Origin of the sequence: Pseudomonas sp. BIGb0164, from assembly GCF_024810135.1 — a bacterium.
In the GTDB taxonomy this organism is placed as follows: Bacteria; Pseudomonadota; Gammaproteobacteria; order Pseudomonadales; family Pseudomonadaceae; genus Aquipseudomonas.
In genome coordinates this window covers 113,060-315,886 of sequence record NZ_JANUEA010000012.1, presented here as the reverse complement: position 1 = coordinate 315,886, position 202,827 = coordinate 113,060, and the positions used below count along the sequence as shown (strand labels likewise).

168 protein-coding genes, 4 tRNA genes, 2 pseudogenes and 1 riboswitch (1 of these 175 running past the window's edge) are annotated in these 202,827 nt (G+C 63.0%); of the genes and pseudogenes, 80 read left to right on the top strand and 94 right to left on the bottom strand.

Going from position 1 to position 202,827, the window contains the following annotated elements:
* From M2394_RS28490 to M2394_RS28445, 10 genes and pseudogenes are all read left to right on the top strand, one after another.
* Window positions 1-247, top strand: a pseudogene (locus M2394_RS28490) (hypothetical protein); the annotation flags it as partial.
* 289 nt (window positions 248-536) lie between these two features.
* On the top strand, window positions 537-2,930 hold the full coding sequence (locus M2394_RS28485; protein WP_259175481.1) for a TonB-dependent siderophore receptor: 2,394 nt from the start codon (window positions 537-539) through the stop codon (window positions 2,928-2,930).
* Between the two features lie 15 nt (window positions 2,931-2,945).
* Window positions 2,946-3,911, top strand: coding sequence for an amino acid ABC transporter permease (locus tag M2394_RS28480; protein WP_178925927.1), 966 nt, complete (start codon window positions 2,946-2,948; stop codon window positions 3,909-3,911).
* Window positions 3,904-4,677, top strand: coding sequence for an amino acid ABC transporter ATP-binding protein (locus M2394_RS28475; protein WP_178925928.1), 774 nt, complete (start codon window positions 3,904-3,906; stop codon window positions 4,675-4,677). The genes M2394_RS28480 and M2394_RS28475 overlap by 8 nt, the downstream gene beginning before the upstream one ends.
* An 18-nt stretch (window positions 4,678-4,695) precedes the next feature.
* On the top strand, window positions 4,696-5,619 hold the full coding sequence (locus tag M2394_RS28470; RefSeq protein ID WP_259175480.1) for an ABC transporter substrate-binding protein: 924 nt from the start codon (window positions 4,696-4,698) through the stop codon (window positions 5,617-5,619).
* A 12-nt stretch (window positions 5,620-5,631) separates the two neighbouring features.
* Window positions 5,632-7,215 (top strand): FAD-dependent oxidoreductase, encoded by a 1,584-nt coding sequence (locus M2394_RS28465; protein ID WP_259175479.1) that lies wholly within the window; start codon window positions 5,632-5,634, stop codon window positions 7,213-7,215.
* Window positions 7,216-7,226: 11 nt separating this feature from the next.
* Complete coding sequence (locus tag M2394_RS28460; RefSeq protein WP_259175477.1) at window positions 7,227-7,661, top strand: RidA family protein; 435 nt, start codon at window positions 7,227-7,229, stop codon at window positions 7,659-7,661.
* A 297-nt stretch (window positions 7,662-7,958) separates the two neighbouring features.
* Window positions 7,959-8,351 carry a DUF4398 domain-containing protein gene (locus tag M2394_RS28455; RefSeq protein WP_259175476.1) on the top strand — a complete coding sequence of 131 codons (393 nt, stop codon included), beginning with the start codon at window positions 7,959-7,961 and terminating at the stop codon, window positions 8,349-8,351.
* 10 nt (window positions 8,352-8,361) lie between these two features.
* On the top strand, window positions 8,362-9,135 hold the full coding sequence (locus M2394_RS28450) for an OmpA family protein (RefSeq protein WP_259175475.1): 774 nt from the start codon (window positions 8,362-8,364) through the stop codon (window positions 9,133-9,135).
* Between the two features lie 165 nt (window positions 9,136-9,300).
* Entirely contained in the window at window positions 9,301-10,629 is a 1,329-nt protein-coding gene (locus M2394_RS28445) for an LLM class flavin-dependent oxidoreductase (RefSeq protein ID WP_259175473.1), read from the top strand.
* 810 nt (window positions 10,630-11,439) lie between these two features.
* On the opposite strand, the gene M2394_RS28440 is transcribed toward M2394_RS28445, so the two are convergent.
* The 9 genes from M2394_RS28440 to M2394_RS28400 form a co-directional block, all read right to left on the bottom strand.
* The gene (locus tag M2394_RS28440) at window positions 11,440-13,950 is read right to left on the bottom strand and encodes a fimbria/pilus outer membrane usher protein (RefSeq protein ID WP_405046587.1); all 2,511 of its coding nucleotides are present in this window, start codon (window positions 13,948-13,950) and stop codon (window positions 11,440-11,442) included.
* Window positions 13,951-14,000: 50 nt separating this feature from the next.
* On the bottom strand, window positions 14,001-14,732 hold the full coding sequence (locus M2394_RS28435) for a molecular chaperone (RefSeq protein WP_178923085.1): 732 nt from the start codon (window positions 14,730-14,732) through the stop codon (window positions 14,001-14,003).
* A 77-nt stretch (window positions 14,733-14,809) separates the two neighbouring features.
* Window positions 14,810-15,415, bottom strand: coding sequence for a fimbrial protein (locus M2394_RS28430; protein WP_178923087.1), 606 nt, complete (start codon window positions 15,413-15,415; stop codon window positions 14,810-14,812).
* A gap of 194 nt (window positions 15,416-15,609) precedes the next feature.
* Entirely contained in the window at window positions 15,610-16,257 is a 648-nt protein-coding gene (locus M2394_RS28425; RefSeq protein WP_178923089.1) for a response regulator, read from the bottom strand.
* A 23-nt stretch (window positions 16,258-16,280) separates the two neighbouring features.
* Window positions 16,281-19,412: a hybrid sensor histidine kinase/response regulator gene (locus M2394_RS28420; protein ID WP_259175472.1), complete on the bottom strand. Its 3,132-nt coding sequence runs from the start codon at window positions 19,410-19,412 to the stop codon at window positions 16,281-16,283.
* A gap of 82 nt (window positions 19,413-19,494) precedes the next feature.
* Window positions 19,495-20,688 (bottom strand): EAL domain-containing protein, encoded by a 1,194-nt coding sequence (locus M2394_RS28415; RefSeq protein WP_259175471.1) that lies wholly within the window; start codon window positions 20,686-20,688, stop codon window positions 19,495-19,497.
* Window positions 20,675-23,491, bottom strand: coding sequence for an ATP-binding protein (locus tag M2394_RS28410; RefSeq protein WP_259175470.1), 2,817 nt, complete (start codon window positions 23,489-23,491; stop codon window positions 20,675-20,677). Before M2394_RS28410 ends, M2394_RS28415 begins: the two co-directional genes overlap by 14 nt.
* 57 nt (window positions 23,492-23,548) lie before the next feature.
* Window positions 23,549-24,529, bottom strand: a complete 981-nt coding sequence (locus M2394_RS28405; protein WP_178923097.1) for a fimbrial protein — start codon at window positions 24,527-24,529, stop codon at window positions 23,549-23,551.
* A 23-nt stretch (window positions 24,530-24,552) separates the two neighbouring features.
* Window positions 24,553-25,233: a molecular chaperone gene (locus M2394_RS28400; RefSeq protein ID WP_259175468.1), complete on the bottom strand. Its 681-nt coding sequence runs from the start codon at window positions 25,231-25,233 to the stop codon at window positions 24,553-24,555.
* A gap of 192 nt (window positions 25,234-25,425) precedes the next feature.
* Between M2394_RS28400 and M2394_RS28395 the strand changes: the two genes are divergently transcribed.
* The 4 genes from M2394_RS28395 (at window position 25,426) to M2394_RS28380 (ending at window position 28,904) form a co-directional block, all read left to right on the top strand.
* Window positions 25,426-25,962 (top strand): chemotaxis protein CheY, encoded by a 537-nt coding sequence (locus tag M2394_RS28395; protein WP_259175467.1) that lies wholly within the window; start codon window positions 25,426-25,428, stop codon window positions 25,960-25,962.
* A 72-nt stretch (window positions 25,963-26,034) separates the two neighbouring features.
* Window positions 26,035-26,105: riboswitch (Fluoride riboswitch) on the top strand.
* Window positions 26,106-26,186: 81 nt separating this feature from the next.
* Entirely contained in the window at window positions 26,187-27,434 is a 1,248-nt protein-coding gene (locus tag M2394_RS28390) for a voltage-gated chloride channel family protein (protein WP_178923101.1), read from the top strand.
* A gap of 4 nt (window positions 27,435-27,438) precedes the next feature.
* A complete protein-coding gene (locus M2394_RS28385) occupies window positions 27,439-28,116 on the top strand; it encodes an ATP-binding cassette domain-containing protein (protein ID WP_259175466.1) in 678 nt (225 codons plus the stop codon).
* Window positions 28,113-28,904, top strand: coding sequence for an ABC transporter permease (locus M2394_RS28380; protein WP_178923105.1), 792 nt, complete (start codon window positions 28,113-28,115; stop codon window positions 28,902-28,904). Before M2394_RS28385 ends, M2394_RS28380 begins: the two co-directional genes overlap by 4 nt.
* A 165-nt stretch (window positions 28,905-29,069) precedes the next feature.
* Here M2394_RS28380 and M2394_RS28375 read toward each other — a convergent pair whose 3' ends face one another.
* From M2394_RS28375 to M2394_RS28365, 3 genes are read right to left on the bottom strand one after another with little or no spacing between them, the layout of a single operon-like run.
* A complete protein-coding gene (locus M2394_RS28375) occupies window positions 29,070-30,122 on the bottom strand; it encodes an L-idonate 5-dehydrogenase (RefSeq protein WP_259175465.1) in 1,053 nt (350 codons plus the stop codon).
* A 14-nt stretch (window positions 30,123-30,136) separates the two neighbouring features.
* Window positions 30,137-30,910, bottom strand: coding sequence for a glucose 1-dehydrogenase (locus M2394_RS28370; RefSeq protein ID WP_178923109.1), 774 nt, complete (start codon window positions 30,908-30,910; stop codon window positions 30,137-30,139).
* A 20-nt stretch (window positions 30,911-30,930) separates the two neighbouring features.
* Window positions 30,931-32,283: a GntP family permease gene (locus M2394_RS28365; protein ID WP_178923111.1), complete on the bottom strand. Its 1,353-nt coding sequence runs from the start codon at window positions 32,281-32,283 to the stop codon at window positions 30,931-30,933.
* A gap of 142 nt (window positions 32,284-32,425) precedes the next feature.
* Here M2394_RS28365 and M2394_RS28360 point away from each other — a divergent pair, with 142 nt between their 5' ends.
* From M2394_RS28360 to M2394_RS28335, 6 genes are all read left to right on the top strand, one after another.
* Window positions 32,426-33,298, top strand: a complete 873-nt coding sequence (locus tag M2394_RS28360) for a LysR family transcriptional regulator (RefSeq protein WP_259175464.1) — start codon at window positions 32,426-32,428, stop codon at window positions 33,296-33,298.
* A 106-nt stretch (window positions 33,299-33,404) separates the two neighbouring features.
* The gene (locus M2394_RS28355; RefSeq protein WP_178923115.1) at window positions 33,405-34,025 is read left to right on the top strand and encodes a glutathione S-transferase family protein; all 621 of its coding nucleotides are present in this window, start codon (window positions 33,405-33,407) and stop codon (window positions 34,023-34,025) included.
* A 160-nt stretch (window positions 34,026-34,185) separates the two neighbouring features.
* A complete protein-coding gene (locus M2394_RS28350) occupies window positions 34,186-35,106 on the top strand; it encodes a LysR family transcriptional regulator (RefSeq protein WP_178923117.1) in 921 nt (306 codons plus the stop codon).
* On the top strand, window positions 35,106-35,990 hold the full coding sequence (locus M2394_RS28345; RefSeq protein ID WP_178923119.1) for a LysR family transcriptional regulator: 885 nt from the start codon (window positions 35,106-35,108) through the stop codon (window positions 35,988-35,990). Before M2394_RS28350 ends, M2394_RS28345 begins: the two co-directional genes overlap by 1 nt.
* Window positions 35,991-36,072: 82 nt before the next feature.
* A complete protein-coding gene (locus M2394_RS28340; RefSeq protein WP_259175462.1) occupies window positions 36,073-37,005 on the top strand; it encodes a pyridoxamine 5'-phosphate oxidase family protein in 933 nt (310 codons plus the stop codon).
* A gap of 190 nt (window positions 37,006-37,195) precedes the next feature.
* The gene (locus M2394_RS28335; RefSeq protein ID WP_259175459.1) at window positions 37,196-37,600 is read left to right on the top strand and encodes a RidA family protein; all 405 of its coding nucleotides are present in this window, start codon (window positions 37,196-37,198) and stop codon (window positions 37,598-37,600) included.
* 28 nt (window positions 37,601-37,628) lie between these two features.
* On the opposite strand, the gene M2394_RS28330 is transcribed toward M2394_RS28335, so the two are convergent.
* Window positions 37,629-39,116 (bottom strand): aldehyde dehydrogenase family protein, encoded by a 1,488-nt coding sequence (locus M2394_RS28330; RefSeq protein WP_178923125.1) that lies wholly within the window; start codon window positions 39,114-39,116, stop codon window positions 37,629-37,631.
* Window positions 39,117-39,354: 238 nt separating this feature from the next.
* Here M2394_RS28330 and M2394_RS28325 point away from each other — a divergent pair, with 238 nt between their 5' ends.
* The gene (locus tag M2394_RS28325) at window positions 39,355-40,524 is read left to right on the top strand and encodes a p-hydroxyphenylacetate 3-hydroxylase oxygenase component (protein WP_259175458.1); all 1,170 of its coding nucleotides are present in this window, start codon (window positions 39,355-39,357) and stop codon (window positions 40,522-40,524) included.
* 57 nt (window positions 40,525-40,581) lie between these two features.
* Window positions 40,582-41,061, top strand: a pseudogene (locus M2394_RS28320) (flavin reductase family protein); the annotation flags it as partial.
* A gap of 32 nt (window positions 41,062-41,093) precedes the next feature.
* Here M2394_RS28320 and M2394_RS28315 read toward each other — a convergent pair.
* Window positions 41,094-42,416, bottom strand: coding sequence for a hypothetical protein (locus tag M2394_RS28315; protein WP_178923131.1), 1,323 nt, complete (start codon window positions 42,414-42,416; stop codon window positions 41,094-41,096).
* Window positions 42,417-42,634: 218 nt separating this feature from the next.
* Between M2394_RS28315 and M2394_RS28310 the strand changes: the two genes are divergently transcribed.
* The 3 genes from M2394_RS28310 (at window position 42,635) to feaR (ending at window position 46,125) form a co-directional block, all read left to right on the top strand.
* The gene (locus M2394_RS28310; RefSeq protein WP_259175456.1) at window positions 42,635-44,134 is read left to right on the top strand and encodes an APC family permease; all 1,500 of its coding nucleotides are present in this window, start codon (window positions 42,635-42,637) and stop codon (window positions 44,132-44,134) included.
* Window positions 44,097-44,663: a DUF3156 family protein gene (locus M2394_RS28305; protein ID WP_259175454.1), complete on the top strand. Its 567-nt coding sequence runs from the start codon at window positions 44,097-44,099 to the stop codon at window positions 44,661-44,663. The genes M2394_RS28310 and M2394_RS28305 overlap by 38 nt, the downstream gene beginning before the upstream one ends.
* 520 nt (window positions 44,664-45,183) lie before the next feature.
* The gene (gene feaR / locus M2394_RS28300; RefSeq protein WP_259175453.1) at window positions 45,184-46,125 is read left to right on the top strand and encodes a transcriptional regulator FeaR; all 942 of its coding nucleotides are present in this window, start codon (window positions 45,184-45,186) and stop codon (window positions 46,123-46,125) included.
* A gap of 140 nt (window positions 46,126-46,265) precedes the next feature.
* Here feaR and M2394_RS28295 read toward each other — a convergent pair whose 3' ends face one another.
* From M2394_RS28295 to M2394_RS28275, 5 genes are all read right to left on the bottom strand, one after another.
* The gene (locus M2394_RS28295; RefSeq protein ID WP_405046586.1) at window positions 46,266-47,018 is read right to left on the bottom strand and encodes an SDR family oxidoreductase; all 753 of its coding nucleotides are present in this window, start codon (window positions 47,016-47,018) and stop codon (window positions 46,266-46,268) included.
* Window positions 47,011-47,811, bottom strand: a complete 801-nt coding sequence (locus tag M2394_RS28290) for an SDR family NAD(P)-dependent oxidoreductase (protein ID WP_259175450.1) — start codon at window positions 47,809-47,811, stop codon at window positions 47,011-47,013. Before M2394_RS28290 ends, M2394_RS28295 begins: the two co-directional genes overlap by 8 nt.
* The gene (locus M2394_RS28285) at window positions 47,804-48,625 is read right to left on the bottom strand and encodes a molybdenum cofactor biosynthesis F family protein (protein WP_259175448.1); all 822 of its coding nucleotides are present in this window, start codon (window positions 48,623-48,625) and stop codon (window positions 47,804-47,806) included. Before M2394_RS28285 ends, M2394_RS28290 begins: the two co-directional genes overlap by 8 nt.
* A gap of 13 nt (window positions 48,626-48,638) precedes the next feature.
* The gene (locus M2394_RS28280; protein ID WP_178923144.1) at window positions 48,639-49,004 is read right to left on the bottom strand and encodes a cupin domain-containing protein; all 366 of its coding nucleotides are present in this window, start codon (window positions 49,002-49,004) and stop codon (window positions 48,639-48,641) included.
* A 119-nt stretch (window positions 49,005-49,123) separates the two neighbouring features.
* The gene (locus tag M2394_RS28275; RefSeq protein WP_259175445.1) at window positions 49,124-50,422 is read right to left on the bottom strand and encodes an FAD-binding oxidoreductase; all 1,299 of its coding nucleotides are present in this window, start codon (window positions 50,420-50,422) and stop codon (window positions 49,124-49,126) included.
* A 207-nt stretch (window positions 50,423-50,629) separates the two neighbouring features.
* Between M2394_RS28275 and hpaR the strand changes: the two genes are divergently transcribed.
* Window positions 50,630-51,058, top strand: coding sequence for a homoprotocatechuate degradation operon regulator HpaR (hpaR, locus tag M2394_RS28270; RefSeq protein WP_178923148.1), 429 nt, complete (start codon window positions 50,630-50,632; stop codon window positions 51,056-51,058).
* A 95-nt stretch (window positions 51,059-51,153) separates the two neighbouring features.
* Here hpaR and hpaI read toward each other — a convergent pair whose 3' ends face one another.
* The 8 genes from hpaI to M2394_RS28230 all read right to left on the bottom strand — a co-directional run bounded on the left by hpaI (window position 51,154) and on the right by M2394_RS28230 (window position 58,489).
* The gene (hpaI, locus tag M2394_RS28265; protein ID WP_259175443.1) at window positions 51,154-51,954 is read right to left on the bottom strand and encodes a 4-hydroxy-2-oxoheptanedioate aldolase; all 801 of its coding nucleotides are present in this window, start codon (window positions 51,952-51,954) and stop codon (window positions 51,154-51,156) included.
* 16 nt (window positions 51,955-51,970) lie between these two features.
* Entirely contained in the window at window positions 51,971-52,774 is an 804-nt protein-coding gene (hpaH, locus tag M2394_RS28260; protein WP_259175441.1) for a 2-oxo-hept-4-ene-1,7-dioate hydratase, read from the bottom strand.
* Between the two features lie 11 nt (window positions 52,775-52,785).
* Window positions 52,786-54,090 (bottom strand): MFS transporter, encoded by a 1,305-nt coding sequence (locus M2394_RS28255; RefSeq protein ID WP_259175439.1) that lies wholly within the window; start codon window positions 54,088-54,090, stop codon window positions 52,786-52,788.
* A 173-nt stretch (window positions 54,091-54,263) separates the two neighbouring features.
* Window positions 54,264-54,659 carry a 5-carboxymethyl-2-hydroxymuconate Delta-isomerase gene (locus M2394_RS28250; protein WP_178923156.1) on the bottom strand — a complete coding sequence of 132 codons (396 nt, stop codon included), beginning with the start codon at window positions 54,657-54,659 and terminating at the stop codon, window positions 54,264-54,266.
* A 15-nt stretch (window positions 54,660-54,674) separates the two neighbouring features.
* The gene (gene hpaD, locus M2394_RS28245) at window positions 54,675-55,532 is read right to left on the bottom strand and encodes a 3,4-dihydroxyphenylacetate 2,3-dioxygenase (RefSeq protein WP_178923158.1); all 858 of its coding nucleotides are present in this window, start codon (window positions 55,530-55,532) and stop codon (window positions 54,675-54,677) included.
* Between the two features lie 58 nt (window positions 55,533-55,590).
* A complete protein-coding gene (hpaE, locus tag M2394_RS28240) occupies window positions 55,591-57,051 on the bottom strand; it encodes a 5-carboxymethyl-2-hydroxymuconate semialdehyde dehydrogenase (RefSeq protein ID WP_259175487.1) in 1,461 nt (486 codons plus the stop codon).
* Window positions 57,052-57,056: 5 nt separating this feature from the next.
* Entirely contained in the window at window positions 57,057-57,827 is a 771-nt protein-coding gene (locus tag M2394_RS28235) for a fumarylacetoacetate hydrolase family protein (protein ID WP_259175435.1), read from the bottom strand.
* Complete coding sequence (locus M2394_RS28230; RefSeq protein WP_259175434.1) at window positions 57,824-58,489, bottom strand: fumarylacetoacetate hydrolase family protein; 666 nt, start codon at window positions 58,487-58,489, stop codon at window positions 57,824-57,826. The genes M2394_RS28235 and M2394_RS28230 overlap by 4 nt, the downstream gene beginning before the upstream one ends.
* 128 nt (window positions 58,490-58,617) lie before the next feature.
* On the opposite strand from M2394_RS28230, the gene hpaA reads away from it, so the two are divergent.
* Entirely contained in the window at window positions 58,618-59,478 is an 861-nt protein-coding gene (gene hpaA / locus M2394_RS28225; protein ID WP_259175431.1) for a 4-hydroxyphenylacetate catabolism regulatory protein HpaA, read from the top strand.
* On the opposite strand, the gene M2394_RS28220 is transcribed toward hpaA, so the two are convergent.
* Both M2394_RS28220 and M2394_RS28215 read right to left on the bottom strand, forming a co-directional pair.
* Window positions 59,405-60,874 carry an efflux transporter outer membrane subunit gene (locus tag M2394_RS28220; protein ID WP_178923176.1) on the bottom strand — a complete coding sequence of 490 codons (1,470 nt, stop codon included), beginning with the start codon at window positions 60,872-60,874 and terminating at the stop codon, window positions 59,405-59,407. The two genes, hpaA and M2394_RS28220, sit on opposite strands and share 74 nt — an antisense overlap.
* Entirely contained in the window at window positions 60,874-61,668 is a 795-nt protein-coding gene (locus M2394_RS28215; protein WP_178923178.1) for a helix-turn-helix transcriptional regulator, read from the bottom strand. The genes M2394_RS28220 and M2394_RS28215 overlap by 1 nt, the downstream gene beginning before the upstream one ends.
* A gap of 481 nt (window positions 61,669-62,149) precedes the next feature.
* Between M2394_RS28215 and M2394_RS28210 the strand changes: the two genes are divergently transcribed.
* The gene (locus M2394_RS28210; protein WP_259175429.1) at window positions 62,150-68,371 is read left to right on the top strand and encodes a non-ribosomal peptide synthetase; all 6,222 of its coding nucleotides are present in this window, start codon (window positions 62,150-62,152) and stop codon (window positions 68,369-68,371) included.
* 382 nt (window positions 68,372-68,753) lie between these two features.
* Here M2394_RS28210 and M2394_RS28205 read toward each other — a convergent pair whose 3' ends face one another.
* The 7 genes from M2394_RS28205 to M2394_RS28175 are packed head-to-tail and all read right to left on the bottom strand — an operon-like array spanning window position 68,754 to window position 77,539.
* Complete coding sequence (locus M2394_RS28205) at window positions 68,754-69,866, bottom strand: LLM class flavin-dependent oxidoreductase (RefSeq protein WP_259175428.1); 1,113 nt, start codon at window positions 69,864-69,866, stop codon at window positions 68,754-68,756.
* A 1-nt stretch (window position 69,867) separates the two neighbouring features.
* A complete protein-coding gene (locus M2394_RS28200) occupies window positions 69,868-70,821 on the bottom strand; it encodes an LLM class flavin-dependent oxidoreductase (RefSeq protein WP_178923185.1) in 954 nt (317 codons plus the stop codon).
* Between the two features lie 16 nt (window positions 70,822-70,837).
* Window positions 70,838-71,815, bottom strand: a complete 978-nt coding sequence (locus tag M2394_RS28195; protein WP_259175426.1) for an LLM class flavin-dependent oxidoreductase — start codon at window positions 71,813-71,815, stop codon at window positions 70,838-70,840.
* Window positions 71,812-72,801 (bottom strand): LLM class flavin-dependent oxidoreductase, encoded by a 990-nt coding sequence (locus M2394_RS28190; RefSeq protein WP_259175425.1) that lies wholly within the window; start codon window positions 72,799-72,801, stop codon window positions 71,812-71,814. The genes M2394_RS28195 and M2394_RS28190 overlap by 4 nt, the downstream gene beginning before the upstream one ends.
* Entirely contained in the window at window positions 72,798-73,712 is a 915-nt protein-coding gene (locus M2394_RS28185; RefSeq protein WP_259175424.1) for a 5'/3'-nucleotidase SurE, read from the bottom strand. The genes M2394_RS28190 and M2394_RS28185 overlap by 4 nt, the downstream gene beginning before the upstream one ends.
* Window positions 73,709-75,046: an LLM class flavin-dependent oxidoreductase gene (locus M2394_RS28180; protein WP_259175423.1), complete on the bottom strand. Its 1,338-nt coding sequence runs from the start codon at window positions 75,044-75,046 to the stop codon at window positions 73,709-73,711. The genes M2394_RS28185 and M2394_RS28180 overlap by 4 nt, the downstream gene beginning before the upstream one ends.
* A gap of 57 nt (window positions 75,047-75,103) precedes the next feature.
* Window positions 75,104-77,539 carry a TonB-dependent siderophore receptor gene (locus M2394_RS28175; RefSeq protein ID WP_259175422.1) on the bottom strand — a complete coding sequence of 812 codons (2,436 nt, stop codon included), beginning with the start codon at window positions 77,537-77,539 and terminating at the stop codon, window positions 75,104-75,106.
* Between the two features lie 354 nt (window positions 77,540-77,893).
* Between M2394_RS28175 and M2394_RS28170 the strand changes: the two genes are divergently transcribed.
* Window positions 77,894-78,892 carry a P1 family peptidase gene (locus M2394_RS28170; RefSeq protein WP_178923193.1) on the top strand — a complete coding sequence of 333 codons (999 nt, stop codon included), beginning with the start codon at window positions 77,894-77,896 and terminating at the stop codon, window positions 78,890-78,892.
* A gap of 480 nt (window positions 78,893-79,372) precedes the next feature.
* Here M2394_RS28170 and M2394_RS28165 read toward each other — a convergent pair whose 3' ends face one another.
* Entirely contained in the window at window positions 79,373-80,719 is a 1,347-nt protein-coding gene (locus M2394_RS28165; RefSeq protein ID WP_259175421.1) for a tetratricopeptide repeat protein, read from the bottom strand.
* Window positions 80,720-81,052: 333 nt separating this feature from the next.
* Here M2394_RS28165 and M2394_RS28160 point away from each other — a divergent pair, with 333 nt between their 5' ends.
* The 8 genes from M2394_RS28160 to M2394_RS28125 all read left to right on the top strand — a co-directional run bounded on the left by M2394_RS28160 (window position 81,053) and on the right by M2394_RS28125 (window position 89,426).
* Complete coding sequence (locus M2394_RS28160; RefSeq protein ID WP_259175420.1) at window positions 81,053-82,636, top strand: ABC transporter substrate-binding protein; 1,584 nt, start codon at window positions 81,053-81,055, stop codon at window positions 82,634-82,636.
* Window positions 82,633-83,610, top strand: a complete 978-nt coding sequence (locus M2394_RS28155; RefSeq protein WP_178923196.1) for an ABC transporter permease — start codon at window positions 82,633-82,635, stop codon at window positions 83,608-83,610. The genes M2394_RS28160 and M2394_RS28155 overlap by 4 nt, the downstream gene beginning before the upstream one ends.
* Entirely contained in the window at window positions 83,610-84,437 is an 828-nt protein-coding gene (locus M2394_RS28150; RefSeq protein ID WP_259175418.1) for an ABC transporter permease, read from the top strand. Before M2394_RS28155 ends, M2394_RS28150 begins: the two co-directional genes overlap by 1 nt.
* Entirely contained in the window at window positions 84,434-86,035 is a 1,602-nt protein-coding gene (locus M2394_RS28145; RefSeq protein ID WP_259175417.1) for an ABC transporter ATP-binding protein, read from the top strand. Before M2394_RS28150 ends, M2394_RS28145 begins: the two co-directional genes overlap by 4 nt.
* Before the next feature lie 151 nt (window positions 86,036-86,186).
* Window positions 86,187-87,023, top strand: coding sequence for an alpha/beta fold hydrolase (locus M2394_RS28140; RefSeq protein WP_259175416.1), 837 nt, complete (start codon window positions 86,187-86,189; stop codon window positions 87,021-87,023).
* 145 nt (window positions 87,024-87,168) lie between these two features.
* Window positions 87,169-88,104: an ATP-binding cassette domain-containing protein gene (locus M2394_RS28135; RefSeq protein ID WP_259175414.1), complete on the top strand. Its 936-nt coding sequence runs from the start codon at window positions 87,169-87,171 to the stop codon at window positions 88,102-88,104.
* 85 nt (window positions 88,105-88,189) lie between these two features.
* A complete protein-coding gene (locus tag M2394_RS28130; RefSeq protein ID WP_178923206.1) occupies window positions 88,190-88,747 on the top strand; it encodes a helix-turn-helix transcriptional regulator in 558 nt (185 codons plus the stop codon).
* A gap of 91 nt (window positions 88,748-88,838) precedes the next feature.
* Entirely contained in the window at window positions 88,839-89,426 is a 588-nt protein-coding gene (locus M2394_RS28125; RefSeq protein WP_259175413.1) for an HD domain-containing protein, read from the top strand.
* Window positions 89,427-89,435: 9 nt separating this feature from the next.
* Here the strand turns inward: M2394_RS28125 and M2394_RS28120 are convergent, their stop codons facing one another.
* From M2394_RS28120 to M2394_RS28110, 3 genes are all read right to left on the bottom strand, one after another.
* On the bottom strand, window positions 89,436-90,953 hold the full coding sequence (locus tag M2394_RS28120) for a glycosyltransferase family 39 protein (protein ID WP_259175411.1): 1,518 nt from the start codon (window positions 90,951-90,953) through the stop codon (window positions 89,436-89,438).
* A 27-nt stretch (window positions 90,954-90,980) separates the two neighbouring features.
* Complete coding sequence (arnT, locus tag M2394_RS28115) at window positions 90,981-92,636, bottom strand: lipid IV(A) 4-amino-4-deoxy-L-arabinosyltransferase (RefSeq protein ID WP_259175409.1); 1,656 nt, start codon at window positions 92,634-92,636, stop codon at window positions 90,981-90,983.
* Window positions 92,637-92,827: 191 nt separating this feature from the next.
* Window positions 92,828-93,502, bottom strand: coding sequence for a histidine phosphatase family protein (locus M2394_RS28110; RefSeq protein ID WP_178923214.1), 675 nt, complete (start codon window positions 93,500-93,502; stop codon window positions 92,828-92,830).
* A gap of 275 nt (window positions 93,503-93,777) precedes the next feature.
* Here M2394_RS28110 and M2394_RS28105 point away from each other — a divergent pair, with 275 nt between their 5' ends.
* The 4 genes from M2394_RS28105 (at window position 93,778) to M2394_RS28090 (ending at window position 99,540) form a co-directional block, all read left to right on the top strand.
* Window positions 93,778-94,446, top strand: a complete 669-nt coding sequence (locus tag M2394_RS28105) for an ABC transporter ATP-binding protein (protein WP_178923216.1) — start codon at window positions 93,778-93,780, stop codon at window positions 94,444-94,446.
* Window position 94,447: 1 nt separating this feature from the next.
* Window positions 94,448-96,910 (top strand): FtsX-like permease family protein, encoded by a 2,463-nt coding sequence (locus tag M2394_RS28100; protein ID WP_259175407.1) that lies wholly within the window; start codon window positions 94,448-94,450, stop codon window positions 96,908-96,910.
* Window positions 96,900-97,967, top strand: coding sequence for a lipocalin-like domain-containing protein (locus M2394_RS28095; protein WP_259175405.1), 1,068 nt, complete (start codon window positions 96,900-96,902; stop codon window positions 97,965-97,967). Before M2394_RS28100 ends, M2394_RS28095 begins: the two co-directional genes overlap by 11 nt.
* A 112-nt stretch (window positions 97,968-98,079) precedes the next feature.
* Window positions 98,080-99,540, top strand: coding sequence for a hypothetical protein (locus M2394_RS28090; protein ID WP_259175404.1), 1,461 nt, complete (start codon window positions 98,080-98,082; stop codon window positions 99,538-99,540).
* A gap of 48 nt (window positions 99,541-99,588) precedes the next feature.
* Here M2394_RS28090 and M2394_RS28085 read toward each other — a convergent pair whose 3' ends face one another.
* Window positions 99,589-100,689 carry an SMP-30/gluconolactonase/LRE family protein gene (locus M2394_RS28085; protein ID WP_259175403.1) on the bottom strand — a complete coding sequence of 367 codons (1,101 nt, stop codon included), beginning with the start codon at window positions 100,687-100,689 and terminating at the stop codon, window positions 99,589-99,591.
* Window positions 100,686-101,363 carry a sterol desaturase family protein gene (locus tag M2394_RS28080; protein ID WP_259175401.1) on the bottom strand — a complete coding sequence of 226 codons (678 nt, stop codon included), beginning with the start codon at window positions 101,361-101,363 and terminating at the stop codon, window positions 100,686-100,688. Before M2394_RS28080 ends, M2394_RS28085 begins: the two co-directional genes overlap by 4 nt.
* 1,058 nt (window positions 101,364-102,421) lie before the next feature.
* Between M2394_RS28080 and M2394_RS28075 the strand changes: the two genes are divergently transcribed.
* From M2394_RS28075 to M2394_RS28050, 6 genes are all read left to right on the top strand, one after another.
* Window positions 102,422-103,339: a substrate-binding domain-containing protein gene (locus M2394_RS28075; RefSeq protein WP_178924203.1), complete on the top strand. Its 918-nt coding sequence runs from the start codon at window positions 102,422-102,424 to the stop codon at window positions 103,337-103,339.
* A 63-nt stretch (window positions 103,340-103,402) separates the two neighbouring features.
* Window positions 103,403-104,911 (top strand): sugar ABC transporter ATP-binding protein, encoded by a 1,509-nt coding sequence (locus M2394_RS28070; protein WP_259175400.1) that lies wholly within the window; start codon window positions 103,403-103,405, stop codon window positions 104,909-104,911.
* Window positions 104,877-105,869, top strand: a complete 993-nt coding sequence (locus M2394_RS28065; RefSeq protein WP_178924199.1) for an ABC transporter permease — start codon at window positions 104,877-104,879, stop codon at window positions 105,867-105,869. Before M2394_RS28070 ends, M2394_RS28065 begins: the two co-directional genes overlap by 35 nt.
* Window positions 105,870-105,896: 27 nt before the next feature.
* Window positions 105,897-106,976, top strand: a complete 1,080-nt coding sequence (locus M2394_RS28060) for an alcohol dehydrogenase catalytic domain-containing protein (protein ID WP_178924197.1) — start codon at window positions 105,897-105,899, stop codon at window positions 106,974-106,976.
* Window positions 106,977-106,978: 2 nt separating this feature from the next.
* Entirely contained in the window at window positions 106,979-108,511 is a 1,533-nt protein-coding gene (locus M2394_RS28055; RefSeq protein WP_259175398.1) for an FGGY-family carbohydrate kinase, read from the top strand.
* A gap of 135 nt (window positions 108,512-108,646) precedes the next feature.
* Window positions 108,647-109,372: an SDR family oxidoreductase gene (locus tag M2394_RS28050; protein ID WP_259175397.1), complete on the top strand. Its 726-nt coding sequence runs from the start codon at window positions 108,647-108,649 to the stop codon at window positions 109,370-109,372.
* On the opposite strand, the gene M2394_RS28045 is transcribed toward M2394_RS28050, so the two are convergent.
* The 14 genes from M2394_RS28045 to M2394_RS27980 all read right to left on the bottom strand — a co-directional run bounded on the left by M2394_RS28045 (window position 109,369) and on the right by M2394_RS27980 (window position 125,536).
* Window positions 109,369-110,373 (bottom strand): LacI family DNA-binding transcriptional regulator, encoded by a 1,005-nt coding sequence (locus tag M2394_RS28045; protein ID WP_178924192.1) that lies wholly within the window; start codon window positions 110,371-110,373, stop codon window positions 109,369-109,371. The two genes, M2394_RS28050 and M2394_RS28045, sit on opposite strands and share 4 nt — an antisense overlap.
* A 58-nt stretch (window positions 110,374-110,431) precedes the next feature.
* Entirely contained in the window at window positions 110,432-111,232 is an 801-nt protein-coding gene (locus tag M2394_RS28040; RefSeq protein ID WP_259175396.1) for a LysR family transcriptional regulator, read from the bottom strand.
* Window positions 111,233-111,729: 497 nt separating this feature from the next.
* Complete coding sequence (locus tag M2394_RS28035) at window positions 111,730-113,136, bottom strand: amidase (protein ID WP_259175395.1); 1,407 nt, start codon at window positions 113,134-113,136, stop codon at window positions 111,730-111,732.
* Entirely contained in the window at window positions 113,133-114,401 is a 1,269-nt protein-coding gene (locus M2394_RS28030; protein ID WP_259175394.1) for a Zn-dependent hydrolase, read from the bottom strand. The genes M2394_RS28035 and M2394_RS28030 overlap by 4 nt, the downstream gene beginning before the upstream one ends.
* A 13-nt stretch (window positions 114,402-114,414) precedes the next feature.
* Entirely contained in the window at window positions 114,415-115,110 is a 696-nt protein-coding gene (locus M2394_RS28025; protein WP_105522648.1) for an ABC transporter ATP-binding protein, read from the bottom strand.
* Complete coding sequence (locus M2394_RS28020; protein WP_010209301.1) at window positions 115,110-115,859, bottom strand: ABC transporter ATP-binding protein; 750 nt, start codon at window positions 115,857-115,859, stop codon at window positions 115,110-115,112. The genes M2394_RS28025 and M2394_RS28020 overlap by 1 nt, the downstream gene beginning before the upstream one ends.
* Window positions 115,856-116,866, bottom strand: a complete 1,011-nt coding sequence (locus M2394_RS28015) for a branched-chain amino acid ABC transporter permease (RefSeq protein ID WP_178924185.1) — start codon at window positions 116,864-116,866, stop codon at window positions 115,856-115,858. Before M2394_RS28015 ends, M2394_RS28020 begins: the two co-directional genes overlap by 4 nt.
* A 1-nt stretch (window position 116,867) precedes the next feature.
* Window positions 116,868-117,728, bottom strand: a complete 861-nt coding sequence (locus M2394_RS28010) for a branched-chain amino acid ABC transporter permease (protein WP_176998951.1) — start codon at window positions 117,726-117,728, stop codon at window positions 116,868-116,870.
* A 57-nt stretch (window positions 117,729-117,785) separates the two neighbouring features.
* On the bottom strand, window positions 117,786-118,988 hold the full coding sequence (locus tag M2394_RS28005) for an ABC transporter substrate-binding protein (RefSeq protein ID WP_178924183.1): 1,203 nt from the start codon (window positions 118,986-118,988) through the stop codon (window positions 117,786-117,788).
* Window positions 118,989-119,233: 245 nt separating this feature from the next.
* Window positions 119,234-120,001: a FadR/GntR family transcriptional regulator gene (locus M2394_RS28000; RefSeq protein ID WP_178924181.1), complete on the bottom strand. Its 768-nt coding sequence runs from the start codon at window positions 119,999-120,001 to the stop codon at window positions 119,234-119,236.
* A 116-nt stretch (window positions 120,002-120,117) separates the two neighbouring features.
* Window positions 120,118-120,879 carry an alpha/beta hydrolase gene (locus M2394_RS27995; protein WP_259175391.1) on the bottom strand — a complete coding sequence of 254 codons (762 nt, stop codon included), beginning with the start codon at window positions 120,877-120,879 and terminating at the stop codon, window positions 120,118-120,120.
* Between the two features lie 107 nt (window positions 120,880-120,986).
* Window positions 120,987-122,399: an efflux transporter outer membrane subunit gene (locus M2394_RS27990; RefSeq protein ID WP_259175388.1), complete on the bottom strand. Its 1,413-nt coding sequence runs from the start codon at window positions 122,397-122,399 to the stop codon at window positions 120,987-120,989.
* On the bottom strand, window positions 122,392-124,362 hold the full coding sequence (locus M2394_RS27985; RefSeq protein ID WP_178924175.1) for a MacB family efflux pump subunit: 1,971 nt from the start codon (window positions 124,360-124,362) through the stop codon (window positions 122,392-122,394). Before M2394_RS27985 ends, M2394_RS27990 begins: the two co-directional genes overlap by 8 nt.
* Window position 124,363: 1 nt before the next feature.
* A complete protein-coding gene (locus M2394_RS27980) occupies window positions 124,364-125,536 on the bottom strand; it encodes an efflux RND transporter periplasmic adaptor subunit (protein WP_259175386.1) in 1,173 nt (390 codons plus the stop codon).
* 259 nt (window positions 125,537-125,795) lie between these two features.
* Between M2394_RS27980 and M2394_RS27975 the strand changes: the two genes are divergently transcribed.
* The 4 genes from M2394_RS27975 (at window position 125,796) to M2394_RS27960 (ending at window position 129,935) form a co-directional block, all read left to right on the top strand.
* Window positions 125,796-126,278 (top strand): sigma-70 family RNA polymerase sigma factor, encoded by a 483-nt coding sequence (locus M2394_RS27975; RefSeq protein WP_178924171.1) that lies wholly within the window; start codon window positions 125,796-125,798, stop codon window positions 126,276-126,278.
* Between the two features lie 121 nt (window positions 126,279-126,399).
* Window positions 126,400-127,737, top strand: coding sequence for a lysine N(6)-hydroxylase/L-ornithine N(5)-oxygenase family protein (locus tag M2394_RS27970; protein WP_178924169.1), 1,338 nt, complete (start codon window positions 126,400-126,402; stop codon window positions 127,735-127,737).
* Window positions 127,738-127,884: 147 nt separating this feature from the next.
* Window positions 127,885-129,105, top strand: coding sequence for a putative DNA modification/repair radical SAM protein (locus M2394_RS27965; RefSeq protein WP_176998942.1), 1,221 nt, complete (start codon window positions 127,885-127,887; stop codon window positions 129,103-129,105).
* Window positions 129,102-129,935, top strand: coding sequence for a TIGR03915 family putative DNA repair protein (locus tag M2394_RS27960; protein ID WP_178924166.1), 834 nt, complete (start codon window positions 129,102-129,104; stop codon window positions 129,933-129,935). The genes M2394_RS27965 and M2394_RS27960 overlap by 4 nt, the downstream gene beginning before the upstream one ends.
* 35 nt (window positions 129,936-129,970) lie before the next feature.
* On the opposite strand, the gene M2394_RS27955 is transcribed toward M2394_RS27960, so the two are convergent.
* The 7 genes from M2394_RS27955 to ctlX all read right to left on the bottom strand — a co-directional run bounded on the left by M2394_RS27955 (window position 129,971) and on the right by ctlX (window position 135,891).
* Window positions 129,971-130,468 (bottom strand): Lrp/AsnC family transcriptional regulator, encoded by a 498-nt coding sequence (locus M2394_RS27955; RefSeq protein WP_071487193.1) that lies wholly within the window; start codon window positions 130,466-130,468, stop codon window positions 129,971-129,973.
* A 4-nt stretch (window positions 130,469-130,472) separates the two neighbouring features.
* Entirely contained in the window at window positions 130,473-131,303 is an 831-nt protein-coding gene (locus tag M2394_RS27950) for an ABC transporter ATP-binding protein (protein ID WP_259175384.1), read from the bottom strand.
* Window positions 131,304-131,306: 3 nt separating this feature from the next.
* Window positions 131,307-132,020, bottom strand: coding sequence for an ABC transporter permease (locus tag M2394_RS27945; protein ID WP_178924163.1), 714 nt, complete (start codon window positions 132,018-132,020; stop codon window positions 131,307-131,309).
* Window positions 132,017-132,718, bottom strand: coding sequence for an ABC transporter permease (locus M2394_RS27940; protein ID WP_178924161.1), 702 nt, complete (start codon window positions 132,716-132,718; stop codon window positions 132,017-132,019). The genes M2394_RS27945 and M2394_RS27940 overlap by 4 nt, the downstream gene beginning before the upstream one ends.
* A gap of 178 nt (window positions 132,719-132,896) precedes the next feature.
* Complete coding sequence (locus M2394_RS27935; protein WP_259175383.1) at window positions 132,897-133,676, bottom strand: ABC transporter substrate-binding protein; 780 nt, start codon at window positions 133,674-133,676, stop codon at window positions 132,897-132,899.
* Between the two features lie 225 nt (window positions 133,677-133,901).
* Complete coding sequence (locus M2394_RS27930; protein WP_259175381.1) at window positions 133,902-134,948, bottom strand: ornithine cyclodeaminase; 1,047 nt, start codon at window positions 134,946-134,948, stop codon at window positions 133,902-133,904.
* Window positions 134,949-134,964: 16 nt separating this feature from the next.
* Window positions 134,965-135,891, bottom strand: coding sequence for a citrulline utilization hydrolase CtlX (gene ctlX, locus M2394_RS27925; RefSeq protein WP_259175380.1), 927 nt, complete (start codon window positions 135,889-135,891; stop codon window positions 134,965-134,967).
* A 285-nt stretch (window positions 135,892-136,176) separates the two neighbouring features.
* Here ctlX and M2394_RS27920 point away from each other — a divergent pair, with 285 nt between their 5' ends.
* The gene (locus tag M2394_RS27920) at window positions 136,177-137,070 is read left to right on the top strand and encodes a GNAT family acetyltransferase (RefSeq protein WP_259175378.1); all 894 of its coding nucleotides are present in this window, start codon (window positions 136,177-136,179) and stop codon (window positions 137,068-137,070) included.
* Window positions 137,071-137,228: 158 nt separating this feature from the next.
* On the opposite strand, the gene M2394_RS27915 is transcribed toward M2394_RS27920, so the two are convergent.
* The 5 genes from M2394_RS27915 to M2394_RS27895 all read right to left on the bottom strand — a co-directional run bounded on the left by M2394_RS27915 (window position 137,229) and on the right by M2394_RS27895 (window position 143,293).
* The gene (locus tag M2394_RS27915; protein WP_178924152.1) at window positions 137,229-138,248 is read right to left on the bottom strand and encodes a branched-chain amino acid aminotransferase; all 1,020 of its coding nucleotides are present in this window, start codon (window positions 138,246-138,248) and stop codon (window positions 137,229-137,231) included.
* A gap of 106 nt (window positions 138,249-138,354) precedes the next feature.
* Window positions 138,355-139,734, bottom strand: a complete 1,380-nt coding sequence (gene lpdA, locus M2394_RS27910) for a dihydrolipoyl dehydrogenase (RefSeq protein ID WP_259175376.1) — start codon at window positions 139,732-139,734, stop codon at window positions 138,355-138,357.
* A gap of 3 nt (window positions 139,735-139,737) precedes the next feature.
* Window positions 139,738-140,997, bottom strand: a complete 1,260-nt coding sequence (locus M2394_RS27905) for a dihydrolipoamide acetyltransferase family protein (protein ID WP_178920896.1) — start codon at window positions 140,995-140,997, stop codon at window positions 139,738-139,740.
* Window positions 140,998-142,056 carry an alpha-ketoacid dehydrogenase subunit beta gene (locus M2394_RS27900; protein ID WP_176998931.1) on the bottom strand — a complete coding sequence of 353 codons (1,059 nt, stop codon included), beginning with the start codon at window positions 142,054-142,056 and terminating at the stop codon, window positions 140,998-141,000.
* A gap of 1 nt (window position 142,057) precedes the next feature.
* Window positions 142,058-143,293, bottom strand: a complete 1,236-nt coding sequence (locus M2394_RS27895; RefSeq protein WP_259175374.1) for a 3-methyl-2-oxobutanoate dehydrogenase (2-methylpropanoyl-transferring) subunit alpha — start codon at window positions 143,291-143,293, stop codon at window positions 142,058-142,060.
* Between the two features lie 195 nt (window positions 143,294-143,488).
* Here M2394_RS27895 and bkdR point away from each other — a divergent pair, with 195 nt between their 5' ends.
* Complete coding sequence (gene bkdR, locus M2394_RS27890) at window positions 143,489-143,977, top strand: Bkd operon transcriptional regulator BkdR (protein ID WP_178920892.1); 489 nt, start codon at window positions 143,489-143,491, stop codon at window positions 143,975-143,977.
* Window positions 143,978-144,031: 54 nt separating this feature from the next.
* On the opposite strand, the gene M2394_RS27885 is transcribed toward bkdR, so the two are convergent.
* Window positions 144,032-144,895: an MBL fold metallo-hydrolase gene (locus tag M2394_RS27885; RefSeq protein WP_259175373.1), complete on the bottom strand. Its 864-nt coding sequence runs from the start codon at window positions 144,893-144,895 to the stop codon at window positions 144,032-144,034.
* A gap of 95 nt (window positions 144,896-144,990) precedes the next feature.
* Here M2394_RS27885 and M2394_RS27880 point away from each other — a divergent pair, with 95 nt between their 5' ends.
* The 5 genes from M2394_RS27880 (at window position 144,991) to M2394_RS27860 (ending at window position 150,384) form a co-directional block, all read left to right on the top strand.
* Entirely contained in the window at window positions 144,991-145,326 is a 336-nt protein-coding gene (locus M2394_RS27880; protein ID WP_017136253.1) for a helix-turn-helix transcriptional regulator, read from the top strand.
* A 51-nt stretch (window positions 145,327-145,377) separates the two neighbouring features.
* Window positions 145,378-146,622 (top strand): FAD/NAD(P)-binding oxidoreductase, encoded by a 1,245-nt coding sequence (locus M2394_RS27875; protein ID WP_259175372.1) that lies wholly within the window; start codon window positions 145,378-145,380, stop codon window positions 146,620-146,622.
* The gene (locus tag M2394_RS27870; RefSeq protein WP_178920886.1) at window positions 146,623-147,429 is read left to right on the top strand and encodes a sulfite exporter TauE/SafE family protein; all 807 of its coding nucleotides are present in this window, start codon (window positions 146,623-146,625) and stop codon (window positions 147,427-147,429) included.
* 169 nt (window positions 147,430-147,598) lie between these two features.
* Entirely contained in the window at window positions 147,599-149,242 is a 1,644-nt protein-coding gene (locus M2394_RS27865; protein WP_178920884.1) for an MFS transporter, read from the top strand.
* Window positions 149,239-150,384, top strand: a complete 1,146-nt coding sequence (locus M2394_RS27860; protein ID WP_259175369.1) for an HlyD family secretion protein — start codon at window positions 149,239-149,241, stop codon at window positions 150,382-150,384. Before M2394_RS27865 ends, M2394_RS27860 begins: the two co-directional genes overlap by 4 nt.
* Window positions 150,385-150,521: 137 nt before the next feature.
* Here M2394_RS27860 and M2394_RS27855 read toward each other — a convergent pair whose 3' ends face one another.
* The 8 genes from M2394_RS27855 to M2394_RS27820 form a co-directional block, all read right to left on the bottom strand.
* Window positions 150,522-151,382, bottom strand: coding sequence for an aldose 1-epimerase (locus M2394_RS27855; RefSeq protein ID WP_259175367.1), 861 nt, complete (start codon window positions 151,380-151,382; stop codon window positions 150,522-150,524).
* An 11-nt stretch (window positions 151,383-151,393) separates the two neighbouring features.
* The gene (locus tag M2394_RS27850; protein WP_259175366.1) at window positions 151,394-152,269 is read right to left on the bottom strand and encodes an SMP-30/gluconolactonase/LRE family protein; all 876 of its coding nucleotides are present in this window, start codon (window positions 152,267-152,269) and stop codon (window positions 151,394-151,396) included.
* Window positions 152,270-152,272: 3 nt separating this feature from the next.
* Window positions 152,273-153,097 (bottom strand): NAD(P)-dependent oxidoreductase, encoded by an 825-nt coding sequence (locus M2394_RS27845; RefSeq protein WP_178920876.1) that lies wholly within the window; start codon window positions 153,095-153,097, stop codon window positions 152,273-152,275.
* Window positions 153,098-153,323: 226 nt separating this feature from the next.
* A complete protein-coding gene (locus M2394_RS27840; RefSeq protein ID WP_259175363.1) occupies window positions 153,324-154,586 on the bottom strand; it encodes an OprD family porin in 1,263 nt (420 codons plus the stop codon).
* Between the two features lie 695 nt (window positions 154,587-155,281).
* Window positions 155,282-156,136: a copper homeostasis membrane protein CopD gene (gene copD, locus M2394_RS27835; protein WP_259175361.1), complete on the bottom strand. Its 855-nt coding sequence runs from the start codon at window positions 156,134-156,136 to the stop codon at window positions 155,282-155,284.
* A gap of 3 nt (window positions 156,137-156,139) precedes the next feature.
* Window positions 156,140-156,505, bottom strand: a complete 366-nt coding sequence (gene copC, locus M2394_RS27830) for a copper homeostasis periplasmic binding protein CopC (RefSeq protein ID WP_259175359.1) — start codon at window positions 156,503-156,505, stop codon at window positions 156,140-156,142.
* On the bottom strand, window positions 156,499-156,966 hold the full coding sequence (locus M2394_RS27825; protein WP_178920869.1) for a GNAT family N-acetyltransferase: 468 nt from the start codon (window positions 156,964-156,966) through the stop codon (window positions 156,499-156,501). Before M2394_RS27825 ends, copC begins: the two co-directional genes overlap by 7 nt.
* Window positions 156,967-157,061: 95 nt before the next feature.
* On the bottom strand, window positions 157,062-157,925 hold the full coding sequence (locus M2394_RS27820) for a sensor domain-containing diguanylate cyclase (protein WP_259175357.1): 864 nt from the start codon (window positions 157,923-157,925) through the stop codon (window positions 157,062-157,064).
* A 238-nt stretch (window positions 157,926-158,163) separates the two neighbouring features.
* Between M2394_RS27820 and M2394_RS27815 the strand changes: the two genes are divergently transcribed.
* Complete coding sequence (locus M2394_RS27815) at window positions 158,164-158,784, top strand: TetR/AcrR family transcriptional regulator (RefSeq protein ID WP_025854871.1); 621 nt, start codon at window positions 158,164-158,166, stop codon at window positions 158,782-158,784.
* Window positions 158,785-158,906: 122 nt separating this feature from the next.
* On the opposite strand, the gene preA is transcribed toward M2394_RS27815, so the two are convergent.
* The 3 genes from preA to hydA all read right to left on the bottom strand — a co-directional run bounded on the left by preA (window position 158,907) and on the right by hydA (window position 163,145).
* Window positions 158,907-160,181, bottom strand: coding sequence for an NAD-dependent dihydropyrimidine dehydrogenase subunit PreA (gene preA / locus M2394_RS27810; protein WP_178920867.1), 1,275 nt, complete (start codon window positions 160,179-160,181; stop codon window positions 158,907-158,909).
* On the bottom strand, window positions 160,181-161,548 hold the full coding sequence (locus M2394_RS27805; RefSeq protein ID WP_259175351.1) for an NAD(P)-dependent oxidoreductase: 1,368 nt from the start codon (window positions 161,546-161,548) through the stop codon (window positions 160,181-160,183). The genes preA and M2394_RS27805 overlap by 1 nt, the downstream gene beginning before the upstream one ends.
* Window positions 161,549-161,705: 157 nt before the next feature.
* Window positions 161,706-163,145, bottom strand: coding sequence for a dihydropyrimidinase (hydA, locus tag M2394_RS27800; protein ID WP_259175349.1), 1,440 nt, complete (start codon window positions 163,143-163,145; stop codon window positions 161,706-161,708).
* Window positions 163,146-163,736: 591 nt separating this feature from the next.
* Here hydA and M2394_RS27795 point away from each other — a divergent pair.
* Window positions 163,737-165,224 carry an NCS1 family nucleobase:cation symporter-1 gene (locus tag M2394_RS27795; RefSeq protein ID WP_259175348.1) on the top strand — a complete coding sequence of 496 codons (1,488 nt, stop codon included), beginning with the start codon at window positions 163,737-163,739 and terminating at the stop codon, window positions 165,222-165,224.
* 168 nt (window positions 165,225-165,392) lie between these two features.
* Window positions 165,393-166,676, top strand: a complete 1,284-nt coding sequence (locus tag M2394_RS27790) for a Zn-dependent hydrolase (RefSeq protein ID WP_259175347.1) — start codon at window positions 165,393-165,395, stop codon at window positions 166,674-166,676.
* 105 nt (window positions 166,677-166,781) lie between these two features.
* Here M2394_RS27790 and M2394_RS27785 read toward each other — a convergent pair whose 3' ends face one another.
* The 3 genes from M2394_RS27785 to M2394_RS27775 are packed head-to-tail and all read right to left on the bottom strand — an operon-like array spanning window position 166,782 to window position 172,564.
* Window positions 166,782-168,200, bottom strand: a complete 1,419-nt coding sequence (locus M2394_RS27785) for an efflux transporter outer membrane subunit (protein WP_259175345.1) — start codon at window positions 168,198-168,200, stop codon at window positions 166,782-166,784.
* Entirely contained in the window at window positions 168,184-169,353 is a 1,170-nt protein-coding gene (locus M2394_RS27780) for an efflux RND transporter periplasmic adaptor subunit (RefSeq protein WP_259175344.1), read from the bottom strand. Before M2394_RS27780 ends, M2394_RS27785 begins: the two co-directional genes overlap by 17 nt.
* Entirely contained in the window at window positions 169,343-172,564 is a 3,222-nt protein-coding gene (locus M2394_RS27775) for an efflux RND transporter permease subunit (RefSeq protein ID WP_259175343.1), read from the bottom strand. The genes M2394_RS27780 and M2394_RS27775 overlap by 11 nt, the downstream gene beginning before the upstream one ends.
* Window positions 172,565-172,790: 226 nt before the next feature.
* On the opposite strand from M2394_RS27775, the gene M2394_RS27770 reads away from it, so the two are divergent.
* A complete protein-coding gene (locus M2394_RS27770) occupies window positions 172,791-173,201 on the top strand; it encodes a hypothetical protein (RefSeq protein WP_178920856.1) in 411 nt (136 codons plus the stop codon).
* Here M2394_RS27770 and M2394_RS27765 read toward each other — a convergent pair.
* A complete protein-coding gene (locus M2394_RS27765; protein ID WP_259175342.1) occupies window positions 173,198-173,359 on the bottom strand; it encodes a hypothetical protein in 162 nt (53 codons plus the stop codon). The genes M2394_RS27770 and M2394_RS27765 overlap by 4 nt on opposite strands.
* A gap of 211 nt (window positions 173,360-173,570) precedes the next feature.
* On the opposite strand from M2394_RS27765, the gene M2394_RS27760 reads away from it, so the two are divergent.
* Entirely contained in the window at window positions 173,571-174,233 is a 663-nt protein-coding gene (locus tag M2394_RS27760) for a peptidase C39 family protein (protein WP_178920851.1), read from the top strand.
* 144 nt (window positions 174,234-174,377) lie between these two features.
* On the opposite strand, the gene pbpG is transcribed toward M2394_RS27760, so the two are convergent.
* Together pbpG and folD are read right to left on the bottom strand one after the other, a co-directional pair.
* Window positions 174,378-175,301, bottom strand: a complete 924-nt coding sequence (gene pbpG / locus M2394_RS27755) for a D-alanyl-D-alanine endopeptidase (protein WP_259175341.1) — start codon at window positions 175,299-175,301, stop codon at window positions 174,378-174,380.
* 208 nt (window positions 175,302-175,509) lie between these two features.
* Window positions 175,510-176,364 (bottom strand): bifunctional methylenetetrahydrofolate dehydrogenase/methenyltetrahydrofolate cyclohydrolase FolD, encoded by an 855-nt coding sequence (folD, locus tag M2394_RS27750; RefSeq protein WP_178920847.1) that lies wholly within the window; start codon window positions 176,362-176,364, stop codon window positions 175,510-175,512.
* Window positions 176,365-176,639: 275 nt separating this feature from the next.
* On the opposite strand from folD, the gene M2394_RS27745 reads away from it, so the two are divergent.
* From M2394_RS27745 to M2394_RS27700, 10 genes are all read left to right on the top strand, one after another.
* A tRNA-Arg gene (locus M2394_RS27745) sits at window positions 176,640-176,716 on the top strand.
* Between the two features lie 32 nt (window positions 176,717-176,748).
* Window positions 176,749-176,824: transfer RNA gene (locus M2394_RS27740), tRNA-His, on the top strand.
* A gap of 56 nt (window positions 176,825-176,880) precedes the next feature.
* Window positions 176,881-176,965: transfer RNA gene (locus M2394_RS27735), tRNA-Leu, on the top strand.
* A gap of 76 nt (window positions 176,966-177,041) precedes the next feature.
* A tRNA-His gene (locus tag M2394_RS27730) sits at window positions 177,042-177,117 on the top strand.
* Window positions 177,118-177,728: 611 nt separating this feature from the next.
* Window positions 177,729-179,039 carry a trigger factor gene (gene tig / locus M2394_RS27725; protein ID WP_178920845.1) on the top strand — a complete coding sequence of 437 codons (1,311 nt, stop codon included), beginning with the start codon at window positions 177,729-177,731 and terminating at the stop codon, window positions 179,037-179,039.
* Between the two features lie 91 nt (window positions 179,040-179,130).
* Entirely contained in the window at window positions 179,131-179,766 is a 636-nt protein-coding gene (gene clpP, locus M2394_RS27720; protein WP_017129550.1) for an ATP-dependent Clp endopeptidase proteolytic subunit ClpP, read from the top strand.
* Between the two features lie 112 nt (window positions 179,767-179,878).
* A complete protein-coding gene (gene clpX / locus M2394_RS27715) occupies window positions 179,879-181,162 on the top strand; it encodes an ATP-dependent Clp protease ATP-binding subunit ClpX (protein ID WP_010209414.1) in 1,284 nt (427 codons plus the stop codon).
* Window positions 181,163-181,337: 175 nt separating this feature from the next.
* Window positions 181,338-183,734, top strand: a complete 2,397-nt coding sequence (gene lon / locus M2394_RS27710; protein WP_178920843.1) for an endopeptidase La — start codon at window positions 181,338-181,340, stop codon at window positions 183,732-183,734.
* 148 nt (window positions 183,735-183,882) lie between these two features.
* On the top strand, window positions 183,883-184,155 hold the full coding sequence (locus tag M2394_RS27705) for an HU family DNA-binding protein (RefSeq protein WP_003174819.1): 273 nt from the start codon (window positions 183,883-183,885) through the stop codon (window positions 184,153-184,155).
* 231 nt (window positions 184,156-184,386) lie between these two features.
* Entirely contained in the window at window positions 184,387-186,261 is a 1,875-nt protein-coding gene (locus M2394_RS27700; RefSeq protein WP_178920841.1) for a SurA N-terminal domain-containing protein, read from the top strand.
* A gap of 48 nt (window positions 186,262-186,309) precedes the next feature.
* Here M2394_RS27700 and M2394_RS27695 read toward each other — a convergent pair whose 3' ends face one another.
* Complete coding sequence (locus M2394_RS27695; RefSeq protein WP_259175324.1) at window positions 186,310-187,485, bottom strand: MFS transporter; 1,176 nt, start codon at window positions 187,483-187,485, stop codon at window positions 186,310-186,312.
* Between the two features lie 118 nt (window positions 187,486-187,603).
* On the opposite strand from M2394_RS27695, the gene M2394_RS27690 reads away from it, so the two are divergent.
* Together M2394_RS27690 and M2394_RS27685 are read left to right on the top strand one after the other, a co-directional pair.
* Window positions 187,604-188,503, top strand: coding sequence for a LysR substrate-binding domain-containing protein (locus M2394_RS27690; protein WP_259175323.1), 900 nt, complete (start codon window positions 187,604-187,606; stop codon window positions 188,501-188,503).
* Between the two features lie 89 nt (window positions 188,504-188,592).
* Window positions 188,593-189,390, top strand: coding sequence for a DUF2242 domain-containing protein (locus tag M2394_RS27685; protein ID WP_259175321.1), 798 nt, complete (start codon window positions 188,593-188,595; stop codon window positions 189,388-189,390).
* A 1-nt stretch (window position 189,391) separates the two neighbouring features.
* Here the strand turns inward: M2394_RS27685 and aceE are convergent, their stop codons facing one another.
* On the bottom strand, window positions 189,392-192,052 hold the full coding sequence (aceE, locus tag M2394_RS27680; RefSeq protein ID WP_259175320.1) for a pyruvate dehydrogenase (acetyl-transferring), homodimeric type: 2,661 nt from the start codon (window positions 192,050-192,052) through the stop codon (window positions 189,392-189,394).
* 145 nt (window positions 192,053-192,197) lie between these two features.
* Here aceE and M2394_RS27675 point away from each other — a divergent pair, with 145 nt between their 5' ends.
* Window positions 192,198-192,668, top strand: a complete 471-nt coding sequence (locus tag M2394_RS27675) for a MarR family winged helix-turn-helix transcriptional regulator (RefSeq protein WP_178920831.1) — start codon at window positions 192,198-192,200, stop codon at window positions 192,666-192,668.
* A gap of 62 nt (window positions 192,669-192,730) precedes the next feature.
* On the opposite strand, the gene M2394_RS27670 is transcribed toward M2394_RS27675, so the two are convergent.
* Complete coding sequence (locus tag M2394_RS27670; RefSeq protein ID WP_259175319.1) at window positions 192,731-193,735, bottom strand: transketolase-like TK C-terminal-containing protein; 1,005 nt, start codon at window positions 193,733-193,735, stop codon at window positions 192,731-192,733.
* A gap of 144 nt (window positions 193,736-193,879) precedes the next feature.
* Between M2394_RS27670 and M2394_RS27665 the strand changes: the two genes are divergently transcribed.
* Window positions 193,880-194,059 carry a hypothetical protein gene (locus M2394_RS27665; protein WP_176998793.1) on the top strand — a complete coding sequence of 60 codons (180 nt, stop codon included), beginning with the start codon at window positions 193,880-193,882 and terminating at the stop codon, window positions 194,057-194,059.
* 8 nt (window positions 194,060-194,067) lie between these two features.
* Here M2394_RS27665 and M2394_RS27660 read toward each other — a convergent pair whose 3' ends face one another.
* Both M2394_RS27660 and M2394_RS27655 read right to left on the bottom strand, forming a co-directional pair.
* Window positions 194,068-195,102 carry an AraC family transcriptional regulator gene (locus M2394_RS27660; RefSeq protein WP_259175318.1) on the bottom strand — a complete coding sequence of 345 codons (1,035 nt, stop codon included), beginning with the start codon at window positions 195,100-195,102 and terminating at the stop codon, window positions 194,068-194,070.
* A 4-nt stretch (window positions 195,103-195,106) separates the two neighbouring features.
* Complete coding sequence (locus M2394_RS27655) at window positions 195,107-196,237, bottom strand: carbon-nitrogen hydrolase family protein (RefSeq protein ID WP_259175317.1); 1,131 nt, start codon at window positions 196,235-196,237, stop codon at window positions 195,107-195,109.
* A 212-nt stretch (window positions 196,238-196,449) separates the two neighbouring features.
* Between M2394_RS27655 and M2394_RS27650 the strand changes: the two genes are divergently transcribed.
* Both M2394_RS27650 and M2394_RS27645 read left to right on the top strand, forming a co-directional pair.
* Window positions 196,450-198,489, top strand: a complete 2,040-nt coding sequence (locus M2394_RS27650) for an NADPH-dependent 2,4-dienoyl-CoA reductase (protein WP_259175316.1) — start codon at window positions 196,450-196,452, stop codon at window positions 198,487-198,489.
* A gap of 57 nt (window positions 198,490-198,546) precedes the next feature.
* On the top strand, window positions 198,547-199,431 hold the full coding sequence (locus M2394_RS27645) for a 1-aminocyclopropane-1-carboxylate deaminase/D-cysteine desulfhydrase (protein WP_259175315.1): 885 nt from the start codon (window positions 198,547-198,549) through the stop codon (window positions 199,429-199,431).
* Window positions 199,432-199,475: 44 nt separating this feature from the next.
* Here the strand turns inward: M2394_RS27645 and M2394_RS27640 are convergent, their stop codons facing one another.
* The 3 genes from M2394_RS27640 to M2394_RS27630 form a co-directional block, all read right to left on the bottom strand.
* Window positions 199,476-200,069 (bottom strand): cytochrome b, encoded by a 594-nt coding sequence (locus tag M2394_RS27640; RefSeq protein ID WP_259175314.1) that lies wholly within the window; start codon window positions 200,067-200,069, stop codon window positions 199,476-199,478.
* Window positions 200,070-200,301: 232 nt separating this feature from the next.
* Window positions 200,302-201,129, bottom strand: coding sequence for a phosphonoacetaldehyde hydrolase (gene phnX, locus M2394_RS27635; protein WP_259175312.1), 828 nt, complete (start codon window positions 201,127-201,129; stop codon window positions 200,302-200,304).
* 88 nt (window positions 201,130-201,217) lie between these two features.
* Window positions 201,218-202,327 (bottom strand): 2-aminoethylphosphonate--pyruvate transaminase, encoded by a 1,110-nt coding sequence (locus tag M2394_RS27630; RefSeq protein ID WP_259175311.1) that lies wholly within the window; start codon window positions 202,325-202,327, stop codon window positions 201,218-201,220.
* A 112-nt stretch (window positions 202,328-202,439) separates the two neighbouring features.
* Between M2394_RS27630 and M2394_RS27625 the strand changes: the two genes are divergently transcribed.
* Window positions 202,440-202,827 carry the beginning of a LysR substrate-binding domain-containing protein gene (locus M2394_RS27625; RefSeq protein WP_259175310.1) on the top strand. The gene runs 470 nt beyond the window's last position, so the window shows 388 of its 858 coding nt (coding positions 1-388); it begins with the start codon at window positions 202,440-202,442; its stop codon lies beyond the right edge, outside the window.

Sequence of the window (202,827 nt, the reverse complement as noted above, 5' to 3'; positions counted from 1 at the left end):
CGCCATGGATGGCGCGTGGCGGCGGCCCCCCAAATCACTGTCGGATTACGGGCACACCGAGCGTGAGCGAGGTGCCGAGTGTTGGGGCAAGAGCCTTTTGCTTACTTTTGGGCTCTTTCCAAAAGTGAGCCGCTGTAAGAGCGGAACCATAGGCGGCCGTTACCGAAGAAACGGATATGTCCCCAACCTAAAAACATCAATTATGCGAATAAAAATACAATCAGATAATGAAATTCAAGAATATTAGCTTATGCCCAAATAGCATTATATTTTCAAAACCCATTCCGTTATGTTTGAACTCAACAGCCTACCCCTGACCTCGGATGGTACCCATCGTGATTCGGATTCTGCGCCCATAACCGGCTAACCACCCCGCAGCAGAATCGTTGGAAGGGAGTTCAACGTATGTTGTCGATCCAAACCCCGCACGCGCTCCACACCTAGCCCCAAATCGCCGCAACACCCCCAAAAACGCCGAGCACCGCGCACGACCGCGTGCCTGCCCGACTTCGCGATTTGAACCTGCAGGAATGGATATGAAGCGAGCCCTACAACCCACCGCCGTATTCGCCCTGGCCCTGCTGGCCAACCCAGCACAGGCCCAGGACGACAGCACCCTCTCCACCGTCGTGGTTACCGGCAACCGAGGCGCCGAACAACGCACCGTCACCAGCAGCCCGGTGCCGATCGACGTGGTCAGCGCCAAACAACTACAGAACACCGGCAAGCCCGGCCTGATGGAAGCCCTCAGCGCCGTGATCCCCTCGCTGACCCTGCCGGAAAAAACCGGTTGGGACGCCAGTGGCATCGCCCGCGCACCCAACCTGCGCGGCCTGAGTGCCGCCGAAGTGCTGGTGCTGGTCAACGGTAAGCGTCGCCATACCAGCGCCACCCTCAATATCAACGGCATCAACACCGGCGCCGCCCCGGCGGATCTGGACCTGATCCCCATCAGCGCCATCGACCACGTGGAAGTGCTGCGCGATGGCGCTGCCGCCCAGTACGGTTCCGATGCCATCGCCGGGGTGATCAACGTGATCCTCAAGGCCGACACCAGCGGCACCTCGGTGACCAACGTCGGCCAGGGTTACGACGGCAAGAAGCAGACTGTGCAGCAAAGCCTCAACAAGGGCTTTGAAATCGGCAACGGCGGCATCGTGCAACTGGCCCTGGATGCACGCAGCCAGAACGACGACAACAAGGCCAGCGCCAACGGCTACACCTACGAGCAGGCGTATGGCCTGGCGGGCAAGGCGACCTATGGCGGCTACGGCACGCCCAAGACCAACTTGCTCACCCTGGGCTACAACGCCGAATTGCCGATCGATGACAGCCTGAGCCTGTACTCCTTCACCACCTATTCACGGCGCAAGGCCGAGCAGGGGCAGAACTTCCGCCTGCCGACCATCACCAACACCATCACCACCGGGCCCAACGGCTACCCGTCGGGGTACACGCCCACCTGGTACATCGATGAAGATGACTTCCAAGCGGCGTTCGGCGGTAAAGGCACCGTCGGCGAGTGGGCCTGGGACTTGTCCACTACCTACGGGCGCAACGCGGCGGAGCAGGGCACCACCCATAACCAGAACCCGTCCCTGGGCGAGGCCACGCCGAACAGTTTTACCTCCGGCACCTGGATCTCTACCGAGCTGACCACCAACCTGGACTTCAAGCGCGGCTTCGACATCGGCCTGCAAAAGCCCCTCGACCTGTCCTATGGCTTCGAGCATCGGCGTGACACGTATGAGGTACAGGCCGGTGACTATGCGTCCTATGCCAACGGCGGCTACTGCGTGGCACCGGGCAATTGCGCATCGTCCGGCGCCCAGGTCACCAACGGCATTTCGCCGGATGAAGAAAGCAGCGCCTCGCGCAACAGCCTCGCCAGTTATGTCGACGTGGGCTTCAACCCGCTGCCGGATTGGTACGTCGGCACCGCCTTTCGGTATGAGCATTACAACGAAGGCGTGGGTGCCACCCGCAGTGGCAAGCTGACCACGCGCTACGACTTCACACCGCAGTTCGCCGTGCGTGCCACGGTGAGCAATGGCTTCCGCGCGCCGTCCCTGGCCAACAGCCTGTTCAGTGCGCGCTCCACCACCTATGGCGTGGTGGACGGGGTGTATCAGTCGATCAACTACGGCGTGCTGCCGGTGGGTTCGGCGGCGGCCAAGGCGTTGGGGGCGCAGGACCTCAAGCCCGAACGCTCCACCAACTTCAGCCTGGGTTTGACCCTCACGCCCACCGATCGCCTGAACTTCACCGCCGACGCCTATGTGATCAACCTGCGTGACCGCATCACCCTCACCGGCACCTTGCTCGGCCCGGAAGTCACCCAGGTGCTGCAGAACAACGGCATCAACTCCACCTCGGGCGGCCAGTACTTCATCAATGGCGCAGACACCCGTACCAAAGGCCTGGACCTGGTCAGCAACTACAACCAGGACCTCGGCGCGTTCGGCTCGCTGAAGTGGACCGCCGCGTTCAACTGGAACCAGACCAAAATCCTCAATTACAAGGAATCCACGACGATCCTGGGCACCTCGTATGACCTGATGGACCGCCAGGCCCGGGGCCTGATCACCGACGTGCAACCAAAAACCAAGCTGATCCTGGGTGGCGACTGGAGCATCGACCGCTTCAACCTCAACCTGGCCCTGACCCGTTATGGCGCCTACAAAGAGGTCAACGTCTCTGCGGATCGCAGCCTGGATAGGGTCTACAGCGCCAAATGGATCACGGACCTGGACCTTGGCTACAACCTCACCAAAGACCTGAACATCGCTATCGGCGCCAAGAACCTGTTCGACCAATACCCCAAGAAACAAGGCGTGCCGAGCAGCACCATGCTCGCCAGCTACGGCACCTATTCGCCCTACGGTTTTACCGGTGGGTACTACTACACCCGCTTGACCTATGCCTTCTAAGGCGGAGGAAAAAACATGCCCATTGTCGCCAAAACCTATGACCTGATCGAAGACGTGCGCCCGGTTCGCCAGGCGCGTGTCGCCACGCCCATCAAGGCCCTGCACGTGGTGCCCGCGCGGCACCCGTGGCGCTGGGCGGGGTCGATCTTCGCTGCGCTGGTGCTGCTGGCCATCGTGCACTCCCTGGCCACCAACCCGCGCTGGGAGTGGGGCGTGTTCGGCCAGTGGTTCTTCTCGCCGTCGGTGTTGCGCGGCCTCGGCCAGACGCTGTTGCTGACCCTGCTCAGTACGGTGTTCAGCGTGATCCTCGGCACGGCGTTAGCGCTGGCGCGGTTGTCGGGCTCGCCGCTGTTGGCGGCGCTGGCCTGGGGCTACATCTGGTTTTTTCGCTCGATGCCGGCGTTGCTGGTGCTGATCATCCTCTACAACTTTGCCTACCTGTATGACCACATCGTGCTCGGCGTGCCGTTCACCTCAGTGGTGTTCGCCGAGTGGTCGACGGTGGATGTGCTCAGCCAGTTCACCGTGGCCGTGCTGGGCCTGAGCCTGATGCAGGCGGCCTACGCAGCGGAGATCATTCGTGGCGGCCTGATCGGCGTGGATGCTGGCCAGCATGAAGCGGCGGCGGCCCTGGGTTTACCGGCGTCGCGACGCATCTTCCGGATCATCCTGCCCCAGGCGCTGCGCTCGATTTTGCCGTCGGGTTTCAACGAGATCATCGGCTTGGTCAAGGGCACCTCCATCGTCTACGTGCTGGCCCTGCCGGAGCTGTTCTACACCGTGCAGGTTATCTACAACCGCACCCAGGCGGTGATCCCGCTGCTGATCGTGGCGACGGTGTGGTACCTGATCATCACCACCGTGCTGACCAGCGCCCAGTACTACGTCGAACGCTACTTTGCGCGCGGCACGGCGCGGGTACTGCCACCGACGCCGCTGCAGCGCATCCGTGGCTGGCTCAAGGAGAAAACCCATGGCTGAAGCACGCGCCGGGCGCATCCAGATCCAGGGCGTGGGCAAGCGCTTTGGCAACCAGCAGGTGTTGCAAGACATCGACCTGACCATCGACCCGGGCAAGGTCACGGTGATTCTCGGGCCGTCAGGCTCGGGCAAGTCCACCTTGCTGCGCACCATCAACCACCTGGAGAAGATCGACAGCGGCCACATCACCATCGACGGTGAATACGTCGGCTACCGCCGCAAGGGTGACCTGCTGTACGAACTGAAAGAGCGCGAAATCCTCAAGCGTCGCATCGACGTGGGCTTCGTGTTCCAGAACTTCAACCTGTTCCCGCACCTCACCGCCTGGGAAAACATCGCCGAAGCGCCCCTGGCCCACAAACGCTGGAGCAAATCTGAGGCTCGCGCCAAGGCATCCCAATTGCTGGCCAAGGTCGGCCTGGCCGACAAGGTCGACGCCTACCCCCGGCAACTTTCCGGTGGCCAACAGCAGCGCGTGGCCATCGCACGGGCCCTGGCGCTGGACCCCAAGGTGCTGCTGTTCGATGAACCCACCTCGGCCCTCGACCCGGAACTGGTGGGCGAGGTGCTCGACGTGATCAAGGGCCTGACCCAACTGGGCGTGACCCTGGTGATCGTCACCCACGAAATCGGTTTTGCCCGCGAGGTGGCCGACCACGTGGTGTTCCTCTGCGACGGCCAGTTGATCGAAGAAGGCCCGCCCGAACAGATCTTCCGCCAACCCCGACATCCCCGCACCGTCGCCTTTCTCGGCAAAGTGCTTTAGTTCAAGGAGTGACTGCCCATGTTCATCCCTACTGCCCGTATCGCCTTGCTGGTGCTTGCCGTCAGTGCGGCGCAAACCGCGTTGGCCGTGCAACAGGTCGACCTCAGCCCCGACCGCCCGCGCATCCACGTGCCGCGCAACGAAGCCGCCATCGCGCAGATTCCGCCGGGCTTCAAGTTCGCCCAGCCGGGCAAGTTCACCGTGGCCGTGTCCGGCGTGGCCGGGCCGCCCCTGGCGCTGTTGGCCAATGACGACAAGACCACCATCGGCAGCGAGGCCGACACCGCGCAACTGGTCGCCGACAGCCTGGGCCTGCAACTCAACGTGGTGCAGACCAGCTGGGAAGACTGGCCCCTGGGCGTCAGCTCGGGCAAATACGACGCGGTGATCAGCAACGTCACGGTGACCGAGGCGCGCAAGAAGCGCTTTGACTTCGCCACGTATCGACAGGACGTGCTCGGGTTCTATGTGAAGAGCACCAGCAAGATCAGCGAGATCAAGCAGGCTTCCGACATTGCCGGGCTGAAGATCATCGTCGGCTCCGGCACCAATCAGGAAAAGGTTCTGCTGGCCTGGAACGAGGCCAATGAAAAGGCCGGCATCAAGCCGGCCCTGTTGCAGTACTTCGACGACCAGGCCGCCGCGCAACTGGCGGTGCAGTCCGGGCGCAGCGATGCGTTGTTCGGGCCCAACTCGGTGTACGCCTATTCGGCGGCCATCACCGGCGGTATCAAACTCGTCGGCACGGTCAACGGTGGCTGGCCGTTGAAAGCCGATATCGCGGTGACCACGCGCAAGGACAACGGCCTGGTCAAGCCGATTCACACCGCCCTCGAAGGCGCGATTGCCGGCGGCCAATACGAACAGGTGTTGCAACGCTGGGGCCTGGATATCGAGCGCGTCGATAAGTCGCTGATCAACCCACCGGGCCTGCCGGATTAAGGAGTATCGAGCATGGGACTGACACGACGTGAAGCGCTGTCGAGCCTCGCTGCGGTAGGCGGGGAAAAGGCGGTCAAGGATGCATTGGCGGTATTGGGCCTGGGGCCGTCTTCGCACCGCCGCCCGCAGCCGCTGAAACTCAAGGAGAGCCTGGGGCAGGGCACCCGCGTGCTGGTGCTGGGCGCCGGGATTGCCGGGCTGGTCACGGCCCTGGAACTCACCCGCGCCGGGTTCGACGTGCAGGTGCTGGAGGCGCGTGATCGGGCAGGTGGTCGCACCTGGACAATCCGCCATGGCGACCGCGTGGACTACAAGGACGGCCGCACCCAGACCGCTGCGTTCGACCCAGGGCATTACTTCAACGCAGGCCCGGCCAGGATCCCCAGCCAGCACCGCACGATTCTCGACTATTGCAGCGAGCTGGGGGTGCCGCTGGAAGTGCTGGTTAACAGCAGCCATGGCGCCCAGGTGCGGCCGGATGTGAACAGGCCCGCGTTCAGCGTGGGCCAGGCGATCAACGATGCGCGCGGGCACGTGTCTGGCTTGCTGGCCAAGGCGGTGCAACGTGACGCGCTGGATGATGTGTTGAGTCACGAGGAGCGCACGCGGTTGCTGGCGTTCCTGCAGGTGTATGGCGACCTGTCGCAGGAGCTGGTCTTCGAGGGCACGCTGCGCTCGGGGCATTTGGAGTCGCCGGCGCATCCCGGTGCGTTGCCTGCCAGTCGCCGCCCGCTGGCGCTGGACCAACTGCTGCACCCGGAGTTGTGGGGCGCGTTGCTGCACACCGAGTTCCCGGAGTTTTCCGCCACCATGTTCCAACCGGTCGGCGGCATGGACCGCATCACTGATGCGTTCTATCAACGGGTGCGCGACCACGTGCAGCTCGGCGCCCAGGTGCGCCAGATCCGCCAGATGGATGACGGCGTGGCCGTGACCTATCACGACAAACACAGCGGGCGCGAACAGGTGGTGCGCGCCGACTACCTGATCTCGACCTTGCCGCTGCCCTTGCTGGCCAGGCTCGACACCGACTTCAGCGACCCGATCAAGGCCGCGCTGCTCAGCACCCGCAGCGACGAGGCCACCAAGGTGGCGTGGCAGTCGCCGCGCTTCTGGGAAACTGACTACCGCACCTACGGCGGCCTGTCCTGGATCGAACACCCGGCGCGGCTGCTGTGGTACCCGAGCAACGACCTCAATACCCGCGAAGGTTTGTTGGTTGCCGGTTACGTGACCGGCGAAGGCGCCGATGTGTTTGGTGCGCAACCGTTCGAGAAGCAGTACGCCACGTCCAAGGAGGCAGTGGAGCTGCTGCACCCGGGTTATTCCAGACACCTGCGCAACCCGTTGGCGGTGTCCTGGGAACAGATCCCCTACAGCGAGGGCCCGTGGCTGCAACGCGAGCACTTCCCGGCCGACGCCAGCGCGCTGCTCGAAGCCGGCCACGGCCGCGTGTACTTCGCGGGCGACGGCCTGGTGCAAAGCGGCGTGGGTATCTGGCAGGAATCGGCGGCCAACTCGGCACGCCATGTGGTCGGGCAACTGGCCGAACGCGTGACTCAACAACGACAGATCGCGGCCCTTGCCGCCTCCTAAGGAGCTTCATCATGAGCGACAGCATTCAACGGACCAGCCTCGGCGACTTCCCGATCTCGCAAACCGTCACCGTCCCGGCCTCGGCCAGCCTGATCTTTGTCAGCGGCACCTTGCCCGACCTGCACGACGCCAACGCCTCGGCCGGTACGCCGGCAGCCTATGGCAACACCGAAGTGCAGACGGTGTCGGTGTTCAACAAGCTGCGCAAGATCCTGCGCCAGCAAGACCTGGACCTGGGCGATATCGTGCAGTTGCGCGTGTTCCTGGTGGGCGCTGAAGAAACCGGCGGCAAGCTGGACTTTGCCGGGTTGCAGGCCGGCTATACGCAGTTCTTTGGCACACCGGAGCAACCGAACAAACCGGCACGCACCGCGTTGCAAGTGGTGGCGTTGCCGTTGCCGGGGGCCTTGGTCGAAGTCGAAGCCATCGCCGCCAGAAGCTCCTGAACCACCCCGAAGCGCCCCTTTACCTGTAGTGAGCGGGCTTGCCCCGCGCGGCGGCGTGTCAGCCACCTAAAATTTACCTGACACGCCGCTGCGGTGTGTCAGGTGTCTTACACTTGTCTGGCACACCGCGGCGCGGGGCAAGCCCGCTCACTACAGGGTTTTGTTTTTATTGGGAAAATTCCTACATTGTGGCCGGAGATTTCATCGCTTCTGCTCGACCTTTACCTCCTAGGATGGCCCCCTCGCTTGACCCCAAGCGAGGGGGCATCAGGCCCGTAAATGCCTAGGAGTCAAACCATGAAAATGACCTGTGTGAGCAAACGCCTGCGCCGCTCGGCCTGGGCCGTGATGGTCGCGGGTGTGCTGGCAGGCTGTGCCGCGACCCCGCCATCCGAGCATAAAACCACCCTGGCCCGTGATTCGGTCGGGCGTGCCCTGGCCGCGCAAGCCACCCAATTCGCACCGCTTGAGATGAAAACGGCACAGGACAAGCTGGCCCGCATGGAGCAAGCCATCGGCGAAAAAAATTACGTCCTGGTCGACAGCTTGGCCGAGCAGATCGAAGTCGACGCCAACCTGGCCGAAGCCAAGGCCACTGCCGTGCGTAAACAACAGGTCTTGAACCAGGCGCGCGAGGGCATCCAGGTGCTCAAGCAGGAAATGCTCAACGCCCCCGCGACCACCCACTGAGGAGCCTCCCATGCGTGCCACTCTCGTCATTCCTGTTCTGTCGGCCCTGACCCTGGCCCTGGTCGGTTGCGCCACCCCACCGGAAAACCCGCAACTGCTGCAAGCCCGTAGCCAGTTCTCCACCCTGCAGCAGAACCCTGCGTCCAACACCCTGGCGGCGGTTGAAACCCGCATTGCGTCCAACGCGCTGGACCGCGCCAACCAACTGTCCCTGCACAGCCGCACCGACCCGAAGATCGACCAGCTGGCGTACCTGGCGACACAACGAATCGCGGTGGCCGAGCAAACCATCATCAGCCGGCAAACCGATGCCCAGCTCGACAACATCGCAGTTGACCGCACCCAGGTGCAGCTCGACGTGCGCACCGCGCAGCTCAAGGCGTTGCAGGCGATGAAGGCCCAGCCAACCGAGCGCGGCCAGGTGGTTACCTTTGGTGATGTGCTGTTTGATACCGGCAGGGCCGACTTGAAGCCCGGCAGCCAGCGCGACTTCCAGGCACTGGCCGACTTCCTGTTGCAGAACCCGGAGCGCCAGGTGCGTGTCGAGGGTTTCACCGACAGCACTGGCGGCGATGCCTTCAACCAGAGCTTGTCCGAGCGTCGCGCCCAGGCCGTCGCCCGTGGCCTGCAACGGCTCGGCGTGGGGATCGAGCGCATGGCCGTCATCGGCTACGGCAAGCAGTTCCCGGTGGCCGATAACCTGAGCGCACAGTCGCGCCAGTTGAACCGTCGCGTGGAAGTGATCGTGTCCAACGATGGGTCGGGGGTCAGCGCACGGCGTTGAACCGGGTGGCTTTTTGTTATGCCGCTATTGGATGAAGATGTTGTTTAGAAATCAATATTTTTCATAATTAGCATAGATCAACAAAGCCTTTCACAAGCGCCACCCACGGGCATTAAGGTCATTCTCCACGGCAAGCATCGCTGCCATCCACGGAGGACTTCCTTGATGCCCACCCCTGCTCGGCAACTCAAGTTCGGCGCCATTCTCACCGGCGTCGGCACCGCACAGAACGAATGGCTGCACCCGCAGATTCCCGGTGATGCCAGCGTCAATATCGACTGGTATCGCGCCCAGGCACAACAGGCGGAAGCCGCCAAGTTCGACCTGGTCTTCATCGTCGACAGCCCCTACATCACACCCGATTCAGCCCCGCATTTTCTCAACCGCCTGGAACCCTTGACGCTGCTCTCGGCGCTTGCCGGCGCCACCTCCAAAATCGGCCTGGTGGCGACGCTGACGACGTCCTATACCGAGCCTTTCAACGTGGCGCGCCAGTTTGCTTCCCTGGACCATATCAGCGGCGGCCGCGCCGGTTGGAACGTGGTCACCACGGGCCTTGAAGGCGCCGCTGGCAACTTTGGTCGCGAACAGCACATCGACCATACCGAGCGCTATCGCCGTGCCGCCGAACACCTGGACGTGGTGCAGGGGCTGTGGGATTCCTATGAGGACGACGCCTTTGTGCGGGACAAGCAAACCCGAGTGTTCCTCGACCCGCAGCGTCAACATCGCCTCGACCACCACGGCGAGTTTTTTTCGGTCACTGGGCCGCTGAACATTGCCCGTTCGGCCCAGGGCCAGCCGGTGATTTTCCAGGCGGGCATTTCCGAATCCGGGCGCAGCCTGGCGGCCAACTATGCTGAGGGCATCTTTGCCGGCGTAGGCAATTTCGAAGACGCCCAGGCGTACTACCGGGACATCAAGCAACGCACCGCCGCTGCGGGGCGCAACCCGGATCACGTGACGATCCTGCCGGGCATTTCGCCGATCATTGCCGACACCGATGAGCAGGCCCAGGCCATCGACCGTGAGCGCAATGGCGAGCTGGACCTGGATAAAGCCTTGGTGCAATTGGGGCGGCCCTTCAACTACCACGACTTCAGCCAATATCCGCTGGATGAGCCGTTCCCTGAATTGGGCGACCTGGGCAGCAATGGGTATCGCGGGCATGCCGAAAACATCAAGCACGTAGCGCGTGAGCAGGGGTTGACGTTGCGTCAGGCGGCGTTGCGGTTTGCCAAGCCGTTTTCCAGTTTTGTCGGTTCGCCCAAAACCGTGGCGGATGAGATTGAGCGTTGGTTTGTGGAGGGGGCGGTGGATGGGTTCAATATCCATGTGGGCGCGCCGGAGGATTTTGCGCGGTTTACCGATCAGGTCTTGCCATTGCTGAGGGCGCGGGGGTTGTTTCGCAGTGAGTACAGTCACAGCACGTTGCGGGGGCATTTGGGGTTGCCGGTGCCGGTGAATCGGTATGCTTCGGAACGGGTGGCGTAGGGGGGCGGTGTGAATATCCGTTATTTAGGTGATGGCGGGTTATGGTTCCGCCCTTACGGCGGGTCACTTTTGGAAAAGAGCCCGGAATGCCGGCCCAGCCAAAAGTAACCAAAAGGGCTCTTGCCCCAACACTCGGTGCCTCGCCTAGGCTCGGCATGCCCTCACTCCGGCTTGAATCCGTGGGCCGCCGTCATGGGCCATCCTTGGCCCGGGACGGCTAACCCGGCGTCCTGCCGGGTTACCCACGGATTCAAGCCTGCGTTCGGCCAGCGTGTTTAACGGGGCGCCTCAGATCAAAATCAAACGCGGCGGCCTGGTAGCCGACCAGTATCTAACTGTCGGCCCGGGTCAACTGTGGGAGCTGGCTTGCCTGCGATGCAAACACCTCGGTACATCAGGCACACCCAATCGATGCCATCGCAGGCAAGCCAGCTCCCACGGTGGAGCGCGTTGGTCTTTGCCTTTGCTTTACACCACTCAAGCCGGCTGTCAGGCCGCTGTGCTCTTGCTTTTGATCTTGATTTTGATCTTAAGCGCCCCGTCAAACACGCTGGCCGGAATTCGGCAGGGATTTGGGGGGTAAACCGGCAGGGATGCCGGTTTAGCCGCCCCGCGCCATGGATGGCGCGTGGCGGCGGCCCCCCAAATCACTGTCGGATTACGGGCACACCGAGCGTGAGCGAGGTGCCGAGTGTTGGGGCAAGAGCCTTTTGGTTACTTTTGGGCTCTTTTCAAAAGTGACCCGCTGTAAGAGCGGAACCCATATCAGCCATCACCCCAATAACGGATATGTACTCCCAACCCCCCACATCAAGGCCCACACACCAACACCCGCCGCTCATAATTCAACGCCTTGTTCTGCACCCCCAACGCATACGAAGCCGTGCAACTACGCTCCCCCCACTTGATCACCAGCGTCCCTTGGTCCTGCTCGACCAACGCCAACGCATTCCCATTCGGATCAGCAATCGCCAACTGCTTGCCCGTAGCGTCCTCCAACGAAGCCCCAAACCCCAATGGCTGACGCTGCGCATCCAACAACTCAAACAACACCCGCCTGCCCGTGGTTCCGCTGTAGTGCGCAACCACGATGGCCCCTCGGCGCGGCACCACCTGCTGGGTGGCGTTAGTGATTTCCACGTCGGCGCCCAAGTCCCGGGTGTCGAGGCTGATCCAGTTGACCCGATAAGGTTGGGCCGTCGGGATCACCGCATAGCCGTTGCGGCCAGTCTCCACACCGCTGTAGCTGCTGATCCGGGCCCCGGAAATGCCCGCCACCTCGGCCAGTGCAAAGGTCTCGCTGACGGTCTGCCCCAGGTTGATCCCGCCGCCGTGGGCCACCACGGAACCGGCGAGGTTGAGGTTCTGCGCGTTGTAGCCCTGGCCCTGGCTATAGCCCAGGCTGACATCCGCCACCGAGGTGCGGCTGTTGATGTTCACCGAACCGGAATCCCCGCTGGTGTCGCTGTGCCCGGCCTGTACCGAATAGAACGTGTCGCTGGTGTCGGCGACATAGCCGTTGATGCCCGCCTGGGTGGTGGTGTCGCCGTGCTGGCTGCTGGTGGTGACAAATGCCCGTGGCGCGCGGGCCTGGCTGCCCAGTGGGAACGAGATGGACAGGTTCACCTGGGTGTCACTGCTCGGTTCGCCCCAGGTGACAATCTGCTGGGTGCGCGTCACGCCGAGGTTGTAGCTCAGGTTGCCCCAGTTGCTCGTATACCCGGCCGAGAAACTCTGGGAGCCGCCGCGATTCCAGTAGCGCTGGTCGCTGGCGTTCACATACAAACTGCCGAATTCGCGCTGGCGCCCGATGCTCTGGTTGATGGTCAGGTCGGTGCGGGTTTTTGAATGGCCACTGCGCACGCGGAGGTTGTCGCTGAGGTCTTCGACATGGTCGTTGAAGCTGCGATAACCCTCGGTGGAGTAACGGTAGGCTGCCAGGGTGAAATTGGTGTCGGTGCCGGCAAAGGTCTTGGCATACAACGCACGCACGCTGCTGCCCTGGGTGGTCTGCCCCTGGGCCTTGCTCGATGAATGGGTCACGTCCAGCGATACCGCACCCAACGCGGTGTTGCGGCCGGCGCCGAGGGACAGGGCGCTGTAGTCCTCGCTGGCCTGCACGCCGACGATGCCGCTAAGGTTGCTGGTCAAGCCATAGGCCAGGGTGCCGCTCAGAAAACGCGGGGTGGCCAGGCCGTCGGTGTTGCTGTTGAAGCGACCCGCCGAGAGGCTGTACTTGACCTGCCCCTCGCGCACCATGATCGGCAGGCTGGAAAACGCCTGCGTCGTCACGCGGCGGGTGCCGTCGGCTTCGATCACGGTGATCTGCAAATCGCCGTTGGAGCCGCTGGGGTAGATATCGTTGATCTCGAACGGCCCCGGCGCAACGCTGGCGGTGTAGAGGATGTAGTCGTTCTGGCGGATTTCCACCGTCGCGTTGGTCTGTGCCACGCCACGGATCACGGGGGCGTAGCCGCGCTCGCTGTCGGCACGCATGCCGTCGTCGGAGGCCAGCTTGACCCCGCGATAGCGCACGCTGTCGAACAGGTCGGTGTCGGAAAAAATCTCACCGGCGCTGAACTGGCCCTTGATCGCCGTCACGTCGTGCTGCACGTAGCTGCGGTTACTGGTGTAGGTGTTCTTGCGCCCGGTGCCACCGCTGAGGTTCGATTCGTTGCGCAAGCGCCAGGCCCCCAGGTTGATGCCGTTGCGCAGGCCCAGGTTGTTGGCGACGCGTGTGTCATGGTCACCGGCGGAGCGACTGCTGTTGAGCTGGTAGTTGATGAACGCGGCAGGTACGCCATCGTCCCACAGCTGCGGGTCGACGTACCCGCGCAAGCCGCGCTGCATGGCCACTTGCGGAATGCTCGCAAGCAGGCGCAGGCGGCTGCTGTCGTAGCGCACTGTGGCGTCTTCGATCAGGGCGGCCAGTGGGTAGCAGTCCTGTGGGTGCTGCGGGTCGAGTTTGCCTTGGGCCTCAAGGCGGGCCATGTCGATGCCCAATTGCTTGAGCAGGTCGAGGGTCAGGCAGGCTTGCACCTGGTCATTTTGCGGGTTGCGCTTGAAGTCGATATCGCGCCGGCCCACCAGCACTTCGTTGCTGTACAGGTCTACCCGGTAAGTGCCCGGCAACACGCTGTTGGCCGACAGCAGCTGTTGCAGGTCGACCGGGGACTGCGAGCCCTGCAGGAAGGTGGTGTTGAAGGTTTGCGCGGCCTCGTCGGCCATGGCCCAGGCGGGCAGGCTGGCGGCAATCGCCAGCCACAGCGTCTTCAACTTCAGTGCGTCACACGCGGACCAGTTGCAGGAAAGAAAAGACATGCGAAGACCTGTGGCATCCCGGATGAGCGAGCAAGTGCGAGCAGCAGCGCTCAGGGTTTGAGGCGCGACTCGGTGGCGTGTGTGATGCCCCCGGCCAGAGTGGCGGTGTACGGGGTTTGCGCGCCGTAGTCATTGATGCTCAAGAACGACAACGGCAGCGTGCCGCTGGCGGTCAGGCCCTTGAGCGGGAACTGTTTTTCTTCCCCCGGGGCGACCATGGTGGAATCGCTGGCCAGGTGGTCCTGCACGCTGATGTCGGCCATGGACACGTGGTACAACGTCGGGTTTTTCACGATCAGCAGGGTCTGTGTGCCGTGTCTGACCAGCGTCCATTCCAGTTGGGCCGGGGCCTGCAGCGCGCTGCCCGGCAAGCCGGCAGGGCGGAAAAAAATCTTGATGCGTTGGCGGATGGCCAACTGCAAGGTGTTCTCGGTGGTGCTGGCCTTGGGGATTTCCTGCACGTTGAGCCATACCACCGACTCGCGGTCAGTGGGCATGCCGCTGCCTTCGTACAGGATGCGCAACAGTTGCTGTTCCTTGGCAAACACCCGTGCCAACGGCGGGGTGACGGCAAATGGTGCACGGCTGCCACTGGCATCGTTGCGGTCGACCCAGGACTGGATCAGTACGTCCTGGTTGCCGTTGCGCACGGTGATGTTGGCTTCCTTGTGGTCGCCCTCGAAGACGATGCGGGTGGCATTCAATGAAATGCTGGCGGTGGCCTGGGCAGCCATGAGCATGCCCAGCAGCCCGAGGCCCATGGCAATGGAACGAGGCAGCATGAGGGGGTGTCCGGTGTCATCAGAAAGGGAATGGCGAGGCCCCAGGGCCTCGCGCGTTCGGTGCGCCAGGCGCCGGGTTATTCGTATTGCAGGATGAACGGCAGGGTGGCGTCACCGCGACCGGCCGTCGATGCGCCGGCGGCGCCGGTGGTGACGTAGGCCGCCGCGAAGCTCAGGGTGGCGTCGCCACCGTCGGTGCCCTGGCCGTGCATGGTGCTTTCAATGCGTGCGGTGGCGGGCGAGCTGAGGTCGATCAGCGTGCCCTTGCTGTCGAGCAGGGCGATGCCGACGTTCTGCGCAGTGGCCGAACCCGGGTTCAGGGCCAGGACGTTCTTCCCGGTCACCAGGCCCGAACCGCCATTGTTGGCGTCAAAGATCATCGCGACTTTGGTGCCCTGGTTGCAGTTGACGTTCAGGTTGAAGTCCTTGGCAGTCACACGGCCGGCAGTCGGGTTCTCGGCAGTGCCCATGTCCTTGATCGACACGTTGCCCATGTCCACCGAAATGGTGCGGTCGGAGTTGGCGCCGTCTACCGAGCAGGCGTCGTTGTTGATCACGCCGGTGAAGGTGATTTTGCCGCTGCCGCCCAGGGTGGGTTTCGGTACAACCGGCTCTTCGGCGAATGCACTGCCGCCGGCGCAGAGAATGGCCGAGGCGATAACAGCCAGGGAAAACTTCTTCATGATGATGTCCATAAATGTGAGGTGGAAAGTGTGGTTTCTGAACTGCCGGGAAATAGTAAGAGGCGAGGGCTGGCGGGCAAATAAGACGATTCTTATAAGCGCAGGAGAGGAGGGCTTAGTTGTATTTTTTTAGAGGTTTTAGCCCGTATATAAAGGGCGAAGCCATTGTCCATGAATGGCTTTTAAAGGGGGGCTTAGTTGAAGATGTTGCGCGCAAGACAATAAGCCAGAAGGTCCTGGTCGCTGCTGACAGCAAGTTTGCGCATGGCCGATATCTTTTGTGCACTGATGGTTTTGGAACTTCGGTTCTGGCTGCGGGCAATATCACTCACACTCATGCCAGAGATAAACAGACGCAGGATTTCAAACTCCTTGGGCGACAGTGTCGAGAAACGTTCGTCGATGGCTGTGAGGGTCTCGATCACGGACGTCTTGGGCGGCTCCAGGCTGCGATAGGCACTCTGCTGGGCGATGGCCTTGAGCGCCAGTTGGATCTCGGTGTGCAACTGGCTTTTCTGGATGATGCCCACCACACCCAGTTCCTGCAGGCGGGTGAGGATCAGGTGGTTGGAGATCATCGTCAGGATCAGGATCTGCACCTGCGGGAAATGCCGTTTCAGGTATTCCACCAGCTTCAGGCCATCACCGTAGGGTGAGTCGCCCGGCATGTTGTAGTCGGTGATCACGATGTCGGCGCCCTGGCGCTGCAGCAACTCGATTAGGCCGGCCGAACAGACGGCCTCGCCCACGACCTGGAAGCGCGTGTCGCGCTCCACCAGTTCGCGCACCCCGAGCAGCACGATCGGGTGATCGTCCGCGATTACCACGTTGAATGTCTTCATAAGGGGCCGTCCGTAATGCCAGTTCAAGTGAGGGGAGTGGGCCCGGGCTGGAGCGTGTCCAGGACGGCCGAAAGTCGTTGCATCACGGCCGTCACCTTGAGCGTCAGTGCAGTGTCGAGGCTGCCACGGTTAAGTGCGCTTTCCAGTTCGATGCAGGCCTGGGCCAGGCTGTTGGCCTGCACGGCACCCAGGGCGCCGGCCACTGAATGCAGCCGTTGGCCGAGGCGGTGCGCATCGCGCTGTTCCAGTGCCGCGCCGATATGCTGCAGGTCCTGTTGCACGCTGCTGATGAACAACGGGCGCATCTTGTCGGAGAGGTGCACGCTGTCGTCAAACGTTTCGGTAGGGGGCGCGACCTTGCACAGTTTGATCAACTGCGCGCGCAGGGTCTGCAGGCTCAGGGGTTTGACCAGCCAGGCGTTCATGCCGACGGCCAGGCAGCGCACGCCTTCTTCGCGCATCGCGTTGGCCGTCACGCCTATGATCGGCAGGTGGGGCGCGTGCTCGCGCAAGGTCCTGGCCAGTTCGTAGCCGTTCATCAACGGCATGTTGACGTCGGTCAGCACCAGGTCGAAGGCCTGCGGCTGCCACAGGTGCAAGGCCTGTTCGCCGTTCGAAGCCAGGCTGACCGAGCAGCCGAGCGCCTCCAGTTGTTCCTTGATGATCGCCTGGTTGATCGGGTTGTCTTCGGCCACCAGGATGCGCAGCCCCAACCGACCGGCACTCTGGGGCTGGGCCGCAGGAGGCTGTTCGTGTTTGCCCTGCTGCGCCAGGGAGACGGTGGCGGCAATGGCACGTACGTCGTGCATGTCGACCACCCAGCCCTGTTCGGTGGGCAGTGGTGGGCTGTGCGCGCCCGGCAGGCAGATGACGCGCTGGCCGATCCAGGGTTGCGCGGGTTGATCGGGCAGCACGTCCACCAGCACGGCGGGGTGGGCACCCGGTTCCTGGGTCGGCGCGGCCAGGGCCGCCGCAATGCCCAGGCGGTTGAGCCAGTCGCACACCGATTGCGCCAATTCGCGCACCGGTGCCTGCACATACACCGGTGTGGTGCTGGGCTCGACCACTGGCAGGCTGGTCAGCGCACCGGTACACACCGGCAAACGGATTTTCAAAGTGAAGCTGCTGCCCAGCCCCGGCTCGCTGACGACCTTGATCTGGCCGTCCATCATCTGCGCCAACCACCGGCAGATCGGCAGGCCCAAGCCTGCGCCGCCTTCGCCCGCCGTGTCCGGCGCCTGGTAGAACAGATCGAACAGCTTGGCCTGCTGCGCCTCGGCAATGCCCACGCCGGAGTCGGTCACCTGCCATTCCAGTTGCACATGCCCGGCGTCGAGTGCGCGCACCCGGGCACGGATGACCACGCGCCCGATGTCGGTGAACTTGATCGCGTTGCTCACCAGGTTGTTGAGGATCTGGCGGATGCGCAGCGGGTCGCCCATGACGCTGTCCGGCAGTTGCGGGTCGATGCAACTGTAGAGCTGCAGGCCCTTGCGCTGAGCGAACGCGGCGTAGGTGTGCAAGGTGTCTTCGAGCATGTCCAGCGGGCAGAACTCCACGGCTTCGATCGCCATTTGCCCGGACTCGATTTTCGACACATCCAACACGTCGCTGATCAGTTGGAACAACGTGGCGGAGGAGCGCTGGATGGTGTGCAGGTAGGTTTTCTGGTGCGGGTCAAGGTCGGTCAGGCCGAGCAATTCCAGGGTGCCGAGTACGCCATACAGCGGTGTGCGGATTTCATGGCTCATGGTCGCCAGGAACAGGGTCTTGGCTTCGTTGGCCGCATCGGCGACACGGCGTGCGTCCTCCAGGGCCGAGGCATCCTCGATATGCCGGGTGATGTCGTTGAACGCATACAGGCGCACGTCCTCGGCCTGGTAACGCGTCGACACGAAGCCGATCTGCAGGTGGCGGCCTTCGATTTCTAGGTGGGTCTCGCCGCTCTCGGCGCTGTCATGGGTGCCGGCCATGGCGGCCACCAGGCGTGCGCTGCCTGGCCATTGCTGGGCGCGTTGGTTTTCGATCAACACTTCGCCGTCGCTACGCCGCACCACGCATAACCCGGTGGGGGCGGTGTCAATGATCACGCGGCTGAAGGCCACGCTTTCGGCGATGCGCTCATGGGCCAGCCGCGCCGGCGCAATCACCTGGCGCCGGTACCAGCGGCTGCCGGCCCAACCCAGCGCCAGCAGGCTGCCGAGGAATAACGCCAGGCTGCTCAGCGGCCACAAGGCGTAGTGGAAATACCGGGCGTAGCTCAAACCATAGATCGCGCTCCACGGCCGCTCGCCGGCCTGGGAAATCTTGAATTCGAAGCCTTGCGACGTGAAGTGCACGCCGTCGGTGAGTGGTGCCCCGGTCACTGGCGGCCCGACCAGGCGCTGGCCGTCGGGCGCGATCAACGTCACGCGATCAAATGCCGAGCGTTCCAGCGCGCGCTGCACGTCGTCGGCCTGCGCCAGGTCCAGCAGGGTGCCGACCACCGCCGAGTCCGGGCCGTCGAGCGGGATGCCGATATAGGCGAGCAGATGGTCTGGCGCGGGCCCGGCCTGCCAGTACACGCGTTCGGGCTCAAGGCCAGGCGGCGTCTGCGCCAGGGCTTGCTGCACCGCGTTGAGCAGCGTCGGCGTGGTCTTCACGGCGGGGATATCAATGGCGTAATCCGCCTGGCGGTTGAACACGAAAGTCTGCGGCGCCCCGTAAGGCGAAGAGGACCAGAAGGCGCTGTAATAGCTGGTCAGATGAGCCCCCAAGGCAAATACCCGTGGCCTGGCGCCGACACCGACGCGCTGCTCATCGAACGTCACATTGAAGGGCACCGAGAACGAGTACTTCTGGCCTTCGTACAAGGTGCGGCGGGTGTCGACCATGCGGCTCTTGAGGCTGACTTGTACGTCAGTGGCGCGCAGCAGTTCGGCCTGCACGCCGGGATGCGCGAGGTTCTTGAGGAACGTTTCCTGTTGCGCCAGGTTTTCCATCAGGCGTGCGAAATGGAACTGCATGGCGCCATAACGGATATTGACGCCCCGCTGCAAGGACCAGTAGTTGGTGACGGCCAGCAGCAACGCGAGCCCGAACATCAGCATCAGGCTTTTGTTCAAGCGCAATGAGCTTCGGGTAAAGGCTTCGAGGATCGCGTTATTGTGCTTCATCAAGAACGTCCGCAGGCGGAGAAAAAATCGGCACTGGAAGGAGCTTAGTCGCTCCCTGCAACAAATAATCCGTGCCAGGCGCCTAATGAGATGTCGCGGGGCCATCATTGTTCAGAAGTTGTTGAAATTGTTCACAAGAAACCGCGTGGGAGATCAGGAAACCTTGCACCTGGTTGCAGTCGACCTTGCGCAGCAGCGCCAGTTGTTGAGGTGTTTCCACCCCTTCGGCGACCACGGTCAGGCCCAGTTTGCGGCCCAGGCTGATGATGCTCGCCAGGGCCGAGGCCATGCCTTCGTTGTCATGGCAGCCCTGCACCAGCGCCTGGTCGATCTTGAGTTCGGTAAAGGGCGTGGACACCAGGTTGAGGTAGGAGCTGTAGCCTTTGCCGAAATCATCCTGGGACAAGCCAAAGCCCTTGATGCGCAGGCGACAGGCGCCGGCGTAGAAGTTGCTGATGTCCTGGGGCACCGAGCACTCCATCAGCTCGAAACAGATCATCCCGGGAATGCCGTCGTGGAGCAGCACGAACTCCAGCAGGCGGTCGGCCAGGTCGTGGCTGTTGAGCAAATGGGTGGGCAGGTTGATCGACACCGGAATGTCATAGCCGCGCAGGCACCATTGTTTCTGCGCGTAGATGGCCTGCTTGAGCACCACCCACAGCAGGCGTTCTTCCAGTTCGAACGCCTTGATCGCCTCCAGGAAGGCACCGGGCAACATCACTCCTTGCTCGGGGTGCATCCAGCGCACCAGGGCTTCTGCGGCGACAATGCGGCCGTTGGCCAAGGACTTTTTCGGTTGGAACCAGGCTTGCAGCTGGCCGTTGCCCATGGCCTGGATCAGCGTGTGGCGGTCGATGTCGAGGTGTTTGGCGGGCAGCGGGGAGGGAGTGCGCATTTTGCGCCTGAGTTGTTCGACCAGGCTGCGCAGTGCGTCGGCGGCCACCGGCTTGGAGATCAGCCCGATCACTTCTACATCCAGGTTCTTGGCCACCAGGCTTGCGGCCATCAACATGCGCCGCGACGCCACGCTCATGATCGCCAGCGCCGGCTTGCAGCGCAGGCTGGCCAGGCTTTGAATAAATTGCACACCGTCCATGCCCGGCATCAGCAGGTCGGTGAGTACCAAATCGAAGTCCCGTTGGCGCAGGCGTTCCAGCGCCTCTTTGCCATCCTGGGCGGCTTCGAGCATGAACTCCCCCAACTCACTGAGCAGGTGCTGCAAGTAGATGTGCTGAAGGGGGTGGTCCTCGACGATCAAAATACTAAGGGGCTTCATGGATGATCCGTGCATAAGGCGCCAGGGAATTGAAGAGCGCCCGCAACGCGAAAGGCTTGACCAGGCAATGGTTCATGCCGGCGGCCAGGCACAGGTCGGCCTCGCCGCGCATCGCGTTCGCGGTGGCCCCGATAATCGGCAACGGGCAGCCCTGGCGCCGCAGTTCCCGCGCCAGTTCGTAGCCGTTGATGTGGGGCATGTTCACATCGGTCAGCACCACGTCGAAGGTGCCGGCGGTGTACAACAACAAGGCTTCGTGACCATCGGCCGCCAGCTCGACGGTGCAGCCGAGTTCCTCGAGTTGGTCACGCAATATGAGTTGGTTGATGACGTTGTCTTCGGCCACCAGCAGGTGCAGGTTGAGTTTTTTCAGGTCACGTTGGCGTGTCTGCTCATCGGCGCGTGCCACCCACAGCCCCTGGGCCTGGCTTACCGCCTGGTGAATGGCACTGAGCTGGTTGAGGTTGACGTGCCAGGCCCCGCCGTCATCCGGCGGGACGCTGCTGGCGTTGCTGCTGGCATGAATAACGGGCCCGGCCCACTCGGCCACCAGCGTTGGGTCAACGTTGCCGGGGTGCAGTTGCAACAGCAGGTGGCCTTCGGTCTGCGCCGGCAGGGTGGTCTGCACGCGGGCGCCCCAGCGACGCAACCAGCCGCTGATGGCGTTCGCCAGTTCCGGGATCGGTGAGGCGACATAAATGGTTTCGGCCAGCAGGGGCGGCAGCGGTGCAGTGGGGGCCTCCTCCAAGGGCAGGGTCAAGCTGAAGCTGCTGCCCAGGCCAAGCTCGCTGACCATGCGGATATTGCCGTTCATCAATTCGGTCAGGCGTTGGCAGATCGGCAGCCCCAGGCCCGTGCCGGCCACCACATTGGTGTTGCCTTCGCTCTGGTAGAACGGCTCGAAAATCAGCGCCTGGTCTTCCTGGGCAATGCCTTTGCCGGTGTCCGAGACTTGCCACAGCAGGCTCGAGCGCTCGCCGTCGCGGCCCAGCACCTTGACCCGCAGCACCACGCGCCCGTAGTCGGTGAATTTCACCGCGTTGTTAAGCAGGTTGTTCAGGATCTGGCGGATGCGCGTTACGTCGCCGATCAAGCGCTCCGGCAGCTTCGGGTCGAAACAGGCATAAAGTTGCAGACCTTTGCCCTGGGCCGCCGCCGCGTAGCCCTGGATGATTTCGTGCACCAGGTCCAGGGGCGAGAACTCGCTGAGCTCCAGGGCCAGTTGCCCGGCTTCGATCTTGGACACGTCCAGCACATCGCAGATCAGCTGCAACAGGGTCGAGGACGAGCCTTCGATGGCATGCAGATAGTCTTTTTGCTGGGTGTCCAACTGGGTGCGCGCCAGCAGTTCCAGGGTGCCGAGCACGCCATACAACGGCGTGCGGATTTCGTGGCTCATGGTCGCCAGGAACAAGGTTTTCGCGGCGTTGGCCGCATCGGCAGACTGCCGGGCTTCTTCCAGTGCCGCTTCGACCTGCTTGCGAGCGCTGATGTCGCTGAAGGCGCAGAACAGCACGTCCTCGCCCTTGTAGCGGGTGGGGGCGCTGCTCAGGTAGAGGTGGCGGCCGTCGATGGTTTCAAAGTAGTCGCTGCGTTCGGACGGCCCGTTCGCAAAGGCTTGCTCGATCCAGCCGTCGCGCAGCGCCTCGCGCTCCGGACCGGCGCCCAGCCATTGCTGCGCCAAGGTGTTTTCCAGCACCACCTGGCCGTCGGTGCGACGCAAGACACACAGCGCGACGGGCGCGGTCTGGATCACATCGCGGCCGAACGCCTCGCTTTCGATCAAGGCCTGGATGCGATGGATCGAGGGGATGATGAAGCGTTGGTCGACCCGGCGCATCACCAGCCAGATCATCGTCACGCTGAACAGGCAGAACAGCAGCGAGCCGAGCAACTGCTTCCACAAGCCGCTGACCACTGCGCGCAGGTCGATGGAGTACATCAGTTGCCAGTCCGAAGACTTGAGGTGCTTGCGGATCACCAGGTGATCGGGCAGCCAGCCATTGCCGACGAACCCGAAAAAGCTGTCCTCTCCCGGCCGCAGGCGCTGCTGGCTGAGCTGGGCATTGTCGCTGTTGGTGAACACCAGCATGCCCTGGGAACTGAGCATCATGAACTCGCCGGCACTTTTGTCGCTGAGGGTGGAGGACACTTCGCGGCTTTCCATTTCCATGCCGAGCCAGCCGGACTCGGGGTCGCGTTCGTCCAGGCGGATAAAAATGTACAGGTGCGAGTGGCCTTCGGTCCTGTCACTCAGCCATAGCTCGTTGAGTGTGGTGGGATCGCTGTGCTGCACGGCCTTGAGGCGGTTGAGCAGGCATTTGGAAATCGGCAACACCTGCGCGGTGGCGTCATACAGGCGCGTGACCTGGGGTGTTGTCTGGGCACTGGTGCCGGCGTTCACGTAAAGCAGGTTGAGTTGTTTGGCCTTGAGGTATTCGCGCATGCGGGTGGTCAGCCAGATGCTCCACTGGTTGTCGGGGGAGTCGCCCAACTGCAGGTGCTGTTCTTCCGGGGAAAAGGTATAGACCGGGGTTTTCGAGGGGCGCCGCACGGCCGACAGGCTGAGGCTTTCGAGCAGGGCCTCGCGGTTGGTGAAAAAGGTATGGGCCTCGGCGATGGCACTGCTCATGTAGCCACGGCGCTGGGAAATATCGTTGTTGAAGGTGGACAGCAGAAAAGTGTAGACCCCGCTCAGGATGCCGATCAGCAACACGGTCGCAAAAATACGAAGCAGCCTTCTGGCTGCTTCGGGTCGGGAGAGGACGGGGTTGATCTGGAGCAGGTAACTTTTCAATCGCATCGACAGACTTTAAGCGCCCGTCCATGGGCATGGCATAAGACGATCCTTAAAAAACAGCTACTTGTAATACATATCCACCACCACGGCGGCGTCGAACGCGCCGGGGATCGGCAAGGTGCGCCATTTCAGGTCGGCGCGGAATTCGTCGTGGCTTTGGCCCAGCCCCATCAGCTCCTGCAGGGTGAACCAGGTGTTGAATGGCAGCTGTTGCTGGCTTTCGGCGCGGGACAGCGAGATGCCCACCGAGCTGTTGTTGTCCGGCACCAGCAAGCCATTGATCACGCCGCCACCGCCCGGGGTGGTCGCAAAGCGTGCGCTGACGGTGTAGGGCGTGTCGCAACCCTTGCGCAGGTTGAGGCTGAAGTTTGCGGTGCTGGCGACTTCACCGATCGCGGCCTTGCGCGAAGGCGTCGGGAAGTTGACCACGCTGGGGGTGATGGTGAGTTCCGGCGTGCAGGGCACGAAGCGGATGCCGTTCATACCGGTCACCACGTAGTTAAAGTTGCTGTTGGGCCGCGAGTTGAGACCGCGCACGCCGTCCAGCTGGAACACCCGGTACGAGGTGAGCGTACTGGCCTGGCCACTGGGAGGCGTGGGGTCGTATTTCTCGATGAAAACGCTGAAGTTGAGGGTGAAGCGCGCCTTGTCCCAGCCCACGCAATTGGCGGTGCAGCCCCGATCGGAAAAGAACCCCGTGCCGACCTTGCCGGTGCTCTGGGTAATCGGCTGGTTGTTGTAGCGGATGCCCACGCGAATACCGGTGCCGATACTCACGTTGGCCGGGTTGACGTAGAAATACACCTCTTCACGGCCATGGTTGTAATCGTCCTTGCAGATCACATTGGTCGTACGCGGGCCGGACTCCCAGATGATGGTGCCGTTGGGCGCATCGGCGGCCACCGCCAGCGCGGTCCCCAGCGCCTCCTGGGTGATGATCGAGCCGGTGCCGTCTTCGCGGCAGGCCAGTGCGTGGCTGGTGGCCGGCAGGGCGGCGCAGGCCCATAGCAGCATGGGTAGAAAGCGTTGGGTGAGTGACATAGGTGCAATTACCCCGTGGTCGATCACTTGAGTGCCGCGCGGTGGCGGGCCTGCAAGCCGATATCAGTGATTTCGGTGAAGTGGAGGGTGGTGCCTGGGTCGACAGGCGCAGGGGCGTCCAGGGTCTTGCTCTGGTGCGGGGCGAGCAGCACGTAGTCGCTGAGGACCTGGCTGTCGGTGTGCAGGTTGACCAGTGACAGGTGAAAGGCGCTGGGGTTGCTGACCGTGACGCGCCCCCCCTGCGTGCGCCACACCAACTGCTGCACCGCCTCTGCCGAACCGCCGGCCAGCGCGGGCGGGCGATAGAACAGCTTGAGGCGTTGGCGGATCGCGAACTGCACGCTGTTGGCGTTCTCGGGCTTGAGCGGGATTTCCAGGATGTTGAGCCAGAACAGCGACTCTCGGTCCGTGGGCAAACCTTCGCCGGCGTAGAGCAGGCGCAGCGAGTGATGTTCGCCAGGCCCCAGGCGCACCAAGGGTTCAGTGGCCACAAACGGCACGTCGCCGTTGGCCGAGGTGTCGTCGCCGGTGATCCAGGTTTGTACCACCAGTTCGCGGGCGGCCTGGTTGACCACGCCGATACTGGCCCCCCTGTCCTGGCCCAGGTAGATCAGGCGCGTGCCTTCGATTTTCAGGGCCGCGCGGGCCGGTGGCGCGAGGGTCAGCAGCACACCGGCCAGCAGCAGTAGACGAAACAGAAACATGAACACAACGGGATTCCATAGCGGCGTTTGGGGCGCGGGCCATGGTAGGTGGGCGCAGGCGTCGAGGCTTTGAGGCGATTCTTAAAAGTGCCGGCATGCCCCGGGTTGCCGTTTCAGAATCGCCTTAAAGTCAGGCTTTACCTCTGGCAGTTACCGTGAGCGACGCTGATGCCCACCTGTCAGGTTTACCCTATGCCCAATAAAGCGTTACGCCTGCTGATCGCCGATGCGGATCTCCTGCAGCGGATCAAGATCGAGAAAATGCTCAACCAGCTGGGCTATCACCGCATTGCCCCCCTGGCTTCGTTCGACGAGTTGCAAGCGTTGACGCGCTCGGAAGGCGTGGCATTCGACCTGTTGATCATCGACACCGCGCTGGTGCGCTCGCGGCAGGTGAACCTGCTCAAGTATTGCCACGACAACCCGTTGATTCGCCATACGCTGATTTACGACGGGCAATGTGCGCAAAGCTCGCTGGTGTCGGTGTCCGTGAGCCAGACCCTGCATTTGGCACTGTCACAGTCACCGGACTTCAATTCGTTGCGCCGCTGCATGGAAATCGTCGACCCGGCGCATGCGGTGCCGGCGGTAGAGCGGCCGACGTTGCGCACCGTTGATACGGAAGGCGTCGCTCCCCGTGCGAGCAAACTGTCGATTGCCGCGCGAACCACCTTCCAGGGCGACCCCGCCGTGGTCGCTTGTGCGATCGGGTTATCACCCAAGCGGTGAGGCGCCCGCCGCAGTAGGCTGTCGGATGCTTGAAACATGATTTTACATTTGTTCCACGCCTCTCTATGATCCATCGCTATCGGAGATGGCATTCCTCCTTGACCCAACCGCTGCGTCCCGCAGCTGATGATGCCTACAGACACCTGGTCAACTCAGGGCTGTAGGCGTTCGCGCATAAACTCCCTCGTTGATCCGGCCCCTTTGGTTTATGTGTGGCTGATTCCATGTTCTCTCTCAAGCGCCCTGAACAACTCGACCTTATTCCGTACCTGATCAAATGGTTACTGCTCGCCAGCGTGGTGGCCGTGCTCGCCGGCAGCGCGTCGGCGCTGTTCCTGTTCTCGCTGGACAACGCCACCGCGTGGCGCGAAGCCCACCGCTGGATCATCTGGCTGTTGCCCCTGGCAGGGTTTGCGGTGGGGTTGGTGTACCACTGGGTGGGCAAGCCGGTGGATGCCGGTAACAACCTGTTGATCGATGAAATCCACGACCCCAAGAAAGTCGTACCGCTGCGTATGGTGCCGCTGGTGCTGGGCGGTACGCTGGTGTCCCATTTGTTTGGCGCCTCGGTCGGCCGTGAAGGCACGGCTGTGCAAATGGGTGGGGCGCTGGCGGACCAGTTGACCCGGGTGTTTCGCCTACGGCGTGAAGATCGGCGCATCGTGTTGATGGCCGGCATCAGTGCCGGCTTTGCGTCGGTCTTCGGCACACCACTGGCGGGGGCCTTGTTCGGCCTGGAGGTGCTGGCGATCGGGCGCATGCGCTATGACGCGCTGTTTCCTTGTGTGGTGGCGGCCATCGTGGCCGACCAGATCGGCCTGGCCTGGGGTGTGGTGCACACCCATTACCCCATCGGTGAAGTGGTGCCGGTGTCGCTGTGGAGTGTGCTGGCGGTGGCCGTGGCCGGCGTGGTGTTCGGCCTGGTGGGGATGTTGTTTGCCACCGCGACCCACCGTCTGGGCGCGCGGGTCAAGCGCATGATTCCCTACGGGCCGCTGCGGCCGTTGCTGGGGGGCGTCATCATCGCCGTGGCGGTGTGGGCCCTGGATGCCTACGCCTACATCGGCCTGGGCATTCCCAGCATCGTGCAATCCTTCAACGTGCCGATGGCGCCGTGGGACTGGCTGGGCAAGCTGGTGTTCACCGTGGTTTCCCTGGGCAGCGGTTTCAAGGGGGGTGAAGTCACACCGCTGTTCTATATCGGCGCTACCCTGGGCAATGCGTTGGCGCCCTTGCTGCACCTGCCATTCGCGATGCTCGCGGGCATCGGTTTTGTGGCGGTGTTTGCCGGTGCGGCGAATACGCCGCTGGCGACTATCGTGATGGCCATGGAGCTGTTCGGCCCAGAGATTGCGCCCCTGGCTGCCATCGCCTGTATCGCCAGTTACCTGGTCTCCGGGCACACTGGCATTTATCACGCCCAGCGTATCGGCCATGCCAAGCATGAGCGTTTCAAACAGGAGCCCAAGTGAGTCTATGAATGCATTGCTGGAAACCCGCGCCCTTACGCGCCTGGATGAACGCCGAGGCGTGGCATTGTTGCAGCCGACCGATTTCACCTTGACGGCTGCTGATCGCGTGTCGATCACCGGCGCGTCCGGCTCTGGCAAAAGTGTCTTCCTGCGCGCACTGGCCCTGCTGGACGCGCCCAGCTCCGGGCAGATCCTGTGGAACGGCCAGCCGATCAGCAATGCGCAGATTCCCCATTACCGGTGCCACATCAGTTACCTGTCCCAGCGCCCGGCGCTGCTGGAAGGCACGGTGGAAGACAACCTGCGTTTCCCCTTCAGCCTCAAGACCTCGCGCAACCGCCGCTTCGACCTGGCCACGGTCACCACCTTGCTAGGGCATGCCGGCAAGGCACCGGACTTTCTGGCCAAGCGTGCCGCCGACCTCTCGGGGGGTGAGTCCCAGGTGGTTTCGCTGATCCGCACCCTGCAACTCAACCCCGAAGTGCTGTTGCTTGATGAGCCCACGGCGGCCCTCGACCCTGCATCGTCCCGTGAAGTGGAAGCGCTGATCGATGCCTGGTTTGCCGCCGATCGCTCTCGCGCCTGTATCTGGGTCTCCCACGACCTGGACCAGGCCCGGCGCATGAGCGACATCCACTTGCAGATGAGTGCCGGCGTGTTGAGCACGGCGGTGCAGCCATGAACTATCACAACCTCACCGCGCTGGACATGGGCATCGCCGCCTCGCTGATCCTGATCAACGGGGTGCTGTCGCTGCTGCTGCGCCTGGGCCTGGAGCGCCAATTGCTGTGGGCGGCGGTGCGCACCGTGGTGCAACTGCTGGCCATCGGTTACCTGCTGGGCTGGGTGTTCGAGTTTGCCTATTGGTACGTGGTGCTGCCGTTGATGTGCGCGATGACCTTGATTGCCGGTGTCTCGGCAGCGGGGCGAGGGCGGCGCACGTACAAGGGGCAGCGGGTCGACAGCATTGTGTCGGTGTGGGGCAGCTCGTGGCTGGTCACGGCGGTGGGCCTGTTTGCGGTGATCCGCATTCACCCGTGGTATGAGCCGCAGTATGCGATCCCGATTCTTGGCATGATTTTGGGCAATACCCTCACCGGCGTGTCCCTGGGCATAGAGCGCATGACCCAGGAATTGACCTCAGGGCGCAACACCATCGAGATGATCCTGGCCCTGGGTGGCTCACGCTGGGAGGCCGCTCAGGAAGCGATCCGCCAGGCCGTGCGTGCCGGGATGATCCCGACGCTGAACCAGATGACCGTGGTGGGCATCGTCAGCCTGCCGGGCATGATGACCGGCCAGGTGCTGGCGGGGGAGAGCCCGGTGGATGCGGTGCGCTATCAGATCGTGATCATGTTCCTGATCGCCGCCTCGTCGGCGTTGGGCACGGTGGGTGCGGTGTTGCTCACCTACCGCCGGTTGTTCTCCACCAGCCACCGCTTTTTGCGCGATCGCCTGCAAGAACGCTGACCCTCTCAACCCCCCTGAAGATCCCCTGTGGGAGCCGTCGAGCCTTAGCGAGGCCGCGAAGGCGGCGGCACAGTCGATACAGGTGCTGACTGACCCACCGCTTTCGCAGCCTCGCTAAGGCTCGACAGCTCCCACAGGGGAACGGCTGTGTACTTCAGGGCGGGTTCAGGCCAGGTCCGGCACGCCGAAGTCCAGCACCACTTTCATCGCCTGGGTCTTGTCCGCCGCCAGCTCGAACGCCTGCACCGCATCGCCGAACGGCACGGTGTGGGAGATCACCGGGCGTACGTCGATGATACGGCGGTTGAGCAAATCCACCGCCTGGGCGAATTCCGGGTGGAAGCGGAAGGTGCCGCGCAGGTCGATCTCACGGCTCACCAGCAGGTTGAGTGGCAGCGACACATCGCCCCCCAGGCCGACGGTGACGAGCACGCCACGCGGGGCGATGCATTCCAGGCCGTTGCGCAGGGCCTGGGCACTGCCGGATACCTCGAACATCACGTCGAAGTAACCCTTTTCCGCGGTATAGCGCTTAAGCGCATCGGCGCCATCGGCCAGGTTGTGGGTGCGCGTGGCGCCCATGTTTTCGGCGCAGGCCAGGGCGCTGGCGGACAGGTCCACGGCAACGATCTCACCGGCGCCCGCCGCGCGCAGGCTGCCGATCAGCAGGTTGCCGATGGGCCCGCAGCCAGTCACCAGCACACGCTTGCCGAACACCGCGCCAGCGCGCTGGATCGCGTGCAACCCCACCGACAACGGCTCGGCCAAGGCCCCTTCGGCGAGGCTGACTTCATCGGCCAGCCCATGGGCCTGATGGCTATCGATCACCAGGCTTTGGCGAAACGCACCCTGGATATGCGGGTAGGGCATCGCGCTGCCGTAGAAGCGCATGTTCAGGCAATGGTTGGGCAAGCCTTGGTGGCAGTAACGGCAACCGCCGCAGGGGCGCGAAGGTGATACCGCAATGCGCTGTCCGACCTTGAACGCGCCGGCGTCACGGCCCACCGCGTCGATCACCGCCGACACTTCATGGCCGAGCACCATCGGCTCGCGCAGGCGCACGGTGCCGAAGCCGCCGTGTTGGTAGTAATGCAGGTCCGAGCCGCAGATGCCGCCCCGGGCAATGCGCACGCGCAGTTGGTCGGGGGCGAGGGTTTGCGGTTCATCCTGGGGATCGACCCGCAGGTCTTTCGAGGCGTGGCAGACAATGGCGTGCATAAGGTTCTCCAGGATTACAGCGACGCGGTGATGCCACCGTCGACGTACAGAATATGACCGTTAACGAAGCTCGCCGCATCGCTGGCAAGAAACACCGCTGCGCCCGCCAGCTCCTCGACGTCGCCCCACCGGCGGCTTGGGGTGCGTTGCACCAGCCAGTCGCTGAACTCAGGGTTGGCCACCAGGTTGGCGTTGAGCTCGGTCTTGAAGTAGCCCGGGCCGATACCGTTGACCGTCAGACCGTGCGGGCCCCAGTCGATGGCCATGCCCTTGGTGAGCATTTTCAGCGCGCCCTTGCTCGCGGCATACGGCGCGATGCCCGGGCGGCCCAGTTCGCTTTGCACCGAGCAGATGTTGATGATGCGCCCGCGTTTGCGCGGAATCATCGCCCGTGCCACCGCCTGGCCCACCAGGAACGCGCTGTCGAGGTTGGTGCTGATCAGCTCGCGCCAATGCTGCTCGCTGTAGTCTTCCAGCGGGCCACGGCGTTGCATGCCGGCGTTGTTCACCAGGATCTCCAGCGGGCCCAGGCGTTCTTCGATGTCGGCCACCGCAGCCTGGATCGCCGTGCTGTCGGTCACATCGAACGCCTGGGTATGCACCTGCAGGCCTTCGGCAGCGAGCAGGGCCGCCGCGTCGCGCAAGGTGCTGCGGTTGCGCCCGTTGAGCACCACCTGTGCGCCGGCCTGGGCCAGGCCTCGGGCAATCGCCAGGCCGATCCCGGCGCTGGAACCGGTGACCAGCGCGAGCCGGCCATCGAGGCGGAAATTGTCTAGAACGCTTTTCATGGGTTACCTCTCCTAACGCTTCACACCACCAACGACAGCAGCATGATGAACCCCAGGGCGGCGAAGGAGAGCACGGTCTCCATCAGCGTCCAGGTCTTGAAAGTCTCGACGACGGTCATGTTGAAGTACTGCTTGACCAGCCAGAAGCCGGCGTCGTTGACATGGGACAGCACTAACGAACCGGCGCCGGTGGCGAGCACCAGCAGCTCGCGGTTCACCCCCGGCATCAGGCCGATGACGGGCGCCACAATGCCTGCGCCCGTGATGGTCGCGACCGTTGCCGAGCCTGTGGCCACGCGAATCACCGCCGCCACCAGCCACGCCAGCAGGATCGGCGAAATTTCGGCACGCACCGCCATATGCCCGATCACATCACCGACGCCGCTGGCCACCAGCATCTGCTTGAAGCCACCGCCGGCGCCGACGATCAGCACAATCGCGGCGGTGGGGGCCAGGCTCGAATCCAGCAGTTTGCTCAGTTGCTCCCGCGAGAACCCGCGCGCCGCCCCAAAGGTATAGAACGCCAGCAACAAGGCTGCGAGCAGGGCGGTGATGGGGTGGCCGATAAAGTCCATCCACACCCGGAAAGTGGCGTCGGCGGCGAAGGCCACGTCGGCGAACGTCTTGAGCAACATCAGCACCACGGGTAGCAGGATGGTGGTGACGGTAATCCCGAAGCCCGGCAGGTTGTCCCCCGAGGACTCCTTGGCCAGTTGCTCCATCAGCTCGTCCGAGGCCTTGCCCGGCACGTAGCGCGAAATCAGGTTGCCAAACAACGGCCCGGCGATCACCGCCGTGGGCAGGCCGACGACCAGCCCGTAGAAAATCGTCTTGCCGATATCCGCGCCGAAGATGCCGATGGCCAGCAACGGCCCCGGGTGCGGCGGCACCAGCCCGTGCACCACCGACAGGCCGGCGAGCAGCGGCATGCCGACTTTGATCAGCGACAGCCCGGTGCGCCGCGCCACGATGAATACCAGCGGGATCAGCAGCACAAAGCCGATTTCAAAAAACAGCGGGATGCCCACCAGGAACGCCGAAAACATCATTGCCCAGTGCACGCGCTGTTTGCCGAAGGCGCGGATCAGGGTGCGGGCGATCTGGTCGGCACCACCGGAGTCGGCCATCAACTTGCCGAGCATGGTGCCCAGGCCGAGGATGATGCCGACGAAGCCCAGCACACCGCCAAAACCGTCCTGGAACGACTTCATGACCTTGTCCACCGGCATGCCGGAAGTCAGGCCGAGAAAGCCTGCAGCCACGGTCAGGGCGACAAAGGGGTGGACCTTGAGGTGGGTGATCAACAATATCAATCCGATAATCGTGACCAGCGCATCGAGCAGCAGATAAGTGTCGTTAGCCATGCCGAGCATGGTGCCTCCTTGTTCTCATTGTTATAGGCCAGGCCCTGTCATATCGTGTATGACAGAGTGTTACTTCACCGCAGGCGCGGGCGAGCGTCCAATTTTCATTTGTGATCGGGTGATCAATGTTCGTGATAAGCAGGGTGAGTTGATGGAGCTCAAGCACTTGCGCGCCTTTGTGGTGCTGGCTCAGGAACTGCATTTCGGCCGGGCGGCGGCGCAGCTGTCGATCGTGCAACCGGCGTTGAGCATGCAGATCAAGTTGCTGGAAAGTGGCCTGGGCGTGCGCCTGCTGGACCGCAACCGCCACTCGGTGACCCTGACCGACGCGGGCCGCGCTTTTTTGCCGGAAGCCCAGGCCACCTTGCACCAGGCGGCGCGTGCGGCGGATGCGGCGCGGGCGTCCAACCGTGGCGAAATCGGCCGGGTGCGTTTGGGGTTTGTGTCGTCAGTGCTGCCGCAACTGTTGCCCGAATTGATCCGCGCCGTGCACCAGCGCTACCCGCGCATCGAGCTGGAACTCAAGGACATGCCCGGGCCGGACCAGGCGGCTGCGCTGAAGAACGGCCTGCTGGACTTCGGCCTGATGCGCTTGCCCGCCAGCCACCCCGGCGTGCAGACCCGGGCGGTGCTGCACGAGCATTTCTGCGTGGCATTGCCGGTGGATCACCCGTTGGCGTCGAAAACCTGCCTGCACCCTGCCGACCTGCTCCAGGTGCCGGTGTATATCCTGGCGCGCCGTTATGCGCCGGGCTTTTACGACGAATTCATCCAGGCGGTGGGCCTGCCCCTGGCGATCGCCTCCGAGTTGGGCGAGTTCACCACCATGCTCGCGCTGGTGTCGGCCGGGTTGGGCGTGGGGGTGCTGCCGCAACAGGCGGCACGGGCACTGCCGGTCAATTGCGTGTCGCGGCCCTTGGAGCTGGGCGCGTTCCAGGCCGCCACCGGCCTGGCCTGGACCGAGTTGGACAGCGCGGTGAAGACCACCCTGTTCAACCTGATCGTGGAATTGTTTGGCGAGTGATTGTTTCGCCCGATGAAATGCTGGATTGTAAATCCTGGTGATTCCAACGACCGAGGCAGCGGTAGACGATGCGAGGCGTCGATCACCCACTCTTTTGGAGCCTTCCATGATCAAGCTTTATGGTTTCCCGTTGTCCGGTCATTCCCACCGGGTCGAGCTGATGTTGTCCCTGCTGGGCCTGCCCACCGAATTTGTACTGGTGGACCTCAAGGTCGGCGCGCAAAAAGCCCCGGACTATATCGCCACGATCAACAGTTTTGGCCAGGTGCCGGCGATTGATGACAACGGTGTGGTACTGGCCGACTCCAACGCGATCCTGGTGTACCTCGCAAACACCTACGGCAAGGGCCAATGGTTGCCGAGCGACGCGGCGGGGCAAGCGCGCGTGCAGCGCTGGTTGTCGGCAGCTGCGGGTCAACTGAGCGCCGGACCTGCCGCCGCGCGGCTGGCCACGGTGTTTGGTGCCGAGGTCGACACCGTCGCCACCATTGCACGGTCCCACGCCTTGCTGAAACTGGTGGAGACACAACTGAGCCAGAGCCGCTTCCTGGCCAGCGAGCAACCCACGATTGCCGATATCGCGTTCTACACCTACGTGGCCCATGCGCCGGAAGGCAATGTGTCGTTGGCCGACTACCCTCATGTACGCGCCTGGCTCGCCAGCCTCGAAGCGCTGCCAGGGTTTGTAGGCATGCCACGCACCGCCGTCGGCCTGCAATCCCAATAACCCAACTGTAGTGAGCGAGCTTGCTCGCGCTGGGCGGCGCAGCCGCCCCAACAAAACCACCGCGTTTCTTCTGAGGGTACGCGGTGACGGTTTTGGGGCTGCTTCGCAGCCCAGCGCGAGCAAGCTCGCTCACTACAGTCATTAGAAAAAAGGGCAGTTGATGGACCGATTTCACGAAATGCAGGTGTTCCTGGCGGTGGCCGAGGAGGAGGGCTTTGCCGCAGCGGCGCGGCGCCTGAAAACCTCGCCGCCCAGCGTGACCCGCGCCATCGCCGCCATGGAAGAGCGCATCGGCACGCAACTGCTGGCGCGCACCACCCGCAGCCTGCATCTCACCGAAGCCGGCCAGCGTTACCTGGAAGATTGCCGGCGCATCCTGGCGGAACTCGATGAGGCCGAGGAAGCGGCGGCGGGCAGTTATTCCATCCCCTGTGGCCACCTGACCGTGACCGCACCGGTGCTGTTTGGCGAGCTGTATGTGGCGCCGGTGCTGGGGGACTACCTGGATCGGTTCCCCTTGGTGAACATCAACGCCTTGCTGGTCGATCGCGTGGTCAACATGACCGACGAAGGTGTGGATGTGGCGGTGCGTATCGGCCATCTGCACGAGCCCGGGCAGCAGGCGATCAAGGTGGGCGAAGTGCGCCGGGTGGTGTGTGCCTCGCCGGCCTACCTGCAACAGCACGGGCGGCCCAGCCATCCGTCGCAGTTGCGTGAAGCCAAGATCGCCACGTCGTCGTCCAGCCAGTTGGTCAGCGAGTGGGGCTTTATCGAGGCGGGCCAGCCGTTGACGGTGCCCATCGAGCCACGCCTGGTGGTCACGGCGAACAACGCGGCGATCAACCTGGCACGGCTGGGTTGGGGCATGACCCGCGTGTTGTCCTATCAGGTGGCGGCCGCTGTGGCAGTGGGCGAGCTGGAGGTGGTGCTCGAAGCCTTCGAGCCGCCGCCGCTGCCGATCCAGGTGGTGTTCCAGAAGAGCGGCCGCGTGCCGGCCAAGATCAACACCTTTGTCGATTTCCTCAGCCATCGCCTGGGCCAGGACGCCGCGCTGAACCCGGCGATGAAACGGCGCAACTGATGGAGCGTTATCGCGACATGCAGCTGTTCGCCGCCCTGGCCGGGCAACCGAGCCTGGCGTCGGCGGCGCGTTGCGCGCAGGTGTCCGGCCCGACCCTGGTACGCGCGGTGGCCCGCCTGGAAGCACGATTGCGCGTGCCGTTGCTGGCGCGCAGCACCCGTGGCGTACGCCTCACCGATGCCGGCCATGCTTACTTGGCCGATTGCGTGCGCCTGCTCGCCGCCGTGGACGCCGCCGAAGCCTCGGCCAAGGGCTTGCATGTGCAGGCCCAGGGCAACCTGCGGGTGTTCTTGCCGTTTTTGTTCAGCCGCTATGTGATGGCGCCGGTGTTGGCCGACTACCTGGATCGCTATCCCGAGGTGAGCCTGGTCGCTCACTACCATGACTATTACCCGAACCTGCACGAAGAAGGGCTCGACGTGGCAATCCTCGTCGGCGAGCTGCCCGATTCGGCGTTGATTGCCCGGCCGGTGGGGCAGGTACGGCCTATCCTCTGCGCCAGCCCCGATTACCTCGCGGCCCACGGCGAACCCCACCACCCGGATGACCTCAAGCGGCATCGACTGATTGCCGGTGCCGATCAGGTGCACTGGGATTTCCAAGGCTACTCACTCAAGGCCCGTGCCCGCCTGGGCTGTGCCACGGTGCAAGGCGCGATCAACGCGGCCGTGCATGGCGCGGGGTTGATTCGTTGCCTGAGTTATCCCGTTCACGAACACCTGCAGAGCGGGCAGTTACGCCGTGTCTTGCCGGACTTTGAGCTGCCACCCCTGCCTGTGAACGTGGTGTACCGCGAAGGCCGCAACGCGCCGATGCGCGTGCGCAGCTTTGTCGACCACTGCGTGAGCGCGTTGCGCGAGCATCCGGCATTTCAGCTGGCGTAATAGTGGATTGCCTGGCGTGGTGATTCCCACGCCGGCGGGTAGGGCGCAGCATCGGGGTATCAACGAGTAGGAGGTACGCGCCATGAACCTGATCGAACAGTCTGTGTGGCATGCCGGCGAACGGCAGATTCAAGAGGCGGTGGGCGTGGCTGACCGCATGGCGGTGGTGGGGCCCAAGGTGATCCGCGATCACCTGCCGGAACAGCATCGTGACTTCTACCCCTTGTTGCCCTACTTGATGCTGGGCGTGGTGGACGAGCAGGGCATTCCCTGGGCGACGATGGTGGAAGGTGCGCCGGGTTTTGCCCATTCGCCGGACCCTTACACCTTGCAGATCGACAGCCTGCCGTCGATGAGCGACCCGGCCCGCGCCGCCTTTCGCCCGGGTGCTTCGGTCGGCCTGTTGGGGATCGACCTCAACACCCGCCGCCGCAACCGCATGAACGGCCGGATCGGCGCCCTTGATCACGACGGCTTTTCGGTCGACGTGGTACAGACCTATGGCAACTGCCCCAAATACATCCAACTGCGCCCGGTCGACTCGATCGCCCGCAAGCCCGGCAGCGTGGTGGAGCGCGCCGATGGGCTGGACGATACCGCCCGTGCCATGATCCGCAACGCGGATACATTCTTCGTCGCCAGCTACGTGGACGTGCAAGGCGAACGCTCGGTCGATGTGTCTCATCGAGGCGGCAATACCGGTTTTGTGCGCATTGACGGCAACGTCCTGACCATCCCCGACTTCGCCGGCAACCAGTTCTTCAACACCCTGGGCAACCTGCAGGCCAACCCGGTGGCGGGGTTGTTGTTCATCGACTTTGAGTCAGGGGATGTGTTGCAGCTAACCGGGCGCACCGCGTTGATCCTCGAAGGCCCCGAAGTGGCGCGGTTTGAAGGGGCACAACGGCTGTGGACAGTGACCGTGGAACACATGATCCGACGTCCCGCAGCATTGGCGTTGCGCTGGCAGTTTGCCGAGTTTTCACCGTTCAGCCTGGCGATGGGGCCTTGGTAGCCTGACCCAAGATGACCTGTAGTGAGCGAGCTTGACTCGCGCGGCGGCGTGTCAGGTGTGAATAGGGGGCCTGACACACCGCCGCGCGAGGCAAGCTCGCTCACTACAAGTGTTGCGGGATGTTGAACGCGTCAGAGTGCGTGAGGCCGATGCGGTAGCCTTGTTTGCCTACCGACAACAAGGAAGCGTCATGCAACGAAAGGTCATCAATCCCACAACCGTGTTCAATTCCCTGCAATACGGCTTCAGCCAGGCCCTTGAAGTGCCGCAGGGCCGACGGATCATGTTGTCCGGCCAAGTGGGCGTGGAGGCCGATGAACGTACCGTCGGCCCGGGTATCACCGAGCAAACCTATGCCGCGCTAGGCAATATCGAAAAGGTCCTGGCCGAAGTGGGCGGCGATCTGTCCCATGTGATCATGCTGCGGCTGTACATCGCCGAGTCCGCCCGCGACCAGCAGGAGCCGATCGCCCAGGCGCTGCGTGAGCGTTTCCCCCGCAACCCGCCACCGTCCTCGTGGATTATCGTCAGCGGTTTGTCGTTGCCCGAATGGCTGATCGAAATCGAGGCCGAAGCCGTTATCCCCGCCGCCTGAATAACCCGTAGGAGCCGGCAAGAAACAGTCAATAGCGGATCATCACCGACTTCAGCTCGGTGTAGTCCTCGATGAACGCGCCACCAAATTCCCGCCCGACCCCCGAAGACCGGTTGCCACCAAACGGCACGGCCGGGTCGAGCAGGGTGTGCATGTTCACCCACAAGGTGCCGGCGTTGATCGCCGGCACCATGCGCAGGGCCTTGCCCAAATCGTTGGTCCACAGGCTGGCGCTGAGGCCGTAGGGGCTGTTGTTCATCAGCGCGAGCAGTTCGTCTTCGCTGTCGTAGGCCAGGAAGGTGGCGATGGGGCCGAAGGTTTCCTCGTTGAGCAGGGTATCGGCGGCGCTGTTGGCGAGGATCACGGTGGGTTCGATATAGCAGCCTGGGCGGTCGATGAGGGTGCCGCCGTGGATGATCGTGTTGTGCTCGGCCCGGGCCCGGTCGATGTAGCCGAGCAGTTTCATCTGGTGCTGCTGGTGGGTGACCGGGCCGAACTCGGTGCGTTCATCCAGGGGCGAGCCGATGGTCAGGCGGCTGAGGCGCTGGCTCAGGGTGTCCAGCACCGCCTCGATCTGCGAGCGGTGCACGTAGAAGCGCTCGGCCGCCGCGCAGATTTGCCCGGAGTGCAAGAAGCCTGCTTCAAGGATGCCGTCCACCGCCTTGTCCACGTCCACGTCGCGCAGGAACCCCGCCGCATTCTTGCCGCCCAGTTCCAAGGTCGCACGGGTGAGGCCGGCGCCCATGGCGCTGCGCCCCACGGCAATGCCGGTGGGCACCGAGCCGGTGAAGGACACCTTGTGCGTGCCGGGGTGCTCCACCAAACCCTTGCCGACGTGACCGCTGCCGGTCAACACATTGAGCACGCCGGCCGGCAGCCCGGCTTCAATGGCCAGTTCGGCAATGCGCAAGATCGTCAGCGGCGTGAACTCGCTGGGCTTGATGATGATGCTGCAGCCGGTCACCAGCGCCGAGGCGAGTTTCCAGATGGCAATCATGGTGGAGAAATTCCACGGCACGATCCCCACCACCACGCCCACCGGCTCGCGCAGGGTGAACGCGGTGTAGCGCTCGCCGTTGAACGAGGGCAGCGACGGGGTGATTGTCTGGCCGCTGATCTTGGTGGCCCACCCGGCGTAGTAACGCAGGAAGTGCGCCGCCTGGTCGACCTCGAACGCACGGGAAATCTGGATGATCTTGCCCGACTGGCACGTCTCGATCTGCGCCAGTTCCTCGCGGTTGCGCTCCAGCAAATCCGCCAGCTTGAGCAACACGTTGCCACGAGTTGCCGGTGCAGCCTGGGACCATTGCTGGAAGCCGCGGTTGGCGGAGTCTACCGCCGCGTCGATATCCGCCAGGTCCGCATCGGCCACTTGGGCGATCACCTGCCCAGTGGCCGGGTTGGTCACCGCCAGGGTCTGGCTGGAGTGGCTGCGCACATTGGCGCCGTCGATGAACAACCCATGGGGCCGGCGCAAAAAGGCTTCGACTTGAGGCAGCAGCGGGATATCGCTCATGGCAGGTTTCCTGGCAGGTCACAAAAGAAAACCCGAGGGTAACCAGCGGGCGGCCCGGTGGGCTTGTCTGTGCCTGCCGCGCCTCATGTCTGTGGCTGCCACTGTCATGGAAAGTACAACCTCTCCTGTGGAACGTGCATTTTCCAGGCGCGCTGCCCCATCGATACTGGCCCTGCATCCGGCGTCGTTCCTCTGTTTGGAGCGTCTGCCCGACTTCCAATAATAAGCAGGGCCGTCCATGAAAAAGCCAAACCCGCTCCTTGAAGACCTCAAGCCACTCCTGCCCCTCATTGCAGCGAATGCCTGCCGTGCCGAACAACAGCGCCAGGTGCCGGATGAAAACATCGCACTGCTCAAAAGCATCGGCCTGCACCGTGCTTTCCAGCCCAAGGCCTATGGGGGCCTGGAGCTTTCGCTGCCCGAGTTTGCCGATTGCATCGCCGCGCTTGCCGGCAGTTGCGCCAGCACCGCCTGGGCCATGAGTTTGCTGTGTACCCACAGCCATCAATTGGCGCTGTTTTCGGCGCGGTTGCAGCAGGACATCTGGGGCGAAAACCCCGACGCCACCGCCAGCAGCAGTATTGCCCCGTTCGGCCGGGTGGTGGAGGGCGAGGGGGGTGTGCATTTCAGCGGTGAAATGGGTTGGAGCAGCGGCTGTGACCATGGCGAGTGGGCGATTGTCGGCTGCCGTCGGCAGAACCTTGAGGGCGGCCAGGATTACTGCTTTGCCGTGCTGCCGCGCAGCGACTACCAGATCCGTGACGACTGGTACGCGGCGGGCATGAAAGGCAGCGGCACCAAGACCCTGGTGATCGACAACGCCTGGGTGCCCGAGTATCGCATCCAGAAAGCCAAGGACATGATGGAAGGCAAGTCCGCAGGCTTTGGCCTGTACCCCGACAGCCAGATTTTCTATGCGCCGTACCGCCCGTATTTCGCCAGTGGTTTTTCCACCGTGAGCCTGGGCATCGCCGAGCGCATGCTGGAGGTGTTCCGCGAAAAAACCAGAAACCGCGTGCGTGCCTACACCGGCGCCGCGGTCGGTGCGGCAACCCCTGCGTTGATGCGCCTGGCCGAGTCCACCCACCAGGTGGCCGCTGCCCGGGCGTTCCTCGAAAAGACCTGGCAGGACCACGCCGAACACAGCGCCGCCCACCGTTACCCCAGCCGCGAAACCCTGGCGTTCTGGCGCACCAACCAGGCCTACGCGACCAAGATGTGCATCGAGGCCGTGGACCGCCTGTTCGCCGCCGCAGGGGGCAACGCCTGGTTCGACCACAACGAAATGCAGCGCCTGTTCCGCGATTCCCACATGACCGGCGCCCATGCCTACACCGACTACGACGTCTGCGCGCAGATCCTCGGCCGTGAGCTGATGGGCCTGGAGCCCGATCCGAGCATGGTGTGACGGGTTCTTCCACTACAACAATCAGGGCGCCCGTTGGAGGGCACCCGGGAGTCTTGCATGTCTGAGAGCAGCCTTTTCGACCCACGGGCGTTTCGCCGCGCCCTGGGCAACTTCGCCACCGGCGTGACCGTGGTCACCGCCGCCACGGCCTCCGGGCGCAAGGTGGGCGTGACCGCCAACAGTTTCAATTCGGTGTCCCTCGACCCGCCGCTGGTGCTGTGGAGCATCGACAAACGCTCCAACAGCCATGAGGTGTTCGAGGAAGCCAGCCACTTTGCGGTGAACGTGCTGGCGGCCGACCAGGTGCACCTGTCCAACAACTTTGCGCGCCCCCGTGAAGACCGTTTTGCCCTGATCGAATACGAACCGGGGGAGGGGGGCTCGCCGGTGTTCGCCGATTGTTCGGCGCGGTTTCACTGCGAGAAGTACCAGCAGGTGGACGGCGGCGATCACTGGATCATGATCGGCAAGGTGGTGGCCTTCGACGACTTCGGCCGCGCCCCGCTGCTGTATCACCAGGGGGCGTATGCCGAGGTTCAGGCGCTGCGTCCGTGCGCGCCCGAGGCGGTTCAGAACGGTACGGCCACCACCAGTTGACTGTAGACATTGGTGCCGTTGCCGCCGACCTGGTTGCCGCCGCTCGCGGCATCCTTGTCGGGTTTGTAGAGACCCAGCAGCGGCGTGATGATCAGGTGCTCGTTCACCGCCCATTCGGCGTACAGGTCCAGCTCGCGGCCATCCAGATTTAGTTGGTCGCGGGTGCTGACGGTGCTGTAGTCGAAGAACAGTGCGCCGAGGGTGAGGTTCTCCAGCGGCTTGACCTTGAGTGCCACGTGCTGCACGGCGGTGTTGCTGTTGTAGGGGCCGGAATAGTTGCCCGCCACTTCACCTTGCACCCAGGTGCCGTAACCCCGGTTGAAGCCGGAAAACATCCCGTCCCAATTGCTCGAATAGCGCGCGTAGCGGTAGGTCAGGTCCGGTGACCAGGGCAGGTCGGCGAAGGTGTAGCCGGCCTCGGCATAGCCGGCGTTCTGCTGGCTGTCGCGCCGGTCCTGGCGGGCCAGTTCAAAGGCGAAGTGCGCGTTGTCGATGCCCGCGTTGCCGGCGCCGCGCAGGCTGTAGAGGTTCATGCCTTTGCGCTGGCGCTGCAGGTCGGTGGCGAAGCGTTCGTCGACGTCGATGCCATGAATGTAGGTGAGCCCCAGGGTGCCGGGGGCGGCCGTGTATTCCAGGGTGCCGGCCGCCATCTCGGTCATGGCCTGGGCCGGGTTGTCGGACTTGATCCACATCAGGCTGCCATGCACGCCGTCTTTACCACCGAGGCGAATCACTGCGGTCTTGTCAAACGCATGCCGCGCGGCAATGTAGTAGGCGCCGCCGCGATTGAATTCCCCATCGCCCACGCCCTTGCCCAGGTTGGGGCCGTCGTCGTTGACGATAAAACCGTCTCCCAGGGTGATGATCTGCCGGCCGAACGACAGGTCCAGGCCGTCCTTGCCCAGCGCCGGGAACAGATCGCCGGAGCGCCAGCCGGCAAAGGCTTCGTCGAACTTGGTGGTGCGCTCCTGGCCCGTGGTCACCCCGGAGGCATCGCCGTCGCCCCAGGTGCCGGAACTCACCAGGTTGGCCGTGCCGTACACGCCGCCAAAGCTGCCCAGGCTTTGCTCCACGCTCAAGCCGTACTTGATGAACGCTTCGCGCCAGGTCGAACCGCCGCTGCGCCCGTCGTAGTTTTTCGGGCTGTTGAACATCCCGTACACGGCGAGGAAGTTGCCGGTGACCTTGGTGTCGGCGTCGGCGTACAACTCGACCGCCTGGGCCTGGCCCACCAGCAACGCAATGCCCAGGCCGACCGCCTGGCGCAGGCGGCGATTTTTCAGTGTGTGCTCCATTGTTATTGTCCCCAGCTTGGTTAAGAGTGAGGGCGCATTAGGGCGAGCGGTGGGAGGCCAAGTCTTTCATTTGCGTGCCAGGGAATTGACCCAGGCCGCCACGCTGCACGCCGTGGCAGGGAGCAACAAAAGCGCCGGCAGACAGGGGCAAGACGATCAACTCGAGTGGGGCGCAGAGTGATTGCACATTAAAAAAAACCGTCTACGAGGACCCCATCATGTCGATCAACGACCGACTCACCGCGCACCTCAACCGGGGCACGGTCGGTTTCCCCACCGCGTTGGCCAGCACCATTGGCCTGATCATGGCCAGCCCGGTGATTCTCACCGCCACCATGGGCTTCGGCATCGGCGGCAGTGCGTTCGCCCTGGCGATGCTGATCGCCGTGGTGATGATGCTCGCCCAGGCCACCACCTTCGCCGAGGCGGCGTCGATCCTGCCCACCACCGGCTCGGTGTACGACTACATCAACTGCGGCATGGGGCGGTTCTTTGCGATCACCGGCACCTTGTCGGCCTACCTGATCGTGCATGTGTTCGCCGGCACCGCCGAGACCATCCTGTCCGGCGTCATGGCCCTGGTGAACTTCGAACACCTCAACACATTGGCAGAATCAGCCGGGGGTTCATGGCTGCTGGGCGTGGGCTTCGTGATCGTCTTTGGTGTGCTGAACGCCTTCGGCGTGAGCGCGTTTGGCCGGGCGGAAATCATCCTCACCTTTGGCATGTGGACCACCCTCATGGTGTTCGGCGTGCTCGGCCTGATCGCCGCGCCTGCCGTGCAGTTGGAGGGCTGGTTCGGCGAGTCGCTGGTGGGCACCGACCTGGTCACCGTGCTGTCGCTGGTGGGCATGGCGATGTTCATGTTTGTCGGCTGCGAGTTCGTCACCCCCCTGGCACCGGACCTGCGCCAATCGGCCAAGGTCATGCCGCGCGCAATGATGCTGGGACTGATGGGCGTGGCCACGTGCATGTTCATCTACGGCGCGGCAATGAAACGCCAAGTGGAAAACGTGGTGCTCGACGCCGCCAGCGGCGTCCACCTGCTGGACACCCCGATGGCCATCCCCAAATTCGCCGAACAGGTGATGGGGCAAATCGGCCCCCTGTGGCTGGGCATCGGCTTCCTGTTTGCCGGTGCGGCCACCATCAACACCTTGATGGCCGGCGTGCCGCGCATCCTCTACGGCATGGCGGTGGACGGCGCATTGCCCAAGGTCTTCACCTACCTGCACCCGCGCTTCAAGACGCCGCTGCTGTGCATCCTCGTGGCGATGCTGATTCCCTGCCTGCACGCCCTGTACCTGGGCGGCAACACCGATAACATCATGCACCTGGTGCTGGCGGCGGTGTGCGCGTGGAGCTTTGCCTACCTGCTGGTGACAGTGTCGGTGGTGAGCCTGCGCATCCGCCGGCCAGACCTGCCACGGGCCTACCGCTCGCCGTGGTTCCCGTTGCCGCAGATTGTGTCGAGCATCGGCATTCTGTTGGGCATGTGGTTCATCACCCCACCCGGCATGAACCCCGCCGACATCTACATCCCCTTCGGCGTCATGCTCGCCGGCACGGCGGCGTATGCCTTGTTCTGGACCCTCGTGGTGCAGAAGGTCAACCCCTTCAAGCCCGCCTCTGTCGAGGACGTATTGGCCAAGGAATTCAGCAACGAACCGGGTAAGCCCCATGATGGTTACAACGACTTTGCGGCAAAGACTGTCTGACCTGTTCCGCGCCGACCGCGCCCCCGCCGGCTACCGCCCCGGCGTAACCCTGGCACACCTGCGCCGCAACCTCGGGCTGGCCACACTGGAAGTGGACGGCGTGGCGTTCGAGATCATCGAACGCACCGAATCCCAACTGTTGATGCACCTGGTGCTGACCGAATTCGTGCTGCGCCTACCTGCTGCCACAGAGGGCAGCGCAAGCTACGAGGTGCACCACAGCGGCGCGATTCGACGAAGTGGCCTGCACGTGCGCCACCGCAGCGGCAACCAGGCCCTGGCGGGTGAACTGCAGGCGCGACTGTTGGCAGACACCACGCTGTTCCAGGCCCTGATGCCACTGGACTTCAAACGCTTGCGCATCGACCTGCACGACCAGCAATGGTGCGTACGCCTGGAACACATGGGCGGCAGCGAAGTCGTCAATCGCCTGCCGGCGTTTCGGCGTTATATCGCCCTGAGCCCACCACAGCGCACCCACCTCCTAACCACGTTGGCAGGCCTACAAAGAATGCTGTCAAGCTTCTAAAACCACTCTCGATGCGAAGCGAGCGCCTTTGATCTTGATCTTGATCTTGATCTTAGGCGCCCCGTCAAACACGCTGGCCGTAAGCCGACATGGATTTGGGGGGTAAACCGGCAAGGATGCCGGTTTAGCCGCCCCGCGCCATGGATGGCGCGTGGCGGCGGCCCCCCAAATCCATGGCGGATTACGGGCACACCGAGCCTGGGCGAGGTGCCGAGTGTTGGGGCAAGAGCCCTTTTGGTTACTTTTGGGGCTCTTTTCCAAAAGTGACCCGCCGTAAGGGCGGAACCAATACCAGCCGTTACCACAGCAACGGATATGTACGCGATCCCAACCCCCCCGGCACCCAAGAGACCGCCATCGCCGGCAAGCCGGCTCCTACAGTCTGAACGCCAGCCAACCTCTGCCGATTGGCATCAATAGTGCTTCTACACCCCCCAACCACGATGTTCTTGCACGCATATAGATAACATGTTAACTATTGCACCAGAACAACAAAAAGAAGCCACTGCGGAGACACCCCATGAGCATCCCACAGCATGCACACGACGGGCTCGACACCTGGAACCGCGACCTGCGCGCCGCCTGCGGTTACTTCGACACCGAACTGGCCTTCAACCGCTCCCTGTTCATCGGCGAAATCCGCGACCTCCCACGCGGCCTGGCCATCCTGCGCACCAATGCCGGGCTGATCAAACGCCCCGCGCACCACGCCGACCACGACAACGACCAGGACTGCTTCCTGGTCAGCCAACGCAGCGGTTACTCCCAGATCGTACAAAACGGCCAGATCCTGCAACTGGCCCCCGGCGAAATGCTGCTGATGGACTCGGTAGGCTCCATCGAAATCACCCCCTTCGGCCTGATCGAACACGCCTCCCTGTCACTGTCCCGCGCCGACGTGTGCAAACACCTGGGCGGCGATGCACGGGCCTTCGGCAAGATCTCCTCGACCAAAGCCTGCGGGCGCATGCTGCACGTGCTGATGGACCAACTGTGCAAGGACGACACCGCAGACGGCGCTGGCGAAGTGGAAGCGCTGCAAAGCGCCTTCGTCTCGCTGCTGGGCTCGGCCCTGGAGCAGGGTGACGAGTGCCGCGAGGGCATGGCGGCGCTGCAGGGCAACAACCTGCGCAGCTACGTGCAGAAGGTCATTGATGAATCCCTCAGTCAACCAGGCTTGAGCCCGATCGGCCTGGCCAACCGTTTGAATATCTCGGTGCGGCACCTGTACCGCTTGTTCGAGGAACAGGACGACAGCGTCTGCCGTTACATCCAGCGCGCCCGCCTCAAGCGCAGCGCGGATGACCTGACCAACCCGTTCCTGCGCAGCGAATCGATCACCTCGATTGCCTACAAATGGGGCTTTACCGACTCGGCACATTTCAGCCGGTCGTTCAAGAAGCAGTTCGAAGTGTCGCCGAAGGATTTTCGGTCGAGCCGGATGCAAGCAGCTGGGGCATGAGCCTGCGTGTGCGATCTTGAAACCAAAACAGAACCATTGTGGGAGCGGGCTTGCTCGCGAATGCGGTGATTCAGCCAACATATTCTTTGGCTGGCACACCGCATTCGCGAGCAAACCCGCTCCCACATTTGAATCGGTGTTCAGACTTCGGGGAGGGTCGCACCGCCGTCCACCACCAGGGTCTGCCCGGTGATGTAGCTGGCGAGGTCGGAGGCGAGGAACAGCATGGCGCTGGCAATATCCGCCGCCGCGCCCAAGCGTCCCAACGGCACACGGCTGGCAATGGCGTCATTCAACGCTGCATCGCCCAGGTTGCCCATCGCCGGCGTGGCGATCATGCCCGGTTCCACACCGTTGACCCGCACATTCAACGGCGCCAGCTCCAGCGCCGCATTGCGGATAAACCCGTTGACCCCGGCCTTGGACGCCGCGTAATGGCTGAGCCCCGGGTAACCGACGCGGTTGCCGGTCACCGAAGACGTGACCAGCACACAACCCCGACCCTGTTCGCGAAACGCCGGCAAGGCCGCCTGGGTCAGCCAGAACAGCGCCGACAGGTTGACCGCCAAGGTCCGTTGCAGGATCTCTGGCGTAATGTCTTCAAACGCCGTCAGCGGAAAATACCCGGCGTTGTGCACCAGGATATCCAGTTGCGGCAGCCGCTGAACGCACTCAAGCACTGCCTGTGAATCGGCCAGGTCGACACCCACTGCGTCGACGCGACAGCCCAGGGCCGACAGCTCGACGGCCACGTCCTGGGCCTGGGCCAGCAACCGATCGGCAATCACCACCCGCGCGCCACGCCTGGCAAACGCCTCGACGATGCCCCGGCCGATGCCTTGGGCACCGCCGGTCACCAGCACCACGTGCCCGCTGAAATCCAGGTCATTCATCGGCATTCTCCAAGTGAGCAAAGGCCAATGTGGGCACATCGACAATGCTGGAACCACCGTCTGCCACCAACGTCGCCCCGGTGATGATCGACGCATCACGGGAGGCCAGGAAGCGGCACACCTTGGCGATCTCGTCGGCACTGGCCGCCCGGCGCAGCGGTACATCGGCGCAGACCCGGGCATAGGCCTGTTGCAAAGTCTCGCCATAGGCGTCCATCAACGGCTGCATTTCCGCATCCGCCATGGGCGTGCGCACCCAGCCCGGGCACACTGCGTTCACCCGCACGCCGTGCGGCCCGTAGTCCCGGGCCAGGGAGCGATTGAGCCCTAGCAGCGCATGCTTGGCCGTGGTGTAGCCGCACACTTCGGGGCCCGCCGCCAACGAGGCGATAGAGCCGATCAGTACGATGTTGCCCGCGCTGTCCTGCAACAGCGGCAGGCAGGCACGGGCGCTGTAGAACGCACTGTCCAGGTTGCTGCGCAGGGCGCCTTCCCAGGTGGACGGGCTGGTCTGGGTGGCGCTGCCCAGGCCATGGCCACCGGCACAGGCCAGCAGCACATCGAGACGCCCGTACCGTTCGCGGATCTGGTCGATAAACCCCTCCCACGTGACCGGACAGGCCGCGTCGCCCACCAGGATCAGGCCGCCCGTGTCCCGCGCCACCTGTTCCAGCGGTTCACGGCGGCGGCCGATCAGCACCACCTGCGCGCCTTCTTCGGCATACAGCCGGGCACAGGCCGCGCCGATGCCCGTGCCGGCGCCGGTGATCACCACCGTGCGCGGCTCAGTCACGGGGGTATTCCGTGCGGTTGAGCACCTGGCAATAGGAACTCACCGGGAAGTTCGACAGCGCATCGAACGACGCCCCGGCATAGCCGAAGATCTTGCCGTCGCTGCGGTGCTGCTGCAGGTCGATCAGCACCAGGCCGAGGGTGGGCACGATCTTCTCTTGCCACACGAACAGGTACAGCTGCTCGGCGATCTTGTAGTAATGGCAGCGGTCGGTGTCGCACAGGCCTTGTTCCACGCCCTTGAGGCACTGCCAGGCATAGAAGCGTTCGTTGAGGTAGATGTGCTCGTAGACCTCGCTGGGGCTGTAGCGATAACGGTTGCGTAGGCCCACCAGTTCGTCGGTGGGCGCGTGCAGGCAATGGCCGGCTTGCCACGGACGGTCGAGGCTGCCATGCAGGAAATCAACCTCCACTGACGTCAGTGGCTTGCCGGCGAGGGCGCGATGGTAGAGGCCTTCATGGGTGTCGACCTGATCCGGCAGGCGCCCGATCACTGCCGTGAAGGAGGCGTTGGGCGTGTCCAGCACCAGGCTGATCGACCAACTGTGCCCGGCCTCGTGCTTGATGAAGTCCACCAGGTACAGGCCCGGACGGATCGAGGTGGCGCGGTATGGCGCGCTGCCTGTGGAATGCCCGTCAGCGGCATGCCAGGCCAGGCGGTCCTGCTCGAAGCGGTGTTCGATCTGCCAGCCATTGGCAAAGTGCAGGGTGAAAGTCTGGTCCGCCAGGTCGGCGAGGTTAGGCAGGATGAACGCGCCTGGGGCGAAGCCGTCGGCCAGTGCCCCTACGGTGATCCAGTCAGAAGAAGCGGTCATGGCGGCGCCTCCCTTACACGACGGCGAAGTAGTGTTTGACGAAACTTTCGCTGACTACGTCCCACAGCACGGGCGTGCCTTTGGTCACGAACCAGCTGTCACCGGCCTTGTAGCGGGTGGTCTGGCCGGTGGATTCGTCGGTGAGCAGCACTTCGCCGGTGACCACGGTGGCTTGTTCGGCAAACGGATAGACCATGCGGAACTTGCCCCGGGTGGTGCCGAAATAGGCACTGCTGACCGGGTCGGTGGGCGCGCCGAAGGTCATCTTGCCGAAGGCACGCACCTCGCCTTCGAGGATCTCCGAGCCGAGGTCGGCCACGGTGCCCCAGGCGTCGAGTTCGCTGAGTTGGATATTGTGCTTGAGGGTCGTAAGGGTCATGGCAGTTGCTCCTGATGAATAATGTAGGAGCCCGGCTTGCCGGCAATGGTGTCCTAACGATCGCCATCGCCGGCAAGCCGGCTCCTACAGAGGGATAAAACGCCCAGGTGGGCGCGGGTTTAGCGGCGCCCGTTCCAGTAGCCGGAAAGCTGGTGCCAGGATTTGCCCGCCGTCAGCAACAGCGGACGAATCGCATCCTTGCCGAGGATGGTCGGGCGGTGGATCGAACTGACCAGGTCATAGCGCGCCGAGCCTTCGCTCATGCCTTCGGCCAGTACCTTGCAGATGATGTGGCTGGGGGTTACGCCAAAGCCCGAATAGCCCTGCACGAAAAACGCATTGCTGCGCCCCGGCAAGGTGCCGATCTGCGGGAACAGGTTGGGGCTGCACGCCATCGGCCCGCCCCAGGCCAGGTCGATTTTCACGTCCTTGAGGTAGGGGAAAATCTTCAGCATGAGCTGGCGGTTCCACGCCTTGAGGTCGCCGGGAATGTGTTCCACCAGCGGCGTGGCGGCGCCGAACAGCAGGCGGTTCTCGTTGGTGACGCGGTAGTAGTCGATCACCGGGCGGATATCGCTGTAGGCCCCGCGAATCGGGCTGATGCGCTGGATCAATTCTTCGGACAACGGCTCGGTCATCATCTGGAACGCGTAGGTATTGATGGTCGAGCGGTGCAGTTCCGGCTCCAGCTTGTTGAGGAAACTGTCACAGGCCCACAGCAGTTTGCTGGCGCGCACCGAACCCCGCCCGGTGCGCACGGTGATGCGTTCGCCATAGCTGACTTCCAGGGCCGGGCTGTTCTCGAAGATCCGCACGCCATGCCCGGCCAGCGCGGTGGCTTCGCCCAGCAGCAGGTTCAGCGAATGCACATGGCCGCCGCCCATGTGCAGCAGGGCGCTGCTGTAGGCCTTGGAACCGATGATCTGCTGCACGTCGGAGCCGCCGAGAAAGCGGATCTCGTGCTGGCTGTTGATCGACTTGAAGTCCTTCTCCCAGGCGCGCAGGGTTTTTTCCTGGCGGGCGTTGAAGCCCATGTAGCCGTAGCCGTGGCAGAAGTCCGCGTCGATGTTGTACTTGGCGATGCGGTTCTTGATGATGTCGGCGCCCAGGTCGCTGATCTCGAACACCTGGCGCAGGCCGTCTTCGCCGACGTCCTTCTTGATCTTCTCCAGGTCATGGCCGATGCCCGCCATGATCTGCCCGCCATTGCGACCGGTGCCGCCAAAGCCCAGGTAACGCGCTTCGAGCACCACGATGTTGGTGATGCCTTTTTCCGCGAGTTCCAGGGCCGTGTTGATGCCGGAGAAACCGCCGCCGATCACCACCACATCGGCGTCGATGTCCTGTTCCAGGGTGGGGAAGCTGAGGTTGTATTTCTTGGTGGCGGTGTAATACGTGGGGGTTTCGATGTTGATCATGGCGCAGCCTGAAAAAGTGAAGGAAGGCTCTAAAGCGGATGCCTCCATTAGGGGCCCTGGCGGGAGGGAAGTCTTGATCCTGCCTGCCCAGGCTTTTGATTCAGCGCGCCAGAGGCGCAGCGACAGACAAGTTATAGCGCGCTCGCGGGCAGGGAATGCTAGAGTTTCGTTAAATTATTAACTAAATACCCCGTGACCCTGATCCTTATGCCCAAACCTCGACAGTCCCTGACCCTGGCCTTGCTGCAAGCACGTGAGGCCGCGATGAGTTTTTTCCGTCCGTCCTTGAACGAACACGGCCTGACCGAACAGCAATGGCGCATCATCCGCATCCTTGAACAACACGGTGAGCTGGAGATTTACCAGTTGGCCGAACTGGCCTGCATCCTCAAGCCGAGCATGACCGGCGTGCTGGTACGCATGGAAACCGCCGGCATGGTGCACCGGCGCAAGGCCGAGCAAGACCAGCGCCGCGTGCTGGTGACCTTGGCCGACAAGGGCAAGGCGAGTTTTGAGTCCATGAGCCAATGCATGGAAGGCAACTACCAGCGTTTGCAGGATCAGTTGGGCGAAGCGAAGTTGCAGACCCTGCTGGGCCTGCTGGATGACCTGAAAAACATCAACCTCAAGCGCTGAAGCAACACTACCCACCCCTGTAGGAGCCCGGCTTGCCGGCGATGGCGCCCTCAAGATCGCCATCGCCGGCAAGCCGGGCTCCTACAGGGGGTGATTCAGTACACGCTGCCTGCGTAGGTGGCCTCGGGAGTGCCCTTGAATTTCCCTGCCAGCGCCTGCAACCCGCGCATCAACACCGTGGTGTCCACACCCACTGCCACAAACGTCGCGCCCAACTCGATATAGCGCCGCGCCAGGCTTTCATCGGCACTGAGGATCCCCGCCGCCTTGCCGGACTGCACGATGCGCCGGATGGCGCCCTCAATCGCCGCCTGCACCTCGGGATGCCCCGGATTACCCCGGTGCCCCATCGACGCACTCAAATCCGCCGGGCCGATGAACACGCCGTCCACGCCGTCCACGGCAGCAATCTCCTCCAGATTCGCCAGGCCTTCGCGGTTTTCGATCTGCACCAGCAGGCACATCTGTTGATCCGCCAGGTCGAGGTAACCTGGGATGCTGTTCCAGCGTGAAGCCCGCGCCAGGGCACTGCCCACCCCTCGAATTCCCTGGGGCGGGTAACGCATGGCGCGCACCAGTTCGCGGGCCTGAGCGGCGCTTTCGACCATGGGCACCAGCAGGGTCTGGGCGCCGATGTCCAGCAGTTGCTTGATCAGCGCACTGTCGCCGATCACCGGGCGAATCAGCGCCTGGCTGGGGTAGGGCGCCACGGCCTGCAACTGGGCGAGCAGGCCTGGCAGCTGATTGGGCGCGTGTTCGCCGTCGATCAGCAGCCAGTCGAAACCGGCGTTGGCGGCCAACTCCGCGCAGTACGCATCGGCGAGGCCGAGCCACAGGCCTATCTGCACCTCACCGTTGTGCAGGCGTTGTTTGAAGCGGTTGATGGGCATGTCCATGGCAAACCTCCTGGGTTCAGACGAAGCGGCAGGCAATCGAGCCGAGCTGGTCGTAGTCGACGTGGAAGGTGTCGCCTGGGCGGGCTGCGACCGGGCGGGTGAAGGAACCGCCGAGAATCACCTGCCCGGGCAGCAGGGTCACGTCATAGGGCGCCAGCTTGTTCGCCAGCCAGGCCACGCCCTTGGCCGGGTGGTTAAGCACCGCCGCCGACACCCCGGATTCCTCGATCACACCATTGCGGTACAGCACGGCCGGTACCTTGCGCAGGTCGATCTCGGTGGGTCGTACCGCACGGCCGCCCAGCACCACGCCGGCATTGGCGGCGTTGTCGGAAATGGTGTCGAACACCTTGCGCGTGGCGTGGGTGTGGGGGTCGACCTGCTGGATGCGCGCGTCAATGATCTCCAGTGCGGGGATCACCCATTCGGTGGCGTCGAGCACATCGAACACGGTGCAGTTAGGGCCCTTGAGCGGTTTGCCGAGAATGAACGCCAGCTCCACTTCCACCCTTGGCACGATGAAGCGTTCGAAGGGAATGTCGCTGCCTTCGTCGAAGAACATGTCGTCGAGCAACGCGCCGTAATCCGGTTCGGTGATGTTCGACGACACTTGCATGGCTCGCGAGGTCAGGCCGATCTTGTGGCCCTTCAACGTGCGCCCGTCCTTGATCTTCTGCGCGACCCAGGCACGCTGGATTGCGTAGGCGTCCTCGATCGTGATGCCGGGGTAGTCGAGGGAAAACTGGCGCACCTGTTCGCGGCTGCGTTCGGCGCGGTCCAGGTGGGCAGCGGCGGCGAGGATTTGCGGGGAGTCGAGCATGGCGACGGTCCTTAGTGTGGGTTGACGATGGCGGCGTGGGTGCGCAGCACCAGCAGGCCGCCGAGGGCGATAAACAGGGCGAGTACGTAGAGGGCCAGGCTGGCGCTCTGGGTGGCGTCGCGCATCCAGCCGATCAGGTAGGGCGCGAGGAACGCGGCGACGCTGCCGAACGAGCTGATCATGGCGATGCCGGCCGCCTGGGTGGTGTCCGATAGAAACGCCGGGGGCAGTTGCCAGAACATCGGCAATGCGGCGCTGGCGCCCATGCCGGCCACCACCAGCCCGGCCATCACCAGCAGTGGGTTGTGCGGTGCCAGGCCGGCCACGGCGATGCCGACGGCGGCCATCAGCAACGGCACGCACAGGTGCCAGCGACGTTCACGATGGCGGTCGGACGAACGCCCGCAACCGATCATGAAGAAACACCCGGCCAGGTACGGCACCGCGCTGAGCAGGCCCACCTGGCTGTCGCGGCCGATGCCGGCGCCGTGGATCAGCGTGGGCATCCAGAACGCCAGGGTATTCACCGCCAGCATCACCGCGAAATACACCGCCACCAGCAGCCACACCTGGGGGTCGCGCAGGATGCCGCCGAACGAGGTGATGGTCTTGCGCTGTTCTTCGCTGCGCAGTTGGATACTCAGTTGTCGCTTTTGCTCGGCGGTCAGCCAGTGCACCGAATCGAAACCGTCCGGCAGCCCCTTGAGCACCACCAGCCCCAGCAACACCACCGGCAGCCCTTCGATCAGGAACATCCACTGCCAGCCGCGCAGGCCTGCGACGTCATGGAAGTGTTCGAGGATCGCCCCGGACAACGGCCCGCCCAGCACGCCGGCCATGGGCACGGCGATGGCGAACAAGGCGGTGACCTGGGCGCGGCGGCGAGCCGGGTACCAGCGGTTGAGGTACACCAGGATCCCCGGGAAAAACCCGGCCTCGGCCACCCCCAGCAAAAAGCGCAGCACATAGAAACCCCGGGCGCTCTCCACCCACAGCATGCCGGTGGACAATAGGCCCCACACCATCATCAGGCTAGCGATCCAGCGCCGGGGCCCGACGCGGTCCAGCGCCAGGTTGCTGGGCACGCCGAACAGTGCGTAGGCGATGAAGAACAGGCCGGCGCCAAAGCCGTAGACCGTGTCGCTGAAGTGCAGGTCGCTGCTCATCTGCATCTTGGCAAAGCCGATGTTGATGCGGTCCAGGTGGGCGAACAGGTAGCACACCAGCAACAGGGGCATCAGGCGCCAGGTGACTAAACGATGGGTGCGGTCGTGCTCGGCCAGCACGCGGCTGGCCGTGGTGTGGGCTGTGCTCATGATGTTGTACTTTTTGTCTGAGAGGCCGTGGATATAAATCCCTGTAGGGGCTGGCTTGTTGTGGCGAGCAAGCTTGCTTGCGCTGGGGGGCGAAGCGCCCCCAAAAAGCCGGCTCCAGCTGCGCTGTCGAACGGGACGATTCGACAAGCGTCCTCGCCACAACAAGCCAGTTCCTACAAGGGGGTGTGTTGGCTCAGGAAGGCGTGCACATTGTTCTGCTTGAAGTTGAGCTGCGGGTGCAGCTCTACCATCTCGAACGACAGCGCGAGTAAGCGTTGCGCTTGTAGTTCAGCGAAGTGCGTGGTGATCACCGCAAACACCGCCTCGGCCACCGCCTGGCGCGTGGGCAGGTCGCGGCCGTGGCCGACCTTGAGGGTCATGTGCACGAAGGCGTAGTCATGCTGACCGTCGGCCATGCGCCAGGTGTCCAGGCGCACGCCACGGCTGCGGATGCCGCCCAGGGGGAACACGCCACTGTCCCCCAGCACGCGGTGGACCTTGTCAAACAGGCCGGGCAGGTCGGCCTGTGGTTCGATGTTGTCGGTGTACTCGGCGATAAAGTGCGGCATGGGTTTCTCCCAGGGTTACAGCGGGAAAATCGCGTTGATCTGGCCGGTGCCCGAGCTGCCGAACGGCGGCGTGATGATCTCGGCCGGCTTGGCGTAATCCGGCCCGCCGAGCAGCCCCAGAAGCATGGCGGTGTCGTGCATCTTGCCCTCGCCGAAGCAGTGCTCGGCGTAGTCGGGCAGCATGGCGCAGAACTCTTTGAAGCGGCCTTGCTTCCACATTTCCACCACGTGCAGGTCCACCTGCTTGTCGAATTCGCGGGTCCAGTTATGGATGTTCGCTTCGGCCTGGCGGTCGTCCGAGAAACGGTGGGACAAGGAACCGGAAGCCAGCACCAGCACCTTGCGATCACTCTTCTCGATGGCCCGGCGCACGGCGGCGCCAAACGCAAAGCTGTCTTCCAGGCGATGCCAGGCGCACCAGGCGGCGATGGAGATGACCTTGAATTTTTCATCTTCCGGCACGCCCATGTGCATGTAGCGCATGGGCACCAGGGTGCCGTATTCCAGCTCCAGGCTCGGGATGTTGTGGGCCATGCTGCGCACGCCGGCTTCGTTGGCTTCGGCGGCGATCAACTCGCCCAGCTCGGGGCAGCCGGGGTAGGCGTACTCCATGTTCTTGATGAAGTGCGGCAGCTCGTTGCTGGTGTAGGTGCCCTGGAACTGCGCGCCGCAGTTGACGTGGTAACCGCTGTTGACCAGCCAGTGCACGTCGAACACCACGGCGGTGTCGGCGCCCAGCTCACGGGCACGCCGGCCGATCTCCTTGTGCCCGGCAATCGCCGCTTCGCGACAGCCGTGATGCTTGCCGGGCAGTTCCGACAGGTACATCGACGGTACGTGGCAGATCTTCGCCGCCAGGACCACTTCGCCCATGATGATTCTCCTGAATAATTATTCTTGTGATGGTAATGAGATCCTTGTGGGAGCCGGGTTATACCCCCCACCGCGGGATGTGATGGCTGCCCATGGAAATGCACACGTTCTTGATCTCGGCAAACACTTCGAAGCTGTATTGCCCACCCTCACGGCCGGTGCCGGAGCCCTTGACCCCACCAAACGGCTGGCGCAGGTCGCGCACGTTCTGGCTGTTGATAAATACCATGCCGGCTTCGATTCCGCGCGCCAGGCGGTGGGCCTTGCCGATGTCCTGGGTCCAGATGTAGGAGGCCAGGCCGTATTCGGTGTCGTTGGCCAGTTGCAAGGCTTCGGCCTCGTCCTTGAACGGGATCAGGCACACCACTGGGCCGAAGATTTCTTCCTGGGCGATGCGCATCTTGTTGTTCACGTCGGCAAATACGGTCGGCTGGATGAACTGGCCACGGCTCAGATGCGCCGGCAGGTTGGCCGGGCGCTCCAGGCCACCGGCGAGCAGGGTGGCGCCTTCTTCGAGGCCGATCTTGATGTAGCCGGTGACCTTGTCGTAATGCGCCTGGGTGATCATCGAGCCGACCTGGGTGTTCGGGTCTTGCGGGTCGCCGACGATCAAGCGTTTGGCGCGGGCGGCAAATTCGGCGACGAACTGCGGGTAGACGCTTTCCTGGATGAAAATGCGGCTGCCGGCGGTGCAGCGCTCGCCATTCAAGGAGAAGATGGTGAACAGTGCCGCGTCGAGGGCGCGTTCCAGGTCGGCGTCTTCGAAGATCAGCACCGGCGACTTGCCGCCCAGTTCCATGGAGTACTTCTTCAAGCCCGCGGTCTGCATGATCTTCTTGCCGGTGGCGGTGCCGCCGGTAAATGAAATCGCCCGCACGTCGGGGTGACACACCAGCGCATCACCGGCCGTGGCGCCGTAGCCCTGGATCACGTTGAGCACGCCGTTGGGAATCCCGGCTTCCACCGCCAGGCGCCCCAGTTCGTTGGCAGTCAGTGGTGACAGTTCCGACATCTTCAACACCGCCGTGTTGCCCAGGGCCAGGCATGGCGCGGTCTTCCAGGTGGCGGTCATGAACGGCACGTTCCACGGCGATACCAACCCGCACACGCCTACCGGTTGGTAGAGGGTGTAGTTGAGCATCTGGTCATCCACCGGGTAGCTGTGGCCGTCCATGCGTGTGCAGACTTCGGCGAAGAAATCGAAGTTGTGCGAAGCACGGGGGATCAGCACGTTCCTGGTCTGGTGGATCGGCAGGCCGGTGTCGAGGGTTTCCAGTTCGGCCAGGTGTGGCACGTTCTGCTCGATCAGTTCACCGAGCTTGCGCATCAGGCGTGCGCGTTCCTTGGTCGGGGTGTTGGCCCACTTGGGGAACGCATTCTTGGCGGCGGCGACCGCTTGGGCGACTTCTTCTGCGCCGCCGCTGGCTACCTCACCAATGGCTTCGCCGGTGGCCGGGTTGTAGTTGATGAATACGTCTTTGCTCTCGACCTCGCGGCCGTTGATCCAGTGTTTGATCATGTCGCTCACGCCTCTTTCCGGGCGGAGAAAAAGTCCGCCTCGCTGACAATTCGGTTGACCAGGCGGCCCACGCCTTCGACTTCCACCACCACTTCATCGCCGGGCACCACATCGGCCAGGCCTTCGGGGGTGCCGGTGGCGATCATGTCGCCGGGTTGCAGGGTCATGAAGCTCGACAGGTATTCGATGAGGTAGGGGATATCGAAAATCATGTCGCGGGTGCTGCCTGCCTGGCGCAGCTCACCGTTGATCCAGGTGCGCAGGGTCAGGTTGCTCGCGTCGGGCACATCCGCCACGTCGACGATCCACGGGCCGACCGGGGTGGTGGCGTCGCGGTTTTTCACGCGCAGGTTGGGGCGGTAGTAGTTTTCCAAGTAGTCGCGGATCGCGTAGTCGTTGCACACGGTGTAGCCGGCCAGGTAGTCCAGGGCGTCGGCACTCTTGACGTTGCGCGCGGCCTTGCCGATGACCGCCACCAGCTCGCACTCGTAGTGCATGTAGGCAACGTTGTCCGGGCGCCAGGTGACCTGGCGGTGGCCGGTGTAGGTGCCGACGGATTTGATGAAGACCAGCGGTTCTGTCGGTGGGGTGAAGGCCAGTTCGGCGGCGTGGTCGGCGTAGTTCAAGCCTAGGGCGAACATGCTGCCGGTGGCCGGTGGTAGCCACTCGACCTGGTCCTCGGCGAGCAGGCGCCCGTCGCTCAGGCGCACGGCGTTGTCGGCCTCGACCGTCACGGCATGGATTTCATGTTCATAGCGGATGCGGGCGTGTTTCATGCTGGGGTCTCCGCCTGGATCTGGTTGGTCAGGCGACCTACGCCGCTGATCTCGACGTCAACCCTGTCGCCCGGCACTACATCCACGCGGCCTTCGGGCGTGCCGGTGATCAGCACGTCGCCAGGGTGCAGGGTCATGAATTCGCTGATTTCGGCGATCAACTGCGGGATGTCTCGCACCCAATTCGCGGTGGAGTTTTCCTGGCGCAGTTCACCGTTGACCCACAGTTTCAGGCTCAACTGATTGGCGTTTGCCACCTGATCACGTGGAACCAGTTGCGGCCCCAACGCGCAGAACCCATCGCGGCATTTGGCTTTGACGGCAGGGCGGTAGTAGCTGTCTTCCGGCAGGCTGAACTCGTTGACCACCACATAGCCGGCCACATGGGCCATGGCATTTTCCAGGCTGACACGGCTGGCGCGTTCGCCGATCACCACACCCAGCGCCGGGCCGGGTTGCAGGCGCTCGCCCTGTGGGTGCAACACCACACCTGCGTGCTCGTTGCGCGTATTCGGGGTCTTGATAAACAGCACCGGCTGGGTGGGCGGCTTCTGGTAGGGCGCCTGCTGGAAGGCGGCGAGATGCTGGTCCAGCAGGCCCTGGTAGTTCAGCGCAACGCCGAACAGGGTGCCGCTGGCAACATCATGCAGGGTACGGCTCATGCGTTTCTCCTGGCGGTGGCGACTGCTGCATAGGCAGTTCGTTAATGTGTTAACGTTATAATTAATATGTTAACAACCGTCAAGCATGGCAAAATCCAGGCGCACTCCAATAACAACAAGGGGGCAGCGTGCAGCCTATTCCCAACATCAACATCGGGCAGGTCTACGACCAGCGTTACAGCGACGCCGAGGTGCATTACGACAAGCTCGGCAACCTGGCGGGTTTTTTCGGGCGCAACATGCCCGTGCACCGGCATGACCGGTTTTTCCAGGTGCATTACGTGAAGAGTGGCGCGGTGCGGGTGTATCTGGATGACCGCCAGTACGTGGAATCGGGGCCGATGTTTTTTCTCACGCCGCCCACCGTGCCCCACGCCTTCGTCACCGAAGCGGACGCCGACGGCCATGTGCTGACGGTGCGCCAGCAATTGGTGTGGGCCTTGATCGACGCCGACCCCAGCCTGGCCTCCGGCGCCGCTTGTGTGGCGTTGACCGCCGGCGACCAGGGGCTGGATGCGCTGTTCGAAGACTTGAACGACGAGATCAACGCCCAGCGGCCCGGGCGCGCCGCCGCGCAGGACAGCCTCACGCGGCTGATCATGCTTCGCCTGCTGCGCCTGTGCGCCCATTCCTTGCCGTCACGCCCGACGCGGCACGAAGACCTGCGCATCTTTCATCGCTTCAACGAACTGATCGAGGCCCATTACCTGGAGCACTGGCCGCTGGCGCGCTACGCCGAGGGGATCGGCGTGACCGAGGCGCGCCTCAATGAGGTCTGCCGACGCCTGGCCGACCTGCCGTCCAAGCGCTTGATCCTGGAACGGGTGATGCAGGAAGCCAAGCGCCTGCTGCTGTTTACCGGCAGCTCGGCCAACGAGATCTGCTACCAGCTGGGGTTCAAGGACCCGGCCTATTTCAGCCGGTTTTTCCTTCGTTATGCGCAGGTGACGCCGGGGGAGTATCGGCTGCGGCAGTCGGGTTTGCGCTGACATCCCAGGCGCCGCCCAGCGCCGTGTACAGGTTCACCTCCGCCACCAGCTGCGCCAGCCGGTCGACGATCAGCGCCTGCTGGGAGGCGAACAGCGACCGCTGCGCATCGAGGAACGTCAGGTTGCTGTCGACGCCGCTGCGGTAGCGGTGCTGCGCCAGGTCGTAGTAGGCCTGGTTGGCGGCGACGAAATCACGTTGCGCGGCCAACTGGTCGTTGAAGGTCTGGCGCGCAGCGAGGCCGTCGGCGACTTCCTGGAAGGCGGTCTGGATGGACTTTTCGTACTGCGCCACGCCGATGTCTTTTTGCAGCTTCGCGTAGTCGAGGCTGGCGCGCAGGCTGCCGGCGTTGAAGATCGGCAGGTTGATCTGCGGCTGGAATGTCCAGGTGCCCGCACCGCCCTTGAACAGCCCCGACAGTTCGTTGCTGGTACTGCCGGCGTTGGCGGTCAGGCTGATCGACGGGAAGAATGCTGCCCGGGCGGCGCCGATGTTCGCGTTGGCGGCCTGCAGCTGGTATTCGGCTTGCAGGATGTCCGGGCGCCGTCGCAGCAGGTCCGACGGCAGGCCGGCCGGCACACGCGCCACCAGGTCGTCGGCCAGCGGGCGTGACGGCAGGCGCTCATCCACCGGGCCGCCAACCAGCAGCGTGAGGCTGTTGAGGTCCTGGGCCACTTGGCGTTCATAACGGGCCACGCTGGCACGGGTGCTCTCGACCGCGGTGCGGGCTTGCACTGCATCCAGCGCCGAGGCTTTGCCGGCGCTTTTGCTGCGGCGGGTCAGCTGCCAGCTGTGATCGTTGGCGACCAGCGTCTGCTGGGCCAGGGCCAGCAGTTCCTGATCAGCGCGCCAGGTCAGGTAGGCATTGGCGACGTTGGCCACCAGGCTCAATTGTGCACTGCGGCGTGCCTCTTCGGTGCCCAAGTAGGTGAGCATCGCCTGTTCACTGAGGCTGCGCACGCGGCCGAACAGGTCCAGCTCATACGCGCTGATGCCCAGGGTGGCGGAGTAGTTGGAGGTGATCGCGGGTTTGCCGGTGCCGGTGACGTCGCCCGGCAGCCGCTGGCGTTTGCCGGCCCCCGTGGCAGACACCGCCGGGAACAGGTCCGCACGCTGGATGCGGTATTGCGCCTGGAAGGCCTCCACATTCAGCGCTGCCACCCGCAGGTCGCGGTTATTGGCCAATGCGTCGCCGATCAACTGCTGCAGGGCCGGGTCGTGGAACAGTTGTCGCCAGTCCGGCGTGATTGCCACGGTGCCAGCCTGCGCCAGGCGGTAAATGCCATTCTGCGGGAACTGTGCCGGCACCGGCGCCTCGGGGCGCTGGTACTCGGGGATCAACGAACAGCCGCCAAGCATCCAGGCCAGGCCAACGCCGGTAAGGGTCAGTCTGTTCATCAGGCGCCCACCATCCATTTGGCCAGGCCATGGCGGCCGCTCACGCCCAACTTGGCGGCGGCGCGCTTGAGGTAGGTCTCGATCGAGCTGTTTTTCACGCTGAGTTTTTCCGCCATTTGCGGCACGGTGCCGCCGGTCAGCAAGCCCAGGCACACTTCCTGCTCCCGGGCCGACAGGGTGATGTCGCTGAGGGACAAGCGTTTGTAGAACTCACGTTGCAACTGTGACTGTTCCAGCAAGCGGTGCGCAGGTTCAGTGGAGGCGGGCGGCGCCTGACGCAGGATCTGTGCGTGGCGCTCCATCAACGGCAACAGCGTCTCCGACAGGCTCTTGAGAAACGACAGTTCCGCCAGGGAAAATCCGCGCTGGCCCGGCAAACGGTACAGCGAAATCACACAGCGCCGGTTGCCCTGGCGTGACACCAGGTTGCACTGGTGCGACGTGCCGCGCAGGTGCGTGCTCTTGGCCTTGGCCTTCATCTGGATCAGCAGCGGGTCCTGCATGCCGAGCATTTCCCGCAGCAGCGGGTGGTCGTTGAGCGAATGCAGTGTCTGGGACGTCGGCAGGTCCTTGTTCAGGCCCGCACTGCCCAGCAGCTTGATGTCGAGCGCGCTGTCGCGAGGTTCGTCGAGGGTCCATTCACTCAAGTCCACCAGGTGAATCGGCACCCATTTGTCCACGAGGTGCAGCATCTTGCTGGCAAATTCCTCGTGGCCGCTGGTGGAAATCAACTCGCCCATTTCGGCGTAGAAATGCGGGCTTTCCGTGTTGTTGATGCTGCGCGTCAAACTCATAGCCATCTCATCCTTGAAGTCGTACACCGTCAACGGACTCCCTGGGCCTCTGCGGGGTCGATCCGTTCCTCATGAACGTGAGTCGGCGCTCGAGATGTCATTTAGCCAGGGGATTTGTCCTACGTATGTAGTGGGAACGTGGGACACAAGCTGCCATAAAAACATCGTCATTAATTCGACGTTTCTGACGGCCTATTCCGCCGAAGAAATTTCACTCAGGGTATTTAGAGTTTTTTAACTATATGAAAAATAAAGTAAAAAATTATATGTGGGGCAAATTTGGTAAAGGTGACATCGGCCAGATATAGCCAATTTCCTACACTCATTTAATCGATTCAGCAGTGAACCATCAGCAGGCCCCGTTTCCATCCGTTTGGGTGTCCGGGTTTCGGGTGACAGACAGTCCCCCACCCCCATGCTCAAATCCGGCAATTTCGGCCTCCCTGCGCGGCCAGTGCCTGCCCCCCATGAGAAGGATCTTATGAAGCATTTCCCCAGCCTGCCGGCCAGCTTCCCCCTCACCGCTGCGCAACAGGACATCTGGCTCGACCAACTGCGTGCAGGCGACTCACCGCTGTACAACATCGGCGGTTATGTCGATTTCGCCGGCGCGGTGGTGCCTGATCGGATTCAGCGCGCCATCGAGCAGTTGGTCGCCAAGCACGACGCCTTGCGTACCCAATTGCACAGCGATGCCGATGGCCTGCCCCGGCAAACCTTCGTCAGCGAATTGCCGGTCGAAGTGGCCCTGCATGATTTTTCCGCGCTGCCCGACCCGTCGGCCGCCGCCCAGGCCTTGATGCAGGCGCATATGGCCCGGCCGTATACCATGGAGGGAGAGCCGCTGTTCCGGTTTTTCCTGGTCAAGCTCGACGACAACCACTATCGCCTGGGCACGCAAGCCCACCACCTGATCCTCGACGGCTGGGGCTTCGGCCAAATGCTGCAATCCCTGGCCCGCTTGTACACCGACCTGGAGCACGGGCGGCAACCCGAGCCGCTGGCGCCGTCCTATGTCGACTTTATCGAGGCCGACCAGCGTTACCATCAGTCGCCACGCTACGCCCGTGACCGTGCCTATTGGCTGGGCAAGTACCAGGCGCTGCCGGAGCCGTTGCTCACACCCCGGCACAGCGCGCAAACCGCCAGTAATACCCTCGTGCAAGCGTTTCCCGTGGCCTTGCTCGACCGCATGGAGCACGTGGCCAACCGTTACCAGGCGTCGGCGTTCCATGTGCTGCTGGCGGCGATGTACGTGTATTTCACCCGTACTCACCAGCGCGATGAGTGGGCAGTGGGGTTGCCAATCCTCAATCGCTCCAACGCACGGTTCCGTTCTACCGTCGGGTTGTTCACCCAGGTCAGTGCGGTGCGTTTTCAGTTCAGCGAAGCGCTGCCGTTCAGCGCCCTGGTGCGCGGTGTGCGTGACCAGCTCAAGCAGGACTTCCGCCACCAGCGCTTTCCCTTGAGCGAGATGAACCGCGAACTGGGCCTGCGCCGTGCGGATCGCGGCCAGTTGTTCGACCTGTCGGTGTCGTTCGAGCAGGACGACCATGACCTGCGCTACGGCCAGGTCCAGGCGCGGGCGGTCAAGGTGTCCAACCTGCATGAGCCGCTGCCCCTCGCCATCCACTTGCGCAGCAACCGCTACCAGGACACCGCGTGCCTGCATTGCGTTTACAACGAAGCCTATTTGCAGCACGACGAAGTCCAGGCACTGGCGCAGCGCTTTACCTGGTTGCTGGAACAGGGGCTGGAAGACACCGGGTTGAAAGTCGGCGAATTCTCCCTCGTGACGCCTGCTGAACAGGCGCTGCTGCAACGGTGGAACGCCACCGCCCAACCCAACAGTGAACCCCAGACCCTGCACGGGCGTATCGAGGCCCAGGCGGCCCGTACACCGGAGGCCATCGCGGCGATTTACCAGGGCCGGAACCTGACCTACGCCCAGCTCAATCAACAAGCCAATGCGTTGGCCCATCGCCTGCTGGAACACGGCGTGAAACCGGATGACCGCGTGGTGATCCTGGCCCGGCGCAGCCTGGAAACCCTGGTGGGGTTGCTGGCGATTCTCAAGTCCGGCGCCTGCTATGTGCCGGTGGACCCGGCGCATCCGGCCGAGCGCCTGAATTACCTGGTGCAAGACAGTGCCCCGGTGGTGGTGCTGACCCAGCACGACCTGCTGCACCGGCTGCCGGCATCGAACGTGCCGGTGATCGAACTGGACCGCCCGATCTTCCACCTGGGCAGCAACCCCCGGGTGGCCGTCACCTCGTCCAACCTGGCCTATGTGATCTACACCTCGGGCTCCACGGGCTTGCCCAAGGGCGTGATGGTCGAGCACCACACCGTGTCGAACCTGGTGGACTGGCACTGCCAGGCGTTCCACCTGCACGCCGGCAGCCACACCGCCAGCGTCGCCGGGTTCGGCTTTGACGCGATGGCCTGGGAAGTCTGGCCGGCACTGTGCGTGGGCGCGACGTTGTACCTGCCACCCGCTCACGAGGGCGCAGAAGACATCGACGCGCTACTGAGCTGGTGGCAAGCGCAGCCGCTGCACGTGTGCTTCCTGCCCACGCCCGTGGCGGAGTACGCCTTCAGCCAGCGCCTGGAACACCCGACCCTGCACACGTTGCTGATCGGCGGTGATCGCCTGCGTGCGTTCACTCGGGCGCAGACGTTTGATGTGATCAACAACTATGGGCCCACCGAGGCCACGGTGGTCGCCACGTCGGGCCGCGTGGACATCGGCCGGCCGTTGCACATTGGCGGGCCGATCGCCAATGCCCGGGTGTACCTGCTCGACGAGCAACAGCGCCCGGTGCCGCTCGGCGCGGCGGGGGAACTCTACGTAGGCGGCAAGGGGGTGGCGCGGGGTTACCTGAACCGCCCCGAACTCAGCGCCGAGCGCTTCCTCGACGACCCCTTCAACGAGGGCCGCATGTACCGCACCGGCGACCTGGCGCGCTGGCTGCCCGACGGCAACCTCGACTACCTGGGGCGCAACGATGACCAGGTGAAAATCCGTGGGGTGCGAATCGAACTGGGCGAAATCGAATCGGCCCTGACGACCCATCTCCAGGTCCAGGAAGCCGTGGTGCAGTACCGCGACGGTCAACTGCTGGCCTGGTTCGTCCCGCGTGAACCGGTGGCCATCGAAGCCCTGCGAGCTCATTTGCAGGCCACGTTGCCGGACTACATGCTGCCGGCGGCCTACATGGCACTCGATACGCTGCCGCTGACCGCCAATGGCAAACTCGACCGCAAGGCCCTGCCGGCGCCTACCCAGGAGGCCTTCGTCACCCGCCGCTATGAAGCGCCGCTCCCCGGCGTGGAAACCCTGCTGGCAGAGATCTGGGCCGAGCTGTTGCAGGTGCAGCAGATCGGTCGTCATGACCATTTCTTCGAGCTGGGCGGGCATTCGTTGCTGGCGGTGCAACTGGTGCAGCGCATGCGCCAAGTGGGGTTGCGCGCCGATGTGCAGGTGCTGTTCGGCCAGCCGACCCTGGCGGCATTGGCAGCGGCGAGTGCGGCCGGCGACGTGGAGGCAACCGAACTGGCCGGCCCGGACCCTGCCAGCCTGGCGCGCATTGTTGCGAGCATTCCCGGTGGCGCGGAAAACATACAAGACATCTACCCACTGGCCCCGTTGCAGGAAGGCTTGCTCTACCACCACATCACCGATGAACACGACCCGTATCAGCAGCAGGCCCTGTTCAGCTTTGCCCGTCGCGACCAGTTGGAGGCTTTTGCGCAAGCCCTGCAACAGGTGATCAACCGCCACGATATCCTGCGCACCAGCCTGGTCTGGGACGCGCTCGAACAACCGATGCAAGTGGTGTGGCGCACCGCGCAGTTGCGTGTCGAACCCATGGGCGAACACCCTGCGCCGCTGGACCTGCGCCAGGCGCCGCTGATGGCCCTGGACTACGCCGAAGAACCCCACGCGCAACGCTGGGTCGCGCGGCTGCGCTTCCACCATTTGGTCAATGACGCCACGTCCACCACGATCCTGATGCAGGAAATTCGTGCCCACTTGCTGGGCCAGCAGGCGCAGCTGCCGGCGCCGGTGCCGTATCGCAACGTGGTGGTGCAGGCCCGCTCACCGGCCCGGCAAGCGGCGCACGAGGGGTTTTTCCGCGAGCAGCTGGGGGACGTGGACGAGCCGACCCTGGCGTTTGGCTTGCAGGAGCGCCAGGCGGATCGGGCACAGACCGAAGAGGCTGAACACCCATTGAGCGATCAGCTCAATCAGCGCTTGCGTACCCAGGCGCGTGGCCTGGGGGTCAGCGTCGCCAGCCTGTTCCACCTGGCCTGGGCCCAAGTACTCGGCCGGGTCAGCAGTCGTGACGACGTGGTGTTCGGCACCGTGTTGCTCGGCCGCTTGCAGGCGGGTGAGGGCGCCGACCGCGCCCTGGGCATGTTCATCAACACCTTGCCCTTGCGCTTGCGGTTGGCCGGCCAGAGCGTGACCGATGCACTGCGCGACACCCACGCGCGGCTCAGCGCGTTGCTGGTCCACGAGCAGGCCTCCCTGGCCCTGGCCCAGCGTTGCAGCAGCGCCTCGCCGCTGTTCAACAGCTTGCTCAACTACCGCCACACTGATGCCGAGCGCGACTTGACCCTGGTGCCGGGCATCGCCTTGATCAGCAGCGAAGACATCCTCAGCTACCCGCTGATGCTCACCGTGGACGACACCGCCAGTGGCTTCCTGATCAAGGCCAAGGCTCCGCGTAAGGTGGGGGCCGAGCGCCTGCTGGACTACCTGGAAACCGTGCTGATCCACCTGGCGGACGCGCTGGAGCAAGCGCCGCAAACGCCATTGCGCGAGGTGCCGGTGTTGCCCGCCGGTGAACTGAACACCCTGCTGCTGGACTTCAACGCCACCGAGACCGACTACCCCGACACCCTCACCGTGCAAGCGCTGTTCGAAGCCCATGCGCGGCATACTCCCCACGCCATTGCCGTGCAGGCCGGCGAGCGGCAGCTTACTTATCGCGAACTCAATGAGCGCGCGAATCGACTCGCCTTCTACCTGCGCGAGCGCGGTGTGCAGCCGGACGCGCGGGTGGCGCTGTGCGTCGAACGCGGGCTGGACCTGGTGGTGGGCTTGCTGGCCATCCTCAAAGCCGGTGGCGCCTATGTGCCGCTGGACCCGGGCTACCCCCGCGAGCGGCTCGCCTACATGCTGCAAGACAGCCAGCCGGTGGCGCTGCTGGTGCACGCGGCGACCCGTGACCTTACGGGTGACGTATCGATCCCGGTCATCGACTTCGACCACTGCGCCTGGAGCCAGGCGCCCAGCGGCAACCCGTTGGTGCCGGGCCTGAGCGTCGCCAACCTGGCATACGTGATGTACACCTCCGGCTCCACCGGCACGCCCAAGGGCGTGATGATCGAGCATCGCGGCCTGGGCAACCTGATGCACTGGGGCTCCCGGCTGTGCCCGAACGCTGAAGGCGGGGCGTTGTTGCAGCGTGCGCCGTTCAGCTTCGACGGTTCGGTGTGGGAGCTGTTCTGGCCGCTCACCAACGGCATGCGCCTGGTGCTGGCGCGGCCCGACGGCCACCGCGAACCGGCTTACCTGGCACAGGTGATTCGCGAGCAGCAGATCACGGTGATCAAGTTCGTGCCGGCGATGTTGCAGCAGTTCCTTGAGTTGGAAGAGTCTGCCTTGTGCACCAACCTCACTGACGTGCTGTGTGGCGGTGGCGAACTCACCGAAGCCCTGGCCCGGGGCGTGCAGGCCCGCTTGCCCAACGTGCGTTTGCATAACGTCTACGGCCCGACCGAAGCCACGGTGGACAGCAGCGCCTGGACGCTGGAGCCCGGCGCGCCGGTGCCGGCGTTGCAGTTGCCGATTGGCCGAGCGATAGACAACACGCGCCTGTATGTGCTCGATGAGCACGATGCGCCAGTGCCGATGGGTGTCAGCGGCCAACTGCACATTGGTGGGGTAGGGGTTGCCCGTGGTTACCTGGGGTTGGTGCAGATGACGGCCGAGCGGTTTATCGACAGCCCGTTTGTCGAGGGCGATCGGCTGTATCGCACCGGCGACCTGGTGCGTTATCTGCCGGATGGCAACCTCGAATTCCTTGGGCGCAATGACTTCCAGGTGAAGTTGCGCGGGGTGCGCCTGGAGCTGGGGGAAATCGAGTCACGGTTGGCGGCGCACCCGGCGTTGCGCGAAGTGGCGGTGTTGATTCGGGATGAGCGCCTGGTGGCGTATTTCACCGTGCGAGGGGAGGCGCCGACGTTGGAGGCGTTGCGCACACATGTGCTGGCGCAGTTGCCCGAGTACATGGTGCCGGCGGCGTTTGTGCAGTTGGAGGCGCTGCCACTGAATCCGGCGGGCAAGCTGGACCGCAAGGCCCTGCCGGAGCCGGGGTTGGAGTCGGTGCTCAGTCGGGCTTATGAGGCGCCGGTTGGCGAGGTGGAGACCTTGATGGCGGGCATCTGGGCCGATGTCCTGAAGTTGGAGCGGGTGGGGCGGCATGACCACTTCTTCGAGTTGGGTGGGCATTCGTTGCTGGCGGTGAACTTGGTGGCTCGTTTGCGCAAGGCGGGGTTGGAGGTGGATGCGCGCACGTTGTTCAGCCAGCCGACGTTGGCGCAATTGGCGGCTTGCACGGTGGCCCAGGTGCAGCGGGTGGAAGTGCTTGAGACTGCCATTCCGCAGCTCAATCGCCGGCGTCGTATCTAAGGCCTGGCACAAACTGTAGGAGCCGGCTTGCCGGCGATGGCGGTTTGTCGGTGTACATATCCATTGCTGCGGTAACGGCTACTTAGGGTTCCGCTCTTACAGCGGGTCACTTTTGGAAGGACCCAAAAGTAACCAAAAGGTCCTCGCCCCACCACTCGGCACCTCGCCTAGGCTCGGTGTTCCCTCACTCCGGCTTGAATCCGTGGGCCGCCGCCACGCGCCATCCATGGCGCGGGGCGGCTAACCCGGCGTCCTGCCGGGTTACCCACGGATTCAAGCCTGCGTTCGGCCAGCGTGGTTGACGGGGCGCTTCAGATCAAAATCAAAAGCGACTCGCTACGCATCGTGGATGCGGTTGAGGCGCCCGACCAGACGGCAACGCTCAGGCGGTCAAGTTGCGCAACAACGGCAACACCTCCGCCCCCACATGTATCGCTTCTTCCAAATGTGGAAATCCCGACAGGATAAAACTGTCCACTCCCAACTGGTGATACTCCTCGATCCGCTCAGCCACTCGGGCATAACTGCCCACCAGCGCGGTACCCGCACCGCCACGGACCAAACCCACACCGGCCCACAGGTTGGCCGACACTTCCAGCTCTCGGGCGCCACGGCCACGGCCTTGCATCAGCTGGGTCTGGCGGTTCTGGCCTACCGATTCGTAAGCCGCCATCTGCCGCTGTGCCTGATCGATGGCGTCCTTGGGGATTTCTTGCAGCAGGCGTTCTACGTGGGCCCACGCGGCGTCGTCAGTGGGGGCGGCGAATACGTGCAGGCGCAGGCCGAAGCGCAAGGTGCGGCCCTGGGCGGCCGCCAGGTCGCGCATGCGGTGGATGCGCTCGGCGATCATCGCCGGCGGTTCGCACCACATCAGGTAGGTTTGCCCATGGGCCGCGCCCACACGTTCGGCGGCTTCGGAGGCGCCGCCGAAGTAGATCGGCGGCGCCTCGGCGCCCGGTGCAATCGGCGTATGGAGCGCGCTGCGGTAGTAGCGGCCCGGATGGGTCGGTGGTTGCCCGGCCCACACGGCCTGGAACATCTGCAGGAATTCAGCCGTGCGTGCATAGCGCTCGTCATGCTCGAGGAAATCTCCCAGGGAGCGTTGTTCAAAGCGGCTGGAGCCGGTCACCACATGCAGGGCCAGGCGGTTCTCGCTGAGCAGCTGCAAAGTGGCCGCACGGTGTGCGGTGTAGGCCGGCAACTCGGTGCCAGGCCGCAGGGTGAGCAGAAACCTCAGGCGGCGTACTTCCTGGGCCAGCACGGCGGTGATCAGCCACGGGTCCTCGAAGCCGCTGGCGGTGGGCACCATGATGCCGTCGAAACCGGCCTGTTCGGTGGCCCGCACGATCTGGCGCAGGTAGTCCAGGGTGGGCGCGCGTTCGCCTTGCTGGAACAACCCGACCTTGGGCAAGCCGCTGCTGGTGAGGTGGCGACCGTCGCCATTGGTGGGCAGGAACCAGTCGAGCTGGATCGGTGGGCGTGCGTCTGTGCTCATGCTACGGGCGCTCCTTGCGCAAGAGGGGCAGTACCTGTTCGCCAAACCGCAGCACATCGCCCACGGCCGGCCCGCCTTCGAGGATCAGCTGGTTCAAGCCCAGCCCGTGCAGTTCCTGCAGGCGCGTGGCGATCTGCTGCGGTGTGCCCACCAGGATCAGCGGTTGCCCCGGCGCGCGTTGCAGCAGGTTCGGGTGCACCTCCCATTGGCGCAATGGGTGGCGTGCGCGGGGCAGGGTGGCGAGCAGTTCGTCCGGGACGTCCGCCACGGGCAACAACGCGGCGGCGGTCTCCCAGGCCAGGTCTTCGCTGTCGCCCAGGATCAGGCCGAAGGTGCAGGCGAAACCCAGTGCGGGTTGAATCGCCCGCCAGCGCTGGATCTCCTTGGCGAGGGCCTTGGGAGCGCCAGGGGCGAGCAGGCAGGTCTGGGCGTGGGCGCTCACCAGGCTGTGGCTCTGGCTGTCGTCGAGGATCAGGCCTGGGGCGGGCAGTTCGCGACGGGCGACGCCGGCGTTTTCCAGTTGGAAATAGCGGCCCTGGTAATCCAGGCCCGCATCATCGGGCGCCAGCAACTGCTGCAGGATCTCCAGGTACTCGCCGATGCGCTCGCTGCGCTGGTCACGGTTGAGCCATTCGCCAAAGGCGCTGCGTTCGCTGTTGGGCAGGTGCAACTGCACCCGGTGGCCGCTGATCGATTGCAGGCTTTGCAAGGTCGTGGCCAGCGCGGCGGGCAGCATCACTTCGGGTGGCACGCTCACCGACAAGCGCACCCGCCGCGTGTGCGCGCACAACGCCGCCGCCACGCCCAGGCTGTCGGCGCACAGTGCACCACCGGGAATCCACAGGCCATCGAGGCCGGCGTATTCCACGGCCTGGGCCAGTTGAATCCATTGCCCCGGCCGCGCCGCCCAGTCGGGGGTACACAGGGGCATCAGCCAGCTGAATTCGAGGGGCATGCATAAGCTCCGTCAGTCATCGTCTTTTCCAACCCAAGGCCGGGGCGATGTCCCGGGCAATCGTTTCCAGGCGCTTGAGGATCTGCGCCTGGGTCGAGCTTTCCGCCTGGACCACGGCGATCACGTAATCAGCATAAGGCAGCAGGGCAGGATCCTGTTGCAAGCTTTCGATCACTTCATCGGGATGGCCGTGGTGCACATTCATCAGGCGCAAATGGGCCTGCAGGTCCACCGCCTCATCGATCAGGCCTTCACGTTGCAGGCGCGGGATATGTCGCTCGATGTCCACCGCCAGTTCGGCCTGGGCGTCGGCGCGGCTGGACGCCGGGAAAATCGCACGGACCACGCCGATACGTGGCGCGCGGTCCGTGCGCGACCACGCCTGCAAGTAAGCCTCGGCCAGTGGTTTTTGCACGGTGAGTGGGTCGTGGGTCGCGGTGCCCAGCAGCAGGCCATTGCCTTGTCGGGCCGTGTAGACCGCACCGTCGGTGCTGCCATGGGAATGCCACAGGCGCTCCCCCAGGCGAGGCGCGGGAGGTTGCAGGGTCAATTCACCGGCGAGCGGCTGGCCGGCCAGCAGGTGCTGCAAGCGTTGCTGATGCTCGGCAAATTCCACTTGGCGCTGGGTAGCGTCACGGTCAAACGCACTGAAGTTATCCAGGTTCGCGCCGCCGCTGCCCAGGCCCAATTGCACTCGGCCGCCACTCAATGCGTCGAGCACGCTGGCGTCTTCGGCCAGGCGGATCGGGTCTTCAAATGGCAGCACAATCACCCCGGTGCCCAGTTCGATCCGCTGGGTACGCTCGGCCACCGCCGCCAGCAGCACCAGTGGTGACGGCAGCCGACCAAAGCCGTTGCTCAGGTGGTGCTGGGCGATCCAGCCGCCGTCGAAGCCCAGCGCCTCGGCGACTTCGAATTGTTCGATCAGGTCGCGGTAGAGCTGCTGCGGGTCGTCGCCAAAGGCGTGGCTGAGAAAGCCCAGTTTGAAGGTCATGACAGGGCTCCTGAGGGCCGGGCCGGTTGCCAGCCCAGGGCGGGGGCGATGTGTTCGCGCAGGGTTTCCAGGGCGCGGATGGCGTCGCGCAGCGGTGTGCTGACGGTCTGCACTTGCAGGATCAGGTGATCGTGGGCCGTCAATGCGGGGCCTTGCTGCAACTGCTCGACGATGCGCTCCACCGGGCCATGCAGGATGCCCAGGCGTTCGAGCGTGGTGTCGAAGTTGTCGTCAAGCGCGCCCTTGAACACGCCGAGGCGTTGCTGGCGATCCACATAAGCCAGGATGTCGCGGCGCGTGGCGTCGCCGGGCGACGGGAACAGCGCCTGCACCCGCACAACGCGGGCCGGTGTGCCGTTGTCGCCGGTCCAGGCCTTGCGGTAGCGGTCCACCAGTTCCACGCCAGCGTGTGCCGGCAGGTGGGGGTTGGGGGCCATGATCAGGCCGTGGCCACGCTCCGCCACCCGTTCCACCCGTGAGGTGGCTTCCCACACGCGGTGGCTCAGGCCATTGGCCCGTGGCAGCAGGCGCGCCCCGTTATCGGCCAGTGGCGCGTTGCCCAGGGCACGGAGCAACTGTTGCAGGTGCTGCTCGTAATCCCGGTGCCTTGCTTCATGCTCGCGGCCGAAGGCCAGGAACGTCTCGGGATCAAACCCCGCGCCAAGGCCCAGCTCCAGGCGGCCGTTGCAGAGCAGGTCCAGCACCGCCGCGTCTTCGGCCAGGCGCAGCGGGGCTTCCTGGGGCAGCACGATAATCCCTGTGCCCAGGCTGATGCGCTGCGTGTGCTGGGCAATCGCGGCGAGCAACACCAGGGGCGAGGGCAGGCGCCCCTGCTCACTGGCGAAATGGTGTTGTGCGACCCAGCCACTGTCGAAGCCCAGTTCTTCGGCGACCTTGAACAGCGCCAGGGTGTCGCGGTAAACCTTGGGATCAGCGCTGGGGCTGTAGACCCGGCTGAGGAACCCCAAGGAAAAGCCAGTGCTCATGGTGTCAGCTCCCGGGTCAATTGTTTTTGCAGGGCGGGGCCGGCATTGAGGGATTCCGGCAGGCCGCTGAACGGGCTGATGGTCAGGTAGCCTTTGTTCAGCCACACCGCTTCATCATGCTGTTGTGCGGCGGTGGCAGCAGGGCTGTACTGGAACCCGATGCCAGGCTTCCCAGGCAGGTTGAACCGCTTGAGGTCGTCGGTGTACAGCGCTTCAAACCCCACGTAGCTGCCGATCCGCGTGAGTTTCACGCCCTTGGGCTGCGGCTCTTTGGGCAGGTTGATATTCAGGCCCAGGCCGGCCGGCAGCAGGGCGCCATTGGGTTGGCGATGGCGGTCGAGGGCGTGTACCAGCTTCGCCACCCACCGGGCGACGCGCTGTGGGTTTTGTTCTTTCAGGTCGGTACTCACCGCCAGCGCCGGGATGCCCGCCTGGACCGCCGCACTGGCAGCGTTGAACGTGCCCGACGCCAGGTTAATTGCGCCCAGGTTATTGCCGGGGTTGGGGCCGACGATGACCAGGTCGGGGTGGGGCAGGACTTTTTTCAGGCCCATCAGCAGTGCCATCACCGGGGTGCCGCTGATTTCGATCTGCACGGCCTTGCCGGCGCACTCAGGGCTTTGGCACACGCCGTTTTCGTGGGTGCTGATGTAGTAACTGTCAGGGTAGGCGGGGTCGCTGTCGCGGCCCACGCTGACTTCACGGCCAAAGAAGAACGCGCCACCGCGTGCGCTCTGGTCGCTCTGCGGCGCGGCGATCCGCACGGTATGCCCCTGGGCCTTGAGCTCGGTGTACAAGGCGCGAATATTCGGGTGCTGATAGCCGTCGTCATTGGTCAGCAGGATGTTCAAGGCAAAGGCTTTGCACGCGAACACACTGCCGCAGGCCAGCATCCATGCGCTGCGTTTCATGCAGGAGCCCCCGTCGTAAAACGATTGGCGGGGCGTGGCAGGCCCAGGTTTTCGCGCAAGGTGGTGCCTTCGTAGGCTTCGCGAAACAGCCCGCGCGCCTGCAACAGCGGGATCACGCGCTCTACAAACAGATCGATGGCGCCGGGGAAATACGGGAAGAACACGTTGAAACCATCGCAGGCCCGCCCCTGGAACCATGCTTCGAAGTGGTCGGCCACGTCTTCGGCCGTACCAATCACCGGGTTGCCACCGGCCAGGCGCAGGTACAGCTGGCGGATGCTCAGGTTTTCCTTGCGCGCCAGTTCCAGCACTTTGTCACGCCGGCTGCCGCGTTGGCCGACCGGCGTCTCGGGCAGCGGGCCGTCGAGGTCATGGCCTGACAGGTCGATGTCATCGCCCAGGGTGTCCGCCAGCAGGCGCAGGCCCAGCACTGGGTCGATCAGCGCCTGGAATTCTTCGAAGAGTGCCTGGGCCTGTTCACGGGTGTCGGCGATGAAGGGGGTGATGCCCGGCAGGATCTTGATGTGGTCCGGGTCGCGGCCGAAGGCGGCGGCGCGTTGTTTGATGTCTTGGTAAAACGCCTGGGCGCTCTCTACGTCATGGGCATGGGCAAAGATCAGCTCGGCCACTCGGGCCGCGAGGTTCTTACCCGGTTCCGATGCACCGGCCTGCACCAGCACCGGGTGGCCCTGGGGCGAGCGCGCCACGTTGAGCGGGCCACGCACCGAGAAATGCTCGCCGCGATGATTGAGGGTGTGCAATTTGGCTGGGTCGAAATACTCGCCGCTGGCTTTGTCGCGGGTGAAGGCGTCGTCGTCCCAACTGTCCCACAGGTCCTTGACCACATCGTGGAATTCTTCGGCGCGCTGGTAGCGATCGCCGTGATCCACATGGTTTTCGCGGCCGAAATTCCAGGCTTCATCCGAGACCACCGAGGTCACCAGGTTCCAGGCCGCGCGGCCCTTGGACAGGTGGTCGAGGGACGCGAATTTGCGCGCGATGTGGTAGGGCTCGTTGTAAGTGGTGGTGGCCGTAGCGATCAGGCCAATGTGCCGGGTGACGGCGGCCAGGGCCGACATCAGGGTCAGGGGCTCGAAATGCTCGGCGCGCGCCGTGCGGCTCAAGGCATCGTGGTGATGCCCCCACAGCGCGACCACGTCGGCGATGAACAACGCATCGAACTTGCCGCGCTCGGCGGTCTGGGCGATGTGCTTGAAGTGCTCGAAATCCAGGCTGGCATCCGCCTGGGCCAAGGGGTGGCGCCAGGCAGCGACATGGTGGCCGCTGTTGGCGAGAAACGCCCCCAGCTTGAGTTGATCGGTGCGGCGGGTCATGAGCAGGCTCCTATTCAAGTCAGGCACGGGGCTGGCGAACCGGCCCCGTGCGCCGGGTCAGAAGTTGTAGGTCACGCCGGTGTACCAGTAGCCGCCGGTGGTGCCGTAGGGCGAGAAGTTGCCGTAGGGGAAACCGCCCGAACTGCTGGCCAGGTCGGTGCGTTCCGGGTACTTGTTGAACAGGTTGTTGGCGCCGGCATTCAGGGTGACGGCCTTGGTCAGGTGGTAGTCGATGTTCAGGTCGGTGATCCACGCCGGCGAGAAGGTGCGGTCGTAGATCTCGGCGGTGCCGTACTGGGTGTACTCGCCGTAGCGCGTCAGGTTGAGGGCCACTTCCAGTTTGTCGTAGGTCCAGGTGGTGCCCAGCAGCAACTTGGATTGCGGCAGGCCGTACTTGAGGTTGCCCTGGCGCTGGCGGTCATAGCCGCCATCCGGGCCGAGTGCCTGTGCGGCAACGGCGGAGGCGTGGATGTCGTCGATCTGAGTGGTGTTCCAGTTGAAGCCCGCCGAGTACTTCAGGCTGCCCCAGGCACCGATGTCCTGGCGGTAGTCGCCGACCAGGTCAACGCCACGGGTGGTGGTGTCCAGGGCGTTGGTGAAGTAGGTGACGGCCTGGTTCGGGTTGAGCCCGGCAGTTGCGAGGATCGCGTTGATCTGTGCGGTGCCGCCGAGGTAGCCGGTCTGGGCGATGCGGTCCTTGATCTTGATCTGGTACGCATCCAGGGTGATGTTGGTGGCATCGGTGGGTTGCAGGGTGAAGCCGACGCTGAAGTTGGTGGATTTTTCCGGCTTGAGCTTGCTCGCGCCCAAGGCTTTGGCCACGTCGGAGTCGACCGCCACGTTGCGGTAGTCGAACAGTTGGCCGTTGACGCTGGTCTGCGAGGTGGCGCTGTAGATCTGCTGGGCCAGGGACGGCGCACGGAAGCCCGTGCTGACGGTGCCGCGCACGGCCAGGATCGGAGTCAACTGGTAACGGGTGGAGAACTTGCCATTGGTGGTGGTGCCGGAGCCGTCGTTGTAATGCTCGTAGCGACCGGCCAGGTCCACGTGCCACTTGTCGGTGAAGTCCTGCCCGATTTCACCGTAGCCGGCCAGGCTGGTGCGGCTTTTCTGCGCGGCATCGGCCGGGGTGGTGCCGGCGCCGGAAATGGTGCCGGGTGGGATCAGGGCGCCGTTGGCGCCGGTGCTGAACGGCCCGCTGGCGTAGGAGGCGAGGTCGCCCTTGCCGATCTTGTAGTCCTCGTAGCGTTGTTCCAGGCCCCAGGAAATCTGGGTCGGCTTGTACAAGCCGAGGTCAAAGGCGCGGGTCAGGTCGAGGTTGTTGGTCCACTGGCTGAAGGTTTTCACGCCGGTGTCCACCGAGGTCGGCGACGTCGGGCCGTAGCTCAGGTTGTAGGTGTCGGTGAGCGTGGCGCGGGCATGGTCCTGGCCGAAGGTGCTGGACAGGTCGTAGTCCCAACCGGCGGCCTTGCCTTTGCCGCCGAACGCGACCTGGAAGTCTTCCTCGATGAACCGCAGGTTGTCTTCGATGCCTTCCGGGTACGGCGTCTGGATACCGTTGAAGCTCGATGGCTGGTGGAAGGCCAGGGGTTTTTCCGAGTTGCGGTGGGTGTAGGTCGAGAACGAATACAGGGTCAGCGCGTCATCCACCGGCAGCTCGGCGTTGTAGCCCAGGCTGAAGTTTTTCGCCTCGGGCAGGCCGGTGCCGTAGTAGGTGTGTCGCTGGCTGGTGTTGCCGGCGGAGTCGGTGTACGGCGCATTGTCGGAGCGATCGGAGACGTTTTGCTTCTTCGCGTCCAGGGCCAGGTTGATAAAGCCGTCGTTGGGCAGGGCCAGGCCAACGTTGCCGGTCTGGCGCACGGTTTCGCCGTCACCGTTTTCATAGTTCTGGCCGTAGCTGGTGGACAGGCTGCCACCGTGGTCGGTCTGCTTGAGCACCACGTTGACCACGCCGCCGATGGCGTCCGAGCCGTACTGGGCCGAGGCGCCGTCGCGCAGCACTTCGACGTGATCCACCAGGGCGGTGGGGATCATGTCGAGGTCCACCGGCTGCGAGCCGGAGTTGAGGTAGGTGCCGTTGTTCAGCAGTGCGCTGTTGTGACGGCGCTTGCCGTTGACCAGCACCAACACCTGGTCGCCATTGAGGCCACGCAGGCTGATGGGGCGCACCACCGAGGTGGAACCGAAGCCTGACGACGCCGGCTGGTTGAGCGACGGCAGCACTTTGCTCAAGGCGCGGGTCAGGTCACCTTGCCCGGTGGCCAGCAGTTGCTTGGAAGAAATCACATCCACCGGCGCCGGGCTCTCGGCCAGGGTACGCGCCTGGCCACGGTTGCCGATCACCACCACGGTGTCCAGCGGGTTGTCGCTGGCCGGGGCGTCGGCGGCGAGGGCCAGGCTGCTGTAGCTGGCCGCCTCGCACAGGGCGATAAATAACAGGGTATGGGCGAAGGCCTTGCCGGGTCGGCTGCCGGCGGCGCGTGATGCATTCATGATGGGAAACACTCCAGTTGGTTAAGGCGTTGGGCCTTGATCGAGGTCGGCTTGTTGGGTTCAAGCTCTGGTGAGAGGCTGGAGAGCAAAGGCTGTGCCATCGTAAAAATATTATTAAAAACAACAGGTTATTAGATGTGTGTGGGGCTGGTTGGTGTTTTTCTAACAACGCCATCAACAGGCTGCTGATTTTCCTACAGCCCCCACCCCCCCTGTAGGAGCCGGCTTGCCGGCGATGAGGCCTCCCGACCTAGCACACGCTATCGCCGGCAAGCCGGCTCCTACGGAGAACGGTGATTGGCATAGCCCTTGCTGCCTTCGGGCCAGACCTCAACCCAAGGAAGCTTTTTTTGTATGCCTAGACCCGGCCCGCGCAACGCCCTCACCGATATCCCAGGCCTCACGGTTGGCCACGCCACGGACCTGCACGTCGACACCGGCGTCACGGTGATCCGCCCCGATGGTTTCTGGACCGCCAGCATCGACATTCGCGGCGGCGGCCCAGGCGGGCGGGAAACCGCTGCGCTGGAGCCGGAAAATATGGTCGGCCAACTCCACGCGCTGGTGTTCGCCGGTGGCTCGGTATTCGGCCTGGGCGCGGCGGATGCCGTGGCGGCGAAACTCTCCCAGGCGCAGGTGGGCCTGCACCTCAAGCCCGGTGCGCCGGCCATCCCCATCGTGCCCGCAGCGGTGCTGCATGACCTGGCCAACGGTGGCGACAAAGACTGGGGCCTGGAGCCGCCTTACCGACGCCTGGGCTTTGAGGCGCTGGCCAATGCCCGCGAGGATTTTGAGCTGGGTTCGGTGGGTGCCGGCCGTGGCGCCATGGCCGGGGTGTTGAAAGGCGGGCTGGGCACTGCCTCCCTGGACCTGGGCGACGGGCTGGTGGTTGCCGCCCTGGTGGTCGCCAACCCCATCGGCTCGGTGTACATGCCCGACGGCCAAACCTTCTGGGCCTGGCCCTGGGAAGTGGCGGGGGAGTTCGGTGGCCAGCGGCCGCAAGCGGAGATGGATTGCAGCGACCCGATGCCGGAGCTGTCGCGCCTCGATTCAATGGGCCGCCTGCAAGCTGGCGCCAACACCACGCTGGTGGTGGTGGCCTGCACGGCGCAATTAACCGTGGCCGAATGCAAGCGCGTGGCGATCATGGCCCAGGACGGCATCGCGCGCGCGGTGCGGCCGGCGCATTTGCCGTTTGATGGCGACACAGTGTTTGCCCTGGCCTCGGCGGCGGTGGCCTTGACCGACGGGCCACGGCGGCAAGTGGAAATCGGCCGGATTGGCGCCGCAGCGGCCGATTGTGTGGCGCGCGGGATTGCGCGCGGCGTATTTGCTGCCCGCCAACCCCTGTAGGCGCCGGCTTGCCGGCGATGGCGGTGTGTCAGCCCGCTTATCTGGCACTGATACACCGCTATCGCAGGCAAGCCAGCTCCCACATTTGGATCTCCATTTATCAGGTAGACAGTAGTTTGCTCTGGCTCTGGCTCTGGCTCTGGCTCTGGCTTTTGATCTTGATCTTAGGCGCCCCGTTAAACCACGCTGGCCGAACGCAGGCTTGAATCCGTGGGTAACCCGGCAGGACGCCGGGTTAGCCGTCCTGGGCCAAGGATGGCCCATGACGGCGGCCCACGGATTCAAGCCGGAGTGAGGGCATGTCGAGCCTAGGCGAGACACCGAGTGGTGGGGCAAGAGCGTTTTGCTTACTTTTGCGCTGTTCAAAAGTGAGCCGCCGTAAGGGCGGAACCCATATCAGCCGTTATCCAAATAACGGATATGTACGCCGACAGACCGCTATCGCAGGCAAGCCAGCTCCCACATTTAGATCTCCAATCTTCAGGTAAAACGTATAACCCGCTCTTGCGCTGTACGTGCCTGTTCCGGCAAACCCAGCGCCTCATACACCCGCACCAAACTGCGATTGGTCGGCACATCCCACCCGTCATACCGACGCCGCAACTCCAACGCCTGCTGCGCCCCAAACCAATCCCCAGCGTTCAACCGCGCATCCAGTTCCACCTGGGAGAACAGATCACGCTGGGCATGGCTGCCACCGATTTCATTCAACCGGGGCAGGGCGGCGGCCAAGTGTTCCAGCGCACCCTGCGCATCCCCGCGTGCATGGGCCAACAGCCCGCGCGCCAATGGCAAAGTCACCTCGCCCCACACCGGCCGCGCCGCAACACTATGCTCGCGCAACGCCGCCAACAGCTCATCCGCTTCCGGCTTGCCGGCGCGTGCCAGGCCATACAGGTACTGCACGCTGAGAAACGGCTGCACCACATCCCCTGTCCGTCGCTGCAGGTACGGCGCCAACCCCTGCCAACGCTCGCCGACGTCGATACCCGCCAGCTCCAGGCGCGCCAGCAACGACACCGCGCCCACCTGGTCCTGGGAATACTCCGGCAGGATGCCCCACACGTGCTGGTCGTAAATCTCCAGCACCCGCTGATCTTCACCCCGCGCCAGGTAGAACAGCGCCAGGTGCCACCAATTATGGGTGTACATGAACGAGTTCAAACCGGCCCAGTGATGGGCCACGCTTTCCAGGAATTCGGTGCCTTCCTCGATGCGCCCCTGGGTCAGCATCACATGGGCCAGGGCGTGTTGCGCCCAGGGCTCCGAGGGTTGCAGGCGCAGGGCTTCGCGGGCGCTGGCTTCGGCCTCTTCGAGCAAGTGGCATTGTTCATAGGCGAAGGCCAGCAGGCCATGGCTGTGGGCGATATCCGGCGCACCTGCGACAGCCTTGAGGCCGATGCGCAGCAACGCCGGCCAGTTGCCCCGGTTGAACTCCAGGTACTGGTTGAGCTTGGCGGCGAACAGGTCGCGAGGATAACGGCCCAGCAGGTGCTCGCTCAGGTGCAGGACCTGGTCGAGGTCGTCGTCGATCCAGGCGCTCAAGGCGGCCAGGTACAACTGGGCGCGCGGGTGATCGCCGTTCACGGCGGCCGCGCGCTGGCGGTATTGCTCGGCCAAAGTCGGGCCTTCGGGGGACTCGATGAACATCAGCAGCAAGCCGGCGAAGGCATTGGCCAGGACCGAGTCAGGGGCGGCGTCCGCCGTGGCGAGAATGCCTTCGGCGCGAGGCTGGTAGCCGAGGAAGCCGCCGATGAAATCGTCCAGGCCCTGGCGGGTGGACGGGTCGAGGGTGTCGATGGGGTTGCCCAGGTAATCCAGTGACATGGTGAAGAGGCTCGTGGGTTCAGATGAGGATCACAGGGCAAAGCCTGTGCCACCTGAGCACCACAACTCTACTGTGGGAGCTGGCTTGTCGAGTCGTCGCACCGCTGCGATAGCGGTGGGTCAGGGAAATATCCAGTGTCTGAAGCACCGCTATCGCAGGCAAGCCAGCTCCCACATTGGATGTGAGGCGCTGTTGCTTTTTGCACACTCGGGCAGGGCGCTGTGGTTTTTTCATCACCCAGACGGCAACCAAGACCCGCAATCGCGCCGAAAACCCCCATGGCACAGCCCTTGCAAAATCCCTCCCAGAACCTTTCCATTCGAGGAGCTTCCATGCGCCCATTCTCTTTTCGCCGTGCCCTCTCCTGTGTGGGGTTGTGCAGCGTGCTGCTGGCCGGCCAGGCCCAGGCGCAACCCCAGGAGGGCGGTGTGCTGAACCTGGTGGCCCAGCCTGAACCGCCGTCGCTGATGCACGGGGTGGTCAGCCATGTGTCCACCCAATACGTCAGCGGTAAGATCCTCCAGGGCCTGCTGACTTTCGACACGGACCTCAACCCCAAGCCGGTGCTGGCCAAGTCCTGGGCCATTTCCCCGGACGGCCTCACCTACACCTTCCAACTGCAAGACAACGTGCACTGGCACGACGGCCCGGCGTTCACCGCCGACGACGTGGTGTTCAGCTTCCAGACCTTCTACCCGGAAGTGGACAAGCGCCTGGGCGGCATCATCACCGAGTACGTCGACAGCATCACCGCCACCGGCCCGCTGCAAGTGGTCTTCCACCTGAAGAAACCCTTCGCGCCGTTGCTCTCGGCCCTGGGCAGCGGCTTGCGCCCGGTGGTGCCCAAGCACCTTTACGAGAACACTGACTTTCGCAACAACCCCTACAACCTCAAGCCGGTGGGCACCGGGCCGTTCGTATTCGTGGAGTGGAAACGCGGCGCCTACATCAAGCTGGCCAAGAACCCCAACTACTGGAAAAAAGGCCTGCCGCACCTGGATGGGATTGTCTTTCACGTGATCCCCGACGGTTCCTCCCGCGCCGCAGCCTTCGAGCGCAATGACGTGCAGGTGCTGCGCAGCGGCGATGCCGACTATTCCGACCTCAAGCGCCTGGGCGCCTTGCCGAATGTGCAGTCTTCCGAGAAAGGCTGGGAGTTGTATGCCGGCCTGGCCTTCCTGCAGATCAACACGCGCAAGCCACCGCTGAACAACCCCAAGGTGCGCCAGGCGATCCTGTATGCGCTGAACCGGCAGTTTGTCGTGGACAACATCTTCTTCGGCTCGGGCAAGGTCGCCCAGGGCGAATTCGTGTCGGGCACGCCCTACCACGACCCCCAATTGCCGCAGTACGCCTATGACGTGAAAAAGGCCAAGGCGCTGATCGCCGAATCCGGCGTGGACGTGGGCGCGGTGCGTATCCGCCTGCTCAACGGCGAGAAGGGCGGTGCCTGGGAGCGCCTGGCCGAGTACACCAAGCAAGCGCTGCAGCCACTGGGCTTCAAGGTGCAGGTGGTGACGTCCGACGCCGCCACCTGGTTCCAGCGCGTGAGCGACTGGGACTTCGACCTGACCTACAACTTCATCTTCCAGATCGGCGACCCCTACCTGACCAGCGCCTACCTGTACCGCTCCGACTACATCCTCAAGACCTCGCCGTTCGCCAACGTCAGTGGCTACAACAGCCCCGAAGCCGATGCCTTGTGGACGAAAATCGCCGACACGCCCGAAGGCCCTGCGCGCACCCAGCTCTACAGCCAGCTGGAAAACCGGCTGAACACCGACCTGCCCATCGCGCCGATCTTCGAGATGCGTAACCAGACGCTGTTCCACACGCAGGTGCATAACCTGCTGCAAACCGCCACCAGCCTCAACGAAGACTACGAAAGCGTTTACCTCGACGCGCCTGCGCCATGAACGGCGTGGTGTATCTCGGCGGGCGCCTGGTCAAGGCGCTGCTGATGGTGGTGGCGGTGCTGGTGCTGAGCTTCCTGTTGATCCACCTCGCGCCGGGTGATCCGGCGTTGCTGCTGGCCGGTGAGGCGGGGGTGGACGATGTGCAATTCATCGAGCAACTGCGCCAGACCATGGGCCTGGATAAACCACTGCTGCAGCAACTGTTGATCTACCTGGGCAATGTCGCGCACCTGGACCTGGGGTACTCCTACCGCAACCAGACGTCGGTGTGGTCGCTGATCGCCGAGCGTTTGCCCGCAACGCTGGCCTTGATGGGTTCTGCGTTTGTGCTGTCGTCGCTGCTGGGGGTGACCCTGGGCGTGCTGGCGGCGCGCGCACGGCAACGGCGTCACTGGCTCGACGGGGTGATTTCACATGGGGCGTTGCTGTTGTATGCGATGCCGCCGTTCTGGCTGGCGATGCTGTTGATCCTGTTGTTTTCCGTGAGCCTGGACTGGTTGCCAGCCTTTGGCATGGAAACCGTGGGCCAGGACTTTTCACTGCTCGACCGTGTGCAGCACCTGCTGTTGCCGTGCCTGTCGTTGAGCGTGTTGTTCCTCGCCCTGTACATCCACCTGACCCGCGCCGCCGTGCTGGACGCCCTCGGCCAGGAGTACGTGCGCACGGCCCATGCCAAGGGCTTGCACCCACGGCGGATTCTGTACGTGCACGTCTTGCGCAATGCGCTGCTGCCGGTGGTCACCTTCGCCGGCCTGCAACTGGGCCAGCTGGCCAGCGGTGCCTTGCTGGTGGAAGTGGTGTATGCGTGGCCGGGCATCGGCCGCTTGATGTACGACTCCCTGGCCCAACGCGACTACGGCGTGCTGATGGGCGGGTTCCTGGTGATCTCGATGTTGGTGGTGGGCTTCAACGTGTTGACCGATGTGATTTGCCGTTACCTCGACCCGCGCATTGGCGCCGGAGGGCAGGGCTGATGGCGGTGTTCAGACGCTTTATCCGTCAACCCTCGGCGCTGGCCGGTGCGCTGTTCTTGCTGGTGTTGGCGGCGCTGGCACTGGCAGCGCCGTGGCTCACCAGCAGCTCGCCGTGGGAAATGAACAGCCGGCCGATGCTGCCACCGTTTCACGACGCCGCCCACTGGCTGGGCAGTGACCTGCTGGGGCGCGACCTCGGCAGCGGCTTGCTCTACGGGGCGCGGGTGTCCCTGGCCGTGGGGGCGCTGGCCAGTTTGGCAACCCTGGTGGTGGGGCTGATCATCGGCGCCATCGCCGGTTACTTCGGCGGTTGGCTCGACGGCGTGTTGATGCGTATCGCCGAGTTTTTCCAGATCATCCCGCAATTGGTGTTGGCGGTGATCCTGGTGGCGGTGCTGGAGCCGTCGCTGGGCACCATTGTGCTGGCGATTGCCTTGGTCGCCTGGCCGGCCGTGGCGCGGTTGGTGCGCAGTGAATTCCTCACCCTGCGCCAGCGTGAATTCGTGCAGGCCGCCCGTGTGCTGGGCCAGTCGCCGCTGGGGATCATCACCCAGCAGATCCTGCCCAATGCCCTGGCGCCGCTGCTGGTGGTGATGACCTTTGTCATGGCCACCGCGATCCTCACCGAAGCCGCCCTGGCGTTCCTTGGCTTGAGTGACCCGGAAGCCATGAGCTGGGGCTACATGATCAACGCTTCCCGTGGCCTGTTGCGGGATGCCTGGTGGATGAGCTTCCTGCCGGGCCTGGCGATCGTGCTGTGTGTGCTGGCGGTGAACCGCGTAGGCGAAGGCTTGCGCGTGGCGTTTGAGCCGGGGAGGTCGCGATGACGTTATTGAAGGTTGAACACCTGCGTATCGCCTTGCCCGACGGCGCGGATCGCAGCCATGCGCTGTACGACCTGTCACTGCAACTGCGCAGCGGTGAATGCTTGTGTGTGGTGGGCGAGTCCGGCTCGGGTAAATCCATGCTGGCCAAGGCGCTGCTGCGCCAGTTGCCGACGCCGCTGACGGTGGAAAGCGGGCGCCTGGTGTTTCGTGATGAAGACTTGGCCAACCGTGGCGAAGCCGCCATGCGCGAGCTGCGTGGGCGCGACATCAGCATGGTGTTCCAGGAGCCGATGAGCGCGCTCAACCCGTTGTTGCGGGTGGGTGAGCAGATTGATGAAACCCTGCGTGCCCATGGGGTGAAATCGGCCGGTGAGCGCCGCCAGCGGGTGGTAGACCTGCTGGGTTATGTGGGGCTGCCGGACCCCGAGCGCCTGCGCTTGGCCTATCCCTTTGAGCTGTCCGGTGGCCAGCGCCAACGGGTGGTGATCGCCATGGCCCTGGCGTTCGATCCGGCGCTGTTGATCGCCGATGAACCCACCTCGGCGCTGGACGTGACCACCCAGGCGCAGATTCTTGAGCTGCTGCGCAAGATCCAGCGGGACAAGGGCATGGCGCTGCTGTTGATCACCCATGATTTTGCCGTGGTCGAAGCGATCGCCGACCGTGTGCTGGTGCTGGAAAAGGGGCGTGTGGTGGAGCAGGGCGGCGCTCGCCAGGTGCTGGACGAACCCCGGGCGCCTTATACCCGGCAACTGCTGGCGGCAGTCTCGGCACAACCACGGGAGCCCCGTGTCGCGGTGAGTGGGGCCGTGGTGCTCAAGGCCGAACAGTTGAACAAAGTCTTCACCACCCGCGCGGGCTGGTGGGGGCGACGCATTACCCGTGCGCTGGACGCGGTGGCGTTGCAACTGCGCGAAGGCGAGACCCTGGGCATCGTCGGTGAGTCCGGCTCGGGCAAGTCCACCCTGGGGCGTTGCCTGGTACGGCTGTTACGGGCCGACAGCGGACACATCCAGTGGCTCGGCCAAGATGTGGTGGGGTTATCCGAGGGGCGTTTGCGGCCGCTGCGCAGCGAGGTGCAGATGATCTTCCAGGACCCGTTCGCCTCGCTTAATCCGCGCCAGACGGTGGGCCGCATCATCATGACCGGGCCGTTGGTGCAAGGGCATTCGAAAGCCGATGCCGAGGCGCGGGCGCGCGCCTTGCTGGAGCTGGTGGGCTTGCCTGCCACGGCGTTCGAGCGCTACCCCCATGAGTTCTCCGGGGGGCAGCGCCAGCGCATTGGCATCGCCCGCGCCTTGGCGGTGGAGCCGAAGGTGTTGATCGCCGACGAGTGCGTGTCGGCCCTCGATGCGTTGATCCAGGTGCAGATCCTGGAACTGTTGGAGTCCCTGCAACGGCGGCTGAAATTGAGCATCGTGTTCATCACCCACGACCTGCGCGTGGCGGCGCGGTTGTGTGATCGCATTGCGGTGATGCAGAACGGGCGGGTGGTGGAGCAGGGCGACACCGCTGGGCTGTTCGCTGATGCCCAACACCCCTACACCCGCGCTCTGCTGCGATGCGCAGCACCTGAGGCCAACGCCATGTCACTGTAGTGAGCGGGCTTGCCCCGCGCGGCGTCCTCCCTGACCCCGCATGCCGCCGGCTGGCGATGCTCGGGGGCTGGACTGGCGCCGCGCGGGGCAAGCCCGCTCACTACAAAGTTCGGCGGCACACTGATGATGTTTTTTGAGGAATGCTGAGTTCATGAGTACTTCTTTTACGGACTTGCCGATTGTGCGTGGCGAGCGCTCGGATATCCGCCCCAACCGCTCCCTTAGCATTGCCCATCACGTGGGCACCACCCAGCCCGACACGGTGGTGTTTTTCTGCCACGGCGCCGGGGGCAACAAGGACCAATGGCGCCTGCAATGGCAGGCCCTCAAGGCCGACGGCTACAGCCTGGTGGCCTGGGACCTGCTGGGCCATGGCGACAGCGCCAAGCCTCGCGACGAAAGCGCCTACGCCTGGTCGGAACTGGTGGCGGACTATGGGGCGATCCTGCAGCGCTACGGGCGCGCCCATAACCTGATCATCGCCCATTCCTTTGGCACCGGACTGAGCCTGAGCACACTCTTGGCCGACAGCGGTGTGACCGTCGAAGCGGTGCTGTTGCTGGGCACGATGTTGCACCGGCCGGTGACCCGTGGCGGGTTGATGTCCTTGCCCGCATGGCTGCTCGAATGGCTGCGGCCGCTGTTGGCCAAAGGCTTTCGCGAGCGCGCCTGGCACGCCACGGCCGACCCGGCGCTGGTGGCCTATGAAGAGAAGCTCACCGAGCGCAACCCGCTGTACATGTTCAAGGCACTGATGAAACATGCGCGCTGGCCCGACGCCTCACGGATCCCCACCCTGACGTTGCCGATGAGTGTTCTGGCCGGTGACAGCGACGGCTTGACGCCCGCCAGTGGCGGCCAGGCCCTGGCCGCGCAATTGCCCAATGCGCAGTTCCAGGTGCTGGAGGCGTGCGGTCATCAACTGATGCTGGAGAAGCCCGTGCAGGTGCTGAATGCATTCAACACCTTGCTGGCAAAACGCTTATAACCAAAAAACCATCAGCTATGCGATTCAGCTATTGGATTGTTCATAAGGTAATGCATTTAATTCGGGACCTAACTCATTGTTGCACGGAATAAATCAGCGTCTTCGCGCGTTGTAATGAGTCATCGTTCCGCCTTAGAGATTAGCCATGAGCAACCCCGTTGCCGCAGCACCCGCGCCGTTGGTCCGTGTGCGTCACCTGAGCAAGGCCTTTGGCGCCCAGTCGGCGCTGGATCAGGTCAGCCTGGATATTTACCCGGGTGAAGGCGTGGCCTTGTTGGGGGCCAGCGGGGCCGGCAAGTCGACCCTGGTGAAAATCCTCGGCGGCCTGTTGGCGCCGGATGCGGGTGAGGTGTGGGTCGATGGGGTGCAACAGCGGTTTGTTTCGCCGTTGTCGGCCCGTCGCGTCGGCATCGTGGCGGTGCACCAGCGCCCTGATGACGGTATTGCCCCCGGCCTGAGCGTGGCCGAGAACCTGTTGCTCGACGAGCTGTGCCAGCCCGACGCCGACTTCCTGCTCAACCGCAAGAACCTGCTGCAACGCGCTCAGGCCATCGCCGACGGGCTGGGCCTGGACCTGCCGCTGCAACACCCGGTGGAGCGCCTCGGCCAGGGGGATCGGCAACTGCTGGTGCTGGCCCGGGCCTTTGCCCTGCAACCCAAGTTGCTGATCCTCGACGAGCCCACCGCTGCCCTGTCGGCAACCGATGCCGAGCGCCTGCTGGGCCTGATCGACAGCCAACGCGCCCGGGGCGTGGCCATCCTCTACATCTCGCAACGCTTGTCCGACCTGCAACGGGTGACCAACCGCGCCATCGTCCTGCAGGAAGGCCGCCTCACCAGCGACCTCAACACACGGCACCTGCCGAGCGCGGCCTACACCCTGTTCGGCGATGTGGCCGAGCACCCGCGGGTCACGCCAGACAAGACGCTGCCGGTTCCGTTTCTGGAGCGCTTCACCCGCGCCGGGTTTATCCGCAACCGGGCGGAAGGGCGGGCGGTGCAGGAGCAACTGGCGGGGTTACGGGTCGATCCTGGCGTCGCGGGCTTGCCACAAACGCGCAAGTACACTCCTGAGCTCTGAGCCGATGCCCGTTTATCCCGTGCATTTGCGGGGCGGGCCTCGATCCCCCAGACTGGCACACCCGGCAATCCTTCAGTAGCCCAGAATGCCTGACACCTTGCTTCCCCTGGCCCTGCCTGGCATTGCGCTGCGACGCTGGCGCCTGCTGCACCGCGTCAAACAGCTGCATGCCGCGCAGCTGTTCGGCGTCACTCAGTCGACCATTTCGCGTTGGGAAAGCGGCACGCAATCCATGGACTGCGCGGCCCACAAGCAGTTGGAGGGCTTGTTGGCGGCTCGCCTGGATGGAGCGGCCGACCAAGTGCTGGCCCGGTTGGTCAGCGAGAGCCCACGGCCCATGCACCTCATTTGTGACCTGACCCATCGTTTGCTGGCGTGCTCGCCGGGTCGGGCCGCCGAGTTCACCCAGCCTGTCAGCGAGTTGCTGGGGCAGTCGCTCTGGCGTTTCGCGACGCCGGACATCGTCAGCAAGGAACTGGCCCTCAAGGCCTCCGGATGGCGGGACGCGTTGGCGCCGCCGGCGCTGGAGTTCACCACGGGTGCCAACGACTCCCTGCTCGTCCCCATTCGCCCCGGTCGTTGCCGCTGGACGCGAATTCCACTCTCGGACGGAACGGCCGCGCGCCTGGTCGAGACACTCTGAAGCACGGCTGCGCGCATATTTTATGCGTGGACGTCCACCCCTGCCGCGCCTAGGCTGGTAATGACGGCGTATAGCGTATGCAGAGGGTGTAATGGAGATTGAAACAATCAAGGGGCGGCTTGAATTTCTTCGCGAGGCGGAAAAACTCAAGGACGTGCTCAGAAGCGCGCACACCTCGTCGGGGCGCGCCGAAAGTACGGCGGAACATAGCTGGCGCCTGTGCCTGATGGTGATGGTCTTCGCCGACCAACTGGCCCATCTCGATGTGCTGAAGGTGCTCAAGATGTGCGTGATTCATGACTTGGGCGAGGCGATCCATGGGGACATTCCTGCCGTCAGCCAGGCGTTGTTCCCCAACAAGGGCGAGCAAGAGCGAAACGATCTGCTGAGCCTGACCCGCGCCTTGGATGACAGGCTGCAGGCCGAGGTGCTGGCGCTCTGGGATGACTACGAACGTGCGCAGTCGCCCGAGGCCCTGGCCGTCAAAGCGCTGGACAAGCTGGAGACCCTCCTGCAGCACAATCAGGGCAAGAACCCACCCGGTTTCGACTATGAGTTCAACCTGGCCTACGGCAAGCGCTATACCGATGCCGACCCCCTCTTCCAGTTGCTTCGCAGCCTGATTGACGAGGGCACCCGGGAGAAAATCATCATCAACAGCAAGGCCTGCGACGAGTAGTTCGCTGGCCTATCGGGCCGATGGCACAAACGCCACGCTGCCACCGCCACGCTTCTGAAACAGCCGCTCGCCATTGTCCGGCTGGGTGGTGATCACCTGATGATCAGCCCCCAAGTAGGCCAGCGGCGTGGGGTCGTCCTTGGAGTATTGCGCGAAGATGATCGTGCGTTGCGGGTCGAAGGTTTGGCCGCTGGTTTTTTCCAGCCAGGCCAACATCGCGGCGCTGTCGCCCTGGCGTGGGAAGTCCTGGGTTTCGGCGACGTAGTAGAAGGGTTTGCCGCCGTTTTGCAGGTACATCGGCAGCTTGTTGTCGACTTCCACCAGCACCATCTGCCACTGGTTCCAGGGCGCGGTCTTGACGGCCTGGGTTCGCACGTCTTCGACGAAACGGGTGACGCCGCCGTTGCTGTTGGTCCACGGGTAGACCACACCCAGCACCAGCAGCATCAGTGCAGCGGCGATGCCAAACCCTTTCTGCCAACGTGGCCAGCTGGCTGGTTTTTTCTGCAGGCGTTCGCTCACCCACCAGGCGGCCAGCAGTTGTGCAAACGGCACCAGCGGCAGCACGTAGTAGCTGCGGCGGCTGCCACTGGCGGTGAAGAACACAAACAGCAGGCCCAGGCCCCATACCAGCCAGCGCACGTTGGGCGGGGATTGCTTCCAATGCCGCAGCGCGAGCCACAGGCCAAGCACCCAGCACGGTGCCCAGGGCAGGGTGTAGGCGGGCAGGTAGATCAGGTAGGTGTAGATCGGCCCCATGTGGTCGAAGGGGTCGAAGAAGCGCACCACGTTTTCCTTGAACACCAGTTCCAGGCCGCTTTCGCCGTAGGTCGGTGCGCCGTAGAGGTGGGACAGCACGAACGGAATGGCATAGAACCCCGCCGCAATCACCAGCGCCAGCAGCATGCGCAGGTTGAGGTGACGTTTGTAACGCCCCTGGCTGAGCAGGTGTGGCAGCAGCACCAGGCCGGGCAGCACAAAACCGATCAGCCCCTTGAACAGCGACGTGGCCGCCAGCAGCAGGAAAAACACGCAGTAGCGGCCCAGCCGAGTGTCATCCGGCCCACGCCAGTACCACCACACGGCCGCCAGCACGCCGCACACGGTGAGTATGTCGGCGGTGGCCACCCGGGCCCAGAACAAGAAGTAGAAGGTGGTGGCGAGCATCCAGCCGGCAATCAGCCCGGTGCCCTTGCGGAACAGGCGCTCGCCGATCAGGTAGACCAGCCAGATGCTCAGCCACGCCGCGATCACCGACGACAGGCGCAACGACCAAGGGCCGAGCCCGCCCATCAGGTTGGCAAAGCCGGTGATCAGCCAGTACGACGGCAGGGGTTTGTCGTAGTAGGGCGCGCCCTTGAGAAACGGGTCGAAGTAATCGCCGCTTTGCAGCATCTGCAGGGCGATGTTGGCCCAGCGGGTTTCCGGCCCCCACAAGTCGCGACTGCCCAGGCCTGCCAACAGCAGCAGCGCCGAGACGCCCAGCAGCAACAGCAGGGCGCCGCGTTCGGTTTTCCAGACACTCATGGGGCTGTACTCGTGGCAAGCGCCGCGTTAAGGAAGTTTCGGGTAAATGATGAGTAACAAGGCGCCCTTGCGATACCGTTTGCCGCCCGCAGGCAACTGGCCCTCCTCGCGATGTTCGCTGGTGCTCTTGACCCGCATCAGCACGCCGACCGAACCCTGTTGGCGGGCCTCGGCCAGCCACGGCTGCACACTCTCCAGGCTGACTTTGCGGTGCACTGAACCCGCGTACTTGAGGCCATAGCGCAGCTCGCCTTCGGTGTCGTAGAACGCCACTTCTGGCCTGCGCAGGCGCCAGGACAAGGCAGACGCCGAACCCAACTCGTTGCTCAGCAAAGCATGGGTTTGTTGCAATTCATCCAGATGCTCCAGCACAAACTGGTCGGGCATTTCGTTATCGGTGATCTCTTCGGGCATGCCGGCCGGCAGCAACGCGACCAGCAGGCCGATGCCCAGCGCCGGCATGGCCCACAGCGTCAGCGGGCGGAACGCTTGCAGCAGGTTGGCGAGGATCCAGCCCAGCAGCACGATAAAGGCCAGGGACAGGCTGAACATCTCGGCGTGGCTGTTGCTGTAGAGCGGGTCATCGATCTGCAGGTAGATCAGCGCGCCCATGGCCACGAGGCCGATGGCGAAGTTGAGCAGGCCGTTGCAGCGCAAGGCGCGGGTCTTGCCCTGGTTGAGTTGGTCGATCAGGGCGTGCCCCATCAGCAAGGCCAGGGGCAGCAGGCACGGCATGATGTAGGTCGGCAGCTTGCCGTTGCTCAGGCTGAAAAAGCCCAGGGGCAGCAGCAGCCACAGGGCCAGGAACACCATCTTCGGCTGGGCTTTTTCTTTCCAGGTCTTGAGCGCGGTGCTGGGCAACAGCGCCGCCCACGGCAGGCACGACACCACCATGATCGGCAGGAAGAACCACCACGGGCGGGCGTGCTGGGCATTGTCGGCAGAGAAACGACGGATGTGCTCGTGCCAGAAGAAAAAGCGCCAGTAGTCCGGCTCCTGCAGATGAATCGCCCACACCCACGGCAGGCACACCACCACCGCCACCAGGATGGCCAGCGAGCCATAGCGCACCAGCTCACCCAGGCGGCGTTGCCAGAGCATGTAGGGCACAGCGATCAGCACGGGCAGCAGCCAGGCTAGGAAGCCCTTGGTCATGAAACCCATGGCACAGGCCACGCCCAGCAATACCCAGGCACGGAGTCGGCCGCGGGCCGTCTGGCTGTCGAGGGCAAACCAGAGCGCGACGAAGCTCAAGTTGACCCACAACGTGAACTGCGGATCGAGGTTCGAATACCCGGCTTGCCCGGCCACCAGGCCAAAGCTCATGTAGAGCAGGGCGCAGGCGAAGCTCTTGCGCGGGTCGTTCCACAGGCGGCGTGCGATGATGTAGGCCAGCAGCACGCTCAGGCCGGTGGTGAGGGCCGAGGCAATGCGCACGCCGAACAGGTTTTCACCAAACACTGCCTGGCCCAAGGCAATCAACCAGTAGCCGGCAGACGGTTTTTCGAAGTAGCGCACACCCATGAAGTGCGGTGCCACCCAGTTGCCGCTCAGGAGCATTTCCTGGCTGATCTGGGCGTAGCGTGTTTCATCCGGAATCCACAAGCCATGCAGGCCCATGGGCAACAGGTAGAACACGGCGAAGGCCAGCAGCAACACGGGCAGGGGTTTCAAACGGGTCATAAAAACGTCGCTCCTTGACGTTCAGTGGCAGAAAAAGGGTGCAGGAAAGTAGTAGTGCAAAACATCAAAGTGTTCACTAAGTCACTGAAAATAATCATGGCGTCCCTAACTAACAGGCACAACTAAACATGCCAGAAACGGGCTGTCGTTTTGCTGAACACGACAGCCGCTGGATATGTAAAAAAGTGTGTTTAAAGTTGTTTGAGCGCGGCGGGCCAATCCTGGCTGTTCATAATGCCCAGGGTCTTGAACTTGCCATTGGGCAGTACCTTGACGAACAGCGCGCTGCCGTATTCGGCGGTGATGGCATGGGGGAACCCCAAGGCCTGTTCGAAGTCGTTGATGCACGCGCTGTGCGTGATCAGCACCAGGTTGTGGTCGGGGCGTTTGTTGCTGAGGATCTCTTCACCCATGGCGTCTCCACAGATGGCCAGCGGGCCGGCGGACAGCTCGGTCTTGCCGAAGACGAACAGTGACGTCTGGGCGGTGCGAGTGGTGGGGCTGCTGAGCACGTCCGTCGCCTGCATGCCCAGGGCGTGGAAGGCTTTGCCCAGTTCGCTGGCGTGCTGCGTGCCGTTGATCGTGAGGCCGTCGGCCGGACCGAAGCAGGGATTTTTCGAGCGGTCGCAGCGTTCTTCATGGCGTACCAGCACCACCACGTCGCCGTTGCGCCAACTGGCCAGGAGCCCGGAGTTGATCAGGTGGTTGCGCACGCCCAGGTTCGTCGGCGACCGAGGCCAGAACACGAAACCGGACACCAGCAGGCTGACGATGGCCATGCCCAGCCAGAGCCTTTTCAATCGTCTGAAAAGGCCTCGGCGCACACGCGGTTTGGTCAGGGTAAGGTCAACCACACTATTCACCATGGGCACTGTTGGCAGTGTTGTTATCAAACAGGCGCAGCGCATTGACGGATGCCCGTAGTGGAGTAGGAGACTGTCACAGGGCTGCTGTCTTTTCGCTGAACATCCAGCTGTTAAAAGTTGCCGTCACTGGCAACTAACAAGTTGCCGCTCTACGACGCGTGGAGGGCAATGTAGAGAGGCATGGGTGGGCGGCCGGTGAAATCCATGTGAAAAATTCGCACGGCGCGCAAAGTCAGCCGTTATCCTCGTTGGCAGTCCCCCGAGCGAGCGTATGTATGTTGCACGTGCAAGGTGTTCTCAAAAGTTACGCCACCGCGCAAGGGCCCCTGGCGGTGCTGGCAGGTGTCGACTTGCACTTGGCGGCGCGCAGCAGCCTGGCGCTGATGGGCGAGTCGGGCAGTGGCAAGAGCACCTTGCTGCACCTGGTGGCCGGCCTCGACCGAGTGGACGGTGGCAGCATCCAGGTGGGCGAGCAGCGCCTTGACCAATTGAGTGAGGCGCAACTGGCCCACTGGCGGCGCACCGAGATCGGCCTGGTGTTCCAGCAGTTCAACCTGATCGGCAGTTTGCGCGTGGAGGACAACCTGGCGTTCCAGGCGCGCCTGGCCGGGCGTCTTGACCCGCAGTGGCAGGCGCACCTTGTAGAGCGCCTGGGGCTGGGCGACTTGCTCAAGCGCTATCCGGAGCAGCTCTCCGGAGGCCAGCAGCAGCGGGTGGCGGTGGGGCGCGCATTGGCCTCGCGGCCGGGCTTGTTGCTGGCCGATGAACCCACCGGCAATCTCGACGAAGCCACCAGCGATGACGTGCTGCAACTGTTGCTGGACCTGTTGCGCGACAGCCCCACCAGTCTGCTGATGGTCACGCACAGCCCGCGCATTGCCGCACGGCTCGACCACCAGGTGATGTTGCAGCGTGGCCGCGTCGTACCGGCGGACGCGCGTTGAGGTGGCTGTTTTTTATTGGGCGTTGCGTGCGCTGCTGAGCCACTGGCGGCGCCATCCCGTGCAGTTCTTCAGCGTGTTGACCGGGCTGTGGCTGGCCACGGCGTTGTTGACCGGTGTGCAGGCCCTCAACAGCCAGGCGCGGGACAGCTACGCCCGCGCCAGCCAATTGATTGGCGGTGAGCCTCAAGCCAGCCTCAGTGCGACCGGTGCATCGAGCTTCCCCCAGGCCCTGTTTGCCCAACTACGTCGCGCGGGGTGGCCGGTGTCGCCGGTGGTGCAGGGGCGGGTGGTGCTCAAGGGGCATGAGGAGGTGCGCCTGCAACTGATGGGCATCGATCCCGTGTCATTACCCGGTAATGCCGCAGTGGCCGGGCAACGCCTGAGCCAGGCGCAGATGGCCGCGTTCTTCGCGCCGCCGGGACGTACTTGGGTGGCCCCGCAGACATTGCAATCCCTGGGGCTGCACCCGGGTGATCAACCGCAGGCGGCAAACGGGCAGGCCTTGCCGCCGTTGCAGGTTCAAACGGACATGGCCCCCGGGTTGTTGCTTACCGACATCGGCTTTGCCCAACCCTTGCTGGAGATGCCTGGGCGTTTGTCGCGGCTGCTGCTGGACAACGCCTTTGCCGCCACCCATCCCACTCCGCCTGCCGAGTTGCAACTGCATCAGGCCGAGGACAACAACCTCTCACGGCTGACCGAAAGCTTTCACCTGAACCTCGACGCCCTGGGCTTGCTGTCGTTTGTGGTAGGACTGTTTATCGTGCATGCCGCCATCGGCCTGGCGCTGGAGCAGCGGCGCGGGCTGCTGCGTACCTTGCGCGCCTGCGGGGTCAGTGCGCGGATGCTGATCCTCAGCCTGGGGGTGGAGCTGGGCGTGTTGTCGCTGCTCGGTGGCGTGCTCGGCGTGGCCAGCGGTTACCTGGTGGCCAGCCTGCTGCTGCCGGACGTGGCGGCCAGCTTGCGTGGCTTGTACGGCGCCGAAGTGCCCGGCCAGTTGAGCTTGAGCCCTGGCTGGTGGTTGAGCGGGTTGGGTTTGAGCCTGCTCGGTGCACTGTTGGCAGGGGCAGGCAGCCTGTGGCGAGCAGCGCGCCTGCCGTTGCTGGCCCTGGCCAATGCCCAGGCCTGGCACGAAGCCCATGGGCGCTGGTTGCGACGCCAGGGTTGGGTGGCGGCTGCAGCGTTGCTGGTTGCGTTGTTGGCGCTGGGATTGGGCAACAGCCTGGCCGCCGGTTTTGTGCTGATGGCCGCGTTGCTGTTGGGGGCTGCCCTGGGTTTGCCGGTGATCCTCAATGCGGTATTGAAGGCGGTGCTCGGGCGCAGCCGCTCGGTGCTGGGGCAATGGTTTCTTGCGGACTGTCGCCAGCAACTGCCGGCGTTGAGCCTGGCGTTGATGGCGCTGCTGTTGGCGCTGGCGGCGAACATCGGCGCGGGTTCCATGACTTCGGGCTTTCGCCAGACCTTCAATAATTGGCTGGAGCAACGCCTTACCGCCGAGCTGTATCTCAATCCGCAGAACCCGGCGCAGGCCGAACAAATGAGCCATTGGTTGGCGCAGCAGCCAACGGTGAAAACGGTGCTGCCGACCTGGCAAGTGTCGACGCAGTTGCAAGGTTGGCCGGCCGATGTGTTCGGGGTGATCGACGACCCTACCTATCGCCAGCACTGGCCTTTGCTTGACGCGGTTAATCAACCGTGGGACCAGTTGCAGCAGGGCGACACCTTGATGCTCAGCGAGCAACTGGCGCGGCGCTTGAACGTGCGACTGGGTGATCGGGTGAGTATCCCCACGCCTCAGGGGCACTGGTCACCCGCGGTGGTGGGCATCTACGCCGACTACGGCAACCCCAAGGGCCACGTGTTGGTCAATTCCACCCACTTGCTGGCCCATTGGCCGACGCTGTCACCGGCCCGCTTTAACCTGCGCATGGCGCCCGAGGATGTGGCGCCGCTGGTGCGGGACGTGCAGCACGCATTTGCGCTGGAGGACAGCCACATTGTCGATCAACAGCAGCTCAAGGGCTATTCGAGCCAGGTGTTCGAACGCACCTTTGCCGCCACCGCCGCGCTGAACAGCCTTACCCTCGGCGTGGCCGGCGTGGCACTGTTCATCAGCCTGTTGACCCAGAGCCAGAGCCGCCTCGGCCAGCTCGCGCCGCTGTGGGCGCTGGGGGTGACGCGCCGCCAACTGATGCTGCTCAACCTGGCGCAGACCTGGCTGCTGGCGCTGTTGACCCTGGTGCTGGCGTTGCCCCTGGGCCTGTTGCTGGCCTGGTGCCTGGACGCGGTGATCAATGTGCAGGCGTTCGGTTGGCGCCTGCCGTTGCAGGTGTTCCCGTGGCAACTGGCGCAATTGCTGGGGCTGGCGATGTTGGCCACGTCCCTGGCGTCGGCCTGGCCGCTGTGGCAGTTGTACCGCAGTCGCCCGGCGGATTTGCTGAGGACCTTTGCCCATGAAGATTAAGGCGTTGCTGGTCGTGGCCTTGTTGGTGCTGTTGAGTGCCTGCGATCAGGCGCCCGCACCCCAGGAGAGTTTCGCCGGCTTGGGCAGCGCGGCGGCGGACTTTGCCCAGGTGGTGCCGGGCAAGGTGTTCAGCTTTCCCGAGGACCATGGGCCTCACGCCGGTTTCCGCATCGAATGGTGGTACGTCACTGCCAATCTCAAGGATGCCGAGGGCAATGTGTTCGGCGTGCAGTGGACCTTGTTCCGCAACGCCCTCAAGGCCGGGCCGGCACAGGCGGGGTGGCAGGACCCGACGATCTGGCTGGGGCACGCGGCTGTCACGTCGGTCACCCGGCATTACGCCGCTGAGCGTTATGCGCGTGGGGGTGTTGGCCAGGCGGGGGCCCAGGCGGCGCCGTTCAATGCGTGGATCGACGACTGGAACTTCGCCACTCGCCCCGGCGCCGCAAACCCCCTGGCCGACATGCAACTCAAGGCCCACGGCCCGCAGTTCGCCTACGACTTGCACCTGACCTCCAGCCGCCCGTTGGTGCTGCAAGGTGACAACGGCTACAGCCGCAAATCCGATCAGGGCCAGGCGTCGTATTACTACAGCCAGCCGTTTTTCACCGCCAGCGGCAGCGTGACGATCGATGGCAAGGCGTATCAGGTCAGTGGCACCGCCTGGCTCGACCGCGAGTGGAGCAGCCAGCCCCTGGCCGCCAGCCAGACCGGCTGGGACTGGTTCTCCCTGCACCTGGACCGTGGCGAACAGTTGATGCTGTTTCGCGTGCGGCAAACCGACGGCGGGGGTTACCTGACGGGCACCTGGATCGATGCGCAGGGCCGCACCCAGACCTTGCACAACGCCGACATCCAGCTCACGCCACTGGCCACCACCGACATCGACGGGCGCCGTATTCCCACGCGCTGGTCGTTGAAAATCCCCGGCAAACAGCTGGATATCACCCCCCAGGCGGTCAACCCGAAGGCCTGGATGAACCTGAGCATTCCTTACTGGGAAGGGCCGGTGCAGTTCGACGGCGGGGTCGGCTATCTGGAAATGACCGGCTACTAGGTGAAGAAAATTTCATAAAAATACTGGACATGCATACAGTATCTGGCTAGATTCCATCCCAGGTGACCGGATGTCACCTGAACTTCAGTTTTTAACTATGGATGGATAAAAAATGAAATCGAAAAAAGCCTTTATGTTGGGCGCGGCCATGGCGGCCTCCTGCTTTGTCTCGGCCTTTGCCCTGGCCGAACAATATCCTTCGCAAGCCCTCCCCAAGGTGAGCGCCCAGGCCGTCAAGGAGGCGGTGCACAAAGCCCTCAAGTCCGGTGGCAAGCTCGACGCCAAGCCGGTTGCCTCCCCGCTTCAGCAGAAGCTCAAGGCGGCCATGACCGCAAAAGCGCCGGCCAAGGCCGTGGCGAGCAAGGCGGCGAAACTCTCCGCCGTTGCCACCGTCGACAGCGAGCTGAAGAAGCCCGACCAGGACAAGCTCAAGGTCGCGGCGGCCGAGTTTGCACCGCTGTTCCCGACGCTGGACATCAACACCCTCTACACCCTGAGCGAAGTGCAGACCGGTCAGGATTTCCCCTACCACTTCCACCTGCCACAGAACGGTCGTGCGCTGGTGCAATTGGTTGACCAGAGTGCGGGTGCCAACATGTCGCTGAGCCTGTTCCGCGACGATGGCCAGGGCAACCTGGAGCTTCTCGGTACGTCCGACAACCCGGGCAATGCCGATGAATACCTGAGCGCCGTGCTGCCGGCAGGTGACTACTACTGGTACATGGTGGCCAATGAGGCCAACAACGCCCAGTTCAGTTTTGGCGTAGGGGTGGACTTCAACATCGATGCCTATGAACCCAACGACACCCCGCAGACCTCGTTTGTGCTGCCTGATGCCTTGAACCGCGTGACGGGCAATATCGACAACCCCAACGATATCGACTACTTCGCCTTCCAGGCCACCCGTGGCCAGAACGTGGCGATGGCCTTGAGCGATGATCAGAAGGGCGTGCGTAACCAGTGGATCTTTGAGCGCCTGGAGGGCAACAACTGGGTGGTGGTGCCGGCCGGTAACAGCATGACCCTCTCCGGTGTCACGCCGGGCTATGTGGCCCAGGTTCGTGTGCGGGCCAACCCGGCCGTGGTCCAGGACCCTACCGCCCAGTACAAGCTCACCCTGGGGTCGGCACCGCGCCTGAACAGCTTCGACGTGAAGGGCGACAACGTGGTCCGCGTGCCGAGCACGATCTTCTGGATGGCCACCCAGGCGGCACGGAACCTGACCTGGAACACCCAATGGTCCGACTCCACGGGCGCACCGCTGCTGGGCGTTACCCCGGTGCTGCGCGTTGACAAACACTTCACTGGCACCGAGTTCAACTGGACCGACTTCAAGGCCTCCACCGACAGCGCAGGTGCGTCTCTTTCGGGTGCGGCACTGGGCGGTTGCTTCGGCGAGTACCGCGTGGATTACCCGGACAGCAGCACCGGCGTGAAGTACAACTGGGCCACCACCTTCAACTTCGGCGGCTGGCGGATCGAGCTGGACGAGTTCCCGGGTGTGGGCGTGGGCGGCGACAACGTGCCTTACGTGACCTTCGGGCATATCTGCACCCAGGACATCATCCATTGATGCACTGAGTGAACGAGGAGGGGCAGCCTGCAAGGGCTGCCCCTTTTTTTATTCCCGGGCCAAGGCCAGCTTCAGCGGCAGGCGCGCCATGCTCGTGCTTTTCAGCGAACCGAGGTAGAGCCAGTCGCCGTATTCCCGGGCGGTGGTGATGGGTGAATAGTTACCCGCGCTGCCATCCTGCAGGTTGGCGATGACCTTGCCCTCGGTGTCCAATCCCAGCACGAAGGCTTTGCGCTCGATGGGCTTGGGCACCACCATCAACGCCCGAACCATCACCTTGCGCAGCAACGGGTAACCGGCGAAACCATCCAGCAGCGGGTTGCGTGGCGAGTACAACGCCACCCAGAAACGGTCGTGGCCGTTGAAACTGAGGTTGTCCGGCAGGCCTGGCAGGTTGTCGATAAACAGGTCGTGGCTGCCCGCTCGCTCGCCCTTGAGCCAGTAGCGGCTGATGCGATAGGCGCCGGTTTCATTGACCAGCACGTAGTTTTCATCCGGGCCGAGGGCAACGCCGTTGGCAAATTGCAGATGATCGAGCAGTACCTCGGTGCTGCCGTTGCTGAAGTCATAGCGCAACAGCCGGCCATCCCCGCCGTGTTCGATCACGGCTTCGCCATCCTGCCCATAGCCCCAGCGGCTCGATGCATCGCTGAAGTAGGCATAGCGCCCGCTGGCGTCCACGGTCACGTCATCGGTAAAGCCGAAGGGCACACCATTGGCGCTGCTGCTCAGGGGCACGAGCTGGCGGTTCGCATCCAGTGCGAGCAAGCCCTTGATCCCGTCGGCAATGATCAGGCGCCCATCCGGGTGCAGTGCCATACCGAGGGGCCGCCCACCGGTGTTGGCCAGTACTTCCAGGGTGTGGCTGTCGGGTGAGGTGCGGATGATGCGCCCGTCATGCAGCCCGCTGATCAGAAAACCCTGGGCATCCAACAGCAGGGCCTCGGGCCCGGCGATGTCCTGGGCGCCGATCCGTTGTACATCCTTGAGCCGCTGGTTTTCGGCAAAGGGCCCCTCTTTCATCGACGGCGCCTTGGGTGGCGACCAGTTCACCGGCTGCACCTTGGTCGGCATCAACAGCAAAAAGGCAATTACGGCCAACAGCAATACGAACAGCAGATGACGCAGTTTCTTGGGACGGGTACTCATGACGGTTCCTGGTTGTCGTGGGCGTTCGGCTCCCAGTGCAGGGTGCCGAACAGGTAGTCCATCAGGGGGAAAACGATATTAAAGTTGCGCCCTTGCATCAGCTCGCGGCGGTGGTGCAGGGCGTGCAGGCGGTGCATCTGCCGGATCCACGGCAGGCGCGCCACCGGGTGTTCGGCGGGCAGGTGTTCACAGGCGTGGAACACTTCGTAGAGCAGGTAGCCCAGCAGCATGCATCCGGCGAAAAGCCCGGCGACGTTGGGGCTCAGTTGCTTGAGCAACCACCAGGCGGGCAGGGTGATCGCCAGGCTGTGCAGCACGATCAACCAGGCGGGGAAGAGGATCACACGCCAGTCCCGGGGGCTGTCGTAGGTCATGTGGCCGGGGGTGAAAAAACTGTGGTGGTCACCGGTATGTCGGGCGTAGAACAGCCGGGCGAAGGTGTGTTTGTGGTGGCCGAGGTGGCGGTGCACGAGGTAGATGCACAGGTTGAAGAACACCAGGGTCAGGGGGACGGTCAGCCACTGGAGTGGGGTGATGCTGTGGGTGGAGGACCAGGCCAGGGTGATGCAGGTTGCGCCGTAGCCGAGTACGAATGCGGCGTGCAGCCAGGGGTTGTAGCGGGGGTGGACGTTGGCGCGGTAGTGGGCGCGGAAGGTTTCGGTGGGGTGGGGCATGGCTTGGGCTCGGTGTTTTTTTTGTTGGGGTGTGAGCTTAGTCGGTGGGCGGGGTTTTGCTTGGGGGTATATCCGGTATTTGGGGGGGGCTGATATTGGTTCCGCCCTTACGGCGGGTCACTTTTGGAAAAGAGCCCGGAATGCCGGCCCAGCCAAAAGTAACCAAAAGGGCTCTTGCCCCAACACTCGGCACCTCGCTTAGGCTCGGTGTGCCCGAACCCAGGCTTGAATCCGTGGGCCGCCGTCATGGGCCATCCTTGGCCCAGGACGGCTAACCCGGCGTCCTGCCGGGTTACCCACGGATTCAAGCCTGCGTTCGGCCAGCGTGTTTGACGGGGCGCCTAAGATCAAAATCAAAAGCAGACGCGGCGGCCTGGTAGCCGACCGGTATCTGACTGTCGGCCTGGGTCAACTGTGGGAGCTGGCTTGCCTGCGATACAGACACCTCGGTACATCAGGCACACCCAATCGATGCCATCGCAGGCAAGCCAGCTCCCACAGTGAGGCTCGGCGTTATGCCTGGTTTTTTTGCGTCATCGTTAACCACCATCGCCGCGGTGCGACGATTCGACAAGCCGGCTCCTACAGTGGACCGCGTTTGCCTTTGCTTTTGCCTTTGCTCCACACCACTCAAGCCGGCTGTCAGGCCGCTGTGCTCTTGCTTTTGATCTTGATTTTGATCTTAGGCGCCCCGTCAAACACGCTGGCCGGAATTCGGCAGGGATTTGGGGGGTAAGCCGGCAGGACGCCGGCTTAGCCGCCCCGCGCCATGGATGGCGCGTGGCGGCGGCCCCCCAAATCACTGTCGGATTACGGGCACACCGAGCGTGAGCGAGGTGCCGAGTGTTGGGGCAAGAGCCCTTTGCTTACTTTGGGGCTCTTTTCCAAAGTGAGTCGCCGTAAGGGCGAAACCATAAGCCGCCATCACCCAATAACGGATATGCCCCCAAAGCCCGACCAACGGCAGCTTGCACCTTCCCCCCAACCTTGCTAACTTCCCACAAAATGTTAACGATAACATTTGCTCTAACAATAAAAACAAAACAGAGACCCACGCCATGAAAATGCTCCCGAAAACCCTGTGTTTACTGGCCGTCAGCATCACCCTCGGCACTCAGGCGTTCGCCGACGCCGCCAAACCCATCCGCATCGGCGCTTCCTTCCAAGAAATCAACAACCCCTATTTCGTCACCATGAAAAACGCCCTGGAAGAAGCGGGCGCGACCATCGGCGCGAAATTGATCATCACCGATGCCCGCCACGACGTGTCCAAGCAAGTCAGCGACGTTGAGGACATGCTGCAAAAAGGCATCGACATCCTGCTGATCAACCCCACCGACTCGGTCGGCGTACAGTCGGCCGTCAAATCCGCCCATGCCGCCGGCGTTGTGGTGGTCGCGGTAGACGCCCAGGCCGACGGCCCGCTGGACGCCTTTGTCGGTTCAAAAAACTTCGACGCCGGTTTCCAGGCCTGTGAATACCTGGCCAAGAACATCGGCGACAAAGGCAATATCGCCATCCTCGACGGCATCGCCGTGGTGCCTATCCTCGAGCGCGTGCGCGGTTGCAAAGAGGCCGTGGCCAAGCACCCGGACATCAAGATTGTCAGCATCCAGAACGGCAAGCAGGAACGTGACCAGGCGCTGACCGTCACCGAAAACATGCTGCAGGCCCAGCCCACCCTCAAGGGCATTTTCAGCGTGAATGACAACGGCTCCCTCGGCGCGTTGTCGGCCATCGAAGCCAGTGGCCTGGACGTGAAACTGGTGAGCGTCGACGGTGCGCCGGAAGCGATCAAGGCGATCCAGAAACCCGGCAGCAAGTTCATCGCCACCTCGGCCCAGTACCCCCGCGACCAGATCCGCCTCGCCCTGGGTATCGCCCTGGCCAAGAAGTGGGGCTCGCAAGTGCCCGCCACGATTCCGGTGGACATCACCCTGATCGACCAGGCCAAGGCCAAGGACTTCAGCTGGTAAATCGCCCCGGCCCCGCGCCATGCGTGGGGCCCCGGTCATCCTTCTGAGCACGAGGTCGGCGGTATGAGCAGTCTTCTGAAGCTGGAAAACATCTGTAAGCGTTACCCGGGGGTGCAAGCCCTCAAGTCCATCAACCTGCAAGTGGAGCGGGGCGAGATCCACGCGTTGCTGGGGGAAAATGGTGCGGGCAAGTCGACCCTGATGAAGATCCTGGGCGGCGTCGAGCATCAGGACGAAGGGCAGATCCTGATCGACGGTCAGGCCCGGCAGTTTGCGACTTATCGCGATGCGATCGCCGCCGGCATCGGCATCGTGTTCCAGGAATTCAGCCTGATTCCTTACCTCACCGCCGTGGAAAACATCTTCCTCGGCCATGAGCTGAGCAACCGCTTCGGCCTGTTGCGCAAGCGCGAAATGGTCGAGGTGTCCGAGGCCCTGTTCAAACGCCTGGGGGTCACCCTGGACCTGCAGTGCGCGGTCAAGCACCTGAGCGTGGCCGAGCAGCAGTTCGTCGAAATCGCCAAGGCCCTGGCCCTGGATGCGCGCCTGCTGGTGCTGGACGAACCCACCGCAACCCTCACCCCTAGCGAAGCCGAGCTGCTGTTCGACATCATGCGCGAGCTCAAGCGCCAGGGCGTGGCGGTGATTTTTATCTCCCACCACCTGGAGGAGATTTTCCAGGTATGCGACCGCATCAGCGTGCTGCGCGACGGCGGCAATGTGGGCGTGACCGATGTGGCTGACAGCGACATCGACCGCCTGGTGGAAATGATGGTCGGACGCCGCCTGGAAAGCAGTTTTCCACCCAAGCCGACAACGGCGCGCGGCCCGCTGCTGCTGGAGGTCAAGGACATACAACTGGTGCGCAATGGTCCCCACAACACCTTCCAATTACACAAGGGCGAGATTCTTGGCTTTGCCGGCCTGGTCGGCTCCGGTCGCACCGAGCTGGCGCTGGGCATGATGGGCGCGCTGCCGTCGGTGAGCAAAGACGTGTGGCTGCGCGGTGAAAAAATCACCCTGGATGACCCGGCCCAGGCCCTGGCCCATGGCATCGGCCTGCTCCCGGAAAGCCGCAAGAGCGAAGGGCTGATTACGGATTTCAGCATTCGCGAAAACATCTCCCTGAACAACCTGCCCAAATACCAGAACGCCAGTGGCCTGATCGACAAGGGCCGTGAATGCGCCAGTGTCGACAGCCTGATGAAACAACTGTCGATCAAGGCGCCCAGCGGCGAAAGCCGGGTGTTCAACCTCAGTGGCGGTAACCAGCAAAAGGTGGTGATCGCGCGCTGGATCAACCATCACTGCGATGTGCTGGTGTTCGATGAGCCCACCCGTGGCATCGACGTCGGCGCCAAGGCGCAGATCTACGCCTTGATGCGCAGCCTCACTGAGCAGGGCTACGCAATCATCATGATTTCTTCCGAACTGCCGGAAGTCATCGGCATGTGCGACCGCGTCGCCGTGTTCCACAAGGGCGCCATCGTCAAGGTACTGGAAGCGTCTGCCGTCAATCCTCAAGAGGTCATGCGCCATGCAACAGGGGGCTCAAGTGAATATGTCCATTAACACCCCAGGCACCAGCCCGTTGCGCCTGAACCTGGCGCGGCTGGTGCGCTCGCCGGCGTTTTACCCCTTTGTGGGGCTGGTGGTGGTGACGCTGGTGATGATCCTGGCCAGCGACACCTTCCTCACCACCAGCAACCTGTCGAACATCGCCCGCCAGGTGTCGATCAACGCGATCATCGCCGTGGGCATGACCTGCGTGATCCTCACCGGCGGCATCGACTTGTCGGTGGGGCCGGTGATGGCCTTGTCCGGCACGCTGACAGCCGGGCTGATGGTGGCGGGGCTGCCGCCTGGGTTGGCCATCGGCGCCGGGATGCTGATCGGCGTGGCCTTCGGCATTGGCAACGGCCTGTTCGTCGCCTACCTGCACATGCCGCCGATCATCGTCACGCTCGCGACCATGGGCATCGCCCGGGGCCTGGGCCTGATGTACACCGACGGCTACCCGATCTCCGGGTTGCCGGAGTGGTTTGGCTTCTTCGGCCGCCAGAGTCTGTTCGGCATCGAGGTGCCGATCCTGATCATGCTGATCACCTACGCCGCAGCCTATGTGCTGCTGCAACACACGCGCATCGGCCGCTACATCTACGCCATCGGCGGCAATGAAGAAGCCGTGCGTTTGTCGGGTGTGCGCGCCGCGCGCTTCAAGTTGCTGGTGTACGGCATCAGTGGCCTGACTGCGGCGATTGCCGGGCTGGTGCTGACGTCACGCCTGATGAGTGGCCAGCCGAATGCCGGCGTGTCGTTCGAGCTGGATGCGATTGCCGCCGTGGTACTCGGTGGCGCCTCGATTGCCGGTGGGCGCGGGGTCATCGTCGGCACCTTGCTCGGCGCCATGCTGCTGGGTGTGTTGAACAACGGCCTGAACATGCTGGGCGTGTCGCCCTACGTCCAGAGCGTGATCAAGGGCGGGATCATTTTGCTGGCGATTTTTATCAGCCGTCAGCGCCACAAATAACCTTCTAACAAAAACAGGACCCACACCATGGACAAGCACACCGAAATGCAAGCCGTCGTCTGCCACGGCCCGAAAGACTATCGCCTGCAACGCATCGGCAAACCCCAAGCGCGGCCCAATGAACTGGTGATCCGCATCGCCGCCTGCGGCATCTGCGCCAGTGACTGCAAATGCCACTCGGGGGCGGCGATGTTCTGGGGCGGCGACAACCCGTGGGTCAAGGCACCGGTGGTGCCGGGGCACGAGTTTTTCGGCTACGTGGTGGAGGCAGGCGAGGGTGCCGAGGAGCACTTTGAGGTCAAGGTGGGTGACAAGGTCATCGCCGAGCAGATCGTGCCGTGTGGCAAGTGCCGCTTCTGCAAATCCGGCAAGTACTGGATGTGCGAAGTACACAACATCTTCGGCTTCCAGCGTGAAGTGGCCGAAGGCGGCATGGCCCAGTTCATGCGCATTCCCAAGACCGCCATCGTACACAAGATTCCGGAGTCGGTATCGCTGGAGGATTCGGCGCTGGTGGAGCCCATGGCGTGCTCGATCCATACCGTCAACCGCGGCGATATCCAGCTCGACGACGTGGTGGTGATCGCAGGCGCCGGCACCCTCGGGCTGTGCATGGTCCAGGTGGCCGCGTTGAAAACCCCGAAGAAACTGGTCGTGATCGACATGGTCGACGAGCGCCTTGAACTGGCGAAAAAATTCGGCGCCGACGTGGTCATCAACCCCTCGCGGGACAACGCCCGTGAAATCATCAACGGCCTGACCGACAACTATGGCTGCGACGTGTACATCGAGACCACCGGCGTGCCGGCCGGCGTCACCCAGGGCCTGGACTTGATCCGCAAGCTCGGCCGCTTTGTCGAGTTCAGCGTGTTCGGCGCCGAGACCAGCGTCGACTGGTCGATCATCGGCGACCGCAAGGAACTGGACGTGCGTGGTGCGCACCTGGGGCCGTATTGCTACCCGATCGCCATTGACCTGTTCGAGCGTGGCCTGGTTACCTCCAAAGGCATCGTCACCCATGACTTTCCGCTGGACGACTGGGCCGAAGCCTTTGAGCTGGCCAACTCGACCAAGTCGATCAAGGTGCTGTTGAAGCCGGTGGTCTGAGCATGAGCTACGTGATGGGGGTCGACATAGGGACCCAGAGCACCAAGGCGCTGCTGGTGGATGGTCAAGGCACGATCATCGCCCAGCACAGCCAGGGGTATCGCGTGGATACCCCGAAAGTGCGCTGGGCCGAGCAATGGCCGCAGGTCTGGCTGGAGGCGGTTGAGGCCTGCGTGGCGCAGTGCATGGCAGAGGCCGGTGTTGCCAAGGCGCAAGTCAAGGCGCTGTGCATCAGCAGCCTGTATGGCGGTTCGGGGATTGCGGTGGACGCGCAGATGACGCCGCTGCACCCGTGCCTGATCTGGATGGACCGCCGCGCGAGCGAGCAGGTCGCGTGGGTGCGGGAAAACGTTGACCTCACGCGGTTGTTCGAGGTCACCGGCAACTCGGTCGACAGCTACTACGGCTTCACCAAGATGCTCTGGCTCAAACAGCATCAACCTGAGGTGTGGGCCAGCACGCGCTACTTGCTGCCGCCCAACAGCTACATCAACTGGTGCCTCACGGGCGAGTTGGCGGTGGACCACAGCAGCGCGGGCAACATCGGTGGCGTCTACGACGTGAAGGCGCGCGGCTGGTCTGCTGAGATGCTCGATGCATTGGGCATCCCGCAGGCGATGATGCCGGAGCGGCTGGTGTATTCCGGGGAAATCGTGGGTGGTTTGTTGGCGGATTGGGCGACGCGTCTGGGCCTGCAGGCAGGCACGCCGATCCTGGCCGGTGGCGTCGATGCGGCCATGGCCACGCTGGCGGCGGGCGTGACGCAGCCGGGCAACCATGTGGCGATGATCGGCACCAGCATGTGCTGGGGCTACCTGAACCAACAGGTGGATGCCCATCACGGCCTGGTCAGCATGCCCCACGTCTACAACGGCCACCGCGACCTGTACATCTTCGGCGGCGCGATCACGGCGGGCGCGTCGGTCAGCTGGTTTCGCGAGCAGTTCTGCCAGGCCGAAGAGCAGCAGGCCAAGGCCACCGGCCAGGACAGCCTGGTGCTGCTGGAGCAGGCGGCGACGAAGATCCCGGCGGGCAGTGAAGGCCTGGTGTTCCTGCCCTACCTGATGGGCGAGCGCAGCCCGGTCTGGGACGACCGCGCCAGTGGCAGTTTTGTCGGGTTGAACCTGTATCACACGCGCATCCACCTGTACCGGGCGGTGCTGGAGGGCGTGAGTTTTGCCCTGCGGCACAACATCGAAGCGGGCACGCGCGGTGCGCATTCGCTGGACCCGCGCCTGATCGTGGTGGGCGGCGCGAGCCATTCGGATTTGTGGATGCAGATCATCGCCGATGTCACGCGCTACCCGGTGTACACCATCGTGCAGGAGGTGGAAGCAGCGTTGGGCGCGGCCTTGCTGGCAGCGCACACGGTGGGGTTGGTGAGTGATGGGGAGATGGACAAAGGCTGGGTACAACTGGCGTTGCGGGCACAGCCCAAGCGGGAAACTATCGCCACCTACGACCACGCGTTTGCCGAGTATTTGAAGCTGTATCCGGCCCTGAAACCGATCATGCACACCTTGCAATCTCATTGAATCAACCCATTCCAATGTGGGAGCTGGCTTGCCTGCGATTGCGGTGTATCAGTACCAGATGGATTGGCTGACACTCCGCTATCGCAGGCAAGCCAGCTCCCACAGGGGATCTTCATCGTCTATGGAACAGTGACCATGAACGCAGCCTTCGACTTCACCCACCACCGCATTCTTGTCACGGGCGCCAGCAGCGGCATCGGCCGTGAAATCGCCGTGCAACTGATCGCCAGCGGCGCCGATGTCTTCGCCCTGGGCCGCGATGCCCAGGCCTTGGCCACGCTCGGCTGCCACACTCTGTGCCTGGACATCGCCGACAGCGCCGCCCTCGACCGGGCCCTGCAAGACCTGCCGCCCTTGCACGGCCTGGTCAACTGCGCCGGTATCTCGCGCCTGGAACCCGCCGCCGCCATCAGCGCCGAAGCCTTTGATCAGGTGATGAACGTCAACGCCCGGGCCGCCGCCCAAGTCGCCAGCCGTGTGGCGGCGAAGATGATCGAAGCGCAGATCGCCGGCAGCATCGTCAACGTCTCCAGCCAGGCTTCATTGGTGGCCCTGGACGATCACCTCGGCTACTGCGCTTCCAAGGCTGCGCTCGATGCAATCACCCGCGTGCAATGCGCCGAGTGGGGCCGCTTCGGCATTCGGGTGAACAGCGTCAACCCGACGGTCACGCTGACGCCGATGGCGACCATGGCCTGGTCCGCGCCGGCCAAGCGCGACCCGGCCCTGGCGGCCATTCCCCTTGGGCGCTTTGCACACCCTGTGGAAGTTGCCTTGCCGGTGCTGTTCCTGCTCAGCCAGGCGGCGAGCATGATCAGCGGCGTCAGCCTGCCCATCGATGGCGGCTACACCAGCCGCTAGCCGTTTTCCAGCAGGCCGGCGATCACCACCTTGTCCCGTGGCTTGAAGGGGTCTTCGAGGCGGTCGAGCAGCAGGCGTACCGCGCTGCTGCCGGCCAGGGACGCGTCGTGGGCGACGCAGGCGATCGGCACGCCGAAGATATCGGCGAAGGGCAGGCGGTCGATGCCGCAGATGGTCAGGCTGTCATGGGGGATGTTGTGCATGCGCAGCGCACGCAGGGCGCCGAGGGTGATCAACTGGTTGAAACCCATGATCGCATCCGGCGCCGAGTGTTCGGCCAGGTAGTCGAGGGTGTGCAGGTAGGACGGCATCAGCGTGTAGTCGCCGGCCTGTACTTCAACCTGCACGTGGGGGTGCTCAGCCAGGACTTCGCGCAGGCCCTTGAGGCGCTCCACGGTGATGCGCGAATGCTCGGGGCCGGTCAGCACCAGCAGGCGCTTGAGGTGCGGGGTCTGGCGCAGCAGGTAATGGGCGGCCTGTATGCCGCTGTGGTAGTTGTCGAGCACCACGCGGCTGAACGGGCTGTCATGGATCGTGCGGTCGAGCAGCACCACCGGGGTCTTGCCATTGCCCAGGCGTTCCAGGTAATCGGGTTGGTAGTTCGGCTCATCGGAGACCGGCGACAGGATGATCCCCGCCACGCGATAGCCGAGCAGGGTGTCCACGGCTTTGCTTTCCAGTTCTTCAAGTTCGTCGGTGTCCACCAGCATGATGGTGTAGCCGTGCTTTTTCGCCTCGCGGGAAATCGCCTTGATCATCTCGCTGTAGAACGGGTTGTCCACGGAGGCGGTGATCACCCCGATGATCAGGCTTTCACTGCGCTTGAGCCCGCGGGCGAAGGCGTTGGGCACGTAGTCCAGCTCCCGCGCCACTTCGAGGATGCGCGCCAGGGTGGCCGGCTTGACCAGGTCGGGTTTGCTCAGCGCGCGGGACACCGTGATGGTGGTCATGCCGACCCGCTTGGCGATGTCGCTGATGGTGACGGACTTTTTCTTGTTCATCGGTAAGGCTGCAAGAGGAAACACCCGCAGGCTAGCATGCACGGCGGCCGTTGGTGATTCAAATCAATGGATCCCAACGCTGCGACCAGTCACTTTCGGCCTTGACCACTCCCCGCAGCAATTCCAGCGCCTGTTGCAGTACCGCCGAATCCCGCGCCCGCGAATACACCAGGTACGTGGGGAAACTGAACTCCGGCGCCTTGGGCACCCGCTGCATCACGCCGCTGTCCAGGTAGCTTTGCACGACCCGCGTGCGGAAGTAGCCGGCGCCGCCGTTCTCCAGGATGTACTGCAACGCCAGCGGCCCCAGGTTGAAGCTCAGTGCGGCGCGGGCCTTGTCGGGCAGGGCGGTGTCGTGTTGCTGGCGAAACCCCGGGCCCCAGTCGATGTACACGTAGGGATCGGGCTTGCTGACCAACTGCACCAGGATCAGTTTTTCTTCCAGCACCAGCTCCAGTTGGCGCAGCAGGTAGTCGCCTTCACGTACCTCGGTACGCAGGGCATGGCCGGGGATGTGTTCACGCAGGGCCTGGGCCCAGCCCAGCATCAACGGGTTGCACAGGCTGACTTCGCCGCCGATGTGCAGCACGTTGCGGTAGCCATCGGGCAACGGCAGGTCGCGCTTGGCCGCTTCCCAGGTCTGCAGCAACTGGTTGGCGTACACCACAAAGGCCTCGCCATCCGGCGTCAGTCGCGCCCCCGCGCGGTTGCGCACAAACAAGGTGCTGCCCAACTGGCTTTCAAGGTTCTTGACCCTGGCGGTGATCGCGGTCTGGGTGACGTGCAGCTTCTCGGCCGCCGCAGCCAGGCTGCCGCAGCGAGTGATTTCGAGGAAAGTGCGTGCCAGTTCGATATCCATGAAGCCCCCGGGAAATGAGTGGAAGGCATTGTAGTGGAATGCGCTCAACACGGTAGGAGCCGGCTTGTCCCTCTGGCTGGCGACTGCTATCTAACTGTAGCCCCGCGATCCAATGTGGGAGCTGGCTTGCCTGCGAAGGCGGCCTGACAGGCGACCAGGATGTTGGATCAGACGGAGTACATATCCGTTATCTAGGTAACGGCGGCTATTGGTTCCGCCCTTACGGCGGCTCACTTTTGAAGAGCGCAAAAGTAAGCGAAACGCTCTTGCCCCAACACTCGGCACCTCGCTTAGGCTCGGTGTGCCCGTAATCCGACAGTGATTTGGGGGGCCGCCGCCACGCGCCATCCATGGCGCGGGGCGGCTAAACCGGTATCCCTGCCGGTTTACCCCCCAAATCCCTGCCGAATTCCGGCCAGCGTGTTTGACGGGGCGCCTGAGATAAAAAGCAAGATCAAGATCAAGAGCGGCTCGCTTCGCATCGTGGTTGGCGGGGTCTACAGTGTTTTGGTGATTGGGGCTTGTAAGTGCTTTGTGGGGAATGCTTTTGCATATACCTGGCACACCCTTAACACCTGCTCATCGGCAAACCGCGCGCCGACCACGTGCAAGCCCACCGGCAGGCCATTCGCTGCCAAACCGCACGGCACCGAGGCGGCCGGTTGTTGCGTCAAGTTGAAGGGGTAGGTGAACGGCGTCCATTCCATCCAGGCCTGCATGCCCGAACCGGGCGGTACGTTATGCCCGGCCTCGAACGCAGTGATCGGCATCATCGGCGAGACCAGCACGTCGTAGTGCTCATGGAACGCCGCCATGCGCGCCACCAAAGCGGCGCGGGCTTCAAGGGCGGCGTTGAAGTCATCCAGGCTCAAGTGTTCGCCCTGTTGCGCGATGCTCAGTAGCCCAGGGTCGAGCAGCTGTTTCTGCGCCTCGCTCATGGGCCCGGTGAGGCGTGCGGCACCGGCCGCCCACAGGGTGTTGAACACCTCCAGCGGGTCGCTGAAGCCCGGGTCGATCTCTTCCACGTGCGCGCCCAGTTGCACCAGGCCCTGCACGGCCTGGGCGACGACGCTGGCCACCTGCGGGTCGACATTCACGTAGCCGAACGCGGGGCTGTAGGCCACGCGCAAGCCTTTGAGGTCCGTGCCCGGGGTGAGCCAGGGCGTGGTCCTGGGCGCACCGATCAGGCCATCCCGTGCATCAGGTTGCGCGACGGTCTGCAGCATCAGCACGGTGTCTTCCACGGTGCGGGTCATCGGCCCCAGGTGCGACAGGATGGTCATCGAACTGGCCGGCCATTGCGGCACATAACCGAAGGTCGGCTTGATGCCGAAGGTGCCGGTAAACGCGCAGGGAATCCGGATCGAGCCGCCCGCATCGCTGCCCTGATGCAGCACGCCAAGGTTCAAGGCCGCCGCCGCGCCGGCACCGCCCGAGGAACCGCCGGCGGTGGTGCGGGTGTCCCACGGGTTGCGGGTGATGCCATACAGCGGGTTGTCGGTGACGCCCTTCCAGCCGAATTCCGGGGTGGTGGTCTTGCCCAGCAGCACGGCGCCGGCCTTGCGCATCAAGGCTGAAAAGGGTGCGTCCACGTCCCACGGCCCTTCGGCGGATGAGGTGCGTGAGCCTTTGCGGGTGGGCATGCCGACCGTCAGGGTCAGGTCCTTGATCGATGCGGGTACACCGTCCAGCGCGCCGCACGGCTGGCCCTTGAGCCAGCGTTGTTCCGAGGCGCGTGCGGCGTTCAGTGCGCCTTGCGGGTCGACATGGCAGTAGGCATTCACCACCGGGTTGTAGCGTTCGATGCGCAGCAGCGCATCTTCGGTGACTTCTACCGGCGACAAGGTCTTGTCGCGAAAATGCGCCAGCAGTTGCACCGCCGTCAGTTGGCCGATCTCACTCATGCCACATCCCCCTGGGCCGCGTTGACCATGGCGCGCAGCAGCACCGCGCAGCCTGCCGCCAGGTCGTCCGGCGCGGCGTTTTCGATTTCGTTATGGCTGATGCCGCCTTCGCACGGCACAAAGATCATCCCGGCCGGGCCCAGTTCGGCAACGAAAATTGCGTCGTGCCCGGCGCCGCTGACGATGTCCATGTGGCTCAAGCCCAGGGCCTGGGCGCCTTCGCGCACAGCGTTGACACACGCCGGGGCGAAGTCCAGCGGTGGAAAGTCGGCCGTCGGCGTCAGCTCAAAGCTCAAGCCGTGTCGCTGGGCGGTGGCTTCGATCACGCCGCGCACCTCATCGACCATGGCGTGCAGCTTGTCGGCGTGCAGGTGGCGCAGGTCGATCGTCATCTGCACCTGGCCGGGAATCACGTTGCGCGAACCCGGGTGCAGGCTCAGGCAACCGACCGTGCCGCAGGCATGGGGTTGTTGCTGGTGCGCGATGCGGTTGACCGCACTGACCACCTCGGCGGCGCCCACCAGGGCGTCCTTGCGCAGGTGCATCGGCGTCGGCCCTGCGTGGGCTTCGACACCGGTGAAGGTCAGGTCGAACCACTTCTGGCCCAGGCAGCCCATGACCACGCCGATGGTGGTAGCCTGGTCTTCCAGTACCGGGCCTTGTTCGATGTGTGCTTCGAAATACGCACCCACCGGATGGCCAAGCACGGCGCGGGTGCCGGCATAGCCGATGCGCTGCAATTCGGCGCCCACCGACAGGCCCTGGTCATCGACTTTGTCGAGGGTGTCCTGCAAGTCGAACTTACCGGCAAACACCCCGGAGCCCATCATGCAGGGCGGAAAACGCGAGCCTTCTTCGTTGGTCCACACCACCACTTCAATCGGCGCTTGGGTTTCGATGCCCAGGTCATTCAGGGTGCGGATCACTTCCAGCCCGGCCATCACCCCGTAGCAGCCGTCGAACTTGCCGCCGGTGGGTTGGGTGTCGATATGGCTGCCGGTCATCACCGGGGGCAGGGCGGGGTTGCGCCCGGCACGGCGCGCAAAGATATTGCCGATGGCGTCGACACTGACGCTGCAGCCAGCCGCCTCGCACCATTGCACGAACAGGTCGCGGGCCTGGCGGTCGAGGTCGGTCAGGGCCAGGCGACACACGCCGCCCTTGACGGTGGCACCGAGCTGGGCCAGGTCCATCAGCGATTGCCACAAACGGTCGCGGTTGATCAGCGGGGCGTTGCTCTGGAGCGGTTGCGCAAAACTATTCATCTGCATTCTCCGGTCAGGCACTCAGGGCCAAATAGCGATTCTTGATGCTCGGGTCGGCGCGGAAGTCAGCGGCGCTGCCCTCGTACACCACGCGGCCTTGTTCGAGCACGTAATGGCGGTCGGCGAGCTTGTCGCAGACCATCAGGTTCTGTTCCACCAGCAGCACGGGCAGGCCATCGTCCTTGACCTTGCGTAAGATTTTCACCAACTCGTCGACGATCACCGGGGCCAGGCCTTCGGTGGGCTCGTCAAGGATCAGCAGCTTGGGATCGTTGAGCAGGGCGCGGGCGATGGCGAGCATCTGCTGCTCGCCACCCGACAATGCGTGGCCGGCATTTTTGCGCCGCTCCTTGAGGCGCGGGAACATGGCGTACACGTCTTCAAGCTGCCAGCGGCTGGTCTTGCGCGCAGCAATGCGCAGGTTCTCTTCGACGGTGAGCAGGCGGAAAATCCCGCGATTTTCCGGCACCAGCGCCAGGCCCTGGCGGGCGATTTCAAAGATCTTCTGCCCCACCAATGCCTGGCCGTTGAAATGGATCTGGCCCTGGCGCGGGCAGATGATGCCGAGGATGCTGCGCAAGGTAGTGGTCTTGCCAGCGCCGTTGCGCCCTAGCAGCGTGACCAGTTCGCCGGGGTTGACGGTCAGCGACACGCCTTCGAGCACATGGCTCTTGTCGTAGTAGGAATGAATGTTTTCGACGATCAGCATCAGGCAGCCTCCCCAAGGTATGCAGTGCGCACACGTTCATCGGCGCGCACGAATTCCGGCGTGCCTTCCACTAGGATCTGGCCGTGGCTCATCACCGTGATGCGTTGGCTGATGGACATGACAATGCTCATGTTGTGTTCGATCAGCAGCACCGTGTGGTCGCGGCCGAGGTCGCTGATCAGTTGGGTCATGATCGGGATGTCGTCGATGCCCATGCCCGAGGTGGGTTCATCCAGCATCAACAGTTTGGGCTTGGAGCAGATCGACATGCCCACCTCCAGCACCCGTTGCTGGCCGTGGGACAATTCGCCGGCCAGGGTGTCGGCGCGGGCGGTGAGTTGCAGGCGCTCCAGCACTTGGTCGGCCATCTCCAGGTGTTCGCGCTTGCTGTCGACACGGCGCCAGAAGTTCAGCGCGCGGGCACCGTCGCGGCCTTGGGCGGCCAGGCGCAGGTTTTCGCGCACGCTGAGGTTCTGGAACAGGCTGGTGAGCTGGAACGAGCGCGCCATGCCCAGGCCGACGCGGCCATGGGCGGGTTTGCGCATGAGGTTCTTGCCGTCGAAATGAATCGCCCCGGCCGTGGCCTGGCGTTCGCCGGTCAGGCAGTGGAACAGGCTGGTCTTGCCCGCGCCGTTGGGCCCGATGATGGTGTGGATAGTGCCGGCCTCGACCTTGAGGTTCACACCGTTCACCGCATGGAAGGCGCCATAGGCCAGTTCCAGGTCTTTGGTTTCCAGCAGGATGCTCATAGCCCTTCCTCCTTGGCGACAACGGCGGCCTTGCGGCTGCCGCGTACCTTTTCGAACAGCGACGCGAGGCCGCCCCACAAACCACCCCGCATGAAGATCACCACCAGGATCAGGATCACCCCCAGCAGCATCAGCCAGCGTGGCCACAGGTCGGAGAGGAAATCCCCGAGCAGCACGATGGAGCCGGCGCCCAGCAGCGAACCGAACAATGAGCCGGTGCCGCCGACGATGGTCATGATCAGGATGTTCTCGGACATCGCCAGGTCGATGTTCGACAGCGGCACAAAGTGCAGCAGCATCGCGTACAGCGCGCCGGCAATCCCGGTGACGGCGCCGGACAGCACAAACACCAGGATCTTGAAGTGGCGGGTGTCGTAGCCGATGGCCGAGGCGCGGGTTTCGTTTTCACGGATCGCCATCAGCGTGCTGCCGAACGGCGAGGCGATCACCCGGCGCGCGCCGATGAAAATCAGCAGGAACAGCACCGCGACAAAGGCGTAGAAGGCGCGGGCGTCGCCGAGCGACAGCAGCACCGTTTCACCGACACGGATCTCCGGGCGCGGCACGCTGAGCAGGCCGTTGTCACCACCGGTCCAGTCGCTGAGGGTGTAGGCGACGAAGTAGGCCATCTGGCTGAACGCCAGGGTCAGCATCACAAAGTAGATGCCGGTACGCCGGATCGCCAGGGCACCCACCAGCAAGGCCAGGAAGCCACCGGCCACGGCGGCGCCGAGCAGGGCGGCGAACAACCCCAGTTGCAGGTGCAGCATCAGCAACGCGGCGCAGTAGGCGCCCGCGCCGAAGAAGATGCCTTGGCCGAACGACAACAGCCCGGTGTAACCCAGCAGCAGGTTGCAGGCCAGGGCGGCCATGGCAAAGATCAGGATCTCGGTGGCCAGGGTCGCCGAAGGCAAGATCAACGGCAGCCCAATCAGCACCGCCAACACCCACAGCAACATCGCGCGCGATTGCGTCTTGGCAAACGGCAGGGGATTTTTCTCGCTCATGTCAGGCTCTCCCGAACAGGCCGTAAGGACGCACCAGGATCACCACGGCCATCGCGCCGTAGATCATCAGGCTCGCGCCCTGGGGCCAGAGTGTGGTCATCAGGCTTTGCACCACGCCCACCAGCAACCCGCCGACCAGCGCACCGCTGAACGAGCCCATGCCGCCGATCACCACCACCACGAAGGCCACGCCCAGGATCTCCGGGCCGACAAAGGGCTGGGCGCCGCGCAACGGGGCGAACAGCACGCCCGCAACGCCGGCCAGGGCAACACCGAGGGCGAACGTCATGGAGAACAGACGAAAGATATTGGTGCCCAGCAACGACACGGTTTCAGTGCTTTCACTGCCGGCGCGCACCAGGGCGCCGAAGCGCGTACGTTCCAGCAGCAGCCACAGGCCCAGGCCGACCAGGCCGGAGAAACCGATCAGGAACAGGCGGTAGTGCGGGTACACGAAGTCGCCCACCACCAGCACGCCGCGCAGCAATTGCGGTACCGCAACGCTTTTGCCCACCGGGCCCCAGATCATCACGCTGGCTTCCTGGATGATCAGCGCGATCCCCAGGGTCACCAGGATCTGGAACATGTGCGGCAAGTGATAGATGCGCTGGATCAACAGTCGCTCGATCACCCAGGCCAACGCGGCCACCACCAGCGGCGCGATCAGCAGCGCCAGCCAGAAGTTGCCGGTGAGGCTGACGGCGGTGTAGCAGATGTAGGCACCCAGCAGGAAGAACGCGCCGTGGGCAAAGTTGACGAAGTTGAGCAGGCCGAAAATGATGGTCAGCCCGACGGCGATCAGGAAATAGATCATTCCCAACCCCAAGCCGTTGAGTATCTGGAACAGGTAAAGATTAAGCATGCAGGCACCCTCGGCAGGAAGCTGCTCACGCAGCCCTGCTGTGCAATGTTCAGGGGATCAGGCGAGCGTGCAGCCGGTGGCTTCCACGGGCGGGAACGACTGGCCGGCGCTGAGTACCTTGGCCAGGTCATCCTTGTCGGCCATGTCGCTGGCGGCTTTGCCGATGAGCAGGTAGTAGTCCTTGATCACCTGGTGATCGCCGGCGCGGATCGACTCCTTGCCGGTCGGGCCTTCGAAGCTCAGGCCTTGCATGGCCTTGGCCACGGTGGGGCCGTCGAAGCTGCCCGTTGAAATGATGGTGTCGAGCATGACCTTGGTGCTGATGTAGTCAGCGGCCAGCGGGTAGGTGGGGTTGATGCCGTATTTGGCCTGGGTCAGCTTGACCAGTTCGCGGTTGAGCGGGGTGTCGACCTGATGCCAGTACTGCGCGCCGAGGTACACGCCTTCGAGTACATCGCTGCCCAGTTCCTGGAATTGATCGAGGCCCGCGGACCATACCAGCAGCACCTTCATGCGTTCCTTGATGCCGAAGTTCACCGCCTGGCGCAGGGTGTTGGACGACTGGCTGCCGAAGTTGAGCAGCACCAGCACATCGGGTTTGGCGGCGATGGCGTTGGTCAGGTAGCCGGAGAATTCCTGTTCCTGCAGCGAGTGGTAGCTGTTGCCGATGTGCTCCAGGCCGTTTTCCTTGAGCACGTTCTTGGCGCCTTCGAGCAGCGCTTCACCGAACACGTATTGCGGGGTGATGGTGTACCAGCGCTTGGCGTCCGGCAGCAGCTTGATCAGCGGCACCATGGTTTCGCGGATCGCGCCGTAGGTGGGCACCGACCAGCGGAAGGTCGCGTGGTTGCAATCCTTGCCGGTGACTTCATCGGCGCCCACCGGGGTCATGAACACACCGCCGACCTTGTCCACTTCCTTGGCCACGGCCAGCGCCGAGGACGACAGGGTGCAGCCCTGGAAGAACCGTGCGCCGTCCTGCTGGATGGCTTCCTGCACCTTGCGCACCGCCTTGCCGGCGTTGCCTTCGGTGTCGATGACCTTGTAGTTCAACGGGCGGCCGAGCACTTCGGGGTGTTGGCCCACCGCCAGGCGTGAACCCATGTCGGCAAACTTGCCATAGCTGGCAAAGGCGCCAGACATGGACTTGAGGCCGTAGAAGGTAAAAGGCTCGGCGGCGAATGCCGACCGCACGCTCAGCGGAAGGCTGAGGGCCGCGGCGGCGGTAAGACTGGCTTTCAATAACGTACGACGCTGCATGGGGTGACTCCCTGGTTTAGTTATTGGCAGGAGCGGCAAGGGCGATACGGTGGAGCAAGGGCCTGTGGGCAGGCCTGTTATTGGATGGGGTGAAACGGTTTGACGGTTTGATCCGGGTCGAAATGTAGAAACTGGCTTGTGGGGGAGCTGGCTTGCCTGCGATGCAGACACCTCGGTCCTCCAGTTACACCGAGTCGATGCCATCGCAGGCAAGCCAGCTCCCACATTGGGTCCGTGGTGTTTTTTTAAGAGTGATCAAACTCCAGCAGAAAGTGCGGGCTGACCTCGCCTTCAAGGGCGGTCATGTGGTGTTCGGCATCGCACATGTGTTCGTGCATCAGGCTGCGCACCGCGCTTTCGTCCCCGGCGCGAAAGGCGATCAGCAACTGCTTGTGGTAGTCGAGGTTGGCCGCATCGAACTGTTTGCGCTTGGGCTTGTAGGCTTTTTTCAGCACCACCAGGTCGCGCAGCAGGTCGTTGAGAAATTGCGCCATGAAACTCAGCAGCGGGTTGGGGCAGGCCTTGGCCAGCAGGTTGTGGAACTCCAGTTCCGCCAGGCGTTGTTCGCGTTGGCCGGCTTCGCTGTCTTCCGGGGCGCTGCAGAAATCCACGTTGTCCTGCAGGGCCTGGTAGTCGTCCTCGCTCAGGCGCCCGAGCACCGACACCGCCAGTTCCACCTCGATGACTTTGCGCAGTTGGTACACCTGCTCGCCGTCCAGGTGCTGGAAGTGCAGGTAATTGCGCAACGCTCGGCTGGCCGGCTCGGTGCCGGCCTGGTTCAAGTACGCGCCGCCGCTGGGGCCGGTGCGGGTGCTTACCAGGCCTTCGACTTCCAGGGCCTTGAGCGCTTCGCGTGCCGAACCCTTGGAGCACTGGAAGCTTTCCATCAACTCACGTTCGGTGGGCAAACGGTCACCGGGCTTCAAGGCGTCGGTGACGATGGAGCGCTTGACCGACTCGACAATCACATCGGACAGCTTCTGGCGTTTGCGTTTCAGCGGGCGGCTTAGCATGGGTTCGATTTATCGTATTAATGCGGATAAATAGCACTTAATAACGGTTGAGCCGTCAGGTCAACGCAGGGTGTCGTTTTCGGTGGCAAGGGGTCGCAAATGCGTTATGGCGGGTGTCATTCCCACTGGCCGCTGTCGACACAACGTGCTGAAGGCGGCGGTTGTTTTCCATACATCAGGAAGTCGCCCAACCACCGTTCGACGCAGCCGTTGGCGAGCTTGCTCGGGGCGGGCGGCGCCTTGAGCAACAGGTGCTCGATACCCGATGTGATGGGGTCACCGTGGCTGGCATTGACCAGCACCATGCGCGCAACACGCTCCGGAAACAGCGCGCCATAGCGGCTGCCGAGCCGGGTGGCGTCAGCATTGCCGACAAAGTTGAGGCGTGCCTCGCCCAATTGTGTGCGCACAAACTCCATGTCCAACGCCGCTTGCTCGACGCCTTGGGCCTGGCGCAAATCACGCGGGGTGAGTTCGATCACGTCGTAAAGGTTGGTCAGTGCGCGGTAAGCCGGTGTGGCGTAGGACTCCCAGCGGCTGGCGAGCTGGAGGGCGAAAGGCGTGTTTTTGCCATGGTGCGGTTCGCCGGACTGGGCGAACACGACGCCCTCGCGGTTCAACGGCTGGCGGGCGCCGACACGGGTCAGCACCAGGCGTATGCGGCCGCGCGCAGGGGCTGCGTGGTCGCGGGGTACGCTCACCACGCCGCATTGCGTGCGTTCCAGCACTTCCGGGTCCAGCCGGGCAACGGCGGGCAGCGGACAGTCCAGCAGCCAGTCAATGGCGGTGGGTGGGATCAGCGGCTCGGCCAGGGACGGGGCGGCGATGAGCCCGATCAACCACCAGGCCAGGCGAGTCACGCGAACACTGGGTTTCATCAAAAGGTCCTGGGCTGCCGTGTGAGAGCGGCTTTTTTACCAAGGACCCCAGGTTGAATAATGTAGGTTGATAAAACGACTTCAGTAGGAAGCCAGACTTTTGTTTATCAGATTTCGGTTTTCCAGCCGCCGCCCAATGCTTTGTACAAGGCAATGCTGGCCTGCAGTCGCGACAGTCGCAGCTGCACGTTCAAATCCTGCGCGGCGTACAGGGTGCGCTGGGTTTCCAGCACCGTCAGCAAGTCCTCGGCCCCCGCCTGGTAGCGGCTTTCGGCGATCTGGAAGGCGGTCTGGGCCTGCTCCAGTTCCTCGGCTTGCCACTGACGCTGCTGGTCCAGGCGCGTGATGCTGCTCAGGGCTTTTTCGACGTCGGCAAAGCCGTTGATGATTGCCCCGCGATAGGTCTGCAGCAGCTCATCCTGGCGGGCGCTGGCCTTGTCGCGTTCAGCACTTAAACGCCCATGGTTGAAGATCGGTGCCACCAGCCCTGAGGTCAGGTTGTAGAACGGGCTGCGCAGGATGTCTTCGGCCTTGTACGACCCCGACCCCACGGTGGCGCCCAGGGTGACCGTGGGCAACATGGCCGCCCGGGCCACGGTGACGTCGGCACGGGCGGCCGCCAATTGCGCTTCGGCCTGGGCCAGGTCGGGGCGGCGGCTCAGCAATTGGCTCGGCACGCCCGCGCCGATAGACGGCCAGTTGAGCGCCTGGAACCCTTCGTTGCCCAGGTCCAGGGCCTGCACCGGCTGGCCGAGGAGGGCAGCGAGGGTGATCCGGGATTCTTCCGCCACTTGCTGGATCAGCGGCAGTTGCCGTTGCTGGCTGGCGACCAGGCTTTTCTGCTGGGCCAGTTCCAGGGCGGTGGCGGAGCCGGCGGTGTAGCGGGTTTGTACCAGGTCCAGCACGTTGCGCGCATTCGCCAGGTTCAGCTCGGCGATCTGTTGGCGCTGGCGTGCGGCCAGGGTTTGCGCGTAGCGGTCGGCGACGTTGCTGAGCAGGGTCAGCTCCACGGTGGCCTGGTCGAATTCACTGGCCCGCAGGCTTTGCAGGGCGCTGTCCCGTGCGGCGGCGCGTCCGCCCCAGAAGTCCACCTCGTAACTGGCGGTGAGGTTGGCGCCGAAGCTGTCGACGGTGTTGTTGCTTTCGGTGGCGTCCAGGGCCGAACTGCCGCTGCCGCGCAGCAGTTTCTCACGGCTGGCGGAGAGGTTGAGCTTCACCTCGGGCAACAGCGGCGCACCGGCGATCACGGCGCTGGCCTGGGCCTGGCGCACCCGGGCCATGGCGGCGGCCACGTCGTAACTGTCGTGGCGGGCCTGGTCGATCAGGCGGTTGAGTGACGCGCTGCCAAATTGCGTCCACCAGCGGCGGTTGAGCGCCTGGGCGGCATCCCGTTCGGCGTATTGCCAGGTGGCGGGCGGTGCGATACCGCTGTCGACGGCGGGCGGGTTGCCGGTGCAGGCGTTGAGCAACAGGCACAGGCTGAGCACGGACAGGGGCGGTGCGATGGATCGTTTATTCACTGGTCAACGCCTTAACCGGATCGAGCCGGGCAGCTTTACGGGCCGGCATGAAGCCGAATACGACACCGGTGACCAGCGCACAGCCAAACGCGCCCAGTACCGCCACCAGGGAAAACTGCACCGCCACTTCGGCCAGTACCAGCACGCCGCCCACCAGCAGCGCCAGGGCGATGCCGAACAGGCCGCCGACCACCGAAAGCATCACTGCCTCAGTGAGAAACTGGCGCAGGATGTCGCGCTGGCGCGCCCCAGTGGCCATGCGGATACCGATTTCACGGGTACGTTCGCGCACGGTCATCAGCATGATGTTCATCACGCCGATCCCGCCCACCAACAGGGAGATGGCGGCGATCGAACCGAGCATCAGCGACAGGGTGTTCTGGGTGCGCGCCTCGGCCTGGATCATCGCGGCGTTGTTGGTCAGGTGGTAGTCGTCCTTGCCGTGGTGCAAGCGCTTGAGCAACTGGTCGATGGCCTGTTCGGCGTCGTGTACCCGGCTGGCGTCGGCGGCGGCAATCACCACGTACTCCGGGTTGTAGCTACCGAACAGGCGGATGCTCGCGGCGGAGTAGGGGATGGCGATGCGGTCGTCGCTGTCTTTGTTGCCGGAGCTGGAACCCTTTTCCTGCAGCACGCCGATCACCTGGAAGGGCACGTTCTCGATCAGGATGTATTGGCCGATGGGGTTGACCAGCCCCTTGAACAGTTTGTCGCGTACCCGCGCGCCGATGACCGCCACGGTGGCGGCGTTGCGCTCGTCGGCTTCGGTGAAGTAGCTGCCTTCCACCACGGGCCAGTTGAAAATAGTCGGGAAGTTGGTGTCGTTGCCGCCGACGTACGCCATGTAGTCGATATTGCCGAAGCGCACACCGGCCTCGGCGCCGTTGACCGGCATGATCCGCTTGACCTGCGGCAGCGTGGCCAGGGCCGCCACGTCCTGCGGGGTGATGATGCCCAGCGGCGTGCGCGGGTTGGGCGACGAGCCGCTGACGTACAGGATGTTGGAGCCGAACGCGCCCATTTGTGCCATCACCTGGCGCTTGCTGCCTTCGCCCACCGCCAGCATCACCACCACCGACGCGACACCGATGATGATGCCGAGCAACGTCAGGGCGGTGCGGAAGCGGTTGATCCACATTACCCGCCAGGCCGCGCGCACCGCGTCAAGCAGTTCCGCTTTCCAGGCTCCGTTGTGTTCGGCACCGTCGGCCAGGCGCTGGCGCAGGTCCACGGCTTGCAGGGCGCCCGCCGCGAGGGCAGGGGCGGCGTTGCTGTCATCGGCCGAGTCGCTGATGATCAGGCCGTCGCGGATCTCGATGATGCGATTGGCCCGCGCGGCCACATCGCGGTCGTGGGTGATCAGGATGACCACGTGGCCCTGGCTCGCCAGTTCGTCGAGCAAGGTCATGACTTCGGCGCCACTGTGGCTGTCGAGGGCGCCGGTGGGTTCGTCCGCGAGGATGATATGCCCGCCGTTCATCAATGCCCGGGCAATCGATACCCGTTGCTGCTGGCCACCGGAAAGCTGGTGCGGGCGGTTGCCGGTGCGCTCGGCCAGCCCCAGGCGAGTGAGCAGGGCGCTGGCACGGGCATGGCGTTCGGTGGCGCTGATGCCGGCATAGATCGCGGGCATTTCGACGTTTTCCTGGGCGGAACCGGAGGGGATCAGGTGATACCCCTGGAACACAAATCCGAAGGCTTCGCGGCGCAGCCAGGCCAGGGCGTCGGTGTCGAGGTGGGCGACGTTTTCGCCGGCGAACAGGTACTCGCCTTCGGTGGGCCGGTCGAGGCAACCGAGGATATTCATCAAGGTGGACTTGCCGGAGCCGGAAGCACCGACGATGGCAACGAACTCCCCGGCGTGGATCGACAGGTCGATGCCGCGCAATACATCGACCTGCGGGCTGTCGCCGCCGCCGTAGGATTTGCGGATGTGCTTGAGTTCGATCAGGGGCGTGGTCAAGTCAACCCCCGCTGCCGTCGGCCGGGCCGATCAGCAGGTGATCGCCTTCGTTCAGGCCGCCCAGCACCTGCACCCGCAGGCGGTCGCTGATGCCCAGGTGAACTTCGCGGTCTTCGATGGCGCCGTTTTTCGCCACGACCCGGGCGATTTGCTTGTCGCCAGTGGGCATGCCTTGCAGGGCGGCAACCGGCACCGTGAGGGCGTCCTTGACTTGGCTGGCGACGAAAAACACCTGGGTGGTCATTTCGGCCATCAGTGCATTGTCGGCGTTGTCCACGTCCAGCAGCACGGTGTACAGCACCACGCGGCCGCTGCCGCTTTTGCTCGAACTGCTCGGGCTGCCGCTGCCTTGGCTGGTCTCGTTGAGCGGCTTGGGCGGGATCGGCAGGATCTGGCGCACGGTGCTGGTCCAGCGCCGGCTGCCACCGGCGAGGGTGGTGAAATAGGCGCTCATGCCGGGCTTGACGTGGCCGATGTCGGCTTCGGAGACCTCGGCCCACACGGTCATCGGCGACAGCTTGGCGATGCGCAGGATCAAGGGGGTCTGCTGCTGGGCGTTGAGGGTCTGGCCGACCCGCGCGTCCACCGCGACCACGGTGCCGGCCATGGGCGCGAAAATCCGTGTGTAGCCCAGTTCGGCTTCGTCACTGCGCAGGCTGGCCTGGGCCTGGCGGATCTGCGCCTGGAACATGTCGACCCGCGCCTGGGTGGCACTCAGTTCGGCCTTGGCGGTCTGCACGTCTTCTTCGCGGGTGGCGTTGCCGGCGGCCAGGCGTTGCTGGCGCTGGTACTTCTGGCGCGCCAGTTCGTGCTGGGCCTTCTGTTCCTGCAACTGGGCCTTGAGGTTCTCGATGGCGTAGCGGCTGGCGTCAAGCTTGGCCTTTTGCGTGGACGGGTCGATCTCCACCAGCAGTTGGCCTTCCTTGACCTGGTCGCCGGCCTCGACGTGGATCTTCTGGATCTGCCCGGACGCCTGGGCGCCTACGTCCACGTATCGACGCGGTTGCAGGGTGCCCAGGGCGGTCACGCTGTTTTCGATATTGCCGCGGGTGACGGTGACCGTGACCAGGTTGTCGCGGCCCGACGGCAGCACCTGCCAGGCGGCAACCGCAATGATGGGGATCAGGCACGCCACAACAAGCAGGGCGCGTCGGGCAGGTCGAGGGCGTTTCATGCTTAGGTTCCAGCAATGGAAGTTCGGGGCGCAGTTGCGCAGAGCTGACAGTTAAACGATGGAAAAGCGTGGGGATTTAGGCTGTTACACAAGCAGTTACAGGTCTTTTCAGTAAAAAAAATCGCGTGTGGGTGTGAGACTTCTTTAAAAGTAGATGAGAATTACTATAAATTGCACACACTCAAACTGCCATCATCGATGGGCTGTCTTCTTTAGCACTCAAGGATCTGATGCCGTCTCCACCGGGCGGCCGGGAGTCATGTTGGAAAACTACTATCGCGAGCTGGTGTGTTTCCTCAACGCCAAGCTGGGCAACCGTCAGGTCGCCGAGGATGTGGTGCATGACGCTTATGTCCGGGTGCTCGAGCGCTCCAGTGACACGCCGATCGAGCAGCCCCGCGCGTTTCTGTACCGCACCGCACTCAACCTGGTGATCGACGGCCATCGGCGCAACGCCCTGCGCCAGGCTGAACCCCTGGACGTGCTCGACAGCGAAGAGCGCTTCGCCGCTTGCTCGCCCCACACCAGCCACGACCAGGGCCAGCGTCTGGAGATGCTTGAACGCGCCCTGGCCGAGTTGCCTGCGGTCTGTCGCGACAGCTTCCTGTTGCGCAAGCTCGACGGCCTGTCCCACCTACAGATCGCTGAACGCCTGTGCATTTCCCGCAGCCTCGTGGAAAAACACATCGTCAACGCCATGAAGCACTGCCGAGTGCGCATGCGCGAGTGGGAAGCGCACTGATCGGCGAGTTAGTTAAATTTTATTTCACTGTCCTCGTTTCCTATCAACACACGGCCTGTTGTTCAGGCCTTGAAGGTATTCCCGCCCCAATCGCCAAGGGGCTTATCCAGAGGACACTGGAATGACACAGGCAATTGCTTCGCCCGCGGTTCACGACCTGATCGGTATCGGTTTCGGCCCTTCGAACCTGGCGCTGGCCATCGCCCTGCAGGAGCGTGAAAAGGCCCAGGGCAAACTGGACGTGCTGTTTCTCGACAAGCAGGCCGACTACCGCTGGCACGGCAATACCCTGGTGACCCAGAGCGAATTGCAGATCTCGTTCCTCAAGGACCTGGTCACCCTGCGCAACCCCACCAGCCCTTATTCCTTCGTCAACTACCTCAAGGCCCACGACCGCCTGGTGGACTTCATCAACCTGGGCACCTTCTACCCCTGCCGCATGGAGTACAACGACTACCTGCGCTGGGTTGCCGGGCAGTTCCAGGACCAGGCCCGCTATGGCGAGGAAGTGCTGGCCATCGAGCCGATCCTGCACCAGCAACAGGTGGAAGCCTTGCGCGTGATTTCCCGCGATGCCCTGGGCGAACAGCATGTGCGCACCACCCGCTCGGTGGTGGTCAGCGCCGGGGGCACGCCGCGCATTCCCGAAGCCTTCAAGGCCCTCAAGGATGACGGCCGAGTGTTCCACCACTCCCAATACCTGGCACGCATGGCCACCCAGCCGTGTGTCGACGGCAAGGCGATGCGCATCGCGATCATCGGCGGCGGCCAGAGCGCGGCCGAGGCCTTTATCGACCTGAATGACAGCTTCCCGTCGGTGCAGGTCGACATGATCCTGCGCGGTTCGGCGCTCAAGCCGGCCGATGACAGCCCATTCGTCAATGAAGTGTTCTCGCCGGCCTTTACCGACCTGGTGTTCCAGCAGGTGGGTGCCGAGCGTGAGCGCCTGGTCGCCGAGTACCAGAACACCAACTATTCGGTGGTGGACCTGGACCTGATCGAGCGCATCTATGGCATTTTCTATCGCCAGAAAGTTTCCGGCATTGCCCGCCAGGCCTTCCGCACCATGACCGTGGTCGAGAAAGCCAGCGCCGGCCCGCTGGGCATCGAACTGGCCCTGCGCAACAACGCCACCGGCGAAACCAGCGTGAGCCACTACGACGCCGTGGTGCTGGCCACCGGTTACGAGCGCCAGATGCACCGCGAACTGCTGGCGCCGCTGGAAGCCTACATGGGCGACTTCGAAGTGGCGCGCGACTACCGCATCGTCACCGACGAGCGCTGCAAGGCGGGCATCTACATCCAGGGCTTCAGCCAGGCCAGCCACGGCCTGAGCGACACCTTGCTGTCGGTGCTGCCGATCCGCGCGGATGAGATCGCCGCGTCGCTGTTCGAGCACGACCGCAGCCGTGGCAAGGGGCGCTCGGTGCAGGATCTGCTGCTCGCTACGGCCAGCTGATATTTGGTTGCTATTACCTAACCCCTTGTAGGCGCCCGGCTTGTCGAATCGTCGCCGGCAAGCCGGGCTCCTACAGGTCGTCGTTCCAGGCTGGCATTTGTGGGTGCTCGCTGATACTGTACAAAAAACCAGTATCGGTAGCCCTTCATGCAATTGATCGAAAAACTCAGCATCCTTGCCGACGCCGCCAAGTACGACGCTTCGTGCGCCAGCAGTGGTGCGCCCAAGCGCAGTTCCGAGGGCAAGGCGGGGCTGGGTTCCACCGATGGCATGGGCATCTGCCACAGCTACACGCCCGACGGGCGCTGCGTCTCGCTGCTCAAGGTGCTGCTCACCAACTTCTGTCTCTACGACTGCCAATACTGCGTCAACCGCCGCTCCAGCGACGTGCCCCGTGCACGCTTCAGCCCGGAGGAGGTGGTCACCCTGACCCTGGATTTCTACCGGCGCAATTGCGTCAGCGGGCTGTTTCTCAGTTCCGGCATCATCCGCTCGTCCGACTACACCATGGAACAACTGGTGCGCGTCGCGAAACTGTTGCGCGAAGAGCACGACTTTCGTGGCTACATCCACCTCAAGACCATTCCTGACGCCGACCCGGCACTGATCGCCGAAGCGGGGCGTTATGCCGACCGCCTGAGCGTGAACATCGAGTTGCCCACCGAGGCCAGCCTGCAGACCCTGGCGCCGGAAAAAAAGATCGTGTCGATCAAGCAGGCCATGCAGACCATCTACACCGGCGAGCAAACGGTGCGCAACGAACCACGCGCCCCGCGGTTTGCCCCGGCCGGGCAGAGCACCCAATTGATCGTGGGTGCCGACGACACCGACGACAGCACCATCCTCCACGGTGCCGAGGCGCTGTACGGCAACTTCAAGTTGCGCCGGGTGTATTACTCGGCGTTCAGTCCCATCCCCAACAGCCCCAAAAGCGTGCCCCTGGCCGCGCCGCCACTGATGCGCGAGCACCGTTTGTACCAGGCCGATTTCCTGCTGCGCAGCTACGGGTTCAGTGCCAATGAACTGTTCGAAGGCCCCGGCCACCTGGCCCTGGACATCGACCCCAAGCTGGCCTGGGCGCTGGAACACCGTGAAGTCTTCCCGCTGGACCTGAACCGTGCCGAGCCCACCTTGATCGCCCGTATTCCAGGCATTGGCCTGCGCACCACCCAGCGCCTGGTCGACCTGCGCCGCGAACGCAAGATCCGCTTCGAAGACCTGGCCCGCATGCGCTGTGTATTGGCCAAGGCCAAGCCGTTTTTCATCACCAGCGACTACCACCCGCAACAGGCCGACAGCACCAGCGTGCTGCTGCGCGAACAACTGCGCGACCGTCCGCAGCCGCAGCAAATGGGGTTGTGGGGATGATCAGCCTGGAATGCGACAACCTGTTCAGCACCTGGCGCGACCAGGCGCGCTGGCTGCTCAGCCATCAGGTGGACCCCAGCCAGGTCAGTTGGGGGGAAGTGCAGGCGGCGGACCTGTTTGCCACTGATGAGCCCATCCCCGCCGGGCTCGGGCCGTTCCAGACGCGGGTGCCCAAGGCACTGCTGGAGTTGCTGGAGTCCGCCGCCTGCTACCATGGCGACCAGCGCTGGAGCCTGTTGTATGAAGTGCTGTGGCGCGTCAGCCATGGCGACCGCACTGCGATGTTGGCCGGTGACAAGCTGGGCAGTGAATTGCAGCGGCGTATCAAGCAGGTGAGTCGCGAAGCGCACCACTTGCATGCGTTTGTACGGTTTGTCGCGCTGCCAGCCGAGGCGGGCCCTGAGTTACCGGAATACGTGGCATGGCATGAGCCGGCGCACGACATCCTCAAGTCTGCCAGCCAGCATTTTGTCGGGCGCATGGGGCGCCACCGCTGGATGATCGCCACGCCGCTGGACGGGGTGTATTACGACGGCGAACAGATGATTCACCAGCGCAAGTGCCCCGAAGCCTGGCAGCAATTGGCGCAGAACATCGAGGACCCCCACAGTGACATGTGGCTGACCTACTACAGCCACATCTTCAACCCGGCGCGCTTGAACCCCAAGGTCATGGAAGGGCATTTGCCCAGCCGGTTCTGGAAGAATTTGCCGGAGGGCAAGTTGATCCCGGGGTTGATCACCGAGGCGCGGATGGGCAAGCAGAAAGATGGCCAGGCCACGTTGATTGGCGCCAAGCCTGGCAAAAAAATCGCAAGTGGGCACGGTTAGAAATGTGGGATCTCCATTGTTTTGGAGGATGGGTTTCAGGTCAGCTCGGTGGCAGTGTTCTTGACCACCGCCAGCTCCGGATGCGCCACCAACTTGTCAATGTGCAATTCGTCATTGTTCAACCAGGTCTCCGTCAGCACCCGGTAGTGCTCCATGTCGCGGCAGCGCATGCGCAGGCTGTAGTCGAACGGCCCGCTGATCAACTGGCACTCGAACACCTGCGGGCAGGCCTTGACGCACGCCTCGAAGGCTTTTTGCGCCGAGCGCCCGCTCTGGTTGGACAAGGCCACCAACACCAATAGCGACAACCCGGGCGAGACCATCTGCACGTCGATGATCGCGCCATACCCGCGAATCACCCCGCGCCGCTCCAGTTTGCGCACCCGTTCCAGGCACGGCCTGGGGGTCAGGTGCACCAGCGACGAGAGCTTTTCGTAGGTGATACGCCCCTGATGGCGCAGCACGTCGATGATCGCTTCATCGATGCGATCCAGCGCAGGGGAGGAGTGGGGTCCGTTGGCCTTGGTATCCATGAGTTCACTTCAAACGGTTGGAAAGAAATTGCTGCAAGCGCTCGCTGCCGGGGTGGTCGAGGATCGCGGCGTTGCCTTGTTCCTCGACCCGGCCCTGATGCAGGAACAGCACTTGGCTGGACACCTGGCGGGCAAAGCCCATCTCGTGGGTGACCATCAGCATGGTACGACCTTCCTCGGCCAACGTCTGTATGACTTTGAGAACTTCTCCTACAAGTTCTGGGTCCAGCGCTGACGTCGGTTCATCGAACAGGATGATCTCCGGCTCCATTGCCAGGGCGCGGGCAATCGCCACCCGCTGCTGTTGGCCCCCCGACAGGAACGCCGGGTATTGGTCCGCCACGCGGCCGGGCAAACCCACCTTGTCGAGGTACAGGCGCGCGCGTTGTTCCGCCTCGACGGCGCTCACGCCCAACACCCGGCGCGGGGCCATGGTGATGTTTTCCAGCACAGTCATGTGGCTCCACAGGTTGAAATGCTGGAACACCATGGCCAGGCGCGTGCGCAGGTTCTGCAGTTGGGCCTGATGCGGCGCGCGGGTCCCGGCGCGGCCTTGCTGCATTTCAATGCTGATGCCGTCCAGGGTGATCACCCCGGCATCGGGTTGTTCAAGAAAGTTGATGCAGCGCAGCATCGTGCTTTTGCCGGAACCGCTGGCGCCGATCAGGCTGATCACATCGCCTTGGCGTGCGTTCAGCGACACGCCCTTGAGCACCTCGTGCTCGCCGTAGCGTTTGTGGATGCCCTCGACTTGCAGCTTGATCGCTGCGGTGGCGGGTGTGGCAACGGGGAGGTCGACGGGATAAGCGGCCAGGGCCTGCGCGGACTGATTCATGGGTTAGCCTCGGGTAGGAACAAGAAAACGCATCCAGCGACGTTCGGCCAGTCGAAACAGGCCCACCAGTGCAAAGGACAGCAGCATGTACAGCAGGGCGGCGATACCGAAGGCCTGGAACGTCAGGAACGTCTCGGCATTCGCATCGCGGGCCACCTTGAGGATGTCGGCGACGGTGGCGGTAAACGCCAGTGAAGTGGCGTGCAGCATCAGGATCATTTCGTTGCTGTAGGCCGGCAACGCACGGCGCAGCGCGGCCGGTACCACCACAAACAGGTTCAGGCGCCAGCCGTGCAGGCCATAAGCGCGCGCCGCTTCGATTTCGCCGTGGGGGATATTGCGGATCGCTCCGGCAAAGATCTCCACGGTGTAGGCGCAGGTGTTCAGCACAAAGGCCAGCAGTGTGCAGTTCAGTGCATTGCGGAAAAACTGGTTGAGCAGGACGTTGTCCTGCACCAGTTCCAGGCTGTACAGCCCGGTGTAGCAGATCAGCAATTGGATATACAGCGGCGTGCCGCGAAACAGGTAGGTGTAGACCTCCACCGGCCAGCGCAGCCAGAAGTGCGGCGAGACGCGGGCCAAGGCCAAGGGGATCGACAGGCAGAACCCCAGGACCACCGAAACAATGAACAGCCACAAGGTCATGGCAACGCCTGACAACCCTGCGCCATCGCTGAACAAGTAAGCCAGGCCGTATTGCTGGAACAGTTCGATCATCGCGCCATCCCCTTGATGCCCAGGTTGTAGCGCCGCTCCAGGCGCTTGAAAATGCGATTGGAGAGGGTGGTGATCACCAGGTACACCAGGCCCGCAAGTATCAGGAAATACAGCGGTTCATTGGTGCTCTTGCCGGCGTTCTGCGCCGCCTTGACCAGGTCCGACAGGCCGATGATCGACACCAGCGCCGTGGACTTGAGCAGCACCAGCCAGTTATTGCCCAGGCCCGGTAGGGCGAAGCGCATCAACTGCGGGAACAGCACCAGGTGAAAACGCTGCCAGCGGCTCAGGCCATAGGCGGTGGCGGCTTCCAGCTGGCCGGCGGGTACACTGAGGATCGCCCCACGGAAGTTCTCGGTGAAATACGCGCCGTAGATAAAGCCCAGGGTCACGACGCCAGCGGTGAAAGGGTCGATTTCAAAGTAGTCCCAGCCGAACGTTTCGCTCAGGTCGTTGAGCCACAATTGCAGGCTGTAGAAAATCAGCAGGATCAGCACCAGGTCTGGCACGCTGCGGATCAGCGTGGTGTACAGGGTGGCCGGCACCCGAAGCCATTTCACGCTGGACAGCTTGGCACCCGCGGCGATCAGGCCCAGGGCAAGGCTCAGGGCCAGCGCGAGGAACGCCAGCTTGAGCGTCATCCAGGCACCGTGGGCGAGCATCGGGCCGTAGCCTTGCAAGTTGAGGAGTTCGTTCATGGTGGGTATCTCTCAAGGACGCAGACGACCTTTGTAGGAGCCGGCTTGCTGTGGCGAGGGAGCTTGCTCCCGCTCGACAGCGCAGCTGGAGCCGGCTTTTTTGGGGCTGCTTCGCACCCCAGCGGGAGCAAGCGCCCTCGCCACAAAAGCCGGCTCCTACAGGGGTGAGGCGTTGGGATCACTCGTTGTAGATGTCTTGATCGCCGAAGTACTTCTTCTGGATCTGCGCGTAGGTGCCATCGGCCTGCACGGCGGCGATGCCCTTGTTGATCAGCGCGCGCAATGCCTGGTCGTTCTTGCGCAGGCCCATGGCAATGTCCAGGGGCAAGGTCGGGTCCTTGAAGGCGGGGCCGGTCTTGTAGTCGGCGCCTTCAGGCTTGGACAGGAAGTTGAGCTGGGCTTCGAGCTTGTCGGTCAGGGTGGCGTCGAGGCGGCCGTTTTGCAGGTCGGCGTAGTTTTGCTCCTGGGACTGGTACGCCTTGATCTGCGCCCCCAGCTTGGCCAGGTGGGCACGGGCGTAGGCTTCTTGCAGCGAGCCTTGCAGCACGCCCACTTGTTTGCCTTTCAACGATTCCGGCGTGTCACCGAAGTCAGCGCTCTTGCGGGTGATCACCGAGGTCGGGCTGAGGAACAGGCGGTCGCTGAAGTCGATGACTTTTTCCCGCGCCGGGGTCACGGCCATGGACGACATGATCGCGTCGAACTTGCGTGCCCGCAGGGCCGGGATCATGCCGTCGAATTCGTTGTGCACCCAGGTGCACTTGACCTCAAGCTTGGCGCAGATCGCGTTGCCCAGCTCGATATCGAAGCCTTGCAGGCTGCCGTCGGCGGCCACGGATTCGAAGGGTGGGTATTCGGGGAATACGCCGAAGCGGATTTCTTTCCAATCCTGGGCGTGAGCGGTGCTGGCGCAGAGTGGCAACAGCAACGCGGCGAAGAGTGATCGCAGTGGAGTCATGGGTTGTCCCTATATGTTGTAATTGATGTCAGGGCATTGAATCGCTGGGCACAGAGAATGCTTCATGATGGTGCGTTTTTTGTGTCGTTTACCCCGTGCATAAAGCGCGAATTGCGCTGTTAAACCGTGCAATGCAGCGGAATCGGCTGCTGCACGTGCTGAATCGGCTTTTTGTCGGTTGAATTCTGGCCGGCCCTGGTCGCAAAGGGGCAGGCCAGAGCGGTCTCAGGCGCGCTTTTTGTGCTGTGCGCGGGGCTGTTGGGCCAGGCGTGCGAACAAATCTTTCGGATCGGCCAGCGCCGGCACCAGCTCCAGGGTGCTGCCCACGTCCAGCGCTTTGGCCACGTCCAGCACATAGCGCAGGGCCGAGTAATCTTCGATGGCAAACCCCACCGAGTCGAACAGGGTGACCTGGCGTGCGTTCTCGCGGCCGGGCTGCTGGCCATTGATGACTTGCCACAATTCGGTCACCGGCGAGTCTTCCGGCATGTGCTGGATTTCACCTTCGATGCGGCTTTGCGGTTCGTACTCGACGATCACCCGGGCGCGTTCGACGATACGTCGGTCCAGCTCGGTCTTGCCCGGGCAGTCGCCGCCCACGGCGTTAAGGTGCATGCCGGGTTCGATCATCTCGTCGGTGAGGATGGTGGCGTAGGCCTTGTCGGCCGTGACGGTGGTGACGATATCGGCGCCCTTGACCGCCTCGGCCACGCTACCGGCCAGGATCACCTTGATGGCCGGGAAGGCCTTGAGGTTGGCGGCCAGCTTGGCGGTGGCCTTGGCGTCGATATCGAACAGGCGGATCTCATTGATGCCGAGCATGGCGTGGAAGGCCAGCGCTTGGAATTCACTTTGCGAGCCATTGCCGATCAACGCCATGCTGCGGCTGTTGTCACGGGCCAGGTAACGGGCGACCAGGGCCGAGGTGGCGGCGGTGCGGATCGCGGTGGTCAGGGTCATTTCTGCCAGCAGCACCGGTTCGCCGGTGTCCACATCGCCCAGGGCGCCGAAGGCCATTACGGTGAGCATGCCGGCCAAGGTGTTTTTCGGGTGGCCGTTGACGTACTTGAAGGCGTACAGCGAGGCGTCCGACACCGGCATCAACTCGATCACGCCGTCCGGCGAATGGTTGGCCAGGCGTGCGCATTTCTCGAAATCCTGCCAGCGCAGGTAGTCGGCGCGGATGTACTCGGCCATCTCGGTGATGCAGGTCTGCAGGCCTTTTTGCGAGACCAGGTAGCTGAGGTCGTTGACGTCGATATAGCGGGTCATGGCAAGACTCCTTGATTTATTGGAAGGTGGCGCGGACGGGCAGGTGCACTTCCGCCAGCATGCAGCGGGCACTGCCGCCGCCGATGCGTTCGATGTTGTCGATGTTCACCACCACCGGGCGGGTGTGGCGCTCCACGTGCTGGCGCTGCGCGGGCTGCAGGGCGCCCCAGGCGCTGGCCGACATCACCAGCAGTGGCTGGCCGTCGCGGTCGTGGACTTCAAGCATGTTGCCGGCGAAGGCTTCGAGCTGGTCGAAGTCCAGGCCGAGGATGTCTTTGCCGGTGTCGCGCAGGGAGCGTTCCAGGGTCAGGCGCTCGCTGTCGTCAGGCAGGGCCTGCAGGCACACCACCGAGAGGTCGCGGCCGACGCTCATCATCACGTTGCTGTGATAGATCGGTGCGCGATGGCGGTCGACGGCGTGGAACACGCAGAGCTGGTAGTCGAGGCGTTCGGCGAACTGGCGCAGGGCGTCGTGGTGGGTGCGCCCGGAGTGGCAGGCGTAACTGATGCGGTGTTGGCGGTCGAGCACCATGCTGCCGGTGCCTTCGAGAAAGATGTTCTGTTGTTCCAGGTGGCTCAGGTCAATGGTGCTGTTGATCGCAAAGCGTTGCTCCAGCACCTGCAGCACGCCTTTGTGGCGTTCCAGTCGTCGGTTCTGGCCTTCCATCGGGTACAGCACCAGGCTGCCGTCGGCGTGGCTGCTCCACCAGTTGTTGGGGAAGATCGAGTCGGGGGTGTGGGGGGCCGGCGTGTCTTGCACCACCAACACTTCCACGCCGTGGCTGCGCAGGGTTTCGACATAGCCGTCGAACTCTTCCAGCGCTTTCTGCTGTGCACTGAGTGGGTCCTGGGGCGGGCGCTGGAAACGGTTGTTGATCGCGGTGTCCGGGTTGAAGGCAAAGCGCGCCGGGCGAATCATCAAGACGGTGTTGGTGGTTTGCATGGGTGCACGAATCCATGAGGTTGAGCTGTGCGCTTATTTTGTGGCTTGTGCCGGATGAATCCCGGCTGAAACAGTGGGGCGGTTCAGCCGGTAAAGCTGAAAAGGGCAGTGGCGCAGCCGAATCGGCTGTCGATCTGAAATGCTTTCAAATGTGGGAGCTGGCTTGCCTGCGATAGCGGTGTATCAGCAACAGATGCTTCGACTGACAAACCGCTATCGCAGGCAAGCCAGCTCCCACATTAGTATGGGGATGGTTTTGATATCTGTTTCTGCAAGGAGCCCTGCATGTCGACTGCCGTTCGTCTCGCCCAACCCACCGATGCTGAAGGCATCAGCCAGGTCATCCTGGCCGCCCTGCACAGCAGCAATGCGCGGGATTACCCGGCCGAGGTGATCGCGCGCGTCGCGAGCAACTTCACGCCTGACGCGGTATTGGCGTTGCTCACGCGGCGGCTGGTGCTGGTGGCGGTGCAGGGCCAGGCGATCGTGGCCACGGCCGCCCTGGACAGCAACGTGGTGCGCTCGGTGTTCGTCAATCCCGATTTGCAGGGGCAGGGCATTGGCCGCCTGTTGATGATCGAGCTCGAACTGCGCGCCCGTGAAGCCGGGGTGACGGTGCTGAGTGTGCCGTCATCGCTGACCGCCGAGCCGTTCTACACCAAGCTGGGGTTTCACACCGTGCGCGACGTGTACCACGGCAATGAGCGCACGCTGGTGATGGAAAAGGCGCTGTCGTCCCGCCATCCCATCGGCCCGTATCGCGACCGACAGCACCGTACGCAGGTGGTGGCGTTGTGGCAGGAGGCGTTTGGCTATGACACCGCCCACAACCTGCCGAGCCTGGCGATCGACAAGAAGCTGGCGGTCAACGATGGGCTGTTCTTTGTGGCGACGGATAAAAAGGCCGTGATCGGCACGATACTCGCCGGGTACGACGGTCATCGTGGCTGGTTGTATTCGGTGGCGGTGCACGCCGATTATCGGCGCCAGGGGCTGGGCGCCTCACTGGTGCGGCATGCGGAGCAGGCACTGATTGCGCTGGGCTGCATGAAGATCAACCTGCAGATCACCAGTGGCAATGAGGCGGTGGTGGGGTTCTATGGAGCGCTGGGGTATGGGGTGGAGCCGAGGATCAGCATGGGCAAGAAGATTGCCCAGGACATTCCTCCACAATCGTGAGAACGCTGGGGATCAAATGTGGGAGCGGGCTTGCTCGCGAACGCGGTGGGTCAGTCACAAGATTTATTGACTGACTCACCGCTTTCGCGAGCAAGCCCGCTCCCACACAAGCCAGCTCCCACAGGTTTTGTGGTGTTGCCGGGCGTGGAGCGCTGGGTTTAGACCTTGACGATCCAACCCGCTGGCGCTTCAACGTCGCCGGTCTGCACGCCGGTCAGCTCTTTGTAGAGCTTCTGGGTGATTGGACCCACTTCGGTCTCGCTGTGGAACACGTGCAGCTTGCCGTTGTACTGGATGCCGCCGATTGGCGAGATCACCGCAGCCGTACCGCAAGCGCCGGCTTCCTTGAACTGGTCCAGTTTGTCGATGAACACTTCGCCCTCGACCACTTCCAGGCCCAGGCGGGTCTGGGCCAGTTCGATCAGCGACAGGCGGGTGATGCCTGGCAGCACCGAAGGCGACTTCGGCGTGATGAACTTATTGTCGTGGGTGATCCCGAAGAAGTTGGCCGAACCGACTTCTTCGATTTTCGAGTGGGTCATCGGGTCCAGGTAGATCGCGTCGGCGAAACCGGATTTCTTCGCTTCTGAGCCCGGCATCAGGCTGGCGGCGTAGTTGCCACCGACCTTGGCGGCACCGGTGCCCTGTGGCGCAGCGCGGTCGAAGCTGGAGATCTGGAAGTTGTGCGGCACCAGGCCGCCTTTGAAGTAGGCGCCAACCGGGATCGCAAACACCGAGAAGATGAATTCCGGTGCGGTGCGCACGCCGATGTTGTCACCGGTGCCGATCACGAACGGGCGCAGGTACAGCGCGCCGCCACTGCCGTACGGCGGGATGAAGCGCTCGTTGGCCGCGACCACTTTTTTGCAGGCGTCGATGAAGTCTTCGGTCGACACGTGCGGCATCAGCAGGCGGGCGCAGCTGCGCTGCATGCGGGCGGCGTTCTGGTCCGGGCGGAACAGGTTGATCGAACCGTCCTTGCAACGGTAGGCCTTGAGGCCTTCGAAGCACTGCTGGCCATAGTGCAGGGCGGTGGAGCCCTCGCTGATGTGCAGCACATTGTCGTCGGTCAGGGTGCCTTCTTGCCATTCGCCGTTTTTCCAGACCTGGAGAAACCGCTTGTCGGTCTTGATGTAGTCAAAACCCAGCTTGTCCCAATTGATGCTTTCGTTACCCATGACACCCTCTATCTCTGGTCAACCGCCTGGTCGAAGGCAGGCTTGTCGGTTTTTTTCTGGATGGGCGCAACAATACTTCATTCTGGCTTTATGTGGGAGCGCGGTTTTACAGGTGCAACGCGTGGCCCAACGCCCGCAGCGCGGCTTCCAGCACCGCCTCGCCAAGCGTCGGGTGGGCGTGGATGGTGCCCGCCACATCCTCCAGGCGCGAGCCCATTTCCAGGCTCAGGCCAAACGCGGTGGACAGCTCCGAGACACCCACCCCCACGGCTTGCCAGCCGACGATCAGGTGGTTGTCACGGCGCGCCACCACCCGCACGAAGCCGGTTTTCGATTCCAGGGTCATCGCCCGGCCATTGGCCGCAAACGGGAAACTCGAAACGATGCAATCCAGTCCGGCAGCCTTGGCCTCGTCCGGGGTCTTGCCGACCACCACCACTTCCGGGTCGGTAAAACACACGGCGGGGATCGCGGCCGGGTTGAATTCGCGGGCTTGACCGCTGATCAGCTCGGCGACCATTTCGCCCTGGGCCATGGCGCGGTGCGCCAGCATCGGCTCGCCGCTCAGGTCGCCGATGGCATACACGTTGCGCATGCTGGTCTGGCAACGGCTGTCGATCTTGATCGCCGCACCGTTCATCTCAAGGTTCAGCGCTTCAAGGTTCCAGCCCTGGGTATTGGGTTTGCGGCCCACGGCCACCAGCACTTGGTCGGTTTCCAGCGACAGCGTGTCGCCATTCGGATCGCGCACTTGCAACTGCGCGTCGGCAAAGCCCGTCACGCTGTGCTTGAGGTACAGCTTCACCCCCAGTTGCTTGAGGGACTCGGCCACCGGCGCCGTCAGCTCGGCATCGTAGGCCGGCAGGACGCGATCCTGCGCCTCGACCACACTGACTTCGGCGCCCAGTTTGCGGTAGGCAATGCCCAGCTCCAGGCCAATATAGCCGCCACCCACCACGACCAGGCGCTTGGGCACGCGGGTGGGCGCCAGGGCTTCGGTGGACGAGATGATCGGCCCGCCAATCGGCAGCATCGGCAGGTTGACGCTTTTCGAGCCGGTGGCCAGCAGCAGGTGTTCGCAGGTGATGCGCTGGTCGCCGACGTCGACGGTCTTGCCGTCCACCACCTTGGCCCAGCCGTGGATCACCTGCACCTTGTGCTTCTTGAGCAATGCCGAAACGCCGGTGGTCAGGCGGTCGACGATACCGTCCTTCCATTCCACGCTCTTGCGGATGTCCAGGGTCGGCACATCCACTTCGATGCCCAGTTTGGAGCCTTGGCTGTGGTGCACGGTTTGCTGGAACTGCTCGGCCACATGGATCAGGGCCTTGGACGGAATGCAGCCGATATTCAGGCAGGTGCCGCCCAGTGCCTGGCCTTCCACCAGGATGGTCGGGATGCCCAGTTGGCCGGCGCGGATCGCCGCCACATAACCGCCAGGGCCGCCGCCGATGATCAGCAGCGTGGTGTTCAAAGTCTGCGTCATGCCTTACTCCAGGAACAGGCTGGCGGGTTGTTCGAGCAGGCCGCGAATGGCCTGGATGAATTGCGCCGCGTCCATGCCGTCGACCACGCGGTGATCGAACGAGCTGGAGAGGTTCATCATCTTGCGCACCACGATCTGGCCCTTGATCACCATCGGCCGCTCAACGATACGGTTGACGCCGACGATGGCCACTTCCGGCAGGTTCAGCACCGGCGTGCTGACGATGCCGCCCAAGGCGCCCAAGCTGGTCAGGGTGATGGTCGAGCCCGACAGTTCGTCGCGGCTGGCCTTGCCATTGCGCGCGGCGGTGGCCAAGCGTGCGATTTCCTCGGCATTGCCCCACAGGCTACGGGCTTCGGCGTGACGCACCACGGGCACCATCAAGCCGACGTCGCTCTGGGTGGCGACGCCCACATGCACCGCGCCAAGGCGGGTGATGACCTGGGCTTCGTCGTCATAGCGCGCATTGATCTGCGGGAAGTCCCGCAACGCCACGACCATGGCGCGCACGATGAACGGCAGCAGGGTCAGCTTGCCGCGTGTGGCGCCGTGTTTCTCGTTGAGGTGCACGCGCAGCTCGTCGAGGGCGGTGACGTCGATCTCTTCCACGTAGCTGAAATGCGCGGCGCGCCGCGTGGCGTCCTGCATGCGCTGGGCGATCTTGCGGCGCATGCCGATCACCGGGATCTGTTCTTCGGTGTTGCGCTCGGCGTAAGGGTTGGCGGCCGTGGACGCTTTCGTCGTGCCTTGTTGCAGATAGGCGTCGAGGTCTTCGTGCAGGATTCGCCCGGCCGGGCCGGACCCCTGCACCAGACGCAACTGAATGCCGGCGTCCAGTGCGTGTTTGCGCACGGCCGGGGAGGCCAGGGGGCGCTCGTCGGCTGCACGCGCCACCGGTGCCTGGGCTGCGATAACCGGCGCCGGTGTGCTTTCAACCGCCACCGGCGCAGGCTTGGCTTCGACCACCGGTGCGGCCTTCGGCGCTTCCTTCACGGCGGGGGCTTCCTTGGCGTTGCCGGCGCCTTCCACTTCGATGCTGATCAGAATACTGCCCACGGCCATGACTTCACCCGGCTCGCCGCCGAGGGAAATCACCTTGCCGTGCACGGGCGAGGGAATGTCCACCATCGCCTTGTCGGTCATGACATCCGCCAGTACCTGGTCTTCGACGACCATGTCGCCGACCTTTACATGCCACACCGACAATTCAACTTCGGCAATGCCTTCGCCAATGTCCGGCATCTTGATAACGTGCGTGCCCATTCAGACCTCCATGACCCGTTTCAACGCCGCGCCCACTCGGGACGGCCCTGGGAAATACGCCCACTCCTGCGCGTGCGGGTAGGGGGTGTCCCAGCCGGTGACGCGTTCGATCGGCGCTTCCAGGTGGTGGAAGCAATGCTCTTGCACCAGCGACACCAGCTCGGCCCCAAAACCGCAGGTGCGCGTGGCTTCATGCACCACCACGCAACGGCCGGTCTTTTTCACCGACTTGACGATAGTGTCCAGGTCTAGCGGCCACAGGCTGCGCAGGTCGATGACCTCGGCGTCGATGCCGGTTTCTTCGGCCGCCACTTGCGACACATACACGGTGGTGCCGTAGGTCAGCACGGTCACGGCTGAGCCTGGGCGCACGATGGCGGCCACGTCCAGCGGCACGGTGTAGTAGCCGTCCGGGACTTGGGCTTGCGGGTGTTTCGACCAGGGCGTTACCGGCCGGTCGTGGTGGCCGTCGAACGGGCCGTTGTACAGGCGCTTGGGCTCCAGGAAGATCACCGGGTCATCGTTTTCGATGGAGGCGATCAGCAGGCCCTTGGCGTCATAGGGGTTCGACGGCATGACGGTGCGCAGGCCGCAGACTTGGGTAAACACCGCCTCAATGCTCTGGCTGTGGGTCTGGCCGCCGTAGATGCCGCCGCCGCAGGGCATGCGCATGGTCAGCGGCGCGGTGAACTGGCCGGCCGAGCGATAACGCAGGCGCGCCGCTTCGGAGATGATCTGGTCGGTGGCGGGGTAGACGTAGTCGGCAAACTGGATTTCGGCCACCGGGCGCAGGCCATAGGCGCCCATGCCTACGGCGACGCCGACGATGCCGCTTTCGGAGATCGGGGCGTCGAATACCCGCGAGCTGCCGTACTTGTTCTGCAAGCCTTCGGTGCAACGGAACACGCCGCCGAAGTAACCCACGTCCTGGCCGAACACCACCACGTTGTCGTCACGTTCGAGCATCACATCCATGGCCGAGCGCAGGGCCTGGATCATGGTCATGGTGGTGGTGGTCATGGCGGTTTCCACTTCAATACTGTTGTTGTGATCGTTCATGTCAGATCCCCAACTCTTGACGCTGGCGCTTCAAGTGCTCCGGCATCTCTTTATAGACGTCTTCGAACATGGTCGCGGCGCTTGGAATCTGGCCACCGGCCAGGGTGCCGTACTGTTCGGCTTCTTTCTGCGCGGCGATCACTTCGGCTTCCAGTTCGGCACTGACCGCCGCGTGTTCCTCTTCGGACCACTGGCCAATCTTGATCAGGTGCTGCTTGAGGCGCGCAATCGGGTCGCCCAAGGGGAAGTGACTCCAGTCGTCGGCGGGGCGGTACTTGGACGGATCATCGGAGGTGGAATGCGGGCCGGCGCGGTAGGTGACCCACTCGATCAGTGTCGGGCCCAGGTTGCGACGCGCACGCTCGGCGGCCCAGGCGGAGGCTGCGTACACCGCGATAAAGTCGTTGCCGTCCACGCGCAGGGAGGCGATGCCGCAACCGACGCCGCGTCCGGCGAAGGTGGTGGCTTCACCACCGGCAATGGCCTGGAAGGTGGAGATGGCCCACTGGTTGTTGACCACGTTGAGGATCACCGGCGCACGGTACACGTGGGCGAAGGTGAGGGCGGTGTGGAAGTCGGATTCAGCAGTGGCGCCGTCGCCGATCCAGGCCGAGGCGATCTTGGTATCGCCCTTGATCGCCGAGGCCATGCCCCAACCCACGCCTTGTACGAATTGGGTGGCGAGGTTACCGGAAATAGTGAAGAAGCCGGCGTCCTTGACCGAGTACATGATCGGCAACTGACGCCCCTTGAGCGGGTCGCGCTCGTTGGACAGCAACTGGCAGATCAGGTCCACCAGCGGCACGTCGCGGGCCATCAGGATGCTTTGCTGGCGGTAGGTGGGGAAGCACATGTCGTCGATGTTCAAGGCCAGGGCCTGGGCGCTGCCGATGGCTTCTTCGCCCAGGCTCTGCATGTAGAACGACATTTTTTTCTGGCGCTGGGCGACCACCATGCGGTTGTCGAAGATGCGCGTCTTGAGCATGGCGCGCATGCCGCGGCGCATGATCTCGACGGAGACGCCTTCGGCCCACGGCCCCAGGGCCTGGCCCTGGTCGTCGAGCACGCGGATCAGGCCCTTGGCCAGGTCGGCGGTGTCGGCGGGTTCTACGTCGATGGCGGGTTTGCGCACGGTACCGGCGTCGGTCAGGCGCAGGTACGTGAAGTCGGTCTTGCAGCCTGGGCGGCCCGAGGGTTCGGGAACGTGCAGGCGCAGTGGTTCGTACTGCTGGGTCATGGCTTTCTACGCTCTATCTTGTGAATTTCTTGTAGTGGGCGCGCTAGCTGACAGTCAGTCCCTGGGTAAGGGAAATCTTGTCCTACAACAATCATAGGCGGGGCGTAGAAGAATATTTATCTGTGTTTCATTGCGCTCAGGATCATTTGCGGATAAAAAAACTGCATAAACATAATAAACAGGTGATTTTGTCTCATGCGCAAACTGGACCGTACCGATATCGGCATTCTCAACGCCCTGCAGGAGAACGCCCGCATCACCAACGCCGACCTGGCGCGTTCGGTGAACCTGTCGCCCACGCCGTGTTTCAACCGGGTGAAGGCGATGGAGGAATTGGGGCTGATCCGTGACCAGGTCACCTTGCTCGACGCCGACCTGCTCGGGCTGCACGTCAACGTATTCATCCATGTCAGCCTGGAGAAACAGAACGAGCTGGCGCTGCAGCAATTCGAAGGCGCAATTGCCGACCGGCCGGAAGTGATGGAGTGCTACCTGATGGCGGGCGACCCGGACTACCTGATCCGGGTGCTGGTGCCGACGATCCAGTCGCTGGAGCGGTTCATGATGGACTTTTTGACCAAGGTGCCGGGGGTGGCGAATATTCGGTCGAGCTTTGCGTTGAAGCAGGTGCGCTATAAAACGGCGCTGCCGTTGCCGGCCAATGGCATCAATCTAGGTCAGTGACGTGCCTTACTTTGTAGTGAGCGGGGCAAGCCCGCTCACTACAAATTCAGCATGTCAGAGTCTGTTGAGGGGGATTTTGAGGTAGACGACGCCGTTGTCTTCCGCCGGCGGCATATTTCCCGCCCGCACATTCACCTGGATCGCCGGCAGCAACAGCGTCGGCATGCCCAACCCGGCGTCCCGTTGGGTGCGCATTTCGACAAACGCTGCTTCATTCACACCGTCATGCACGTGGATATTCCCCGCGCGTTGTTCCGCAACAGTGGTCAGGCATTTCGCCGTGCGGCCTTCGGGCGGGTAGTCATGGCAAACGTACAGTTCGGTTTCCAACGGGAACGCCAGCAACTTACGCATTGACGCATACAGCTGTCGCGCATCGCCGCCCGGGAAGTCACAGCGCGCCGTGCCCACATCCGGCATGAACAGCGTGTCACCCACCAGGATCAACCGGTCGTCGATCAAGTAAGCCATGTCGGCCGGCGTATGCCCGGGCACATGCAGCGCCTGGGCCTTCAGGTTGCCGATATGAAACACCTCATCCGGCGCAAACAAGTGATCGAACTGCGAGCCATCCACGCGAAATTCCGGCTCCAGGTTGAACAGGTTCTTGAACACACCCTGCACGGTGCTGATGGACTGGCCGATGGCAATCTTGCCGCCCAGGATGCGCCGCAAATACGGCGCGGCAGACAGGTGGTCGGCGTGAGCGTGGGTTTCCAGCAGCCATTGCACCTGCAAGTGATGTTCACGGACAAAGGCGATGACCTTGTCGGCCTGGGCCGTGTCGGTACGCCCGGAAGCCGGGTCGTAGTTGAGCACCGAGTCGACGATGGCACAGGGGCCGCCGTCGGCTTCATAGATGATGTAGGTGTAGGTCGACGATGCCTCGTCCAAAAAAGCGTGAATCAACGCGGGCATGGCGGCTGTCCCCAATTGAAGAAAAAAGTCGTTACAAACAGTTTACGTTTACACATAATGTTTTGAGCTTAAGTGACAAAAAGGACCCGAGGCAAATGGAATCTACTCTGAGTGAAGGCGAAGTCGCCCAACTGCGCGCGTCGGCGTCCAAGGCCTGTTCCTTGCTCAAGGCGCTGGCCAATGAAGACCGTTTGTTGATCCTCTGCCAGTTGACCCAGGGCGAGCGCAACGTCGGCGAGCTGGAAACCATGACCGGCGTGCGCCAGCCCACACTGTCCCAACAGTTGGGCATCCTGCGCGACGAAGGGTTGGTCGCCACCCGTCGGGAAGGCAAATACATCTTCTACGGGCTGGCCAGCCATGAAGTGATTCAAGTGATGAAGACCCTGTCCGGCCTGTACTGCGGCGCGGTGATTAAAAGCTGGGCGTGACGCCATCCGGCAGCGACCCTTGTGTGCATTGAATAAAAAAGGCGATAGACCATGACCGACCAACACTGGGGCCCAACCATCAGTGGCGACATCGTAGTCATCGGCGGCGGCTCGGCAGGCATCGGCCTGCTGGCCAGCCTGCTCAAGCGCGACCCCCACCTGAACATCACCCTCATCGAACCCAGCGACCACCACAGCTACCAGCCCGCCTGGACGTTAGTGGGGGGTGGCGCCTACGACGTGAAGAAGACCCGTCGCCCATTGGCGGATGTGCTGCCCAACGGCGTGACCTGGATACAGGCCGCGGTCACCGAAATCCTGGCCGATGAGCAGACGTTGGTGCTCGACAGCGGCCAGCGCGTCAGCTGGAAAAACCTGGTGGTGTGCCCGGGCCTGCGCCTGGCCTGGGAGAAAATCGAGGGCCTGCAGGACACCCTCGGGCGCAACGGCGTCACCTCCAACTACAGTTACGAACACGCCGCCTACACCTGGCAACTGGTGCAGCAGCTCAAGGGTGGCAAGGCGATCTTTACCCAGCCGGCCATGCCGATCAAATGCGCGGGCGCGCCGCAAAAGGCGCTGTACCTCTCCTGCGATCACTGGCTCAAGCAGGGCGTCCTGAACAACATCGATGTCGAATTCAACCTGGCGGGTGCCGCGCTGTTCGGCGTGCCGACCTTTGTGCCGCCGTTGATGAAGTACGTTGAAAAGTACAACGCCCGCCTGGTGTTCAATGCCAACCTGGTCAAGGTCGACGGCCCGGCGCGCAGGGCCTGGTTCGAGGTGAAGGAAGCCGAGGGCAACGTCACTGTTCAAGAGAAAAGCTTCGACCTGCTGCACGTGGTCCCGCCGCAGGTTTCCCCGGACTTCATCCGCCACAGTGCGTTGGCCGACGCGGCCGGCTGGTGCGAGGTCAACCCCCACAGCCTGCAGCACCTGCGTTATCCGCACATCTTCGGCCTGGGCGATGTGTGCGGCACCACCAACGCCAAGACCGCCGCCGCCGTGCGCAAGCAGATCGTGGTGGTCGCCGAAAACCTGCTGGCCCTGCGCAAACAGGCGCCGCTGCCCCTCAAGTACGACGGTTATGGCTCCTGCCCGCTGACGGTGGAGAAGGGCAAGGTGGTGCTGGCCGAGTTCGGCTATGGTGGCAAGCTGCTGCCGACTTTCCCTCTGGACCCGACCCAGGCACGCCGTTCGATGTGGTTCCTCAAGGCGACGCTGCTGCCGTGGTTCTACTGGAACGGCATGCTCAAGGGCCGCGAGTGGCTGACCCGCCTGAGCAAGGTGGACTGAATGCTGCTGGCCAGTGTGTTGGGTATCTTGATGGGCCTGGTCATGGGCCTGACCGGTGCCGGCGGCGGCATCCTCGGCGTGCCGGCGCTGGTGCTGGGCTTGGGCCTGAGCATGACCCAGGCCGCACCGGTGTCGCTGCTCGCCGTGGGTGCGGCGGCAGCGGTGGGGGCCGTCGACGGCTTGCGCCATGGCCTGGTGCGCTATCGCGCGGCGTTGCTGATCGCGGTGTTGGGCGGGTTGTTTTCGCCGGTGGGGGTGTTTTTCGCTCACCAATTGCCGGAATACCTGCTGATGGGCCTGTTCAGCGCGCTGATGGTGCTGGTGGCCTGGCGCATGTTGCAGCGCGAAAAGACCGAGGCCGGGCCCAGTGACCATGGCGCCGCGTCCTGGGGGCAGAAGAACTGCATGCTCAACCAGCAGACCGGGCGCCTGGCCTGGACCGCCAAATGCACGGCCACCCTGGCGGCGCTCGGCGCCGTGACCGGTGCCGTGTCGGGCCTGCTCGGTGTGGGCGGGGGCTTTCTGATCGTGCCGGCATTCAAGCAGCTCACCGACGTGCAGATGCGCGGCATTGTCGCCACCTCGTTGATGGTGATCAGCCTGATCTCGTTGATCGGCGTGGCGGGCGCGTTCCATGCCGGTGTGCGCATCGAACCGGTGGGGTGGATGTTCATTGGCGCCAGCATCGTCGGCATGCTCGCCGGTCGGCGCCTGTGCGCGTTGATCCCCACGCGCACCCTGCAAGTCGGCTTTGCCGGCCTGTGTGTGCTGGTGGCGGCGGGCATGTTGATCAAGGCCGCTCTCTGATCCCACCCTCTGGCTGGCGCTGATCACTTGAAAACGATCACCCCCCTGTAGGAGCCGGCTTGTCGGCGATGAGGCCCTGGAGAACATTGTTGTTCTTAAAACTGTCATCGCCGGCAAGCCGGCTCCTACCTGTACACTGATCGCCAGCCTTGGATATCTAGATCTGCAAATGGACAAATACACCCCCCACGCCTGGGAACCCCACGAGCGCCCGAGCCTGCCCGGTTCGCCGTCGACGCCGTTGCACCCCACGCACAAGCGCTGGCTGTTCGCGATGGTGGGCGTGCTGGTGGCAATCACCGGGGGCTTGGGCAACGCGCTGGTGATTGCCAACCTGCAATACCTGCAAGGCGCCCTGGGCGCGACCACTGCCGAAATGGCCTGGCTGCCCGCCGCCTATGTGATGACCAACGTGTGCATGAACCTGCTGCTGGTGAAGTTTCGCCAGCAGTTCGGCCTGCGTGCGTTCACCGAGGTGTTCCTGGTGCTGTATGCCCTGGTGACCTTCGGCCACTTGTTCGTCAACGACCTGAGTTCGGCCATCGCGGTGCGTGCCGCTCACGGCATGGTGGGCGCGGCGCTCAGTTCCCTGGGCTTGTACTACATGATCCAGGCGTTCCCGGCCAAGTGGCGCTTGAAGGCGCTGGTGCTGGGCCTGGGCACGGCGCAGTTGGCGTTGCCTTTGGCCCGGCTGTTCTCCGAAGACCTGCTGCAAATCGCCGAATGGCGCGGCTTGTACCTGTTCGAACTGGGCATGGCGCTGATCTGCCTGGGCTGCGTGTTCCTGCTCAAGTTGCCGCCGGGCGACCGCTTCAAGACCTTTGAAAAACTCGACTTCCTCACTTTCGCCTTGCTCGCCACCGGCGTGGCGCTGTTGTGCGCGGTGTTGTCCCTGGGGCGTATCGACTGGTGGCTCGAAGCCCCGTGGATCGGCGTGGCGTCGGCCTGTTCCCTGGTGCTGATCATGGCCGGCCTGGCCATCGAGCATAACCGCAGCAACCCGATGCTGATGACCCGTTGGCTTGGCAGCGGGGTGATGATTCGGCTGGCGTTGGCGGTGATCCTGATTCGCATGGTGCTGTCCGAGCAGTCCACCGGCGCAGTGGGTTTCATGCAGATGCTGAACATGAGCTACCAGCAGATGCACACGCTGTACGTGGTGATGCTGGCCGGGGCGATTGCCGGGCTGGCCGTGAGCGCGTTGACCATCAACCCGGCGCACCTGTTGATGCCGTTGGTGATCTCCCTGGCGCTGATGGCGGTGGGGTCGGTGATGGACAGCTTTTCCAGCAACCTGACCCGCCCGGAAAACCTGTATATCAGCCAGTTCCTGCTAGGCTTCGGCGGGACTTTCTTCCTCGGGCCGACGATGGTGCTGGGTACGAAAAACGTGCTGACCAACCCGCGCAATCTGGTGAGTTTTTCGGTGATGTTCGGCATTTGCCAGAACCTCGGCGGCTTGATCGGCGCGGCGTTGCTGGGCACTTTCCAGATTGTGCGGGAGAAATTCCACTCCAGCATGATCGTCGAACACCTGACCCTGCTCGACCCACGTGTGGCCGCGCGGGTGAACAGTGGCGGCTCGGCCTACGGCGGCATCATCGCCGACCCCGAGCTGCGCAACCTCATGGGCATTCGCAGCCTGGCCACGGCCGCCACCCGTGAAGCGAACGTGATGGCCTACAACGATGTCTTCATGTTGATCGCGATCATCGCGATACTCACCATGATCTGGATCTTTATCCGCAGCTTGTGGCTGATGAGCACCACCCGAGCAGCCACTCCCGTTCAACCCAGCGGCGCACCTTCATGACCGAACCTTCCACCACGACCACCACCGCCATTGCCGCCACTCCGGAAGGCAGCACGCCCCCCGGCGCCGTGCCCACCGAGCTGCGGCCGTTGCGGGTACGCATTCTTTCGTCCCTGGGCTTTGCCGCGATTGCCGTCGTCGGCGTGCTGATCGTGCTGTACGCCTGGCAGCTGCCGCCGTTCAGCAGCGCGGTGGAAACCACCGAGAACGCCCTGGTGCGCGGTCAGGTCACGATCATCGGGCCGCAACTGAGCGGCTATGTGTTCGAAGTGCCGGTGCAGGACTTCCAGTACGTGAAGGCCGGCGACCTGTTGGTGCGCCTGGATGACCGCATCTACAAACAGCGCCTCGACCAGGCGCTGGCACAACTGGCGGTGCAAAAGGCCGCCTTGGCCAATGTGGTGCAGCAGCGCAACAGCGCCGAAGCCACGATCAAATTGCGCCAGGCTGCCTTGGCCGACAGCCAGGCGCAGTCGCGCAAAAGTACTGCCGACTTGCGCCGCAATGAAGAGCTGATCAGTGACGGCTCGGTGTCCAAGCGCGAGCTGGACGTGACCCGTGCGGCCAACGCGCAGACCATCGCCGCCGTGGCCCAGGCCCAGGCAAACCTGGAAATCGCGCGGCAGGACTTGCAAACAGTGATCGTCAATCGCGGCTCCCTGGAAGCGGCCGTCGCCAGTGCCGATGCGGCGGTGGAGCTGGCGCGGATCGACCTGTCCAACACGCGCATCACCGCGCCGCGTGACGGCCAGTTGGGGCAGATCGGCGTGCGGCTGGGGGCCTACGTCAACTCCGGCGCGCAGTTGATGGCGCTGGTGCCGCCGCAGTTGTGGGTGATCGCCAACATGAAGGAAACCCAGATGGACAACGTGCAGGTCGGCCAACCGGTGACCTTCACGGTGGATGCGCTGAACCACCGCAAATTCCACGGCACGGTGCAGCACATTTCCCCGGCCACAGGTTCTGAGTTCAGTCTGTTGCAGGCGGACAATGCCACCGGCAACTTTGTGAAGATCGCCCAGCGGGTGCCGGTGAGGATCACGGTAGATCCGGACCAGGCCGAGAGCGAACGGTTGCGGCCGGGGTTGTCGGTGGTGGTGAGTATCGACACGGCGGGGCGCCTGAAGAACAGCCCGCCTTGATCCCCTTTGGATCAAACCGCTGATTGCTTGATGTGGCGAGGGAGCTTGCTCCCGCTCGGGTGCGAAGCGCCCGCACGCTTTTTGGGGCTGCTTCGCAACCCAACGGGAGCAAGCTCCCTCGCCACAAACACCGATTCCTACAAGGGGCTGTATTTCAGGGTGAAGTTGAGGTGGCTGGACTGGCCTTGTTCCAGCAGTTTCAAGCCGGGTCTGCCGGGCAGGTGGTGGGCATTCACGGGATGGCTCACCGGTTCGATGCAGAAGAACTCCAGCCCCGGTGGGCAGTACAGTAAAAAGTAGTCGCTGCCTTCGGCTTGGCATTCCAGGGTGTAGCCCAGCTCCGGCTGTTCGATCACGCAGTGGCCGTCCCACTGGCAAAAGCCGTTGTCCACCAAGCCTTCGGGTAAACCCTTCAACTGTCGGAAATCCCACTCGGCAGGCACCGGTGCCAGCCCTGTGGGCAGCTTGGACGCATCACTCATCCACACGTGTGACGCCTTTGCCTGCAGCCGTGTCCCCGGTTTGCGCGGCAAGTAAGGATGCAATCCCAAACCATGCCATGCAGGCTGTGCCGCCAGATGGGTCACGCGTAATGCGATGATCAGTTCGCCACCCTCCAACCGAAACCGTTGCTCGGCGCGATAGGCGAATGGCGTGTCGCACTCCACCGCCAACACCACTTCATCGGCGGCCTGGCTGACCACCTGCCAAGCCTGTTGCCAGGCAGAGCCATGAATCGGCAATGGGTCGAGCGGGCTGTTGGGCGTCAACGCAAGCCAACCCCCCGGGTTATCAAAACCGCCGTCGGCAATCCGGTTGGACCAGGGCGCCAACGGGTAGCACCCCAGCTTGCCCGGCAAGCCGGTGTCCAGTGCCTGCGGGTCACTGTGGCGCAACAACGGCTGCCCGGTGGCGCGCACCCGCCAGTTGACGATACTGCCGCCCACGGCCGGGGCCAGGGTGAGGTGGGTGAGGGCGTCTTCGAGTTCGATCAGCATCGGCATTACACCTAAAGCGCGAAGGTCGGTTCTGCCAGGCCTTGCACGCCCGGGTTGAGGGCGAAAACGCCGCCGGACACGGACTGTTCGCTCTGGTCATCACGGATCGAGGTGACGAACAGGGTGTCCAGGCGGCTGCCACCAAAGGCGCACATAGTGGGTTTTTTCACCGGCACGGCCAGGGAGCGGTCGAGGCGACCGTCGGGAGTGAAGCGATGGATCAAGCCGGCGTCGTTGGCGCAGATCCAGTAGCAACCCTCGGCGTCCACCGCTGCGCCGTCGGGGCGGCCAGGGTAGGCATGCATGTCCACGAACACACGGCGGTTGGACGGCGTGCCGGTGTCGATGTCGTAGTCGAATGCCCAGATCTGTTGCACCAGCGGGTGCGAGTCCGACGCGTACAGCGTGCGCCCATCCGGGCTGAACGCCAGGCCGTTGAGGGTGATGAACCCGCCCAGTTGCGCATGGGGCGCGGTGCCGCTGGCATAGCGATACAGGGTGCCTTCGGCCGCGTTCAAGCCCATGTTCAACACCATGCTGCCGGCCCAGAACCGGCCCTGGCGATCGCAGCGCCCATCGTTCAGGCGCATGTCGGCGCGTGGGTGCTGCACGTTGGCCAACAGGGTGGTGTCGAGGCTGCCATCGTTGTGCGGCGTGAGTTGGAAAAAGCCGCTTTCCATCCCGGCCACCCAATTGCCCGTTTGCGTACGGGCAATGCAGGCGAGCATCTGCGGGGCTTTCCAAGCGGCAATATGCCCAGTGGCGGCGCTCCAGCGTTGCAGGCCGCCGTTGGGGATGTCCACCCAGTACAGCGCGTTTTCTTCAGGCACCCACACCGGGCATTCGCCCACCGCGTTGCGGGCGTCGACGATCAGTTCTGCACTCATGGCTCAATCGCCGAACGGGCCGGCCGCGCAGAAGGCGCCGCCCTGGTAGACCTTGGCCGGGTCATCGGCGGCCACCGGTGGCTGGGTTTCGACCTGTGCGCGGAACACTTCGGAGTTGTCCTTGGGGGCATAGCCCAAGTGGGCGGCGTAGCGGTTGTCCCACCAGGTGTCGAGGTTATCCGACATGCCGTAGACCACGGTGTGGCCGACGTCTGGCGTGTACAGCGCGCGTTCGAGCAGTTGGGTGAGGTCATCGAAACTCAACCAGGTATGCATCATGCGGCGGTTCTGCGGTTCCGGGAACGAGGAGCCGATGCGGATGCTCACGGTCTGGATGCCGTAGCGATCGAAATAGAAGCTGGCCATGTCTTCGCCGTAGGACTTGGAGAGGCCGTAGTAGCTGTCTGGGCGGCGTGGCGAATGGGCGTCGAGGATTTCGCCTTGCTTGTGAAAACCGATCACATGGTTGGAACTGGCGAAGATCACGCGCTTGACGCCATGGCGACGGGCGGCTTCGTAAATGTGGAAGATGCCGCTGATATTGGCGCCGAGGATCTCCTCGAACGGGCGCTCCACCGACACGCCGCCAAAGTGCAGGATCGCGTCGACGCCTTCCACCAGGTGGTGCACGGCTTGTTTGTCGGAGAGGTCGCAGGTGTGCACTTCTTCATGGGCGCCGGCTGCGGGGGCCATGGCGGCGATGTCCGAGAGGCGCAGCACCTGGGCATAAGGGCGCAGGCGTTCGCGCAGGACTTTACCCAGGCCACCGGCAGCGCCGGTCAGCAGCAGGCGGTTGAAGGGAACGGGTGCAGTAGTCGTGGTGGTCATGGGCGTTCCATTATTGTTGTAGGTTGTCGTATGACTTTGCCAAAGTATCCTTATGGATCCCCCACGTTGTCAACGCTCCTACCTCTGCATGACATTCAAATGTGGGAGGGGGCTTGCCCCCGATGGCGGTGGATCAGTGGGACGATCTGTTGACTGACACTCTGTCATCGGGGGCAAGCCCCCTCCCACATGGGTTTCGCAGCGGTTGATAGATCGTTGCCAAGCGTTAAAGCAGAGAGAGGGGGTAGCTGATAAACAGCCGGTTCTCATCAAATTCATTGTTGCTGAAGTCCCGGCGCAGCGACGAATTCCTCCAGCGCAGGTTCAGGTCCTTCAGCGTACCGCTTTGGATGGTATAGGCCAGCTCCGATTCACGGCCCCATTCCTTACCATCGGTGATCGCCCCGGTGTGCACGTTACTGCCGCTGATGTAGCGGTTCATCATGGTCAGCCCGGGAATGCCCAGCACCGCGAAGTTGAAATCATGGCGCACCTGCCAGGATTTTTCCTTGGCGTTGTCGTAGCTGGCGTTATAGCTGTCGTTGGCCAGCGTGCCGCCGCTGGTGCCGTTGACCTTCATCCACACGCTGTCGCCGGTGAGTTTCTGCAGGCCCACGTAAAAGGCATTGCCCTTGTATTTGGCCGAGAGCAGCGCGGAAAAGGTCTTGTTGTCGAGATCACCCGCCAGGGCGCGTCCGTCTTCCTTGCCGGTGAAGTAACCGAGGTTGGCGCCCAGGGTCCAGTCACCGACCGGCTGGCTGTGGGTCAGGTTGAAATAGCGTTGCTGGTAGATGTCGGAAAGCTCGGCGTACCACACGCCTACTTGGGTGCGCTTGTTATTGAAGCTGTATTCACCGCCGCCGAAGTTGAAGCGGTCGGAGGTGAAGGCGGCTTTGCCGTTCATGAACAGGTCTTCCATGCTCGCGTCGTTGCGCGGGCTGTTGCCGCGAAACTGCCCGCCGTAGAGGGTCAGGCCGGCGATTTCGTTGGAAGTGACTTGGCCACCCCGGAAGGTCTGTGGCAGGGAACGGCCGTCATCGGAGCGCAGGATTGGCAGCACCGGCATCCATTCGCCGACTTTCAATTCGGTCTTCGACAGCCGGGTCTTCAGCGCCACGCCCAAGCGCCCGAAGTTGTCGGCCGGGCGCCCATCATCGTGGATCGGCAACAATTGGGTGCCACCGGTGCCTTTGCCGCCATCGAGTTTCTGCGAGTACAGGCCCAGCACATCCAGGCCAAAACCGACCGTGCCCTGGGTGAAGCCGGAGCGGGCGTCGAGGATGAAGTTTTGCGTCCACTCCTGGGCCTTGGCCTGGGGGTAGGTGGGGTTGGTGAAGTTGCGATTGAAGTAGGCATTGCGCAGGTTGAGCGTGGCCGTGGCGTCGTCGATAAAACCGTCGGCGTGGGTGGTCAGGGGTAGGGTGCAAACCAGGCTGCCGAGACCGAGAAGGCCGATACGCGAGGAGGAATTGCGGGCGAATGGACTCACAGTGAAACTCCCTTTTATTTGTTGTTTTTATTATTTGTCGTACGTCGTCGTACAACATTGCGCGGATATTTACGGGGTTTTCGTGGGGTGTCAAGCAGAAGTTATACGATGACTATGGCCGCACGGATCAAAATGCGGGCACGGTTTCTGTGGGAGCTGGCTTGTCGGATCGCCGCACCGCTGCGATGGCCTCAACCGGGTATGTCTGATTCACCGAGTTGCCTGCATCGCCGGCAAGCCAGCTCCTACACGTACCTGCTTTTGATCCAACCACTCAGGTCGGCTTTCAGGCCGCCGTGCTCTTGCTTTTGATCTTGATTTTGATCTTAGGCGCCCCGTTAACCACGCTGGCCGAACGCAGGCTTGAATCCGCGGGTAACCCGGCAGGACGCCGGGTTAGCCGTCCTGGGCCAAGGATGGCCCATGACGGCGGCCCACGGATTCAAGCCGGAGTGAGGGAACACCGAGCCTAGGCGAGGTGCCGAGTGGTGGGGCAAGAGCCTTTTGGTTACTTTTGGCTGGGCCGGCATCCCGGCTCTTTCCAAAAGTGACCCGCTGTAAGAGCGGAACCCATATCAGCCGTTACCTAAATAACGGATATGCACTCGATCCTAGTCGCCAGACATACCGCCTTCGCAGGCAAGTCGAACCGTCGCACCGCAGCTCCCACAGTGATGGCATTTCAACGTGGATTTTTAACCCGCCATGACCATCGGCGGCAGGGTACCGAGCAAGGAAACCGCGGCCACTGCACCAATACCCAGCGCCCATTCCAGCATCACGCTGGCCCTCAAGCTGCCTACGCGCTCCTCGCAGCGCTCGATGCGCAGACGGTTGAGCAACGCCAGGGCAAGCATCCCCAACACCAGCATCACCTTGATCAGCAGAATCAAGGCAAACCCACTGAACAAAGGCGTCGGCCACAGTTGCCCGGTCAGCACGCGCACATTGATCAAACCGGTCACCAACAACCCTACGACCAAGCCATACCCCACGCCGCTGAAGCGCCGCAGGATCGGCTCCAGCCGGTGGCCCTGCGGTTGGCGCAGGATCAACACCAGCACCAGCAGGCCACCCAGCCACGTGCCGACACACGCCAGGTGCACCACCTGGTTGAGGATCAGCAGTTGCCCGCTAATCCCGTCGAGCATGGCGCCATGCCCCACCGGGGCGAGTGTCACCAGCAGGGCGATCAACGGCAGGCGCAGCGCAGGCCAGGGTTTGATCAGCGCCAGCACCAGAAGCAGGTTGAACAGCAGGTGCCAGGCCCACACCTGGCCGAAGAAGGTTTTGCCCAGCACCAACTGCACGGTGGCCGGTTGCAAGGCCGCGTCCCAACTGCCCGCCATGCTGGCGGTGATCAACAGTAGCCACGCTACGCCAGAAAACAGCCCGACCCAGGCCAGGGCGCGGGTGATGCGCAGCAGGCGCCGGTCCAGTGCCGGCTGCGGTTCAGCGCCGAGCAGCCAGGGCCTAAAGACACAGGCCCCGAACATCAGCAACACGACGATGAAATGCAGGAAGCGACACAGCACCAGCAGGGTCGCCATGGGTTATTGGCCGACCTTGAAGCTGTATTCACCGTTGCTCTTGTGGGTGTCGACCGAGACAGCGTTCCACACCACTTTGTAGTTGCCGGCAGCCAGCGGGGCGGCCGGTGTCACCACCAAGACTTTCTTGTCGGCGTCCGGCGTTTCCAGGCCCTTGATGGCGATTTCGGTGCCGTCCTTGCTCAGGGAGACCTTGGTGAACGTGGCTTCGACGCCTTCGCTGAAGGTCAGGCGCAGGTCGGCCGGGGCGGCGACGGTGCTGTCGGCGGCAGGGGTGGCGCTCTTGAGGTGAGCGTGGGCGAACGCTGCCGAGGCTCCCAGCAGGGAGGCGAGCAGCGCGGCAGTGGTGAGGGTTTTCTTGATCAGCATGGTTCAGCACCTTCAGGTGAGAGAGTCGGTAACGCCAAGTGCAGCAAGGGAAAGGGCTTGCCTTCGCCATCCAGCGGCGAACGCGCGACCTGGATGAAACCATAGTGCAGGTAGAACCCCACGGCCTGGGGGTTCTGTTCGTTGACGTCCACCGTCAGGGTGTCGTGGCGGGCGCGGGCGTGGTCCAGCAGCTGGCGGCCAATACCCTGGCCACGGCGCGCAGGCTCGATGAAGAGCATCTCCACATTGTGCCCACCGGTGCCGATAAAACCGGCGACGCCGGCGCTGTCTTCATACACCCACACGTCGAGGGCGGGCATGGGCAGGTACGTATCACGCACCAGAGGCAGCAAGCGTTGAATGTCATCCTCGGGGAGGAAGTCATGGGTGGCTCGCACCGAGCGCTCCCACAGTGCTCCCAGCACTGGGTCGTCGGCGGCCACGCGAGGTCGAATAGTCATGGCAGTGATCCTTCATTGGGATCGCGATCCTAACCAATCCGATTTCCAGGGGAAAGGCTCGTACAGGAAGTTTCACCTGGCTTGCACGCGGCTCTTCACTCCGCCGCAAGCCTGCGCCGTTTTGTCTGGTACATGTCACCGTCGGCATGGCTGAGCAGCGTATCGGCGTCCTCACCGTCCGCTGGATAAAACGCCACGCCGATGCTGCAGGACGGCATCTTGACCCCTTCGAAGCCTGCGCCCAACGGTTCTGCCATGACCGCGAGGATCTGGGTCACTTTCGCGTAAACGGCGTCCTGGGACTGGATATCCGTCAGCAGCACCGTGAATTCATCCCCGCCCATCCGCGCCACCAGGTCGCCCTCACGCACACAGCGTTCCAGCCGTCGTGCAATCACGCAGAGCACCCGGTCGCCCACGCCATGGCCATGCACGTCGTTGATGCCCTTGAAGTCGTTGACGTCCAGAAACAGCAACGCCAGGGTGCTATTTTGCCGTTGCGCGGCCTGAAGGGCCGTGTCCAGCCCGTCATTGAACAGCGAGCGGTTGGTCAGCGCCGTCAGCGGGTCGTGATGGGCGAGGAAACGCAGTTCCTCCTCGGCCTGGGTGAGGGCCGTGACGTCCCGTGCAACGCCGATCCGCGCACCCACCTCTTCGGACCAGAAGGCGGCCCACAGGATGTGCACGACACTGCCGTCCTTGCGGATATAGCGGTTGCGGAAGTCGACATGGGGTTTGCCGTTCATGACCCGCACGATGGAGGCCCGGGTGCGCGCCAGGTCCTCAGGGTGCATGTAGTCGGTGATGAGGGTGCCGGTCAGTTCGTCGGCACGGTAACCGAGCAATGCTTCACAGGCATCGCTCACAAATACGATGTGGTTGTTGCTTTCGACCACGAAGACCGTGTCCAGCATCAGGTGAATCAATTTTGGATAGAGGGCTTGCAGGTCAACGGCCATAGGTCAGGGGTCCGGTTCAGATGTGCCGATCATAGCCCGTTCACAAGGCAGGACGCCGAGGAAAACTGCAGCCTTTGCGCCGCAAAAGTCGATCTGTCGATCAACGGCATGTCCGGGCAATCGGCTGCGTAAGCCGAAGTTGGGGCAGCAGGTGTGTGGCCTAATGTGTCTGTTCATGATGTGATGGCGCACGTGCCGTTTGAAGCGTCCATAGACAGTGAGTGGGTTTGCAGCCTTTATGGGTAATCACAAGATCGGAATTCGTCGAGTCAACGTCGAGAAAATCCTGCTGGCGGCGGAGAAAATCTTCGCCGAAAAAGGCTATGGCAGCACCGCCATGGCCGACATTGCCGAAGAAGTGCAACTGCCGCGTTCCAACCTGCATTACTACTTCACCACCAAGAGCGAACTGTACAGCGCGGTGCTGTTCGACTTGCTGGAAGTGTGGAAGCAGGACGCCCTGAGTTTCGAAACCTTCGATGACCCACGGGTGGTGCTCAGCAGTTACATCCGCGCCAAGATGCAGCGTTCGCGCACGCGGCCGTATGGATCCAAAGTCTGGGCCAACGAGATCATCCATGGCGCGCCGACGCTCGGTGAGGCGCTGGATGAAAGCCTGTACGACTGGGCCAAGATGAAGGAAGCGAAGATTCGCCAGTGGGTGGAGGACAAACGCATCCTGCCGGTGGAGCCGTCGAGCCTGCTGTATATGATCTGGGCATCGACCCAGCACTATGCCGACTTCGATCACCAGGTGAAGATCCTGAATGACCACCAGCCGTTGTCGGACATGCAGTTCGAGAAGGCGATACAGACGGTGACGAGTGTGATCTTGCGGGGGATTGGGTTGGAGCCTTGATTTTTGTGGTGGACCTAAGGGCCCCTTCGCGAGCAGGCCCGCTCCCACAGTTGACCGCGTTATAGAGGGAGGAATGCAGTCGAATGTGGGAGCGGGCTTGCTCGCGAAGGCGGTCTAAAGGGCTACACCGCCTCCCGGTAGGGATTCCTAGGATCCTGCGTCCAATTCAAAAACGGTTTGCCGGTGTCCATCGGCACCATCTCGATACAGTCCGCCACCGGGCAGGTGATCTGGCACAGGTTGCAGCCCACGCACTCTTCATCGATCACCTCATATTTGTGCGTGCCATCCGCCAATTTCACGCTTTCGATGGCCTGGTGTGAGGTGTCTTCACAGGCGATATGGCAACGCCCACAACCAATACAGGCTTCCTGGTCGATCTTGGCGATCACCTGGTAGTTGATATCCAGGTACTTCCAGTCTGTGGTGTTGCCCACCGCCCGCCCGGAAAATGCCTGCAAGTTGTTGTAACCCTGACTGTCCATCCACCGCGACAACCCATCCTTCATCTCCTCGACAATCCGGAACCCATGCAGCATCGCCGCCGTGCACACCTGCACCGCGCCGCAGCCCAGCGCGACGAATTCCGCCGCATCGCGCCAGTTGCCGATGCCGCCAATGCCGCAAATCGGCAGGCCCTGGGTCTGCGGGTCGCGGGCGATTTCGGCGACCATGTTCAGCGCGATCGGCTTGACCGCTGAGCCGCAATAGCCGCCGTGGGTGCTTTGGGTACCGACCACCGGCAGGGCGACCATGCGTTCCAGGTCGACGCTGGTGATGGAGTTGATGGTGTTGATCAGCGACACCGCGTCCGCCCCACCGCGATACGCCGCCCGCGCGGCCACGCGGATATCGGTGATGTTCGGCGTGAGCTTGACGATCACCGGCAGCGAACAATAGGTCTTGCACCAGCGTGTTACCTGTTCCACATACTCCGGCACCTGGCCGACCGCCGCACCCATGCCGCGCTCGGGCATGCCGTGGGGGCAACCGAAGTTCAGCTCGATGCCATCGCAACCGGTGGCTTCCACCAGGGGCAGGATGTTTTTCCACGATTCCTCTACGCACGGCACCATTAGCGACACGATCAGTGCGCGGTCCGGCCAATCCTTTTTCACCTGGGTGATTTCCCGCAGGTTGATCTCCAGGGAGCGGTCGGTGATCAACTCGATGTTGTTGATGCCCAGCACTTCACGGTTGGCGCCGTAATGGGCCGAATAGCGTGACGACACGTTGACCGCCGCCGGGTCTTCACCGAGGGTTTTCCACACCACGCCGCCCCAGCCGGCTTCGAAGGCGCGCACCACGTTGTAGGCCTTGTCGGTGGGCGGCGCAGAGGCCAGCCAGAAGGGGTTGGGGGCTTTGATACCGGCAAATACAATCGAGAGATCGGCCATTACGCAGCCTCCACAGTCAGCATGAGTTGGGCGTGCATGGCCTCGGCGGCCAGCTTGCCGTGTTGCACCGCCTGCACGGTGAGGTCCTGGCCGAGGCTGACGCAATCGCCTCCGGCGTACACCCCGGGAACGCTGGTTTGCAGGTGCTCATCGACGAAGATCCGCTCGCCCACGCGGTGCAGCTGCTGGGCCAGCGGGTCGTGCAGTGCCGCGTTGTCGAAGCCCTGGCCGATGGCCTTGAAGATCGCATCGGCGGCCAACTCGAAGGTTTCGCCCGTGGGGTGCAGGCGGCCGTTTTCCATGCGCGTGCGCAAGAAACGCATGCCGCGCACATGGCCCCGATCATCCAGCAGGACTTCTTCGGGTTGCGCCCAGGTCAGCAGGCGGACCTGGTTGGCCTTGGCAATGTCCTGCTCATGGTGGGTGGCGCCCATGTCCGCCAGGCCACGGCGGTACACCAGGTTGACGTCGCGGGCGCCGAGGCGGGCCATCTGCACGGCCATGTCGATGGCGGTGTTGCCGGCACCGAGCACGATGCAGCGGTCGGCCAGGGGCAGTTGCGTGAGGTCATCGGCCTGGCGCAGTTCACGGATGTAGTCGGTGGCGGCGAGCAAGCCGGGGGCGTCCTCATGGGGCAGGCCGAGCTGTTTGCTGGCGGCCAGGCCGAGGCCGAGGAACACCGCGTCGAACTGCTGGTGCAGTTCGCTCAAGGTGAGGTGGTCGCCCAGGCGTTGGCCATGGCGAATCTCGATGCCGCCAATCTGCAGCAGGAAATCCAGCTCCTTCTGGGCGAAGTCATCCACCAGCTTGTACTTGGCGATCCCGTATTCATTCAGGCCACCGGCTTTTTCCCGGGCTTCGAAGATCACCACGTCATGGCCGTGCATCGCACTGCGGTGGGCACAGGCCAGGCCCGCAGGCCCGGCGCCGATCACCGCGATGCGCTTGCCGGTCGACGCGGCGCGATGAAACGGATGCTCGGTGAAGTGTGCGTTGTCCACCGCGTAGCGCTGCAACAGGCCGATCAGCACCGGGGCGCATTCTTCGGCGTTGTTACGCACACAGGCTTGCTGGCAGAGGATTTCGGTGGGGCACACCCGCGCACAACTGCCGCCGAGGATGTTGGCCGAGAGGATCTTCTGCGCGGCGCCTTGGATGTTTTCGGTGTGGATGTTGCGGATGAACGACGGGATATCGATCTCGCTGGGGCATGCGTTCACACACGGCGCGTCGTAGCAATACAGGCAGCGCGAGGCTTCCAGTTGGGCCTGGCGCGCGTTGAGCGGCGGCGCCAGGTCGGTGAAGTGGCTGGCGAGCGTTGCCCCGTCTTCATGGGGATGGGGGAGGTGGGTCAGGGTCTGGATCACGGGTTTGGCCTCACGGTTTTTTTGGATTGCCTCTAAGTGGGCATTTTTTGTTGCCTGTACTGGCCTCTTCGCGAGCAAGCCCGCTCCCACATTCGACCCCATTTTGTCTGGGGGAACGCGGTCGAATGTGGGAGCGGGCTTGCTCGCGAATGCGGTATCAGCGGTTTACAGCCACGGGCCTGGAATGCTCAGCCCGCTTGCTCAACTGCTCAAACACCGCCGGATACGCCGGCCGCTCCACATACCGCCCGGCCCCGCGTTCGGCACGCAGGTCACCGTCGGCCCACACCAGCTTGCCCTGGCTGATGGTGTGGCTCGGCACGCCGCGCACGGTCTTGCCTTCGAAGATGTTGAAGTCGACTTGCTGGTGGTGGGTCTTGGCGGAAATGGTCCGCGTACCCTCGGGGTCCCACAGCACCAGGTCGGCATCGGCGCCGACGCGGATCGCACCTTTGCGGGGGTAGAGGTTGAAGATCTTGGCGGTGTTGGTGGAGGTCAGGGCGACGAATTCCTGCATCGACAAGCGCCCGCTGTTGACGCCTTCGTCCCACAACACGGCCATGCGGTCTTCGATACCTGCCGTGCCGTTGGGGATCTTGCTGAAGTCGTCCCGGCCAGCGGCTTTTTGTTCGGCGCAGAAGCAGCAATGGTCGGTGGCGGTGGTGTGCAGGTTGCCCGATTGCAGACCATGCCACAGCGCTTCCTGGTGCCCGCGCGGGCGGAACGGCGGGCTCATCACATAGCCCGCTGCGGTCTGCCAGTCGGGGTGCTGGTACACGCTGTCGTCCAGCAGCAGGTGGCCGGCGAGCACTTCGCCATAGACCGGCTGGCCTTTGCTGCGGGCGTAGGTGATTTCATCCAGCGCTTCCTTGGTCGACACATGCACCAGGTACAGCGGGGTGCCGATGGTCTCGGCAATGCGGATCGCCCGGCTGGCCGCTTCGCCCTCAACTTGCGAGGGCCGCGACAACGGGTGCGCTTCCGGCCCGGTGATGCCCTGGGCCATCAGCTTGCGTTGCAGGTGATACACCAGCTCGCCGTTTTCCGCGTGCACGGTGGGCACGGCGCCCAGTTCCAGGCAGCGCTCGAAGCTCGCCACCAGGGTGTCGTCGGCCGCCATGATCGCGTTCTTGTAGGCCATGAAATGCTTGAAGCTGTTGATGCCGTGGTGGCTGACCAGCTCGGCCATTTCCTCGCGCACCTGCTCGCTCCACCAGGTGATCGCCACGTGAAAGCCGTAGTCGGAGGCGGACTTTTGCGCCCAGCCGCGCCATTGATGAAACGCCTCCAGCAACGACTGCTGCGGGTTGGGGATCACAAAGTCGATGATCGAGGTAGTGCCACCGGCCAGGCCAGCGGCGGTGCCACTGAAAAAGTCTTCGCTGGCCACGGTGCCCATGAAGGGCAGTTGCATATGGGTGTGGGGATCGATGCCGCCCGGCATCAGGTATTGACCGCTGCCATCGAGTACTTCAGTGCCGGCGGGAATATCCAGGTTCGTACCAATAGCCCGAATTAGACCGCCTGCGCATAAAACATCGGCGCGGTAACTTTCATCATGGGTAATAACGGTGGCGCCACGGATCAACAGCGACATGTCGAGTTCCTCACAGGCTTGACCGGCTTGTGCCAGTTCTAAGTGTTGTAATGCTGCTTACCGATGGTCGGTTAATTCCTGTCATCGGTGACAGGAATAGAAACTAGCCCGAGTTTTTCGATTGGGCAAGAAGATTTTTTATAAGCTTATATCGTATTCAAAGTATTGATTTATAAGGATTAAAAATTATTTTCACCAAAATGAAGCGCTGTCTCACCATTTTGACGCACTTGACAGGTTCTTAAATTGAGCAACATTTCTTATTGCAAATCAGACGCTTGAGACATGCCCCTTGACGGGCATGGGAAATAAAAATAATTGTGTTGCACCAGATTGAGTCCTGACAGTTCGGATAACTTCCGCGTGATTTAGCCTGAGTCACGCAGCAAGTACCCAGGGCCCAATCGGAAAGCTGATAAACATCAGTACGTTATATAAACGGTGCGGTTCCGGTAACGGTTGTCGGCACGGTTATTGAGTGCAGTGGCGGCTGGCCGGGCCTGTGATGTCATGTTGTTTACGAGGTACTCCGGCCACCTGGCGTGATGCGTTGGGTGAGCAAAAATAATTCGAAAAAACCGTGGAGCGGCCATGCAACAGAACAGATCGCAAGTCATTGAGCGCAACGGCCTGTACGAACTCGACGCCGGCCCCGACGTCCTCGACAGCCCTCGCTACAACCACGACATGGCACCGACCAAGGTGCACGAACGAACCTGGAACAAATGGCACATCACCGCCCTGTGGGTCGGCATGTCGATCTGCGTGCCCACCTACACCTTGGGCGGGGTGCTCACGGCGTATTTCGGCTTGTCGGTGGGCGAGGCGCTGATGGCGATCTTGCTCGCGAACATCGTGGTGCTGATCCCGCTGACCCTCAACGCCTTCCCCGGCACCAAGTACGGCATTCCGTTCCCGGTGTTGTTGCGGTCCTCCTTTGGCATCCTCGGCTCCAACGTGCCGTGCCTGATCCGCGCGCTGGTGGCCTGTGGCTGGTTCGGCATCCAGACGATGTTCGGCGGGCTGGCGATCCACCTGTTCCTGGGCTCGATCTTCGAGGGCTGGAAGTCCCTCGGCGGCACCGGCGAGGTGATCGGCTTCATGATCTTCTGGACGCTGAACCTGTGGGTGGTGCTGCGTGGCGCCGAGTCGATCAAGCGCCTGGAAACCCTCTCGGCACCGCTGCTGGTGGCGGTGGGCATCGGCCTGCTGGTGTGGGCGATGCCCAATGTGTCCATCAGCGAGTTGATGGCGATCCCGCCCAAGCGTCCCGAAGGCGCGAGCCTCACCGGTTACTTCATGGCCGGCCTCACCGCCATGGTCGGTTTCTGGGCCACCCTGTCGCTGAATATTCCGGACTTCAGTCGTTATGCGAAAAGCCAGAAGGACCAGATCCTCGGGCAGATTTTCGGCCTGCCGCTGACCATGTTCCTGTTCGCCGCCCTCGGCGTGATCATGACCGCCGCGTCGGTGAAGCTGGTGGGCGTGAGCGTGTCCGACCCGGTGACGCTGATCGGGCATATCCAGAGCCCGGTTTGGGTGGCCATTGCCATGGCGCTGATCATCATCGCCACCTTGTCCACCAACACCGCGGCGAACATCGTCTCGCCCACCAACGACTTCCAGAACATCGCGCCGAAGCTGATCAACCGCACCACGGCGGTGATCCTCACCGGGCTGGTGGGGCTGGCGCTGATGGCCCATGAGCTGCTGAAAAAGCTTGGGCTGATCGTGTCCGACGTGAGCCTGGAGACCGTGTATTCCAACTGGTTGCTGGGCTACTCCAGCCTGCTGGGACCCATCGCCGGGATCATGGTGGTGGACTATTTCATCACCCGCAAACAGCAACTGGACCTGGCCGGTTTGTACCGCGATGACGTGTACCCGGCGTGGAACTGGAGCGGTTTTATTGCCTTCGGCGTGCCGGTGGTGCTGACGTTGCTGTCCCTGGGCAGTGATGCGTTCAGTTGGTTCTACAGCTATGGCTGGTTCACCGGTTCGGCATTGGGCGGCTTGATGTATTACGGCCTGAATGCCAAGCGTGCGGCCCGTCCAGTGACCGCCAAATCCCCGTTGTAACCGAAGTGGAATGCAATCCACATGTGGGAGCGGGCTTGCTCGCGAATGCGGTGCATCAGTTATCGAAAGTGTTGCCTGAAAGACCGCTTTCGCGAGCAAGCCCGCTCCCACATTTTTGATCGAGTTACGCTCGTTCAACCTATAAAAATGTAGCCTGAGGAGATCCCCATGAACGCTGCCCTCGACGTTCTGCAATCCACCCATCAGCACATCAACCGCGACCGTTTGTGGCAGTCCCTGATGGACCTGGCCAAGCTCGGTGCCACGCCCAAGGGCGGCGTGTGTCGCCTGGCCCTTACCGACCTCGACCGCAAGGCCCGCGACCTGTTCGTGCAATGGTGCGAAGCGGCGGGCTGCACGGTGACCGTCGACGGTATCGGCAATATTTTTGCCCGTCGCCCCGGGCGCAATCCCAACCTGCCACCGGTGATGACCGGCAGCCATATCGACACCCAACCCACCGGTGGCAAGTTCGACGGCTGCTTCGGCGTGCTGGCCGGCGTGGAAGTGCTGCGCACCCTCAACGATCTGAACGTGGAAACCGAGGCACCGCTGGAGGTGGTGGTGTGGACCAATGAAGAGGGCTCGCGCTTCCCGCCGTGCATGATGGGTTCGGGGGTGTTTGCCGAAAAATTCACCCTGGCCGATACCCTGGCCAAGGTCGATGCTGACGGCGTCAGCGTGGGCGATGCGTTGAATGCGATTGGCTATGCGGGAACGCGCGCCGTCAGTGGGCACAAAGTCGGTGCTTACTTCGAAGCGCACATCGAACAAGGCCCGATCCTTGAGGATGAACAGAAAACCATCGGCGTGGTGCTGGGGGCGCTGGGCCAGAAGTGGTTCGACCTGAAGCTGCGCGGCGTGGAAGCCCACGCGGGACCTACCCCGATGCACCTGCGCAAGGACGCCCTGGTGGGCGCGGCGGCGGTGGTGGCCGCGGTGAATGCGGCGGCGCTGGGCCATCAGCCGCATGCGTGCGGCACCGTGGGGTGCCTGCAGGCGTATCCGGGGTCGCGCAATGTGATTCCGGGTGAGGTGCGCATGACCCTGGATTTCCGTCACTTGGAACCGGCACGTTTGGACTCGATGATTGCCCAGGTGCGCAAGGTGATCGATGAGACCTGCGCCAAACATGGCTTGAGTTTTGAGATGGAGCCCACAGCGGATTTCCCGCCGTTGTACTTCGATAAAGGCTGCGTGGAGGCGGTGCGCGATGCGGCGAATGGGCTGGGCCTGTCGAACATGGACATCGTCAGCGGGGCAGGGCACGACGCGATTTTCGTGGCCGAACTGGGCCCGGCGGGGATGATCTTCGTGCCGTGTGAGGGGGGCATTAGCCATAACGAAATCGAGAATGCTGCGCCGGATGACCTGGCGGCGGGGTGTGCAGTGTTGTTGCGGGCGATGGTTGCCGCGTCCGCCGCGATTGCCAGTGGCAAGCTCGCTGCCTGAAATACCGTCATCGCAGCGATGCGGCGACCCGACAAGCCAGCTCCCACATTGAACGGTGTGAACCCGATCAAATGTGGGAGCGGGCTTGCGCGCGAAGGCGTTAGATCAGGCGCCGGATTGCCAGCCACCGCCCAGCGCTGTGACTAAGCCGACGCTGGCTTGCAACTGCCGCGTCTGCACCGCCTGCAACGTGCGCTGTGCCTGCAACGCGGCGGTCTGCGCGGTCACCACATCCAGGTAACTCACTGCCCCCGCCTGGTAACTGTTCATCGCCAGCGCCTGGGTGTGCTGCGCCGCATCCGCCGCGGCTTGTTCATCCTGGGCTTCCTGCTGCAGATCTCGCAGTTGCGCCAGGTTATCTTCCACCTCGCGGATGGCTTTCAGCACATGGCTGCGGTACTGCGCCGAAGCTTCTTCGAATTCGGCTTTGGCCTGACGCTCATTAGCGCTCAAACGGCCGCCATCGAAGATCGGCAAATTGACCAATGGCCCCAGCGCCCAATAACGATTACCCGCCGAAAACAGGTTGCCGACCCCCTGCGTCTGCCCGCCAATCAACACGGTCAAACTAAAATCCGGGTACCACGCCGCCTTGGCCACGCCGATGTTGGCGTTGGCGGCAAACACCCGGCGTTCCGCCGCAGCAATGTCCGGGCGCCGTTGTAGCAGGTGGCTCGGCAGCTGCGATGGAATGCCGGGCAACGCGATTAATTGCTGGCTTGGCGGCAGCGTGAAGGTGCTGGCGGCTACCCCCACCAGTTCGCCAATCGCATGCTCGGTCAGGTTGCGCTGGCCGCGTACTTCATCCAGTTGAGCCTTGGCTTCGGCCAGTTGGTTTTGCGCGCGGGTCAGGTCCAGCTCCGAGGCAATCTGGCCTTCGTAGCGGCTGCGGGTCAGTTGCAATGCCTGGCTGAAATCGTCCAACGAGCTGTTGAGAATCCGCGCCTGGGCATCCAGGCCGTTGAGCTGTACGTACAAGGTCGCCAACTGATGCTGCAGGCTCAAACGCGCCACGGCCAGGTCATCGCCAGACGCTTGCGCCTGGGCATCACCGGCTGCCACCTGGTTGCGGATTTTGCCCCACAGGTCCAGGTCATAGCTCAACGAAAACCCGGCGGTGTTGCTGTTGTACACCGACGGCTGCGTGCTGCCACGCAACGGTCGCGTGTCCGATTGCCGCTGGCGCAGGGGTTGTGCGCTGGCGGTGAGCTGCGGGAACAAGCCGGCATGCAGCTGGCTGGCGTAGGCCTGGGACGCATCAAAGTGCGCCAACGCTGCGGCCAGGTCCGGGTTGGCTTTGAGCAGCTGTTGTTGCAACGCGCTCAGGCGCGGGTCGTTGTAGAGCTTCCACCATTCGGGTGCCAACTGGTCGGACGGCTGCGCGCTGTGCCACGGGCCGTCGCTGGTCTGTTCGCGATAGCCGGCGGGCAGGTCCACGCTTGGCACCGTGTAGGTGGGCGCCATCGAGCAGCCTTGCAGCGCCAGCAGCATCAGGGCCGCGAGGGGCTTAAGCCTTGGGCGCATGCGCACCTCCTGCGGCATCGGCCAGTTGCACCGGGTCACCTTCGCGCAGGGCATCGGGCGGGTTGTCGACGATACGGTCGGCGGGCTTGAGGCCCTGGTCGATCACCAGGCGTTCGCCGAGGTCGAGGCCGATGTGGATGTTTTGCAGGTGCACGTGGTTCTGCGCGTCCAGTACCGCCACTTGGGTGCCTTGGGCGCGGAAGATCAGCGCGCTGGCCGGGATGCTCACGCCATGGGTGTCGGCCGGGATCGGCAGCGTGGCTTCGGCGTAGTCACCGGGCAGCAATTCACCGTTGGGGTTATCGGCCACGAACTGCGCGAGCAGGGTGCCGGAGCGGCGGTCGATGGCAGTGGAGTCGCCGATCAGGCGCGCCTTGAAGTGCTCGCCCGGGTGCTCGGGCACGGTCAGCTCAGCTTCGAGGCCTGGGTGGATCACTGCTGCATAGTTCTGCGGCACCGGCACGTACAGGCGCAGTTGGTGGGTGTCGGCGATGTTGAACAGCTCCGGGTCGCTGTCGGTATCGGCCTTGATCAACTGGCCGATGTCGGTGTTGCGTGCGGTGATGGTGCCGGCGAATGGCGCGCGGATGGTCTTGTAGCTTTCCAGTGCCGACAACCGTGCGTAGTCGGCAGCGGCGGCTTCGGCATTGGCTTTGGCCGCGGCGGCGTTGGAGGTCTTTTCATCGGCCTCCTGGCGCGACACTGAATGGCTGGCCAACAGGTTTTGCCAGCGCGTGGCGGTGGTTTGTGCCAGGCGCGCATTGGCTTGTTCCTGCATCAGCCGGGCGTGGGTTTGCGCCAGTTGCTGGTCCAGGTCAGGGCTGTCGATTTCGGCGAGGACTTGCCCGGCTTTGACCTGGGTGCCGATGTCGGCTTTCCAGTCCTTGAGGTAGCCGCTGACCCGGGCGTGGATCGGCGCCTTGCTCCAGGCTTCCAGGTGCGCCGGCAAGCGCAGCGTGTCACCGGCCGCATTTTGCTTGGGCTGGAACACCATCACCTGGGGGATGGCGGCAGTTTCCGTCCAGGCGGTCACCGATTGTTCGTGCATCGTGCGGGCGTGCAGGCCGTTGGCGACCAACAGGGCGGCCAGAGTCAGGCCGCCGACACCCATGAGCATCAGACGCTTGCGCGAGGGTTTGTGATCAGACGACATGTGAAGTTTCTCCAGCAACAGCGCGAGTAGGATGACGCCCGTGGACCAGGCTGAAGACCACGGGAACAAACAGCAGGGTGGCGACGGTGGCGAAGATCAAGCCACCGATCACCGCCCGGCCGAGGGGGGCGTTTTGTTCTTGGGAAATCGCCAGTGGCAGCATGCCGATGATCATGGCCAGGGCGGTCATGCACACCGGGCGAAAGCGCGTATAGCCGGCTTCCATCGCAGCCTTCAGTGCGTCGCCGTGTTCGGCCAGGCGCTCACGGCAGAAGCTCACCACCAGGATCGAGTTGGCCGTGGCCACGCCCATGCACAGGATGGCCCCGGTGAGGGCCGGCACCGACAACGACGTGCCGCTGAGGAACAGCATCCACACGATGCCAGCCAACGCAGCGGGCAGCGCGGTGATGATCACAAACGGGTCGGCCCAGGACTGGAAGTTGACCACGATCAGCAGGTAGATCAGCACCACCGCACCAAGCAGGCCGAAGCTCAGGCCGCTGAAGGCTTCATGCAGCGCATCGATCTGCCCGTGCAGGCTGATCACTGCGCCTTTGGGGCGCATGGAGGCGGTGTCATCCAGCACTTTTTGCACGTCGCGGGCCACGCCGCCCAAGTCACGGCCTTGCACGTTGGCGTACAGGTCCAGGGTCGGTTCGATGTTGTAGTGGGTCACCACCGCCGGGCTCTGCACCCGCGAGATGGTGGCCACGCCGCCGAGGATCTGCGACTGGCCATCGGCACCGGTCACCGGCAAGGCCTCCAGGGTCGGCAGGCTGTCGAGGCGGTATTGCGGGGTGGCGGCGACGATCGAGTACGACACGCCGTTGGCCGGGTTGAGCCAGAAGGTTGGTGCCACTTGGGAGCTGCCGGCGAGGGAAGCGACCATGCTGTTGGTCACGTCACGCTCGGTGATGCCCAGGCCATTGGCGCGCATGCGGTCCACGTTCACTTGCAGCGACGGGTAGCCGGTGGACTGCTGGATGCGCAGGTCGGCGATGCCCGGTACGTGTTGCAGGCGACGCTCCAGTTCCACCGCGTAGGCGCGGTTTTCTTCATCGCGGCGCCCGGAGATTTTTACGTCCAGCGGGGCGGGGGCGCCGAAGTTGAGGATCTGGCTGCTGATGTCGGCGGGCAGGAAGGCGAAGTGGCTGCCGGGGAAGCTTTCGGGCAGGGCTTCGCGCAATTTCTTCACGTAGTCGGCAGTCGGCGCATGGTCTTTTTTCAAGGTGACCTGGATGTCGCCGTCCTGCGGGCCGATGGTGCCGCTGCTGCTGTAGGCCATGTCGATGCCGCTGAGGGGAATGCCGATGTTGTCGACGATGGTGTCGAGTTCTTCGGCCGGGATCACTTCGCGGATCCGCGCTTCAATGCGGTCGAAGGCGGCCGCGCTTTCTTCAATGCGCGTGCCGAGTGGCAGGCGCACGTGCAGGGCGAGGGCGCCGGCGTCGGTGGCCGGGAAGAAGTCCTGGCCCAGGCTTGGCAGCAGCAGGAACGAGGCAAGCACGCAGCCCAGGAACCCGACGATAAAGCGCTTGCGATGGGCCAGCGCCAAGGTCAGCAGACCGTGGTAGGTGTCACGGATATTCGAGAAGTGGCGCTCGAAACCTTGCTGGAAATTCAGCACCGCTTGCAGCACGGCATTGCGCGGTTTGGTGTGCTGCTCGCCTTCGTGGTGGTTGATGAACTCATCTTCCGGGTGATGCCCTGGCCCTTGCTCCGGCACATGGGGCTTGAGCAGGAACATCGCCAGGGTCGGCACCAGCGTACGCGACAGGATGAACGAGCTGGCCATGGCAAAGATCACCGCCAGGGCCATCGGCCGGAACAGGTAGCCGGCGATGCCTTGCAGCAGGAACATCGGCACGAACACGATGCAGATGCACAGCAGCGAGACGAACGCTGGGCCGACGATTTGCGCGGCGCCATCGAGGATCGCGGTCTTCACCGCCTTGCCTTGTTCCAGGTGCCAGTTGATGTTTTCGATGGTCACCGTGGCGTCGTCCACCAGAATCCCCACCGCCAGCGCCAGCCCGCCGAGGGTCATGACGTTGAGGGTTTGCCCGGTGGCGGCCAGCAGGGCGATGGCCGAGAGCACGGCCAGGGGAATCGAGGCGGCGATGATCAGCGTCGACCGCCAGCTGCCGAGGAACAGCAGGATCATCGCACTGGTCAGCAGGGCGGCGATGATGCCTTCCTGGGCCACGCTGCCGACCGATTCTTTCACGAACACCGAGGCGTCACCCAGCAGCGAGGTCTTCAGCGACGGCGGCAGGGTTTCGTTGATGCGCGGCAGCATCTGGCGGATGCCGTCGATGATCGACAGGGTGGAGATGCTGCCGTTTTTCAGCGCCGGCATCAGCACGGCGCGGTGGCCGTCGACGCGCACGATGTTGGTCTGCGGTGGCGAACCGTCACGCACGTGGGCCACCTGGCCGATGGTGATCAGCGCACCGTCGACGGTCTTGATCGGCAGGTCGTTGAGTTCATCGATGGCCTTGGGGCTGTTGTTGAGCAGGATCGTGTATTCGTTGGGGCCGAGCTTGGCGGTGCCCACCGGGATGATCTGGTTCTGCAGCGCGAGTGCGTTGCCCACGTCCTGCGCCGACAAGCCTTTGGCTGCGAGCGCCTGCGGGTCGAGGTCCAGGGTGATCTGGCGTTGCTTGCCGCCCATGGGCGTGGGCATGGCCAGGCCGGGCAGGGCGCTCAGGGGCAGGCGGATGTTGTTCTGCACCAGGTCGCGGATCTTGGCTTCCGACAGGCTGGGGCTGGAGAACGCCATCTGCAGGATCGGCACGGTGGAGGCGCTGTAGTTGAGGATCAGCGGCGGTGTGATGCCCGGTGGCATCTGCTTGAGGACGGTTTGTGAAACGGCCGTCACTTGGGCGTTGGCGGTGCGGATATCCACGCCGGGTTGGAAGAAGATCTTGACGATGCCCATGCCGGGCAGCGATTGCGATTCGATGTGTTCGATGTCGTTGACGGTGGTGCTCAGGGAGCGTTCGTAGGTGTAGATCACCCGACCGGCCATGGCGTCCGGCGACAGGCCGTTGTACTGCCAGACCACGGCGACCACGGGGATGCCGATATCGGGGAAAACATCCGTAGGGGTTCGCAGGGCCGCCATCGGCCCGATGATGCAGATGAATATGGCCAACACGATAAACGTGTACGGCTTTTGCAGTGCGGTCTTTACCAGCCCGAGCATGCGTGAACCTCCATTGGAGCAGGATTGCAAACCCCGGCAGTCTTGCCCGACCCACCTAACACGCGCCTTTCAGCGAGGTGAAGGAACATTTAGTTAAGGGCTGAAGATCGTTTCATATGTATTCATTTGTTCTACAAAGGGTGGCTCCTCAAGCTTGTAATCCATCGGACGCGACACCGTTGAGTGCCGTCCACCGCGTTTATCGATGTCCTTTTGGAGCCCTGCCATGTCACTTAAACCGTTGTTGTTGATCCCTGCCCTGGGTGCTGTCCTGTTGTTGTCGGCCTGCGCCGGCCCCCTTCCCAAGGCTGACCCGAGCGAAGCCTGGATTGGTTTGAAGGAAGAAGCACCGAATGACCTGATGGCCGAGCGCGTGGATGGCAAGCGCGTGGATGATGGGCGCTTTTTTGAAGTGACCCCGGGCGAGCATCGCCTGGACGTGACACTGTTCGAAGAAGAGCCAGGCGACGACAACCAGCAGGACTGCCAGGGTCGGGTCGACTACAAGCATTTCAAGGCGGGTGAGCACTACACCCTGGTGGAATCCAGCCTGGGCACCACCGTGCGCGCCTCCCTCAAGGATGGGCACGGCAAGGAAGTGGCTGCGACGCAGGACTTCAGTTGCATGCCTGGCTAGGCGTGGTGCACCGCAGCCTTGTGAGGCTTGGCCGGTGCAGCCGGTTTGACGTGGGGGTGATGGTGCCGACGGGTCACGCGCATGACCCCCCACAACATGGCGCCGGCAACCGCCAGCCAACCGCAGATCAACAGGAAAATCGTTGTTGCAAGGCTCATTCGGGCCTCCTTTCGCCCCCTGCGGGGCACACACAGTCTTCTCAATGGACAGTCTAGTCACCTGGCGGTTGCCCGCTATTGACCAATGGTCGAGTCCGTCCAACTTCTTTGCTCTATCCCGCGCGTTTTACTAAGGCCTTGGGCTATACCGGCGTGGCTCGGCGCCCTATGATCAAGGCCCTTACCGGAAGCTGATCAAGCGAGTAGAAAATTGCGGTTACGGTCGAACCTTCAAACATCCTTGTTGCTGGCCTGCGCGCTGGGGTTGGGCGCCTGTTCCGGGCAGCCGTCGAAATTGGCGGGCCTGCCGGAGCGTGTCGAACTCAATGGCGTGCCGACCTTTCGCAGCGAGGCTTACCAGAGCGGCCCCTCGGCTTTAGCCAGCATGCTGTCGCAACAAGGCATTGTCATGACACCGGGGTTGTTGGATAAACCGCTGCACTTGCCGGGCGGCGAGGCGAACCTTGAGCGCACCATGCAGGTGCTGGCGCGCGAGTACGGGCTGATGGTGTACCCGGTGGATGCCAAGCTGACGGCGGTGCTGGCGCAGGTGGCGGCGGGTTACCCGGTGATGGCGCGGATCAATTCGAGCTTCTGGTCGGGGACGCGCTACGTCGTGGTGGTGGGGTTCAACCAGCAGAAGAGTACCGTGCTGCTGCGATCGGGCATGGACCGGCGGCTGTTGATGAGCTTCAGCGACTTCGAATCGGCGTGGAAGAGTGCGGGTAACTGGGGGATTTTGACCCAGCGCCCGAGCCAGTTGCCGGCCAATGTGGATGCACAGCGTTGGCGTGATGCAGCCAATGCGACGGCGCAGGCTGGGCAGGAGCAGGCGGCGGCGCAGGCGCTGAAGGTGTTGGCGGAGAAAAAGTAAACAACAGAGCGTCGCAAACCCCTGTGGGAGCGGGCTTGCTCGCGAACGCGGTGGATCAATCGCTACTTTCGGTGACTGACACTCCGCCTTCGCGAGCAAGCCCGCTCCCACATAAACCCGTGTTCACACAGGAAGGTAGCGGGTTTAGCGGCGTACTTCTGCAGCGTTAGGACGGTTCTTCAGGTTCTTGTCGGCCTTGTAGCGCAATGCTACGTCAGGCACCGAGCCGCTCTTGCCGGTCTCGACCCAATTGCGGATGCGGCCAGCGTCGGCGAAGTGAGTGAACTTGCCGAAAGCATCCAGGATCACCAGCGACACCGTGCGGTTACCCATGCTGGTCACCAGCACCAGGCAGTGGCCGGCCTGGTTGGTGAAACCGGTCTTGGTCAGCTTGATGTCCCAGTTGGCGCGGTTGATCAGGTGGTCGGTGTTGGAGAAACCCAAGGTGTAGTTGGGTTTGCGGAACGACACGGTTTTTTCCTTGGTGGTGCTCAACTGGCTCAACAGCGGATAGTGGCGCGCAGCGGCCAGCAGCTTGCTCAAGTCGCGGGCGGTGGACACGTTGTGGATCGACAGGCCGGTGGGCTCCACGTAGTGGGTGCTGGTCATGCCCAGCGCCTTGGCCTTGGCGTTCATCGCCGCGATAAACGCCGGGTAGCCGCCCGGGTAGTGGTGGGCGAGGCTGGCGGCGGCGCGGTTTTCCGAGGACATCAGGGCGATCAGCAGCATTTCCTTGCGCGGCATTTCGCTGCCGATTTTCACGCGGGAGAACACGCCTTTCATTTCCGGCGTGTCCTTGATGTTGATGTCGATGTACTCATCCATATTCTGCTTGGCGTCCAGCACCACCAGGCCGGTCATCAGTTTGCTCACCGACGCGATGGGCACCACCACGTCCGGGTTGCTGGAATAGATGACCTTGTTGGTCTGCAGGTCCACGAGCATGGCGCTGCCGGAGGCGATTTGCAGTTTGGAAGTATCACGCGGCGCCAGGGTGGTTTCGGCGGCGTGTGCAAAGGTGCCTGTAAACGCAAAAAATAGGCTGACGAGAGAGAGACGAATTTTCACGCGGATGAACTCGCTAAAAAAGTAAGGAAATACCGTTCGGGAACGGGTTTTTGATAAATGCCGTTACATTTTAGGAGTATGGATCAGAAACTGTCGAATGTTCTTCTAGAACCGGACGAAAGTTCTTAAAAACTAAGAAAAAACAGGGTTTCCTGCGGGCAATAAAAAGCCCTGCGATAAGGCAGGGCTTTTTCAGTACGCCTGGTTATTAACCGTGCAGGGTCTCTGCGGCATACAGGGTGTTTTCCAGCAGGCAGGCACGTGTCATCGGGCCAACGCCGCCGGGTACCGGCGTGATCCAGCCGGCACGGGGCAGGGCGGTTTCGTACACCACGTCGCCAACCAGCTTGCCGTCTTCCTGACGGTTGATGCCCACGTCGATCACGATGGCGCCTTCCTTGATCCACTCACCCTTGACCAGGCCCGGCTTGCCGGCGGCCACGACCACCAGGTCAGCGCGGCCGACGTGGCCCGCCAGGTCCTTGGTGAAGCGGTGGGTGACGGTCACGGTGCAGCCGGCCAGCAGCAGCTCCATGGCCATTGGGCGACCCACGATGTTGGAGGCGCCAACCACGACGGCGTCGAGACCGTAGAGGTCGACACCGGTGCTTTCCAGCAAGGTCATGATGCCTTTAGGGGTGCACGGGCGCAGCAGCGGGATACGCTGGGCCAGGCGGCCGACGTTATAAGGGTGGAAGCCGTCCACGTCTTTGTCGGGGCGAATGCGCTCCAGCAGCTTGGAGGCGTCCAGGTGTTCGGGCAGCGGCAGTTGCAGCAGGATGCCGTCGATGGCCGGGTCATCGTTGAGGCCGTCGATCAGGTCGGTGAGGGCCTGTTGGGTGGTCTCGGAAGGCAAGTCGTAAGCCTTGGAGATAAAGCCGACCTCTTCACAGTCTTTACGCTTGTGCGAGACATAAACCTGAGAGGCAGGATCGCTGCCGACCAGGATCACCGCGAGGCCGGGCGTACGCAGGCCTTGCTGGCTACGCTCGGTGACGCGTTTGGCGATCTGCTGGCGCAGGCTGGCGGCGATTGATTTGCCGTCGATAAGTTGTGCAGTCATTACGCGTGATTAACCATCGAGAGGGGGAAGAAAAGTGCGCGCATTCTCGCATGCCAGGACGTGAGGGCAAAGGCGCTTGGTCAGCAAATTGCCCTAACCCCTTAAATAAAATGAATTTTTTTCAAAAAAGATTTGACGGGTTTCCAGGCCCTCTATACTATTCGTCGCACTTGTCGGGCACAGCCTAGCACTGGTTAAGAAGGTCGAGCAGAATGGTTGTTCTGCAAGGCTGGAAGCACTTAGTTTGTAATCCTCCAAGAGTACAGATTAATAAGGCGCCCGTAGCTCAGCTGGATAGAGCATCCGCCTTCTAAGCGGATGGTCGCAGGTTCGAGTCCTGCCGGGTGCGCCATTAGGCAGCTTTGGCACAAGTAGCGCAATATGGTGGGCGTAGCTCAGTTGGTAGAGCACAGGATTGTGACTCCTGTTGTCGTGGGTTCGATCCCCATCGTCCACCCCATATTTCGAAAGGCGCCAGATTAAACATCTGGCGCCTTTGCTTTAAGAGCTTCAAGCGCGGATGTGGTGGAATTGGTAGACACACTGGATTTAGGTTCCAGCGCCGCGAGGCGTAAGAGTTCGAGTCTCTTCATCCGCACCAATCAAGCTTTACCTGGTCTTCGGGCAGGGTGAGGCCAGACAAGGAAGCTGTTCGAGTTCTTTGTTGATGCAATATGGTGGGCGTAGCTCAGTTGGTAGAGCACAGGATTGTGACTCCTGTTGTCGTGGGTTCGATCCCCATCGTCCACCCCATATTCGGAAAAGCGCCAGGTCAATGATCTGGCGCTTTTTTTTGCGTCCCGAAAAGGCTCTGCCGCGCTTACAGAGGTGGGAATGTCCTTGTATGGGCCTGGATTCCCGTCAGGTGGTGATTGACGTCCAGAAAAAAACAAGCATTCTCAATGCCTTGGCGTTAGAATCGTTGCCGGTTTTGAGCGTGTGGAACTGATTCAGGGCTATTTCCGGATCAGTACAGCTATTTAATAGCGAAGACGGCACAGTACCTGGAAACGGGGCTGTGCCGTTTTTGTTTAAGTGTTTCGAGTTTTCAGGGTAGGGCGCTTCGTCGTATTTGTGTGTCTCGATGCTGCCGCCGTACCCGCTGGTCTTGCGTGCAAGTCCAGCGGCCAGGGGCGTGTTTCCAGGCTCTTCTATATATAGAAGGGTTGAGGCAGAGCCCTGGCGTGATGAGCTGTATTTGCTAACGGGATGAGGTGCATGCGTGCACTTGAACCTATAAATGGCCTGCTGTTTTTCTACCCGTTTTCAGTAGGGTGACTTCTTGAGTTTGACCCACTAGAATGCATGCCCTTGATTCTGGGGTCGGAAACGGCCGGCTAACGTCTGTGCAACGAGGAATATCCATGCAAGTTTCTGTTGAAAATACTACTGCCATCGAGCGCCGCCTGAGCATCACCGTTCCGGCAGAGCGTATTGAGACTGCGGTCAACAAGCGTCTGCAGCAGACTGCCCAAAAGGCCAAGATCGCTGGTTTCCGTCCAGGCAAAGTGCCAATGACCGAAATCAAGCGCCGTTTCGGTGCCGATGCGCGCCAGGAAGCGATTGGTGACGTGATCCAGGCTTCCTTCTACGAAGCCGTTGTCGAGCAGAAGCTGAACCCGGCTGGCTCGCCTTCGATCGAGCCTAAGTCCCTGGAAGCTGGCAAGGACCTGGAATACGTTGCCGTATTCGAAGTGTTCCCAGAGTTCGAAGTTGCCGGTTTCGACGGTATCGCCGTAGAGCGCCTGAGCGCTGACGTAGCTGATTCGGACCTGGACAACATGCTGGAAATCCTGCGCAAGCAGAACACCCGTTTTGAAGTGGCCGACCGTGCTGCCCAGAACGAAGACCAGCTGAACATCGATTTCGTTGGCAAGGTTGACGGCGAAGCATTCGCTGGCGGCTCCGCCAAGGGCACTCAACTGGTGCTGGGTTCCAACCGCATGATCCCTGGCTTCGAAGACGGCCTGCTTGGCGCCAAAGCCGGCGAAGAGCGCGTTCTGAACCTGACTTTCCCAGCTGACTACCAGAACCTGGACCTGGCTGGCAAAGCCGCCGAGTTCACCGTGACCGTCAACAGCGTTTCCGAGCCTAAGCTGCCTGAGCTGAACGAAGAGTTCTTCGCTCAATTCGGCATCAAGGAAACCGGTATCGAAGGCTTCCGCACCGAAGTTCGCAAGAACATGGAGCGCGAGCTGCGCCAGGCCATCAAGTCCAAGGTCAAGAACCAGGTCATGGACGGTCTGCTGGCCGCCAACCCGATCGAAGTGCCTAAGGCCCTGCTGTCCAACGAAGTGGATCGCCTGCGCGTTCAAGCGGTTCAGCAGTTCGGTGGCAACATCAAGCCTGACCAACTGCCGGCCGAGCTGTTCGAAGAGCAAGCCAAGCGCCGCGTTGTGCTGGGCCTGGTCGTGGCTGAAGTGGTCAAGCAATTCGACCTCAAGCCTGACGAAGATCGCGTTCGCGAAATGATCCAGGAAATGGCTTCGGCCTATCAGGAGCCTGAGCAGGTCGTGGCTTGGTACTACAAGAACGACCAGCAACTGAACGAAGTACGTTCGGTTGTGCTGGAAGAACAAGTTGTGGATACTGTTCTGCAGAAGGCTAAGGTGACCGATAAAGCGGTCTCTTACGAAGAAGCAGTCAAACCGGCGGAAGCAGCGCAAGCCGACTGATTGTCCAACTCGTTGGAAATTCAACCATAAGCCAGCCTCGCGCTGGCTTATGCGTTTTCAAGACATGACTATTTGGGAGTAACTGCAGAGCATGTTCCGTAATTCCTATATTCAGCAGAACTCTGATATCCAGGCCGCTGGCGGCCTGGTCCCGATGGTTGTAGAGCAGTCCGCTCGTGGCGAACGCGCCTACGACATCTACTCGCGCCTGCTCAAGGAGCGAGTGATCTTTCTGGTTGGCCCCGTAGAGGACTACATGGCCAACCTGATCTGTGCGCAGCTGCTGTTCCTTGAAGCCGAAAACCCGGACAAGGACATCCATCTCTACATCAACTCCCCAGGCGGTTCGGTCACTGCAGGTATGTCGATCTACGACACCATGCAGTTCATCAAGCCGAACGTGTCGACCACCTGCATCGGCCAGGCGTGCAGCATGGGCGCATTCCTGCTGACCGCAGGTGCCGAAGGCAAGCGTTTCTGCCTGCCCAACTCGCGCGTGATGATTCACCAGCCACTGGGCGGTTTCCAGGGGCAGGCGTCGGACATCGAGATCCACGCCAAGGAAATCCTGTTCATCCGCGAGCGCCTCAATACATTGATGGCCAAGCACAGCGGGCGCACCCTGGAAGAAATCGAGCGCGACACCAATCGCGACAACTTCATGAGTGCCGAAGCTGCCAAGGCATACGGCCTGATCGATGAAGTGATTACCCAGCGCCCCGCTTAATATAAGCCGCTCAAAATAGGGCTGGTCGGCGTGTCCGACCACTGGCGGGCTTGAAAAAGCCCGCATAAGCCTTCATCTTGTGTTGCAAGCCTATCGGATTTGGATCGAACGAATGACTGACACCCGCAACGGCGAGGACAACGGCAAGCTGCTCTATTGCTCCTTCTGCGGCAAAAGCCAGCATGAAGTACGCAAATTGATTGCCGGCCCCTCGGTGTTTATCTGCGACGAGTGCGTCGACCTGTGCAATGACATCATCCGTGAGGAGGTGCAGGAAGCCCAGGCCGAGAGCAGTGCGCATAAATTGCCTTCGCCTAAAGAAATCAGCGGCATCCTTGACCAGTATGTCATTGGTCAAGAGCGTGCAAAGAAGGTTCTGGCCGTAGCGGTGTACAACCACTACAAGCGCCTGAACCAGCGTGACAAGAAAGGCGACGAAGTTGAACTCGGCAAGAGCAACATCTTGCTGATCGGTCCTACAGGCTCGGGTAAAACCCTGCTTGCAGAAACCCTCGCTCGCCTGCTGAACGTTCCGTTTACCATCGCCGACGCCACCACCCTCACCGAGGCTGGCTACGTGGGTGAGGACGTCGAGAACATCATTCAGAAGCTGCTGCAGAAGTGCGACTACGACGTAGAGAAGGCCCAGATGGGTATTGTCTACATCGACGAAATCGACAAGATCTCGCGCAAGTCCGACAACCCGTCGATCACCCGGGACGTTTCCGGTGAAGGCGTGCAGCAAGCCCTGTTGAAACTGATCGAAGGCACGGTCGCTTCCGTACCGCCACAAGGCGGCCGCAAGCACCCGCAGCAGGAATTCCTTCAGGTTGATACACGCAACATCCTGTTCATCTGTGGCGGTGCGTTCTCGGGTCTGGAAAAAGTTATCCAGCAGCGCTCCACCCGGGGTGGCATCGGCTTCAGTGCCGAAGTGCGCAGCAAGGAAGAAGGCAAGAAGGTGGGCGAGTCCCTGCGTGAAGTCGAGCCTGACGATCTGGTCAAGTTCGGTCTGATCCCGGAATTCGTTGGCCGTCTGCCGGTCCTGGCCACGTTGGACGAATTGGATGAGGCGGCTTTGATCCAGATCCTCACCGAGCCGAAAAACGCCCTGACCAAGCAATACGCCAAGCTGTTCGAGATGGAAGGCGTGGACCTCGAGTTCCGCACCGACGCCCTGAAGTCCGTGGCCAAACGGGCGCTGGAGCGCAAGACCGGTGCACGTGGCCTGCGTTCGATCCTCGAAGGCGTTTTGCTCGACACCATGTACGAAATCCCCTCGCAGTCCGAGGTGAGTAAAGTGGTGATCGACGAAAGCGTTATAGAAGGCAAGTCCAAGCCACTGTATATCTACGAAAACAGTGAGCCGGCTGCCAAGGCTGCACCGGACGCGTAAGCGTTTTGCAGTCGCAGAGCAAGCAAGGGGCCTTTCGGGGCCCCTTGTTTTTTGGGGCGGTTTTTTAATTAGCGTTGATTCATGCGTTTAACTGCTGGCATTGCGCTTGTTTTTTTTGCATGCAGCCCCCATCTTGGTTTCAAGCTTATTTTTCATCTGTCATAGAGGCGAAATCATGAAGACCACCATCGAATTGCCTCTCCTGCCGTTGCGTGATGTCGTCGTCTATCCGCACATGGTTATCCCGCTGTTCGTGGGGCGCGAGAAGTCTATCGAAGCCCTCGAGGCCGCGATGACGGGCGACAAGCAGATCCTGCTGTTGGCCCAGAAGAATCCTGCTGATGATGATCCAGGCGAAGACGCCTTGTATCGCGTCGGCACCATTGCCACTGTCCTGCAATTGCTCAAGCTGCCTGATGGAACCGTCAAGGTGCTGGTAGAAGGCGAGCAGCGGGGCGCCGTGGAGCGTTTCATGGAGGTGGATGGCCACCTGCGCGCCGAGGTGGCGCTGATCGACGAAGTCGAAGCCCCTGAGCGCGAATCCGAAGTGTTTGTTCGCAGCCTGCTCTCGCAGTTCGAGCAGTATGTGCAGTTGGGCAAGAAAGTCCCGGCTGAAGTCCTGTCTTCCCTCAACAGCATCGATGAGCCAAGCCGCCTGGTCGACACCATGGCCGCGCACATGGCGCTGAAGATCGAGCAGAAGCAAGACATCCTCGAAATCATCGACCTGTCGGCCCGTGTCGAGCACGTGCTGGCCTTGCTGGATGCCGAAATCGACCTGCTGCAGGTTGAGAAGCGCATCCGTGGTCGCGTCAAGAAACAAATGGAACGCAGCCAGCGCGAGTACTACCTGAATGAGCAGATGAAGGCCATTCAGAAGGAACTCGGCGACAGCGAGGAAGGCCACAACGAAATCGAAGAGCTGAAAAAGCGCATCGATGCCGCGGGCCTGCCCAAAGACGCCCTGACCAAGGCCACCGCCGAGCTGAACAAGCTCAAGCAAATGTCGCCGATGTCGGCCGAAGCCACCGTGGTGCGCTCCTACATCGACTGGCTGGTGCAGGTGCCGTGGAAGGCCCAGACCAAGGTGCGCCTGGACCTGGCGCGTGCCGAGGATATTCTCGACGCCGATCACTACGGCCTTGAAGAAGTCAAAGAACGCATCCTCGAATACCTCGCCGTGCAAAAGCGCGTGAAGAAGATTCGTGGCCCGGTGTTGTGCCTGGTGGGTCCGCCGGGTGTGGGTAAAACTTCCCTGGCCGAGTCCATTGCCAACGCCACCAACCGCAAATTCGTGCGCATGGCCCTGGGTGGTGTGCGTGATGAAGCGGAAATTCGTGGTCATCGCCGTACTTACATCGGTTCGATGCCAGGAAGATTGATTCAAAAGATGACAAAGGTTGGCGTGCGCAACCCGCTGTTCCTGCTCGATGAAATCGACAAGATGGGCAGCGACATGCGTGGCGATCCAGCGTCGGCGTTGCTGGAAGTGCTCGATCCTGAGCAGAACCACAATTTCAACGACCATTACCTGGAAGTCGACTACGACCTGTCCGACGTGATGTTCCTGTGCACCTCCAACTCCATGAACATTCCGCCAGCATTGCTGGACCGGATGGAGGTGATTCGTCTGCCGGGTTACACCGAAGACGAGAAGATCAACATCGCCGTCAAATACCTCGCGCCCAAGCAGATTTCGGCCAATGGCCTGAAGAAGGGCGAGATCGAATTTGAGGTCGAGACCATTCGCGACATCGTGCGCTACTACACCCGTGAGGCCGGTGTACGGGGCCTGGAGCGCCAGATCGCGAAAATCTGCCGCAAGGCGGTCAAGGAACACGCACTGGAAAAACGCTTCTCGGTGAAGGTGACAGCCGACTCGCTGGAGCACTTCCTTGGCGTGCGCAAATTCCGCTACGGCCTGGCCGAACAGCAGGATCAGGTAGGGCAGGTCACTGGCCTGGCGTGGACCCAGGTGGGCGGCGAATTGCTGACTATCGAAGCGGCGGTGATCCCTGGCAAAGGCCAACTGATCAAGACCGGTTCACTGGGTGATGTGATGGTCGAATCCATTACCGCCGCGCAGACCGTGGTGCGCAGCCGCGCGAAGAGCCTGGGGATCCCCCTGGACTTCCACGAGAAGCATGACACTCACATCCACATGCCGGAAGGGGCTACCCCGAAAGACGGCCCTAGCGCTGGCGTAGGCATGTGCACGGCCCTGGTGTCGGCATTGACCGGCATTCCGGTACGCGCTGACGTGGCCATGACGGGTGAAATTACCCTGCGTGGTCAGGTACTGGCGATCGGTGGTTTGAAAGAGAAATTGCTGGCTGCACATCGGGGCGGTATCAAGACCGTGATCATTCCGGAAGAGAATGTTCGCGACTTGAAGGAAATTCCTGACAACATCAAGCAGGATCTTCAGATTAAACCGGTTAAATGGATTGACGAGGTCCTGCAAATTGCGCTGCAATACGCGCCGGAGCCCTTGCCGGATGTGGCTCCGGAGATAGTCACAAAGGACGAAAAACGCGAGTCTGATTCCAAGGAAAGAATTAGCACGCATTAATGCGATTAAGCCTGGTGGCTTCCTTGACAGCTTTTTAGAGCCCTTGTTATAAAGCGGCTCTTAAGTGTCTGTAGGCCATTCAGCACTGGTTTTTGCTTTCACCAAAAAACTTAGAATCATACTCAATAGATATATAAGGGGACTTAGAGTGAACAAGTCGGAACTGATTGATGCTATCGCTGCATCCGCTGATATCCCGAAAGCTGCTGCTGGCCGTGCGCTGGATGCAGTAATCGAATCCGTCACTGGCGCTCTGAAGGCCGGCGACTCCGTGGTACTGGTAGGCTTCGGTACTTTCTCTGTGACTGATCGCCCAGCTCGCACTGGCCGTAACCCACAGACTGGCAAAGCACTGCAAATCGCTGCTGCCAAGAAACCAGGTTTCAAAGCCGGTAAAGCCCTGAAAGAAGCCGTTAACTAAGCTTCGCTCAAGCCTTACCTACCCGGGTCGGACGAAGGTCCGGCCTGGCAGCGGAGCGGCAGCTGACCCAAGTATCCATCGGGTCGCCACGCCGGGGGTGTGGGTTCAAACCCCCGTCCGCTCCGCCAGTTACGAGAAGGCGCATCCTCGGATGCGCCTTTCTTCTATCCGGACTCTACCCACGCTCCACGGTTGCCTAATTTTTGAAGTTCAACCGTTTCTGGGGGACGCATGCTGCAGAATATCAGGGACAATTCACAAGGCTGGATTGCCAAGACCATTATCGGGATCATCGTCGCATTGATGGCGTTTACCGGTATCGAGGCCATTTTCCAGGCTTCGACCAACAATAAGCAGGACGTGGCCAAGGTCAACGGTGAAGAGATCACCCAGACCGAACTGAGCAACGCTGTCGATATGCAACGCCGTCAGCTGATGCAACAGCTGGGCAAGGATTTCGATGCCTCCCTGCTGGACGAAAAGTTGCTGCGCGACGCGGCCCTCAAGGGCCTGATCGATCGCAAACTGTTGCTGCAAGGCGCGGCGGATTCCAAGTTCGGCTTCTCTGAAGCGGCACTGGACCAGGTGATCCTGCAGACTCCGGAATTTCAGGTGGACGGCAAGTTCAACGCCGAACGCTTTGACCAGGTGATCCGTCAGCTGGGTTACAGCCGTATGCAGTTCCGTCAGATGATGACCCAGGAAATGCTGATCGGCCAGGTTCGCGCAGGCATCGCCGGCAGTGGTTTTGTGACTGACGCCGAAGTGCTTGCATTCGCCCGTCTGGAAAAACAGACCCGCGATTTCGCCACCGTCAATCTCAAGGCCAACCCTGCCGCGGTGAAACTCACCGACGATGAGGTCAAGGCTTACTACGACCAGCACGCCAAAGAGTTCATGACCCCGGACCAGGTGGTCATCGACTATCTGGAGCTGAAGAAGTCTTCCTTCTTCGACCAGGTCACCGTCAAGGACGATGAACTGCAAGCGGCCTATCAGAAAGAAACCGCCAACCTCGCTGAACAGCGTCGTGCCGCGCACATCCTGATTGAAGTCAACGACAAGGTCACCGAGGCGCAAGCCAAGGCCAAGATCGAAGAGATCCAGGCACGCCTGGCCAAGGGTGAGAAGTTCGAAGCCCTGGCCAAGGAATTCTCCCAGGACCCGGGTTCGGCCAACAATGGCGGTGACCTCGGTTTTGCCGGCCCTGGCGTCTACGACCCGGACTTCGAAACTGCCCTGTATGCCTTGAACAAGGATCAGGTATCGGCACCGGTACGCACCTCGTTCGGCTGGCACCTGATCAAGTTGCTCGGCGTTGAGGCACCGCAAGTGCCAACGTTCGCCAGCCTGAAAGACAAGCTGACCCGCGAGCTCAAGACCCAACAGGTTGAACAGCGTTATGTCGAAGCGACCAAGCAATTGGAAGACGCGGCATTCGAAGCCTCCGACCTGGCGCAGCCCGCTGCTGACCTGAAACTGACTGTGCACACCTCCGCGCCATTCGGCCGTGAAGGTGGCGAAGGTGTTGCGGCCAACCGTGCCGTGGTGACCGCAGCGTTCAGCCCGGAAGTGCTGGATGAAGGTGCCAACAGCTCGGCCATCGAGCTGGACCCGGAAACCATCATCGTGCTGCGTGCCAAAGAGCACTTGAAGCCAACGCAGCTGCCGCTGGAAAGCGTCTCTGCGGCAATCCGCACCCAGATGACCAAGGAGCGCGCCAGCGCGGCGGCCAAGACCCATGCTGACGAGTTGATCGCCAGCCTGCGTGATGGCAAGACCCCGCTGAACCAGCCAATCGACGGCCAGGCCTGGAAGGTTACCGAAGCGGCTACCCGCAACCAGGAAGCGATTGACCCGGCCGTGCTGCAAGCACTGTTCCGCATGCCCAAGCCTGCGGCCAAGGACAAGCCGACCTTCACCACCGTGACCCTGGCTGACGGTAGCCTGGTGATCGTACGCTTGAACGGCGTCAACGAGGCGGCTGCTCCTACGGACGAAGAGAAAGCGCAATACCGCCGCTTCCTCGCCTCCCGTATTGGCCAGCAAGACTTCGCGGCGTACCGCAAGCAGTTGGAAGCCAAGGCTGACATCAAGAAGTTCTGATGCACGCCTGAACAAGAAGCCCCCGGCCTGAAAAGACCGGGGGCTTTTTTATGGGCGTCGCGCGGTCTTCAGCGCGCCTGCAAAGGCCAATAACATCAGCAACACCACCGCCCAGGCAAAGGCCGAGACGCCCCAGCCCTGCAGCAACACACCGCCCGCCAACCCGCCACCTGCAATGCCCAGGTTCCACACGGTCACCAGCATCGATTGCGCGGCATCCGCCGACTCGCCGGCCGATTTGGCCAGTGCCGTTTGCAGCAGGGCCGGCAGCCCGCCGAATGCCAGGCCCCACAGCGCCACGGCGAGGTAGATGATCACCGGCTGCTTGATCCAGAACGCCAGCGCCAAGGCGATCAGGCCAAACAGTGCGCAACTGATCAACAGCAGCGTGCGCAGCCATCGATCAATCAACACACCGGCCAGCCAGATGCTTAACAACGCGGCGAGGCCGAACACCAGCAGCACCCGGTCGACATCGGCGGCAATGCCCGCAGGCACCAGCAGCGGGGCGATGTAGGTGTAGAGAATGTTGTGCGCCAGCACGTAGGTAAAGGTCACCCACAACACCGGACGAATACCCGGCAACGCCACTACCTGATGCAGTCCCAGGCGTTTACCCGCCTGTTCGCCGGCGAAGTCCGGAAGTTGCAGGCGCGCCCAGATCAGCAGCAGTAGCGTGAGCCCGGTCATGATTGCAAAACTCAAGCGCCAACCCACGGCCGCGCCGAGGAAGGTGCCAGCGGGCACCCCCAGCGACAGCGCCAACGGAGCGCCGAGCATCGCTACCGCAATTGCGCGGCCTTGCAGGTGGGGCGCTACCATCCGGCTGGCATATCCGGCCAGCAGCGCCCACAGCAGCCCGGCAAACACACCCGCGAAGAAGCGCGCCACCAGGGTCAGCCCGTAGTGACTGGAAAGCGCAGTGACGCTGTTAACCAATGCAAAGCCGCCGATGGCCACCAGCAGCAACGGTCGGCGTCGCCAGCTTCGGGTCAGCAGTGTCAACGGGATGGCCGCCAGCAGTGATCCAAGGGCATACAGGGTGACCAGTTGGCCGACCAGCGCGGGCGACACGCCGAGGCCGTCGCCCATCTGCGGCAGCAGCCCTGCAGGCATGGCTTCGGTGAGGATGGTGATAAACCCGGCGCTCGCCAGGGCGAGTAAACCGCCCAATGGCAACGTGTCCCGCTGGGTGGTCACGGGAGATTCGGTCAGTGAGGTCATCGCGCTCTATCCAAGCAAAAGGCAAGGCGGCAGAGTAGGGGGCTGTGGTCAACGGAAAAACAGGCTAAGGTTCCGAACTTATCGGACGCTGATGTCCGCAATCAATAAGGACCCTGTCATGGACAGTCTGGGCAGCCTTTCGGTCTTCGTGCAGGTGGCCGAGACTCGCAGTTTTACCGTCGCCGGGCGTGTGCTGGGTGTGTCGTCCTCGGCCATCGGCAAAACCATCGCGCGTATGGAAGAACGCTTGGGTGTGCGTTTGTTTCATCGCAGCACGCGCAGCATCACCCTGACCGGGGAGGGCGCGTTGTTCCTGGAGCGCTCGCGGCGCATCCTGGCAGAGGTCGAGGCTGCCGAGCGTGAGCTCACGGAGGCCAGCGCCACACCCCGCGGCAAATTGCGCATCAGCGTGCCGCAAGTGCGCGGCCTGTTGATGCCGGTACTCAGCGATTTCATGCGTGCCTATCCGCAGATCGAACTGGATGTGGATTTCTCTGACCGCATGGTGGACGTGATCGAAGAAGGGTTCGATGCGGTGATTCGCACCGGCAAGCCCGAAGACTCCCGACTGATGGCCCGTCACCTGGGGCACTATCAATTGGTTCTGGTGGGCACCCCGGCCTACTTTCGTGAGCACGGCATGCCGCAGCAGCCCCAGGATTTGAACAGCCATGCCTGCCTGCGCCACAAGTTCTGCGCGACCGGCAAACTGGAGCCCTGGCCCTTGCGCCTCGAGCCTGGCGCCGCAGAGCCGGTGTTGCGCGCGCCGTTGGTCAGTACCACCATCGAGTCCCTCAACCATGTAGTACACGAAGGCTTGGGGATCGCCTGTCTGCCGGACTATATGGTCAAGCAAGCCGTGGCGGACGGGCGCCTGCAGCGGGTACTGGACGATTACCTGGAACATCGCGGCAGCTTCTGGATGTTGTGGCCCTCCAGCCGTCATGCCTCGGTCAAACTGCGCGTGTTTATTGAGCATATGTGCGCAGGGTTATTTCCTGCAGGCACCGGTGCGTAGGTCTGTGACGTTTTACCGACAGGAATCCGCGCGCCAAGGCCTCGTTCTGTTGCACAATACCGCCCGGACTGTTTTTCTCAGGATTTTCGATGTCGACATCATTTCACTTGCGTAACCTCGGGTTGGCGCTGGTGCTGGCGGGCGCCGCGGGCTGCTCGTCACCCAAGACCGCTATTTATGAACATGAGAATTTCGACGACTCCGGCACGTTCTCCCGTGATTACCCGGTCAGCGATGCGGCTGCCTGTGAGGCGGCGCGTCGTGCGCTGTTGAGCCAGGGTTACATCATCACCAGCAGCGATCCGAAGTTGGTGGTGGGTAACAAGAGCTTCCAGCAGACCGGCGAAACCCACATGCAGATCAGTTTCAACGTGGTGTGCGCCAATGATGGCAAGGGCAACAATCACTCGACGATGTTTGCCAACGCCCTGCAGGACCGTTATGCCCTGAAGAAGGTCAACAACTCCGCGAGCCTGGGCGTCGGCGTGTTGGGGTCGGTGTCGATGCCGATCGGCTCCACCGATGATTCGATGGTGAAAGTGGCGAGCGAGACTGTCTCCGCGCCGAAGTTCTACGAACGTTACTTCGCCCTGGTGGATGTGTTCCTGCCGCAGGAAGTGAAGCAGGCCGAACATATTCCCGAGAAGCCCAAGGCCGACCTGGGCGTGCCGGAACCCAAGGCTGCTCCAGTTGCCGAGAAGGTCGAGGCGCCGAAGGAAGAACCCGCCGCACCGGCTGCTCCTGCTGCGTCCGAGCCTGTGGTGCCGCCTGCCGAGCCGGCACCCGTGGTGCCCCACGAAGAGCCTGCACCGGCACCCGCGCCGACCAATCCAAGCCTGCCGGCGCCGACAGAAGCGATTCCGCCCCTGCCAACGCCTGCGCAGTGACTCAGACCGCTACGGGATCGGCCTTGTCGACGTCGATCCCGTAGCGGCTGATGGCTTCACCCACCTTATCCCGGCCAATCACGCCGTCATCCGCCAGGGCCTTCAGCGCCGCCAGCACGATGAAGTGCCGGTCCACTTCAAAGAACGCACGCAAGGTTTCCCGGGTGTCTGATTGCCCGAAACCGTCGGTGCCCAGCGCCACAAATCGGCGGCCGTTGACGAAGGGGCGAATCTGGTCGACGAACAGCTTCATGTAGTCCGTCGCCACCACCACCGGCCCAGGCTGGCCGGCCAGGCACTGCTCCACGTAACTCGCACGCGGCTCGCTGTGCGGGTGCAGCAGGTTCCAACGTTCCACCTGGTGCCCGTCACGGCGTAACTCGGTAAGGCTGGTCACGCTCCACACATTGCTGCGTACGGCAAAATCCTTTTCGAGCAATTCGGCGGCGGCGATCACCTCCCGCAGAATCGAGCCGCTGCCCATCAACTGCACCTGTGGCTGTTGGCTGGCTGTCAGCCTGTACATACCCTTGAGGATTCCTTCCTCGACACCTTCGGGCATGGCCGGGTGTGGGTAGTTCTCGTTGAGCAGGGTGATGTAGTAGTAAATGTCCTCCTGTTCGACGTACATGCGCCGCATGCCTTCGCGAATGATCACCGCCAGCTCGTAGGCATAGGTCGGGTCATAGGACACGCAGCACGGAATCACCGACGACAGGATATGGCTGTGGCCGTCGTCATGCTGCAAGCCTTCGCCCATCAGCGTGGTACGCCCGGCCGTGGCCCCCAGCAGGAAGCCACGGGCCCGTGCGTCACCGGCCGCCCAGGCCAGGTCGCCGACACGCTGGAAGCCGAACATCGAATAGAAAATGTAGAACGGCACGGTCATCAGGCCGTGGTTGCTGTAGGACGTACTCGCTGCGATCCACGAGGAAATGGCGCCGGACTCGTTCAGGCCTTCCTGCATGATCTGCCCGTCTTTGCTCTCTTTGTAGTAGCTCAGTTGCCCGGCGTCTTGTGGGGTATAGAGCTGGCCGACGGCAGAATGGATGCCGATCTGGCGGAACAGGCTTTCCATGCCGAAGGTACGCGATTCATCCGGCACGATGGGCACGATCAGCTTGCCCAGGCTGGGGTCTTTGAGCAGGGTGCCGAGGATGCGCACAAACGCCATGGTGGTGGAGATCGCGCGTTCGCCGGTGTCCTTGAGCTGGGTGGTGAACGCGCTCAGTTCGGGAATCTGCAACGGCTCGACGGCGCTATGACGCGCCGGTACGTAGCCACCCAACGCCTGGCGGCGTGCCGCGAAGTAGCGCGCTTCTTCGCTGTCGGGCGCTGGCTTGAGGTAGGGGATCTGGTCGAGCTGGTCGTCCGCCACGTCCAGGTCGAAGCGGTCGCGAAAGGCCCTGACGGCGTCGGCGCCCATCTTCTTGAGCTGGTGGTTAATGTTCTGGCCTTCGCCGGCTTCGCCCATGCCGAAGCCCTTGACCGTTTTCGCCAGGATCACCGTCGGCTGGCCTTTGTGGCGCATGGCAGCCGCGTAGGCGTTGTAGACCTTGTCCGGGTCATGCCCGCCCCGTGAGAGCTTCCAGATATCGTCGTCGGACATATCGGCGACCAGTGCCAGCAACTCGGGGTATTTGCCGAAGAAATGTTCGCGCACATAAGCGCCGTTCTGCGACTTGTAGTTCTGATAGTCGCCGTCGACGCATTCCATCATGCGTTGGCGCAGCAGGCCGCTCTTGTCCTTTTCCAGCAGCGCATCCCAGCCGCCGCCCCAGATCACCTTGATCACATTCCAGCCGGCGGCGCGGTACAGGCTTTCGAACTCCTGGATCACCTTGGCATTGCCGCGCACGGGGCCGTCCAGGCGTTGCAGGTTGCAGTTGACCACGAAGATCAGGTTGTCGAGTTTCTCGCGCCCGGCCAGGGAGATGGCGGCCAGGGATTCCGGCTGGTCCATTTCGCCGTCACCGAGGAAGGCCCACACCTTGCGGCCCTGGTGCGGCTTGAGCGCACGCAGTTCCAGGTAGCGCATGAAGCGCGCCTGGTACGCCGCAGTAATCGGCCCCAGGCCCATGGACACGGTGGGGAACTGCCAGAAGTCCGGCATCAGCCGAGGGTGAGGGTAGGACGACAAGCCCTCGCCACCGGCTTCGCGGCGGAAGTTATCCAGCTGTGCCTCGCTGATGCGCCCCTCAAGGTAGGCGCGTCCGTAAATGCCTGGGGAGGAGTGGCCCTGGATATACACCAGGTCGCCGTCGAACGTGTCGGTGCGGCCACGGAAGAAATGGTCAAAGCCTACGTCGTACAGCACGGCGGCTGACGCGTAGGTCGCGATATGCCCACCCACGCCTGAGTGTTTGCCAGCGCGCAACACCATGGCCATGGCGTTCCAGCGGATAAACGCGTTGATACGGCGCTCGATGGCCAGGTTGCCGGGGTAGGGCAGTTGGCGTTCGAGCGCGATGGTGTTGACGTAGGGCGTGGTCACCCGCCCGTGGAAGTCGCCATGCCGCGCTACGTCGAAATCCAGCAACTGATCAATCAGGTAGTGCGCACGCGGGCGGCCTTCGGTGGACAGCACCGATTCGATGGACTCCAGCCATTCGCGGGTTTCCTGTGGATCGTTGTCCGGTCTTACTGCGTGATTCGTGGTCATGTGCGGCTCCAGGGTAGGCAGATTTCAAGCGGCAGGCTCTTTGTGGGAGTGCTGCAAAAGTAATTGCAATTGCAACTACATGCCGGAATCTAGCGCGGGATGAGGTACTATTGCAACCTTCTTGAAAACCCCCGGATGGTGTTGCATGTCGTCGAAAGAGCCTGATGTCTGGTTTCGTTTTGTCAGGGCCCACAGGACGGTCATCCGTGAGATCGAACGCCGCCTGGCCGAGGCTGGCCTGCCGCCCTATGCCTGGTATGACGCCTTGTGGGGCCTGGAAAGCGGCCCCGACGGCACCCGCCGCATGCACGAATTGGCCGATGTGCTGGCGATCGAGCGCTATAACCTGACCCGGCTGGTAGACCGCCTGGAAAAGGACGGCCTGGTGGTGCGTTCACGTTCCGAGGGGGATGGTCGTGCGGCGTTTGCCTCGATCACCGACGCTGGCCGGGTGTTGCGTAAAAAGATGTGGAAGATCTACGAAAGCACCGTGGATGAGCTGTTCCTCTCGCAGATCGAGCCGGAGCAGCGCCAGCTGTTTGCCGACACCCTGGAGCGCACGGCGGGGTTGGCGATGGAGGCAGGTGTGCAGCCCAGGACCCGGCGCAAATCCTGACCCCGGTGGAGATCCACTGTGGGAGCAGGCAAGCCAGCTCCCACAATTAACCGCATTCCAGTTCATTCGAGGGGGTACCGGGCCATCGCTGTTTCCACCTGCTGAAGATCAATGCACCCTTCATTCGCCAGCGCCCGAAGCGCCGACACCACGATCCAATACCGGCTCGGCGCCGACACCTGTACCGTCCCCGCGCCCAGCGCGACAAACCGGGCATCTACATACCCGGCCAACTGATCGACAATCGCCTGCGGGTAGCCGGTCACGGCTATCACTGGACCCAGGCTGTCACCAAGGCAATCGCGCAAATGGCAGCCCTGCCTGGGCGCTGTAGGATGCAAGCGGTTCCACCGCTCGGCCGCCGCCGCTTCGCGGGCCAGGCGGGTATAGCTGGGGCAACTCCACACCTGCGCCGAAATATTCCAATCCTGTTTGAGCAATTGCGCAGCGTGCATCACCGCTTCCAGCGCCCGGCCGGCGCCGAGCAGTCGCACCTCAGCCGGGCCGTCAGGCGTGATCCGGTACATCCCCTTGAGTGCGCTCTTGCGCTGCCGGGCAGTGAGCGGCATGGAGTACTCATGGTCATGCAGCGCCAGGTAATAAAAACCGGGCATGCCGTCGACATACAGCCGGCGCAGACCCTCCAGCACAATCGCGCGGGCTTCTTCTGCGCAAGCCGGGTCATACGGGGTGCAATGGGGATGGGTAGCGAGCCACAACGGCAGTGAAGGTTGTGCGCCTTTGGGCCAGGTTGAGGGTTGGTTCTCGATGCTATTGCACAGGATGCCACGCCGCGCCGTCTGGTCCGAGAGTGCACACAACTGCGCAGAAGACGCGGCACTGTGTAGGTACAACAGCGGTTTTTCCGCGGTGTTGCGTCCGAACCAAACCGGCCAACTGTTCGCACGGCGTGAGTGTGACTGGCCGCGAATCACCCAGGCATGACGGCTGGACTCCAACGTATTGGCCATGGCCATGACGGTAGACAGCGGTGAGTTGCGTGGCTGCCCGGCAGCATTCAATGCATCGATGCAGAGCAGCGCCGAAAGCGCGGTTGAAGCGGGCATGGGTCGAGCCCCTGATGGTGGATGCTCATACCCTAAAGGAAAAACTCATACGATTGCAATTGCAATGATTGCAATAGCGCCTCAAATCGCGAGTGCTAAATCATCCCAACGCTGCTACGTTTATTCTTGAAGTGCAGGAACGTCATGGCGTCGACATTTTTTCGTCATCACGGCACTTTAGGCTGGGTTTGCAGGTCATTTATCTGCAACCGCTTTCAACCTGAAAAGGAGTCCACCATGGACGATTACCAAGAAGAGCTGCTGGAGTACCACGCGTTTGAAATGGATCCACTGGATCCAGCCGACGACGCCACCGAGCTGTAAGACCGACTTCAGGCGGAATGCCGCTGACTGCGGCGAAATTCCCCTGGGGTCTGGTTGTTCCACCGCCTGAACGCCCGTTGAAACGCCTGGGCCGAGGCAAAGCCGAGCAAGTAGGCGATCTCGCCGAACGCCAGTTCCGTGTCGCGAATGTAGGTCATGGCCAAATCGCGGCGGGTATCGTTGAGAATTGCGCGAAACTGAGTGCCTTCTTCGGCCAGTTTGCGGCGCAGCGTCCAGGTTGGCAGCTTCAAGCGTGCCGCCACCTCTTCCAGGTCGGGTTCCCGGCCGCCATTGAGCATCGGCCCGAGCAACCGGGTAATGCGCTCGCGCAGGCTGCGGGTGCGGGTCAACTGCTCCAATTCCCGTTCACATAATTGCAGCAACATCTGCCAGGTACTGGGGCAGTGCTGGGGGTTGCGCATGGCCAGGGTGTGCTGGCTGAGGCGCAGTTGGTTGGCCTCGGCACCGAAGTGCAGCGGACCATCGCCCAGCACGCTGTAGTCTTCGCTGTAGTCTGGCGCTTCAAACTCGATATCAATGCGCTGTGCCTGCACTGGCTGCTGGGCCAGGCTCGACAACTGGTGCAGCCAGCCGGCGATGATCGAGTCCACCACAAAGCGGTTGTAGGCGTTGTAGGGGCTGATGGAATAGAAGCGCAGCCAGGCGCCTTCGGCATCCTCATGAAAGCTCGATTGCCCGCGATAGTTGGAGCCGTACAACGCCTCGAAACGGGTCAAGGCGCGTGCCGCTTCCCGCACGTTGGGCGCCTGGGCGGCCGTTACACCTGCCAGGCCAGCCTGGCTCAGGCGGCTGAGCTGGCCCATGCGCAAACCCAGGCTGGGAGCGCCGGTGAGCTGGATGGCCGCATGGCCCAGGCGCATGTAGCGCGGGATCGACAAACGCGCGCCGGCTTCGGCGAGACGCGCCGGGTCGAGGCCGTATTGCAGCAGCAGCGGTTGTGGGTCCAGGCCATGGCTGTGGACGGCATCGGCCAGGGCCTGCACGAAGCCGACCGACAGATCCCCCAGGCGTACGGGCTTCACGGCGTCACAACCAGATATTCAGCAAGCGTGCGCCACGGGTGCCGCTGTCGGCGGTGACTTGCCCGTTGCTGCTCAGGAAGCTGTGGCCGGCGGTGCCCAGGTCCCAGAATTGTCCGCGCAGGAACACGCTCATGCCGGCGGTGGCCTGGCTGACCGGCTGTTGGCTGATCAGGGTCAGGCGGCGCCAGGCTTCGCCTTCGCTGAGTTCCTCGGGCTTGAGGCTGATTTCGGTGGGGGTCGAGACACTCTTGAAGCCGCGCCACGGGCGGTCCCAGGTGTCGCGGCCGATGACGAACGCCGGCACCGCCACCAATTGCGCGCCTTGCTCGTTGAGCTTGCGGTAGTTGTCCGGATACCAGCTGTCGCTGCCGATCAGCACGCCCAGGCGACCGGCCGGCGTATCGACCACGCTGACGATGTTTTCATCACCCGGTTCGATAAACCCGCGCTCGTCGTAGATCGGGTAGAGCTGGCGCTGCGGCTGGCCAACGGGCAGGCCGTCGGTACCGAACACCAGGCTGGCGTTGTACAGCGCGCCATGGCCCACATGCAGTTGGCCGTCTTGAACACTTGGGTTGGGCAAAGCGATGGAGCCGGCCACCAGGGTCACGCCAAATTCCTTGGCCAGGCCGCCGAACAGCGCCTGGTAGTCGCGGGCCATGCCCTTGGCCTTCATGCGCAGGTAGGCGTCGTCGGTACGGTTATCGCCGGTGGCGCCGATCCAGGCACGGGCAAACAGGAACGGGTTGCTGGCCGACAGCCAGTTCATTGCATCTTTAAGGTGGGTGGCCTGGTACAGCTCGTTTTTCTCGCCGCTGAGCATCAGCCAGGTGCCGATGTGCTCGGGCAGCACCACGATGGTTTTCTGATTGATCAGCCCCTGGTCCCGGGCCTTTTGCAGATAAGCCGCGAGCTTCAGGTGCAGGCGTTCAAGGCTCTGGTAGTCGGCCGGGAACAGCTCCGGCTGGATGCCCAGCAAGTTGCCCCGATCGGCCGGTAGGCCTTCATTCACGGCCAGGGTAATGCGCAGGTCCGACAGGTAATGCGCCACGGGGCGCTCCTGGGTCCAGACCAGATACGCGGCGACGGCGGCAACCAGGGCCATGGTGACGGTGAAGGCAAGAAGTTTACGCATGGGGCAACAGACAACAGACCGTGTATAGGGTTCGCCGACTAGGGTAGGGCCCATGGCAGGGCTTGCCAAGGGGCGCTGTGCATTTGGATCAATAACTTGTCAGTTTCAGTCATTGAGCCGTCGTCCAGCGCCTCTTAGTCTGTGGGACATAAACCGATGGCAGGCCATTCGAGCCTGTCACGTCCCGTGATGATCCGTTGTGGAGCTTGACCATGACCGCTGCTGCCTACCCGCACCTGCTGGCCCCGTTGGACCTGGGTTTCACCACCCTGCGCAACCGTACCCTGATGGGCTCGATGCACACCGGCCTGGAAGAAAAACCCGGTGGTTTCGAACGCATGGCCGCCTACTTTGCCGAGCGCGCCCGTGGCGGTGTCGGCCTGATGGTCACCGGTGGCATTGGCCCGAACGATGAGGGCGGGGTGTACGCCGGTGCGGCCAAGCTCACCACCGACGCAGAAGCGCAGAAGCACAAGATCGTGACCCAGGCCGTGCACGAGGCAGGCGGCAAGATCTGCATGCAGATCCTCCACGCCGGCCGTTATGCCTACAGCCCCAAGCAGGTGGCGCCCAGCGCGATCCAGGCGCCGATCAACCCGTTCAAGCCCAAAGAGCTGGACGAGGAGGGCATCGAGAAGCAGATCCAGGATTTCGTCACCTGCTCGTTGCTGGCCCAGGTGGCCGAGTACGACGGCGTCGAAATCATGGGCTCCGAAGGCTATTTCATTAACCAGTTCCTCGCCGCCCACACCAACCATCGCACCGACCGTTGGGGCGGCAGCTACGAAAATCGCATGCGCCTGGCGGTGGAAATCGTGCGCCGCGTGCGCGAGGCCGTGGGCCCGAATTTCATCATCATTTTCCGCCTGTCGATGCTCGACCTGGTGGAGGGTGGCAGCACCTGGGAAGAGATCGTGCAGTTGGCCAAGGCCATCGAGGGCGCCGGCGCGACGATCATCAACACCGGCATCGGCTGGCACGAAGCGCGAATCCCGACCATCGCCACCAAGGTGCCGCGTGGCGCATTCAGCAAAGTCACCGCCAAGTTGCGCGGTGCGGTGCAGATCCCTTTGATCACCACCAACCGTATCAACACCCCGGAAATCGCCGAGCAGATCCTCGCCGAGGGCGACGCCGACATGGTGTCCATGGCGCGGCCGTTCCTCGCCGACCCGGCGTTCGTCAACAAGGCGGCGGCCGGGCGTGCCGATGAAATCAACACCTGCATCGGCTGCAACCAGGCCTGCCTGGACCACACCTTCGGCGGCAAGCTGACCACCTGCCTGGTCAACCCTCGGGCGTGCTACGAGACCGAGCTGAACTACCTGCCGGTCAAGCAGATCAAGAAAATCGCGGTGGTCGGTGCGGGGCCTGCGGGCCTGGCGGCGGCGACGGTGGCAGCGGAGCGCGGTCACCAGGTGACGTTGTTCGATTCGGCCAGCGAAATCGGCGGCCAGTTCAACATCGCCAAGCGCGTGCCGGGCAAGGAAGAGTTCTTTGAAACCCTGCGGTATTTCAAGCGCAAATTGCAGACTACCCATGTCGAGCTGTGCCTCAACACCCGCGTGGATGTGGAGCAATTGGCGGCCGGTGGGTATGACGAAATCATCCTGGCCACCGGTATTGCCCCGCGAACGCCGGCGATCCCGGGTATCGAGAACGCCAAGGTGCTGAGCTACCTGGACGTGATCCTGGAGCGCAAGCCCGTGGGCAAGCGCGTGGCCGTGATCGGCGCTGGCGGTATCGGTTTTGACGTGTCGGAGTTCCTCGTGCACCAGGGCGTCTCCACCAGCCTGGACCGTGACGCGTTCTGGAAAGAGTGGGGCATCGACACCCAACTGCAGGCCCGTGGCGGCGTGGCCGGCATCAAGCCGCAGCCGCACGCACCGGCGCGTGAGGTGTTCTTGCTGCAACGCAAGACCTCCAAGGTGGGTGATGGCCTGGGCAAGACCACCGGCTGGATCCACCGCACCGGCCTCAAGAACAAACAGGTGCAGATGCTCAACAGCGTCGAATACCTGAAGATCGACGACGAAGGCCTGCATATCCGCATCGGCGCCGAAGGCGAGCCCCAAGTGCTGGCGGTGGACAACATCATCATCTGCGCCGGCCAGGACCCGCTGCGCGAACTGCAGGATGGCCTGGTTGCCGCCGGCCAGAACGTGCACCTGATCGGCGGTGCCGACGTGGCCGCCGAGCTGGACGCCAAGCGCGCCATCAACCAGGGCTCGCGCCTCGCCGCCGAGCTGTAAAAGCCGAAGAGGGGTGGTGTTAAACTACTGCCCCTTTTTTCATGCAGATGTTCCCCGATGGGTCCGTTCGATTGGCTTCCCCAGGCACCGCTTGAGCCCTTGCAGTTGGACTGGCTCAGAGGTGTCGAGCTGGCGGTGCTGCGCCTGGACCGCATCGATCCGCTGATCAGCGGCAACAAGTGGTTCAAGCTCACCGGGCACCTGGCCCAGGCGCAAGCCGCCAGCGGCCTTATCAGCTTGGGCGGCGCTTACTCCAATCATCTGCACGCCGTGGCGGCAGCGGGGAAACGCTTTGGGTTTCCCACTGTCGGCCTGCTGCGCGGCCACCCGCAAGACACCCCCACCGTTCTCGATCTGAAAGCCTTTGGCATGCAACTGCATTGGCTCGGTTATGGCGGCTACCGCGCGCGCCATGCGCCGGGTTTCTGGGCGCCCTGGCGTGAGCAGTACCCGGATTTTCATCCCGTGCCCGAAGGGGGCGGTGGGCGGGCGGGAGCAATGGGGTGTGCGGAGCTGGTTGAGCAGGTGCGCGGGCAACTGGCGGCGCTCGGCTGGGACGATTACGACGCCTGGTGGCTGGCAGCGGGCACCGGCACCACCTTGGCGGGCTTGGCACTGGCGGAGGCCGGCGCGCACCCGGTGTACGGCGCCATGGCCGTGCCCGATGATCACGGTGTCGCCCAGAATGTCGACGCCATCGTGCGGGGTGGTTATGAGCTGTTGGACGCCAGCCGAGGGGGCTTTGCCAAGGTCGACCCGCTGCTGCTCGACTTCATCGACACCACCGAACGCGCCTGCGGCCTGCCGCTGGAGCCGCTCTACACCGGCAAGGCATTGTTGGCGTTGAAACAACAGATCGAAGCCGGACGCTTCAGCCCCGGCACCCGCCTGATTTTCGTCCACACCGGAGGCCTGCAAGGCCGCCGCGGCTTTGCAGCCTAGCGCAGATCCCCTGTGGGAGCGGGCTTGCTCGCGAATACGGTCTATCAGTCAACTGTTTTGGTGGCTGTTCCGCTGCCTTCGCGAGCAAGCCCGCTCCCACCTGGCATCATTCTCAAGGCAGTGTTATCGCGCAGCACATAATGATGAAAGATACCCGCCAGAGCATGCAGGCCAATCAGCCAGTAGCCGATCTTGCCGAACAGCACATGCCAGCCTTCGATCTGCTTGGCCAGGGCTTTGTTCTCGGCGATCAGCGGCGGCAACTCCATGCCGTAGAACATCACCGAATGCCCTTCGGCGCTGACGATCAGCCAGCCGGCAATCGGCATGCCGATCATCAAGGCATACAGCGCGAAGTGCATCAGGGTGGCCAGCAGGCTCTGCCATGCCGGCGGTGCTGGTACGATCTTCGGCGCCACTCCCAGGCTGCGGGCGAACAGGCGCAGCCACACCAGCACAAACACGGTGAGGCCGAACATGAAGTGCATTTCAACGATCAACGTTCGCCCGCCACTGCCTTTGGGGAATTGGCCGCGTAACTCAATGCAGGCGTAGACCACCGCCAGCAGCACCACCATCAACCAGTGCAACGCGATCGACATGGTGCTGTAGCGCGTATCGGAGTTTTTCCACGGCATCGCTGGGTTCCTCACTCATCAGGGCAAACCTGTGGCGAGGGAGCTTGCTCCCGTCGGGCTGCGTAGCAGCCCCCTGTTCAGGGTCGCTTCGCGCCCCAGCGGGAGCAAGCTCCCTCGCCACAGGTACAGTTTCATCACAGGACAACATTGCGTTCTTGGATGACGCAGTGGTTTAACTGTATGCCGGTTTTGAGTGGTTTGCCTGGCGTGAATGCCGTTGTGTTGACCTCTATCAGTGGCTTTGCGGCATTTCACCGCGGGCCAGGCGCTTGTTGATATCGGTGATGACCGCCGGCAGGTCGTTGAGGGTGTCGATCAGGTAGTGCGGGCGCGAGCCCTCGAAGATCGCCTCGATGCGCTTGCGCTCGCTGGTCAGGGTGGCGGCATCCAGCGCGCGGAACTGCTCGTAGGTCAGGCCCAGGGCATTGCCGGAGCAGGTCAGGGCCACGGTCCACATGCCGGCGCGGCGGCCTTCGAGTATGCCTGGCACGGTATCGTCAACCTTGACGCACGCCGCCACATCGTCAATGCCCAGCGCGATCACGTTGGCCAAGGCCTGGGCCGGCCATGGGCGACCGTTGGGCACTTCGTCGGTGGCCACCACGTGGTCGGCGATATAGCCGTTGGTGGCGGCCAGGGCGACGACTTTATCCATGACTTGCTTGGGGTAGCCGGAGCAGCTACCCACCTTGATGCCTTGCACCCGCAGGCGCGCAATGGTGTCCAGGGCGCCGGGGATCAGCGCCGAGTGCTCGGCAATTTTCTCGATCTGCAGCGGCATGAAGCGCTGGTAGATGGCGGTCACATCATCGTCGGTCGGCGTGCGGCCAAACGCCTTGCGATAGCGCTCGGCAACCTGGGGTTGGTCGCAGAGGGTGCGGATGTGGTCCCACTTGCCCATGCCCATCGGGCCACGGGCTTCTTCGATGGAGACCTGCACGTCGAACTCGGCAAACGCCTCGACAAAGATCTGGGTGGGCGCGAACGAGCCGAAGTCGACCACGGTGCCGGCCCAGTCAAGAATGACAGCCTGAAGGGTGTTGGGGTTCTGATAGTTCATACACAAATCCTGTGGGTCAAATTGGGAACTGTAGGAGCCGGCTTGCCGGCGATAGCGATCGTGAGGACGCCATCGCCGGTGAGGGGTGTCAGATGTCGAGTATTTCCATTTCCTGCAGCACCTCGGCGATCGCCGTCACGGCAGCCCGCATCCCGGCTGCATCCACATGCCCGATGCAGCCCACGCGGAAGGTCTCAACCTGGGTCAACTTGCCCGGGTAAAGGATGAAACCCTTGGCCTTGACCCGTTCGTAGAAGTCCTTGAACTGATAACGCGGGTCTTTGGGGGCGTGGAAGGTGACGATGATCGGCGCCTGGATCGCGGCCGGCAGGAAGCTGCGCAAACCCAGTGCGGTCATGCCGTCCAGCAATGCCTGGCAGTTGCCCGCGTAACGTTGGTGCCGCGCGGGCAGGCCGCCTTCTTCGTGGTATTGCAACAACGCTTCGTGCAGCGCCGCCACCACATGGGTCGGCGGGGTGAATCGCCATTGGCCGGTCTTGGCCATGTAGGCGTGCTGGTCGAACAGGTCCATCGCCAGGGAGTGGCAATTGCCTTCGGCGGCGGCCAGTGCCTGCTTGTCGGCGAAGACAAAACCCATGCCCGGCACACCTTCCAGGCACTTGCCCGAGGCGGCGATCAAGGCGTCGAACGGCACGTGGCGGGCGTCGATGGTGAGTGCGCCGAAGGAACTCATGGCGTCGATGATCAAGCGCTTGCCGTGCTGTTTCACGACCTGGGCGATGTCCGGCAGTGGGTTGAGGATACCCGTGCTGGTTTCGCAGTGGATCAACGCGACGTGGGTGATGCTGGGGTCGGCGAGCAACAGGCGCTCGACGTCGGCGGCGGAGGTGGGTTCGTCTTCGGCGGTTTCAAAGGTGCTGAAGTCGCGGCCTAACACTTCGCAGATCTTCGCCAGGCGCTTGCCGTACGCGCCATTGACCAGCACCAGCACTTTGCCATTGCGTGGTACGAGGGTGCCGATGGCGGCTTCGACGGCGAAGGTGCCGCTGCCTTGCAACGGCACGCAGTGGTGGCTGGTCGCACCGTCGATGATTGCCAGCAATTGCTCGCAGACGCTGGCGGTAAGCTGATTGAAGCGCTCATCCCACGAACCCCAGTCCATCATCATCGCCTGACGGGTGCGGTGGGAGGTGGTCAGGGGGCCGGGAGTCAGCAGGATCGGCGCGGCAGTGGTCATCTCAAGTCCTCGCAAAGCATCGGGGTTGAATCTACGGCGCCTAAATTGCAGTTTGGCTTGTTATCAATCAAATTGTTTGTTGTTATGCGAGCTATCAGCGAGGCCGATAGCTATGAACCTGTTCCAATTGCGTGCATTCGATGCCGTGGCCCGCGAGGGCAGCTTTACCCGTGCGGCGGCGCGGCTGTTTATCAGCCAGCCGGCGGTGACCGGGCATATCAAGGCCCTGGAGGAGTACTACCAGATCCCGCTGTTGCGCCGTACTGCCCGTCGCGTGGAGTTGACCGAGGGGGGCACGCGCCTGGCGGCTATCACCCGGGCGATCTTTGGGTTGGTGGACGAAGCGCAGGCGCTGCTGGAGGCCAATCGACAACTGCTCACCGGACGCCTGGAAGTGGCAGCCGATGGTCCGCACCTGGTGATGCCGATGATCGCCAGCCTGCGTGCGCGCTACCCCGGCATCACCGTCAACCTGCGCCTGGGCAACGCCCAGGAAACCC

What these genes read in the sequence shown, in the direction of transcription:
- preA (WP_178920867.1), bottom strand. Translation starts at nt 160,181, where the DNA reads ATGGCCGATCTCTCGATTGTATTTGCCGGTATCAAAGCCCCCAACCCC.
- M2394_RS28010 (WP_176998951.1), bottom strand. Translation starts at nt 117,728, where the DNA reads ATGCTTAATCTTTACCTGTTCCAGATACTCAACGGCTTGGGGTTGGGA.
- bkdR (WP_178920892.1), top strand. Translation starts at nt 143,489, where the DNA reads ATGCGCAAACTGGACCGTACCGATATCGGCATTCTCAACGCCCTGCAG.
- M2394_RS27880 (WP_017136253.1), top strand. Translation starts at nt 144,991, where the DNA reads ATGGAATCTACTCTGAGTGAAGGCGAAGTCGCCCAACTGCGCGCGTCG.
- clpP (WP_017129550.1), top strand. Translation starts at nt 179,131, where the DNA reads ATGTTCCGTAATTCCTATATTCAGCAGAACTCTGATATCCAGGCCGCT.
- M2394_RS28145 (WP_259175417.1), top strand. Translation starts at nt 84,434, where the DNA reads ATGACGTTATTGAAGGTTGAACACCTGCGTATCGCCTTGCCCGACGGC.
- M2394_RS28085 (WP_259175403.1), bottom strand. Translation starts at nt 100,689, where the DNA reads ATGAGTACCCGTCCCAAGAAACTGCGTCATCTGCTGTTCGTATTGCTG.
- M2394_RS27775 (WP_259175343.1), bottom strand. Translation starts at nt 172,564, where the DNA reads ATGCTCGGGCTGGTAAAGACCGCACTGCAAAAGCCGTACACGTTTATC.
- M2394_RS28235 (WP_259175435.1), bottom strand. Translation starts at nt 57,827, where the DNA reads ATGAAACACGCCCGCATCCGCTATGAACATGAAATCCATGCCGTGACG.
- M2394_RS27870 (WP_178920886.1), top strand. Translation starts at nt 146,623, where the DNA reads ATGCTGCTGGCCAGTGTGTTGGGTATCTTGATGGGCCTGGTCATGGGC.
- M2394_RS27655 (WP_259175317.1), bottom strand. Translation starts at nt 196,237, where the DNA reads ATGCGTAAACTTCTTGCCTTCACCGTCACCATGGCCCTGGTTGCCGCC.
- M2394_RS28060 (WP_178924197.1), top strand. Translation starts at nt 105,897, where the DNA reads ATGGACAAGCACACCGAAATGCAAGCCGTCGTCTGCCACGGCCCGAAA.
- M2394_RS28405 (WP_178923097.1), bottom strand. Translation starts at nt 24,529, where the DNA reads ATGTCACTCACCCAACGCTTTCTACCCATGCTGCTATGGGCCTGCGCC.
- M2394_RS27955 (WP_071487193.1), bottom strand. Translation starts at nt 130,468, where the DNA reads ATGGATACCAAGGCCAACGGACCCCACTCCTCCCCTGCGCTGGATCGC.
- M2394_RS27780 (WP_259175344.1), bottom strand. Translation starts at nt 169,353, where the DNA reads ATGTCGTCTGATCACAAACCCTCGCGCAAGCGTCTGATGCTCATGGGT.
- M2394_RS28430 (WP_178923087.1), bottom strand. Translation starts at nt 15,415, where the DNA reads ATGAAGAAGTTTTCCCTGGCTGTTATCGCCTCGGCCATTCTCTGCGCC.
- M2394_RS28385 (WP_259175466.1), top strand. Translation starts at nt 27,439, where the DNA reads ATGAATGCATTGCTGGAAACCCGCGCCCTTACGCGCCTGGATGAACGC.
- M2394_RS28175 (WP_259175422.1), bottom strand. Translation starts at nt 77,539, where the DNA reads ATGAATGCATCACGCGCCGCCGGCAGCCGACCCGGCAAGGCCTTCGCC.
- M2394_RS28075 (WP_178924203.1), top strand. Translation starts at nt 102,422, where the DNA reads ATGAAAATGCTCCCGAAAACCCTGTGTTTACTGGCCGTCAGCATCACC.
- M2394_RS28135 (WP_259175414.1), top strand. Translation starts at nt 87,169, where the DNA reads ATGAGCAACCCCGTTGCCGCAGCACCCGCGCCGTTGGTCCGTGTGCGT.
- M2394_RS28345 (WP_178923119.1), top strand. Translation starts at nt 35,106, where the DNA reads ATGGAGCGTTATCGCGACATGCAGCTGTTCGCCGCCCTGGCCGGGCAA.
- M2394_RS28125 (WP_259175413.1), top strand. Translation starts at nt 88,839, where the DNA reads ATGGAGATTGAAACAATCAAGGGGCGGCTTGAATTTCTTCGCGAGGCG.
- M2394_RS28410 (WP_259175470.1), bottom strand. Translation starts at nt 23,491, where the DNA reads ATGCGATTGAAAAGTTACCTGCTCCAGATCAACCCCGTCCTCTCCCGA.
- hpaD (WP_178923158.1), bottom strand. Translation starts at nt 55,532, where the DNA reads ATGGGCGAAGTGGTCCTGGCGGCGAAGATCTGCCACGTACCGTCGATG.
- M2394_RS28130 (WP_178923206.1), top strand. Translation starts at nt 88,190, where the DNA reads ATGCCTGACACCTTGCTTCCCCTGGCCCTGCCTGGCATTGCGCTGCGA.
- M2394_RS28440 (WP_405046587.1), bottom strand. Translation starts at nt 13,950, where the DNA reads ATGTCTTTTCTTTCCTGCAACTGGTCCGCGTGTGACGCACTGAAGTTG.
- M2394_RS27875 (WP_259175372.1), top strand. Translation starts at nt 145,378, where the DNA reads ATGACCGACCAACACTGGGGCCCAACCATCAGTGGCGACATCGTAGTC.
- M2394_RS28155 (WP_178923196.1), top strand. Translation starts at nt 82,633, where the DNA reads ATGAACGGCGTGGTGTATCTCGGCGGGCGCCTGGTCAAGGCGCTGCTG.
- M2394_RS27650 (WP_259175316.1), top strand. Translation starts at nt 196,450, where the DNA reads ATGACCGCTGCTGCCTACCCGCACCTGCTGGCCCCGTTGGACCTGGGT.
- hpaH (WP_259175441.1), bottom strand. Translation starts at nt 52,774, where the DNA reads ATGCTCGACTCCCCGCAAATCCTCGCCGCCGCTGCCCACCTGGACCGC.
- M2394_RS27960 (WP_178924166.1), top strand. Translation starts at nt 129,102, where the DNA reads ATGATCAGCCTGGAATGCGACAACCTGTTCAGCACCTGGCGCGACCAG.
- M2394_RS27770 (WP_178920856.1), top strand. Translation starts at nt 172,791, where the DNA reads ATGTCACTTAAACCGTTGTTGTTGATCCCTGCCCTGGGTGCTGTCCTG.
- M2394_RS28195 (WP_259175426.1), bottom strand. Translation starts at nt 71,815, where the DNA reads ATGACCTTCAAACTGGGCTTTCTCAGCCACGCCTTTGGCGACGACCCG.
- copD (WP_259175361.1), bottom strand. Translation starts at nt 156,136, where the DNA reads ATGGCGACCCTGCTGGTGCTGTGTCGCTTCCTGCATTTCATCGTCGTG.
- M2394_RS28310 (WP_259175456.1), top strand. Translation starts at nt 42,635, where the DNA reads ATGTCGATCAACGACCGACTCACCGCGCACCTCAACCGGGGCACGGTC.
- M2394_RS28180 (WP_259175423.1), bottom strand. Translation starts at nt 75,046, where the DNA reads ATGACCCGCCGCACCGATCAACTCAAGCTGGGGGCGTTTCTCGCCAAC.
- M2394_RS27995 (WP_259175391.1), bottom strand. Translation starts at nt 120,879, where the DNA reads ATGAAACCCAGTGTTCGCGTGACTCGCCTGGCCTGGTGGTTGATCGGG.
- phnX (WP_259175312.1), bottom strand. Translation starts at nt 201,129, where the DNA reads ATGAACTATCAGAACCCCAACACCCTTCAGGCTGTCATTCTTGACTGG.
- M2394_RS28210 (WP_259175429.1), top strand. Translation starts at nt 62,150, where the DNA reads ATGAAGCATTTCCCCAGCCTGCCGGCCAGCTTCCCCCTCACCGCTGCG.
- copC (WP_259175359.1), bottom strand. Translation starts at nt 156,505, where the DNA reads ATGCTGATCAAGAAAACCCTCACCACTGCCGCGCTGCTCGCCTCCCTG.
- clpX (WP_010209414.1), top strand. Translation starts at nt 179,879, where the DNA reads ATGACTGACACCCGCAACGGCGAGGACAACGGCAAGCTGCTCTATTGC.
- M2394_RS28465 (WP_259175479.1), top strand. Translation starts at nt 5,632, where the DNA reads ATGGGACTGACACGACGTGAAGCGCTGTCGAGCCTCGCTGCGGTAGGC.
- M2394_RS28045 (WP_178924192.1), bottom strand. Translation starts at nt 110,373, where the DNA reads ATGAACAAGAAAAAGTCCGTCACCATCAGCGACATCGCCAAGCGGGTC.
- M2394_RS27940 (WP_178924161.1), bottom strand. Translation starts at nt 132,718, where the DNA reads ATGAACGAACTCCTCAACTTGCAAGGCTACGGCCCGATGCTCGCCCAC.
- M2394_RS27965 (WP_176998942.1), top strand. Translation starts at nt 127,885, where the DNA reads ATGCAATTGATCGAAAAACTCAGCATCCTTGCCGACGCCGCCAAGTAC.
- M2394_RS28200 (WP_178923185.1), bottom strand. Translation starts at nt 70,821, where the DNA reads ATGCCCCTCGAATTCAGCTGGCTGATGCCCCTGTGTACCCCCGACTGG.
- M2394_RS28380 (WP_178923105.1), top strand. Translation starts at nt 28,113, where the DNA reads ATGAACTATCACAACCTCACCGCGCTGGACATGGGCATCGCCGCCTCG.
- M2394_RS27790 (WP_259175347.1), top strand. Translation starts at nt 165,393, where the DNA reads ATGAACGCTGCCCTCGACGTTCTGCAATCCACCCATCAGCACATCAAC.
- M2394_RS27980 (WP_259175386.1), bottom strand. Translation starts at nt 125,536, where the DNA reads ATGAAACGCCCTCGACCTGCCCGACGCGCCCTGCTTGTTGTGGCGTGC.
- folD (WP_178920847.1), bottom strand. Translation starts at nt 176,364, where the DNA reads ATGACTGCACAACTTATCGACGGCAAATCAATCGCCGCCAGCCTGCGC.
- M2394_RS27815 (WP_025854871.1), top strand. Translation starts at nt 158,164, where the DNA reads ATGGGTAATCACAAGATCGGAATTCGTCGAGTCAACGTCGAGAAAATC.
- M2394_RS27675 (WP_178920831.1), top strand. Translation starts at nt 192,198, where the DNA reads ATGTCGTCGAAAGAGCCTGATGTCTGGTTTCGTTTTGTCAGGGCCCAC.
- M2394_RS28090 (WP_259175404.1), top strand. Translation starts at nt 98,080, where the DNA reads ATGAAATCGAAAAAAGCCTTTATGTTGGGCGCGGCCATGGCGGCCTCC.
- M2394_RS28455 (WP_259175476.1), top strand. Translation starts at nt 7,959, where the DNA reads ATGAAAATGACCTGTGTGAGCAAACGCCTGCGCCGCTCGGCCTGGGCC.
- M2394_RS28460 (WP_259175477.1), top strand. Translation starts at nt 7,227, where the DNA reads ATGAGCGACAGCATTCAACGGACCAGCCTCGGCGACTTCCCGATCTCG.
- M2394_RS27850 (WP_259175366.1), bottom strand. Translation starts at nt 152,269, where the DNA reads ATGAGTGCAGAACTGATCGTCGACGCCCGCAACGCGGTGGGCGAATGC.
- M2394_RS28020 (WP_010209301.1), bottom strand. Translation starts at nt 115,859, where the DNA reads ATGAGCATCCTGCTGGAAACCAAAGACCTGGAACTGGCCTATGGCGCC.
- M2394_RS28305 (WP_259175454.1), top strand. Translation starts at nt 44,097, where the DNA reads ATGATGGTTACAACGACTTTGCGGCAAAGACTGTCTGACCTGTTCCGC.
- M2394_RS28080 (WP_259175401.1), bottom strand. Translation starts at nt 101,363, where the DNA reads ATGCCCCACCCCACCGAAACCTTCCGCGCCCACTACCGCGCCAACGTC.
- M2394_RS28000 (WP_178924181.1), bottom strand. Translation starts at nt 120,001, where the DNA reads ATGCTAAGCCGCCCGCTGAAACGCAAACGCCAGAAGCTGTCCGATGTG.
- M2394_RS28315 (WP_178923131.1), bottom strand. Translation starts at nt 42,416, where the DNA reads ATGGAGCACACACTGAAAAATCGCCGCCTGCGCCAGGCGGTCGGCCTG.
- M2394_RS28425 (WP_178923089.1), bottom strand. Translation starts at nt 16,257, where the DNA reads ATGAAGACATTCAACGTGGTAATCGCGGACGATCACCCGATCGTGCTG.
- M2394_RS28230 (WP_259175434.1), bottom strand. Translation starts at nt 58,489, where the DNA reads ATGAGCCGTACCCTGCATGATGTTGCCAGCGGCACCCTGTTCGGCGTT.
- hpaI (WP_259175443.1), bottom strand. Translation starts at nt 51,954, where the DNA reads ATGGACATGCCCATCAACCGCTTCAAACAACGCCTGCACAACGGTGAG.
- M2394_RS27855 (WP_259175367.1), bottom strand. Translation starts at nt 151,382, where the DNA reads ATGCTGATCGAACTCGAAGACGCCCTCACCCACCTCACCCTGGCCCCG.
- M2394_RS28415 (WP_259175471.1), bottom strand. Translation starts at nt 20,688, where the DNA reads ATGAAGCCCCTTAGTATTTTGATCGTCGAGGACCACCCCCTTCAGCAC.
- M2394_RS27865 (WP_178920884.1), top strand. Translation starts at nt 147,599, where the DNA reads ATGGACAAATACACCCCCCACGCCTGGGAACCCCACGAGCGCCCGAGC.
- M2394_RS28120 (WP_259175411.1), bottom strand. Translation starts at nt 90,953, where the DNA reads ATGAGTGTCTGGAAAACCGAACGCGGCGCCCTGCTGTTGCTGCTGGGC.
- M2394_RS28140 (WP_259175416.1), top strand. Translation starts at nt 86,187, where the DNA reads ATGAGTACTTCTTTTACGGACTTGCCGATTGTGCGTGGCGAGCGCTCG.
- M2394_RS28030 (WP_259175394.1), bottom strand. Translation starts at nt 114,401, where the DNA reads ATGAATAGTTTTGCGCAACCGCTCCAGAGCAACGCCCCGCTGATCAAC.
- M2394_RS28335 (WP_259175459.1), top strand. Translation starts at nt 37,196, where the DNA reads ATGCAACGAAAGGTCATCAATCCCACAACCGTGTTCAATTCCCTGCAA.
- M2394_RS28390 (WP_178923101.1), top strand. Translation starts at nt 26,187, where the DNA reads ATGTTCTCTCTCAAGCGCCCTGAACAACTCGACCTTATTCCGTACCTG.
- M2394_RS27860 (WP_259175369.1), top strand. Translation starts at nt 149,239, where the DNA reads ATGACCGAACCTTCCACCACGACCACCACCGCCATTGCCGCCACTCCG.
- M2394_RS28015 (WP_178924185.1), bottom strand. Translation starts at nt 116,866, where the DNA reads ATGAGCGAGAAAAATCCCCTGCCGTTTGCCAAGACGCAATCGCGCGCG.
- M2394_RS28065 (WP_178924199.1), top strand. Translation starts at nt 104,877, where the DNA reads ATGCAACAGGGGGCTCAAGTGAATATGTCCATTAACACCCCAGGCACC.
- M2394_RS28165 (WP_259175421.1), bottom strand. Translation starts at nt 80,719, where the DNA reads ATGTCACTGGATTACCTGGGCAACCCCATCGACACCCTCGACCCGTCC.
- M2394_RS28340 (WP_259175462.1), top strand. Translation starts at nt 36,073, where the DNA reads ATGAACCTGATCGAACAGTCTGTGTGGCATGCCGGCGAACGGCAGATT.
- M2394_RS27820 (WP_259175357.1), bottom strand. Translation starts at nt 157,925, where the DNA reads ATGGCCGTTGACCTGCAAGCCCTCTATCCAAAATTGATTCACCTGATG.
- M2394_RS28220 (WP_178923176.1), bottom strand. Translation starts at nt 60,874, where the DNA reads ATGAACAGACTGACCCTTACCGGCGTTGGCCTGGCCTGGATGCTTGGC.
- M2394_RS27640 (WP_259175314.1), bottom strand. Translation starts at nt 200,069, where the DNA reads ATGCCGTGGAAAAACTCCGATACGCGCTACAGCACCATGTCGATCGCG.
- M2394_RS28055 (WP_259175398.1), top strand. Translation starts at nt 106,979, where the DNA reads ATGAGCTACGTGATGGGGGTCGACATAGGGACCCAGAGCACCAAGGCG.
- ctlX (WP_259175380.1), bottom strand. Translation starts at nt 135,891, where the DNA reads ATGCAAACCACCAACACCGTCTTGATGATTCGCCCGGCGCGCTTTGCC.
- M2394_RS27645 (WP_259175315.1), top strand. Translation starts at nt 198,547, where the DNA reads ATGGGTCCGTTCGATTGGCTTCCCCAGGCACCGCTTGAGCCCTTGCAG.
- M2394_RS28350 (WP_178923117.1), top strand. Translation starts at nt 34,186, where the DNA reads ATGGACCGATTTCACGAAATGCAGGTGTTCCTGGCGGTGGCCGAGGAG.
- arnT (WP_259175409.1), bottom strand. Translation starts at nt 92,636, where the DNA reads ATGACCCGTTTGAAACCCCTGCCCGTGTTGCTGCTGGCCTTCGCCGTG.
- M2394_RS27785 (WP_259175345.1), bottom strand. Translation starts at nt 168,200, where the DNA reads ATGCGCCCAAGGCTTAAGCCCCTCGCGGCCCTGATGCTGCTGGCGCTG.
- M2394_RS27765 (WP_259175342.1), bottom strand. Translation starts at nt 173,359, where the DNA reads ATGAGCCTTGCAACAACGATTTTCCTGTTGATCTGCGGTTGGCTGGCG.
- M2394_RS28215 (WP_178923178.1), bottom strand. Translation starts at nt 61,668, where the DNA reads ATGAGTTTGACGCGCAGCATCAACAACACGGAAAGCCCGCATTTCTAC.
- M2394_RS28095 (WP_259175405.1), top strand. Translation starts at nt 96,900, where the DNA reads ATGAAGATTAAGGCGTTGCTGGTCGTGGCCTTGTTGGTGCTGTTGAGT.
- lon (WP_178920843.1), top strand. Translation starts at nt 181,338, where the DNA reads ATGAAGACCACCATCGAATTGCCTCTCCTGCCGTTGCGTGATGTCGTC.
- lpdA (WP_259175376.1), bottom strand. Translation starts at nt 139,734, where the DNA reads ATGACGCAGACTTTGAACACCACGCTGCTGATCATCGGCGGCGGCCCT.
- M2394_RS28110 (WP_178923214.1), bottom strand. Translation starts at nt 93,502, where the DNA reads ATGGTGAATAGTGTGGTTGACCTTACCCTGACCAAACCGCGTGTGCGC.
- M2394_RS28395 (WP_259175467.1), top strand. Translation starts at nt 25,426, where the DNA reads ATGCCCAATAAAGCGTTACGCCTGCTGATCGCCGATGCGGATCTCCTG.
- M2394_RS28360 (WP_259175464.1), top strand. Translation starts at nt 32,426, where the DNA reads ATGGAGCTCAAGCACTTGCGCGCCTTTGTGGTGCTGGCTCAGGAACTG.
- M2394_RS28035 (WP_259175395.1), bottom strand. Translation starts at nt 113,136, where the DNA reads ATGAGTGAGATCGGCCAACTGACGGCGGTGCAACTGCTGGCGCATTTT.
- M2394_RS27905 (WP_178920896.1), bottom strand. Translation starts at nt 140,997, where the DNA reads ATGGGCACGCACGTTATCAAGATGCCGGACATTGGCGAAGGCATTGCC.
- M2394_RS28025 (WP_105522648.1), bottom strand. Translation starts at nt 115,110, where the DNA reads ATGCTGATCGTCGAAAACATTCATTCCTACTACGACAAGAGCCATGTG.
- M2394_RS27630 (WP_259175311.1), bottom strand. Translation starts at nt 202,327, where the DNA reads ATGACCACTGCCGCGCCGATCCTGCTGACTCCCGGCCCCCTGACCACC.
- M2394_RS28365 (WP_178923111.1), bottom strand. Translation starts at nt 32,283, where the DNA reads ATGCTCGGCATGGCTAACGACACTTATCTGCTGCTCGATGCGCTGGTC.
- M2394_RS28325 (WP_259175458.1), top strand. Translation starts at nt 39,355, where the DNA reads ATGAAAAAGCCAAACCCGCTCCTTGAAGACCTCAAGCCACTCCTGCCC.
- M2394_RS28435 (WP_178923085.1), bottom strand. Translation starts at nt 14,732, where the DNA reads ATGCTGCCTCGTTCCATTGCCATGGGCCTCGGGCTGCTGGGCATGCTC.
- M2394_RS27915 (WP_178924152.1), bottom strand. Translation starts at nt 138,248, where the DNA reads ATGGGTAACGAAAGCATCAATTGGGACAAGCTGGGTTTTGACTACATC.
- M2394_RS27845 (WP_178920876.1), bottom strand. Translation starts at nt 153,097, where the DNA reads ATGACCACCACGACTACTGCACCCGTTCCCTTCAACCGCCTGCTGCTG.
- M2394_RS28485 (WP_259175481.1), top strand. Translation starts at nt 537, where the DNA reads ATGAAGCGAGCCCTACAACCCACCGCCGTATTCGCCCTGGCCCTGCTG.
- M2394_RS27670 (WP_259175319.1), bottom strand. Translation starts at nt 193,735, where the DNA reads ATGCCCGCTTCAACCGCGCTTTCGGCGCTGCTCTGCATCGATGCATTG.
- M2394_RS28070 (WP_259175400.1), top strand. Translation starts at nt 103,403, where the DNA reads ATGAGCAGTCTTCTGAAGCTGGAAAACATCTGTAAGCGTTACCCGGGG.
- M2394_RS27920 (WP_259175378.1), top strand. Translation starts at nt 136,177, where the DNA reads ATGTCGACTGCCGTTCGTCTCGCCCAACCCACCGATGCTGAAGGCATC.
- hpaE (WP_259175487.1), bottom strand. Translation starts at nt 57,051, where the DNA reads ATGATCAAACACTGGATCAACGGCCGCGAGGTCGAGAGCAAAGACGTA.
- M2394_RS28475 (WP_178925928.1), top strand. Translation starts at nt 3,904, where the DNA reads ATGGCTGAAGCACGCGCCGGGCGCATCCAGATCCAGGGCGTGGGCAAG.
- M2394_RS27950 (WP_259175384.1), bottom strand. Translation starts at nt 131,303, where the DNA reads ATGAATCAGTCCGCGCAGGCCCTGGCCGCTTATCCCGTCGACCTCCCC.
- M2394_RS27700 (WP_178920841.1), top strand. Translation starts at nt 184,387, where the DNA reads ATGCTGCAGAATATCAGGGACAATTCACAAGGCTGGATTGCCAAGACC.
- M2394_RS27695 (WP_259175324.1), bottom strand. Translation starts at nt 187,485, where the DNA reads ATGACCTCACTGACCGAATCTCCCGTGACCACCCAGCGGGACACGTTG.
- M2394_RS28330 (WP_178923125.1), bottom strand. Translation starts at nt 39,116, where the DNA reads ATGAGCGATATCCCGCTGCTGCCTCAAGTCGAAGCCTTTTTGCGCCGG.
- M2394_RS28450 (WP_259175475.1), top strand. Translation starts at nt 8,362, where the DNA reads ATGCGTGCCACTCTCGTCATTCCTGTTCTGTCGGCCCTGACCCTGGCC.
- M2394_RS28445 (WP_259175473.1), top strand. Translation starts at nt 9,301, where the DNA reads ATGCCCACCCCTGCTCGGCAACTCAAGTTCGGCGCCATTCTCACCGGC.
- aceE (WP_259175320.1), bottom strand. Translation starts at nt 192,052, where the DNA reads ATGACCACGAATCACGCAGTAAGACCGGACAACGATCCACAGGAAACC.
- M2394_RS28370 (WP_178923109.1), bottom strand. Translation starts at nt 30,910, where the DNA reads ATGAAAAGCGTTCTAGACAATTTCCGCCTCGATGGCCGGCTCGCGCTG.
- feaR (WP_259175453.1), top strand. Translation starts at nt 45,184, where the DNA reads ATGAGCATCCCACAGCATGCACACGACGGGCTCGACACCTGGAACCGC.
- hpaR (WP_178923148.1), top strand. Translation starts at nt 50,630, where the DNA reads ATGCCCAAACCTCGACAGTCCCTGACCCTGGCCTTGCTGCAAGCACGT.
- M2394_RS28205 (WP_259175428.1), bottom strand. Translation starts at nt 69,866, where the DNA reads ATGAGCACAGACGCACGCCCACCGATCCAGCTCGACTGGTTCCTGCCC.
- M2394_RS27935 (WP_259175383.1), bottom strand. Translation starts at nt 133,676, where the DNA reads ATGACTCCACTGCGATCACTCTTCGCCGCGTTGCTGTTGCCACTCTGC.
- M2394_RS28040 (WP_259175396.1), bottom strand. Translation starts at nt 111,232, where the DNA reads ATGGATATCGAACTGGCACGCACTTTCCTCGAAATCACTCGCTGCGGC.
- M2394_RS27945 (WP_178924163.1), bottom strand. Translation starts at nt 132,020, where the DNA reads ATGATCGAACTGTTCCAGCAATACGGCCTGGCTTACTTGTTCAGCGAT.
- M2394_RS28355 (WP_178923115.1), top strand. Translation starts at nt 33,405, where the DNA reads ATGATCAAGCTTTATGGTTTCCCGTTGTCCGGTCATTCCCACCGGGTC.
- M2394_RS28050 (WP_259175397.1), top strand. Translation starts at nt 108,647, where the DNA reads ATGAACGCAGCCTTCGACTTCACCCACCACCGCATTCTTGTCACGGGC.
- M2394_RS28295 (WP_405046586.1), bottom strand. Translation starts at nt 47,018, where the DNA reads ATGAATGACCTGGATTTCAGCGGGCACGTGGTGCTGGTGACCGGCGGT.
- hydA (WP_259175349.1), bottom strand. Translation starts at nt 163,145, where the DNA reads ATGTCGCTGTTGATCCGTGGCGCCACCGTTATTACCCATGATGAAAGT.
- M2394_RS28190 (WP_259175425.1), bottom strand. Translation starts at nt 72,801, where the DNA reads ATGAGCACTGGCTTTTCCTTGGGGTTCCTCAGCCGGGTCTACAGCCCC.
- M2394_RS28105 (WP_178923216.1), top strand. Translation starts at nt 93,778, where the DNA reads ATGTTGCACGTGCAAGGTGTTCTCAAAAGTTACGCCACCGCGCAAGGG.
- M2394_RS28400 (WP_259175468.1), bottom strand. Translation starts at nt 25,233, where the DNA reads ATGTTTCTGTTTCGTCTACTGCTGCTGGCCGGTGTGCTGCTGACCCTC.
- M2394_RS28160 (WP_259175420.1), top strand. Translation starts at nt 81,053, where the DNA reads ATGCGCCCATTCTCTTTTCGCCGTGCCCTCTCCTGTGTGGGGTTGTGC.
- M2394_RS28375 (WP_259175465.1), bottom strand. Translation starts at nt 30,122, where the DNA reads ATGCACGCCATTGTCTGCCACGCCTCGAAAGACCTGCGGGTCGATCCC.
- M2394_RS27900 (WP_176998931.1), bottom strand. Translation starts at nt 142,056, where the DNA reads ATGAACGATCACAACAACAGTATTGAAGTGGAAACCGCCATGACCACC.
- M2394_RS28250 (WP_178923156.1), bottom strand. Translation starts at nt 54,659, where the DNA reads ATGCCGCACTTTATCGCCGAGTACACCGACAACATCGAACCACAGGCC.
- M2394_RS27825 (WP_178920869.1), bottom strand. Translation starts at nt 156,966, where the DNA reads ATGACTATTCGACCTCGCGTGGCCGCCGACGACCCAGTGCTGGGAGCA.
- M2394_RS28420 (WP_259175472.1), bottom strand. Translation starts at nt 19,412, where the DNA reads ATGAAGCACAATAACGCGATCCTCGAAGCCTTTACCCGAAGCTCATTG.
- M2394_RS27885 (WP_259175373.1), bottom strand. Translation starts at nt 144,895, where the DNA reads ATGCCCGCGTTGATTCACGCTTTTTTGGACGAGGCATCGTCGACCTAC.
- M2394_RS28285 (WP_259175448.1), bottom strand. Translation starts at nt 48,625, where the DNA reads ATGACCGCTTCTTCTGACTGGATCACCGTAGGGGCACTGGCCGACGGC.
- M2394_RS28150 (WP_259175418.1), top strand. Translation starts at nt 83,610, where the DNA reads ATGGCGGTGTTCAGACGCTTTATCCGTCAACCCTCGGCGCTGGCCGGT.
- M2394_RS27690 (WP_259175323.1), top strand. Translation starts at nt 187,604, where the DNA reads ATGGACAGTCTGGGCAGCCTTTCGGTCTTCGTGCAGGTGGCCGAGACT.
- M2394_RS28470 (WP_259175480.1), top strand. Translation starts at nt 4,696, where the DNA reads ATGTTCATCCCTACTGCCCGTATCGCCTTGCTGGTGCTTGCCGTCAGT.
- M2394_RS28280 (WP_178923144.1), bottom strand. Translation starts at nt 49,004, where the DNA reads ATGACCCTTACGACCCTCAAGCACAATATCCAACTCAGCGAACTCGAC.
- M2394_RS27895 (WP_259175374.1), bottom strand. Translation starts at nt 143,293, where the DNA reads ATGACCCAGCAGTACGAACCACTGCGCCTGCACGTTCCCGAACCCTCG.
- M2394_RS27665 (WP_176998793.1), top strand. Translation starts at nt 193,880, where the DNA reads ATGGCGTCGACATTTTTTCGTCATCACGGCACTTTAGGCTGGGTTTGC.
- M2394_RS28185 (WP_259175424.1), bottom strand. Translation starts at nt 73,712, where the DNA reads ATGAAACGCAGCGCATGGATGCTGGCCTGCGGCAGTGTGTTCGCGTGC.
- M2394_RS27795 (WP_259175348.1), top strand. Translation starts at nt 163,737, where the DNA reads ATGCAACAGAACAGATCGCAAGTCATTGAGCGCAACGGCCTGTACGAA.
- M2394_RS28170 (WP_178923193.1), top strand. Translation starts at nt 77,894, where the DNA reads ATGCCTAGACCCGGCCCGCGCAACGCCCTCACCGATATCCCAGGCCTC.
- M2394_RS27930 (WP_259175381.1), bottom strand. Translation starts at nt 134,948, where the DNA reads ATGACCCGCTATATCGACGTCAACGACCTCAGCTACCTGGTCTCGCAA.
- M2394_RS28255 (WP_259175439.1), bottom strand. Translation starts at nt 54,090, where the DNA reads ATGAGCACAGCCCACACCACGGCCAGCCGCGTGCTGGCCGAGCACGAC.
- M2394_RS27975 (WP_178924171.1), top strand. Translation starts at nt 125,796, where the DNA reads ATGTTGGAAAACTACTATCGCGAGCTGGTGTGTTTCCTCAACGCCAAG.
- M2394_RS28275 (WP_259175445.1), bottom strand. Translation starts at nt 50,422, where the DNA reads ATGATCAACATCGAAACCCCCACGTATTACACCGCCACCAAGAAATAC.
- M2394_RS27970 (WP_178924169.1), top strand. Translation starts at nt 126,400, where the DNA reads ATGACACAGGCAATTGCTTCGCCCGCGGTTCACGACCTGATCGGTATC.
- M2394_RS27685 (WP_259175321.1), top strand. Translation starts at nt 188,593, where the DNA reads ATGTCGACATCATTTCACTTGCGTAACCTCGGGTTGGCGCTGGTGCTG.
- M2394_RS28005 (WP_178924183.1), bottom strand. Translation starts at nt 118,988, where the DNA reads ATGCAGCGTCGTACGTTATTGAAAGCCAGTCTTACCGCCGCCGCGGCC.
- tig (WP_178920845.1), top strand. Translation starts at nt 177,729, where the DNA reads ATGCAAGTTTCTGTTGAAAATACTACTGCCATCGAGCGCCGCCTGAGC.
- M2394_RS28480 (WP_178925927.1), top strand. Translation starts at nt 2,946, where the DNA reads ATGCCCATTGTCGCCAAAACCTATGACCTGATCGAAGACGTGCGCCCG.